The organism is Flavobacterium gillisiae (assembly GCF_900107635.1).
GTDB classification, from domain to species: domain Bacteria; phylum Bacteroidota; class Bacteroidia; order Flavobacteriales; family Flavobacteriaceae; genus Flavobacterium; species Flavobacterium gillisiae.
Map to the genome: position 1 here is coordinate 57,672 of NZ_FNRD01000009.1, position 162,190 is coordinate 219,861.

Below are 162,190 nucleotides of genomic sequence, written 5' to 3' on the forward strand. Positions count from 1 at the left end.
ATATGTTTGGTGCGATTATGCGTGTGCGTTCGGTTTTGTCATATGCAGTTCATAGTTATTTCCAGGAAAAAGGTTTTGTATATGTGAATACGCCTATCGTAACGGGATCTGACGCTGAAGGTGCTGGTGAAATGTTTAAAGTAACCGCTTTGCCATTTGACGGTACTCCAAGAACCGAAGACGGAAAAGTAAACTATAAAGAAGACTTCTTTGGAAAAGAAACTAACTTGACGGTTTCAGGACAACTAGAGGCAGAAACGTATGCGATGGCTTTGGGTCAGGTATATACTTTTGGGCCTACGTTTAGAGCTGAAAACTCAAATACTTCTCGTCACCTTGCAGAATTCTGGATGATTGAGCCAGAGGTTGCTTTTAATGATTTGAATGACAATATGGACTTGGCCGAAGACTTTATTCAGTACGTTATCAAGTACACAATGGAGAAATGTCCAGAAGATTTGAAATTTCTAGAAACACGTTTATTAGACGAAGAAAAATCAAAACCACAGGCAGAAAGAAGCGAAATGGCTTTACTTGACAAATTAAATTTTGTTTTGGAAAATAATTTCAAACGCGTATCTTATACTGAAGCAATTGACATTTTAAGAGATTGTACTCCAAATAAAAAGAAAAAATTCAACTATATTATTAACGAATGGGGTGCTGATTTACAATCAGAACACGAGCGTTACTTAGTAGAGAAACATTTTAAATGTCCGGTAATCTTGTTTGATTACCCAGCAAATATCAAAGCGTTTTACATGCGTTTGAACGAGGACGGAAAAACAGTTCGTGCGATGGATATCTTATTCCCTGGAATTGGAGAAATCGTGGGAGGATCACAAAGAGAAGAGCGTTTTGATGTTTTGGTCGAAAAAATGAAAGCCTTAGGAATTGACGAAGAAGAACTATGGTGGTATTTAGATACACGAAGATTTGGTTCAGCAGTCCACTCTGGTTTCGGACTTGGATTTGAAAGATTGGTGTTATTTGTTACTGGTATGACAAACATACGTGACGTAATTCCTTTTCCAAGAACGCCATTGAACGCGGAGTTCTAAGAATAGTTTAAATTGTTTAAAGTTTAAAGTTGTTTAAAACGCGAGCAACTTTAAACCTTAAATCTTAAACTTTTTAAACAAAAAATATAAAATGCTAAAGCAATTTTTAAATTTAAAGTTATCCCAAAAATTATCTCCTCAGCAAATTCAGCTGATGAAGTTAATTCAATTGCCTACGCAAGCATTTGAACAACGTTTGATGGAAGAGATGAATGAAAATCCGGCTTTGGAAGCTGGAAAAGAAGAAGATGAGTACGAAAAAGACGAGTTTGAAAACGAAGACTATGACGACTACGATGATTCTGAATCCGATCGTGTTGACGCAGAAGACATCAATATCGACGAATATCTAAGTAGTGACGACACTCCAGATTATAAAACCCAAACAAACAATTATAGTGATGATGATGAAGATCGTGAATCTCCATTAGCAGCACCTGTTAGTTTTCATCAAGACCTAATAAATCAGTTAAATACGTTTATACTGAATGATGACGAACGAGATATTGCCGAATTTTTAGTAGGTAGCATCGACGACATGGGTTATATCCGTCGCAGCATCCCTGATATTGTTGATGACATGGCATTCACTCAAGGGCTTTATACTGATGAAGTTACTGTAGAAAGAATGCTGCATGTTATCCATGAATTAGAACCTTCAGGAGTGGGCGCCCGCGACTTACAGGAATGTTTGTTGCTGCAATTGAAACACAAAACACCAACGGAATCGGTAGAATTAGCGACTGATATTATCGAAAACCAATTTGATGCTTTTACCAAAAAGCATTACGATAAATTAATCCAAAAATATAATGTTTCCAATGAGCAGCTTAAAAAGGCAATTCACGAAATAGAGAAGCTAAACCCAAAACCGGGTGGTGCTTTTACCGGAAATAATAAAATTACAGAAAATGTGGTTCCCGATTTTGCTATTAGAATCGTTGATGGCGAACTGGAATTAACCTTAAACGGAAGGAATGCTCCTAGCCTGCACGTTTCGAAAGATTATCAAGAAATGATGCAGACGTATAAAGAATCTACTGATAAATCAGGCCCTCAAAAAGATGCTGTTCAATTTATCAAACAAAAATTAGATTCGGCGAAGTGGTTTATAGATGCAATCAGACAACGTCAGGAAACACTTTTTGTTACTATGAATGCGATTATGCATTATCAAGAAGATTTTTTTCTTGAAGGAGATGAAACTAAGTTGAAACCGATGATTCTGAAAGACATTGCTGACATGGTAGGTCTTGATATTTCGACTATTTCCCGAGTAGCAAACAGCAAGTATGTTGAGACTCCTTATGGAACTAAACTGATTAAGGAATTTTTCTCAGAATCGATGAAAAATGATCAAGGAGAAGATGTTTCGACTTTGGAAATCAAAAAAATTCTACAAAATATCATTGAGGAAGAAGACAAGAAAAAACCATATCCAGACGATCAATTAGCTGAATTACTTAAAGAAAAAGGATATCCTATTGCTAGAAGAACCATAGCTAAATACAGAGAACAACTTGACATTCCAGTGGCTAGAATGAGGAAGAAGATTTAAGATCAGTTAGTGTCTTTATAGAACCATTAAGAATTTAAGAAAATTAAGGTAGTACTTAACCAACTTGAATTCTTGATGCTTTTTTTTTTAAATCAAGGAAGCTTTAGATTATTAAACTTCATAACACCCCGCTAAATGAGCAAGAAGATAATAAATCGCAAATAGTTTAAAAATATTTCTAGCTAAAAAATAAAAAACCCTTTCTGAGCATCAGAAAGGGTTTTTTATTTCATGGATTCGAAGTTGGCTTTAGATTATTAACCTTCATAACGCCCCACTAAGCGAGCACGAAGATAATAAATCACAAATAAGATAAAAAACAAAAAACCCTTTCTGAGCATCAGAAAGGGTTTTGAATTTCATGGATTGCACTCAAGTTACAGCTCCCTCTCCTTTGGAGAGGGCTGGGGAGAGGACTCCTGATCTTTTCTCATCGCATGGTAATAGGCGGCACGACTCAAAGGCTCGTATTCTTCTGTTTCTCCTAGCATGACTAATTTCTCATTGTCTGTTTTACGAAAACTGTAATTAGCTAAATTTCCAGTGCGAGTACATACCGCATGAACTTTGGTAACATATTCAGCAGTTGCCATTAAAGCTGGCATTGGGCCAAAAGGATTTCCTTTAAAGTCCATATCTAATCCAGCAACAATAACACGGATTCCCTGGTTAGCTAAATCATTACAGACCCGTACGATTTCATCATCAAAAAATTGTGCTTCATCGATCCCTACAACATCACAGCCTTGTGCTAAAATTGCAATATTTGCAGCTGCAGGTACCGGTGTAGAACGAATTTCATTAGCATTATGGGAAACAACCATCTCATCATGATAGCGAGTATCGATCGTAGGTTTAAATATTTCTACTTTTTGTTTGGCAAATTGCGCTCTTTTTAGACGTCGAATAAGCTCTTCGGTTTTACCCGAAAACATCGAACCGCAGATAACTTCGATCCAACCAAATTGTTCTTTATGATTTACTGTATTTTCGAGAAACATTTTGTATTTTTCTAACTTAAAAAATGAATAGTTTTTATTACTTTGTAATGTAATAAACCGACTTAAGATTTTATACTTTTACGTAGTCTCAAAAGTAGAAAATTTTTATCAATTCAATGATTTGTGAACGCTTAATTAAAAATTAAATGTTCCCTATTAAGGGGCTTATTTCTTTAGTAGGATAAAAATTATAGAAAATTATAAACACATACGCCATATATACCATAATTCAAACGTCATGAAAAAAAGATTGGAAGCCGATTTAGTCAGCATTGCACACAGAATATTACAACTTAAGAATAAGTCTGACATCAATCAATTGTTTTTGGAGACACAAAAACTATATGAAAAACTTGCGGTTTTACGATTTATTGATGAGCAATATGGCACTGTCAGACCTACAATAGGCCATGCTGAAATTGAAAAAGAAATCGAAGCTTTTTATGACAAAAGTGATGAACTGCCAGTTGAGACCATGATTGAAATGACTGAATTTGTTCCAGTAGAAGAAGTTCCTGAAGAAGAAGAGGTTGTTTTCGAATACGCTCCTATAGAAGAAATTCCTGCCGAAGAAGTAAACATTCAGCAACCTACCGTAACGGAAGAACCTATCGAAGAAAAAAGCACTACTGAAGAAGAGGAAGAAGAACTTACTGCAGAAGACGTAAATGATTTAGGTGATTTTGCAGCAGATATAGCAGAACAACCAGTAGAAGACATCGAAGCTATCGAAGAAGAAGCCTTGAGTGACGAAATGGAATCGGAAGATACAGCGGAAGAAGAAGAAACCGAAGAAGAAATAGTTAAAAATGAAGAGCCAGCAACTGAAAAAGAACCTGTAGCAGACTTTAAGGCTTCTTTTGAATTAACTGAAGAGACCGAAGTTGAAACCCCAAAGAAAGAGCAAACCATGCAGATTTCGTTTGAAGATCTACTTGGAGGCCATTATAGCGAACCTGATTTTGTAAAAGTCGATGAAATAGAAGCGTTACCACCGGAAACTGTGTTTGAAGCTGTAGAAAAAACAGAAGAAAAAGAAACGCCTCCGCCAACTAAACCAGTTGAAAAAAATGCTGAATCAAAAACAGTTTCACTGAATGACAAATTTTCAAAAGGAATCGACATCGATCTAAATGACCGAATCGCATTTGTAAAACATCTTTTTGGCAACAGCAACGAAGATTACAACCGTGTGCTAAGTCAATTAATCACTTTTGACAATTTCTATGAAACGCGTAATTTCATTGAAGAAATGGTAAAACCTGACTATAATAATTGGACAGGAAAAGATGATTATGCTGAACGTTTTATGGATATCATAGAAAAAAAGTTTCTTTAAATATATTTCGAAATACTAATAAAATTCCCGCATAACAGCGTATGTCAAAATTATATATAGTTCCCACACCAATCGGTAATCTTGAAGATATGACCTTTAGAGCCATCAGGATTCTAAAAGAGGTAGATTTGATTCTCGCCGAAGATACCCGCACCAGCGGAAAACTCCTGAAGCATTTTGAGATTGGCACACACATGTACAGTCATCACATGCACAATGAGCATAAAACCATCGAGAATTTAATCTCCCGATTAAAGGCTGGCGAAAATATTGCATTGATATCTGATGCCGGAACTCCTGCTATTTCAGACCCAGGATTTTTATTGACACGTGCATGTGTGGAGAACGGCATAGCCGTGGAATGCCTACCAGGCGCTACCGCTTTTGTCCCTGCTTTAGTAAATAGCGGATTACCAAATGATAAATTTGTTTTCGAAGGATTTTTGCCTGACAAAAAAGGAAAACAAACTCGTTATTTGGCTTTAGCCGAAGAAACACGAACCATGATTTTATATGTTTCTCCACATAAATTACTGAAAACATTAGCTGAATTCATAACCTATTTTGGAGAGGACAGACCCATTTGTGTTTGTAGAGAATTATCTAAACTACACGAAGAAAATGTTCGTGGGACAGTGAGAGAAGTTTTAACGCATTTTGAAAAAATAGCACCACGAGGCGAAATCGTTGTGGTTGTAGGCGGAAAACCAATCACCAAAGAAGTGAAAAAAAGTAAATTCCAGAAAGACGAATAAAACATGAATAACGCAAAAATCATAATCATCGGTGCCGGTCTATCGGGTTTAATGATCGCTTATTTGTTACAAAAAAAAGGGTTTGAAGTTATTATATTAGAAGCTCACACCCGCATTGGTGGCCGTATAGAAACAGTCATCGGTACGACTGGAGCCACAATGGAATTAGGCGCCACCTGGTTCAGCAAACCACACCAACATTTGATTGCCTTATTAGCTGAACTCGATATATCCTACTTTAGGCAACACACCCAAGGCATCTCTTTTTTTGAAACTATGTCCTTTGTGCCTCCGCAAAAATTTGAGATTTCAGATGCCGAAGAACCCTCTTATCGTATAGTCGGTGGAACGGCCACATTGATTGAAAAATTAGTTGCTGAAGTTGGGATTCAAAATATCAAAACACAAACTAAAGTAACGGCTATAAAAGAAGTTAATAACCACTTAGAGGTTACAGATTCTGATGGAATAATATACGAAGGTGCTAAAGTCATCAGTACTTTGCCCCCGCATTTGTTAGTTCAAACAGTAACATTCGAGCCACTTTTACCTGATTCTATTCAGCAATTAGCACGAAAAACGCATACTTGGATGGGCGAGTCCATAAAATTTGCCGTGGAATATACCAGACCGTTTTGGCGAGAAAACAATTATTCTGGTACACTGTTCAGTCAAGCCAGCATCATTCAGGAAATGTACGACCACAGCACTGCTGACAATAAAGGATATGCATTGAAAGGTTTTCTAAACGGCGGTACAAATACGCTATCAGAAGAAGAAAGGAAAGCGAAAGTGATCCTTCAACTTACGAAACTTTTTGGTGATGATGCTGCAAATTATGTGGCCTATCACGAAAAAGTATGGAGAAACGAACCACTTACCTTTTTCCCGTACGAGCATCTGCTAATGGGGCATGAAAACAACGGACATCCCGACTATAAAAAACCATTATTAAACGATAAATTATATATTTCTGGTTCAGAAACTGCCTCCGAAAATCCAGGATACATGGAAGGAGCCGTAGTTGCGGCCAAAAATATTGCTTCCCAATTTTAACAAACTAAGCACATGAATCTAAACTCTTTTTTAGAAAAATTAAAACAAACTCCACAAAATATCACATTCGCAGAAACCATTGCCATAATTGAAGAAAATTATATTTTTTCTCCAATAGCATTCGAAAATGGATTGCAGCATAATGCAGCGGGAGAGAACTCTGGTTCTTGTAAATTGTTCGCTTTCGCCGAATTGCAAAACTTGTCTGAAGCAGCTACATTATCTTGTTTTGGCGCTTATTATAGTGAAGAAGTTTTAGGAGATCCGGAAGGAACAAATCATCAGAACATTCGCAACTTCATGAAAACTGGTTGGGACGGAATTGCGTTTTACGGTGAAGCTTTGATTGCAAAATAATTCACCTTTCTACCGAACTTGAAACCTGAAACTTTAAACAAAAAAACATGCGTTGGACTATAAAACCAAAACCTTCCGAAGATAAAATCAAGCATTTGGCGCAAGCCTTAAATGTGGAAGATTTTGTAGCTACCTTATTAGTACAGCGCGGGATTGAAACTTTCGAAGACGCTAAGAACTTCTTTCGTCCGTCATTAGACCATTTGCATGATCCCTACCTGATGAAGGATATGGAAAAAGCGGTGGCTCGAATTGAATTAGCCATTGAAAATCAGGAAAATATTCTTGTTTTTGGCGATTATGATGTCGATGGAACAACCGCTGTCTCACTAGTATCTTCGTATTTAAAAACATATTACCCTAATGTTGCCACCTATATTCCGGATCGCTACGATGAGGGATATGGCATTTCATTTAAAGGGATTGACTTTGCCGATGACAATGGCATCTCGCTAATCATCGCCTTAGATTGTGGTATAAAATCCATCGATCATGTGGCATATGCCAAAGAAAGAAATATCGATTTCATCATCTGTGATCACCACAGACCGGGAAAAATATTGCCCGATGCTGCTGCTATTTTGGATCCCAAAAGAGACGATTGCAACTATCCTTATGATGAATTGTGTGGATGCGGAATTGGATTTAAATTAATTCAGGCACTAGGGTCAAACCGAGGACAGACAGTAGAAGATTTAACCTCCTATCTCGACCTGGTTGCCGCCGCAGTAGCTGCCGATATCGTTCCGATGACCGGTGAAAACCGCGTACTCGCCTACTTTGGATTGCGAGTTATCAATAGCGATCCAAGACCGGGAATTAAAGCTTTAGTTCATCAAGTCAAAAAACAAACCTTAGATATTACCGATGTTGTATTTATCATCGCACCAAGAATTAATGCCGCGGGACGGATCAAACATGGAAATCATGCGGTAGAATTATTAACAGAATTTGATTTTGAGCAAGCACAGCAATTTGCTTCAGAAATTGAACAATACAATTCAGATCGTAAAGATTTAGACAAGCAAATCACCAAAGAAGCGCTTTCGCAAATTATAGAAAACCAAGAAACAGAACGATTTACCTCTGTCGTCTATCAAGAAGATTGGCACAAAGGCGTAATAGGAATTGTGGCTTCCCGATTGATTGAAACTTATTACAGACCTACTTTGGTTTTTACCAAAAGTGGTGATAAATACGCCGCTTCGGCCCGTTCCGTAAAAGGTTTTGACGTTTATAATGCGCTAGAAGCCTGTGCACAACATTTGGAGCAATTTGGAGGACATATGTATGCCGCCGGAATGACATTGAAAGAAGAAAATTATTCCCTGTTCAAAGAAGCCTTTGAAAAACAGGTACAAGAAACGATTCATCCGGACATGCTGATTCCAGAAATTGAGATAGATGCCGAAATAGATTTTGCAGATATTACCCCTAAACTCACCCGAATATTAAAACAGTTCGAACCATTTGGTCCGCTAAACATGACTCCTGTATTTCTAACAAAAAACATAAAAGACACCGGCTACGCTAAAAAACTTGGTGAAGATGATGCCCATTTAAAACTGTTTGTAAAACAGAACAGCTCCGAAGGTATTCCAGCCATAGGTTTCGGACTAGGAAATAAAATGGAATTAACTACAAATCAGAAGCCCTTCGAAGCGGTGTATTGCATTGATGAAAATGAATGGAACGGTAAGATTTCGATTCAACTGAGATTAAAAAACATTAAGTAATGAGTACACCCAAAATAAAAAAAGACCCCTACGCAGCACTGCGTTATAAAGAATTTAATACTTTTTTATTATTGCGTTTTGCCATGGTATTTGCTTGGTCAATGCAATTCATTGTCATAGAATGGCAAGTTTACAGCATCACTAAAGACCCACTTTCATTAGGTATTATTGGATTGATGGAAGTGATTCCCGCTATTTCCATGGCTTTGTTTGCTGGTCACATTGTAGACCAGAAAGAAAAAAAAGGACTGTTAGTGAAATGCATTTTGGCTTTTTCGGTTATTAGTTTTGGGCTATTTTTATTGACCTGGCCGGCAGTAGTACAAGATTATGCATTAAAAACGATTTTGTATTCCATCTACTTTTTAGTTTTTCTTGGCGGATTAGTTCGAGCCTTTTTAGGACCAACCATCTTTTCGTTGTTATCCTTGCTCGTTCCTAAAAAAGTATATCCCAATGCAGCCACTTGGAGTAGTTCTGTTTGGCAAATTGCCTCGGTTGTCGGACCGGCAGTTGCTGGATTCTCTATCACTTTGATTGGTGTACATTGGTCAATGTGTTCTGTTTTCGCCTGTTCTGTTTTTGCATTGTTGGCTTTATCGCAAATAGATAAAAAACCAATTTTAAATCCAAAAATAGGGGAACCTGTGATGCAGAGTTTAACCGAAGGAATAAAATTTGTATTCAACAATAAAACTATTTTAGGAGCGATTACACTTGACATGGTTTCTGTTCTTTTTGGTGGAGCTATAGCGCTGTTGCCCATCTTTGCACAAGACATACTAAAAGTGGGACCGGAAGGGTTTGGTTTTTTAAGAGCCGCCCCAGCCGTAGGAGCCTTTTTGACCATGATCATTACAGCCTATGTTCCCTTGAGTAAAAATGCAGGAATGAAGCTATTAGGAGCAATATTTGCTTTTGGAATCTGTATTATTGTATTTGGACTTTCTACAATTTTCTGGGTATCGCTATTGGCATTATTCTTTAGTGGTGTATTCGATGGTATCTCAGTAGTAATCCGTCAAACGATTCTACAACTAAAAACTCCAGATCATATGCGCGGTAGAGTTTCGGCAGTAAACTCAATGTTTGTAGGTTCTTCAAATGAATTGGGTGCTTTTGAAAGTGGTGTTACTGCTAAATTAATGGGAACGGTTACCGCAGTTGTTTTTGGCGGAAGCATGACACTTATAATAGTGGCATTTACAGGAATCATTTCTCCCTCTTTTAGAAAATTAGATTTGAGAAAAGATTTAGAAGAACATGAAAATCAGGAGTAAATTGCAATTATTTTTTACACACCCTAAATACCACTAAAACTGAGTATTTGATTTACAATTAAATAGCTGTAGGTTTGAAAACGATGTTTTTTATACGAAAAAACACTAATTCTAAATCATATTATGAAAAAAATAAAAAAAATACTTTTTATAGCTCCTCTTTTTATGCTTTCTTGCGCTTCCCCTTACCTGAAAAATTATGAGTCAATTCTAACTTTCTTGGAAACACAAAAACTGGACAAACACAAAATTTATGTACTTCAAAAGGATAAAATAAGTAATACTGAACCCTTACGCCTTTTTAATGGCAATGATGGTTTAGATCATTATACACCAAAAAATCGCACGCATGATACATTCCATTCAAAACATTGGAAGAAAATGTATACCACTTATGCCAATGATACAATTATAAAATATTGGAAAAAAGCCGATTTTAAAGAATATAATTTTACTTTAGAAAACAGCAAAATATTATATAGCAGGGTTTATTATGAAAATTACCTCAATAACCTAGAAAGTGCTTATCAGATTATAAAATTGTCAGAACCATTGTATTATTGGAATAAAAAATACCTCCTATTTTCATACGACATAGGCTATCTGTATAGTGGTAGTAATACTAAAGTAATTATCATGAAGAAAGAAAAAAACAAATATGTTTTTTATGGATATCTTAATGATTATATCCATAATTAAACCTTAAAACATTATAATAAAACCCTTTTCTATTTTAAATAAAAAGGGCGTTGTTCTTTAAATTGAAATGTCACTAAAAACGGGTATTTTATTTACAGTAAATTAGCTGTAAGTTTGAAAACGATGTTTTTTATACGAAAAAAAACTAATTTTAAATTATATAAAGCATTTCATAAAAATGTGCTTACAGATGATTATAATAAATACACTAGTTACTATGGCGCAACGCCTACTGATGCTTTTTATGAGGCTATGGCTTGGAGCGGACTTAGAGACAACAATGTTAAAGCCTGGGTAGGTTTACCTGCAGAAAAAAAAGCTGCTATAGAAGCACTCGCTAATAGAGTTCCTAATTTAAGTAAAACAGTACCTTGCCCTACCTCCTCCAACTAAATAGTAAAAAAAATCCAAACTAGGTATTGAAATTTCCATACCTAGTTTAGATTATAAAATTTTAAAACTTTAAATATGAAAACAGCAATTCTCCTTTTACTATCTCTATTTATAGGCCCTAATTTACAGGCTCAAGAAAAACAAAAAGACACACTCTTTTTTAATTATAACAATAAATACATTAGAACACTTGTTGAAATGCCAAACGAGTTTTATATAAAAGATGGAAGTGGCGCTAGTTACGGTACTTTTTTCTTTAAAGAAGTAAAAGTCCTAAATAATCTAAAACCAAAAAAAAACCTATGTCTTAAAAAATTTATACGATCCTCTAAATACTATGATAAAAATAAGGAACCACAGTTAGACGATTATAAACTAGCCTTTTTTTTAAACAATTATATTATTTTTTTGACAAAAAGAAATAAATCAGAATATATTCAAGTTGTGGCAGCTGTTAGAATTGAATAAAATCATAAAATTAAGATGTTCCTTACCCTAAAATAGACTTACAAAAAGACATAGAAGAGTCATAATTTAATTTAAAATAAAAAGTCGGTAATGAACCCTGAGATTCGTTGCCGGCTTTTTACCTTTTAGTTACAAGATAAATAATATGAAATATCACTAAAACTGGGTATTTGATTCATAGTAAATTAGCTGTAAGTTTGAAAATGATGTTTTTTACTCGAAAAAACACTAATTTTAAATCATACTATGAAAGTAAAATTATTTACCCCCCCATTTTTTACTGCTATTCCTTGCGCTAATGCTCTTTTCTTGTACTAAAGATAATTTGCATGACAACATTGTCAGCATGAAATACCAAGCCATAGCCGCTGATGAAGCCTCAAATTTCTTTTCTTCCACTTCTTCAAAAGAGTTGTTTGCTAAAACAAAGAACAATCTTGATTTAAAAATTGACAATGCTTCTTTAATTTTTGAGTATATTAAGAACACGAGTTTAGCTATGCCTGTTTTTAAGGCGACTACTAAGTACAGGAAGATGAGTACCGAAGTGTTCTTGGTAAAGGTTGAAGATGTAATTCTCCCATTTTTATTTAATAGAATAGCTGATGAAAAAGCACAGACTAAAGAGTTTTCTGGGATTATTATTATATCAAAGTTAAATGGCGACTTTGTTAATGGCTATAAGGTAATAAATGGTGCCTTTGTTTCTCAATTTATTAAAAATACAAACAACTACACAACAGAAGAAAATATTAATTTTGTTAATTCATTACGTGACAATTTTCCAGGATTATACGATTATTATTACGCTAGAGCTCATCCAGATTATAACCATAATTTAATGGCTCAACATTATCGATCCACAATTGCAGATATAGCCCAAACATTTGACAACAATACTTTTCCTAGACAAATTTATGAAGATTTAGCATGGGCAGGTTTAAGGGTAATAGATGAAAATACTAATTCAATTGCATGGAACAATCTGACAACTGAAGAGCAAGAAAGAATAAAATCAAATCTCTTAAACATATTTCATAATGGAACTAAAAACTGCAATTAAGATGAGAAGATTATTTTTATTAATTATTTTTTTTTCACATTTTATTTTTTCACAAACTAAAAAATATTATACCCTAGAAAAACAAACTAAAAAATACCCTAAAATAGTTAGATATATATCCTTAAACAAAGGTGAAAAAATTATTCACGATTCAAATACAATTATTTTTTATATTGACTATCAGACATTTAAGTACAACAAAAACATTCATAGAATAGATACTTGCTCTAGTTCTAAAATAAAGAAGATTAAAACAGTTACAGTTAGTCAATTAAGAAAAGATGAATTTAATGAACACTTGAATCTATCAAAAGAGAATGGTAGAAAAATTCCACTTTCATTGAGCCATTATAATTCTATAGTATTTATAATAGAAAAACTGTCCTCAGAAAAATATATTATATATGAAGTTGATTGGATTTATCAAATTAGATAAAAGGTAACTATTCACCCGTGTGACGATCCCATTCATGGTTGTGATAATGATACTTGCATAAAAAAAGCCTAACTGATTTGTTAGGCTTGATTGTAATATCTTATTTAGTGTGCTGGATATTTTTATTAAAAGATGAAACAAGTACTAGTCACAAGACTTCCGTGAGTCCCGCTGGCGCTCGTTTGTTTCCTCGTTCTGGTACTTGCCTGCGGCGAGTACCTACCTATATTGAAAAGACAAATTGTAGCATTTGCAACTCGGATAATTAAAACAAAGTAAGGTATAAAAGTGTGTTTTTTTAACCTGAAATGTAAGTAAAAGTCAATGACTCGGTAAATGTTGAACCATAGTGGTAAATGAGTCGCGTTATGAACGCAATATTTAGTGCTAAAAAGTAAGTAGGTAGTTTCGCTGTGAAATTCCCCGTGGGTACAATTGAAAGGAAACGAATTGAAAACAGATACGCATGTGAACAATCTGGAAGAAGCATAGACGCTGATACTACTAACGAACAGAATCCAATAGGAAAACCGTGTAATTAATAATCATATCATGAGAAACACAATAATTTACATCCTCATAAGTTTCATCTATATTAATGCCTTTTCACAGACTAAAAATGATTTAGAATGCGAGAAAAAAGAAAAATTTGAAGCAGTTAATAATTATTTATCATCCGTAATTAAGGATAAAAATAAAGAGATTATTATTGTTAAGAAAAAAACAAACGTAAGTGAAATTCTAAGGTTATTCAAAGGCAATATAATCAAAGATAATTTAGGTTATTTTGTTGAACGGGATGGAGGCGCTCCCGAACCATTATATAATGAAAAAGACTTTGAAATCATGAAAAAAAAATATCAAGATCAAACTTCGACTTATAAACGAGAAAATTTTACAAATACACTTTGGGATCCTGAAGATTTCACTTACAATAAAATCATTTTTGAAAATTGGGAAGATGTATACTTAAAAATGCAAAAAGTACTTTACCCTAGAGAACCCGTGATTCAAATTTTTACTCTATCAGAGCCTATTTATTATAAGAGTAAACAATATCTTGTCATTCAAATTTCTATTGGTGATACAAACTCTTCAGGCTTCCCATCGCGGCTAATTGCAATAATGAAAAAAATAAAAGGAAAATGGATTATAGTCAATGAAACAAGGGATTATATAATGAATTAATCCCGCTGGCGCTCGTTTGTCTTCTCGTTCTGGTACTTGCCTGCGGCGAGTACCTACATATATTGAAAAGACAAATTGTAGCATTTGCAACTCGGATAATTAAAACTAATTAAGGTATAAAAGTGTTTTTTTTTTAAACCTGGAATGTAAGTAAAAGTCAATGACTCGGTAAATGTTGAACCATAGTGGTAAATGAGTCGCGTTATGAACGCAATATTTAGTGCTAAAAAGTAAGTAGGTACTCGTTGCAAACGAGCACCAGAGGGTTTAGTGGGTACATCTATTTATAAAAGAAATTATCAAAATGATCAAAACGACAAAAAATATGCTGCTCGAGGAAGAATTGAGAATAGAATTGTTGCAGAAGCATATAATAGCTCTAGAGGAGACCAAAATCCCATAGGAAAACCCTATAAATAAATAAATCATGAAAAATTACCTATTATTTTCTCTAGTTGGATTTTTACTAATATCGTGTTCTACTACAAAATTAGAAAACGAAATCATTGAAAATTTTTTGAATGAAAAACATAAGAATGATACAGAAAAGGTTTTTCTAATTAATAAAGCACTTTCTAAAAAATCAGCGTTATCAATTTACGAATATGCATACAACAGGAGGGACTTGACTTACTACTTAAGCCAGCCTTTAAAAGACAAGAACAATTGGCTACTTAATACCACTACTCTGATTCGCTTAAAAAAATTATATAATAAGGACACGATTACCTATTATTGGAAAAAAACAGATTTCGAAAACTTAAATGTTCCAATCATGGAATACCCTATGAATTTCACTGACAGTGAGGTTACAGAACACTTACAAGGATCTAGTAAAGGGTATATAATTAGCCGCCCAGTATTGTTTTCAAATAATAAAAACGCTCTTCTCTGTTTTAGTTCCTATTCGATTATTCTTGGTGGCTCATCTGGGAGACAGATATATATATTAAAGAAAATAAAAGGGAAGTGGATTGTTGAAGACGAATATTTTGATGGAGTTTATAACTAGACTCCAACCCCGTAAAATAGATTTACAAAAAACAGTGACGAATAGGAAAAAGAGGAGTCATAATTCCATTTAAAATAAAAAGTCGGTATTGAATCCTGAGGTTCGTTACCGACTTTTTATTTTATTTTTATTTAGATTAAATATAAATAATTATTATATTTGTTTCAAACGATTGACTCATGCAAGAAATGAAACAGATATATTATAATGATGCCGGTACTTCTTTCTACTGGAGAAAAGAGGACGAAGTATTAACTGATAAAGTCCAATTGATTTTTAGAGAAACTGGTTTTTATTTTAGCCGACATGAACTGAAATTATTTCAGTGTTGCATTCAAGAAAGTTATATTATTAATAACTGCTGTGATGATTGTGCCCTGAAAAATAAATGCCACAAATTTTTACTTAAAACACCTTGCTCTCAAATTGATTTAGCCGTTTCCATGGAAGAGTTAAACTCGGTAAAAGACCTAGTAGAAGGTACTTTGTTTAAAATTAATCTAGATGATTATTTATACGGTGAGGGAATGAATTAATTCTCATATTTTTTTATTTCGAAAGTTTCTCCATCGAAAACTCCATAAGTAAAATAGCTGATCCAGTCGCCCAGATTGACGTATTCTGAATTTTCTCCTACACTCAATTTCATCGGCAAATGGCGGTGTCCAAAAATAAGGTAGTTGTAATGTTTGGTTTCCAATTTTCTTTTTGAATACAAAATCAACCATTCGTTGTCTTCTCCAAGAAAGGTAACATCTTCGTCGCCGGATATCAATTTATTTTTTACAGAAAGATATTGTGCTAAACGGACTCCAATATCCGGATGTAGCCATCTAAAGAGCCATTTGGAGAAAGGATTGGTAAACACTTTTTTCATTCGTTTGTACCCCATATCACCAGGACCTTTTCCGTCTCCATGCCCAATAAGGAATGTTTTACCTCCAAAAGTAAATTCTTGATTATCATGAAACACCGGAATATTTAATTCTTTTTGGAAATAATCTTCCATCCATAAATCGTGATTCCCAACGAAGAAATAGATTGGAATTCCGCTGTCTCTAATTTCCGCTAATTTCCCTAAAACCCGAACAAATCCCTTTGGAACAACCGATTTATATTCGAACCAAAAATCAAACAAATCTCCTAACAGAAAAATCGCTTCGGCATCTTCTTTTACTTCATCAAGCCAAGCCACAAATCGCTTTTCTCTTGGTAAACTAAGTTCTGCCGTTGGCGCGCCGAAATGCTGATCGGAGGCAAAGTATATTTTTTTATTGTTGGCTAAATGCATGAAGCTGAAGTATCAATTTTGAATTACAAATTATCGCTGGCGTACCATTCGGCAAAAGACGAATCTGTTTCTTGCAATTTTAAAGAAAAAAGTCTTATGTCTGCTGGTAATCTACCAATTATTCGTTGGGCAAAATCAATTACCATATTTTCGCTTGTAGGTTGGTAATCTACCAAAATAACATGATGCCCTCTGTTCTTTAATTCGTGCGCCAATTCCACATGAGGAGTAGTTTCATTAAAAACGGTGGCATGATCAAACTGATCTACAATCTCTTCTTTTACAATTTTTTTTAAGTCGGTAAAATCAATCACCATTCCAAACTTTACGTCATTACGGTTCTCGATAGGACTCCCAATAACGGTTACAGACAACTTATAACTATGTCCGTGAACATTTTTACATTTGCCATCATACCCATAAAGCGCATGACCGGTTTCGAAACTAAATTTTTTTGTAATTCTGATATTGCTCATTTCCGTATAATTTTGGTTGCAAATTTAGTGAAAAATTAACCGTTTTTGTCTCTTTTTTTTGCAGAAGCATACATCCAATAAGCTAGTCCCACCAAAACAACAAATGGAATAAAGGAACCAATAATCACTCCTATCTGATAACTACTGTCAGTCGCATCTTTTATTTTTTCGGCTATATTTACTTGTTGTACAAGAGCTGTAATTCTCATTTCCTATTATTTTTTAAATTGACCTAGAGCCTTTTTGGTAAAATCAGATAATACCAATTCACCTGATATCGCGGCTCTCTCCAGCAGTAATACATCCCAGTCTTCTGTTCCTTCCCAAATTATCTTTTTCATTTGCGCTAAAGCTTCTGGATTATAAGAAGCTAACTTTGTAGTAAAATGAGCGATATCAATATCTAATTCTACCTGATTTTCCAATACTTTGGCGTAAAGCCCTTTATCTTGCGCCCAATCTGTATCTTTCCACTCGGTAGCCGCAAGCGTCATCTCTGTCATTGCTGTTTTACCAATTTTTCGACTTACCGCAGGCTCAATCACAAATGGACCAATCCCGATAGCAAGTTCCGAAAGTTTGATACTACTATCAATGGTCGCAAAAGCGTAATCACAGGCCGCGGCAATACCTACACCACCTCCAACTGCTTTCCCGTGAATGCGCCCTACTATTATTTTAGAACACTTTCGCATGGCATTTATTAAATTAGCAAACCCAGAGAAAAACAGCGTTCCTTCCTCCTGATTAGATACTGCCAAAAGTTCGTCAAAAGAAGCTCCGGCACAAAAAGCACCTGCCCCTTCGCTTCGCAGAACAATCACAGAAACACTGGAATTAGTACTCAGCTGGTTTAACTCTGCTGTTAATTCGTTTAACAATTGCCTTGGAAAAGAATTACTTGCCGGATGACCAAATTGCACCGTTGCAATATTATCTTTAATTATCGTAGTGAGTGAACCGGAGTTATTTGATGCAGTCATTTTTATTTTTTATTGTAAAGTTAAAATTATTATGAAGAATGTCACCCTTTTATCAGAACAGAAAGTTGTTTTTTTATTTGTCTTTTGAATGTAAAATAATGTTATATTTGCGAAAGAATTGGGGGATTAGCTCATTTGGCTAGAGTGCTTGCCTGGCAGGCAAGAGGTGATCGGTTCGAATCCGATATTCTCCACAAAACACAAACTCAAGTCAGACGGCTTGAGTTTTTTTATTTTAGAGCTATGTTTTACACTTATATTATTTTCTCTAAAACTTAAATAAGTACTACACTGGTTCTTGTGAAAACATTGAAACTAGGCTTAATGACCATTTAAATAGCAGAAGTAAATTTACCAAAACCGCCAAAGATTGGATACTTGTTTACTTTGAAACGTTTGACTCCCGGTCGTTAGCTATAAAAAGAGAAATGGAAATTAAAAAAAAGAAAAGCAGAAAACATATTGAATTTTTAATATCACAGAACTCAATTGACTAGATTGCCTCGACGGATGTATTCATAAAAACAACTTAAAAAAGGCTGCCTCAAAAAATTGAGACAGCCTTTTTATTTATGAATTAACAATGCTCTTAATTAAAAGAATCCCATTGGTTTTTTGTCGTAAGAGATCAACATGTTTTTTACAACACGGTAATGATCCAATGCCATTTTATGGTTTTCACGACCAAATCCTGATTCTTTTACTCCACCAAACGGAGCGTGAGCAGGATAAGTATGATATTGGTTTACCCAAACTCTACCCGCTTGAATAGCACGTGGAACTTGGAATAATTCGTGAGCATCACGAGACCAAACACCAGCCCCTAATCCGTAAGGAGTATCATTTGCAATAGCAATAGCTTCTTCAGTAGAACTAAATGTAGTTAAGGCTACAACTGGCCCAAAAATTTCTTCTTGGAAAACACGCATGTTGTTTGTTCCTTTTAATACTGTTGGTTGGATGTAATATCCTTCAGAAATTTCTCCTTCATAGTTACCAGCGTCTCCACCAGCTAATACTTCAGCACCTTCTTCTTTACCAATTTTGATATAGTCAAGAATTTTTTCGTACTGTGGTTTAGAAACTTGAGAACCAATCATTGTTTCAGGATCTAATGGATTACCTGTTTTTATCGCTTTTAAACGCTCTTGCATTCTTTCGATAAAACGATCAGCAATATCTTCGTGTACTAATATACGAGTTGGAGCTGTACAAATTTCACCTTGATTAAGAGCAAACATTAACGCTCCTTCGATTGCTTTGCTAAAGAAATCATCGTCGTGATCTGCTACTGATGGGAAGAAAATGTTTGGAGATTTTCCACCTAATTCCATTGTTACTGGAATAATGTTCTCAGCTGCATTGTGCAATACTTTACGTCCTGTTTCTGTTGAACCAGTAAATGAAAGTTTAGCAATGCGCTTAGATGTTGCTAAAGCGGCACCCGCTTCTGCTCCAAAACCAGTTACGATGTTTAATACACCTGCAGGTAAAACATCGCCTATCAATTCCATTAGCATGATAACACTTGTAGGAGTTTGTTCGGCTGGTTTAACAACTGCAGTACAACCGGCTGCTAAAGCTGGAGCAATTTTCCAAGCTAGCATTAACATTGGAAAGTTCCAAGGAATGATTTCTCCAACAACTCCAATAGGTTCATGCAATACGATACTAACTGTGTTTTTATCATGCTCAGAGATACTTCCTTCGTCTGCGCGGATAACTCCTGCAAAATAACGGAAGTGATCAATACAATAAGGAATATCTGCTGCTCTTGATTCACGGATTGGTTTACCGTTATCAATTGTTTCTAAAGTTGCAAGGTATTCGAAGTTGTCTTCCATTACTTGTGCAATTTTTAATAACATATTGCTACGCTCTGTTGCAGATGAAGTACTCCAAGAAGGAAACGCTTCGTGTGCTGCGTCTAAAGCTAAGTCTATATCTTCTTGTGTAGAACGAGCTGCTTGAGTAAATACTTTTCCGTCTACTGGCGATACGTTATCGAAGTATTGCCCTTTTACAGGAGCTACGAATTTACCGCCAATAAAATTCCCGTATCTTTCTTTGAATACAGGTTTAGTTACATTTGCCATAATTATTTGTTTTAAATTTTTAGATGTAATTCTTAAAAATTGCTTCTTATTAATTACACTGCAAATTTATGGCAGCAGTTCACTTATCAAGTTATTGATTCAGTTCAATAACTTATGAAAAACGTTCAATGTTGTTTTCGTTAAAATAAATAAGGGTCTAAAAACTAATAACCAATTGTTTTTAAGCGTTTTATGTTATTTTATAATTACTTCTACAAATCAGTTGGACTAATTCCAAACTTATTTTTAAAGGCTATACTAAAGTTAGACAGGTTGTTATATCCAATATCTAAATAAATATCTGAAGCTTTTAATTCTCCAGCTTGCAGCAATTCTTTTGCTTTTTGAAGGCGCTTTTCTTGCAGCCATTTGCCGGGAGCTTCATTATACTCCGAAGTAAAATGACGTTTGAAAGTCGATAGACTCATATTACATAAAAAGGCGATTTCTTCCAGTTTCAAATTAGAGTGCACATTACTTTCTACAATATTTTTGAAAGGCGAAACCTCTTTTGAGATTAAGGAATGTAAATAATATTCAAACTCATTGCCGTATTTATTTAATAAATACAGCATGATTTCTTCAAATTTTAAAACCAGCAAAGCCTCACTGTAACTGTGATTTAAAAAGGTGTCAGACGAAAGAGAGTTTATAAAGGAAGCGATATAATCATCATTTTCAATTACAAAATACGGCACCTCTTCCTTGTAAGGCTTCGCATCATTGGTGTATTTACTTAAAAATTCGGTTAGTTTTTTCTCTGAAAAAAAGAAAAGCTTACAAAAATAAATAGCTTCCGTGTCGAGTAATTCTGTCCAAAGCCAATTTCCTTTTTTAAGCAGTAAAGATTGCTTACTGTTGACCGCCATAGAGGTATTTGCAAAATGAACTTGCTTCTTACCCACTTGTAAAAAACTAAACATATTCATGCTTAAATTGACTTTGCTTTTTACTACATCGCTTGTCATTTTAAAATCATAAACAAATATATCTCGAGGCGTATCCTTTTTTTGGAAATAAATCTCTGGTATGTTTTCTATCGGCATTTGATACTTCTTAAAAGGATTACTGTACTATATACTTGACTTTTATTTTTCTAAATTAACAGAACTCGATACGAATGATAGCATCAGCACGTTATCGCAACAAATAAGAAACTCCTATCGATCCGTAAAAATATCCTGTATTGATTTCATTATGTAGTTCTTTACTTCTGTACACAAAGACGTAGGATAAATTTAGATTGTTTTTTCGGTATTTAAAACCAGCCTCACCATTGAAACGAACGGGAATTAAATCAAAAGTTATTGGGCTATTATCATTGAAAAGACTTCCTTCTATTGTAGCATCATACATCTGATATTTGATACTGGGAGCAATGTAAAAATAAAACTCTTGCACTATTTTCTCAGGTTTACGAAAAACGGAGGCTCCGTATAAATTAGAATCATAAATAGGCACTAATTTTTTGAATCCAATACGGGTTAAAAAACCAGCGGATATGCCTGTGAAAATAGTCCCCAAATCGGCTTCTGATTGAAAATGAAAATCGACTTTATCACTATTTAGTTTAGGAAGTAATTTACTGGAAAACAAAAAATGACTCTGTATTGCTAGCGCATTACTAACTTGGGTCTCCCAGCCGTAGACTCCTTTATAACTGAAAAATTTATGAAATCTTTTTTGCGTTTCTTCTGCAAAAGAATTTGGCCCCACAAAACCCAATTCGATTCCCCCTTTAAAAACCGTTTCATTATGAAAAAACAATCCTTTTTCTAACCCTCCAAAAAGATAGCCTGCAAAAGGTCGGTCAATTACCGCTACAGCTCCCTTATTTATAAATTTCGGATTAAAAATGTATTGACCAATTCTAATTTCGACAATCTTTTTATTTACTTTCTCATCGTCATTCTTTGTTAAAAAGCGATAAAAAATCTCCATACCATTGGTGTAATACTTATCGTTCTTAGAAGAGGTATACAAATCGTTTTCCGTTATCAGACCTATTTCTCTTGTCCTACTTTGTCCTAAAACAATAGTAGTTGCCATAAATAAGAAAATAATATAAGTCTTTTTTGGCACGTTCTAGTATTTGATTTTCCCTACCGTTCGCATCACTCGCATAATTTTTGTCTTTCTATTATTAATGTATGATGACGAACTAGTTGCTGTGAACTTTCTAGGATTAGGTAAAATCGCCGCTATTCCAGCAGCTTGAATTGGTGTTAAATCTTTGGCATCTTTTCTATACCAATGTTCAGCCGCAGCTTGAGCACCATACACGCCATTTCCCATTTCGATACTATTTAGATACACTTCCATGATGCGCTCTTTACCCCAGATAAATTCTATAAGAACCGTAAAATACGCTTCTAATCCTTTCCTGAAATAACTACGTCCCTGCCATAGAAATACGTTTTTGGCAGTTTGTTGCGATATAGTACTTCCTCCTTTTATTTTTCGACCTCGCTCATTACCCTTGTACGCTTTTTGCATCGCCTTGAAATCAAATCCATTATGAACAAGAAAACTTCCATCTTCACTAGCAATAACGGCTTTCTGTAAGTTGACAGAAATATTCTCAATAGGCTCCCAATCGTGACTAAATGAATTTTCTTTTTTATCAGAGATGTTTTCCACAGTACGTATCAGCATCAAAGGTGTAAACGGAACGGGAACAAATTTATAAAGCACCACAAAAAACAAGGAAATTCCAAAGAACCACAAGACTGCTTTAAACAAGAAACGACTTAGTATATTCATAAAATTGCTGGATTCTTTTTTTACCGGTTTTTTAATCGGTTTTTTTCGAGTTATTTTTGTTGCCATTATACTAAATCTGCTAATTCTGTTCCTATTAAACTTCCAATCGCTACTCCCATTCCTCCAAGTCTCACGCCACAATAGACATTTTCAGACAATTGTGAAACAATAGGATTCTTGCTATTACCAATACCCATGATTCCGCTCCAACGATGGGCAATCTCAAATTTTTGATTGGGTAAAATTACTTCTTTTAATAATTGCTCCAACTTATTTTGTACAATTTCTGTTTGTGCAAACTCTGTGGTGTTTTCGGTATCAAAATCTAAATTCCGACCGCCACCTAGCAAGATTCGGTCTCCAATGTTTCTAAAATAATAATACCCACGATCCAAATGAAAAGTTCCTTTAATATCAAGATTTTCAATTGGCTCCGTTATTAACACCTGAGCTCTCGCAGGCTTTACTGCTCCCCCAGTTAATCCATTTGCAAAACCGTTTGTAGCAAATAATACTTTCTTTGATCTAAAACTAAAATCATTCAATACCACTTCAACATCGTTTCCTTTTTCTAAAAATGCAGTAACCGTCTGCTGATTCAAAATCAATATATTATTTGACACTGCTTGTTTCAACAACTCCTGCATCATATTTCCAGTATCAATTTGAGCCTCAAACGGATTGAAAATCAAATGTTCTCGAATACCATTAAATCCAAAACGATCTATTTCTTTAGCAAATACATCCGATCTAAAAAGAGGTTTTAAAATCTCATTTATGAACGGTAATTTATTCATGCAGTCTGCATAGCAACTTTCATCTTCCTTTAAAAATAACTCATACCCTCCGAAAGGTTTAAAATCAATCGCTTCATCGCCAAGACGCTTGCGTAACAATCGAAGTCCTTCCCACCTTTTTGTAACCAGTTGAAAAACTTCTTCCTCCGAATGGGATTTTAAATCATCAATAATTTCAGAAATACTTCCAAAGCACGCAAAACCAGCATTCTTAGTGCTCGCTCCATGAGGTAACATTCCTTTTTCCAGTACTAGTATTTTACTATCCGGGTATTTTTCGCGCAAGCGTAAAGCAGCATGTAGCCCAACAATTCCGCTACCTACTACCGTATAATCTACCTTAGTAAACCAGTTTTTTAATTCCCAATAACTTAGTTGCATCTGAAAAATTTTTATAAAAATAATATTTTTAGTTTTGTAAACGGGTATGAAACACCCTTTTTTACCATAATGATTATTGAAAAGACTTAACATAATCCTCTGATTGTTTTTAGATTATTGTCGTAATTTAGAAGCCTAAATTATACCGTTCTTTTTATGAAAAAAATACTTCTTACAACCTTAACAATGATGAGTTTAAGCGCAATGGCCCAAAACGTAATGTCGCCAGAAATCCTATGGAAACTGGGACGAGTGAGCTCCTTAGGCATTTCTAAAGATACTAAAAATGTAGTTTATAAAGTAACTACCCCTTCTATTGAAGAAAACAAGTCTAGTTCAAAATTCTACATCATTCCTATAAATGGTGGAACTCCAACTGAAGTTAAAGAAACAAAAACTTTAGTAAAAGATAAAAATATTTCGCCTGACGGCAAATACCTTGTCTATAACGAAGAGGTAAAAATCAGCAATATTCTTGGGAAAGATTTCTATCCTGACCTAGAAAAATCTGAAGTACAAATCTACGATGGCCTAGACTACCGCCACTGGGACACTTGGAACGAAGGGAAATTCAACCATGTCCTTTACAAAGAAAACACAGACGGAGCAGTGGGAACTGACATCATGGGCAAAGAAAATTTTGACAGTCCACAAAAGCCTTTCGGCGGAGATGAAGATTACATCTGGTCTCCAGATAGTAAAAAAATTCTATACGTAAGTAAGAAAAAGGCGGGAACACAGTATGCTATTTCTACAAATACCAATATTTATGAATACAGCTTAGAGACTGGATTGACTACTAATAAAACGGAAGACAACCTAGGATATGATGTCGCGCCTCAATTTTCTCCGTCTGGAAACCTGACTTGGTTACAAATGAAACGCGAAGGCTATGAAGCCGATAAAAACGACATCATTGTTGATTTTAAAGGCATAAAAATGAATCTTACCGCTAATTGGGACGGTACTGTTGATAGTTTTCTTTGGAGCAAAGATGGTAGCAAAGTCTATTTTACTGCTGCAATTGATGGAACAAAACAACTATTTGAAGTGAATTTTCCTGGAATGACTAGAATTGCAATAAATGTGCAACAAATTACAAAAGGAGATTTTGATGTAAACGACTTGATTGGATTTTCGGGTAATAGTATTATTGTTACAAGAGCAGATATGAACCATGCTTCGGAGATTTTTTCTTTCGATCTAAAGAAAAACACTTGGAAACAAATCACCAATGTAAATTCAGCAATTTACGATTCATTGGCGTTAAGCAAAACAGAAAGAAGATATGTAACCACAACAGACGGCAAGAAAATGTTAGTATGGGTAATTTTACCTCCAAATTTTGATGCTACAAAAAAATATCCAACACTTTTATATTGCCAAGGAGGTCCGCAAAGTGCGCTGACACAATTCTATTCTTTCCGTTGGAATTTTCAGTTGATGGCTGCCAATGGCTATATAGTTGTGGCTCCCAATCGTCGTGGAATGCCAGGACATGGAGTAGAATGGAATGAGCAAATCAGTAAAGACTGGGGCGGACAGGTAATGGACGATTACCTTTCGGCTATTGATGATGTATCTAAAGAAAGTTATGTAGACAAAACTCGTTTAGGTTGCGTCGGGGCAAGTTATGGTGGCTATTCGGCATTTTATTTAGCTGGAATACACAACAACCGATTTAAAACTTTCATTGCTCATGATGGTGTTTTCAATACACAAAGTATGTTTGGCACGACCGAGGAAGTTTTCTTTAGCAACTGGGATTTTGGCGGACCATATTGGGAAAAAGATAATGCTACAGCTCAAAAAACCTATACTACATTCAACCCTATTAATTTAGTAGAAAAATGGAATACTCCAATTTTAATTATTCAAGGAGGAAAAGATTTTAGAGTTCCAATAGGACAAGGTCAAGAAGCTTTTCAAGCTGCGCAACTTCGTGGTATAAAAAGTAGGTTTCTGTATTTCCCAGAAGAAAATCACTGGGTTCTGAAACCACAGAATGCCCAAGTTTGGCAAAAAGAATTCTTCAAATGGCTGAAAGAAACCTTATAGATTTACAAGCGGACATAAAAAAACCTCACTGAAAAGTGAGGTTTTTTGCTTTTATATATGCTTTTTATTCTGGAGCGATCATTTTGAACGTATCCATAAAAGCAGTAGTATAATCCCCAGCTATATAACGAGGATCATCCATTAATTGTCTGTGAAAAGGTATTGTAGTTTTAATTCCTTCAATTACAAATTCATCTAATGCTCTTCTCATTTTGCTAATCGCTTCTTCTCTAGTTTGAGCAGTAGTAATTAACTTAGCGATCATAGAGTCATAATTAGGCGGAATTGTATATCCTGAATACACATGAGTATCTAATCGAACTCCGTGTCCTCCTGGCATATGAAGTGTCGTTATTTTTCCTGGAGAAGGTCTAAAATCATTATAAGGATCTTCAGCATTAATACGACATTCGATGGCGTGCAACTGAGGCAAATAGTTTTTACCTGAAATAGGCACTCCAGCAGCTACTAAAATTTGCTCACGAATCAAGTCATAATCAATAACCTGTTCTGTAATTGGGTGCTCCACCTGAATACGAGTATTCATTTCCATGAAATAGAAATTACGGTGTTTATCAACCAAAAACTCTACCGTTCCCGCACCTTCATACTTGATGTATTCAGCTGCTTTTACTGCTGCTTCACCCATTTTCAAACGCAATTCGTCTGTCATAAATGGAGAAGGAGTTTCTTCGGTCAATTTTTGATGGCGTCTTTGTACTGAACAGTCCCTTTCAGAAAGGTGACATGCTTTTCCATATGAATCACCAATAACTTGGATTTCGATATGACGAGGTTCTTCAATTAGTTTTTCAAGATACATTCCGTCATTCCCAAAAGCAGCGGCAGATTCCTGACGGGCACCGTCCCATGCTTTAAGTAATTCTTCTTCTTTCCAAACTGCACGCATTCCTTTTCCACCACCACCAGCGGTTGCTTTCAGCATTACTGGGTAACCAAAAGATCGTGCTAATTCCTGAGCTTGTTCGAATGACTCTAGAATACCTACTGAACCGGGAACAACTGGCACGCCCGCTTCAATCATTGTGGCTTTTGCAGATGCTTTATCGCCCATTCTGTCTATCATTTCTGGAGAAGCTCCAATAAATTTAATCCCGTGTTCCTGACATATTTTTGAAAATTTTGAATTTTCAGAAAGAAACCCATATCCCGGATGTATTGCATCTGCATTAGTAATTTCTGCAGCGGCAATAATATTTGACATTTTCAAATAGGACAAATTACTTGGAGGTGGTCCTATGCAAACAGCTTCATCAGCAAACCTTACGTGTAAACTTTCTACATCAGCAGTAGAATAAACAGCCACCGTTTTAATGCCCATTTCTTTACAAGTTCGAATTACGCGAAGCGCAATTTCCCCTCTATTTGCAATTAATATTTTTTTAAACATCTTTTTTAAATTTAAAATTTAAATAACATACTTAAAATTCCAAATCTCCTGAATCGGAATTTGGAATTTTAAATATTGGGATTTAAAAATGTTATGATGGATCTACTAAGAATAAAGGTTGGTCAAATTCTACTGGTGACATATCGTCAACCAATATTTTTACAATTTTACCAGAAATTTCAGATTCAATTTCGTTAAATAATTTCATTGCTTCAATTACACAAAGAACATCTCCTTTTCCAATAGTGGTACCTACTTCAACAAACATAGGTTTGTCTGGAGATGGCTTTCTATAAAAAGTTCCAATAATTGGAGATTTTATAGTGATATACTTGTTTTCTTCTACAACAGGAGCTTCTACAACAGCTGCAACTGGCGCAACATTTTGAATAGGCATTCCTTGCTGAAGTTGATTGTGAGCAGGTAATTGTTGTACATACGTAGTCTCAGTTGCACTGCCTTCTATAGTTGTTCTAATGGTGATTTTAACATCATCCATTTCCAATTTAACTTCTGCAACTCCTGAATTTGCTACAAATTTGATTAGGTTCTGAATTTCTTTTAAATCCATAATTATTTGTTTTTAGTTTAAATTTATTTTTTGTCGTATGCCCATTTTAAATAAACAGATCCCCATGTGAATCCTCCACCAAAAGCGGCAAAGATCACTGTATCTCCTTTTTTGAATTTATCTTCAAAGTCACTTAGGACTAAAGGCAATGTAGCTGAAGTAGTATTGCCATATCTTTCAATATTCATCAATACCTTAGATTCTTCTAAGTTCATTCTACTTGCAGTGGCGTCAATAATTCTTTTATTAGCTTGATGCGGCACTAACCAGTCAACATCTTCATTAGTTAAATTATTTCTTTTCAAAATTAATTCACTAGCGTCAGCCATGTTAGTCACTGCATATTTAAAAACAGTTTTACCGTCTTGTACAATATTGTGTCTATTCTCTTCTATTGTTTTAAGAGAAGTAGGATGTAAAGATCCTCCAGCATCAATCTTTAAAAAATCACGACCTACACCGTCACTTCTTAAGTACTCATCCTGTAATCCTAATCCCTCATAATTTGGTTCGAATAATACAGCACCTGCTCCATCTCCAAAAATTATACAAGTAGATCGGTCTGTATAGTCTACAATAGAAGACATTTTATCAGCACCGATTAACAGTACTTTTTTATATTTTCCAGATTGAATGTATGCTGACGCAACAGACATTCCGTATAGAAAACTGGAACACGCTGCTTGTAGATCAAAACCAAAAGCGTTTGTAGCTCCAATTTCAGTTGCAACATAAGCCCCTGTAGACGCCACTGGCATATCAGGTGTAGCGGTTGCCATAATCAATAAATCTATTTCTAAAGGATCGATATTTGCCTTGGCAATTAAATCTTGCGCTGCTTTTATGGCTAAATACGACGTTCCTTTGTCTGCGTCTTTTAGAATTCTTCTTTCTTTAATTCCTGTTCGAGAAGTGATCCACTCGTCATTTGTATCGACCATAGTTTCCAGAACTTTGTTTGAAAGTACAAAGTCAGGAACATAGGCTCCAACAGCGGTTATTGCGGCTGTAATTGTATTCATGGTATTTGAATATTTTTTTTCAAATAATGACATCTGAAAAAACGATTAAAAGAGTTGAAAATTACAAAAAAATATCTAAACCTCTTGTTTTAGGACTTCTTATTTAATGAAAATTATAAACAACAAAAAAACTCTCACGATGTGAGAGTTCCAATATCATTTAAAAAAAAAATGCATTAAGCAACAGCTACAGACTTATCTATAACAACTTGCCCTCTGTAATACATTTTCCCTTCATGCCAGTAGGCTCTGTGGTATAAATGCGCTTCACCCGTAATTGGGCAAGTAGCGATTTGTGCTACAGTAGCTTTATAATGTGTTCTTCTCTTATCTCTTCTTGTTTTGGAGATTTTTCTCTTAGGATGTGCCATTTTACTATATTATTTATCCGTTAATAGTTGCTTTAATTTGTCCCAACGCGGGTCAATATTCTCTTCTTTATCTTGTATTGTATCTTCTTCAACCTGTTCTTCATTCTCTTCCTTATGTTCTTCCAGAACCAATTCCTTTAGCCTTTCAAGAGCTTCCGTTTTTAAACTTCCGTCTTGTACACCTGGATGAACCCGTCTTAAAGGTACAGAAAGCGCAATCATTTCATATATATACTGAGCAACATCTATCTCAAATTCTCCAAATGGCAGAATCAGCAATTCCTCATTATCATTGTTATATACATCACCAAAACGAACTATTAATTTCATTTGCCCTTCTATTGGCAAATCAAAATCTTCACTCGTTAGATCACAAGGTACATTTACTGTCCCTTCGTGCTTGAAAATCAATTCTAGCATCGTGCTTTTCTTCTCTAAAACTACATTTACTTTGATGTTTGAATTTTCAAATTCATCATAATCAAAGATTTCAAAGAACGCATTACTTATTTGATATTCAAAATGATGTTTTCCTAGCTTTAATCCCACAAATGGAATTAAATATTGTTTAGTCTTATTCATTTCAACAAAATTTTGCCCCAAACTTCGGGAGTGCAAAGATATAAAATTATTACAAATCTAATAACGTTATTTATCTTTTTTTATTTAGTGTTGCTTTTCCCTAACTTTTAGTGGTTTTTCACTGATTTCTGCATATTGAATTCTGGAGCGATAAATATCTAAAGCAAGATAAACCGCTTCCTTAAAAGAGTTATAATCCGCAACCCCTTTTCCCGCAATATCATAAGCAGTACCATGGTCCGGAGAAGTTCTGATTTTGTTCAAACCCGCGGTATAATTAACTCCTTTACCAAAAGACAATGTTTTAAAAGGTATTAACCCTTGATCATGATACGTTGCGATTATCGCATCATATTTCTCGTATTGCCCACTTCCAAAAAATCCATCAGCCGCAAAAGGACCAAATACCAACGTTCCTTTGTCGAATATTTTTTTCAATGTTGGTTTCAACACCGCATCATCTTCTTTACCTATCACACCACCGTCACCACAATGAGGATTTAATCCTAAAACAGCAATCTTTGGCTTATTGATACTAAAATCCTGAATCAACGATTTTCTAACCGTTTCAATTTTTTCTTTAATCAGCTCTTCCGTAAGTCTTGACGCCACTTCGCTAACCGGAATATGATCCGTTAACAAACCTACTCTTAAACTACCCTGAACCATCAACATCAATGCATTTCCTTCCAACTCCTGATTTAAATAATCCGTATGACCAGGAAACTTAAACTCCTCTGATTGAATGTTGTATTTATTAATCGGCGCAGTCACTAAAACATCTACCAATCCTTCTTTTAAAGCATTTGTAGCCGCGATAAATGATTTTACCGCATATTCACCAACCTTATCATCATTAACCCCTAGATTCAAATCCACTCCTTCTCTCCAAAGATTCAAAACATTAATCTTTCCAGGAAGAATTTGATCTAATTTGTCAATTCCATGAAGCGCAACCGTTGAATCTAAATTCTTCTTTATGAATGACATTATCTTCACATTGGCAAAAATAACAGGAGTACACAGCTCTAACATTCGAGAATCCTCAAAAGTTTTAAGAACAACCTCGCTTCCAATACCGTTTAAATCTCCTATTGAAATTCCAACAATTATATTTTCTGCTTTTTTCATCATTACCTCTAGTTATTTATTACTAATTTTGAAGTGCAAATTTAGTAAAATAAAACAAGAAATGTTTACAGGAATCATAGAAACCCTTGGCACTATCCAAGAAATAAAAAAAGAGAAAGACAACATTCACATTACAGTGGACTCTTCAATTACAGCAGAACTCAAAATTGACCAAAGCGTTGCACACAATGGAATCTGCCTAACCGTAGTCGCACTGAAAGATACCTCATACACCGTTACCGCTATTGACGAAACAATCAAAAAAACAAACTTAGGAGACTGGGCAATTGGCGACCGCGTAAACCTGGAGAGAGCCATGAAGCTAGGAGACCGACTTGACGGCCATATCGTACAAGGACACGTCGACCAAATAGGCGTATGCATTGAAGCTAATGAAACCAACGGCAGCTGGCATTATACATTTGAATATGATCAAGCACTAAACAACCTTACCATCGAAAAAGGTTCAATTACCGTAAATGGAGTAAGCCTGACTGTAGTAAACTCAAAAAAAAATCAATTCAGCGTAGCAATAATACCCTACACATACGAACACACTAATTTCAACAGCTTCAAAATAGGCACAAAAATTAACCTCGAGTTTGATGTGATTGGGAAATATGTTTCTCGATTATACAGTAAGGAATAGATAAACAACCCCGATATTAAAAACAAAAACCCCAATTTAAATTGGGGTTTTTGTTTTTAATCTATGTCTATAGATTATATAAATTCCAAATAGCAGTGCAATCACCACTAAAATCATGATGTTCTCATCAATAGCCAATCCGGGAGGAGGAGGCGGCTTATGCTTCCCAGTAGGGCTAGGAGCGGGAGGACCGTCAGCATTACCAGCCAAGGCATGCATCGTCCCCAAAAGGAAAACAAGTAAAAGGAAAAATTTATCTGACACTACCTTCATAATTTCCAAAAATAGTAAATCAATTGATTAAAAAAAGCTATCTAAGCCATTTATTATTAATATTTAACGCAAATCACCGTCACATCCGTTAAAATATACTTTCATAAAAATAGCTATTACTACATAAAGATACCTTTTTTTAGATAAAATCCCATTTATTACCTAAAAACAAAACCCCTCAAAATAAATAATTTTGAGGGGTTTTTTGTGGTCCCACCTGGGCTCGAACCAGGGACCACCTGATTATGAGTCAGGTGCTCTAACCAGCTGAGCTATAGGACCGGTTTAGAGTTTGCAATATTACTACTATTTTTCGTTTGCTCCAAATATTTTTAACCTAGTTTTTGGTTAAACTCACTAAATAAAAAAATAAAAACAGAAAACCCCTGATTATTAGATTTATAAAACAATCTACATTTAAATTATTTTATCTCTTGACACAATTCTATCAGAACGCCATTGGTACTTTTGGGATGTAAGAAGACTACCAACTTATTATCGGCTCCTTTTTTAGGAATTTCATTCAAGACAACAAAACCTTCTTTTTTCAGTCTGATAATTTCTTCCTCTATATTTTCTACATCAAAAGCGATGTGATGAATCCCTTCTCCTTTCTTTTCTAAAAACTTCGCAATAGGGCTCTCCGGATTGGTTGCTGCCAAAAGTTCAATTTTATTGGGTCCGTTTTGAAAAAAAGAAGTCGTAACACCTTCACTTTCGACTTCCTCAAATTTATAAGCTGGAGCTCCAAAAAGCTTTTCGAACAATAAATTTGAAACTTCTAAATCCTTAACTGCTATTCCTATGTGTTCTATTTTTCTCATTGTATAAATATTCTACGTATTAATTAATCTCAAAGCCGAAAGCCGAACTATAAAACTTTTACAACTGCGCGCTTTAACGGTATGTAAAATTAAACATTAAAAACTAAAAAGCATCGGAAGCACAACAAAAGTAAACCCAACGGAATACCCATAATAATTTTATAAAAAGCTTCAATTCCATTAATTATAATTGTTATTTTGTACGTTCTAATACTAATTTGATATGTTGAAAAACAATTTAAGATATATTTCCCTACTACTTCTTGTGTTTCTAGTGAGTTGCGCAAAAAGAGGAACTATTACAGGTGGCTTAAAAGACACGCTTGGACCCGTACTAAAAGTAAGCTTCCCCGAAAATTTCAATACGAACTTTAAGGGAAATGAAATTAAATTAGTCTTTGACGAAAACATAAAACTCAAAAACCTAAACAAGCAATTGGTTATTTCACCTCCCATGAAATACGAACCAATAATTTCGCCTACATCAGCAACTAAAACCCTTTCGATAAAAATAAAAGATACCCTACAAGCTAACACAACTTATAGCTTCAACTTTGGCCAAAGCATCGCTGACAACAACGAGGGGAATCCATTCAATCAGTTTAAATATGTTTTTTCAACCGGTAACTATATTGATTCACTGGCTATAGGTGGCAGAATAAAAGATGCCTACGCTATAGAAGCCGAACCTTTTGTTTCCGTAATGCTTTATGAGGTCAATGACTCCTACAAAGATTCCATTATCTATACTGATAATCCACGATATATCACAAATACATTGGACAGTTTAAAAACGTTCCGTTTGGAAAATTTAAAAGCTGGAAAATACCTGTTAGTAGCATTGAAAGACCAAAACAACAATAATAAGTTTGACCCAAAGAATGAAAAGATTGGATTTATCAAGCATTTTATTACCGTTCCCAATGACACCGTTTACGAATTGGAGTTATTCAAAGAGACACTGCCATTCAAAGCTTTTAAACCAGTACAAGCATCCGGAAATCGCTTGTTAATGGGTTACGAAGGAAATATAAAATCGATCAACTCAAGACCAAAAATAGCCTTGAAAGACAAAGCAGATATCGTTTCAACGATTGTAAATCAGTTTCCTAAAAAAGACTCGCTTCAGATTTGGTACAAACCTATCAAAACGGACTCTTTAGCTCTAATTGTCACCAAAGACAACTACAAAAATGATTTCGCCTTGAAAATTAAGGAACAGAAAAAAGATACGTTAAATATTACAGCACTTCAAAACGGCACTTTAAATTTTAGAGATCGTTTTACTTTAACATCGACAACTCCGTTAGTTCATTTTGACAATTCAAAAATAAAGTTGGTCAACAAAGATTCTGTCGCAGTAGCTTTTACGACTGAGTATGACGATTTTAACCAGAAAATCTATTTCGACTTCAAGAAAGAACCTTCAGAAAATTACAATATAACGCTTTTACCAGGCGCTCTCACTGACTTTTTTGAGATGTCAAATGATTCTTTATCCTTTAAATTGAACACGAAAAGCACCGCAGATTACGGTAATCTTAGGGTACAACTTCAAAATGTAAAAAAGTTTCCTGTCATCGTCGAATTGACCAACAGCAAAGGAGATATCATCGCTTCAGAATATAGCGAAAACGCCACCACAGTTGACTTTAATTTATTGGAACCAGCATTATTTACACTTCGTATTATTTATGATGAGAACAAAAATAAAGTGTATGATTCCGGAAATTTTTTAGAAAAAAGATATTCTGAAGAGGTTGTTTATTTTTCTAAAGATATTGACATTCGCGCGAACTGGGATGTCGACCAAGCATTTGATGTTAGCATTCCATATACTCCGGAACCAAAAAAGAAGACGGAAAAAATAAATTCCGAAAAAAAGCGAGGGTTCTAGTACAATAGCGAACAATTGTCAATCAAAACTATTTTAATATTTTATTTCAAAAGAATCTCTGTCGTTTAAAAAGTTTAATTTTTTTCGAACATCAATTAATTTTGATTGGTCTAAGCTTGTAATAAAAATAGCTTCTGATTCCACTGGCGCTACTAAATATTCTCCTAAGCCATCAACAACCTGTGAGTGACCTACATATTCATAACCATTATTATCTACACCTATTCTATTGACACCAATAGTATAACTCATATTCTCTATGGCACGGGCCGCAAGCAAGGTATCCCAAGCTTTAATTCGGGTTTTAGGCCAACTCGCTACATAAATTAATAAGTCGTAGTTCTCGACGTTACGAGAGAAAACGGGGAAACGCAAGTCATAACACACAAGAAGACAGATTTTCCAACCTAAATAATCAACAATTAATTTTTGATTTCCCATTGTATAGACTTTGTCTTCCCCGGCGAGTGTAAACAAATGTCTTTTATCATAATGTTGTATTTCACCTGATGGAAATACAAATAACATTCGGTTATAAAAATTGGAGTTATCTTCAATTACTACACTCCCTGTTATTGCAGCATTTTTGGCTTTCGCCAAAGTCTGTAGCCACGATACCGTTTCGCCTTGCATAGTCTCCGCAACTTTTGCGGGATCCATTGTAAAGCCCGTAGTAAACATTTCGGGAAGTACAATTAGTTTTACATCTTCAGCAATTGCATTGATTTTTTCTTCGAAATACGCTCTGTTTGCTTCTGGGTTTTCCCATACGATGGATGACTGAATTAACGCTACCTTCATGACGTAAAATATATTTTTCTTAGGAATTCAAATAATTGAAACTAATACTATTGTAATCTATTTTTAATTTACAATTTTGTACTCCCACTTTTCCCTTTTATGTTTATTGGATAGCACGGGAATTAAAACCATCGCTAACCCAATAGGGGCCAACGGACTCGCAATAAAACCATACCCCCCTGCAATAATACCTGCAGCACCCACTACAGTAAACAGTGACCCTACTGCGATACCAGCAGTAGCGGTGATTGCTGAATAGGTAGAATATTTTTTAATTGCCACAACCGAACTCAAAGAAATCAATTGATTCTTAATCAAAATAGACTTATCATCTACTATAGTGTAATTTCCGGCCAACTTCTTTCCTTCAGAAGTTGTGATTTTTATCTTTTTATTTTGAGGAAGGAAGATGGTTTTGTTCTTACTCCTATTTTCCAAATAAATCCCCTTTTCTTGCGCTGTTAAAAACGAACTTGTAAATAACAAAAGCATTGTAAAAAAAATTAATTCTATTCCCAAATCCTGTATCCTAAAACAAAGTTGCTTGATCATTTTTTGTTTAAATTTACAAAAAAATGCAGTACAAAAAAAAACGCATCCAAATTAATGAATGCGTTTTTAGATTTTTCCTTACGTCAGAATGACAAATAGGATTATCCTTTTAAGCTTGCTGACATGTACTCTCTGTTCATACGAGCGATGTTCTCTAAAGAAATTCCTTTAGGACATTCAACCTCACATGCTCCAGTGTTAGTACAGTTACCAAAACCTTCAGCATCCATTTGGCTCACCATGTTTAATACACGATCCGTTGCTTCAATTCTACCTTGAGGCAATAATGCATATTGAGAAACTTTAGCTGCTACAAATAACATAGCCGATGAGTTTTTACAAGAAGCTACACAAGCTCCACAACCAATACATGTTGCTGCATCAAATGCTTCATCAGCATCTTTCTTGTTGATAGGAATTGTATTTGCATCGATCGTGTTTCCTGAAGTATTTACTGATATAAATCCTCCTGCGTGTTGGATTCTATCAAAAGCACTACGGTTTACCACTAAATCTTTTACCACTGGGAACGCAGCTGCACGGAAAGGCTCAATAGTAATAGTATCTCCATCCTTGAACATACGCATGTGCAATTGACAAGTGGTTACTCCTCTATCTGGTCCGTGTGCTTCACCATTGATGTACAAAGAACACATTCCGCAAATTCCTTCGCGACAATCGTGATCAAATGCTACTGGCTCGCCACCTTTACTCATTAAATCTTCATTAAATACGTCAAGCATTTCAAGGAATGACATATCTGGCTCAATTCCGTCGATTTTATAATCAACCATTGCTCCTTTATCTTGGGCGTTTTTCTGACGCCATATTTTTAATGTAAGTTTCATACTGTTTTAGTTTGAAGGTCTACAGTTAAAAGCCGCAAGTCAATTGACTTTACCGCTTTTACCTAGTGACTAATTGCTATTTGTAATTTCTTTGAACAAGTTTAACGGCATCAAATACCAAGTCTTCTTTATGTAAAACAGCGTCACTTGGTTTTCCTTTGTATTCCCAAGCGGCAACGTATGCGAAATTTTCGTCATCACGTTTTGCTTCACCATCTTCAGTTTGATATTCTTCTCTGAAGTGACCTCCACAAGATTCGTTACGATGCAAAGCATCTTTAGCAAACAATTCTCCTAATTCTAAGAAATCAGCAACACGAGTCGCTTTTTCTAATTCTTGATTGAATCCTTTATCTGTTCCCGGTACTTTAACATCTTTGTAAAACTCTTCACGCAAAGCAGCTATTTCATTAATTGCTTCGTTCAATCCTTGAGCATTACGAGCCATACCAACTTTATCCCACATAATTTTCCCTAATTTCCTGTGGAAATAGTCAACAGAATGTGTTCCGTTATTGTTCATGAATTTCTCAATTTGGTCTTTAACCCCTTTTTCTGCAGCTTCAAATTCTGGAGAATCAGTAGGAATCGTTCCCATTTTAATATCTGGAGACAAATAATCACCAATTGTGTATGGCAATACAAAGTACCCATCAGCTAAACCTTGCATCAATGCAGAAGCCCCAAGTCTGTTTGCTCCGTGATCTGAGAAGTTTGATTCTCCAATAGAGAAACATCCTGGAATTGTAGTCATTAAGTTATAATCAACCCATGTTCCACCCATTGTGTAATGTACCGCTGGGTAAATCATCATAGGAGAAGTATAAGGATCTTCATCTACAATTTTATAATACATTTGGAATAAATTCCCGTATTTATTTTTTACAACCTCAGTTCCTAATTTAGTTACTGCTTGTTTATCAGTAGCATCAATTCCTTTTAAAAAGGCTTGCTCTTTTCCGTAACGTTGTATCGCTGCAGCAAAGTCAAGATAAACTGCTTCACCTGTTTTATTTACTCCAAAACCAGCATCACATCTTTCTTTAGCAGCACGAGAAGCTACATCTCTAGGAACTAAGTTACCAAATGCGGGGTATCTTCTTTCTAGGTAATAATCTCTTTCCGCTTCTGATAAATCAATTGCTTTTTTCTTTCCCTCACGAATTGCTACAGCATCTTCGATTTTTGCAGGAACCCAGATACGTCCGTCATTACGTAAAGACTCCGACATCAAAGTTAATTTTGATTGGTGATCTCCAGAAACTGGAATACATGTTGGGTGAATTTGTGTGTAACAAGGATTTGCGAAAAACGCTCCTTTTTTATGGATTTTCCAAGCTGCAGTAGCATTAGACCCCATTGCATTTGTTGACAAGAAAAAAACGTTTCCGTATCCTCCAGAAGCAATAACTACTGCGTGAGCCGAATGTCTTTCAATTTCACCAGTAATCAAGTTACGAGCGATAATTCCTCTTGCCTTTCCGTTTACGATTACTAAATCTAGCATCTCGTGACGATTGTGCATTTTTATTTTTCCACGACCTATTTGACGGTTCATAGCAGAGTAAGCACCCAACAATAATTGTTGCCCTGTTTGCCCTCTAGCATAAAAAGTTCTAGAAACTAGAGCACCTCCAAAAGAACGGTTGTCTAATAAACCTCCGTATTCACGTGCCAATGGCACCCCTTGAGCCACACACTGGTCAATAATATTTGTAGAAACTTCTGCAAGACGGTGTACGTTTGCTTCACGAGCGCGGTAATCTCCTCCTTTTACAGTGTCATAAAACAATCTGAAAACAGAATCTCCATCTCCTTGATAATTTTTTGCTGCATTGATTCCTCCTTGTGCCGCAATAGAGTGCGCACGACGAGGTGAATCTTGAAAACAAAAAGCTTTTACGTTATATCCTAATTCTGCTAATGTTGCAGCAGCTGAACCTCCAGCTAATCCTGTTCCAACAACGATAATATCTAAATTACGTTTGTTAGCAGGGTTCACTAAATTAATATGATCTTTATAATTTGTCCATTTGTCCGAAACCGAACCGCTTGGAATTTTTGAATCTAATGCCATTATAATTGAATATTAATGATTGAAATGATGAAATAATGCAATAAAAATAAACCCGAAAGGAACAACGAAAGCAAATGCTAATCCGAAATTTTTCAATCCTTTTGAATATTTATTATTGAAACCAACCGATTGGAAAGAAGAACTGAATCCGTGCTTCAAGTGTAGTGATAACAATACAAATGAAATACAATACAATGCTGTACGTACTGGACTTTCAAACTTCTCTGCTAATTCATGAAAATATCTTGTTTCATCCAATGGATTAAAAGCTACATATTTATAAACCATTTCTGGAAACCAGAAGTCATAAAAGTGTAAACCTAAAAAAGCCAAAATAACTGAACCAGTAATAATCATGTTTCTAGATGCCCAAGAAGAGTTTGCAGCACCATTGTTTTTTGCATAAGCAATTGGTCTTGCACTTCTATTTTTGAAATCTAAAACAAACCCCATAATAAAGTGAAAGATCACTCCTACTATTAAAATTGGCTGAATTACAAATTGTACTAAAGGATTATTTCCCATAAAATGAGAAATTGAATTGAATGTGTCCGGACTAAACACCGAAGTCATATTAATGAAAAAGTGCTGTGCTAGAAACAGCATTAAAAAAATTCCTGAAAGCGCCATAGCCACTTTTTTAGCTATCGACGACTTCAATAATGCAGATTTTGCCATAAGATTTAATAATTTGTTTTAAGAATATCACAAAAATAATGCAAATTGACTGCAACTACAACCTTTTCGCTCTTATTTATAATGATTTTAAAGTGTCCTTTTTCTCTACATCCTACCCATCTAAAAACTCGTTAATCACTGTAAAACAATGAATTATACTATTTAGTTTTCCATTCTAATTATTTTACAATTATTAGAATATAACAAAAATATAATTTTTCTAATTTTTCCTGAATCACATACACAGCAATCCACCCAAAATCAAAGCTTACTTGATTATAAATAATCAAAATCAGAAGTCATTTTGATACCGACTAACTAAATTTAGCCATGTATTTCTGCACGATCATATCCGTATTTTCATTTCGGGTTTTGAGTTCTAATTGAATTGGATCCGAAGCCCTTACTTCACAGTTTTTCACAGCACAGGTTTCACAAGTCACCCCAACGATTTGTTTTTTAATAGATTTATTGTCGATGAATTTGATTTTTTTCTTCATGCTTGCCGTAATCAAAATACCCACTGATATACTTCTCAAACAGTCTTTTTTGAAAGGATCTTCCGTCGCAGATGAAAAAACAAAAAACTCATTACCACTATTTTCATAACGCGAAATTTGCGCATCAAAATAGTGGCTACTGTCCTTAACTATCGCTTGCTCTATTGTTTTGACAGAAATCCATCTGCGGCAATAATGCTCATTCATTTCGTTGGCATGTGGCTCCTGCTGATTGGTGATATGCAACTCTTTTTTAATCTGATAGGTATCTGCCCCTCTTTTATGTGACAATCGAAGGAAAAATATGTTTTTTAACTGAAAGTCTTTCGGTAAAATATTGGTTAATCGCTGATAGAACGACTCTGGAGACACATTAAATTTACCCATCAACTCTATCATTTCCTGAGGCTTCGGATCTGTTTTAGCCAAGAACAAATTCAACTCACTAACCAGTTGCTTTCTAGGTATTAACAATGCCCCTGCAAAATAAGAAGCATAGAAATTATTTAAAACCTGATCAAAATTATCAAATTTAATCCAACTGAACGTAAACAGCCTTTCTGTTATTTCTAAATAATTATAAGCGATTTCTTTGGCCAAAATAAACGCCTTTTGCTGTTCATCAATATCTAATGAAAGCAATAAAGTCTTGCTTTTTGGAACATATATAGACCGTAAATCCCCCAATTCCTCTTGCTCTGAGAACACAATTTCCTGAATCGTATAGCCATATTCTTCCGTCAAAATTGAAGTTAATTCATCCAGCGAAATTTTCTCATCCATATCGATATGGAAAGCTTTAGAGAAATCTATTACTTTCTGTTCTAAATCCTCAAAATAATTATTATGTGCTTCTTGGTACGAACGCAAAGCAGCTAGGAAAAAACTCTCTCTAGTTAAATTATAGTGCTGTGCAATCTCAATAATTGTACTGATAAAGGCATTAACTTTTGCCGGAGCATTAGCAATGATATCAATAAGGTCGTTTTCTTGAATCCCGAAAATATCCAATGGAATTTCTTTTAGTATTCCTGATTTTAAGATTTCGCCAATGGGAGCCAGATTATTATCCAACTTCAAGGAAACCATATTGTCATACGAAATCTCTAATTTTTCTGCTAAAAGAATAATCTTATCTGTCTTCGGGTATTTCTTACCTTTTTCTATTTCGTTCAAATACGATTTCGAAAGGTCCGTGATTTTGGCTAAGCCAAACAAAGACAAATTCTTATTCGTACGGGCTTGTTTGAGTTTAAGCCCAAAAATTAATTTTATATATTCTTTTTCTACAGTCATATGGAGATACTATCAAGCTTCGTAAAAAAGCGTTTATTTCGAAAGAAAATAACAGACAACCGCATCGCCTTTCTGTTAGCTTTTTTTCGTTTTTTCAAAGATACGCTAAAAAACAAAAAAGACATAAAAAAAAAGGTTTTCGCAACTCTATCGAACGTTCGCTCTTTTCACAGAGGTTTAATATAAAACGGATTTACTCAGAAATCATACAATTCAAAATAAAATTATCCCTTTTTAACCCCATAATACAGTGGTTTAAAAAACATCCATTTTAAGTCAATGCATTTTTGTTGTTTTTTACATAAAATTATTGAATTCATAACCAGAAACAATTTAATCTTAGTATTTTTGAGTAATTATAAAGATTAAATAGAAAGAACATGAAATACCATCAAATTGACCGTGACTTATTTATAAAAAATCGCTCAAAATTTATGGCTCAAATGAAGCCTAAAAGCGTTGCGATTTTTAACTCTAATGATATTTATCCCATAAGTGCTGACAGTACCATGCCATTTGCACAACACCGTGACATCTTTTATTTAAGCGGCGTGGATCAGGAAGAAAGCATCTTACTATTATTTCCAGACGCTCCCTATGAGCATCAAAGAGAAATGTTATTTCTAAAAGAAACCAATGACCATATTGCAGTTTGGGAAGGTGAAAAACTAACTAAAGAACGTGCTCTAGCCGTTTCCGGAATCAAAACAGTGTATTGGTTACAGGAATTCGAAAAAGTATTGTTTGAATTAATGACACATTCAGATACTATTTACATCAACACAAATGAGCATTACAGAGCAACCGTAGAAACAGAAACTCGCGAAGCCCGTTTTGTAAAATGGTGGAAAGAGAAATATCCAGCACACACCGTTGCAAAAAGCAACCCGATTTTACAACGCATTCGTTCCATAAAAGAAAGCGAAGAAATTGACTTGATTCAACAAGCTTGTAACATCACCGAAAAAGGATTCCGCAGAGTACTATCTTTCGTGAAACCAAACATAATGGAATACGAAATCGAAGCGGAATTTATTCATGAATTCGTTCGCAATCGTTCCAAAGGTTTTGCATACACGCCAATTATTGGCTCAGGAAATAATGCTAATGTATTGCATTATATCGAAAACAACCAGCAATGTAAAGCCGGTGATTTGATCCTGATTGACGCTGGCGCAGAATATGCAAATTACTCCAGTGATATGACCCGTACCATTCCAGTTTCAGGGAAATACAACGACCGCCAAAAAGCAGTTTACAACGCCGTTTTACGAGTTAAAAACGAAGCGACTAAAATGCTACTTCCAGGAACACTCTGGAAACAATACCATATCGAAGTGGGTAAATTAATGACTTCTGAACTACTTGGTTTAGGGCTTATTGACAAAGCCGATGTACAAAACGAAAACCCAGACTGGCCAGCTTACAAAAAATATTTCATGCACGGAACATCACACCACATGGGACTAGACACCCACGATTACGGGATTTTGACAGAACCTATGCAAGCCAATATGGTTTTCACCGTAGAGCCAGGAATTTATATTCCTGCCGAAGGTTTCGGAATTCGTCTTGAGGACGATGTCGTAATTCAAGAAAGTGGAGAACCATTCAACTTGATGCGCAACATTCCTATTGAAGTAGATGAAATTGAAAGCTTGATGAATTCTTAATCCCCCTAGCCCCCGAAGGGGGAACAAAAAAAAACCTTAAAACGACTTTCAGAAATGAGAGTCGTTTTTTTTTATGACGCACAGTCAATATTTTATTAACAAACGGAACATAATAATTAAATATTTTTCCAATATTTTGGGCGCATCCCCGCTTCCGTAAACTCCAGCTGGGTCGGGCTATTCGCTACAAGTCCTCGTCCCGAAAAATCGGGACTGTGGGCTTTCCGCTGCTATCCCTTGCGCACACAATGCCAACACATAAAAATTCCATAACAAATCCTAAAACAATCTTAAAGTCGTAACTTTATTATATCGTTGACGTCCTATTAAAATAAATGATGTTAATCAGTCATTAAATAAAACTAAAACACAACGAAACAGAGACAAAAGAGCATTTTAATCTAACACTAATAAGAAGCCCATAATTATGTTTTTCTTTAAAAATGGAAACGCTTTTTTAAAACACTTAAAAAAATCTATGTCTCTATGTGGTAAAAAACAAAAACTATAAAAAATAACCTAAAACCTTAATGAAACTAAATTTCTTAATGGTTCAAAAAAAATCAAAATTATGACAGCACACGAAATAGATTACCAAATATTTGGCGAAGAAATGCAATATGTAGAGATCGAACTAGATCCGCAAGAAATCGTCATTGCCGAAGCAGGAAGTTTCATGATGATGGACAACAACATCCAGATGGAAACGATATTTGGAGATGGTTCTGAACAAAAATCAGGAATCTTTGGCCAACTTTTAAACGCCGGTAAAAGAGTTCTTACGGGCGAAAGCTTATTTATGACCGCCTTTATTAATCAAGCCAATTCCAAAGGAAAAGTTTCTTTTGCGTCTCCATATCCCGGAAAAATCCTTCCTATCGACTTAACCGAATTTCAAGGAAAATTCATCTGTCAAAAAAGCTCGTTTCTTTGCGCAGCCAAAGGCGTGTCTGTAGGAATAGAATTCTCTAAAAAACTAGGCCGCGGATTATTTGGTGGCGAAGGATTCATCATGCAAAAAATTGAAGGCGACGGAATGGCGTTTGTCCATTCTGGCGGAACTATGGCCAAAAAAGAACTACGAGCAGGCGAAGTCCTAAAAGTGGATACAGGCTGCATCATAGGATTCACAAAAGACGTAGATTATGATATTGAATTCATTGGAGGAATCAAGAACTCCATCTTTGGAGGCGAAGGTTTATTTTACGCAACACTTCGCGGCCCCGGAACGGTGTATGTACAATCCTTACCTTTCAGCAGACTCGCAGATAGAATTATTGCTTCAGCACCAAAAGCAGGTGGAAACAGTCGTGATGAAGGAAGCCTATTGGGCGGATTAGGAAATTTACTAGATGGAGATAATCGTTTTTAAAGTATTATAATCCTGCACCATCTCCCCTCAAACTTGTCATCCTGACGAAGGAAGGATCTCATCATAGCAGCTAACAGAATTAACGGCTTTCAGATATGAAAGCCGTTAATTCTAACAAACTATCTTATGTCATACGAATCGGCTTTAAAATATAACTTTTTGCTAAATTCTTCTTCAACATTGTTAATAGTTAATTCCGAAAAATACAGCCTACCAGTCTTATTCATCTCAATAATAACTTTCTTATCTATTATATTAAATAAATTTTTCAATTTATGTTCCCTATCATGAGTACTGTGATAAAAGATACATATTTTAGAATATGCATCTGAATCAAATTCCAAAAACTTAAACAAGTCAGTAACATATTCTTTATCAGATTGATCTAAAGAATGCCCCATCACGTAAAAGATAGTCTCGTCTAGACCTCTTTTTGCATTTGTCGGGATTTCAATAAATTTTTTGTTGGAGTTTTTCTTTATCTTTTGATAGTATTTAGTAAAATCATATGCTTTAGCTATTTTTAAGTCTTGAGTTATTTCATTAACTCCAAACACTAAATTTTGTTTTTCACTATCTTCATGCATTTCTCCATGTAAATACACTACTTTAGATTTATCAATATTATAGAGTTTTTCTAAAGTTGGTGTATAATTAAAAGTATAAATTTCATTGATTAATAGCAACGGTATAATTTGATTATTCTTTTTATGATTATAAAATATTCCTACAACATCGACAAGATATCGATTAAATATAATTGTAAAATTTTCAAATGCAATTGACAAATCACTCAATACATGCACGCTTTTAATACCTAGCGCTCTTTTATCCACATATTTATCAATGATACTAAAAAGTTCTTTGTCTTCTAATTTATGCTCAATTATTCCAAATAAATTAAAATCAAAATAATTTATCGGAATATCTCTGTAATAGTTAACTTTTTTTGATTGTGGAGTTTCAGATTTTAATAAAATTGATAGTTGTTTCAAGATGTTTTCAACTTCAATTTCAAAATCAATCCAAGTATCAACTTCTAAAATAGTTCTGAAATAGTGATACCAATTATTATCTTTTAATAAAAGCTGTAATTCGTTAATTTTTGCATTATCGAATTTAATATTATCAGTATTATAATTTTCTACAATTGAATTAAAATCTCGATCAAATTCATCTTTGAAATATCCCTCGAATAATTCTTCAAAAGCAATTTGTTTTTTAAACTCAACATTTTCAATCGTCTTCATTATTGCCATAAAATGGCCGTATTTTGTTGGCAAATGATGGAATAAATCAAATCCATTTCCTGTAATTAAAATTTTACTCATATCTAAAAAATTGCTTCTCTCAAATATACTATTTTTAATACAAGAAAAGTTCTGAAAACTTATATCAACTTCTATGACTTATATGGTTTAAAAAAAATTAAAGTTCTAATTTTGCAAAAAAAACTAAACCCGTTGAAACAAATTCAGTTCAAAAATACCAGCATCTCTTATTCTGATAACGGAAAAGGCACTGCTATTGTCCTACTTCATGGTTTCCTGGAAAACCAAAGTATGTGGGATAATTACATTGCTACTTTCTCTAAGAAAAACCGAGTTATCACTATTGATTTATTGGGTCACGGAGAAACAGAATGTTTGGGCTATGTTCATTCCATGGAAGACAACGCTGATGCAGTTCATGCCGTTTTATCTGAATTGCGCATCCGCAAAGCAATTCTCGTTGGTCATTCGATGGGCGGCTATGTGGCTTTAGCATTCGCCGAATTGTATCCTGAAAATGTAAAAGCCTTGGTTTTACTGAATTCAACAGCAAGAGCAGACAGCGAAGAACGAAAACTGAATCGAGATCGTGCTGTAAGAGCCGTGAAACAATCTTTTGTGAATTTTATATCACTCTCTATTGCAAATTTATTTAGCGAAGGAAATCGAGAAAGATTAATCAACGAAATTGAAAGTGTAAAAAACAAAGCGCTAAAAACACCACTACAAGGAATAGTTGCTTCACTTGAAGGAATGAAAATTAGAAAAGATCGTGAGGTATTATTACACCTTACCGCTTTTCCAAAACTATTGATTCTTGGAGAAAAAGACCCCGTTTTACCACATGAAGAAACAAAACTACAAGTAGAAAATACCGAAGTGCAGTTAGTTACTTTTCCGGACGGTCATATGAGTCATATTGAAAATCAAGAAGAATTGACTGACGTTTTATTGAAGTTTTTTAAGACTATTTAAAAAACTCAACCTTTAAATACCCTTTATCAACTAGCTCCTCTTTACTGTTAATATGATGCGCTTTACCGTCTTTCATTAGCATCAATTTTGTTGAAATCGCAAGTACATTTTCGTAATTATGATCTGTAATTATAATTCCTTTCCGTGTAGCGTTTTCTTTTATTAATTCATTTACTTTTTCAATCATAAGAGGCGACAACCCATTATAAGGTTCGTCTAAAAGAACAAATTTAGAAGGATTACAAAGTACCACCTTGATTTCTAAATAGCGTAATTCCCCGCCTGACAACTGTGAAATTTTTCTATTGCTAATCGCCTGGATCATTTCATCATTATAAAAATCCTCCGCATGTTCGCTGTTTATAGAAAGCGAAATGGCTTTCTTGACTGATAATTGATTAGGAATAAAATTATCTTGAGAGAGATAACTAATATCATTAAAAAGGTCACTTGTTTTAATTTTCACCACTCCATCGATTCGTACAAACTTAAAATCAGCATTTTCAATTCCGAAGATAATTTTTAACAAGGTCGATTTTCCAGAACCATTCCGACCTAACAAACCTATAATATCATTAGTTTCCCATTTCAAATATACATCTGAAAGAATGGATTGCATATCATATCTTTTCTGTACACTATCAACTTCTAAAATATGCTTTTTCAAAATAGTGTAGCGATAAAATTAAAGGCAAAACTTAATATAACTAGAAAAACAAAAGTACAACCCCAGGCACACAACCAAAGTTGTGTTTTTGAAATCGCATTGTTGTAGTAAAACAAATATTCGTTTTTAGAATTCAATTCCTTAACCACTAAACTAGCTGCAAAACCAACAGTCAAAAAAGTATATTTAAACGCAAATAACCCTAAAAAGAGAATTGGCACCACACAAACAGCCAAGTTAATTACTAAGGTACTTTTAAAGAATTCAAATAGGTTATTTGCTTTTTGTAAAGTCATACTTTTTATCCTTTTATACTTTCTCTTCAAATGGAATACTGACATCTAAAATTTCATTCAACAACAGCACGATCTGTTCGAGATAATTAGTCATCACTTCTTCATTAATTATCACATTTCCTTCTTTTTCTTCTTTGAAATTAAACGGTAAAAAACCCGATTTCAAATTCTTAAAAGAGATAATTCCTGCTTCAATGGGTTTGGACTTGGCTTCCGTCTCATACATGTACGCATAAGCCAAAACCTGAATAATTTTGTCGTTTTTAATCTCCTCAGTCAATCCTTTCCAAGTCTTCAGCATCACACTAGACTTTTCAACTTTTCCAGTCTTATAGTCAATAATCCTAATTACTCCGTTGCGTTCTTCGATTCGATCGACATTCCCTTTTATCAATACTGGAAATGGCAAAGTGGGATGATTTAAAGTTCTTTGAAAAGTTTCTTCCAATGCCAAAATCTTAATCGCATCGCCTGCTTTTATACTTTCTAATTCTACCTTCAAGAAATTAGATACATTTCGTTTTGCTACTTCAAAAGCGAGTAAATTTCGACCTTTCTTAATTTCGCCTTCTTTATACACTAATTTAAATTGTTTCAGCACCTCATCATCAATTTGCTTGAAGCAGTTTTGAATGTCTGACTCTGAAATAAATCTCCCCACAAATGAATCGTACAGTGATTTTAATGTCTCGTGAATAATAGTTCCCAAAGTGTTCAACGCGATATTCTCTTCCACCTCTTCCACTTCTCTGATTCGCAATATCTTTTGAAAATAAAACTGAATCGGATTCCTGATATAACTTGTCAACGCCGATGGTGAAAAACCGACATCGGCAATTTCTTTTAAACGCATCATCACCGATTCTGATTTCTCAATAACCATGGGAACATAAGCTGTTTCTGGCAATACAGCATTGTAAATTTCGTGTGTCAACGTATGTTTTGCCTGTTTCTCGACTTCCAACTGAGTGATAAACCTACTTTTTTCGCCTGCATCCAGTCCTTCACTTTCGGTATTATAAAGCAAATAGATGTTTTTAGCACGTTGTAATAAGTGATAAAAATGATAGGTATAAATCGCGTCTTTCTCTTTAAAAGTTGGCAAACCCAATTCTCGTTTTACATCATACGGAATGAATGAATTCTGGGATTTTCCCGCTGGAAACTTTCCCTCATTCATAGAAGTCACAATAACGGTATCAAAATCAAGCACACGACTTTCTAAGACACCCATAATTTGCAAACCGTTTAACGGCTCTCCTTCAAAAGAAACTTCGGCAAGATCAATCACTTGCTTATATATGGCATAAAGCGTTTCTATCTTATCAATGTGTTCGTGTTGCGAATAATAGTTAATCAGTTTATTGATCACTTTAAAAATAGAAAAGACGAAGGCTTTTGTAATCTTTTCCTCTTCACTGTCGTTGCTTAAATTCTCTTTAATAGTAAGCAATAACTTGGAAACCGTTTGCAAAACCGCAATCGAACCGTTTTCCCATTTTTGAAATAGCAATAGAAATAAATCCGTTGGATTCACATTTAATTCCATCAATTTGTGATGGGTTATAAAAGTGTAATTATTTTTATTAATCACGTTAACTAACGAGCTTGTTTGCGCATAAGGCTCTACCAAAGGATGCGTTAGAATATCCAGCACATCTTTATAGTACAATACATAATTTTTTGCATTTCTGGCCAATGCATTGGTATGCATCTTGAATAACTTGGCAATCAAAATTTGAGCTGGATTATTTTTACTTGGATATCCCATTGTAATATTCAAAGCACCCACAGTAGACGGTAGTGAATATAAAAGTGGTACTAAAAGATTTTCTTCTCCTAGAACTATAGCAACTTTATCTAGGGTAGCATTGGGGTTTTCATTAATTATACTTTCAACAATTCCACCAGCAATTTTCGCCTGACCAATGGTTTTTGGGGTACCAATAACTTGAATGTTTTTTGTTTGTGAAAAATCATCTACTATCCATTCAAAAGGATTTGACTTGTATTCTTTCCAGCCTTTTTTAAATCGCCTAACAAACAAGCCCGCATCATGATAAGGATCATTGAGGAAAGTTTGATCGGCATCCCAGTATATTTTAGCCTGATCAGCAGCTATAAGATGTTGAATAATCTTTTCTTCGGAAGCATTTAAAGCATTAAATCCCGCAAAAACATAATTCTTATCAGTAATTGACTTCGAAAAATGCTCTAGATTCCCCACCGCTTCCCGATAGATTAATCCTTGATAACCAATCCCTTTTTTGAGTAGATGTGCATATAACGTTTGGTAGTAATTAGGTAGTAATTTCCAAAAGTCGATGTAATTTTCGAGCAGTTGTGTTTTATTTTCGACTTCGACCCCCCATTTCTTGATATCTTCAATGTCTTTTAAGTAGGACAAAACATAAGATGGGTCTAATAGATAGCGATCGATTTCATTAAAATCTTGTAAAAGCGTTTTGGCCCAATTAGCAAACAATTCAAATGACTGTTGGTTTGTTTTTTCAGTAACTGATAAATACACATCATAAAATTCAAATAATAATTCGATGGGATCTACAGTACGAATTCCTGCTATATCTTGAATAAAATCCTCGATACTAATAATTTCAGGAGAAAGAATATTACCGTCGACTTGTTTTTTCAGGGCTTCAATAAGGAAAATTTTAGCTCTCTTATTTGGCAATACCACTATCGTATTGGATAGTTTATCTGAGTGATTTTCTATTAAAACTTGTGCAATTTTATCTAAAAAAGAAGTATTTATCATTTCATAAAAATAAAAAAAACGCCCCGATAAATCGAGGCGTTTTCCATAAATATTTTAGAGAATTTATTCTTTTATTAAAGAGATTTCAGCTCTTCTGTTGTGTGCTTTCCCTGCAGCAGTTTTGTTAGTATCAATTGGCTTAGTTTCACCGAAACCAGTAGAATTTAATCTATCTGCTTTGATACCGTTTTCAATCAAATGATTTTTAAGCGCAGCCGCTCTATTTTCAGATAAAGTTTGGTTCATTTCGTTACTTCCATCGCTATCAGTATGACCTTCAACTACAAATCTTGAAGAAGGATATTCTTTTAAAATTTCAGTGATTGAACCTAAAGTTGGGTAAGTTTGTTTTTTAAGTGATGCCTTTCCAGAATCAAACAAGATAGTTCTACCGTATTCATTCAGTTTCATCATAACCGCTTCTGCATTATCAGGACAACCATTATTAGCTACAGTACCTTTTACTTCTGGACATTTGTCATCTTTGTCTAAAACTCCGTCGCCGTCAGTATCAGGCCAAGGACAACCAGCATTTTCTTTTGGTCCTGCAACAGTAGGACATTTGTCATCTTTATCAGCTACTCCATCTCCATCAGTATCAGGACAACCTTTCAATGCAGCCAAACCAAATACATCTGGACAAGCATCATTCATATCAGCAACACCATCACCGTCAGTGTCAGGACAACCGTTTAATGCAGCTAAACCAAATACGTCTGGACAAGCATCAGCACTATCTTGGATTCCGTCTCCATCAGTATCAGGACAACCGTTGAATTCTTTTAATCCAGCAACTTCTGGACATGCATCATCTTTATCGTATATTCCATCACCGTCAGTATCTTTTCCTCCAAATTTGAAAGTAAGACCCGCAGTATGCTGGAAATGAGATGGAGCATCAGGAGTTCCATTAGCATCTTCTCTATCTCCAAAAGATTTTTTATAAGTAGTAGCAAGAGAGAAACCTAAATTATCCGTGAACCAAAATGCTAATCCCGCACCTGGGTTTATTGTACCATAACTACTGTCCCCAAAGAAAGTATAACCACCACCAACATGTAATGAAGGGTCAATTACTTTAGAGTTAATAAGACTCATAAAGCTATATTTAACACTAGCATCAATACCGTAATACATTAAATCTCCAGGATTAGAAACAACATATCCACGAGAATCATGTCCTACTGCTGTTGGAGCAAATTTTACATACTTTTCAATTTTGTTTAACGAACCTTGAACTCCAAAAGAGAAATTATCTCCTATGTACTTCGACACACTGATATAAGATACAGATGGAAGAACATTCCAATTATCTTTTGCATCGAAAGGTTGAGAGAAATGTCGGTCTAACCAACCATTCCCACCACCTGCACTAGTTTTAGTGTCTACGGCATTCACTCCAAAAGATACTGCCCAAGGGTTGTTACTATCTTGTGCATGAGAATTTAAACCCATCACCACCATTACGGCAACTAAAATCTTCTTACTATATTTCATTTTTATTATTTTTACAACAATTTAGTTAATTACCTACAAAAGTAATCCGCAAATGTTAAATAACCAAAAAAAATGTTAAATAAAAAAAACGCCCCGATAAATCGAGGCGTTTTCCGTAAATATTTTAGAGAATTTATTCTTTTATTAAAGAAATTTCAACTCTTCTGTTGTGCGCTTTTCCTGCAGCAGTTTTGTTAGTATCCATTGGTTTAGTTTCACCGAAACCTGTATGCTCTAATCTATCTTCTTTAATACCGTTTTCAATCAAATAATTTTTAACCGCATGAGCTCTGTTCATCGATAAATCTTGATTCATCGCATTACTTCCATCACTATCAGTATGACCTTCAATTAAGAATCTTGAATAAGGGTATTCTTTTAAGATTTCAGTGATTGACACTAAAGTTGGGTAAGTTTGTTTTTTGAAAGATGATTTTCCAGAATCAAACAAGATAGTTCTGCTATACTCATTCAATTTCATCATAACAGCTTCTGATACTTCAGGACAACCTTTATTAGCAACAGTACCTTTTACTTCTGGACATTTGTCATCTTTGTCTAAAACTCCGTCACCGTCAGTATCAGGCCAAGGACAACCACCATTTTCTTTTGGTCCCGCAACAGTAGGACATTTATCATCTTTATCAGCTATTCCATCTTTATCAGTATCAGGACAACCTTTCAATGCAGCTAAACCAAATACATCTGGACAAGCATCATCTTTATCAGCAATACCATCACCGTCAGTGTCTGGACAACCGTTTAATGCAGCTAAACCAAATACGTCTGGACAAGCATCAGCACTATCTTGAATTCCGTCTCCATCAGTATCAGGACAACCGTTGAATTCTTTTAATCCAGCAACATCTGGACACGCATCATCTTTATCGTATATTCCATCACCGTCAGTATCTTTTCCTCCAAATTTGAAAGTAAGACCAGCAGTATGTTGGAAATGAGATGGAGCATCAGGAGTTCCTGAAGCATCTTCTCTATCTCCAAAAGATTTTTTATAAGAAGTCTCAAGAGAGAAGCCAATTTGATCTGTAAACCAAAATGCTAATCCTGCACCAGGGTTTAATGTTCCATAACTACTATCTCCAAAGAAAGTATAACCACCACCAACATGTAATGAAGGGTCGATTACTTTAGAGTTTATAAGACTCATGAAGCTATATTTAACGCTTGCGTCAATTCCGTAATACATTAAATCTCCAGGATTAGAAACTACCATTCCTCTTGCATCATGTCCTACTGCTGTTGGATCAAATCTCACGTACTTTTCAATTTTATTTAACGAACCTTGAACTCCAAAAGAGAAATTATCTCCTAAGTACTTCGATACACTGATGTAAGATACAGATGGAAGAACATTCCAATTGTCTTTTACAGCGAAAGGTTGAGAAAAATGTTGGTCTAACCAACCATTTCCACCACCAGCACTAGTTCTAGTGTCTACGGCATTAACTCCAAAAGAGACAGCCCATGGATTGTTACTATCTTGTGCATGAGAGGTCAAACCCATCACCATCATCACAGCAACAAAAATTTTGTTAAGATGTTTCATACTTATTATTTTTAATTACAATTTAGTTAATTACAAACAAAAGTAACACGTAAATCTTTAACCACAAAAGGAAATGTTAAAAAAAACCTATTAAAATCAGAAAAAATGGCAATTATATAACTTTAGATTATAATTATACAACATTTAGGGCCTTTCCAACTTCAATAAACGCTTTTATTGCTATATCTAAATGCTCTTTCGTATGTGCAGCGCTCAGTTGAACTCTAATTCTAGCCTTATCTTTAGGCACAACTGGAAAGAAAAATCCTATTACATAAATACCCTTTTTTAACAATTCATCTGCCATAGTTTGAGATAATTTAGCATCATAAAGCATTACTGGCACAATCGCAGAATCACCCTCGACAATATCAAATCCAGCTTTCTTCATTCCTGCTTTGAAATAATTAGTATTCCACTCTAACTTATCTCTTAACGTAGTGTCTTTTTCTAGTAGTTCAAAAACTTTAATAGATGCTCCAACAATCGCAGGTGCTAAAGAATTAGAAAACAAATAAGGTCTTGAACGTTGACGTAACAATTCAATAACTTCTTTTTTGGCAGTGGTATATCCACCCATTGCTCCTCCCAATGCTTTTCCAAGAGTTCCAGTAATGATATCTACTCTTCCCATTACTCCTTTGGCCTCAAGCGTTCCTTTTCCTGTCGCTCCAATAAAACCAGCAGCATGACATTCATCTACCATAACCATAGCATCATATTTATCCGCTAGGTCACAAATTTTATCTAACGACGCTACAATACCGTCCATAGAAAAAACACCGTCAGTAACAATAATTTTAAAACGACTACCAGCTTCATTTGCTTTGATCAATTGTTGCTCTAAATCGGCCATATCGTTATTTGCATAACGGTAGCGTGCTGCTTTACACAAACGAACCCCGTCAATAATAGAAGCATGATTTAAACTATCTGAAATTATAGCATCTCCTTCTCCAAATAAAGGTTCAAAAACCCCTCCGTTTGCATCAAAAGCTGCCGCATAAAGAATCGTATCTTCTGTTCCGTAAAACTCAGAAATCTTTCTTTCTAATGTTTTATGAATATCTTGGGTTCCACAAATAAAACGCACCGATGACATTCCGAAACCATGCGTATCCATGGCATCTTTTGCCGCTTGAATCACCTCTGGGTGTGATGACAACCCTAAATAATTATTGGCACAAAAATTCAAAACCGTTTCTCCCGTCGAAACTGTAATTTCAGCATCTTGCGGCGATGTGATGATTCTTTCTTTCTTAAAAATTCCGTTATCTTCTATCGTTTGTAATTCGTTTTGAAGATGTTCTTTTATTTTTCCGTACATTTTTTTATCTTTTTAAAAGTTTGATTTTTTGCGAATAATTCATTTTTACGCTACAAATTTACTACATCGATTTCTTTTCCGATATAAATCAGCGCTTTTTTTACGACTTTATAACCCATTAATTCAATTGCCAATTGGTAATTCTCTAATTGCTTTTGATATTTTGCATCGTGAGCTCCCGTTTTATAATCCAATAAAAAAACTTCTTTGTCTTTGGTCACCACCATTCTATCCGGCTTTATTGTTTTTCCTTCCTTTTGAATTATGGTTTGCTCATTTAACACTTCATGCTCTTCAGAAAAAAAAGATTCCAATGCAGCATGATTTACGATATCTTTAATTGTCTTGTACACCAACTCCTTTTGATTGAAAGTAATCAATCCGCTTTCAATGGATTTAGTAACCGCAAGTTCAACATCCTTTTTAGTTTTCACAAAAGACAGAATTTCATGCACTACATTTCCATATTCTATAGACTCTTGCTGATGTGTTCCCCACATCAATGCCTCTCGTTGAGCTATTTTAATATTTTTTGGGTTTAAAACTTCAGCAACTACACGAATTGCTTTTGAAGTATCAATATGTTTTGCCTTATTTGATAATTTTGTAGCACTTCCAAATTCATAATCCAATTTGCTTTCGTCAAAAACCCCTTTACTCATTAAATAATTAATAAAAAAAGTACACATGTTATTTTTAGGAACTTCTCCCTTACTAGACAAATTCATATTCGAAATAACATACAGTTGCTCCTCTGCCCTAGTTAAAGCCACATACAAAACATTTACATTATCCAATAATTCTTCTTGCTTCTTTTGATCATAGATTGCTTTCGCTTCAACACCAAAACCTTCTACCGCGCTACTATTGTCTACTAGCACCTTTGGTAGACCGAAATCCATTTCTTCACCGTCAAGCCATAATTTATCTTTAGGCTTTCGACTGTAATCTTCTTCGGCGAAAGGCATAATTACCACAGGAAATTCCAAACCTTTTGACTTATGAATGGTCATAATACGCACGGCATTATTCCCCTCTGGTGACGGAATACTAAATTTCTCTGCATTTTTATCCCAGAAATTCAAGAAATCGGCAATTCCAGCTTGGTTGCGAACATCGCGTTCAAGAACAATGTCGAGGAAGTATTGAACGTAGGCATTCCCCACCCCAGCCCTCCCCGAAGGGGAGGGAGACTTGATGGTTTCGTTGTCTTTGGATACATAAACCGAATTAAATAATTTGTCATTATTCAATTCTAAAGTTTGTTGCTGCTCTTCCAGTACATTTCTAATAGTGTCTAAAACTTTTGAAATTCTCTCTATTACCTCGTTATTACGAAAACGGATTACTTTATATCCTAATTCGTTTAATACTTGTGTTCGGTTATGATCTAATACTTTTTGTTCCTCCGTGAAATGATAATCTCCGTCTACCTCAACTATTAGCTTTTTAGACAAACAAACAAAATCAACTATATAATTATCTATCAAATGTTGCTGCCTGAATTTGCTGCCTAAAGACTGCTCTTTGAGTTCATCCCAAAGTATTTTCTCAGCAACCGTAGGCTCTTTTCTATGTGCAATTGCTTTTTCTATCAATAAATGAGAATTATTCCCACCAGTCATAAACCCTTTTTTACCCGAGACAGACCCAGTATTTCCATCTACATTATCTAAGTCTTTAACGTTCCCAATATCGACAACGTCTCCCCCTCCTTCGGAGGGGGCCGGGGGGAGGATAAACTTCGCCACTATCACTTCAACTGCTTCATACAATGATTTTTTTCGAATGTTTTGAAAGGATAGTGAAATATCATAACTCATTAACCATTTCTCAAAATCGGATTCTAATTTTTGTTCCATTCCTTTTGCAATGAAATCATGAACTGGTAGCTGATCCTGAATATTTTCGGCGATATAGTGGAGAAAATAAGCTTTCGCCTCTAAATCGGCGTTATTTTTAAGGTATTTTAAAAGGTGAATAATCAATCGCACTTCGGTTGCGTTCTGAATCATCAACGTTTCTGAAGACAACAAAGGAATATTCTGTTCTGTCAAATAATTAGCAATTGCAATTCCCTGACTTCTTTTACGAGTCAAAATTACAATGTCTTTGTATTCAAATCCTTCTTGAAGTACTTTTTGAATCGTATTCAAAGTGGCTAAAACAAACAGCTCCGTTTTATCCAAAGCTTCTTCGTCATCCTCTGTACTTTCCACTTTTGGAATAAAAGAAATATTCACATAGCCGCCGGTTTTATCATTAGTTTTCTGATGGCTGTGATTTTCATATAAATCTTTGTAATCAGGCTGTTCAAACTCTGATGACAACAGCTTGAAAAAATCATTGTTAAACTCAATTACCTGCGAATAAGAACGATAATTTTTATCTAAATGCTCTAACTTTTTTTCCGGATTAGAGAAAGGATTGTTGTCTTTACTGAGTTCGATAAACTGCTCCGCCTTTCCACCACGCCAACGGTAAATCGATTGTTTGGGATCTCCCACAATCATCAAAGTTCCTTTCTCTCCATAATCGTCCTGACCAGCAAGCGCATTATCAATCAATGGAATTAGGTTTTGCCATTGCATCTCTGATGTATCTTGAAATTCATCAATAAAAAAGTGACGGTAGCGCTCCCCTAATCGCTCATATATAAAAGGAGCAGGTTGATTTTGAATCTCCCGATGAATAATCGCATTAAATTCGGAAATGGAAAGTACATTCTGCTCTTCTTGAATCTTAGCTAATTCATTGCTCACCGTATTTAGTAATGACAAAGGTGTTATGTTTTTTAGAAAGGCTTTGTAGAAATCTCTTTTTTCGAAATTTTTATAAATCGATCCCAAAATCTGTATTAACTCAGGAATTAGGTTTTCAATTAAAGCACGGTCTTTAGCCGTTTTATTGATGGCAATATCATCAAACTCGTGAAAAGTTTTATTTTTAGGATTGTATTTTCCGTCTCGAATGCTAATTAAGTGATTCGGGAACGTTCCTCTAGAGAATGATTTCAAGTCTATTCCGTTATTTTCAATTAGCGTTAAAGCAGCTTGAGCAAATTCAGCATTATCTTTTTCTAAAACTTTACAACTTTCTATTAATTTCTTTTTGATTTCGACAAAATCGGCAATGGATTTATCCTGAAAATGAGTGATTTCAGATCGGTGGTTTTCATTGAGAACTAAGCGACCTGTATCCAGAATCTCACGCGAAATATCCCAAGATTTATCATCATCGGTTTTTTCCATGGTGAAATCGATTAACAACTTAGTCAACGTTTCGTCTTCCCCAGCTTGCGCGATGATAGCATCTACGGCTTCGATTAATAAATTTTCGGTATCTAAAGTGACTTCAAAAGTCATAGGCAACTTTAAATCATGGGCGAAGGCACGAATTACTTTATGGGTAAATTTATCTATGGTCGAAATATCAAATGCCGCATAGTTATGAATAATATGCTTGATGATTTGCTGCGATTTGGTTTTTATTTGAATGATCGAAAGTTTGATTGCCCACTCTTTAGTATCTTCTACTAGATCATTCATCAAGTCTATTGCTTTTTTCGAAGGTTCGTCTTTAGCAAATTCGGATAGACTTCCCACAATACGACTTTTCATTTCGTGCACCGCTTTATTGGTAAACGTAATGGCTAATATATTTCTATAAGCATCATTTTTTGGAGCCGTAAGAATAATTTTGAGGTATTCTTTTACAAGCGCATAGGTTTTACCAGAACCTGCGGATGCGTCATATATGGCGAAGGATGGTCTCCCCACCCCGGCCCTCCCCGAAGGGGAGGGAGTCGAAACTGGATCTACTTTATGTTCCAAATTACTGTTGTTTTTTCATTATTATTTTATGCAGGAACATCATTTTTATTTTCAATAAAAACGAGATTCTGATTGTTTTAGACTTTCTGGATTTCTAGATCTACTTTATGTTCCAAATTACTATTGTTTTTTCATTATTATTTTGTGCAGGAACTTCATTTTTATTTTCAATAAAAACGACATTCTGATTGTTTTAGACTCTCTGGATTTCTAGATCTACTTTATCTTCTAATCTACTGTGTTTTTTCTGTTTTGTGCAGGAACATCATTTTTAAAATTTCTTAAATTGCACCTAAATTGATGCGGGATTCTAGACCCTAGCCCTGATGGAAACGGCATCCTTTCCTGCCTCGTCTTTTTGGACGAGACAGGAAAGATATAGTGTACAGCAGGAAAAAGCTTCTAAAAAACAGTTTAAATAATAGGTTGCTTTTAAAAATTGTTTGTTTAATGTTTAAAAGTAGTATTTTTGCACTATGGAAACAAATAGACAGAAAAAAATAGGTGGGGTGATCCAAAAAGATTTGGTTGATATCCTACAAGGTGAAGTGAGAAAAAACGGAGTAAGTAATTTAATTATTTCGGTATCCAAGGTTGTTGTTACTTCAGATTTGTCTGTGGCGACGGTTCATTTAAGTGTTTTTCCTCAGGATAAAGCAAAAGAAATTTTAGAGGCTGTTAAGTCGAATTCTAAAACAATAAAACATGATTTATCACAAAGAGTACGTTTGCAATTGAGAAAAGTGCCTAATTTGGTTTTCTTTATTGATGACTCTTTAGACTACATTGAAAAAATTGACAATGCTTTAGCAAGTAAAGATAATCCTATTGAAAATAGAGATCTTCTAGAGAAACGCAAGCTGATATAATTTGAATTTTCCCCTTTACATAGCCAAACGTTACATTCTAAGTAACAGTAAAAACAATGCCATAAACATCATCAATCGCATTGCGAGTATGGGAATCATTGTTGGCGCCATGGCTTTGTTTGTGGTACTATCTGTTTTTAGCGGATTGAAAGTTTTTAGTCTTTCATTCACAAACGACATTGATCCCGACCTAAAAATAAGCAGCACTCTGGGGAAATCATTTTTTATTTCACCAGAACAAGAAGCTGAAATCAAGAAAATAGAAGGCGTAGTTTCCTATAGTAAAATTATAGAAGAACGCGTTTTGTTTGTTTTTGATGATAAGCAGGTCGTTACCTACTTAAAAGGGGTTGACACCAATTTCAGCAAAGTTAACGACATTAAAAAAACATTGTATAATGGACAATGGATTGAGCCTGATACCTATCAGGTTGTTGTAGGTTATGGAATTGCTCAGAAATTCTCCATGGGATTACTGGATTTTAATAAACAACTGGAAGTCTTAGTTCCTAAACCCGGAAGAGGAGCCATTACAAATCCCGCGCAAGCATTTAATAAAACCGATGTTTTTCCTATAGGCATTTATGCCATCAGTGAAGATCTTGATTCTAAATACGTTTTTGCAGATTTGGGTCTGGCCCAAGAATTATTGGAATACAAAACCAATCAGATTTCGGGAATTGAGATTAAAGAAAAAAAGGACGCTGACGAAGATGCAATCATCGAGAAACTGCAGACGATTTTCAATAATAAAATCACGGTAAAAAACAGAGCCCAACTAAACGAAGCCTTGTATAAAATGTTGAATACAGAGAATATAGCTGTGTATTTAATCTTTACTTTGGTTATCGTAGTGGCGCTTTTTAATCTTATTGGCGCACTGATCATGATGATTCTCGACAAAAAAGGAAACTTAAAAACACTTTTTAACCTGGGAACAGAAATCAAGGATTTGCGTAAAATATTTTTACTTCAAGGAACGCTACTAAGTCTATTTGGTGGAATTATTGGACTTCTTTTAGGAATTGCAATTGTGTTACTACAACAACATTTTCAGCTGGTAATGATTACACCTACACTAGCTTATCCGGTGGTTTTCACGCTGGAAAACGTATTGATTGTTATGGGAACGATTGTGACCCTTGGTTTTATCGCTTCACTGATTGCGAGTAGTCGAGTGAGCAAGAAGTTGCTGGATTAAGTTGTGATCTATGAATTACGAATTTTTGATTTAAAACAAAACACGAAATCCACCAATTTAAACGAATTAATTTGTGAAAATTGGTGGAATTCGTGTTTGAAATAGCTTTTTATACAAGCTCATATCCTACATACGCTTCCTGAATCTCATTCAAGAGAGCAAATAATTCTTCCGGATGATCTAAAGTTACCAGTTTTAGTTTGTACGGCTTAAAAGAATGAATCCCTTTAAAATAATTCGTATAATGAGGTCTTGTTTCTACAATTCCGAGTCTTTCTCCTTTCCATTGCATTGCCCAAGTAAGGTGATTGCGCACCGCTTCAACTCTATCTACAACGGTAGGTTTTGCTAAATGTTCACCAGTATTGAAATAATGTTTGATTTCGTTAAAAATCCAAGGATATCCAATCGCAGCACGACCAATCATGATTCCGTCGATACCGTATTCATTTTTATATTGTAATGCTTTTTCTGGGCTGTCGATATCTCCATTACCAAAAATAGGCATGGTGATTCTTGGGTTATTTTTGACACGAGCGATGTGTGACCAATCAGAATGACCTTTGTACATTTGGGCACGCGTTCTAGCATGAATACTCAAAGCCGCAACTCCAACATCTTGTAAACGCTCAGCTACCTCATCAATATTAATCGAATTGTCATCCCAACCCAAACGGGTTTTTACCGTTACGGGTAAATGCGTACTATCGATAACCGCTTTTGTCAAGCGAATCATCAAGTCAACATCTTTTAATACTCCTGCGCCGGCACCTTTACAAACCACTTTTTTTACGGGACAACCAAAGTTAATATCTATAATATCTGGATTTACAGTAGAAACTATTTTAGACGATAACGCCATAGCTTCTTCGTCACCTCCAAAAATCTGGATTCCAACAGGTCGTTCATAATCGAAGATGTCTAATTTCATTCGGCTTTTGATGGCGTCACGAATTAATCCTTCGGAAGAAATAAATTCTGAGTACATCATATCGGCACCGTGCATCTTACACAACCTACGAAAAGGCGGGTCGCTCACATCCTCCATAGGAGCAAGAAGTAAAGGAAAATCCGGTAATTCTATGTTGCCAATCTTAATCATCTGCTTAAATTTTGTGCAAAATTACGCTTTTTTGATCAAAGCATGAAATAGCAACGATGAAAGACTTATTACTTAACTCATTAGTTTGCTATTTGGGACTTTGAAACTGTTGAATTTAAACTATCTTTGCAGATTAATGGTCGCGGTGTACGAATGCGCGTGAGAGATAGTAGTGAAAAGCCCACAGTAAAGTGTAGCGACAGCGAAACTTTGCGAGGACTTGTAACGGATAGCCCGACCTTTGTGGTCACGCCCAGAAATAACTTCAGGGTAAGCCAAAAATAAAATTGACAGATGGATAAGATGAAAAAAATAAGGAATTTCTGCATTATTGCACATATTGACCACGGTAAAAGCACGCTTGCTGACCGTTTACTTGGTGCTACGCAAACTGTTACTGCACGTCAAGAAAAAGCACAATTACTTGACAGCATGGACCTGGAAAGAGAACGCGGGATTACGATTAAGAGTCACGCGATTCAAATGGAATACACTTATAAAGGAGAAGAATATATCCTAAACCTTATTGACACTCCTGGTCACGTGGATTTCTCCTATGAAGTTTCTCGATCTATTGCGGCTTGCGAAGGGGCACTTTTAATTGTCGATGCGGCTCAAAGTATTCAAGCACAAACGATCTCTAACTTGTATTTAGCTTTAGAAAATGACTTGGAAATTATTCCGGTTTTGAATAAAGTGGATTTACCAAGCGCGAATCCTGAGGAAGTAAGTGATGATATTATTGATTTACTTGGCTGTAAATTAGAAGATATTATTCATGCTTCTGGTAAAACAGGTTTTGGTGTCGAAAATATTTTGGCAGCAATTATCGAAAAAATACCTCCTCCATCAGGAAATATTGATGAACCATTACAAGCTTTGATTTTTGATTCTCATTATAACCCATTCCGTGGTATTGAAGTTATTTTCCGTGTAAAAAACGGACAAATAAAAAAAGGGCAGAAAATTAAATTCATGGCTACCGGAAATGAATATTTTGCAGATGAAATTGGTACTTTGAAGTTAAACCAAGTTCCGAAGCAAGTGATTTCTGCAGGTGATGTTGGATACCTAATTTCGGGAATTAAAGAAGCTAAAGAAGTAAAAGTAGGTGATACGTTGACCGATGCAAAAACACCAACAACAAATATAATTAAGGGTTTTGAAGATGTGAAGCCTATGGTTTTTGCAGGAATCTACCCAGTGGATACGGAAGATTATGAGGAGTTGAGAAACTCTATGGAAAAACTACAGTTGAACGATGCTTCACTTGTATTTTTACCCGAAAGTTCTGCAGCATTAGGTTTTGGTTTCCGTTGTGGATTCCTTGGAATGCTACACATGGAAATTATACAAGAGCGTCTGGAAAGAGAGTTTAACATGACGGTTATCACAACTGTCCCTAACGTTTCCTACCACGCTTTCACCAAAAAAGATCCAAACACAATTTTGATTGTAAATAACCCTTCAGATTTACCTGAGCCATCTCGTTTAGATCATGTTGAAGAGCCTTTTATTAAAGCAACGATCATTACTAAGTCTGATTATGTTGGGAATGTAATGAGCTTGTGTATCGAAAAAAGGGGATTGATTACTAACCAAACGTATTTAACTACAGAAAGAGTTGAATTGACTTTCGATATGCCTTTGGCTGAGATTGTATTTGACTTTTATGACCGTTTGAAAACCGTTTCTAAAGGTTATGCTTCGTTTGATTATACGCCAATTGGAATGAGAACTTCTAGTTTGGTAAAAGTAGATATATTATTGAATGCTACTATTGTGGATGCCTTGTCATCCTTGATGCATACTGACAACGCCTACTCAATAGGTAAAAAAATGTGTGAGAAGTTGAAGGAATTGATTCCAAGACAACAATTTGATATTCCGGTTCAAGCGGCTATTGGTGTAAAAGTAATCTCTCGTGAAACTATTAAAGCGTTACGTAAAGATGTTACTGCCAAATGTTATGGTGGAGATATTTCGAGAAAACGTAAGTTACTTGAAAAACAGAAAAAAGGTAAAAAACGTATGAGATTGGTTGGGAATGTTGAAATTCCTCAAGAAGCGTTTATGGCTGTTTTGAAATTGAATGATTAAAGCTCCTAGTTCCGCCGCGGCGGAGAACTACAATATTGAGAAACCTGACGATGAAAATTGTCAGGTTTTTTTATACTCCTCAATTTTGTTCCCCATTCGGGGGGTTAGGGACTCTTATTTATCCTTTAACCACTCAAACAACCTTTTAGCATCTTCCAATTTAAATAACTGAGTGCCTTCATTCATTGTTGCTGCTGAACCGCAGGCAACTCCCCAACGAATTACTTCTTTCAATGGTTTGTTTTGAGCTAGTGCCCAAGTCATTCCACCCACCATGCTGTCTCCAGCACCTACGGTACTTTTTTTAGCAACATTTGGAGCAGGAACGTAATCATACGAATTTTTGGTAACTAATACTGCGCCTTGAGGCCCCAGAGAAACAACCACAATTTCGGCTCCACCGCTTGCAATGATTTGTTTAGCAGCTGCATTCACCTCCTCCATTTCTAGTTTTTCTACTCCTATTAGCTTGGCTAATTCACCTACATTAGGTTTAATTAAATAAACTCCTGTTTCTAACACTTTTTTTAACGCTTCCCCTGAGGTATCAACTATTAATTTCGAATTTGATTTCTTCGCTATTTTAGCTATTTTTTGATAAAAATCAGTAGACAAACCTTCATTTAAACTACCACTTGCTACGATAAACCTAGACTGGATAGTAGAAATCGTTTCTAACAACTTGCTTTCTTCTTCTAATGAAATTTCACCTCCAGTAAAACCAAATCGGTATTGAGAGTTCGTATTATCATCAACGGCTACGAAGCTTTCTCTTGTCCATGTTTCTACTTCAATCGCATGATAAGCAATAGATTCTTTTTCTACTAAATCTTCAAGAATTTTTCCGGTAGCTCCTCCCGATGTAAAAACAGCTAATGATTCCCCTCCTAATCTAGCGATTGCCTTAGAAACATTTATTCCCCCTCCACCAGCGTCATAACGAGGAGTTGCGCATCTAATCTTTTGCTCAGCAACTAATCCTTTAAAGTGAGTGCTTTTATCTAATGCCGGATTTACCGTTATGGTAACAATATCAAATGCTTTCATTTTGTTCAATTTTACTACTCTAAAGATGCGAAAAAATATTCAAATCTCATATGTTGGGATCCTACTACTTCTTTTCAGCTGATTAATCCCGAATTAATTAGACAAAACCTTTGTACCTTTGCATCACAAAACTAATTTAAATATTGAACGAAGACTGCTTCGTTCCTCGCAATGACTATGATAGAAGATAAAACCCCACAACGCACTAGTATTGCTCAATTAGGAGAATTCGCATTGATTGATCACCTAACAAAAAACTTTGAAATCATCCAACCTTCGACCTTAAAAGGAATTGGTGATGATGCTGCAGTGCTTGACTTTAAAGACAAGAAAGTCGTTATTTCTACAGATATATTGGTTGAAGGTGTTCATTTTGATTTGGCCTACATGCCTTTGAAGCATTTAGGATATAAAGCGGTGACTACAAATATTTCTGATATCTGTGCAATGAATGCAAAGGCTACACAAATTACTGTTTCCATTGCCGTTTCTAATCGTTTTCCTTTAGAAGCATTAGATGAATTATTTGCAGGAATCACACATGCTTCGAATGAATATAAAGTAGATGTAATTGGTGGAGACACTACTTCTTCACAAAAAGGATTAATCATCAGTATAACCGTAATTGGCGAAGCAGATGAAGAGGAGATCGTTTATAGAAATGGCGCCAAACAAACTGATTTATTAGTAGTAACTGGTGACATTGGCGCTGCTTATATGGGACTACAAGTTTTAGAACGTGAGAAACAAGTTTTTCAAGTAAATCCAAATTCACAACCTGATTTAGATGCTTACACTTATTTAATAGAGCGTCAACTGAAACCAGAAGCTAGAAAAGACGTTCGTACTTTATTGCATGCCTTGGAAATAAAACCAACATCAATGATTGACATTTCAGATGGATTATCATCAGAAATTATGCATTTATGTAAGCAGTCAAATGTAGGTTGTAATTTGTATGAAGATAAATTACCGCTTGATCCACAGTTGATTAATGTTTGTGAGGAATTCGACATCGATTCTACGACAGTAGCGATAAACGGTGGTGAAGATTATGAATTGCTTTTCACCATTGCTATGGAAGATTTTGATAAAATTAAAGGAAATCCTAATTTCTCTATCATTGGTCACATGACGCAGGAAAGTGAAGGAATACATTTAATCACTAGAGCGAATACTAAAATCCCTCTAAAAGCACGTGGCTGGGATGCCATGACGGAATAAAAAACAAAAACGGCATTTATAAATTTATAAATGCCGTTTTTTTATGCTTGATGAATTGTTAAAACAACAATCCTATATTTCGTGCTTCGCGAACCAAGTCGATATCACTTCCATCAACTACTTTCAATAATTCCTTAAGATTTAACTTTCGTACTTCGATTGCATTTAAAGATATCGGTATGTATTGCGGCATGTCTTTGGCTTTTGTCCCTTTCGACAAATGAAATAAAATCTGCTTATCAAACAAATCTATTTCAACGCTATGATTTTGCGACTCCAACATCTTAATAACTGATTGACTGTAATACGTTTCGTTTTTTATCACTTTATCAAAAGCAAATAATAACTCATCAAATGTTAAGTCGTTTTTTATAACCAATCCATTCGGATTTATATTCTTAATGATTGTTTTTATCTTTAAAAACTCAGTAAACATTGTAAGTAAGATGATTTTGCAATTTGGCATAAATTCTAAAATCAATTTCGCCAAATCTTCACCTGAATAAATACCCTTATCCTCATAGGGCGGCATACTAATATCTAAAAAAGCAATATCAAAAACTACAGATCCTGGGTTAGTAATAACGTTATAGGCTGACTCACAATCCTTGGCTTCCGTTATAAAAAACTCATGATTATTCGGATTATATCTTGTAATTGCATTTTTATAACCCTGTATAATAAAAGGATGATCATCCACAATTAGTATATTACTTTTTGCAGTTGTTGGGGCAGCTGATTCAAATGTCATTTCTATGTAGGTATTAGTTTTTGTTCTATTGGAATGATAATGGTAATAATTGTACCGTCTCCTTTTTTTGATTTTATATGAAATTCACCGTGGCACTCTTTTGTTCGAGAAAGCATATTTTGAATCCCTATACCCTTGTTTTTTATTTTTGAATTAAATCCTATTCCGTTATCACTAATCACTAGCGATAAATTGCCATCTTTCTTTTTTAATTCAATTTTAATCGTATTTGCATTGGCATACTTATTAATATTTTGAAGCGATTCCTGTATAATACGATACAAATTAATCTTCACGGAATTCACTAAAAGCTCCCATTTTATAGTACTGTCAATGTTTGAAACTAATTTAGACGGATACGTTTTTCTTTGTTCTTCAAACAGATTGTCAACGATGGCAACGAAGTTATTGATTAATTCTGATTTTTCCCTATTTAAATCATGTGAAATTTCACGAATATCCTGTTCTATATTCTTTAACTCAGATAAATAACTACTTCTTTGCTGGACAGCCATCTCATCCTGAAAGCCATTTAAACCATCTAAATTCATACGGACACCAAACATCCTTCCTAAAACACCGTCATGTAGCTCTTGGGCAACCCTTCTTTTCTCTTCAACTCTATTGGTTTCTATAGTATTTTGCTGAGATATCATTAAGTTATAAATATCCTCATTCGCTTTCTGTTGCTGTTGCTTGTATAAAAGCACCTTGTTTTTAGTTTTCTGGGCTTTAATGATGTATGTAAGCAAACCTAGGATAGTTATAAAGCTAAAAACATATACTAAATTCCTATTTTGAGTTGTTAAATCTGAATTTTCTCCTTTTATTACATCTGTTTCATACTCGATACGAGAGAATTTCTCTCCCATACTACGCTCCTCTTTTTGTAGCTCTTCATTGATATGAATATATTCCTTATTATAGATAGTTGCGTTTTTAGGCTCTACAACAGCCAATTCTTTTAATGCCACTAAAATATCTCTAGAAATATTAGTACTTCGAGATAACAAGAGCGCCTCTTTAGAATACTGTACTGCTTTAACAGAATCTTTATTTGAAGCAAAATATTCCGATAAATGGATTTTGTTGATGAATATCCCAGCGGTTAGGTTTAAACTATCTCTCATTTTCAATGATTGATAGAATAGATCCGGTAATCCTTCCGTTTCATTTAATTTAAATTTGGCATAAGCCAAATTATCCAATATCATCGCATAAAGGGGTGTTTTTTGGATAATCAGATTTTTTTGTAATAATCCTTTTTGAAAATAACTTTTAGCTAAGGCATAATTATGAGCATTCAAATAAAGATACCCGATATTATTATAAGAAGTAGCCCTCGACTGAAATTGCTCGGGTATTACATCATCTTCAATAGCCGCTAAAGCTTTATTATGATAACTGAGAGCATTATCATACTCACCAAGTTCAACATACAATATTCCCAAAAGATTATTGGCATCATATAAGATATTATTTACTTTTTTTTCTTCTTTAATTACTCGCAATGCTCTAATAATCGAATTTTCAGATCCTGAAAAGTCTCCCGCCTTATACTGTAAAGTCGCCTTGTTTATTAGTGTTTTACCTAAACTACTATATTGATGAAGATTGTCATATACCTTTTCTGCTTTATAATAGAACATAAAAGCACTGTCTGGCACCCCTTTTGACTCATAATAATCGCCCAAATAACTGTAAGCTTTTCCAATACTTAAACTATCCTTTGCCCTTATTGAATTTCCCAAAACAAGTTGTACTGTTTTACTATAATCTTTCTGGTCATTTATGTTGTAATAGCGATTAGCTACCCTAAAAAGATTTACTCTATTAAGCGAATCATTTTCTTGGGCAACCACTATCTCAAAAGCTTTTTGGACGTTTTCTTTTCTATTCTCCAAGCTAAGGCTTAAATCATTGGCCAAAGAAAAATAAGTAGAAAGACTATCTTCAGAGGAATTAACTTTATTATTATCCGAATTCTTTTTGGTACAACCAAAAAAAACAAACAGAACAAGAAACACTACGCTTATAAATTGATTCTTTCTCAATAGTTTATATTCTAATTTTACCAAAAATAGTAAAATAAAACTATTGACATAAAAAAAGCTATCAAAAAATTTGATAGCCTAAATATTATTAAAACGAATTATTTAAATAATCAGTCTAGTTTCATATTTCCACCTGCTGATTGACCTCCAATAATATCCAATTTCATATTTCCACCGGCTGATTGTCCACCAATAATATCCAATTTCATATTTCCACCTGCTGATTGACCTCCAATAATATCTAATTTCATATTACCACCTGCTGATTGACCTCCAATAATATCTAGTTTCATATTACCACCTGCAGATTGTCCGCCAATAATACTATTAGTTTCAGGTGTAGTGAAAGAAGTTAAGATCATTACTAAAGAGAACAGTCCGATTGTTAAGATAGATTTTTTCATAATTTGGGGATTTTTATGTTATTTTTTTGTTTTTACATTTACATAACGACTTGATTTCGGTGTCATTACAATGTAAAAGTACACAGGAGCTCTCTCTTTTTCTTACAAAAAAAAGGTTAAATGGTAGAATGCTATCGTTTGAGAGTGAATGATAGTCAAATCTTGGTGGATGGTAATTTTTTAAATTTCTAAGTAGTTTCCGTTCGAAATTTCAGATATTATAAGGTCTATATTAACCTTATATGACTTAGAAAAAGGAATCTTCGCCGTCGTATTTTTAATATAACACACTGCGTTTCCAGTATGGATCCTAGAAATGTAACGCGAGTTAACTATATAACTATTATGAATCCTTACAAAGGGATAAGACAAGACACCCTCAAAATGTTTCAATGTTTTGAAAGCAGTGATCATTTCGCCACCGTTAAGGTGAATATCTGTAGAATTGTTATCTGCTTGCAAGTAACATATATCTCTGGCATCAATGTACCTATGATCACCGTATGATTTTATACATAATATGAGAGGCTCCTCAGTAGTTGGAGTTTCATACTGCACTACCACGGCCGGTTTCTCATTAAGAACTTGTGGTTGCGCTAAAGCGACTGCGCTATCAGCGTTCGATTTATTCAACTTTAAGATTGACTTTATAAAATCGATACGTGCCAAAGGCTTTAAAATATAATCCGTAACGTCATATTGAATAGCTTCGTAGGCCAAGTCCTTTTTAGAAGTGGTAACAATAATTTTAGGAATAACTTTCAAATAACGATGCAATTCATTGATTAGCATCAATGATAAGTTACTCTTTTTATTTGAAGGATCAATTTCGAGAAAAATTAATTGGGGAATATGCTCTAATATAAGGTTTAAACCCGTTTCATAATTATTTGCCGAAGCTACAAAGTCAAGCTCCGAAAAACTATCAGCCATGGCTTTTGTTTTCAAAACACTTTCTTGATCATCGTCAATAATAATGTACGAATAGTTCATCTATAGCTCTTCCTAAATTGTTAGGCGTATTATTTGATGCTTAAATTCAGTTTATACTTCAAAAAATAGCAAAATCTATGGTAGTTTTGGGAAACTCATTAAATAAAAAACAAGTTATTTATCATTATTTAACAAAATAAAAATACATGTTTCAGTGAGTATTGAAGTCCGATGTTAATATGTTGTTAACAAATGTTCATAGATTATGATGAACTGCAAATAAATCCGATTAACTACACTATTGTCATGAACAGAAAAGACCTCATTTTAAACACTATACGAATTTAACCCCTAAAAAACAAAAGGCTTTCCAAACTGGAAAGCCTTTTTATATACTATAAAGCAAGTTGTTACATTTTCATCAACCAGTTTTTCATAGACACTTCGTTTTCAATAATCGAATTCAAGTCAGAAATTTTAACTCGATCTTGTTTCATCGTATCACGATGACGAATCGTTACTGTTTGATCTTCTATTGTTTGATGATCCACTGTAATACAAAATGGAGTTCCCAGTGCATCTTGTCTTCTATAACGACGACCTACTGCATCTTTTTCATCATATCCCACATTAAAATCCCATTTTAAGTCTTCAACGATTTTATGAGCTATTTCAGGTAAACCATCTTTTTTAACCAATGGTAAAACTACTGCTTTCGTAGGCGCTAATACTGAAGGTAATTTCAACACTGTTCTTGTTGAGCCATCTTCTAAAGTTTCTTCTTTTAAAGAAGTTGCAAAAACAGCTAAGAACATTCTGTCTAATCCTACAGATGTCTCCACTACATAAGGCACATAATTCTGATTCAATTCAGCATCAAAATACTGTAATTTTCTACCTGAGAATTTTTCGTGTGCTTTTAAATCAAAATCAGTACGAGAGTGAATCCCCTCTAATTCTTTAAACCCAAAAGGGAAATTAAATTCTATATCAGCCGCTGCATTAGCATAATGAGCTAGTTTTTCATGGTCATGAAAACGATAATTTTCCTTCCCTAAACCTAGAGATAAATGCCATTTCAATCGCGCTTCTTTCCAGAATTCATAATGTTTCATTTCATCTCCTGGGCGAACAAAAAATTGCATTTCCATTTGTTCAAACTCACGCATACGGAAAATAAACTGTCTTGCAACGATTTCGTTTCTAAATGCTTTCCCAGTTTGAGCAATTCCAAAAGGAACTTTCATTCTACCGGATTTTTGAACATTCAAGAAATTAACAAAAATACCTTGTGCCGTTTCTGGACGCAAATACAAATCCATAGCGGTATCTGCTGATGCTCCTAACTTTGTTCCAAACATCAAGTTAAATTGACGTACTTCAGTCCAATTACGAGAACCTGTTTCAGGACAAGCAATTTCTAACTCTTCAATTAATGCTTTTACATCTTCTAAATCTTCGTTTCCTAACGAACGTCCTAAACGCTCAAGAATTTCTCTTTCTCTCGCTTTGTATTCAACAACTCTAGTGTTCGTTGACACAAATTCAGCTTCATCAAAAGCGTCGCCAAAACGAACTTTTGCCTTTTCAACCTCTTTAATTGCTTTGATATTAAGCTTTTCAGCATAATCTTCAATTAAAACATCGGCTCTATATCTTCTTTTCGAATCTTTATTATCAATTAACGGGTCATTAAAAGCATCTACGTGGCCAGAAGCTTTCCAGGTTGTCGGATGCATTAATATTGAGGCATCAAGACCTACAATATTATCATTCAACTGAACCATAGCTTTCCACCAATATTCTCGTATGTTCTTTTTTAATTCTACTCCGTTCTGTGCATAATCATAAACTGCACTTAAACCATCGTATATTTCGCTTGACGGAAAAATAAATCCGTACTCTTTTGCATGCGAAATTACATTCTTAAATATGTCTTCTTGTTTTGCCATACTGCAAAAATATAAAAAGTGAACTTAAAAAAAGAAAAATAGCGGAAGTTTGAATCATTCATTTTCATATTTTTATAAATAAATCAGCAATTTAATGTTTAAATATCTTCTAAATCTATTCTTTCCTCCCGTATGCAGTGGATGCAACTCGTTTTTACTGACAAATGAAAAAGTAATATGCACCGTTTGCCGGCATAATATTCCTTTGACAAACCATCATTTATCATCTGAAAATGAAGCTTTCAAAAAATTCTATGGTCGAATTCCATTGGAATATGCCTCAGCATTTCTTTATTTCCATAAAAAAGGAATCGTACAAGAACTTATTCATAAATTAAAATACAAAGGCCATGAGGAAATAGGAGCTATTATAGGAAACTGGTATGCCGAAGATTTAAAAGAAAGCACGATTCTAAAAACAGCAAGCGTAATCATCCCAGTTCCTTTACATAAAAAGAAATATAAAGAACGAGGCTACAATCAGGTAACCACTTTTGGATTGGCACTTTCGGAGGAATTCAATATACCTTATAATGATTCTATATTGTTTCGAGCAGTATATTCAAAAACACAATCACAAAAAAGCCTACTAGGAAGAAGCGAAGGAATTGAGACTGTTTTTGATGTTAACTTTAGCGAAAACGATTACAATAAACACTTTCTACTTATTGACGATGTTATCACGACAGGAGCTACCCTAGAAGCCTGTTCCAGAGCTTTGTTGAAAATTCCAGGTGCCAAAATTAGTATTGTATGCATGGCCATGGCACAATCCTGATGCTTTCTATGTAATCATATGCTTGAACACATTATAACATATTTTAATTTTCAAAAGGAAGTTAGCTATTGCAAAATATAGAAATTTAATAACCATCATTTAATTAGAATATACATTATAGAGTATCCTTATTTTAACCTGTACTACCTTTCATGCCGCTAATAGGTAGCTAATCAGCAGGAAAAACAACACTATCAATTAAATAAATGTTATAATAGCTAAATAGAATTTCCAATTCCAAAGTTAAATGTTTAAATTTGAATAAAATTTTTATAAATCATTAAACAAATATATCATGGCTTTTGAATTACCTCAATTACCTTATGCGTATGACGCATTAGAACCTTATATTGATGCACGTACGATGGAAATTCACCATTCGAAGCATCATAACGCCTATACTACCAACCTTAATACAGCAATTGCAGGTACTGATATGGAAGGTAAGACTATCGAAAATATTTTGATTAACCTAGACATGAAGAATACTGCCGTTCGTAACAATGGTGGAGGGTTTTATAATCATAATCTTTATTGGAATGTAATGACTCCAAATGGAGGCGGACTTCCAAATGGAGATTTACTAACTGCAATTGAAAGTGCTTTTGGATCTTTTGAAGAGTTTAAAGCTAAATTCAGCAAAGCTGGAGCAACACAATTTGGTTCAGGTTGGGCTTGGCTTTGTGTTCATAAAGGTGGAAAACTTGATGTTTGCGGAACGCCAAATCAAGACAATCCATTAATGCCTGGAATAGGATGTGGTGGAACTCCAATCTTAGGAATGGATGTTTGGGAACATGCTTATTATTTGCATTACCAAAACAGAAGACCTGATTATATTGAAGGTTTTTTCAACACAATCAACTGGACAGAAGTATCTAGAAGATTTGCATCAGAGAAATAATAAAGAAGATTAGAATTGGGAGGTACGAATTGTAAAACCCACTTTAATTAACTTCAGAAATAAAAAAGTCGAATGAGCTATATAAAGTTCATTCGACTTTTTTTATGTATTTTTTTACACTCTAACTCCGTAACTATTCCCTTTAGTTTACTCCATAAAAAAGGTGGAATTGCTTCCACCTTCTTTGCCCCAAATCTACCATAAACTTAACCTACTAATTTTATGGTGATATAAATTTAAGACAAAAAAACACTGCTTGCAACTATTTAAGACAAACAACAAATAAAAACGATAAATTACTGAATAATAGATTTTTACCGCATATATTATAAGAAAAAGCACCTCAAATACTGGACATGTTTAACTTGAACTAACAAAAGTGAAATAAATCTTTAAGCGGACAACAGCGCTAAATAAAATAGCAGTAAATCTCCATATATGAAATTCACTGCTATTTTTTCTTCATTTTATTCCAATAAAAAAGGTGGAATTGCTTCCACCTTTTTTGCCCCAAATCTACCATAAACTTAACCTACTAATTTTATGGTGAGCCAAAATTAAATCAAATCAAGGATGTTGGCAAAATTTTTAGACGAACAACCAATATAAACGTTTAAATGCACTTCTCGGAATATTAATACGCTCTAGCGTCTTTTCCTTCGTAGAAATTCATAAAAGCTCTATTCACTACTCTATTACCTCCTGGTGTCGGATAATCTCCTGTAAAGTACCAATCACCTAAGTTTTTCGGACAAGCGATATGTAAATCCTCAACTGTTTGAAATATAATTTTTACTTCAGCATTAATCTCCGAAGAACTCAACATTTCTGCAATTTTATCTGAAACCTCTTGCGGCTGGAAAGGTTCATAAATGGCCGTAACATAATTTACTACCTCATGGTCTTTATAATTTTCCTGCGCTTTACATTTTAAATAAACTTCATCAACAATGTGATATAAGTTTCTCTCTTTAAGCAATTCTAAAGCTGCTTTAAAGGCTACTAAACCTTCTAGCTTAGCCATATCGATACCATAACAATCTGGATACCTTATTTGCGGCGCAGATGAAACGACAACAATCCTTTTTGGATTCAAACGATCCATCATTTTGATGATGCTCATTTTTAATGTTGTCCCTCTTACGATACTATCATCAATAATTACTAAATTATCTGTTGGTTTAATAACTCCATAGGTTACGTCATAAACATGCGCTACTAAATCATCCCTACTACTGTCTTCCGTAATAAATGTTCGCAATTTAGCATCTTTAATTGCTACTTTCTCTGTGCGAATCTTTACTGAAAGTAATTCTTCTAAAGAATCTGCAGTTAATTTATCTGTATTTTCAAGAATATAATTTTTCTTTCTTTGATTTAAAAAATCTTGAGCTGCTTCTACTAAACCATAAAACGAAGTCTCGGCCGTATTAGGGATATATGAAAACACAGTGTTGTCAGTATCTTGATCTATCGCATTTAAAACTGCAGGCAAAATTAATCTACCTAGATTTTTTCTTTCTTGATATATTTCAGCATCACTTCCTCTAGAAAAATAAATTCTTTCAAATGAACAGGCTTTCTTAACCGTAGGTGTCAGAATTTCCTGCATCGAAACATTTCCATTTTTTTTGATAATTAATGCGTTTCCAGGTTCAATCTCTTGCACTTTTTCAAAAGGCACATTAAATACTGTTTGAATAACTGGCCTTTCAGAAGCGACAACAACTACTTCATCATCTTGATAAAAATAAGCTGGGCGAATCCCTGCCGGATCCCTAAAAACAAAAGCATCACCATGACCAAGAAGTCCCGCCATAGCATACCCTCCATCTAAGTTTTTTGAAGCCCTAGTCAATATTTTAGCGACATCTAGTTTTTCTGCAATAACTGGAGACGCCTCTCTTTTTGACAAGCCATTGTTTTTACACTCTTGGTACAAGTCTGTAACTTCATCATCCAGAAAATGACCTATTTTTTCCATTACAGTAACCGTATCCGCCATCTCTTTTGGATGTTGACCTAATTCAACTAGACTTTGAAAAAGCTCCTTTACATTAGTCATGTTGAAATTTCCGGCTAATATCAGGTTTCTGTGCATCCAGTTGTTCTGACGCAAGAAAGGGTGAACACTCTCGATACTATTTTTTCCAAATGTTCCGTAACGAACATGTCCTAAAAACAATTCACCTATGTACGGAATATTTGCTTTTTGAAGCGCCACATTATCCGCATATTCAGGATGCGCAGCCATTTCTTCGTTTACTCTGTCGTTTATTTGAGCAAAAACATCTTGTATTGGCTGAGCATGATTCGATCGCACTCGACTAATATATCTTTCTCCTGGCTCAACATCAAGTTTGACACTGGCAAAACCAGCACCATCTTGTCCACGGTTGTGTTGTTTTTCCATTAGAAGATACATTTTCTGTATTCCGTAGAATGCAGTCCCGTACTTCTCTTTATAAAACTCAAGCGGTTTAAGTAGTCTAACTAAGGCTATCCCACATTCATGTTGTAAAGCATCGCTCATCGTATTGTAGTTTGTTGTGTTGTTATTTCCTAATATAAATTCTTACAAATAGTATGTAAAATTATGAATCAAAAAAGCCCCGTTTCCGAGGCTTTAAGACATTATAATTCTATATCAAATTGTGTTAAAGATTTGAATTGTTTCAATCTTGACACTACTTCCTTCTTATCCAAGTCAATCATTCTTTCTGTTCCAAATTTTTCAACACAAAAAGAAGCTAAATTTGAGCCATAAATAATGGCATTTTTCATATTTTCGAATGACACGTTTTCGCTCTGTGTAATAAATCCTGCAAATCCACCTGCAAAAGTATCTCCCGCTCCTGTTGGATCAAAAACTTCCTCTAGCGGCAAAGCTGGCGCAAAGAAAACTTGAAGATCATGAAACAATAATGCACCATGTTCTCCTTTTTTAATTACAACGTACTTAGGTCCCATAGACTGAATTTTGGCTGCAGCCTTAACAAGAGAGTATTCTCCTGAAAGTTGTCTAGCCTCCTCATCATTGATCGTAATTACGTCAACACGTTTCATTACATCAAGCAATTCAGGCAATGCACAATCCATCCAAAAATTCATAGTATCTAAAACTACTAATTTTGGCTTGGTTTCCATTTGGTCTAAAACACTGCTTTGTACTAATGGATGCAAGTTTCCTAGCATTACAACATCAGCATTTTTATAGTTCTCTGGAACTTTAGGCTGAAAATCAGCTAAAACATTCAATTGCGTATCTAAAGTGTCTCTTGAATTTAAATCGTTATGGTAACGACCGCTCCAAAAGAAGGTTTTTCCTCCTTTAACTACTTCAAGACCAGAAATATCAATATTTCTTTCCAATAGTAAATCCAAATATTCTTGCGGAAAATCATCTCCAACTACAGAAACTATAGCCGATTGCAAATTAAAAAAAGAAGCCGAAAGTCCTATATAAGTACCTGCTCCACCTAAAATTTTATCTGTCTTGCCAAAAGGAGTTTCAATTGCGTCGAAAGCAACGGTCCCAACAATCAATAATTTGTTCATTTTATGAGTTTCGAATTAAGGTGCAAAGGTAGTTTATAAGTTACAATATTGCAAAGGTTCAAACTCGCAAAATTTTCATAAAACTTTTCCTTCTTCCTTCTCATAAAAAGCATCTATTGACAATGGAGTACTTTGGGTAGCCATAACAGCGAGTTCATCACAACGTTCATTCTGCGGATGATTATTATGACCTTTTATCCATTTAAAATCGACTTGCTGTTTTCTATAAATAACTAAAAGACGTTTCCATAAATCAGAATTTTTTCGATCTATAAATTTCTTTTTCTCCCAACCAAAAACCCATTTCTTCAATACTGAATCAACCACATATTTCGAGTCAGAAACAACAAGCACCTTTGTATTGGGATTCTTTAATTTTTCCAGACCTACAATTACCGCTAACAACTCCATCCTATTATTAGTAGTCAACCTAAACCCTTCAAAAAACTCTTTTCTATAAGTCTTACCTTCTTTCACACTCTCCATAACTACGCCGTAGCCTCCTTTTCCTGGATTTCCTTTGGCAGCTCCATCAGTATATATATGTACGTCGTAATTCATTTATTATCTCTAAATTTATGCGAGGATGAAAAATATTTATTATTTTTTTAAAAGATCTCTAATCACTTCTGGAAAATAGCGTTGCTCTAGATCGTGAATTTTTTCGGCAACTACATCTGCTGTATCCGTTCCCAAAACCACTACTTTTTTTTGAAATATCACCCCTCCTTCATCATAATTTTCATTTACATAATGAATGGTTATGCCCGTTTCCTTTTCTTTATTCTCAACAATTGCTTTATGCACATTCATTCCATACATTCCTTTTCCTCCGTATTTAGGTAGTAATGCTGGGTGTATATTTATAATTTTATTGGGATAAGAAGCGATAATATTTTGAGGGAATTTCAATAAAAATCCAGCCAGAACAATCAAATCAGGTTCAATTATATTTAATTTTTGTAGTACTTTACTTTCAATTAGTTCTTCTTTCGAAAAAACCTCTGTTGGTATTTCATTATTTTTTGCTCGTTCAATTACCTTGGCACTTGGATTGTTTGTAAAAACCGCAACCACCGATCCAATTCCACTTAAAGCGAAATACTTTATAATATTTTCAGCATTAGTACCCGATCCAGAAGCAAAAACCACTATTTTTTTCATAATCTACCCCATTTTAATTACGCAAAAAAAGGCATAAAAAATGAAAATAAATAGCATTGCGACCTCTTTGTTAAAATTTATTTTATAATTTAGTTGACACATTTATCAACTTATTCGTTGTTTTAAAATAAAGTTTTTTATTTTTGCCAACAAATTAAATTCTAAAATTAAAGATTATGTCAGACATTGCATCAAGAGTAAAAGCGATTATCGTAGACAAATTAGGTGTTGACGAAAACGAAGTTGTAACAGAAGCAAGCTTCACTAATGATTTAGGGGCTGATTCATTAGACACTGTTGAGCTTATTATGGAATTCGAAAAAGAATTTGACATTCAAATTCCAGATGATCAAGCAGAAAACATTGCTACTGTTGGTCAAGCTATTTCTTATATCGAAGAAGCTAAAAAATAATAATTTAAACACCCGCTTACTTCAACGTTTGCGGGTGTTATTATTTTTTTTAAAATTAAAATCAAGATTGATTTTCAATCAAAAAGATATTTATTGTAATACCCATGGCTCTTTTGTAAGATAAATACAGTGAAGAAAGCATGGGTTTTATTTGTTTAAAGATAACAAAATATACAAGTTATGGTATTAAAGCGAGTTGTTGTGACGGGTTTAGGTGCTCTTACTCCTATTGGAAATAATATTCAAGAATATTGGAATGCTCTTATTAACGGTGTTAGTGGAGCTGCCCCAATAACTTATTTTGATTCTGCTAAATTTAGAACTCATTTTGCATGTGAACTAAAGAACTTTAATGCTGAAGATTTTTTAGACAGAAAAGAAGCCAGAAAAATGGACCGTTACGCACAATATGCAATGGTCGCTTCGGAAGAAGCCGTAACTGACGCTGGATTCGATTTCGAGAAACTAGACAAGGACAGAGCAGGAGTAATTTGGGGATCAGGAATTGGTGGATTGGAAACTTTCCAAATAGAAATGTTGAACTTTGCTGCTGGTGACGGTACGCCAAAATTCAATCCTTTCTTTATTCCAAAAATGATTTCAGATATTGCTTGTGGTCATATTTCAATAAAATATGGTTTCAGAGGTCCTAATTTTGCTACTGTTTCCGCTTGTGCCTCCTCTACAAATGCAATTATTGACGCATTTAATTATATTAGATTAGGTCATGCAGATGTTATGGTAACTGGAGGTTCTGAAGCTGCAGTAACAATAGCAGGAATGGGCGGATTTAACGCCATGCATGCATTATCTACAAGAAATGACGATCCAACAACGGCTTCCAGACCAATGGATAAAGACAGAGATGGCTTTGTTTTAGGAGAAGGTGCCGGAGCATTAATTCTTGAAGAGTACGAGCACGCAATTGCTCGTGGCGCAACTATTTACTGCGAAATTGGTGGTGGAGGTATGTCAGCTGATGCTTATCATATTACAGCGCCACATCCTGATGGTTTAGGCGCGAAAAATGTAATGTTAAATTGCCTTAGAGATGCAGGATTGAAACCAACAGATGTTGACGGAGTTAACATGCACGGTACTTCTACTCCTCTGGGAGATCTAGCAGAGTCTAAAGCAATCACACATGTTTTTGGTGAACATGCTTACACAATGAATTTAAATTCGACAAAGTCAATGACAGGTCACCTTTTAGGTGCTGCCGGAGCTGTTGAAACTATATCCTCAATTCTTTCTATGAAATACGGAATAGTGCCTCCAACAATAAATCATTTTACTGATGATGAAAACATTGATTCAAAACTGAACTTCACTTTTAATGTTGCACAAAAAAGAGAAATGAATGTTGTCATGAGTAATACGTTTGGTTTTGGTGGACACAATGCTTGTGTGTTAGTTAAAAAATTAGATTTCTAATTTAAATGAGTATACTAAAAAAAATATTTACAAAATCCCGTTCTCTAAATTTAGAAGACGGGATTTTTTTTGATTCTATCCAGGCTATTTTAGGTTTCGCCCCTAAAAACTTAGATCACTACAAGAAGGCATTTACACATCGTTCCACCAGTAAGCTTAATTCAGAAGGTCACCCCATTAATTACGAACGATTGGAATTCTTAGGAGACGCCATGTTAAGCTCTGTAATTGCGGCCCATCTATTTAACAAAGCACCACATGGAGATGAAGGCTATCTAACAAAAATGCGTTCTAAAATTGTCAGCAGAGAGCATTTGAATGAATTAGGAAAAGATTTAAATCTAATTCGTTTTATCGAAAGTAAAGTGCCCGTACAACATTTTGGCGAAAATATCCACGGAAATATTTTTGAATCTTTAATAGGTGCCATTTACCTAGACAGAGGGTATATCTATTGTGAAAAATTTATACAGAAAAGAGTAATCATTCCTTATGTGGATATTTCACGATTAGAAGGAAAAGTAATCAGTTACAAAAGTCTAGTTATCGAATGGTGTCAAAAAGAGAAAAAAGTATTTCATTATGACATCTTTGAAGACAACGGAATAGACGGAACACGTTTCTTTGGGGTAAAATTAAGCATCGACGGAAAAGTAATTGCAAAGGCAAGAGCAACCTCAAAAAAGAAAGCAGAAGAAAAAGCATCTCAACGCACCTATTTTGCATTACAAGAAAAAATGGACAAGAAATAATATGATATTCATCAAAACTACATCGTTTTCGTTCATAAATTAACGAAATCATTACATTTTCTGCTCTTTAACTTCGTTAGAAATAGTATATTTACATCATTATTTTTAATGAATATGGCAATTCATAAACTCGATCTTGGCGAATTTGACGAAATAGATTATTATTTAATTGCTATACATACTTCATTGGAAGATTATCGGTTAGCGTATTTCATCAATCAAAAACTTGCTATAAACTTAGCAAAAAGTAAAGAGGAAGTGCAAATCAATATAAAAGAAGGAGAAACTAATTTTGCCCGCTTTTATCATTACGATTCTGAAAATGTAGTTTCTTGGAATTTAATTCAAAATAAAAACGAAGTACTCCAACAAAAAAAGGATGTTAGCCAAAATTTATTTTCAAATACGACACTGGAAATTTCTACAAAAGTGTACTTACTTCCAGAGTTTAAAAAAGCAGATTATTTTTTAAAAATCGAAAATACAGAAGACACCATGAACGTGTCTAAAATAAAAACAATATTAAATACCATTGATAGCATATCTGCAGTATACACCGTAGATACAAATCAAATAAAATCAAAAAACAATTTAATTTTTTAATACAAATGATTCCAAGCAAAAAAACCAAAATTGTAGCGACACTAGGACCTGCATGTAGTACAAGAGAGATAATAAAAGATATGATTGACGCAGGTGTAAATGTGTTTAGAGTAAATTTTTCTCATGCTGATTATGAAGATGTCAAAGAAAAGATGAAAATCATTAGAGATCTTAATGATGAGTATGGATACACTACAGCAATACTAGGTGACTTACAAGGTCCAAAACTTCGCGTAGGTGTAATGAATGAAGGAGTTGTCGTAAATGACGGCGATTTAATTACGTTTACAACTGCAGAAGATATTCTTGGAACAGCTCAAAAAGTGTTCATGAAATATAAAAACTTTCCAAACGATGTTAATCCAGGAGAAAGAATTTTATTAGATGACGGGAAACTAATTTTTGAAATTGTTGAAACTGACAAAAACACAGAAGTAGTTGCTAGAGTAATCCAAGGTGGTGAATTGAAATCTAAAAAAGGAGTTAATCTTCCTAATACAAAAATATCTCTTCCTGCAATGACAGAAAAAGATATTGCCGATGCTATTTTTGCTATCGAACAAAAAGTAGACTGGATTGCACTTTCTTTTGTAAAAACACCACAAGATCTAAAAGACTTACAAAATCTGATTGCTGAGCATTCAGATTATAAAATTCCAATTGTTGCCAAAATAGAAATGCCGGAAGCATTAGAAAACATAGACAAGATTGTTGCTTATTGTGATGCCTTAATGGTAGCTCGTGGTGACCTTGGAGTTGAGCTTCCTGCACATGAAGTACCATTAGTTCAAAAAGAATTGATTCGTAAAGCAAAAATGGCAAGAATTCCAGTTATTGTTGCTACTCAAATGATGGAGACAATGATCACTAGTTTAACTCCTACAAGAGCTGAAGTAAATGACGTTGCTAACTCAGTAATGGATGGTGCAGATGCTGTAATGCTTTCTGGTGAAACTGCTACAGGTAATTACCCAGTACAAGTAATTGAGAAAATGACACAGATTATTAAAGCTGTTGAGAATTCTCCGTTAATTCAAGTACCTCAAAATACACCGCAAATTAAAACAAAACGTTTTATCACTAAAACAATTTGTCGTCATGCTGCAATTATGGCCGATGCTATTAAAGCAAAAGCAATTTGCACTTTGACAAATAGTGGTTATACTGCATTTCAAATATCTGCATGGAGACCATCAGCACATATTTTAGTATTTACATCAAACAAACGAATCGTTACACAACTAAGTTTGTTGTGGGGAGTAAAATCATATTACTACGATAAAATCGTAAGTACTGATGATACCGTAACTGATGTTAATGAAATCGCAAGAGAAAAAGGATACGTAACTAAAGGAGATTTCCTGATCAACTTAGCTGCAATGCCTATTAAAGAAAAAGGAATGGTCAACACTATGAGAGTTTCAGAAATAGAATAGTAAAACTATCCAAAAATAAATATCAAATCCGTCTCGTTACTAAATGAGACGGATTTTTTAATTTCCTAGAATACATTTACTGTTTAGTGAAACACATGTCTGTAAGCAATTACACAACTTATGATTATTTATACTAAAGAAAATAAGTAAGATCTAAGCGTACTACATTTTACGTTAGTCCATCGAATGCAATCCAACCATATTCCCTTCAGTGTCCATAAATAAAGTAATAAATCCATATTCTCCAATAGACATTTTAGGCTTGAAGATTTTGCCCCCTGCTTTTTCAATTCGTTGCTCTTCTGTTATGCAGTCAGTACTTCCAAAATAAACAAGGGTGGAATTTCCTCCTGCTTGAAATCCTTGCATTTTTACTAAAGCGCCATTTGCACCATAGCCGTCCATATCTCCAGGAAAAGTCTTCATTTGCATGTCATCGTTGGTGGGATTGGGCAATCCTTCTAATATAACATCCAATATAGTTTCATAGAATTTTGTGGCTCTTTCCATGTCATCTACATAGATTTCGAACCAAACAATCGGTCTTTTATTGCTCATAACAGTCTGATTTTAAGATTAAACTAAAGTTACTAAAAAAAAATAAGATTTTTAAAATTTCATTTCGAAATCAAATTAAAGAAGTAGCATATGATTACATCCATAAAAACCGTATTGTAAGAAATTAAACAGGTCGGTTTTTTTTGTCCTTAATTTTATTTTAATTTACCTTTGAAAAAATAAATTTTATTCAACATGAATTTCAAATCGAAAAACCCTTTTTTAACTAATAAATCTTTTTCGGCAACAACAGCATCTGGAAAAGAACAAGTACACCACGCTACGGTTATTGATTACGATCAAGAGATGACTTTGTCTGGTACAATCAATAAGACCTTACTTTTATTTTTATTACTTATTGCCTCTGCCATGGTGATTTGGTGGATGGCTTTTAATGGTACTAACCCCATAGTACCCACAATTGGTGGTGCTATAGCAGGATTAATTTTAGTGGTTATTGCCGCTTTCAAACCACAATACTCACCCTATTTAGCGCCTGGATACGCCTTATTCGAAGGTCTATTCATTGGCGGAATTTCTGCTATTTTTGAAGCTAAATATCCCGGGATTGTAATACAAGCCGTTGGAGCCACATTTGTAACATTTGCAGTTTGCTTAGGACTATACAGATTCAAAATCGTTAAAGTAACTGAACAATTTAAATCAGTTGTTGTAGCAGCTACACTAGCCATAGCTACTTACTACCTTATCTCATGGGTTGTTTCTATGTTTACCAGCTTTCAGCCAGTTCACCACGGTAATTCGATGATGAGTATTGGTATTAGTGTATTTGTAATTATTATCGCCGCTTTGAACTTGTTTTTGGACTTTGACAGAATTGAAAAAGGAGTACAAGAAAAAATGCCAAAATACATGGAGTGGTTTGGCGCAATGGGCTTGATGATTACTCTTGTATGGTTGTATATTGAGTTTTTGAGATTGCTTTCTAAGCTTTCAAGTAAAGATTAATTCTAGATTTTATAAAACATAAAAAAGCCCTTTTTCAAATAAAAAGGGCTTTTTTTATGCTGCTTTTTCAAAGGCAATAAAATGAGATAACTCCCCTTTTCTATTAAATACTGGAAATCCCTTAATTAGACAAAGATAAGTATCTCCATTCTTTTTATAATTCAAAACTGTTTTTTCGAAAGGCTCTTGCAATTGGATGGCTTTTCTAATTTCATTAGAAGTTAGTGAATTCGTAGCAGACCCGTGAAACATTTTTGGGCTCCTACCCATAACCTCTTCTTCTCTATAACCATTCATTTTAGTAAGGTTATGTGAAGCAAAAACAATCTCTAATTTAGTGTCAGTAACAATAATTACTTCCTCTTTTAGCTTGTTTTTGAAATCCCAATCCTTTACTCCCCATTTACTACTGCTTGCAATTAGACTTAATTTATTGCAATCGACATAGATGCTTTTTACATCATTTATGGATTCCCTGTAAAAACCCCACGACAAAATGGGCGTAATCATTATATCAAGACTATCATGATGCTTAGCAAATGCACTATCGTATTGTTTAAAATCTAACATAGCATTTCTTTTTTAACAAATATAATTTTAAATAAAAATATAAAATAATATTTCCCGCGGTTTAACTCTTGTTTAAGCTGATTAAGTGTAATTTAAAAACTGAATTTTAACTGAACCACAACCGCTTTCTTAACTTCTGTATTTAAATTATTCAAGGATATTCCTAACAACCGAACTGAATCTTTCATGCGTTCTTGATATAAAAGCTCTTTTACCGTTTCTAAAATCAATCCTTTGTCAGCAATAAAATAAGGCAAAGTTTTACTTCTGGTTTGCTGGGTAAAATCACTATATTTTATTTTCAAAGTAACCGTTTTGCCAGAAATATTGTGTTTTTTAAGCCTTCTCTCTAAGGTATTTGCAATATTTTCCAATTGCTCCATCATAAATATCTCCGAAGACAGATTACTATCAAAAGTATGCTCTGCTGCAACTGATTTTGTAATTCGATCTGATTTGACTTCGCTGTTATGAATTCCCCGCACGACATTGTAATAGAAGCCTCCTGATTTTCCAAAATGTTTCTCCAGGAATTCCAATGATTTACTTTTTAACTCAACTCCGGTAAATATTCCCAATTGATACATTTTTTCAGTCGTTACTTTCCCAACTCCATAAAATTTGCGAATAGGTAAGTCTTCTAAGAATGTAATTACATCCTCTGGATTTACTGTTTTTTGACCATTGGGTTTGTTGTAATCACTAGCGATTTTAGCAACAAATTTGTTGATTGATATTCCCGCTGATGCGGTTAGTCCTACTTCATTAAAAATACGCAATCTAATTTCTTCTGCAAGGAGGCTTGCGCTGGGATTTCCCTTTTTATTTTGAGTAACGTCTAAATACGCTTCGTCCAGTGAAAGTGGCTCCACTAAATCAGTATACTCTCTAAAAATTTTATGAATCTTACCCGAAATCTCTTTATACCTATCGAATCGCGGACTGACAAAAATAATTTCAGGACAATTTTTCTTTGCCATAACTCCACTAATAGCACTTCTCACACCGAATTTTCGAGCCTCATAACTTGCCGCCGCAACAACACCCCGATTTTCAGAACCACCCACAGCAACGGGCTTCCCACGTAAGGAAGGATTATCCATTTGCTCCACAGAAGCATAGAAAGCGTCCATGTCGATGTGTATGATTTTTCTATTTGGGATACTTTCGGACATGATACAAATTTAAATAGCTTTTCTATGAAAACATTCTATTCCAGTATATATATTTGATACATTTGAATTCCGGATCGCCCAGACGGTAATGACATCTTTGCACTTAAAACAAATACACTTTTATATGATAGAAATAGAACGAAAATTTTTAGTTACATCAGACACTTATAAAAAAGAAGCCTTTTCTCAAAAACGCATTAAACAGGGTTATTTAAGCTCCGTTCCTGAACGGACCGTTCGTGTTCGAACAAAAGGAGACAAAGCATTTATAACGATAAAAGGAGCTTCAAACGAGACAGGCATGTCCCGTTTTGAGTGGGAAAAAGAAATTCCCGTAGACGAAGCAAACAAATTATTGTTACTCTGTGAGAAAGGAGTCATTGATAAAACTCGCTTTGAGGTAAAAATAGGAAATCACATCTATGAAATAGACGAATTTTATGGCGAAAACAAAGGATTAGTTGTTGCCGAAATCGAGCTTCACTCTGAAGATGAAACTTTTGAAAAGCCAAATTGGCTAGGGAAAGAAGTGACAAATGACAATCGGTATTACAATTCCAATTTAAGCATCAATCCTTTTACAAACTGGCGCTAATTATTTTTTAAAAACTTCAATCGTTACAATCATAACTCCAGCACCCTTATTTTTTGCTATTTCCATAAAAGCTATTTTAGAAAGATCAATTTCTCTAGATCGCACAAACGGTCCTCTATCTGTAACCTCTACAATAACAGATTGTCCATTTGCTTGATTTGTAACTCTTAATTTAGTTCCAAATGGAAATTTTTTATGAGCTGCAGTATATTTGTGCATGTCGAATAGTGCCCCACTCGCTGTTCTCCTACCATGAAATTTATCAGCATAATATGAGGCATGAGCATCTTTTTTGTACAGAACCAATTCACCCATCTTATCCTCTACCGTATCTTTTTTAACTTCTTGGACTTGCGGAAGAACTAGTACTTTCGTCTTTTTGACAGTATCTTTAGGTGCTACTGTAGACTTTTGAATTACAGATTTTTGAGTTGACGTTTTTTGATTATTTATAATTTGGCTTTGACTACTCACCAATGCAACAATGGCAAATAAAAAAAGGACTGTTATTGATTTTCTCATTATTAACTTTTTAGTTCGACTCTGTTTAAACAAAAACCATACCTTGATAAAAAAAGCCCTATAAATAGGACTTTTTTTGTTTTTTTATAACCACATTGACCATGGAATTCTACTCAATATAAGCAACAATCCCAATCCGTAAAAAATAGAAAAAGTCTTGAATTTAGATTCAGATGTTGTCAATTTTTTATGTTTTGACCACCCTATAGTGATTAATGTAATAGCAATTATATTAATTAGTGGATGCTCTAAAGAAGTTAATCGCAATGCTTTATCAGACATTTGTCCTAATGAAGCAAAACCAAGCGGAGAAACGAAATACAAAATCAATCCAATTAATAATTGAGTATGCGTTCCTATCAATCCGAAAATCGCAATTTTCCTATCCCTAGCAGTAAATTCTTTTTTGGAAAACATCCCCATTAAAGCATTTACAACTGCGACAACTAATAATACAAGAGCGATATAAGCCCACCCAGAATGAAATTCCTTTAAAAATTCGTACATATAATTTGTTTTTGAAGTTCAAATATAAACAAAAAAGGCCAAAAAAAACCCTCATTTCTAATTGAAATGAGGGTTTTTTAAAGTTAACAGATATTAGTTAAAAGTATAACGAACTCCTGTTTGTATTTGCCATCTTGATGAATTAAGACCTACATCATCAATTTGATTAATATTACTTCCAATTTTAGGATCAAAACTAAATGTTGGTGTATTTGTTCCAGTTAAGAAACCTTCTTGTTTAAGCAACTGAACTTGGTCATTACTTGTGAAATATCTTTTACCCCAGTCTTTATTCAAAAGGTTTGTAAAGTTAAAAATATCAGCTGTAAATTCCAATGTATGTTTCTTTTTTCCTGAAGTGATAATAAACTCCTGTGCGAATTTTAAATCTACAATGTGTGATGTTTTTAAACGATCACCATTACGCTCCGCATAAGTACCTTTTCTACTTCTTAAATACTCATTACCTTCAATCAATGTGCTAAGAGCATCCCATTGTGCTTGAGGCGACAATGTATTTGCAGTAGTAGAAACTAGGTTAATTTCACTTTGAGTAGCAGGAACGTAAATCAATGCTGAGTTAGAGAACGTATCTTGCAACAAACGACCAGCATCATTATAAACATAACTAATTGGAGTTCCTTGAGCTCCTTCATAGAAAAATCCTAATCTACTTTTGGTAAATTTACTCCATTTGAAAGTTGCATTACCATTAGAGATAATCCTTCTACCTTGATCAAAATCAGATCTAGAAAGCGCTAATGAATTTGCACCATTAACCGTTTCAGTATTGTTCCACTGAGAACTATTTTGAGAAGAAGTTGCATCTAGTAAAACTGTTGATTTACCATAAGAGTAAGTTCCAGAAATATTAGCATCAATAAAATCAGATTTGAAATTTTTAGTCAATGTAAAAGAGATATTATGAGCTTTCCCTTCATCTGTATTTGAAGCTAAATAAACACCTAAATAAGTAGGGTCTACTCTTGAGTTTCCATTGTAACGTGGTCTACTATCAGCTCCTGAAAGTCTGCTTGAAGCATCTTTGATATTTAAGTTTTCATACTTAACTGCACTAAGGTTATCATTATAAGTGATCTCAGATGTGAAAACAAAACCTAATGGTAATTTTTGATCTACTGCAAAACTTGCTTTAAATACCTGAGGTAATTTAAAATCTTTTGCGAATAAATCTATATTACCACCTTTTCCTCCAGAACCTGGACGTGGATATGATGCAGGAAGTGGTGCAATTTGACTAGCAACACTAGGATTTGGATTAAAAACTGGTGTTTGAGTAGCATTAGTAATAGAAATAGCACCTTGAGTAATACCATTATTATTATAAGTTCCTCCTGGCCATACTAAAGGCAACCTAGAAGTAAACACTCCTAATCCACCTCTAAACTGAGTTGACTTTTTACCGTTAACATCATAATTAAAACCTAAACGTGGTGCAATGTGAGCAGTACTTGTAATACCTTGACCCACAAGCGCTCCTTTTAAATCTTTACCAGCAGCTACTAATAAACCAACTGTTCTATTATTAAAATCAGGATTTACTAAACCATCTTCCCAAACTGGAACATCTACCCTAACTCCATATGAAAGTTTGAAGTTATCATTTAACCTCATTTCATTTTGAACATAAAATCCAAATTGTTTCGTGCTAAATTCAGCAGCTCCTAGAGATGCATCACCTTCACCACCAATCAAAGAGTAGTTCATCTGAAATCTGTTTGGTCTTTTATCTAGTAAGAAATCATCTAAACTATTGTATCTGTATGCACCGAAGTTATTACCAAAAAACACATTACGTGAAGATGAAAATTCATTATGAGTTCCAATAGTTATTGTACTTTTTCCTGCATTAATTTCAAAATTGTCAGAAACGGTCAATACTTTTTGACTTAAAAAATTGGCAGTAGAGAAACCTTCTGCTCCAAAATAAATACTTTGTGAAGAACCATCAAAAATTTGAACAGTTGGGAACGGATCACCAGCTGCACCTCTGTCATCAATTACCTTTGTATAAGCTACAACTAAATTATTTGAAAATTTATTTCCAAATCTTGAGTTTAATTCTAAAGCTGTTGAATTAGTTGTTGAATTAAACAACTGGCTACCATTAATAAAACTTATTGCCGAAGCAGAAGATCTACTTGGTGAAAAATTCTCTGCTTTTACATAACTATGTTTTAAAGATAGTTTATGATTGTCATTGATATTCCAATCGATCTTACCAATCAATTTATCACTTACAAGAGTTCTTACGTTATTTTCAAAAGAACCTGGATCATATCCATAAGTAGCAAGTTTAGCTCTTAATTCTCCTAATCTACTTGCAGAAAGACCTGTGTAATTAGCTATATCGAAAGGCTGAGGAGTTTCATTATCTTGTTTTTCATAGTTAATGAAATAAAATAATTTATCATTTACAATAGATCCACCAGCTCTTATTCCGTAAGTTTTTGCAGAGAAATCAGCTAATTTTGTTCTTGGATTTGTACCCGCTAAAGAAGGAGGTGTTTTCGCTGCTAAATCTTGGTTTCTATTTAAATAATAAGCAGAACCTTCAAAATTATTAGTTCCTGAGCGAGTAATCGCACTAATGGCCCCACCTGCAAAACCAGATAATTTCACATCATAAGGAGCAACACTCACTTGAAATTGTTCAATTGCATCAACTGATATTGGGCTAACTCCAGTTTGCCCACCATTTGTTCCATTTGCAGCTAAACCGAAAACATCGTTACTTACAGCTCCATCAATGTAAATAGCATTGAATCTATTATTTTGACCACCTATTGAAAGAACATCATCACCACGTAATTGAGCTTGTGGAGTTAATCTAGCAAAATCTGCTATATTTCTTGAAAGAGAAGGTAATGATTTAATTTTATCTGAATCAATTACTGTCTGAGCACCTGTTCTTTTTGAATTAAAGGTATTATTCTTAAGCCCTTTAACTACAACTTCTTTAAGTTCACTAGCTTCATCGGCTAAAACTATTTTGAAGTTTTTTGAATCCCCTAATTGAAGAAAAACATTACTATCTTCAAATGTTCTAAACCCTACAAAAGTAACAACTACCTTATAAGGACCTCCAACTCTCATGTTAGAAATTCTAAAATTACCGTTAATATCAGTCGTAGCTGTATAACGAGTTCCTGATGATACATGAGTTGCAAGAACTGATGCTCCAGGCAAAGATTCTGACTCACTGTCGTAAACTACCCCATTAATAGAAGAAGTTGTATTACCTTGAGCATAAATACTAGTCCCCGCACCTATAAATGCAACCAGTATTAAAAATAACTTCAATAATTTTTTCATGATTTTTAAATTAAAAATTTTTGGCAAAAATCTAACATTTTTGGCAAACTAACGTTAATTATTTGTTAATAAAAAGACATGACTCAGTGTAATTTAACATAATTTTGAATTTTTACTGCTTTTCAGGCTCTTTTGAAATTAAATTTCAATATTTCGTAATAAAAACGTTAAAAAAAAGCGTTTTTATAGGTTAAACAAAAAACACCTAAAAATTAAAAAATTATGAATCCTAATAAAATAAAAAAAGCCTTGATTTAAATTTAAATCAAGACTGTAAAAGCTCCACTTTCCCTCAAAGGGCCCGCACAATTGTGCGTATTTAAAGTTTATACAACAAAAAAAGCAGGTGATTACTCACCTGCTTTTTTATTTATTTGAAATGAATTGACTTACAACATAATAAGTTAAAAAGTCATTATTCAAACTGTTCTGAATTAATTCCAGATTCAATTCTATTTTTTTATCTACTACTAGAAGTTATAACGAAGACTGAAATTCCAAGTTCTTCCGTATCCGAAGAAAACTTGATTTCCAGTTGCTACACCATCATACACCATGTTATTTGATGCATAAGTACCTTTTGCAGGATTTCTAGAATCAATATTATCAGTAGTGAAAATATTTGTTCTAGACTCAGAGATATAAACTTCGTCTAAAACGTTATTAACATTTAATCTAAAGCTAACCGAGCTCCTTTTATCTTTTCCTACTAACATTTTATAAGAAAAACCAGCATCCATTAATCCATAAGATGGCAATTCTAATGATCCATTATTAACTTCAGTTGAAAAATTAGTAGGATCAATTGAAGCATATAATTTTTGAGCTAATCTATAGTTTGCATCAAAACTAACTCTTTCAAATACTTCATATTTAGCACCAATACTCGCAGTGTTCTGAGCAGCATCACCAACTTTTACTTTATCTAAGTACAAAGTAGTTGAAGTTCCACCATCTATTGGCTGGTTATTAGCATCAAATCTGTTGCTATTAACATTCCCTTCATATACCCAGTTACCAATTGACAACATTGCATTTACACTTAATCTTGGTAACGGCTTAGCATTCAACTCTAATTCTACACCTGAGTGAATCTCAGTAATACCATTAAAATCATAGTATCCACCTACGTTAGCAATATCACGGTCAGAACTTCTTTGGTATCTATCTTTCCAAGAAGTATAGTACACGTTAAGATTAGCAGTAAAGAATCTTGAACGGTAACCGTATCCAGCTTCTAAACCTAAAACTTTTTCATTTACTAAGTTTGACGCAACAACTGATTGGTTATTAGGATAAACAGCGTTGAAGAAAGGTTGTTTTGAATAAAAACCAGAATTAACAAACACATTACTTGTTTCGCTAATATTATAATTTACACCACCTTTAACGTTACCTCCTAAGATATTTTCAAAATCAGTTTTGTACAAAGGATCAGTTTCCAAGTAAGTAAAAGTATCCTCTCTTTTAAATCCTTGTTGAGAAACTGCCCCTTGAAAGAATGCAGATAAATTCTCATTAGAATACTCTAATTGCGTAAATGCACCTAACCAGTTTACATAACCATTATTGTTATATTCAATTTTCTCTTGACCTTTAATATTTGTAAATGGGTTCAAGTCAGGAGAAGCATCATAGGTTTGATATAAAACCCTGTTTCTATTATTGATATCTCTATCATCTTTATATCCGTCAGCTCCTAGCCTATCATTAATATTTCTAAAATGATAACCAGTATATGTTCTTACATCAATACCAAAATCAAGTATTAATTTATCAGATAATTTTTTATTCAAATCAATAACAGCTCCATACCAGTCATGAGAATTAATTGAAGCTCTTCTTGTAAAACCGTTACGTCTATCTGTTAAATATTGACCATCAGCACCTGCTGTTAAAGGCGCTCCAATAGTATTAGGCTGACCTGTATTGTATTTTACAAATTCATCAAATGGAACTAAACCATTAGCTGTTTTATAAGAGAAAGGAGTTTTTCCTATACTTCCAGTTCCTCCACCACGTCCCCAAGAACCGTAGAAAACAGATGATAATGTTGTATTGTCATTGATTTTGAAATCCCAATTTAACGAAGCAACCGGCTTACTATAAAAGTTTCTAGCCCAAGAAAATTCTTCACCATTTTTAACACCCCAGTCAGAGTTATATTTAATATTTGGCTCTCCGTTAGAACCATATTTAATATATTCTGATAATGGATTAGCAAAACTTCTTTGGTGGTGCCATTGAGGAGCTCCAGTGAAAGTGAATTGAAGATCATGTTTGTCATTTGGTTTGTAACCAAATGCAATAAAATAATTTTTCCCTTCAAATTTAGTTCCGTCAACATATCCATCTCCAGTAGTCGAACTCAACAAAACAGATGCTGAAAAACCATTATCCATTAAACCAGTAGAGTAAGAACCTTGTACTTTCAAATAATCAGCATTACCAACAGAAGTAGAAACTGATCCACCTTCTTTCATTTCAGAAGTTCTAGTGATTACATTTATTGTACCCCCAACAGATGAAATAGCTAATTTAGAAGAACCTAAACCTCTTTGTACTTGCATTGCAGAAGTCACATCAGAAAGTCCAGCCCAGTTACTCCAATATACAGCTCCGTTTTCCATATCGTTTACCGGCACACCGTTTATCATTACGGCTATATTTCTTTGGTCAAATCCACGAATATTAATTCGGGCATCTCCAAAACCTCCACCTTGTTTTGTAACATATACTGAAGGAGTGTTTGCTAAAATTTCAGGGAATTCCTGAGAACCCAACCTTTCTTGAATTTCTGATGCTTTGATTGTAGAAACTGCAACAGGAGTTTTTCTATCCTTAGCAATATCAAGAATACTACTTGTAACTACAATTTCATCTAATTCATTAGAATTTGAAGTTAAAACGATAGTTCCTAAATTTTTTGTAGTTCCTTCTGCAACAGAAAACTTAACTGTCTTAGGTTCGAAACCTATAAAAGAAATAACTAATTCGCCAGGACTAACGGTTGTGTTAATCGAGAATTTACCATCAAAATCTGCAGAAACGCCAGTTTTAGTTCCTTTGATTGCAACATTAGCACCAGGTAGTGTACCTTGTCCGTCAGTAATAGTTCCTGTAATTTTCCCTTGAGAAAATGCCGTTGAAACCATTAAAAACAGTAATCCAGAGAGTAACCAATTTTTCATTGTCTTCATTTTTTGTTTTTTATTATTTTTGCCAAAATTATAACAATTTTAACTAAAAGAGTTAAGACAATGTTAAGAAAGTTCTTTATTTTAAACGGATCAACTTATTAAATATATATTTTTTCCTTAAAAAAAAACTATTTACTAAGTTTTATTGTGATTATCTGTTAATATATCAATATAAATGCAAAAAAAGTATAAATATCCGAAAAGTGACGAAGACCTGATTTTTTATTAAAATCAAAACATCCCACTGTAGCCAAAAATCACTTTTTCGAAAAAAAAGACCAAGAACAAACACTGTTATAAACTCCTAAATTAATTCTTCTTAGAAACTGTATAACAAACTAAAACTCGATGTTCTCCCGTAACCAAAATTGAGTTTATTAATTTTATCAAATCCAATATATAATCGCGAGTTCTTATACAGTATTGATTTGAGGCTCTCGTGTTTTTGACATTTTAGAATTATAATTAATCAACACCCTCGCAGCGATATCAATAGAAATAAAAAGCCCTTGTTTTTAATAAACAAGGGCTTTACATCATATCGTTCTAGTAATAAATTCTACGCGATCTAATATCGAATCTTTACTTTAGTATCTCAATTCTATTTGTTTTTCAAATAATAATCCAAAAGAAAGGCAGTCGAACTGTCATGATTTTTTATTTCTTTAGAATTAAGCTCATCCAGAATAGAGTTGGCTAATTGTTTTCCCAGCTCAACACCCCATTGATCGAAACTAAATATATTCCAAATAACTCCTTGTACAAAAATCTTATGTTCGTATAATGCGATCAAAGACCCTAATGACTTTGGAGTCAGTTTTTCTATTAAAATCGTATTCGTAGGCTTATTACCTGCAAAAACTTTAAAGGGCAATAAAAACTTCGCTCTCTCAGCATCAAGACCTTGCTTGTCAAACTCAGCCTGTACCTTTTCTGCTGTTTTACCATGCATCAAAGCTTCCGTTTGTGCAAAATAGTTCGACATCAATTTATCATGGTGCTCTTCGTCGCCATATAATGGTTTCACGAAACCAATGAAATCAGAAGGGATCAACTTCGTTCCTTGATGAATTAATTGAAAAAAAGCATGCTGTGCATTAGTCCCGGGTTCTCCCCAAATAATAGTTCCAGTCTCATAGTTAACGGGATTTCCGTCTCGGCCTACACTTTTACCATTACTTTCCATTGTTCCTTGTTGTAAATAAGGAGCTAATTTTTGAAGGTATTGTGTATAAGGAATCAAAGCTTCGCTTTCAGCTCCAAAGAAATTATTATACCAGATGCTTAGTAAGGCAAGAACAACAGGCATATTTTGATCAAAATCTGCCGTTTTAAAATGGTCGTCCATTTCATTTGCACCACTTAACAATTCATCAAAATTATCAAAACCTACCGCCAAACTGATGGTTAACCCAACGGCGCTCCACAATGAAAATCGACCACCTACCCAGTCCCACATAGGGAATACATTGTCTGGATTAATTCCGAATTCGGTTACTTTTTGAATATTTGTAGAGACAGCTACAAAATGCTTGGCTATATCCTCTTGCTTTGTTCCGAACTCCTTAGATAAAAACCACTCTTTGATAGTTTCAGAGTTTGTTAACGTCTCTTGTGTGGTAAATGTTTTAGAAACAACCACAAAAAGAGTCGTTTCCGGATTCAGTTTTTTTATAATTTCATTTACATGATCTCCATCTATATTGGAGACAAAATGAACATTCAGCTGATTTTTATAAAACTGTAACGCTTCAACAACCATCGCCGGACCTAAATCAGAACCACCAATACCAATATTTACAATGTCAGTAAAAGGCTTTCCAGTATATCCCGTTCGTTCTCCTGTTATTATTTCATTCGAAAACGATTGTATCTTTCTTTTTACATCATAAATTTCAGGAACAACATTTTGACCGTTTACGTTTATAACCGCTGATTCTTTTGCTCTTAAAGCAGTATGAAGTACCGCTCTGTTTTCGGTTTGATTAATAATCTCTCCGTCAAAATAATCTGAAATAGCCTTTTTCAAACCTACTTCATTTGCCAATTCCAATAAGAGGTCAATAGTTTCTTGGTTGATTATATTCTTTGAGTAATCTATTAAAAAATCATTCCATTTCAGGTTAAACTTTGCTGTTCTGGTAACATCCACTTGAAACATCTCTTGCATAGTAGCATTTTGCATTTCATCAAAGTGCTTTTGCAGTTTTTTCCAAGATTCCGTGTGCGTTGGGTTTATTGTGTTTAAGGCCATTTTTATTTTAATTCAAGTATTAGTTCTATTGCAGCAAAAATACTGAAATTAGTTTTAATTGATTAACCCTTTTAATTTATATAACAATTTTACATAAATCAAAAAGATATTAATGCCATAAAAAAAGAAGGGAGCTTAATTATTTACGGTAAATAATTAAGCTCCCTAATAAATTAATACTCTTTGCCTTTCATCAAAAGAAATAGCGTAAATTATAAATTTCCAATGCTGTCTAATTCAAACTTCAATGGCTCAATAGTCTTTAAAAAACGAGATTTATTTGCACTATTCATTGGTTCTCCGCCCGGCAAGTTTAATTTTAGAGCATCCACCTGTTTTCCGTTTTTCCAGAAACGATAACAAACATGTGGCCCTGTAGCTAAACCTGTACTTCCAACTCTACCAATAACATCTCCTTGGTTTACATGTTGACCACGTCGAACCAAAATTTTTGACATGTGTAAATATTGAGTAGAATAGGTACCATTGTGTTTCACCTTTACATAATTACCATTTCCTGCAGTATATCCTGTTCTTTCAACTGTTCCTGAGGCAGTGGTCGTAATTGGCGTGCCTGTTGGCGCAGCATAATCAGTTCCTTTATGTGCTTTCCATCTGTGTTGTACGGGATGGTATCTGTTCATTGAAAATCGAGAGGTCAATCTACTGAACTTAATAGGTGTTTTAAGAAAGAAATTCTTTAACGTTTTTCCATCCTCATCATAATAACCTACTTTTCCCGAAGCAGGGTTTTGAACATAAGGAAAGGCATAAATAATCTTGCCTTTGTATTCGAAAAAAGAAGCCTCAAGATTTTCTACTCCATCATAGATTGAATCATTTATAAATCTTTCCGTAAAAGTAAGAGCAAAGCGGTCTCCTTTCTTTAATTTAAAAAAGTCAATCGACCATGAATAAATTTTTGTTATTCTACTAGCTAAAGCAGCCTCTACTCCGGCATTTCCTAACGTTTCAGATAATGATCCTTTTAAAACACCACCTATGGTCCGTCTTCTTATCGTAATAGGCCTTGTTTTTTTATAAGCTACAACAGTAGTATCCCTAAAATCAAACACGTAGTAACTCAAAGCATCTGGTTGATAAACGAAAACCTGTAACTTATTTGTTTTGTCTTTTGACCTAAGCATCGTGTAAGCTCTGTTAGGTTTAATGTAACGAACATTGAAAGTATCCCTCACACTGTTTACAATCTCAAACATTTTTCGGTCGCCGATGTTCTGTTTGCTTATAATTGTACCAAAAGTATCTCCTCTTTTGATAGTATCGTGAATGACATTAAATTCAGAATAATTAAACCCAAAATCAGAGTCCTCTGCTATCGGTTTAACTATTTTAACTCTACTCTCTAGTTCTTGATTATTATTAGATTTATTGCAGGATAGTATTGCTGTTAATACTATAAAAATTATTACTACTTGCTTCAAACCGTATTTTATTTTTTTAATTCAACTTAAATTTCTACACCCCAGTTCGCTAATTCGTCAGCGCTCCATAACTCCGGAAAAAATATCCTTCGCTGGTATTTTGGGTGCATGTATTTTTTCCAATCACTTCCTCCAGTCGCCTCTCCAGTCCCTTTTCCGCTTTGGTCAATGTATTTAATGGCAACATTTAAATGCTGCATCACCCAAGTAATATTCACGGTATGGTCAAAATGACGCATAGCTTTTATCAACTCAGGATTCTTCTGATCATCATCTGGAAGCTGTTTGAATTTTTGCCAGATATTAATGGAGTTATACTCCTCCATGTGGTCCAAGAATGTTTTTTTATATTTTCTTTCAAATTCTTCTAACAAGTATGACTTCTTACCGGTCGCATAGTCTTTACCCGCCGCTTGCCAATATAAATGTTCAAAGGCATGTTCGTAAGGTGTATTTCTATCAATAGAACCTCTATAACGATGATCAATAAGATTAATCAAGTCAGTAGAAGAAAATTCAATTAATCGATACTGGGCACTTTGAAAACCACTTGCTGGAGTCAGCGTATTTCTAAACTTCATATATTGTTCCACTTCCATCCCGTTTTCCATAATACTGAAAGAGGTGGTCAGCATATCAAAATAACGACTGATTCTCATTAATCTTTCAGCAAAAAAATCAGTTTTTATGTTTTGAGCATAGGATATTTGATTCATCTCCCAAAGAATCATCTTAAATATCAATTCATTCACTTGATGATACATGATAAAAACCATTTCATCTGGAAGCGTTGTCCTTTGTGTTTGTATATTTAATAAGGCATCGGTCTGGATATAGTCCCAATATGTAATTGGTTTGGACCAAAGTAAGCCTTCTAAGTGCGTTTCTGTTTTTTGGTTTATGGATGCATACTTTTGATCAATTTCGCTTAAAATAGCTTCTGCATTCTCACTAATATTCATTATCTTTTTATTTTAAATGGATTGTTTAGTCCTTTAAATGCATCCAAGTCCGCTTTAATCGAACCCACCGCTAAGTCCGCTTTTATTCGAATAGGCAATCTATTATCATCGTCTGAAATCCAGACTGTTAGACTCTCCTGCTCTTTAAAAACACGACCTGATTGAACCAAAGGTTTAAAGATCATGGATGATACAACGCCAAATTTAGTTGTAATATCTTCACGACCTACAAATTTTAACTTTAATTTTGTCGTTTCATCATCAATAAACATGTTAATGGCAATAGACTCACCTGGATTAATTTTATCAATATTGGGGTAATTCCTTAAATAATAGAATGCTGACAAGATGTCTTGTGTGTTTTTTGGTGTGACAAAAGTTTTTTCATTTCTGTTTTTATAATCTTTTACCAAAACAGTATTAGCTGATTGATTAAAAAATCCTTCTTGACTTTTAATATATCCTCCTTCATTAATCTTCCTTACATACTGAAGTGGATTACCGGATTCCTTATCGATATAGCTTTCGTACAAATCATCCACTTTGAAAAAAAAGCGGGACATCCCTGTCGTAAATCCTTTACCAATAACATGGAAGGTTTTCTTATTGTTTATCACTGCGTCCTTGACTTCGAGCGTTGCATATCCTGCATTTACAAAACCATAATGGATTCGGAATTTAAACCATTCACCCACATCGTAAGCATCTTCTTTAGGAGAATCGAAACTTACGGTTAATATCAATAATAAGAATAGTATAAATTTTTTCATAACGTACTTTGTCTGTTTTATTGACTGCAGTTGCAAATTTTGTTCCAAATATATCAAAACAAAAAAACTCAGTCAAATAATGACTGAGTTTTTATGCTATTAACTAACCAAAAAACTATAAATTATGAAATTTATATCAATACGGAAGGAAACCACCCCTTCCATTTTGCGAGTGCAAAGGTACGTAACAAAACTACATTTTTTATCAAAAAATAAAGTTTAACATATCATTCACAAAATCACTTCTTGTTTGATGGTTATTTTTTCACATAATGTAAAAAAAACAGCTTTTTATAGCGTTCCTCGCAATGCTTGCTCTCTCTCTATAGACTCAAACAACGCCTTGAAATTACCTGCCCCAAAGCCTTTGGCTCCCATTCTTTGAATAATTTCAAAAAATAAAGTCGGTCTGTCTTGCACTGGTTTTGTGAAAATTTGCAATAAATATCCTTCTTCATCCGCATCGACCATAATAGCGAGTTTTTCTATTTCGTTTAAATCCTCTTTCATCATTTTCATATGATCTCCCAATCGTTCCGGAATCGCTTGATAATAAGTATGAGGTGGAGCAGACAAAAATTCTACCCCTCTAGCCTTTAACTGACTTACCGTTTTAATGATATCGTCAGTAGCAATTGCTATATGTTGTATTCCAGGTCCGCCGTAAAAATCAAGGTATTCCTCGATTTGTGATTTCTTCTTCCCTTCTGCAGGTTCGTTGATTGGAAATTTAATTCTACCATTTCCATTTGACATTACCTTACTCATCAAAGCTGAATACTCTGTATTGATTTGTTTGTCATCAAAAGAAAGGAAATTAACAAATCCCATCACGTCTTCGTAGAACTTAACCCAAGTATTCATTTCATTCCAACCTACATTTCCTACCATGTGATCAATGTATTTTAATCCGGTTGGCTCTGGATTGTAATCTGATTTCCATTCTTTATATCCTGGCAAGAAAACACCTTTGTAATTTTTACGTTCCACAAAAATATGAACGGTTTCTCCGTAGGTATAAATCCCAGAACGTACTACTTCACCATGCTCATCTTTCTCTACGGTAGGCTCCATAAAAGAACGCGCACCACGCTTCATTGTTTCTTCGTAAGCACTAGTCGCATCTTCTACCCAAAGAGCCGCTACTTTTACTCCGTCTCCATGCTTTCTTAAATGTTCATGTATAGGAGAGTCTTGCGTTAAGGGCGTAGTAAGAACGATTCGTATCTTATCTTGTTTCAACACATAAGAGGTTCGGTCTCTCACACCAGTTTCTAATCCGGCATACGCCAAAGATTGATAACCGAAAGCTGTTTTATAATAATGTGCTGATTGTTTTGCATTTCCTACATAGAACTCTACGTAATCGGTTCCTAATAAAGGAAGGAAATCTTGTGCTCCTTCAAATATTTTTTCTAGTCCGTATTCTACTGATTTTACTTCTTTTGCCATTTTGTTTATGTTTTATGATTCGGTTTTTTATCATTACCGAAAATGTTGTTGATTATTCTAAAGCCTAGCCCTGATGGAAGCGACATCCTTTATATTTTTTCTTTAAAAATATCAAGATATAGCGCACAGCAGGAAATTGCTTCTAATTAAATTTAAAATCTAGCAAGTGTGATTGCTTTGCTTCGTTCCTCGCAACTCCTCGCAATGACCTACTCAACCCACGATTTGTAATATTCACCATCATCGATTCCCATTGCTTCTTCTGTCACCATAAGGGTTCTAAAAGTATCAACCATAACCGCTAACTCTTCTGTAGCTGTGTGACCAATGCTTCTTTCCATAGCTCCAGGTGCCGGGCCGTGAGGAATACCTTTTGGATGCAATGTAATATGACCTTGTTCGATATTATTTCTACTCATAAAATCACCGTCAACATAATACAATACCTCATCACTATCGACATTGCTGTGATTGTAAGGAGCAGGAATTGCTTTTGGATGATAATCGTACAACCTTGGTACAAATGAACAGATCACAAAAGTGGATGTTTCAAATGTCTGGTGTACCGGTGGCGGTTGATGAACGCGTCCTGTTATAGGTTCGAAATTATGAATGCTGAATCCGTACGGAAAATTGTAGCCATCCCAACCCACTACGTCAAAAGGGTGCGTTGCATAAATTACCTCATGCATTGTTCCTTCTTTTTTGATTTTGATAAGGAAGTCTCCTTTTTCATCGTGAGTTTCCAATTCGTTTGGCAAAATAAAATCGCGCTCACAAAATGGAGAATGCTCTAAATGTTGCCCCGATTCGTTTTTATAGCGCTTAGGCGTATAAATAGGCGCGAAAGATTCGACATACAACAATCTGTTGTCTTCGGTTTCAAAATCAATTTGATAGATAATCCCTCTAGGAATAATAAGATAATCTCCGTACTCAAACGGAATATTTCCCATCATGGTGCGTAATTTTCCTTTTCCTTTGTGAATGAAAATCATTTCATCGGCATCGGCATTTTTATAAAAATACTCGCGTAATGATTTCTTTGGTGCTGCTAACCCAATTGTACAATCTTTATTAACAAGTAGTGCTTTGCGACTGTCCAGAAAATCATCTTCGGCTTTTAGATCAAATCCTTTTAACAATAAAGATTTAATGTTTTTACCAATAGCGATTTTAGGCTCGACAGAATACGATTTAATAATTTCTTTTACCTGTGTAGGTCGGTGGACGTGGTACAGCAATGCAGAATTTCCATGGAAACCCTCTGTTCCAAAAAGTTGTTCGTAATAAAAACCTCCATCAGGTTTTTCAAATTGTGTGTGTCTTTTTTGAGGGAAAGTCCCCAATTTATGATATAATGGCATGATAAATTAAAATTAGAAGATTAGAAAATTAGAAAACGAGATAAACAAACCCCTTTTCTAACTAAAACGATAGTACAGATTTAGATAATGACACATTAAGACCATTTTCTCAATTAATAAAATCCAACTAGACAATTTATAAACATTCCCTAATTGACCTCATTATCTAATTGACCTCTTACTCAGGATTTCTCTTGATGAGGAATTGAAGATAATCTAATAAACCTAGCCATTTTGTTTTCATTATAACAAATATCGGAATTTTTATTGATATGGATTAAATTTAAAATAAAAATCCAATACTAAACCACGTATATCCTTTTTTGGTTTCTGGAGACCAGGTGTGTTTAATTTCTATTGGGCCGATAATAGTTTCTAAACCATAACCTACTGCATAACCCGAATATTTAGGAAGTGACACCCAGCCAACGGACTCAAACATTCTGTCTCCCAAGTTTGCGAAATTTGCAGCAAAATTCAAATGATTTTTTTTATAGAACTCATAATCAATAGTTGCTGTCGACTTAATATAACTATTGGCAGCTATACTTAAAAAATCATAACCATAAAAATGCCTGAAATTATTGATTTGATTGTAGCCATAACCTCCCAAAACAAAATTAAAAAAAGTAACACTGTCATTTCCAAAAGAAAACCCAGCTTCAGTTTGAACTTTAAGAGTGGTGTTTTTTAAAATTGTTGTTGCAAATCCAAAATCAGTTTTAGCAATCGAAAACTGGTTAAAAGTATCTGTATAATCAGATGAAACTAAAAAAGATTGTATGTCTCCAGAAAAATACCATCCTTTTTTAGGAAAAAACTTATTGTCAAATGAATCATAATTCAGATACCCAAAAAGGCTCAAATAATTACTCTTATCAATTATAGGATTACTATTAGCCAATGTTCCTGAATTAATTTTAAGGAACTTATACTCTAATCCTCCTCCAATAAGAAATTTTTGAACAAATAAAGATTGGAAATAAACCTGATTTGTCACATCCGAAAAATCGACATTAATTGAATTCACACCCAATGTTTCAAAATCTAAAGTGCTTATTTCTCTGGTTATATTTTTATTAAATTGATTAAAATAGGACTTGAATCCAAAACTTAGATTGTAGCCGTTTTCAATATAATATCCAAAATTATAGCGGAAGTTATCTCCAAGTGCAATATCCAACGATGCAACATCATTTTTAAACAATGTTTTTTTACGTGTTAAGTTCACTAAGACAGCACTCTTGAACAAGCCGTCATAATGCAAGCCAAATTTTAAATACGATTTCGTTTTATTCTCTTTCAGAGTAAGGTTTAAGTCATCATCCTGATGGTTTGGTTCCAGCGTATAATTAATAGCTCTGAAATTTTCTGTCGCATTAATATTATTCATCCCTGCCTCTAACTGCTTATACGTAATTTTAGTACCCGGTTTAAATCGTAATTTACCAATCACATAATCTTTAGTATAATTATCTAACTCGTCACAATTTATATCTACAATTTGCAAACTATCTGTTGGGACTTCTAATTTGGATTTTTGATGTTTATTTGATTCTCCAACTAATGCTTCTATTTTTTCATACACTGCAAATGTGGCTTCCTCCCCTTTTATAATAATTTCTTTTCCTTTATCAAATGAGATGACCCCGTAATCTTTAATATCCGGTTTGATGTAAATATCCGTTTTTGAGATGCTTTCCTTCATCTTTTCTATCGAATGAAGATTTGTAATTTGTACCAAAATTTTAGTAGCGTCTTTGAGCGAGTTTCGATCTCTTAAATCATCTTGTACGTCTACACCAATGATTATATCTGCACCAAGTTTTCTTACTTCATCGATAGGATAATTATTAGTGACTCCTCCGTCTACCAATAGCTTACCATCTATTTCTACTGGAGAAAATAAGGACGGAAATGCGGAACTGGCAATCATGGCCTGCGCCAGACTCCCTTTATTTAACACAACTTCTTTGCCTGTTTCTATATCAGTAGCAATACATAAAAAAGGAATCGGCAATTTATTAAAATCCCTTACATGTCTTACATGCCTCGTGATTCTACTTAATAAATTAAAATTATACATTCCTTTTGAAAGTGCTTCCGGTATTCCAATTTTAAAATTATTGAATGGCAGCACCAGCGCATACAATTCGTCATTCTTTTTTTCATAAAAGTTTTTGGAAGACCTTGGAATAAAATCATTTATCAACTCATCAAAATTTGTAGCTTGAAATATCGAATCAATCTGTGAAGCGGTATATCCTGAGGCATAAAGTCCCCCAACAACTGACCCCATGCTTGTTCCTCCAATATAATCGATTTTCAAACCTGCTTCCTCAAGCACTTTTAAAACCCCTATATGCGCAAAACCTTTGGCACCACCACCGCTTAAAACCAAGCCTACTTTTGGTCTGTTCTGCTCTTGTGAAAACAAGGTCAAACAACTCAAGAAAAGAAAAAGTAAAAGGTGCTGTTTTTTCATAAAAAGCATGTGGTTTTTAATGGCGTTCTTGTTTGCATAACTAATATTTCACTTAAAATCATTCAGTTACCATCTTGTAAAAGTCGACAATTTTTTTGGCTTTTGAAGCACCTATAACGTCAGAAATTTCCTTTTCGGTTGCTAATTTTAATCTTTTAACACTTTTAAAATGTTGAATTAACGCTAACATGGTTTTTTCACCAATCCCAGGAATCGATTCGATGGAAGAATTTAGCGCTGCTTTACTCCTTTGATCTCTATGATGCGTAATCCCAAATCGATGCGCTTCATTTCGCAATTGCTGAATCACTTTCAAAGTTTCTGATTTTTTATCTAAATATAAAGGAACTGAATCCCCAGGATAAAATAGCTCTTCGAGCCTCTTGGCTATACCAATTATTGCTATTTTTCCTCGCAATCCTAAATCATCTATACTTTTTAGTGCCGCTGATAGCTGTCCTTTTCCTCCATCAATAATTATCAACTGTGGTAAAGGCTGATCTTCATCTAATAGCCTTTTATAACGTCGATACACTACTTCGGTCATTGACGCAAAATCATCCGGCCCTTCAACCGTTTTTATATTAAAATGACGATAATCTTTCTTACTAGCTTTACCATCTTTAAAAACGACACAGGCAGCAACTGGATTTGTCCCTTGAATATTAGAATTATCAAAACATTCAATATGCCTTGGTTCAAATGACAATCGCAGATCTTTTTTCATTTGCGCCATAATTCTATTAGTATGCCTATCAGGATCTACAATTTGCAATTGTTTCAACTGTTCAATTCTATAAAACTTCGCATTTCGAACAGAAAGATCCAGAATTTGTTTTTTATCCCCTAATTGCGGGACCGTTACTTTTAAATTCTCACCCAAATCAACTGGAAACGGAACAATAACTTCTCGAGATAATAATTGAAAACGCTCCCTGAGTTCTATTATTGCCAATTCTAATAGTTCAGCATCCGTTTCCTCCAACTTCTTCTTGATTTCCATGGTATGAGATCGAATAATCGAGCCGTGTGAAATTTGTAAGAAATTCACATAAGCAGCACTTTCGTCAGAAACAATCGAGAACACGTCAATATTCGTAATCTTTGGATTTACGATAGTAGAGCGCGATTGATAATTCTCAAGCACTTCGATCTTTTCCTTTATCTTTTGCGCTTCTTCAAAATGCATATCCTGGGCTAATTCAATCATGACTCTTTTGAAGTCTTTCATGCTTTCTTTGAAATTTCCTTTCAGTATTTCTCGAATGGCATCCACCTGCTTTTGATAATTCTCTAAAGATTCATACCCTTCGCAAGGCCCTTTACAATTGCCAATATGATATTCGAGACAAACCTTAAACTTCCCACTTTCTATATTCGATTTACTTAAATCATAATTACAGGTTCTCAGTGGATAAAGCTCTTTTATTAGCTCTAAGATTGTATTTACCGTTTTAAAACTAGTGTAAGGACCAAAATATTCCGAACCATCCTTTACCATTCTCCTTGTGGCAAAAATTCGAGCAAAAGGTTCTTTTTTTATGCATAACCAAGGATAGCTTTTGTCATCACGTAACAAAACATTATATCGTGGTTGCAACGTCTTTATAAGATTGTTTTCTAACAATAGCGCATCCGTTTCTGTAGGCACCACAATATGCTTTATGGTCACAATCTTTTTTACCAAAACATTCGTTTTGGCAGTATCGTGAATTTTATTGAAATAGGAAGAAACTCTTTTTTTTAAATTCTTGGATTTCCCTACATACAAGATTTTTCCGTCCTTATCATAATATTGATATACGCCGGGACCATCAGGCAAGGTTTGTATTTGAAGCGCTAGAGTTGGGTTTTGCATTATAATGTTATTTCACAAAGATACATCTTGATTCAGCGAGATGCATATCCATTCTTATTACTTTGGAGTTATTTATCTATTTAAGTCCAAACTTACGAATTACAAATAATAATCTCTAATTTTGGTTTTTTAAAACATCATGAAAAACATCAAACCCATAGTAATTTTAGGAGAATCCATTTTGCCAGGCGAAAGCAAAACAATTGATATGGAAATTGCTAAACTACATAACACCGCAGAACTAAAAATTCCAATAATAGTTAGACGTTCTAAAATCGATGGTCCGGTGGTCCTTTTCTCAGCGGGAATTCATGGTGACGAAATCAATGGAGTTGAGATTGTACGCCAACTGATCACTAAGAAAATTAACAGACCAAAAAAAGGAACCATCATTTGTATCCCCATAATTAACATGTTTGGTTTTCTTAACAAAAGCAGAAAATTTCCTGATGGCAGAGACTTGAATCGCGTTTTTCCAGGAAGCAAAAGTGGTTCTCTTGCCAGCCGTTTCGCATACCATATGCTTACTGAAATTATGCCCTTAGTTGATTACGCAGTTGATTTTCATGCAGGAGGCGCTAGCAGATTCAATGCTCCTCAAATTCGGCTCGCTCCGAACAATCCGGAATTAAAAACTTTGGCCGATGTATTTAACGCTCCGTTTACTTTATATTCTAAAAACATTGCAGGTTCTTTCAGAAATTCAAGTCATAAATTGAATGTACAAATGTTGCTTTTTGAAGGCGGAAAATCCCTTGACATTGACGAGTCTGTTTCAGATGCAGGAGTGCAAGGCGTAAAACGGATCTTAAGACATCTTGATATGTTAGATCCAAAAATCAGCGTTGAGGAACCAGAATCTGAAACCATTTATATTGAAAAATCGGCTTGGATACGAGCACAATGTTCGGGTATGTTACACGATAATGGGTGTATAGGACGTTATGTGCAAAAAGGCACTCTTCTCGCTATCATTACAGATCCTTTTGGAGAGTTTGAACGAAAAGTGAACGCACCTAACGATGGCTATATCATCAATGCAAACCTTTCTCCTATTGTTTATCAAGGTGATGCCGTCTACCATATTAGCAAGACTTTGAAAACCTAACAATTATCATATTTTTATTCATGTTGCCTCAGTAGTTTTGAATAAAAATTACAAGCATGCAATTCTGGAAAAAATTATCACAAATAGAAAGACAAGAACGCATTCAAAAAGCGTTAAATGAAAATGTAAATTTCGCAAAGGATACTTCGTTAGGATATCCAGCATCTAAATTAGACGGAAAAGTATTCTATAGCGATGCTCCTTTCCTGAAAGACGCCCCTACATTACAGACTTACGTAGCTAACCCAAATCATATCGGCTGTCATACACTTGGCACTTCAGAGAAAGCATTCAAAGGAACCCAAGAAATGGAACGGGAAGTCTTAAATGTTCTTGCTGTAGACATTTTCAAAGCGCAACCCGATTCTTTTGACGGATATATTGCTCCAGGAGGAACAGAAGCAAACATTCAAGCCATCTGGATTTATCGCAATTATTTCATGTACAAACAAAATGCAAAACTTTCTGAAATTGCCATTATCGCCTCAGAAGACACGCATTATTCCATTCCTAAAGCGGCTAACTTATTAATGCTAGACTGGCTAAACATTCCAGTCGATTTTGACACACGTCTTATCGATGTTTTTGCATTGGAAACTAGCATTATCAATGCGAAAGAAAGAGGAAAAAAATATTTTATTGTAGTTTCAAATATGGGAACCACGATGTTTGGCGCAGTTGACAACCCAGACGACTATACCCAAATCCTAGAAAAACATAAGTTAAAATACAAACTGCATATTGATGCTGCTTATGGCGGTTTCGTATATCCATTCAGCAACAAAGACAGCGTCATCAATTTTGACAATCCAAAAATCAGCTCCATTACTATTGATGCGCATAAAATGCTTCAGGCACCTTATGGCACAGGAGTTTTTATTTGCAAAAAAGGATTAATTGAGAATGTACTGACCAAAGAAGCCGAATATGTCGAAGGAATGGATCTAACCCTTTGCGGAAGTAGATCTGGAGCCAATGCCGTAGCGGTTTGGATGATTTTATTTACCTATGGTCATTTTGGATGGTGCGAAAAAATTAGAGTTTTACAAATGAGAACCGAATGGCTGTGTGAAAAACTAGATGAATTACAGGTTTCTTATTTTAGAGAGCCGTTTATGAATATCGTGACTATTCCTGCCCAATTCATCACAAAAACATTGGAAGAGAAATACGATTTAGTTCCTCAAAAGCATGGCGGTGATAATGAATGGTATAAAATTGTGATTATGGATCATGTTGAAGTAGATCATTTGAGTACTTTTATAGCAGATTTAAAAGAGACCATCCATGCAAAAAAAGGAATTACGCTCGAAGTATAAAGCCTTAAGAAGCCAACTTTCTGAAAACGATGTAGAAACCATGAGTATGGCTATTGCCAATCAGTTGCTTGCAATGCCTATTTGGGACAAGACATATTTTCATATTTTTCTACCCATTACAGAGCAAAAAGAAGTAGATACAGAATTAATCCTACACTTGCTTTCTGGAAAAGACAAAGAAATTCTCATTTCAAAAGCCGATTTTGAAACTCGAAAGATGACTCATTTCCTTTTGACTGACAATACCAAAATCAAGAAAAACGAGTATAACATCCCAGAACCCGTTGACGGAATCGAAGTTCCTTCAAATAAAATTGAGGTTGTTTTTATACCGTTATTGGCTTACGACAAACAAGGCCATCGTGTGGGCTATGGCAAAGGTTTTTATGACCGCTTTTTAGGGGAATGCACCCCAGAAACCATAAAGATTGGGCTTTCGTTTTTTGAAGCTGAAGAGTCGATTAAAGACACTCATGATGACGACATCCGGATGGATTATTGTATCACTCCAAAAAATAGCTATAATTTCAAATAATAAAACCTAATTTCGCAGCCTAAAAAATATTTTAAATTATGAAAGTTACTAAAACTTCAAAATTTGTTATGACCGTTATGGTTATTCTGTTTACTATATCATTGTCAAGTTGTAGCTTCAGAACTACAACAAACAAGTCAAATTATAAAGCAAAAAGAATCCCTCCAGGGCAAGCCAAAAAAATTAATGGTAGTAAAAGCGCAAAATATTATGCTCCTGGGCATAATAAATAATAAAAAAAGACCAACTCAGATATGAATTGGTCTTTTTTTTATCTGAGTTTTTAAGTCTAACTCTTATGAAAAGCTTTTTTATTGAAAAATATTAATATCCCTACACCTGTAGAAATGGCCATGTCAGCTATATTGAAGATGGCATTGAAAAAAGTAAAATCTTTACCACCCCAAAGAGGCAACCAGCTAGGCAGAGTTCCATGCCAAAACGGAAAATAAAACATATCCACTACTTTACCATGAAAATAAGTGCCATATGGTTGATCTGAAAATAGAGTGGCCAATTGAGAGTGACTGTCGTCAAAAATTACACCGTAAAAAACAGAGTCAATTATGTTCCCGAAAGCACCTGCAAGTATTAAAGCAATCGCTACTATCAAATAATTTGAACTGTGTTTCTTCTCAACTGAGTCCCACAACCAATACCCAATTCCACCAACAGCAACTAGTCTAAATAGTGTTAGAATTAATTTACCGTAGGTTCCTGGAATTTCAGTACCCCATGCCATTCCTTCATTTTCGATGAATAGAATCTTGAACCATCTAAAAACTTCTACTTCTTCTCCTAATACAAAACTAGTTTTGACATATATTTTAGAAACTTGATCAACAATTAATATAATGAAGATAAGTAGATACGCTTTTCGTAATGACATTTTATAAATTTTAAGTGGCGCAAAAGTAGTTAAATTCTAAAAAATAAATTCCAAATCCCAATAATTTTATAAGTTATTATTGGAATTTGGAATTTTACTATTGAAATTTTAAATTTCTTATCGTTGCAAGTTTTTAGCTTCTATACTCATGGTTGCATGAGGAACAATTTTTAATCGATCTTTGCTAATTAGCTTACCTGTAACTCTACATACACCGTATGTTTTATTCTCTACACGGAATAATGCATTTTTTAAATCACGGATAAACTTCTCCTGACGGATCGCTAACTGTGAGTTTGCTTCTTTAGACATAGATTCGCTTCCTTCCTCGAATGCTTTGAATGTAGGTGATGTATCATCAGTTCCATTATTCAAATCATTCATGTAAGCACTCTTAATCAAATCTAAATCAAACTGTGCTTTGTGAATTTTATTTAGAATTATCTCTTTGAACTCTGCCAAATCAGCGTCAGAGTATCTTGTTGGTGCCTCTACCATAATCTAATTATTTGTAATTAATATTTTCGTTTTTACGTCGTCAAATTCTATTTCAATTCCATCACTGATACTATCTTCAAAAACCAATTCTTCTGTTAGTGTTTCTGATTTAATATAGTCCACATTCGGTTTTACCGCCTCTTCTAAAATGTCATTCTTTTGCAAATGCACTTTTATTTTATCCGTCACTTCAAATCCCGAATCCTTTCTGATGTTTTGAATTCTGTTCACTAACTCTCTTGCAATTCCTTCTTTTTTCAATTCCGGAGAAATAACAATGTCAAGCGCAACCGTTATTCCATTGGAGTTAGCAACCAACCATCCTTCAATATCTTGGGACGAAATTTCCACATCTTCTATTGTTAAAGTTATGCTTTTTCCAGCAATAACAAGCTCTAAGGTTCCATTGCTCTCCAATTGATTGATTTTTTCAGCAGAAAAACCCTGTATCTCTTTGGAAATCAACCCCATGTCTTTTCCAAAACGAGGCCCTAGTGTCTTGAAATTTGGCTTAATTTGCTTCACTAAAACTCCAGAGGCATCATCTAAAAATAAGATTTCTTTAACATTTACCTCCGCTTTTATAAGGTCAGAAACCGCTTCAATTTCAAGCCTTTGCTTCTCGTCAAGTACCGGAATCATTACCTTTTGTAAAGGTTGACGCACTTTAATCATTTCCTTTTTACGGAGTGACAAAACTAATGACGAGATAGTCTGTGCCTTCTGCATTTTACTCTCTAACAATTTATTAACAAAGTTTTCAACGTGTTTTGGAAACTCTGCCAAATGTACACTGTCAAATTTTTCTGACTGTGTTGCTAAAGTTAAGTCTCTGTAAAGCTTGTCCATAAAGAAGGGCGCAATAGGCGCTCCTAATTTACTAATCGTCAATAAACAGGTATATAATGTTTGGTAAGCTGCAATTTTATCCTGTGCATACTCCCCTTTCCAAAAACGTCTTCTGCACAAACGAACGTACCAGTTACTTAAATTTTCCTGTACGAAATCAGAAATCGCACGAGCTGCTTTTGTAGGCTCATAATCGGCATAGAAACTATCTACATCTTTTATCAATGTATTCAATTCTGAAATAATCCATTGATCGATTTCAGGTCGTTCATTTAATGGAATTTCAGCTTCCTCATATTTAAATCCGTCGATGTTAGCATACAAACTAAAGAACGAATACGTATTGTACAAGGTTCCAAAGAACTTTCTGCGAACCTCAGCAATTCCTTCAAGGTCAAATTTCAAATTGTCCCAAGGATTTGCATTCGATATCATATACCATCTTGTGGCATCCGGACCGTATTCAGCTAATGTTTCAAAAGGATCTGCTGCATTCCCTAAACGTTTAGACATTTTTTGTCCGTTTTTGTCTAAGACTAATCCATTTGAAACTACATTTTTATAGGCTACTTTATCAAAAACCAAAGTCGCAATCGCGTGTAAAGTATAAAACCATCCACGGGTTTGATCCACACCTTCAGCAATGAAATCAGCCGGAAAATCTTTATTCTCGTCAATTTTATCTTTATTTTCAAAAGGATAATGCCATTGTGCATAAGGCATTGATCCACTATCAAACCAAACGTCAATCAAATCAGCTTCACGCGTCATTGGTTTTCCTGAAGCAGAAACTAAGGTAATTTCATCGACTACATTTTTATGTAAATCAATTAAATCATAGTTTTCTTCATCCATATTTCCAATTTCGAATCCTTTGAAAGGGTTCTCTTTTTGGAATCCGGCCTGAATTGATTTTTCTATTTCGTTGTATAATTCCTCTACTGAACCTATTAGAATTTCTTCTTGTTTGTCTTCTGTTCTCCAGATTGGCAATGGGATTCCCCAGAACCTTGAACGAGATAAATTCCAGTCATTGGCATTTTTTATCCAGTTTCCAAAACGTCCTTCTCCTGTCGATTTTGGCTTCCAGTTAATCGTTTCGTTCAAGTCAAACATTCTGTCTCTTACCTCAGTAATTTTTATAAACCAAGAGTCAAGCGGATAGTATAAAATGGGCTTGTCCGTTCTCCAACAATGCGGATAACTGTGGACATATTTCTCTACTTTAAATGCTTTGTTTTCTTCTTTTAAACGAATTGCAAGTTCTACATCAATAGAACGATCTGGCGCTTCACCATCTTCATAATATTCGTTTTTCACATATTTACCAGCATATTCACCCATATGTGAAGTGAATTTTCCTTGTAAATCTACTAATGGAACCGGAGTACCACTTTCATCCAAAACCAATAATGGCGGAACTTCAGGTGTCGCTTCTTTGGCAACTTTTGCATCATCTGCTCCAAATGTTGGTGCCGTATGTACAATTCCTGTTCCGTCCTCGATGGTAACAAAATCTCCTGAAATTACTCTAAAAGCATTTTCTGGGTTTTGATAAGGTAATGCGAATGGCAATAATTGCTCGTAACGAATTCCAACTAAATCAGCCCCTTTACATTCTGCAAGAATCTGGTATGGAATTTTTTTATCTCCTTCTTTGAAATTTTCAAAATCAGCAAGGTCTTTACTTTCATAAAATCCTTTCCCGAACTGTTTTCCAACTAAATTCTTAGCCAAAACAACATTCGTTAATGAAAAAGTATATTGATTGAAGGTTTTTACTAAAACGTACTCAATTTTTGGACCTACAGTCAAAGCGGTATTCGATGGTAAAGTCCAAGGCGTTGTTGTCCAAGCCAAGAAATAAACCTCATCAAGATCTAAAACTGATAATTTATAATGTTGTAGATTTTTTGAACTGATGTAATCATAAAACTTCGAACATAATAGTTCTCTTGACGATTCCAAAACTTTGAATTGCGCTACAACCGTTGTATCAGTTACATCTCTATAACTTCCTGGCTGATTCACCTCATGCGAACTCAATCCTGTTCCTGCTTTTGGAGAATATGGTTGAATGGTGTAGCCTTTGTACATCAAATCTTTATTATAGATTTGCTTAAGCAACCACCAAACCGTTTCCATGTATTTAGGTTTATAAGTCACATATGGATCTTCCATATCTACCCAGTACCCCATTTTTTCGGTCAAGTCATTCCAAACATCCGTATAACGCATGACGGTTTTTTTACAAGCCTCGTTATATTCTTCGATGGAAATAGACTTTCCTATATCTTCTTTTGTAATACCTAATTCTTTCTCGGTACCTAATTCCACAGGTAATCCGTGAGTATCCCAACCCGCTTTACGCTTAACTTGGAATCCTTTTTGTGTTTTATACCTGCAAAAAATATCTTTTATAGCACGTGCCATTACATGGTGAATTCCCGGTAATCCATTTGCCGAAGGCGGACCTTCAAAAAATACGTAAGGGGGATTCCCTTCACGCGTGGTTACACTTTTCTCAAAGATGTTTTCTTTTTTCCAAAAATCTAGTACTTCTGATGCTACAGTTGGTAAGTCAAGTCCTTTGTATTCAGTAAATTTTGTGCTCATTTTATCCTTTTCTTTAATCGATGTGCGAAAGTAAGGAATTTTGAATAAAACAAAGAAAAGTAAAGCATAAATAGCTGAATGTAATCGTACAATTAGGAAAACCATTCATTAAACTATTCAATTTGTAGGTTTTTATGAAAAAACCTCTTTTAGAACCTCTACTGATTTTGGTTTTTTAAAGCCATCAAGATGCATCATATAATAATCAATAAGAATTTTCAATACCAGCTGTCTTTCAATTACGTGGAAGACTTTCTGGTCATTATCAAATCGTAAAGCGATGAGTTTTTTAAACAAATTTGACTCATGCTCCGTCAAGGAACTTATGGCATGAAAAGGAGTAAAAACACCATTTGTCATTTCGAAAAAAGGCATGTCCATGTCAGAAATATCGGGGTAAAAACCCAGATATTTTGTAGTTTCAAGCATTAATATTAAATGAAAATTAGCTATTTCATCGTGGTTATCTAGCCAAAGCAAGGCCGCTTCCAGAAAATCAAAAAGCGATTCGTTTTTTTCTTCTTCATGGATCGAATGATGCAGAACTTCAGAAATAAACATCACAATCGTGCTCTTATAAATATCGGAATGTATCGTCTGGAAAGGCGTGCTAATTTTTATTTCTTTAAAATTCTCAAGTGTCCCTTTGTTCTTATGTACCGCTTCAATTTCGAGAATAGACAATGGCTGGAAATAAGCTATTTTCTGATTTGATTTTCGACCCGAAAAAGCATCCCGAACGAAGTAGGACTTTAATCCGTGCGATTGCGTAAAGCATTTTACAATTAAGCTTTTTTCCTGGAATTTTATAGACGAAAGAACTATCGCTTTTGTTTTAACCTGCATTGAAATTTGAATTTTAACGAATAATCATTACTTTTTTAACTTTGGTTTCCACTCCGTCTTGTGCCGATATGAAAATCATATACACCCCCGACGCCACCTTATATTTTCCAAAAGCGGTTGTATCCCATTCTATTGTGCCACCTTCTGAAATAACTTCATGCACTAAATTACCCGCAATATCAGTGATTTTCACATTCGCTTTATTGATTAATCCAGCGATTTTTACCGTCCCGTCATATTCAGGCCGCACTGGGTTTGGATATACATAAGCATTACTTAAATCTTCACTTGCTGCTGTTGCAATCCCTTTAAACGAAATCATTCCTTTGGCTGTAGCTATAAAAACCTCGCCCGTTGCACTGTTTATATCAATGTCATTAATAACATTACTAGGCAAAGGAGAATTGTTTATTGTAAAATGATATTTCGTCTCCTCACCGTTCGCCGATACCATAAACAAACCAGAATCTGCAGTACCTATCCATTTATTGTTTGCCCCATCGACTGCAATATCTGTGATAAATTGCTCATAAAGCAATTCCTGAGCAAGGTTGTCTTCTAATATAATTATAGGATTTGCCGTTAACTGATCCGCTGTTTGAAAATTCCCCACATTAGACAATACTCGTAGACCCTTTATGGTCCCTATCCATAGTTGATTTCTATTATCTATAGCTAAAGCTCTAACATCTGAAGCCGGTAAATTTCCTTTATCAGTGCCAATTGTAATTTTTTTGAAGGTGTTATTACCGTCGTTAAAACCGACAACACCATCTCTATTTGTCGCCATCCATTTAGTCCCGTTCTTATCAATAAGCATTCTACCAAAACTATTGTCTTCACTGGCGTCTAATATATTGTCTGTCGAAAAACTCTGCCACTCCCCACTAGTTTTCAATACTTTTAATCCATTTTTTACCCGGCTATTTGTAACCCAAAGAGCTCCATTTTTATCAAATGCAGCTCCGTTTATTCGAACATCAAAATAATTTGGACCAACAAATGTCAATGACTCTAAACCGCTATTGGTTTGATTATATAAAAAGCTAGGCTTATCTGCTTCTATTTTTAATAATCCCGAAAAGAACGAACTGGCATATACTTCATCCTCTTTATTGGGATTCACCGTTATTCTACATATTGATTTCGTTCCTAAAACTGATTTATACGGAATATTTAACCAGCCTGATTGACTGTATTTACTAATACCATAGCTATCTAAGTCATACGGATTATAAGCAACATCGTAGTCACCATAAACTGCCCACAAGGAACTTGAGGTTGTTTGAAAGGCAAAAATATTATTTCTCGACGGTCCCATAGGGGTGGTGTTTTCAAAAACAGAAACGGTTGAGATTGTTGTGGTTAGCAAACCATTTTCTTTTGTTCCAATGTAAATCACATCATTAATACTGGTGGCACAACTAAAAACAGGACTATAATCTGGTATTTGATTGTTATTTATTTGGCGTACCAAAATCAATTGTTTGTTATATACGTAAACACTGACAGCGGTAGTTAGAATTAAATAAGTTCCATTAGCCCGTATGTCCAATGCAGGCTGAGATAGTGTGGTAAAGCCCCCAAACGAATTTGTACTTGCATTGTATTTATTTACATTTCCCGAATTATTAACTGCAATTAACTCCGTTCCAAAAGCTTCTATACCAGACCAACTTCCGGTTGCCACCAACTCCCATTGCTTATAGTCATTTAAATTTTTACTTGAAATTGCAGCACGTCTAACGCCATTATCAGTGGCTGCATAAATAAATCCGTTATAAGCAGCCGTTTGTCTCACACTTATTTCTGCACCGGTATCGCCAATGAAATAGGTATCACCAAAAAGCATACTTTTTAAATTAAATTGAACAATCCCAAAGTCACAAGAGACATAGACAATCCCATCAAACTCCATGAAATGATTTACTTTTTTCCTGTTTGCAGGAAGCTGTTTGTTTATAATATCAACCACCTTCAACATACTACCATCAGATTCATTGATAACAATCATCAATCCGTTTTCATAACCAACCAATGTTTTATTAAAAACAGTGCTATAATAAAGAGAACTTATCGTCTGGCCTGAAAGTCCATCAACTGTATTGGTAGTTTTTATTTGATTGTCAGTTGTATTTTTCGAAAACAAAGCATTTTCTGAGGCAGCAAAGACTGTGGTAGAAGAGACTGAAACATCTTTAATCTCATTATATGAAAAATAGCCCTGCCACAATAAATTATTTTGGGAAAAACCCATTTGTGTGAGTAGTAAAATCAGAAGACTATAAAATATTTTTTTCATTATAAAGGATACTTATGATTCACAAATATAATACAATCAAAAGCATTCGGTTTTTGTTCTAATCAAAAAAAATGCCTTCTACCTAATCCCGAAGTATCGGAATGGCAGAAGGCATTTAAATTATTTAAAAAAAGATTTATACCACTCCTTGAGCAAGCATAGCGTCAGCTACTTTTACAAATCCAGCAATGTTAGCTCCTTTTACGTAGTCAACATATCCTGAAGCATCCTTACCGTATTGCACACATGAAGCATGAATAGCAAGCATAATTCCTTTTAATTTTTCATCTACTTCTTCAGAAGACCAGCTTAATCTTAAAGAGTTTTGAGACATCTCTAAACCTGAAGTCGCAACTCCACCTGCATTAGAAGCTTTTCCTGGAGCAAATAATAATTTAGCGTTTTGAAATACTAAAACAGCATCTGGTGTTGTAGGCATGTTAGCTCCTTCAGCCACACAAATACATCCGTTTGCAACTAAAGCTTTAGCTTCCTCTTCGTTCAATTCATTTTGAGTTGCACAAGGTAATGCAATATCACATTTCACTTCCCATGGACGTTTCCCTGCAAAATATTTAGCGTTTGGATATTTAGTAACATAGTCACTAATTCTTCCTCTCAATTCATTTTTAATTTCCATTACGTGTGCTAGTTTCTCCCCATCAATACCGTCAGCATCGTAGATGTATCCAGCCGAATCCGACATAGTTACTACTTTACCACCTAATTGAGTTGCTTTTTCAGTAGCATATTGTGCAACGTTTCCAGAACCAGAAACAACAACTGTTTTACCTGCAAAACTATTTCCTTTAGTCTCCAACATACTTTGTGCAAAATAAACTGCTCCGTATCCTGTAGCTTCAGGTCTGATTAATGAACCTCCGAAAGAAATTCCTTTACCAGTTAAAACTCCTGTAAATTCATTTCTTAGTCTTTTATATTGACCAAACATGAATCCAACTTCTCTTCCTCCAACACCGATATCACCAGCAGGTACATCCGTATTTGCTCCAATATGTTTAGACAATTCAGTCATGAAACTTTGGCAAAAACGCATTACTTCATTATCTGATTTTCCTTTTGGATCAAAATCAGCTCCACCTTTTCCACCACCCATTGGCAATGTAGTTAAGCTGTTTTTAAAAGTTTGTTCGAAAGCCAAAAATTTCAAAATGCTTAAATTTACAGAAGGGTGAAAACGAAGTCCTCCTTTGTATGGTCCGATAGCAGAGTTCATTTGAATACGGTATCCTCTATTTACTTGAGTAGCCCCTTTATCATCAATCCAAGCTACACGAAACATAATGATTCGATCAGACTCAACCATTCTCTCCAAAAGCATTTTGTTTTGGTATTTTTTATTTTCTTCAATGAAAGGAATTACTGTTTCAGCAACTTCTAAAACTGCCTGCAAAAATTCTGGCTCGTTTGGGTTTTTTTTAGTAACCTCTTCAATAAAAGTAGTAATACTTTGTGACATGATTCTTAGATTATTAACGTTTAAGAAAACGTTTTCGTTAGTGACTACAAAGATACGAGTTCTTAGAATATTTCTTAATAATATTTCACTATATCTTGGTGAATTATCTTTTTATCAATCATTCTTTAAAAAATCAGGATTTGAAGTTGCCTTTTATTGAAAAACGTTGTACTTTTCTTAAGCAATTTAGCTTTTAATTATTTATTTTTAAATTTATTTTTAAGGGATGAATGATGTTTTTTATATATTTGTCAGGACTTGAAATTTTAACCAAAAATGCTCAAACACCTCTCTATTTTTTTATTTGTCTTATTTGGCTTTTCATTTAATTCAAATGCGCAATTCGGATTTTCGCATGAAGTAGGGATTATAGCTGGTCCAGTAGCTTTTCAATCGGACTATGGGCAACGATATGATTTAAACACAAATGCCGGGAATACCGGTATAGGAATTGGGATTATTCATTATATAAATTTTTCCTATACCGCAGAATGTAACTGTTATACCCCTGAAACATATTTTAACGATCACTTCAAACTTAGAAGTGAATTGTCTTATAATAAAACCAGCTTAGAACATTTTGGAGAATGGGTAAGCCCTGATCGCACTAGTCTTGGTGCAAACCAATTGAGAGCGATGAAAGGAACCACAGCAGTTACTAATATAGGTATGCAACTAGAGTATTTTCCCCTTAGTATTCGCGATTTCACCTCAAGAATAGGTAGTTTGGGACCGTTTGTAAGTCTTGGAGGTCAATTTAGCTACTACAATGCCGAAGCCTATTCTACATTAGGACCGTTAGGCACTCCTCTTACTACATTTCCAAAATATTTAACTCCAACGGACAATCGCCCTTACGGATTTTCGACCGAAGGCGGTACGGTTTGGTCTGTCGTTACCAGTGTAGGGACCCGTTATAAATTAACCCCATTACGAGATTTAATGATTGATTTGAGATTTCAATATTTTTTCTCCAACTGGGTAGATGGTTTAAATCCGAATCCTGCTATTTACAAAGAAAACAAAGCAAACGACTGGTTAGTATGGCTTAATGTTGGTTACATTTACTACTTGCAATAGCCATAAAGCATTTATAAATAAAAGCCCAATTCTAAAATTTAGAATTGGGCTTTTATACTTTACACTCAGCAACTAAGAAGAACAACGGGTCTAGAATTTATCCTAATGCTCGTTTTAAGTCTTCGATTAAATCTTCCGCATCTTCAATACCTACGCTTAATCGAACTAAATCATCAGTAATCCCAATTTCCTTTCTTTTATCTTCCGGAATCGAGGCGTGAGCCATCATTACCGAGTAATTTGCCAGCGACTCTACTCCTCCTAAAGATTCCGCCAAAGTGAATATTTTTATTTTTTCAAGAAAATCAATTGCATCTTCTTTTTTACCGGACACGAAATTGAAAGAAACCATTCCTCCAAAACCACGCATTTGCTTTTTAGCAAGCTCATGAAATGGATTAGTTTTCAATCCTGGATAATACACGGTTTTAACTTTTGGATGATTGTTCAAAAATTCAGCTATTTTTTCTCCATTTTCGCAATGTCTTTGCATTCTTAAATGCAATGTTTTTATTCCTCTCAGTACTAAAAAGCTATCCATTGGTCCTAGTATCGCTCCAGTAGCAAATTGCTGAAAATGCATTTGCTTTCCTAATTCTTCGTCTTTCATAATCAAAGCTCCCGCCATAACATCAGAATGCCCTGCAAGGTATTTTGTAGCTGAATGCATCACGATATCTGCCCCTAAATCCAATGGATTCTGTAAATACGGTGTTGCAAAGGTGTTATCAACGGCAAAAATCACTTTATTCTCTTTTGTGATTTTAGCAATTGCTTCAATATCAACCAATTTCATCATAGGATTCGTTGGTGTTTCGACCCAAACTAATTTGGTGTTTTCATTAATCAATGACTTGAATTTTTCCATGTCATTCATATCTACAAAATGGAAAACTATTCCTGAATCTTTATATATTTTTGTAAACAATCTATACGTTCCTCCGTACAAATCATCCATAGCAATAACTTCATCACCTGCTTTCAATCCTCGCATCAAACAATCTGTTGCTGCTAATCCCGATGAAAAAGCTAATCCTCTTGCACCATTTTCTAAACTCGCCAAAGCATTTTCTAAAGCTGTCCTTGTAGGGTTTGCAGTTCTACTGTATTCATAATCCCCAATAGGTTGCCCCGGACTTGTTTGTGCAAATGTAGTCGTTTGATATATGGGCGGCATAACTGCCCCTGTACTTGAATCATGCTGCTGCCCGCCGTGTATTGTTTTAGTATTGAATTTCATTTCTTTTAATTTTCAATTTTAAAGGTTTTACAAACTTACCCATTAATTTATTCTTAGAAAGGTGCAAGTTGCTACCTTTGTATTTAATTAACACATTTTGAGATGAAAAACTATATCCTTTTTGCATCCGTATTCTTTCTTTTTGCCCGTTGTGAAAAAGAACTGGTTTTTGAAAATCAGACTTTTGAGAAAAAAACACGTTTAGCCTGCAAGGATAATTGCCCTCATATCAGTGTGCGAATTCCTATTGCCAAAGACGTCCCAATAGTCGCCGACAGCATCAATAAAAAAGTATTCTCTGTTTTGAAAGAGATTGTATACTTTGGAGAAAAGCCCTACACTTCAACAGACTACAAAGGATTAGTCAGTTCGTTTATCGACTCGTACGAGCAACTGCAAAAGGATTTTCCAAAAGACTCCTTTGGTTGGGAGGCGAAGATTGATGGCGAAGTAAAATATGTGTCGGAGAACATCATTAATATCGAAATTAAACACTACACCTATACCGGCGGAGCTCATGGGTATCAAGGGATGCGCTCTTTACTGTTTGATCCTAATACAGGAAAAACAATCTTGCAACATCAATTATTTAAGGATAGAAATGCCTTTAGAGCTTTCGCCGAAAAGGAATTCAGAAACAAATTTAAAATCCCAGAAAAAGGATCTATTAATCAAACGGGCTTACTATTTGAAGACGACACTTTTCATTTACCTCAAAACCTGTTTTATACCGATAAGGGATTACTTTTATTTTACAATCCCTACGAAGTCGCCTCTTATGCTGATGGAACAAAAGAATTATTGCTCTCGTATAAGGAAGTCAATGACTATTTGTTGATTAAATAATCTTAGGTCTGTATCGAGATTTTTAGCCCCGATAGCAGTGGAAACCCTCTTGCACTCCACTCTATTTTTTTCTGCTAGAAAAGAGCGACCAGCGGAAGCTCCTTTTATAGCTTAGAAAAAAAGGGTGGAGAGTGAGAGATTGTAGCGGAAAGCGGGATTAGCTCCTAACCCTAATCCCCTTAAATAAACTTACGAATACTCATTATAATTCCGATGTGTAGCCCTTCGTGAAAGTCGTTGAAAGCTATCGCATCTGAAGCGCTTTTTAACACAATCCCAGCAGATGTTGGGTATTCTTGATAATTAATAAAGATTTTACTTTCTAAATCGGTTTCCGTTTGATTGATGGTTTCCGTAAGTAATGTTTTGATTTCATCGACTTCGGCTTGAGTTGCAATATGTTCTGGTTTGCTTCCTTTTTTATATTTCTCGACCATTTCGTCTGAAATCATCATAGGTATTCCAGATAGTTTGTAAACGAGCACTTGCTGAACAACAACGACATGGGCAATATTCCAAATCAAGTTATTCTTATATCCCTCCGGAATTTTGTTCAATTGTTCCAATGTATACCCCGCCAACATTTGAGATAGTATGTTTCTACTTGTTCTGGTAACATCTAGTGTTTGTTGCATTTTTCTAATTTTTTGATAAAAATAATCATTTTCCGTCTCAAATGAATTTTCTTTGCACAAAGAAAATGCACCTTATTATGAACAAAATATATTACATCGCTTCCTGCGATACTTGTAGAAAAATTATAAAATCATTGCCAAAAGGAAATGACCTTGTGTTTCGCGACATCAAACAAGATCCACTTACTGCAGACGAACTAGAGGAAATGCACCAGCTTTCAGGAAGTTACGAAGCGTTGTTTAGCAAAAAAGCGCAATTGTACAAGTCGATGAACTTAAAGGACAAATCCTTGACCGAGGAAGATTACAAAAAATACATTTTAGAGCATTATACTTTTTTGAGCCGACCTGTTTTTGTCATTAATAATGCGGTTTACGTGGGAGGAACTCAACAAAACATGCTTCAGGTAATGAAAGCGTTGGCTAATGTCTAAAAGGAATGTCGCGCTGTTTGGCGCTACCATTGTTTCCGTAATTTACGGGGTCACTTTTACCATTGCAAAGGACGTAATGCCACAGTATATTGATGCTTATGGCTTTATTTTGTTGCGGGTAAGTGGCGCTATGCTTCTATTCTGGCTGTCTTGGCTTTTTATGCCAAAGGAAAAAATAGCCTTCAACGATTTTCCGCGTATTATTGCTGCTGCATTTTTTGGGGTTGCTTTTAATATGCTTACTTTTTTTAAAGGATTAAGCCTTACTTCGCCCATTTCGGCAGCTGTGATTATGGTGACCACCCCAATGATTGTGCTGGTTCTTTCGGCCATTATCATGAAAGAACGTATGAGAAAACGTATGGTGATGGGGATTATTTTGGGATTGATAGGAACCGCTTTTCTCATTTTATACGGAAAATCCATTGGTAGCGCTACAAACGCAAGCCTTGGTAATATGCTCGTTTTTGTAAATGCTGTTTCTTATGGTTTTTACTTGATAATCGTCAAGAAATTAATGGATAAATACAATGCGTTTACCTTTGTAAAATGGATTTATTTATGTGGGTTTTTGATGGTCTTGCCATTTGGCTGGAACCAATTTGAAGCCGTCAACTGGGTGGCTGTCCCTTCAACTATTTATTGGAAAATAGGATTTGTGGTAGCTATTTCGACTTTTGTCACCTATTTACTAAACCTACTCACGATGAAAGAGTTGAAACCAACAACCGTTGCTGTTTTTATTTATCTCCAACCTTTCTTCGCTACTGTTTTTGCCATTGGATTAGGCAAAGACGAATTGAGTTTGGTAAAAATAATTTCGGCGCTATTGATATTTGTGGGCGTTTATATGGTGACATCCTCCCCCCAGCCCCCTCCGAAGGAGGGGGAGACTATACTTGAAAAGTAGAATGTGAAAATTGGAATCGGAAACCCGCTTGTGAAAATTGAAACGTAAAAACTTAGACTGACACCGAGACTGAAAACTAAAAAACGGACCACTGACCACTTTTTTACTACCTTTGAACTCTTTTAGAAAATTATATGATACAATCAATGACCGGTTTTGGTAAAGCAACTATTCAATTACCAACCAAAAAAATAACAGTAGAAGTAAAATCTTTAAACAGTAAAGGTTTAGATCTAAACGTGAGAATGCCTTCTCTTTACCGCGAAATGGAATTGGGTCTACGTACTCAAATTGCTTCTACGCTTGAAAGAGGAAAAGTAGATTTTTCTATTTTTATCGAAAGTACCGCTGAACAAACAACTACCAAAGTGAATGTGCCAATCGTAAAAGCATATATCAATCAATTGAAAGCCGTTTATGCTGATGCAGATGAAACGGAATTAATGAAAATGGCGGTGAGAATGCCAGATGCTTTAAAAATTGAGCGTGATGAAATTGATGAAAATGACTGGGCACAAATTAAAATCGTAATCGAAGAAAGCTTGAATAACATTAAGACTTTTAGAAGAGACGAAGGAATGTCATTAGAAAAAGAATTTCAATTGCGCATCGGGAACATTCGTCAGTACATGACTGAAGCTTTAGCATTAGATCCAGAACGCGTTCAAGCTATAAAAGACCGTTTACAAACTGCTATTGATGAGTTGAAAGTAAATGTAGATGAAAACCGTTTTGAGCAAGAATTAATCTATTATTTAGAGAAACTAGACATTACAGAAGAGAAAGTACGTTTGACAAATCACCTCGATTATTTCTTGGAGACTATAAACGGAACGGAAGCTAACGGTAGAAAACTAGGTTTCATTACTCAAGAAATGGGTCGTGAAATTAATACGATGGGATCTAAATCCAATCATGCACAGATGCAGAAATTAGTCGTTCAGATGAAAGACGAATTAGAAAAAATTAAAGAACAGGTTTTGAACGTGTTGTAATCCCCTTAACCCCCGAAGGGGGAATAAAAAAAAGATAAAAAATGAACAAAGGAGGAAAATTAATCGTGTTTTCGGCACCATCAGGATCCGGAAAAACGACCATCGTTAGACATTTATTAAGCCAAGAAGATCTGAATTTAGAATTCTCAATTTCGGCAGCTTCTCGTGATCCTAGAGGCGAGGAAGTAAGTGGGAAAGATTACTATTTCATGTCTACTAAAGAGTTCAAACAACACATCAAGAATGACGACTTTCTGGAATGGGAAGAAGTATATAGAGACAATTTCTACGGAACTTTAAAAAGCGAAGTAGACCGCATCTGGGCCAAAGGAAAAAATGTAATTTTTGATATTGATGTTGCTGGTGGATTGCGAATAAAATCTAAATTCCAAGACGAAACACTAGCTGTTTTTGTAAAACCACCAAGTATCGATGAGTTGAAGATTCGTTTGAAGAAACGCTCCACTGAAAGTGAAGACAAAATCAATATGCGAATTGCTAAAGCATCTGTAGAACTCGCAACTGCGCCCCAATTTGATGTAATTATCAAAAACTATGATCTGGCTGTTGCTCTAGAAGAAGCACATCAATTAGTGAAGGGTTTTGTAAACACAGGTTCCACAAATTAGCACAGATTTCTTTAATTTGTGAAAATCTGTGTAATCTGTGTTGTTTTAAATAATTAGTATCTATGAAAATAGGATTGTATTTCGGAACGTTTAACCCAATCCATGTTGGACATCTAATCATTGCCAATCATATGGCGGAGAATTCTAACTTGGATCAAGTATGGATGGTGGTAACCCCGCATAACCCTTTGAAGAAAAAAAGCACCTTGCTTGATGACTACCATCGCCTGCAAATGGTGCATCTTGCTACTGAGGATTTTCCTAAATTGCAACCCTCTGACATTGAATTCAAATTGTCGCAGCCTAATTATACCGTAAATACTTTAGTTCACCTAGAAGAGAAATTCCCCGAACATGAATTTTCGTTGATTATGGGAGAAGACAACTTAAAGTCCTTGTACAAGTGGAAAAACTATGAGGTGATATTGCAGAATCATGACATTTATGTTTATCCCCGAATTTCAGCTGAACCTGAAAATATAGAACTCAAAAATCACCCAAAAATACATTTGATAAATGCTCCCATAGTAGAGATTTCTTCTACTTTTATTCGAAACAACATTAAAGAAGGCAAAAACATTCAACCGCTTTTACCAGCTAAAGTTTGGGAATACATTGATCATAATAATTTTTATAGGAAATAATCACTCTAATGCCTTTTTCAATTCTGTGGCAATAATTTCAAAAGCAGCAGAAAGAGTATCATTTTTGCCAGACATTAAAAAAACTTCCGTTCCAGGCATTTGCTTGCTATCCCATATCTTTTGCACTTTTTTATCCTGAATAAATGCCTTCGCATTGCAATTCCATACTACTGAAATCCCTGTGTTTTTTGAAAGTGCTTCTAGCATCTCATATTCAGAAGGCACAATATAATTAGGAATCATTGAAGGTCGTTTCTTGTTGAAAACATACAGCCAAAATAATTTTATATGCGGAATACCTGAATCATGACTGTACCATTTTTGTTTGTTTAACCAATGCTCCACTTCCGTGAAATCTTTGGCTTTGATTTTAGACTTCACTTCTGCAACATCAATATCTGGAGAACCTATGATAATCTGTTTGATTTCCCCCAACTTCTCCTGAACAGTATCAAAGGTGTCGTACTTTTTAGTTACAACTGCAAAATTTAGTTTTTTGGTGTCGACCAATTCAAAAAGCATATCATTTTCATGAAAACTAAAATCAATATAATCGAATTTTGAAAGCAAAGCACTCCCTATACTGCTGAACAAATGCTGAGAAATTCCCACCGATATTAACCGATTCGTACTCACCGCCTTGGCACGAAAACCATTCTCCACGTTTTCTAGCCGGTCTAACGCCTCTATAATCAAGTTATTGAGTAACTTAGCGTATTCAGTAGGGTCAACTCCTTTTGATTTTCGATTAAATAATTTATAGCCTACGTGAGCCTCCAGCATTGCTATTTGTTGGCTGACTGCTGGCTGACTTATAAACAACTCTTTGGCAGCTAGAGAAAAGTTACCATTTTTATAAACGGATTTAAATGTTCTGTACCATTCTAGATTAACCATGATATAAATATATTTATCACAAACATAATTTAAATTATTTTTACTGATAGCATAATAGCCGTAAATTTGTAGAAACAAAATAACAAAATGAAAAGAATCGCATTATTTGCATTAATAGTATTAACGGTAGGTTGTTTTACAGCAACTGCGCAAAAAACAAAAAAAACAAAGATGAAAAAAGTATTATTCGTTCTAACTAGCCATTCAGATTTAGGGAACACAGGAGAAAAAACAGGATTTTGGATTGAAGAATTTGCAGCACCTTATTATGAGTTAGCAGATAAAGGAGTTGTAATTGATATTGCAACGCCACTAGGAGGTCAGCCACCAATTGACCCAAAAAGTGCTGACGAATCTTTTGCTACAGAAGACACAAAAAGATTTGACAAAGACACTGAATTACAAGCTAAATTAAGTAAAACACACAAATTAGTTGATGTAAAAGAGTCTGATTACGATGCGGTATTTTACCCAGGAGGTCACGGTCCATTATGGGATTTAGCTACAGACAAAAATTCAAGCGCATTAATTACCTCTTTTTATACTAATAACAAACCAGTTGCATTTGTATGTCACTCACCAGCAGTGTTGAAAAACGTAAAAGTAAATGGCGAATTCTTAGTTAAAGGTAAAAAAGTAACCGGTTTTTCTAATACAGAAGAAGCTGCGGTAGGATTAACTGATGTTGTTCCATTTTTATTAGAAGATGCTTTACAAGCAAACGGAGCAACTTATTCTAAAGGAGCAGACTGGAATCCATATGCTGTGGAAGATGGTTTATTAATAACTGGACAAAATCCAGCATCCTCTAAATTAGTAGCTGAAAAATTATTGCAACAATTGAATGCAAAAAAATAATTAATAATTAAATTATAAGGCTCTAACTGACCATGGTTCTAATTTAGAACGCTGGTTTTAGAGCCTTTTAATTACTTAAAATAATTAAGATGTTAAACTTTGAATTATACAACCCTACAAATCTTGTATTTGGTAAGGGACAAATAGAAAAATTAGGTGAATTAGTACCAAAAGGAGCTAAAATATTATTGGCTTACGGAGGGGGAAGTATCTTTAAAAACGGAATTCACGAACAGGTAATCAATAACCTTAAAGGACACGAAATTGTAGAATTTGCAGGTATTGAAGCGAATCCACATTTTGAAACGTTAATGAAAGCTGTTGCTATTGTTAAAGAACAAAAAATTGATTTTATTCTTGCAGTAGGTGGCGGATCTGTAATTGATGGTGTGAAATTTATTTCTGGAGCTGTTAATTATAAAGGAGACCCGATCGAGATTTTGCAAAAGCGTATCTTGATCAAAGAAAATGCAGTGCCTTTTGGAACCGTATTAACTTTGCCTGCAACAGGAAGCGAAATGAATTCTGGAGCGGTTGTTACAATCGAGTCCACTAAAGAGAAATTAGCTTTTGGTGGTTCTGCTTTGTTTCCAAAGTTCTCTATTTGCGACCCAACAGTAATTCAATCTTTACCAAAAAGACAATTACAAAATGGTGTTGTTGATGCGTACACACATGTTATGGAGCAATACTTGACATATCCACACGAAGGATATTTACAAGATAGAATTGCAGAAGGAATTCTACAAACTTTAATTGAAGTTGGTCCTAAAGTCGTTGAAAACCCAGAAGATTATGCTTTAGCATCTAACTTTATGTGGAGCTGTACTATGGCATTAAACGGATTGATTCAAAAAGGAGTTCCAAGTGATTGGGCAACGCACATGATTGGTCATGAGTTGACTGCTATGTACGGAATTGATCATGCACGTACTTTAGCAGTAATTGCACCTAGTTTATACAAAGTTATGTTTGAAACCAAAAAAGGAAAATTGGCACAATACGGGAAACGTATTTTCAATTTAACCGGAACTGAGGACGAAATAGCAAACGAGGCAATCAATAAAACAGTTGAATTTTTCCATACTATGGGAATGGAAACTAAATTATCTGATTACACAAAAGACTATGATAAAACCGCTGATTTTATCGTGAATCGTTTTGACGAAAGAGGTTGGAAAGGTTTAGGAGAAAAGCAAAATATCACCTTAGATAAGGTAAAATCTATTGTTGAAATGAGTTATTAGTTACATAGGGTAAAAACCCAGCTTAAAATAAAAAGGCGTTCTTGAATTAAATTCATAGGACGCCTTTTTCATAACACCAAAACAAAACTAACTAATTCCAAATTCATAAATAACTTAATTAATAGTAAGTTACAACGTTAAAAAAATAGCTATATTGTATTAAATTATAAAATATTTACTTTTTTTATAATTTTTGCTTTTTTTACTTAACAAAACTTTAGTATCTATACTTATTTTTTGTTTAATTAATCCATTTTTAAGTACTTTTGATTAAATTTAATAAACAGATGAGCGGGAAAATAAAATTTGCAGTTATTGGTGGTGGAAGTTGGGCAACAGCGATAACAAAAATGTTATGTGTCAATCTTACTGAGGTTTCTTGGTATATGCGAAATGAACAAGCGATTGAACATATCAAAACATACAAACACAATCCGAATTATTTAAGTTCCGTTGAATTTGATACAAAAAAATTAAAGTTAACAAGCGATATTAACGAAGCAGTGGCTTATGCCGACTACATCATCTTCGCTATACCATCCGCTTTTTTAAATGGCGAATTAGAAAACTTGACTGTTTCCTTAGAAAACAAAGTGATATTCTCTGCAATCAAAGGAATTGTTCCTGAAACGAGTATGATTGTAGGAGAACATTTCCACTTTAAATATGATATCCCTTATCATAACATTGGTGTAATTACAGGCCCTTGTCATGCTGAAGAAGTCGCTTTAGAGCGCCTATCTTATCTAACAATTGCTTGTGGTGATGCCGAAAAAGCGAAAGTAGTAGCCGAACATCTATCCGGAAATTACATTAAAACGAAGATTACTGATGATATCATTGGAACTGAATATGCTGCAATGCTTAAAAATATTTATGCCATAGCGGCAGGAATAGCACATGGCTTGGGTTATGGCGATAATTTCCAATCGGTATTAATGAGTAATGGAATACGGGAGATGAAAAAATTCATCAAGAAGGTCCATAAAATGAAGCGCAACATTAATGACTCAGCTTATTTGGGAGATTTATTGGTGACTGGATATTCTGTTTTTTCAAGAAATAGGATGTTTGGAAATATGATCGGAAAAGGATACACTGTAAAAAGTGCTATGATGGAAATGAGCATGGTTTCTGAAGGATATTACGCTACTAAAAGTGCTTATAAACTAAATCAAGGTTATGGTGCTAAAACGCCTATTATCGATGCCGTTTATGAAATTTTATATGAAGGAAAAGATGCTAGAGCCGTTTTCAAGAAATTGACGGACCAACTGGATTAAAACTGATTTCCTACTCTTTTAAATCAACTTCATTTAACACTGTAAGAATATGACAAGAAGTTTTCCTAAAGCAAGTATCTCTTTTGTTAGCAGAACTATACTTTCATTGTGCCTTTTAATATTCTGCAAGACTTCTGCTCAAGAAATTAGCGGAAAACAACTATTGGAACGAGCGATTCATTATCACGACCCACAGGGCAATTGGGATCATTTTGCAGGAAAACTAACTGTAGGTATGACAATGCCAAGCGGTACCGAACGTTTAAGTGAAATAAGTATTGATTTTCCAAATCAGCATTTTAAAATTCGTACGATTAAGAACGACAAAACTGTTGAATACAGTGTCACTAATGGTAAATTTTTATTGAGTCTGGATGGTAAAAGTAACTTTACTGAAGAGGAAATAAAAACTTTCAACCTTACCGAAGCGCGAACTAAATTCATGCAAAACTACTATACTTACTTATACGGCTTACCTATGAAGCTTAAAGACCCTGGAACCATTATTGATTCAGTAGTGGAGAGAAGAGAGTTCTTAGGAAAGGAGTATCTTGTTTTAAAAGTAAAATATGAAGAAGGCGTAGGTAAAGATTCCTGGTTCTTCTATTTTAACCCTAAAACATATGCTTTAAAAGTATATCAGTTTTACCATGATGAAACTAAAAAAGACGGTGAATATATCCTTCTGAGTGACGAAGAAACTTTTTCTGGAATCAAAATACCTAAAATTAGAGCTTGGTACGTCAACAAAGATGAAAGCTATTTAGCTACAGATACCCTTACAAAGATTAGTAAATTATAAGAAAGTCAGCTGCTGTTTTTAGTAGTACAATTTTTATTCAAGCTAATTTTAAAAATAAAAAGCAGCTATTTCCTTTAAAATTAGGACATAGCTGCTTTTTTTTATTGTCGTTTAAAATACAGTTATCTCACAATAACACCGTCTACAAATAAAAGAGGAACTTCTTCCACATCCTTTTCATTAATAGAATTAGCTTTAAAGATAAATTTCTTATCGTATAATTTATTTCCAATGAAAAAGGTCACCATGAACTCATTGTTGAGCACTAAAACGCTTTTTTCTAACATTTCGATTTTCACCACCGAAACCGAAGGCACTTCCACAAAAGCATGACGCAACAATGATGTTTTTTTCATTTCGCCATCGATAGTTCCAAATGCTTTAGAAACAACCATCACACTTTCAATAAGAAAATCACTGTCGTTTACTAAATAAGCGTACCAAACCTTTTCCATAAAGTCGTCACTCCATTCTTGGACTGCGGCTAGGAAAACGTTCTCGACTTCAGGGATTATAATGTCTTTTTTCATTGCTGATTTTTTGCCTCGATACCTCGAAGCACTTATATTGTATAATTCAGTACTCCTAGCCCAGATAGAAGTGAAAATCCTTTTGTTGTTTTTCTTTAAAACAAGAAAAGATTGTAACGAATAGCTGGAAATAGCTCCAAATTCTTCTTTTAATTTTAAATAGTAGCTTTAAATTGCTCTAAGAAACGAATGTCATTTTCATAAAACATACGAATATCACCAATTTGATAGTTCAACATAGCGATTCTTTCAATTCCCATTCCGAAAGCGAAACCAGTGTATTCTTCTGGATCGATACCACAATTTTTTAGGACATTAGGATCTACCATACCACAACCACCAATTTCTAACCAACCGGTTCCTTTGGTAATTCTATAATCCGTTTCGGTTTTTAAACCCCAATAAATATCAATTTCGGCACTAGGTTCCGTAAACGGAAAATAGGACGGACGCAAGCGTATTTTTGATTTCCCAAACATCTCTTTGGTGAAATGCAATAAGGTTTGCTTCAAGTCGGCAAAAGAAACATCTTTATCAATGTACAAGCCTTCTACTTGGTGAAATATACAGTGAGAGCGCGATGAAACGGCCTCGTTACGAAAAACTCTTCCCGGACAAATCGTTCTAATAGGTGGTTTATTCTCCTCCATGTAACGCACTTGTACAGATGAAGTATGCGTACGCAACAAAATATCTGGATCAGTCTGAATGAAAAAAGTATCTTGCATGTCACGCGCCGGATGGTATTCTGGAAGGTTTAATGCAGTGAAATTATGCCAGTCATCTTCAATTTCTGGCCCTTCAGAAACATTAAAACCAATATTAGAAAAAATATCTATAATCTGGTTTTTTACTAATGAAATAGGATGACGAGAACCAATTGTTATCGGTTCAGACGAACGTGTTAAATCACCATAAAAACCTTTAGTTTCTTCTTTGTTTTCGAATGCTTCCTGAATGCTTTTTACTTTTTCTTCTGCCGAAGTTTTAAGTAAATTGATTACTTGTCCAAATTCCTTTTTTTGATCATTAGGAACATTCTTAAATTCGGCAAAAAGCTCTTTTAAAAGGCCTTTACTTCCAAGAAATTTAATTCTAAATGTCTCTAATTCTGCTTTATCTTGTGTTGAGAATGCTTGCGCTTCCCCAATATATTCTTTTATCTTGTCTATCATTTTCATCCAATAATTGAGAGCGCAAATTTACAAAAATTTGTTTCAGGTTTAAAGTTTAAATTTCAAAGTTTAGCCTATAGCTTATTAATTCATCTATTTTTATCGAAAAGTGATTACTTAATCAACTCTCTTTCGATAAAATAACTCACGATAGCTTCTTTCATTAACACTGATTGCTCACCCGCTTTAAGTGTTGGCAGCTCCTCTTTAACGCGATAATGCGGCCAACCTTCATCATCGAAAAATTCGAATTCATAGAATCCATAAGGTTCTAATAATCGGCAAATCGCGATATGCATTAGGTTTAGTTTTTCGTCTTTTTTATATTCACGGTGTACTTTCCCGAGTTCTTGAACCCCTATCAAATAAATGATGGCATCTAAATCTAAGTCTTCTCCTTGTGAAAATTGATTAGAAAGTATATCTACAAGCTGTTCCCAGCGTTCTTTAAGTTGGTTGTCTCTTGACATTTTTTTAGAAAATAAAATAAAGAATAAAGAGAAAAGGCTTCATTCTTTGAGTTTGAAAAATTTGATTTTGACAAAGATAGCAACTACGTTTTTGACTTCGGGATTTTCTATTCTCTATTTTCTTTATTCTTTTAATGACTTTAATCTTTTGCGTTCTTTTATCTCTGTTCTTCCGTCTATTTTCTATATTCTTCTATCTTTGCTTTATTCTCTTTATTCTTTAACTATGAGTTTTTTAGATATTGTTTTGGGTGCATTACTTCTATATGCTTTATTCAAAGGCATGAAAAATGGGCTTTTTATTGAACTGGCTTCGTTAATTTCTCTTATTTTAGGAATATATATGGCTATAAAATTCTCTTATATGATAAGAGCAATACTTGCCAATCACGTTTCTTGGTCACCAAAATATATTGAAATAATCGCTTTTGGCCTCACTTTTATTGGAGTAGTATTGGCTGTTCATCTATTGGCAAAAGTTCTGACCGGCATTATGGACTTTGCGTTCTTAGGTATATTCAATAAACTGGCAGGAGGTGTTTTTAGTGTTCTAAAAACCATTTTGCTTTTAAGCGTTGTAATTAATCTTTTTCAGAAGGTCAATATAAACAACATGATTGCAAAAGAAGAGACGCTCAATAAATCTATGTTTTACAACCCCATTCAAGACGTTTCAAAATACATTTATCCTTCTTTAGAAAAGTGGTATACTGATTTTAGAGAAACGAAGAAGTCAGAATAGTATTTGATTTTAAAGTATTTGGGTAGTACAGAAAAACTACTTCACTTCTTTGATAGCAGTATTTTCAATCCAACCTTCGGTACCGTCCGTTAACTGGACTTTTTTCCAGTTGTCTACTTTTTCTTCTACGTATACTTTTGTCCCTTCGTGAAGCACGAAAATAACGGAACTTCCTTTTTGTGGTTCGCTTCTTACCTCTGCAATTTCGGCAAAAACAATCGCTGGTTTTTCATTATCGTAATGGCTTTTTTCGAAAATAGCAGCCGCAACTACTATGAAAATGAAAACAACAAGTGCAAACATAACAAAAAACGAAATCCTTTTTACTACCGTAGTTTCTGAAAAATAATACCCTAAAAAAGCAAGTAAAAATGAAATTGCTAATCCTACAGCAATCCAAGCCCAAGTATTGTAATGGTAAATTGCGGTGAAATCACGAAGTAACTTGGCAAACCCCACTTTTGGGACCACCTTTACTTCATCAATAGTTCGTTTTTGAGCAAACCTAAGGTTATTTGCAACTTCACGGTCATTTGGACTCAATACCAATGCTTTCTCGTAGCTATAAATTGCCGGCGCTACTTTATTCAATTTATAGTAGCAGTTCCCAAGGTTAAAATACAATTCTGAAGAATGTTGGTTTGTTTTCAGCACACTTCCATAAGCATCAATGGCTTGCTCGTATTTTCCTGCTTTATACAAATCATTCCCCGTTTCAAAGCCATTTTGGGCAAAGAAAACTTGAGTAGTCAATACTAATATATAAAAAATATTCTTCATTTTTTCGGATGGTCAATTACAAATTATTTGTTGTCAATTTTTATATCTGCTTTTCCAAATCAGAAATTATCGACACTGCTTTATCATAATCTTTTTGGATGGTCGCACTAGATGAAGGTGCGTATCGCGCAATTTCACAATTCTCAGTCAACGCAATAAAATCATCCACCGCAACAGGGTTTGCATTCCTAGTCAACAAAAGGTCTTTGATATTATCTTTACTCATCTCTGAAGTTTCAATATGTAATTTGGCTTTCAAAAAGTTGTGCATTGCCTTTTCAAGGGCGACATAAAACGGCTCTTTATTATTAATCTGCTTTTTAGCTTCTGATAAATATTTCTTTGCCAGTTTATTATTTCTTCTTATCCTATTCCCTACTACATCTCCATCAATTGCTTCTTTTTTCTTCTTAAGCAATACAATTATCGGTAGCATCAAGAAAGGAAAAAATAATAACCCATAGAACAATTGAGAACCAAAGAAATCATCCTTAGCAACCGCGACCAGATTTGTTTTCAATTTAATAAACTTAAACTGCTCTGTAGCTGAAATTTTATTTTTACCGTTTTCTCCATTTGAAGCAGTAGCGTCAGTCGCAGTGGGCCCATCTAAAATCGTAATCATAATCTCTGGAGAGCTTATGGTTTTGTATTTTCCTGATCCAAGGTCAAAATAAGAGAACTGCATTGGTTTTACTGGATAATTTCCTTTGTACTGCGGTATAATCGCATAACTATCAGAAATTTTTCCCGATGTTCCCGCCAATGTAGTGTTCACGTTTTCACTGTGAACCGCATCGTACATTTCTAATGCATTTGGAACAACCGGTTTTGGTAAATTGAATAACTTCATATTCCCTTTTCCGGTAACACTTACAATCAAGTCAAGGCTTTCCCCATTTTTCAAACTCGTTTTTGTAGGCGTCACTTTAAAATCAAAATTCCCTACAGCGCCTGAAAAATCAACTGGCTTCCCTGCTTCAGGAAGTGCTTTTACATTGATTGTTTTAGCACCTGCAGATACTCTTTTACTATCATCCGCTATGACAACACGTCCATAAACGTCCCTACGGTTCGTAGGTAACTGCACATCGATATCCAATGACAATGGCTCGATAGTTAGCTTACCTGATTTTTGTGGATATAAAACTGCTTTTTTAAGTACGATATAACGATAACGTTCCCCTTTGAACATTCCTTCTTCGGCGACTAATTGTTTAATATCAATATTTTGACTCCAAAAATCATTGTATTTTGGTTTGTTCAGCTCTCTAAAATTGCTTATCCCAATATTATTGCTGAAATACAATTTATAAACTACCGTTATAGGCTCATTTACATAAGGATTTGTTTTAGAAATATCAGCAATTAAATACAGGTTGTTGTCTGCAGAAATACTGGTATCGTTAGGATCTCTAGGCTGTTCAACCGCAGCGGTAACATTTATTTTTACTGGAGTAGTTTTATAAACCTGTCCATTGTATTCAATAGTAGCCTGCTTGATGGTAAGGTTTCCTTTTTGATTAGGTACAAGGTAATATGAGTATACCTTTTCAAAAGTACTTCTTCCGTTTATCCATGACTGACTCACTTGTTGACTCGGCCCAGCAATAACTCTGAATCCGTCAAAAGAAGGTTGATTAAAATTATCTCCATCGATGTTCATAGCAAAATCAACCCGCAGTCTTTCGTTTAGCCCAAGCGTGGTTTTACTCACTTTAGTCTCAAATTGTATTTGAGCTATAAGTCCTTGAAAACTTAACAGTATTAAAATTAAATATCTTTTCATCTTTTATCCAACCCTTATCTTTCCTTTCGGATTTATTTTATTCTCCGTTTTATTTCTGTAATTTATTCTCCTTCAGATAAATTTAATTACCAGTCTTTTTCTGTTTTTACTGGTTTTCCTTGTACTTTTTGGGCATTAACTTTATCTTGAATTTTCTTTTCTTCATTATTCACGGCATCCAAAAGATTTTCTAATCGTTGTTTAGAAATTCCTCCAGGCTGTGGTTTTGGTTTCTCTTGATCTTTGGGCTTATTATCTTTGTTATTCCCATCTTTTTTATCCTTATCCTTGTCATCTCCCTTGTCGTCTTTCTTATCCTTATCTTTATCTCCGTCTTTTTTATCTTTGTCTTTCTTGTCCTGATCTTTTTTGTCTTTGTCCTTTTTATCTTTATCGTCTTTATTCTTATCGTCCTTAGGCGGATTTTCTTTCAGCATTTTTTTTGCCAATGCGTAATTGTATCTTGTTTCGTCATCAGAAGGATCATTGCGCAGCGCATTTTTATATGCCTCAACAGCCTCAGTGTAATTTTTCTCTTTCATAAACACATTCCCTATATTATGAAACGCTTTGTGTTTCTGAGGTCTTGATTTAGTGCTTTTAATTGCTTTGGCGTAAGCGAACTTAGCTTCAGATGCTTGATTTTGTTTATAAATGGAGTTTCCTAAATTATAAGGTGCAACAGTCCTGTTTGGAAATTTTGAATTTGAAATTCGGTAATCAGCTTCTGCATCCACAAATTTACTGTCTGCATATTCTTCATTTGCTTTAGCTAAACTTTTATCTTTCTCTTGTGCAAATACGCCTCCCAACCCTAAAAAGAGAAGTGAGAAAGAGATAAATATGTATTTTTTAAAATTTTTCATTTTTATTAAATTATGCTATTCCTTACAAGTTGAACCCCTGAAAGAACAGGCATTTATTTTTCTTCATTAAATAAATTCAACTTCTTCACCCAGCTCGTTTTCTTTTCCAACAAAAACAAATCTAAAAACAGCAACACAAAAGCGAATCCAAGAAACCATTGAAACTGCGATTGGAAATCGGCCATTTGCGTGGACTCAAATTCGGTCTTTTGAATTTTATCTAAGGTGTTCTTAATGTATGCTATCACTTCTTTAGTATTATTCCCATTGATATACCCCCCTTTGGTCGCTTTAGCGATCGTTTCCAGACTGGCACGGTTCAATTTTGTCACAACAACTTCATCATTGTTGTCTCTTTGATAACTTTCTACAATACCATTTTTCTTCAAAGGAATCGTTCCTCCTTTTTCGGTTCCTATCCCTATAGTAATGATTCTCATTCCCTGCTTATTCGCTTCTTCCGCCGCCGCTTGGGCACCTTCAGAATGGTCTTCTCCGTCAGAAATTAGAATCAGCAACTTAGAGGTTTTGCTCTTATCGTCAAAATAGGTTGAAGACAGTTTTATCGCTTCATCTAGCGACGTTCCTTGTGAAGACACCATTTCGGTGTTCATGCTTTGCAGAAACATTTTTGCTACGCTGTAATCTGTAGTGATGGGCAATACCGGAAAAGCACTACCTGCATAGGCCACAATCCCTATTCTGTCATTCCCTAATTGATTGATGATTTGCGAAACAATCTGCTTACTTTTTTCTAATCTGCTCGGAGCAACATCTTCGGCAAGCATACTTTTAGATACATCCATCGCAAAAACGATATCAATTCCTTCTCGTTTTACCGTTTCCATTTTAGTTCCAATTTTCGGATTTACCAATCCAAAAATCAATCCCACCAAAGCCAAAATAATCACAACCAGTTTAAAAACAGGTTTAAAAACGGAAGATTCTGGACTCAATTTTTTTATTAATTCTAGATCCCCAAATTCCTTTTTCTTTTTTCTTTTCCAATATAAATTGAATAAGAATAATACCACCACTAACGGCAGTAAAAAAAGTAAGTATAAATATTTTATTTCGTCTAATTCCATAATTTTCTAAATTCCAATCCCACATTCTCAGGACAAATTCCAAATTCCAAAAGTCAAATTCCAGTTTTCACATCCAGTCTCCCTTCCCTTTGGGGAGGGCCGGGGTGGGGATCCTATATAAAACTCTTATAAACTGTATTTCTTAATCCGATCTCGGCTAACAATAAGAAACCCGCAAGCCAAACGAAAGGCCTGTATTTCTCATCATAATCATAGAATTTTAATTCCTCAATTTCGGTCGTTTCCAGTTTATTGATTTCGCCATAAATTTCAGCCAACTTGCTGTTACTTGTTGCTCTAAAATAACGTCCATCTGTTTTATTAGCGATGCTTTTCATCAATTTTTCATCAATTTCGACTTTCATCATTTTGAATAAAAACTCACCGTTTGGTCCCACCGCATATGGAAATTCTGCCATTCCGTTTGTTCCAATCCCAATGGTATATACTTTTATACCATATTGTTTTGCGATATCGGCTGCCGTTTCTGGCTCAATAAAACCTGAATTATTTACACCGTCTGTCAGCAGGATAATCACTTTACTTTTGGCTTTACTGTCTTTCAAACGGTTTACAGCTGTAGCTAAACCCATTCCTATTCCAGTACCATCCTGCAAAACATTATCGTATTTTATACTCTTGATGGCCTCAAGTACAACGGCTTTGTCACTGGTAACTGGAGTTTTTGTATAGGCTTCAGAAGCATAAACCACAAGCCCTATTCTGTCATTAGGCCTTTCATCTGCAAAATCAGCTGCCACTCTTTTCAACGCTTCCATTCTGTTAGGCTTCAAATCTTTGGCAAGCATACTTCCTGACACATCGACTGCCATGACGATGTCTATCCCTTTTGTGGTTTTAGTTTTGTTGCTTATGTCAACCGTTCTAGGTCTAGCCATAGCCACAATCAAAGAACTCAATGCCGCTAACCTTAATACACTCAAATAAGGTTTTAGCTTTGCTAATAAAGATTCAGAAGATTTAAATCCCTTAATTGAACTTATTTTTAAGGTCGCTGATTGATCGTTCCTTTTCATAAATAGCCAGACTATAGCTACTGGAATTAAAAGAAACAACCAGAAAAACTCAGGATTTAAAAATGTGATATTTCCCATTATTTACTTAATTGTATTAATTCGACAGAGCTCAAAACTCGGTCTGATATTTCATTCGCATACGAATCCCCTTCTTCATGGAAAATCATGATTTGTTGTAATCCGCCTTCTTGACTGAATAGCACTATTTCATAATAGAGCTTTTCGCTACTCTTAGAATTGACATTGAATCTTGAAAATGTTCCGTAGGATTTTAAACCCGTTACACCTTCTTTAGTGTCAAAATCTTCTTGTTTCACAATCATATTTTGCGCACCTTGAGATTCCAAGGTCTGTAAGGTAACTTCCATCGATTTTTTCAAATCAATTTCCGCATCCTGTTTGTATTTAATGGTAGAAACCATCAAGTAAAAATTATCGATAAAACTACCATAGGCAAAAGATTGCATTTCTTTAACGAGCTGCAGACCGTTTTTAGGGAGTGATTTTGTTAAATCAATTCTTCTAAGCACTTTTGGAGTTTCGATAGTAACTCCGGGATTTCCGTAGGTACTTCTTATCCATTCAGCTTCTAGTAATTCTTTTGTAGGATGTCCAATAATAGTGTCTTTTACGTAGTCAAAACCTTTGGTAACAATAAAATAAGTGGTCGTTGCTAGCAATAAGAAAACAACCGAAGCCACTGCAATAAGTATGCGTCTGCTTCTCTTTTTCTTTAGTTGAATTTTAATCTGTTTTTGTTTTTGAGCTTCATTCAATAAAGTATCTTCCTCAATTTCGATTTCTACTGGAATAGCACTGTCTAGAGTAAGGATTGCTTTTTGTATTTTATTTCTATCCTCGGTAATTTCGTACTCTACTGGCTTAGATTTGGCAAATTTCACTAAATCGGCTTGTTTTAAAACGCGCTCCAAGTTCTCTATTGTCTCTTGTGAAAGCGTCATTTTCTTTTTCAAAGAAGCTGCTCTAAGACCCAGAATCAACTCCGAAGTAGTACTTTCCATAGCCGGAATATCGATTGCCTCTTCAATATAATTACGGGCAATATCCGTCAATTCACTGTAGTAAGCTTTCACTTCTCCTTTTTGCCAAAGTTCCTTTTGTTCTAAGGTATTCAGTAAACTCGTTGCTTTTTCTATTGGTGTTTTGTAAACCTCTTCTTCAATTTTTTTCTTTTGTTGTTTTTTAACAAACCAATACACTAATGCTCCTATTCCAAGAATTAGCGCTAGTATTAAAAGGTATTTCCACCAATCGCCCAGCGAACTTTTTACAGGAACGATATCTTTGATGTCATACATCTTTTGTTTTAAAGTATCCACCTGGACATTAGCCACCTCAACAGAAATTGAATCCGTCATGTATGGCTTGCTGTTGATCAGAATCTTTATACTCGGAATTGTGTATTTCCCAGAATCAAACTGTGTTAACCCATATTTTTTTATTAATTCATACCGATCCTTATTTTTGATCGTGTCTATAGGATAAGACCGAATTACTTCGAGAGCTCCAATGTTTTTAAGTTTTGGAAAATCAACTTTAGACAACGTATCCACTGACGTTTTTACCGTTAATTTAAACTCAGCTCCAATTTTGTTCTTAGTTGTATCTATACTCGTTACCACTCGTTTTTGCTGAGCAAAAATAGCAGTGGAAAAAAGCAATAATAGTAGGTAAACTTTATTCATTTTATATTTTCAGTTTGAGGCGAATTACATTTGATTAAAGCAATTGATTTTTGATTGAAGATTAACGATTTATGATGTTTTACACTTAGAATTAAAATTATTCAATCGTTAATCATTACCTCGATTTAAAATAGCCTAATAATTTGGTCACATAACTTTCGTCAACTCTCGTGTTTACCACTCCTGCACCTGACTTACTGAATGTTTCCTTGAAATAAACTAATTGGTCATTATAATATTTCTCATAGTTGAATCGAACCGTTTTCGAACTCGTGTCAACTAGCTGTGTTTCTCCTGTTTCAGCATCAATCATTGGTACCATTCCTATATTCGGCATTTTTTGTTCCCGAATATCATACACCCGAATTCCTGTGATGTCGTGTTTTTTAGATGCGATTTTCAACGTATGTTCATAATCTTCCGACAAGAAATCAGAGATAACAAATACAATCGCTTTCTTTTTCTGAGTGCTGGATAAAAACTTTAAGGCTTGAGCTATATCCGTTTTACGGCTTTTTGGTTCAAACTCGATCAATTCACGAATGATACGCAAAACGTGTGACCTCCCCTTCTTTGGTGGAATGTATAATTCAATTTGGTCTGAAAATAAAATCAATCCAATTTTATCATTATTCTGTGTTGCCGAAAAAGCCATAGTTGCGGCAATCTCCGTAACAATATCTTTTTTGAATTGATTTTTAGAACCAAAACTTTCCGAACCTGAGATATCTACCATCAACATCATCGTCAACTCACGCTCTTCTTCAAAGACCTTTACGTGAGCTTCATTGTAACGCGCTGTAACATTCCAATCAATATTACGAATATCATCTCCATATTGATATTGACGTACTTCGCTAAAAGTCATTCCGCGTCCCTTGAATGAGGTGTGGTATTCCCCTGAAAAGATATGATCGCTCAATCTTCGGGTTTTAATCTCTATTTTTCGTACTTTTTTTAAAAGCTCTTTTGTATCCATGTTTTATAGTGTTCAGTATCAGTTATTGAGTGTTCAGTTATCTGCTGCGAGAGAAACTGCTCACTAAAAACTGCTCACTGTATACTGGTTTAAGGTACTTCAACTTCATTTATAATTTTATTGATAATATCAACAGAGGTAATGTTTTCCGCTTCTGCTTCATAAGTAATACCAATTCTGTGACGCAATACATCATGAACAACGGCACGAACATCTTCTGGGATTACATAACCACGTCGTTTTATAAAAGCATAACATTTGGCCGCATTAGCTAAGTTGATACTTCCACGTGGCGAAGCTCCAAAACTGATTAACGGTTTCAAGTCGGCTAGTTTATATTTCTCTGGGTAACGAGTAGCAAAAATAATATCAAGAATGTATTTCTCAATTTTTTCGTCCATATACACTTCACGAACCGCTTCCTGTGCACGTAGAATTTGTTCTACCGAAACAACTTGGTTTACTTTCTCGTAGCTTCCTTTTAGGTTTTGACGAACAACCATACGCTCTTCATCCATTTTAGGATAGTCAATAACCGTTTTCAACATAAAACGATCGACTTGTGCTTCCGGAAGTTGGTAGGTTCCTTCTTGCTCAATTGGGTTTTGAGTTGCCAAAACTAAGAACGGTCTGTCTAATTTAAAAGTAGTATCACCAATGGTCACTTGCTTTTCCTGCATCGCTTCTAATAATGCCGATTGCACTTTAGCTGGCGCACGGTTAATCTCATCGGCCAAAACGAAATTAGCAAAAATAGGTCCTTTTTTTATCGAGAATTCATTTTGCTTAATGTTGTATATCATTGTTCCCACAACATCTGCTGGCAATAAATCTGGTGTAAATTGTATTCTACTGAATGATCCATGTACCGCTTGAGAAAGCGTATTAATAGCTAGCGTTTTTGCTAATCCTGGAACACCTTCCAGTAAAATATGTCCTTGTCCAAGAAGTCCGATTAATAATCTTTCAACCATGTGCTTTTGACCCACAATCACTTTATTCATTTCCATTGTCAAGAGGTCGATAAATGCGCTCTCTCTTTCTATTTTTTCATTGATTGCTCTAATGTCTAAAGTCGATGTATTTTCTTCCATATCGTTATATTTAAAACCTTGAATTTAATGCCTTATATTTGAGAGTGCAAATTGAATTATTTTTTAGAGGTAAGATGTTAAAAAATGGTTAAAACTTCGAACAAAGCCCTAATTTTAAGGACGAATTATGATACAATTTTTATATTTTTAAGAACTTTGAAAAATATACTTTGAAATAAGAAAAATACGAGTTTCAGTAAAAAATAAAAACCATGAGCAAAACGACATTATCACCTATAATTGCAGGTACTATGAATTGGGGAGTTTGGGACAAAAACCTAACTCCAAAGGAAATGGAAAGTATGATCCATGTCTGTTTAGAAAATAAAATTACCACCTTTGACCATGCCGATATTTACGGTGGTTACACTACCGAATCCGACTTCGGAAAGGCATTTTCTTCGAGCAAAGTAGCGAGAGAAAAAATCCAGCTTATTTCCAAATGTGGGATCCAAATGCTGGCTGAAAACCGAGACAACAAAATCAAACATTACGACTACTCTAAGTCACACATTATGTGGTCAGTTGAACAATCGTTAAAGAATTTACAAACTGATTATTTAGATGTATTTTTGTTGCACAGACCTAGTCCGTTGATGCAAGCAGATGAAATTGCCGAAGCAGTAGAAAAACTAAAATCAGAGGGGAAAATAGTCGACTTTGGGCTTTCTAATTTTACTAGTTCTCAAACCGAATTGATTCGTCAAAAAACAGAAGTCAGCTACAATCAGGTACAGTTTTCGGCAACGAATTTTGAACCTATGCTTGACGGCAGTTTTGATTATATGCAACTAAATAAAATTCGCCCGATGTCTTGGAATCCATTAGGATTTGTTTTCAGGAAAGATATCCCGCAAACGCATCGACTAAAAAAAATATTGGCAACCTTGGTTTCAAAATACCATTTGGGTGCTGACACAATTTTACTTGCTTGGGTTTTACAACATCCTGCCAAAGTGCTCCCTATTGCGGGAACAGTAAACGTTGCCAGAATACAATCGTTGATGAAAGCGGTAGAATTAGATCTTGAAAAAGAAGATTGGTTTGCCATCTGGGCAGAAAGTATGGGCGAAGAAGTAGCTTAAACTGCATACCTATTCCCCTCCTAAAACAATAAAAATGAAATACAACAATACTGATTTCGATAGCAATAATAAACCATGAGTAAAACAGCCTTAATAACCGGTGCAACCAGCGGAATCGGTAAAGCGACCGCACAAATATTAGCAAAAAACAACTATAAAATAATCCTGTGTGGAAGACGCGAAGACCGAATGGCAGAACTCGAAAAGGAACTTTCAGAACTGACAGCCGTACACACTTTACTATTTGATGTGCGTGATAAAAAAGCCGTGTCAGAAAGTATCGCTTCTCTACCTGAAGCCTTTTCTACTATAGACATTCTTATCAACAATGCAGGAAATGCACATGGATTAGACCCTATTCAAACTGGTGACTTAGACGATTGGGATGCGATGATCGACATCAACGTAAAAGGCTTGTTGTATGTTTCGAAAGCCATCATTCCTCAAATGATCGAAAGAAAATCAGGTCATATCATTAATATTGGCTCCACTGCCGCAAAAGAAGTGTATCCAAACGGAAATGTCTATTGTGCCACAAAACATGCGGTTGACGCCCTAAATCAAGGTATGCGAATGGATTTAAACCCCTTCGGAATACGAGTGGGCGCTATCCATCCCGGAATGGTGCAAACTGAATTTAGCGAAGTGCGCTTTAAGGGAGATACAGATAGAGCTGAAAAAGTATACCAAGGTTTCACACCCTTACAACCAGAAGACATTGCTGATATTATTCATTTCGTGGTATCCCGACCTTATCATGTTAATATTGCCGATTTAGTGGTAATGAGTACTGCACAGGCTTCTTCGACGATTGTAAAAAAGAACTAAAGCAACTCGTTTAAGGCAATTAAATTTTAGTTTTTAAATATTTTTATCCAACGGGTCAATAAATAATAAAACAGCATGATCAATAAGCGCCTTTTAATTAAAAACCTGCTCGCTCAAAATGATGAGAGTAGCTTTTATGACAAAAAGCGCCAATTGAACTTGCATACTCGTGAAGGAAAAGCAAAGTTTTTAAAACACATTTGCGCTTTATCCAATTCCAACCCTGCCAATAATTCTTACATCGTGGTAGGAGTCGAAGATCAAGATAATGAAATCGTGGGGGTAGATTTTTTTGATGACAGTCATATTCAAAATTTAGTAAATGCCTATTTAGAAAACCCGCCAAAGATTCAATATGAAAATGTCCCTTTCCCAAACTTACCAAAAGACAAGGTGATTGGATTAGTGACGGTAAAACCAAAAAATAACATCTCGTATTTTAAAAAAGGGATTCATACTATTCTGGTCAATAGCGTCTTTATAAGGCATGGTAGCAACACGATGCCAACGGAAGAAAAAATTAAAAAGAATTTTCAAAACTCGGAAACCGTAATCGGGATTGAGAACAATGCCCGGAACAACATCAAATATACGTTGGACGGGGTTTTTGATTTTATGAATTTTCGTCATAAAGACATGGCTCCAAAATACAAAGTCTTCAAAGAGTTATTTGTAATATGCTGGGCTGGAATTCCAAAAAAAGTACGTGACAAAACATTTTTGTCACGTGTCGACATCGAACTGATAAATGAGCAAATTAAATTGTTCTATTCTGCTCAAGATGTAGTGACAATTACTTATGACGAAGATACTTTTACCATTATTGAATATCTTTCTTTGGGCCTAAATGACAAAACGAGTTATTATCCCTTAGAGAAACAAACCATCTATTTTTATGAAAATGGCTATTACAAGATAGAAAATGAAATGCTTTTCCAACCTCCGGAATTCAGCCGAAAAATGCTTTTCCACATTTACAATTCTAATCTTGCTGTTTTAGCAAAACTAAAAAAAGGACTCACATTAACAGCAGGCGAACAAAAGGATCTGGGAAATGTACCCTCGACATTTATGATTTGTTACCTCAACGGATTTGATGATGCTAAAGAAAAACTAGAGGAAGCTAAGCCTTTTTTAAAACCTTTTCCTCACATTTATTTATCATTTAAAGAAGCAATGCGAATTTTGAGAAAGATGAAATACGATGTGAAGTAAAAATTAAGGCAGTATACAAAAACTAATATAGGGTATCGTATTTAGATACTAGCGTCCTAAATACAGTGGTGATTTAAAATCCTAGCCAATTTGAAAAAGCGAACTAGGGCTTGTAGGAAAACATCTGTAGTACTACTGATGCTTCTTTAAAAAAGATCTTCCTTCTATTGCGCCGTTTTAAAAATGACAGGCAGCCATAAAAAGATCATTAATAAAGCTGGCTACCATTCGAATAATTAAAAGCGATAAGACGATAAGTGTATTCATTGTAGAAAGTTTTTTTTGTAAAATTACTTCAAAACACCACAGTAAACAATCACTAAATTTAGTGATATTTATGTAGTCCAAAAATAGCGATTTTATTTCATAATCAACTCATTAAAAACAAATCTATCGTAAAACACAACTATTTCGCCCATGCAATTTAGCTATACTTTTAAGTTAGCACGCTTTCTCCGTTTTAATTTTTATCGTTTACTATTGAGATACAATTTACTCTCGCTGAAGATGAAAACCGTTGCATCTGCTGCAAATTACAATAGCTCATTAAATACTTCAAACACAATCAACAATCTTTTACTTGTTATACTGTTTTCTGCTCCACTTTAATTTTAAGATAAAAAAATAATTAAAAATTCTCTCTTCCCAACTCTTTTCCTTAATTTTATGGATTAGAAAAAAAACACTCTTGCTGTTTTTTATAATCCCGATTGACCAAACACAAAATGAGAACATTAGTTATAGGAGATATACACGGAGGCTTACGTGCACTGCACCAAATCATGGAAAGAGCGAATGTAACTGCCGAAGATTCCTTGATTTTTTTAGGGGATTATGTGGATGGATGGAGCCAATCTCCACAAGTCCTCGATTACTTAATTGAATTGAATAGCACAAACAATTGCGTCTTTATCCGGGGAAATCACGATGAATTATTATTGCATTGGTTAAAAGACAGTAAAGACAACCTCATGTGGTACAAGCATGGTGGCGAAGCAACTGTACTTGCTTATGAAAAAGTAGATGCCGTTACAAAACAATTGCATGTTGACTTTTTACTTTCGTTAAAAGACTACTATTTAGATGAGAAAAACCGCCTTTTTGTTCATGCCGGTTTTACGAACATGAATGGGGTTGCTTATGAATTCTTTCCAAAATTATTTTACTGGGATAGAACCTTATGGGAAACTGCTCTGTCATTAGACCGAAGTATCAAACCCAATGACATGCTCTACCCGAAGCGATTGACTTTGTATGACGAAATCTACATAGGCCATACGCCGGTGACTCGCATAGACAAAACTGAACCTGTACAAATGGCTTGTGTCTGGAATGTGGATACAGGAGCAGCTTTTAAAGGTCCTTTGACTATAATGGATGTAAATACAAAAGAATTCTGGCAAAGTGAGCCCTTGAACGCTTTGTATTTTGACGAAAAAGGGAGGAATTAAAATTTAATAAACTAATTTTGTCCCAATAGTTTAAAAATATTGACACATATGAAAAAAGTAATCACATTATTATTACTATCGTCCGTTTGGCTTACAAATGCACAAGCTTTTAAAGGAAATGGAGATGTGAAAGGTCAAGTAGGTCTAAATCTACAAGACGGAGGAACAGGAATTTTCGTTTCTTCTGATTTTGGAATTGGCGAAAACATGTCCTTAGGACTTACTGCTAATTATTTATTGTCTGTTAGCGAAGACGAATTGGGAAATATTCCAGATTTTGGTCAACGGGTAGATTTAAAAGCACGATTTAATGCTAATTTAGGAAATGTATTGAAAATGGAGCCAAACATGGATATTTATCCAGGCTTGGATTTAGGTTTGCATAACTTTGGTGCACATCTTGGTTTCCGTTATTTCTTTACCGAAGGTTTTGGATTATTTGGTGAAGCTGGAGTACCAATCGCTAAATATGACAAAAACGTAACTGGATTTGACCATTTGAACAATCAGTTTGTTTTCAATATTGGAGCATCTTTTAATTTGTAGAACAATACAAGTACTACATTTTTAAAATAAAAAAAGGCAATTTGAAAATTTCAAATTGCCTTTTTTAGTTTATGTATTTTGGGTACTACAAATCAAATTTGATTCCTTGTGCCAAAGGCAAAGATGTTCCGTAATTGATTGTATTGGTTTGACGACGCATATACACTTTCCATGCATCTGAACCTGACTCACGTCCACCACCTGTTTCTTTTTCTCCTCCAAAAGCACCACCGATTTCAGCACCAGAAGTTCCGATGTTTACATTGGCAATTCCACAATCAGATCCTGCAACAGATAAGAAATGTTCTGCTTCTCTTAAGTTGTTTGTCATAATCGCAGATGATAATCCTTGAGCTACTCCGTTTTGAACGTCAAGCGCATTTTCTACCGTTCCTGAATATTTCAATAAATACAATACTGGAGCAAAAGTTTCGTGTTGTACGATTTCGAATGAATTATCCGCTTCTGCAATTGCAGGTTTCACGTAACATCCACTTTCATACCCTTCTCCTGAAAGAACACCACCTTCAACAAGGATTTTACCACCTTGCTCTACTACTTTAGTTAACGCTCTATTATACATTTCAACAGCATGCGTATCGATTAGCGGCCCAACGTGATTGTTTTCGTCTAATGGATTCCCAATACTTAGTTGCTTGTAAGCAGCCACAACAGCATCTTTTACTGTATCGTAAATACTTTCATGAATAATTAAACGACGTGTTGAAGTACATCTTTGTCCTGCAGTTCCTACAGCTCCAAAAACAGCACCTATAACTGTCATTTTTATATCAGCATCTGGCGTAACAATGATGGCATTGTTTCCACCTAATTCTAATAATGATCTTCCTAAACGACCTGCTACTGTTTGCGCAACGATTTTCCCCATACGAGTAGAACCTGTTGCAGAAATTAACGGCACACGTTTGTCATTAGTCATCATTTCACCTACTTTGTAATCTCCGTTGATTAAACAAGAAATTCCTTCTGGAAGGTTATTTTCTTTAATTACCTCAGCGATTATATTTTGACAGGCGATTCCACAAAGTGGTGTTTTCTCTGATGGTTTCCAAACGCAAACATCACCAGCGATCCAAGCCAAAGCGGTATTCCAAGCCCAAACAGCTACTGGAAAGTTAAACGCTGAAATAATCCCAACAACTCCTAATGGATGGTACTGCTCATACATTCTATGTTGTGGACGCTCAGAATGCATTGTTAAACCATGTAATTGACGAGAAAGACCAACTGCAAAATCACAGATATCAATCATCTCCTGAACCTCACCATATCCTTCTTGTAATGATTTCCCCATTTCGTAAGAAACCAATTTACCTAAAGCGTCTTTATTTTCACGTAATTTCTCTCCAAACTGACGCACGATTTCACCACGTTGTGGTGCTGGCATCAATCTGAATGTTTTGAAAGCTTCAGTAGCGGATTGCATTACTTTTTCGTAATCTGCCGCTGTCGAAGTTTTAACTTTCGCTATCAATTGACCATCTACAGGAGAATAACTTTCAAGGATTTCTCCATTTGAAAAATGATTTAATCCTGTTGAAGTTCCTTCATTTATGTCCTTTATGCCCAATTGTGCCAAAGCCTCTTTCATTCCGAATTGATTTGCTATTGTTATCATTGTAACTTTTTTGGTTAAAATTGTTATATTATTTTTTTGTAAAGATATTGTTTAAAGACTTACTATACAAAATTCATCTTATAAAATATCGATAAGAATAGGGTGTTATTGTTAAAAACCAGCTCCTTTATACAATTCTTCCCGATTAAAATAAATAGATTTGTGTGTACGTGATTTCATAGCCCCGGTAGTAGCGGCATCCTTTTGTGGCTTTCTTTAGGCCACAAAAGATAAAGCGAATGACGGGAAGTGGCTCCTAACTAAAAGAAAATCCTTTATACATTTTACTCTTTAGTCATAAATCGAGGGTCCGTTTCCATCACTGTCCCGCATTTTTCGCAGGTTCTCAATGCTTCTGACTTATAGAAACTATCAAAATGAGGCATAAAGTCTTTTTCGATATCGTTTAGCTCAAAGTACACTTCATGTAATTTATGATTGCAGCTCTCACAAAACCATAGCAGACCGTCCGTATAGCCTTGCCCTGCCCTTTTTCGTTCAATAACCAAACCGATTGAGTTCTCTGAACGCACTGGAGAATGAGGGACTTTTGCAGGATGTAGATACATATCGCCCGCATGCAGCTCTAACACATTGCGCTCGCCATCCTCTTGCGTAATGACTTTTATCGAACCTTCTAATTGATAAAACAACTCTTCAGTCTCGTTATAATGAAAATCTTTTCGGGCATTGGGGCCCGCAACAATCATGACAATATAATCACCAGAATCCCTATATAAATTTTTATTTCCAACAGGCGGTTTCAGCAATTGACGGTTTTCATCGATCCATTTAGTAAGGTTGAAAGGTTTTGAAATTGCCATTTTATTTGAGTTGTTAAATTAATGTTGCGCTAAGTTACTAAAAAGTCTCAAGCAGTAAAGTTTATAAAATCATAAACTATGGGTATAACTACCAAATGGATTTGCTAATGTTGGCTGGAACGAAAACTCTATTCTCAAAATTGGGGTTAAAACTGAAAGATATCAATTCCCTATGCTTTATTTCACCTCTTTTATCAGATAAATATAAACCGGAAAATGATCACTAAAACCAACTTCTGTAGCCGAATGACGTTTTGGATATCCTTTATACTGACCCGAAGTTTGTATCAAAAAAGACTTGTTATATATCCCCGCTTTCCAATAGTTAAAGGAGGAAAAATTATTCTGAATAAGTGATTGCGACACCATTATTTGGTCAAAAATATCCCAAGAATCCCGGAATGCGATTGTCCCTAAACCTTTCTTAGCCATATCCTCAAAGGGGTTGTATATTCCTAATGGAGGAACATCCGCTTTATTGGCTTTGGCGCCAAGGGCAATTTTCACACTTCTATTATAAGGTCCATCATTTAAATCTCCCATGGTCAACACCTTTGCGTTTGGGTTTATCCGCTGCAGAGAGTCTATTATTTTTCTGTTTAATGCTCCTGCCGCTTCGCGAAATGGGCTTGATTTTTTCTCTCCGCCAGAGCGTGACGGCCAGTGATTGACAATAATATTAATTTCTTCTCCATCCAAAAAGCCGGTAACTAACAACTGATCTCTCGTAAAGACACGATTATTATAATTACTTATCTGTAAAGTGTCATCCGTTTTTTCTTCCACTTCTAATTTAGTATTCGCTTTTTTAACGACTTCTTTTCGGTAAACGATTAGAGGGATATTGGTGTAAGTTGTAGGTCGGAAATATTGCTTTTGATACAATAAAGCGACGTCGATTCCTCTTTTGTCTGGAGAATCAAAATGGATGATTCCGTACTCTTTATTAACAATTTTTGATTCTTTGATTAAATCTTCCAGAACGCCTCTGTTCTCAATTTCAGAACAACCAATGAATGTAGGGGAATTTGTATTTTCAGCCGAACCGATTTCCAATAAAACCCGAGAAAGATTCTGTAGTTTTTGATTGTACTTTTTGGAAGTCCAATGCTGTGCTCCTTTTGGCGTCCATTCATCGTCATTTGTGGCTGGATCATTTATGGTATCAAAAAGATTTTCAAAATTATAGAACGCGACGGTATGTATCGCATATTTTTTTTGCTGGCCAAATCCATTTACTACTGGTACGATAAAAAGCAACACTAAAATCAATCGCATAATTCTCATATTTGATCTCTAAAAAATTAATTTTAATCGGCAATACCAGCAACTCTTTGAGTAAAAATACTTCATTTTAAGAACAAAGTTCAAATTATTTTTGAAATTCATTATCTTTGATTTTTAGTCAAATTAATTGACTTCCATTATTTTATACATCCTCGAAAAACAAAAATATGCATCCTACCCGATTTTGCTCTATAAAAAGTAGTTTTGGTTTTTATAAAGCCCTACTTTTATTTTTTGTTTTACAATCATTCAACAGTCAAGCCCATACACCAATGACAACACCACCCATTTTACAAAAAGGAGATACGATTGCAATTTTGGCAACAGCCAGAAAAAATATTGATGACAACTTGCAACCTGCTATAGATTTATTGCATAGCTGGGGACTAGAAGTTGTTATTGGGAACACAATTGGTTTAGACGACAATCAATTAGCAGGTACTGATGCTGAAAGAGCAGCCGATTTTCAGAAGCAATTAGACAACCCAAATATTAAAGCAATCTGGTGTGTAAAAGGAGGTTATGGTACGGTTCGAATCATTGACTTACTGGATTTTACCAAATTCAAACAAAGTCCAAAATGGATTGTTGGTTTTAGCGACATCACCGTTTTACACAATCATTTAAATACAATGGGGTACAAAACCATTCATGGAATTATGCCTGTCACTTATCCGCGAGCAACTACGGAGGCCGTTGAAAGCCTAAAACTGGCTTTGTTTGGCAATCCCATTCGTTATGAAATCGCTACTGACCCTATGAATAGGTTTGGAAAAGCTTCAGGCGAGTTAGTAGGTGGGAATTTATCAATCTTATATAGTTTGTTAGGTTCTAATTCGGCTATTGATTGTACAGATAAAATTTTGTTCATAGAAGATTTAGATGAATACTTGTATCACATCGACCGCATGATGATGAATTTAAAACGCAATGGTTGTCTCGAAAGTATAAAAGGTATAATTGTGGGTTCTATGTACAAGATGCGAGACAATGATATTCCCTGGGGAAAAAATGCCCTTGAAATCATAGAAGATGTCACTAAGCAATACAAAATTCCCGTTGTCTATAATTTCCCGGCAGGACATATCCGCGACAATAGAGCGTTAGTTTTAGGAAGTGTTGTTCATCTTGAAGTTACTGCTAAAAAAAGTATTTTACAATTTGACTAAAAAAGATGGCTGAACACAATGAATTAGGGAAACTTGGGGAAGAATTAGCTGTATCCTATTTGCAGAAAAACGGATATACCATTATGGATACCAATTGGACTTTTCAAAAAGCCGAAATTGATATCATTGCCAAAAAAGAAAACACACTAGCGATTGTTGAAGTAAAAACCCGCTCCTCACTTGAGTTTGGTTTGCCACAGGATTTCGTGAAACCTAAAAAAATTCAGCTTCTCGTAAAAGCCGTTGACGCCTATGTCAATGAAAAAGACTTAGATATTGATGTCCGTTTTGACATCATTGCTATCCATATAGAAGGTAAATCTTTTGTAATTGAACACCTTATCGATGCGTTTTATCATTTTTAAGTAAATTTTATTGATGTTATATTTGTAACAAAATGTTTTTTATTTATATTTGCATACGTTTTTAACACAACTACTAAATCAACTAACTACTAGATCTAAGTACAAACATCTAATTTATTATGAAAACTGTTTCATCAATTGTCGAAAATTACATTAAAACAAAGCCTTTTCTATTAAACGCACTCTCTCTTGGAATTATTAATCTGACCTCATTATCAAGAAATATAATGTCAGAATTAGAAAGCGAGTTTGGCAAAGAAGTAAAACAAGGCGCTGTTGTAATGTCGTTAAAGAGACTAACGGAAGAACTTGATTTTAGACTAAATCACAAAATCAATAAAGTAATAAAAAATATAGGCGAGATAACTGTACGCTCTGCTTTGACTGATTATACGTTCTCTGTTTCTGAAACGGCTTTCAACAAACAGTCCCAACTAATATCAGACATCAATGCATTACCTGATGTATTTTATACCTCATCCAGAGGAGTAAATGAAATCAATATTGTAGTAAGCAATAGCGTAAATCACTTAGTTGACAAGCATTTTGTAAGTGAAAAACTGATTCAAAAACTGGACAATCTAGCATCGATTACCGTTAAATTACCAAAAGAAAACATTGTTGTTCCAGGTATATATTATTTCATCTTTCAGCGTTTAGCTTGGGAAGGGATTATCATTAATGAAGTAATCTCGACTTCTAATGAATTTACGATTCTGGTTAGCGAAGAGCAAGTAGATGTTGCTTTTAAAGTGATCAAAGATTTGAAGAACTAGGAATCCTCCCCCGGCCCCCTCCGAAGGAGGGGGAGTCTATACGGAAGTGGAGGGATGTTAAATATATATTGTGACTGTAGCTCCGGCTAAAAACTATCAGGGCTAAATCCGTCGGAACAGCACTGAAAACTAATCTACTGAATACTGATTATTTGCTGCAATTCCATTAGACTGCAGGTTTTGAACTTAAATTAATCTCTTTTCCCCAACATCTCCATCAACTCTAATGCTTTTCTTGTTGAATTTGCATTATCGAAAGTGATTAGCAGACGCAAACCATTTGGAGTTTGTTTCTCTTTCATTTTACAAAGCTCAGTACGCTTTTGAACAAACTGTATCACCGCTCTAAAACGTTGCGATTGGTAATAATCAGATTGTTGATCAGATACAAAATAACAAATCATCTTGCCTTGTTTCATCACTAGTTTCTCAATTCCTACTTGAGTCGCAATCCATTTGATACGAATACTATTCATTAAAGCAATTGCTCGTGGAGGCATTGGACCAAAACGGTCAATCAGTTTTGTTTGGAAGATTTGTAATTCTTCTTCATTTTTTACAGCCGCTAATTCACCGTACAAACTCAATCGTTCGCTGATGTTATTGATATATTCATCGGAGAAAAGCAACTCAAAATCAGTGTCGATTTGCAGGTCTTTTACGTACTCTTTCGTTTCAATATTATTCTCAGTAGGATACAAATCCTTGAATTCATTTTCCTTTAATTCCTCAATGGCTTCATTCATGATTTTCTGATAGGTGTCAAAACCTATTTCGTTGATAAAACCAGATTGCTCACCACCTAATAAATCTCCAGCACCACGAATCTCGAGATCTTTCATCGCGATATTAAAACCACTTCCCAGGTCACTGAATTGTTCTAATGCCTGAATTCTTTTTCTGGCATCGTCTGTCATTGCTGAATACGGCGGACAGATAAAATAGCAAAATGCTTTTTTATTGCTTCGCCCTACACGTCCTCGCATTTGATGCAAATCAGACAAACCAAAATTATTAGCGTTATTGATGAAAATCGTATTGGCATTAGGAACATCCAATCCGCTTTCGATAATTGTTGTAGCTACTAAAACATCAAATTCCCCATTCATGAAAGCCAGCATTAACTCTTCCAGCTTTTTTCCTTCCATTTGTCCATGACCAATTCCTACTCTGGCATTCGGTACTAAACGCTGAATCATTCCGGCGACTTCTTTTATATTTTCAATTCGGTTATTGATAAAAAATACTTGTCCATTGCGTTGAATCTCATACGAAATCGCGTCCCGAATCATCTCTTCGCTAAAACCAACAACATTAGTTTCGATAGGATACCTATTGGGTGGCGGAGTAGTAATTACTGATAAATCACGCGCTGCCATTAAGGAGAACTGCAAGGTTCGCGGTATCGGCGTGGCGGTCAATGTGAGCGTATCTACGTTAGCGGCAATCGTTTTTAATTTATCCTTTACGTTTACACCAAATTTCTGCTCTTCATCAACAATAAGCAATCCTAAATCTTTAAAAACAACGTTTTTATTGACTAATTGGTGCGTTCCTATGACAATATCCAATCTTCCTTCCGACAAATCTTTTAAAGTTTCCGCTTTTTGTTTAGCCGTTCTAAATCGGTTTAAATAACCAATGGTAACCGGCATGTCTTTTAATCGTTCCGTAAAAGTTCTATAATGCTGGTACGCTAAAATAGTTGTAGGAACCAGAATAGCGACTTGCTTCCCGTTATCTACCGCTTTAAAAGCAGCACGAATGGCAACTTCCGTTTTTCCAAAACCTACATCACCACAGACCAATCGATCCATAGGGCGATCGCTTTCCATATCGGCTTTTACTTCCTGTGTTGATTTGGTTTGATCCGGCGTATCCTCATATATAAAAGAACTTTCCAACTCATTTTGCAAATAACTATCCGGCGAAAACTGGAATCCTTTATCCAATCGTCTTTTGGCATACAGCTGAATCAAATTGAATGCAATGTGTTTTACTCTTGCCTTGGTTTTTTGCTTTAAAACTTTCCAGGCATTCGATCCCAACTTATAAATTTTAGGCGGTGTCCCGTCTTTACCGGTATATTTTGAGATTTTATGAAGGGAATGTATACTCACATACACAATATCATTATCAGCATAAACTAATTTTATGGCTTCCTGCGTTTTGTTCTCGACCTGTATTTTTTGCAAACCTCCAAAACGTCCAATTCCGTGATCGATGTGTGTTACATAATCCCCAACAGACAGCGTTGTCAATTCTTTTAAAGTGACATTTTGCTTTTTCGAATAGCTGCTCTTAATGTTGAATTTATGGTAGCGTTCAAAAATCTGATGATCGGTATAACAGGTAATTTGGTTTTCCTCGTCAATAAAACCTTGGTACAAAGGCAAAACAATCGTATTGTATTGTTTGCGAATATTCTCAGAGTTGGATTCGTCTAAACTTGCAAAAATATCATGAAATCGTTTTGCTTGTCCTTCATTCGAGCAAAACAAATAATTTTTATAACCGTTAAACTGGTTTTCACTAAGGTTGTTCAGTAACAAATCAAATTGCTTGTTGAATGATGGTTGCGGCTGAATGTGAAATTCGAATTTCTTAGCGATTTTAAAAATTGGTGTTGGACTCAACTCAACTATCGAAAAATCTAAAGCTCTTTTTATAAAAGTCTTTTGGTTTAAAAACAATTGATCTGGCGTAGCATGTTTAATGTCTTTTGACAATTTTTCGAAAGCTTCTTCCGCCCTAACAAATTGCTTGTCTAATTGTAAAAAAAGGTCTTCGGTATTTTGAATAAAGAGCACCGTTTTTTCTGAAATATAATCCAAGAAGCTTTCCCTGTTTTCTTGAAAAACTTTGTTTTCCACATTTGGGATTATCGTAATTTTCTTTTGGATTTCGATAGACAACTGAGTCGCTACATCAAAGCTACGGATGCTCTCCACTTCGTCACCAAAAAACTCGATACGGTACGGATTATCATTCGAAAAAGAAAACACATCGACAATACCTCCACGAACAGAAAATTCTCCCGGTTCTGTTATGAAATCGACTCTCTTAAATTCATATTCGAATAAAACCTCATTGATAAAATCAATTGAAATTTTATCTCCTACGGATACTTTTAAGGTGTTTTTTTCCAAATCTCTACGAGTTACTACTTTTTCAAATAGCGCTTCGGGATAGCTAACAATAACAGCGGGTTTCTTGCGGGAATTAATTCTGTTAAGCACTTCGGCACGAAGCAAAACGTTAGCATTATCCGTGTCTTCTATTTGGTATGGACGGCGATAAGAACCTGGATAAAATAGCACATCCTTATCTCCAATCATTTGTTCTAGATCATTCAAATAATAGGCCGCTTCCTCTTTATTGTTTAAAACGATGAGAAATGGAGCATCTGCTTTTTTAAATAACGCGCGTATGACAAAAGAGGCCGCTGATCCCAGCAAACCATCAAGATGTAATTTCGGTTGATTATTTTCCTGCAAACGTTCAACGATTTGTTGAATTTTAGGCGAATTATCAAAGATGTTATATAGGGCAGTTTTACTCAATTTGAGGAAGGTTTGGGTTGTTTATTGTTGGATTACTATTTGGAATGGCTCTGGAGGCATCCATCATTTTTATTAAATCAGATTCACCTTCTTCCACGGGAATTTTACTTTTTTCAACAATTTTATCCATTTGTCGCTGTAAAGAAGCTAATTCAACATTGATTTCAGCAATCAAATGAACCACCTTTTTATCTGGAATGTTATCTAAATGAATGTACAAATCAAGCAATCGCACTTTAGTGATTAATGTTGAAATTCTGCTTTTAATTTGTGGTTTATCGAACTTGTAAGGCAAATTCTCATTCAATGCCGTTGCTTTTTTAGAAATAGCTGCCGCTTTTTGTTGAAATGCTCCAATGGTCTTTTTCGGTTTTTGTGCTAGTTCAGCCAAGAACAGACGAAGCTCATTCCAAGTGGCCACACTTTCTTCGGCAGTAGTATTTATAGGTGTATCATAAAAAACCCAACCTTTATTTATATTCGAAAAAATGACTTCCTTTTTTTTGGCGTCTTTTTCGTTTTCTGCGATCCTTTTTTTGTTGTCATCCTTACAGGAAGAAAAGATAATAAAAAAGAAAAGTAAGTATGATAATTTGAATTTCATTGTGTTTTCATTAAAGCACAAAGTTACAAAGTAAATTTATAAATACAGATTTCAAAATGTGAATTACAAATCAGTTCAAAATACTGTATTTTTAACATCATTAATGCCAAAAAAGCAGACAAAAAATAACGATTTTAAGTTTTTGCTTGTACAATTAGCAAACTCCTTTTGAAGTGTTTTAGATAAATACGAAAACGTTATCTTAGCTGCTTAAAATTCGATAAAATGAGTACGAAAATATTAATTATAGGCGCTTGTGGACAAATAGGTACCGAATTAACCCATTCTCTGAGAAAAATATATGGAACTGATAATGTAATCGCCTCCGATATTCGAAAACTAAATAACGATGTTGTTAATTCAGGGCCATTTGAAGTAATCAATGCTTTAGATTTCAATCAGATTGAGCATCTTGTGGAAGTTCATAAAATCGATGAAATCTATTTGATGGCGGCATTACTATCAGCAACAGCTGAGAAAAACCCTGCTTTTGCTTGGGATTTAAATATGAACTCGTTGTTCCATGTTTTGAATTTGGCTAAAGCCAAAAAAATAAAAAAAATATTTTGGCCATCGAGTATAGCTGTTTTTGGCCCAACAACTCCAAAAGAAAACACACCGCAATACACCATCATGGAACCATCCACGGTGTACGGAATCAGCAAGCAATCTGGTGAAAGATGGTGTGAATACTACCATAATATCTTTGGTGTAGATGTAAGAAGCATCCGTTATCCTGGATTAATCAGTTACTCTTCGCCTCCTGGCGGTGGAACTACAGATTATGCAGTGGATATTTTTCACAAAGCACTTTCTGATAAAACTTACGAGTGTTTCTTGTCTTCAGAAACTAAGATGCCAATGATGTATATGGAAGATGCTATTGCTGCAACAATCCAGATTATGCAAGCGCCAGCAGAACAAATTAAAATACGTTCTTCTTATAACCTGGCTGCAATGAGTTTCACGCCAACAGAAATCGCAGCGGAGATCAAAAAACACATTCCTGAATTTACGATTACTTATGAACCCGACTTTCGTCAAAAAATTGCTGACAGCTGGCCTGCTAGTATTGATGATGCTGAGGCTAGAAAAGATTGGAACTGGAAACACAAATACGACCTGGAAACTATGACGGTGGATATGTTAGCCCATTTGAAATAATCCAAAAAAATAAGAATAAAAAAAAAGTCTAGCTTGAAAACTAGACTTTTTTTTGGGTTTGTTTGTTGATAAGTATTTCTTTCTAATTATCACCATTATAATAACGGGATTTAATTATCCATTTGTCATTTGCGTTTTCCAATAATATCACACATTTTTCTACGGCTCCGCCAAATTTATTAGTTGCGCTAAACCAAACTAAAGCAGTTTTTTTATTAACAAACAATGGTTTAGATAAAGTTAAGATTAATCTTTCTCCAAAGTTTAAATAATATCCCGTCTTATAATTGTTCAAATTTGTTTCAGCATCTAGTATTTCAAACGAGTGATTTGAGAAGTCAGAATTTTTCCAATTATATAGCTTCTTGTTTTTATATAGTTTTTTTAATTTAACTATTTCTACACTATCAATAACCCAATTATTAGAATTATAATTTAATTGATTTACATTCTTTAATTGTTGCTCATAAAATAACAATGCGCCTAAACCATTCCCAGCCTCATTAACTAATACATTTTTGGTATTTATGTAAGGCAAATATTTTGTTTTTAAAAGCTCCTCATCAATAAAATTATTCACTACTTGCCGTTCAATTCTTGTAATTGAACACGAAGTAATAATTAAACAGAAAATTAATACTATTATTTTTTTCATATAGCTTTTAATTACACGGTTGCCCATAATTTATTTGTTCTTCTGGCGTATCTTGACCAATAGAAAATCTAAATCCTCATTACTACAGGCACAAAATAGTAAAGCCAAGAAAATTCCTAAGTAATAGGGGGGG

Annotated in this window: 145 protein-coding genes and 2 tRNA genes (1 of these 147 running past the window's edge); 62 read left to right on the top strand and 85 right to left on the bottom strand. The window is 34.7% G+C overall.

The genetic code is table 11. The features are described 5' to 3' along the window. Nucleotides 1-1,061, top strand: partial view of an asparagine--tRNA ligase gene (gene asnS / locus BLV35_RS12920; protein ID WP_091090873.1) — the 3' portion only. The gene continues 376 nt to the left of window position 1, outside the view; 1,061 of the gene's 1,437 nt are visible here — the last part of the coding sequence; its start codon lies off the left edge, out of view; it ends in the stop codon at nucleotides 1,059-1,061. A gap of 91 nt (nucleotides 1,062-1,152) precedes the next feature. Further along, entirely contained in the window at nucleotides 1,153-2,619 is a 1,467-nt protein-coding gene (gene rpoN, locus BLV35_RS12925; RefSeq protein ID WP_091090876.1) for an RNA polymerase factor sigma-54, read from the top strand. 377 nt (nucleotides 2,620-2,996) lie between these two features. Here the strand turns inward: rpoN and BLV35_RS12930 are convergent, their stop codons facing one another. After that, nucleotides 2,997-3,620 (bottom strand): thymidine kinase, encoded by a 624-nt coding sequence (locus BLV35_RS12930; RefSeq protein WP_091090879.1) that lies wholly within the window; start codon nucleotides 3,618-3,620, stop codon nucleotides 2,997-2,999. Between the two features lie 238 nt (nucleotides 3,621-3,858). Between BLV35_RS12930 and BLV35_RS12935 the strand changes: the two genes are divergently transcribed. The 14 genes from BLV35_RS12935 to BLV35_RS13000 all read left to right on the top strand — a co-directional run bounded on the left by BLV35_RS12935 (nucleotide 3,859) and on the right by BLV35_RS13000 (nucleotide 15,938). Continuing rightward, nucleotides 3,859-4,959 carry a hypothetical protein gene (locus BLV35_RS12935; RefSeq protein ID WP_091090883.1) on the top strand — a complete coding sequence of 367 codons (1,101 nt, stop codon included), beginning with the start codon at nucleotides 3,859-3,861 and terminating at the stop codon, nucleotides 4,957-4,959. Nucleotides 4,960-5,000: 41 nt separating this feature from the next. Continuing rightward, nucleotides 5,001-5,714: a 16S rRNA (cytidine(1402)-2'-O)-methyltransferase gene (gene rsmI, locus BLV35_RS12940; RefSeq protein WP_091090887.1), complete on the top strand. Its 714-nt coding sequence runs from the start codon at nucleotides 5,001-5,003 to the stop codon at nucleotides 5,712-5,714. A 3-nt stretch (nucleotides 5,715-5,717) separates the two neighbouring features. Beyond that, nucleotides 5,718-6,770 carry a flavin monoamine oxidase family protein gene (locus BLV35_RS12945; protein ID WP_091090891.1) on the top strand — a complete coding sequence of 351 codons (1,053 nt, stop codon included), beginning with the start codon at nucleotides 5,718-5,720 and terminating at the stop codon, nucleotides 6,768-6,770. A 12-nt stretch (nucleotides 6,771-6,782) separates the two neighbouring features. After that, nucleotides 6,783-7,127: a HopJ type III effector protein gene (locus BLV35_RS12950; RefSeq protein WP_091090894.1), complete on the top strand. Its 345-nt coding sequence runs from the start codon at nucleotides 6,783-6,785 to the stop codon at nucleotides 7,125-7,127. Between the two features lie 47 nt (nucleotides 7,128-7,174). Continuing rightward, nucleotides 7,175-8,863 carry a single-stranded-DNA-specific exonuclease RecJ gene (gene recJ, locus BLV35_RS12955; RefSeq protein ID WP_091090898.1) on the top strand — a complete coding sequence of 563 codons (1,689 nt, stop codon included), beginning with the start codon at nucleotides 7,175-7,177 and terminating at the stop codon, nucleotides 8,861-8,863. Beyond that, nucleotides 8,863-10,143, top strand: a complete 1,281-nt coding sequence (locus BLV35_RS12960) for an MFS transporter (RefSeq protein WP_091090900.1) — start codon at nucleotides 8,863-8,865, stop codon at nucleotides 10,141-10,143. The genes recJ and BLV35_RS12960 overlap by 1 nt, the downstream gene beginning before the upstream one ends. 123 nt (nucleotides 10,144-10,266) lie before the next feature. Next, nucleotides 10,267-10,842 (top strand): hypothetical protein, encoded by a 576-nt coding sequence (locus BLV35_RS12965; RefSeq protein ID WP_091090903.1) that lies wholly within the window; start codon nucleotides 10,267-10,269, stop codon nucleotides 10,840-10,842. A 123-nt stretch (nucleotides 10,843-10,965) separates the two neighbouring features. Further along, nucleotides 10,966-11,235 (top strand): hypothetical protein, encoded by a 270-nt coding sequence (locus BLV35_RS12970; protein ID WP_091090906.1) that lies wholly within the window; start codon nucleotides 10,966-10,968, stop codon nucleotides 11,233-11,235. 75 nt (nucleotides 11,236-11,310) lie between these two features. Continuing rightward, nucleotides 11,311-11,703 (top strand): hypothetical protein, encoded by a 393-nt coding sequence (locus tag BLV35_RS12975; protein ID WP_091090909.1) that lies wholly within the window; start codon nucleotides 11,311-11,313, stop codon nucleotides 11,701-11,703. Nucleotides 11,704-12,049: 346 nt separating this feature from the next. Further along, the gene (locus tag BLV35_RS12980) at nucleotides 12,050-12,766 is read left to right on the top strand and encodes a hypothetical protein (protein WP_091090911.1); all 717 of its coding nucleotides are present in this window, start codon (nucleotides 12,050-12,052) and stop codon (nucleotides 12,764-12,766) included. Further along, nucleotides 12,744-13,202, top strand: coding sequence for a hypothetical protein (locus BLV35_RS12985; protein WP_091090915.1), 459 nt, complete (start codon nucleotides 12,744-12,746; stop codon nucleotides 13,200-13,202). The genes BLV35_RS12980 and BLV35_RS12985 overlap by 23 nt, the downstream gene beginning before the upstream one ends. A gap of 552 nt (nucleotides 13,203-13,754) precedes the next feature. Next, nucleotides 13,755-14,390: a hypothetical protein gene (locus BLV35_RS12990; RefSeq protein ID WP_091090918.1), complete on the top strand. Its 636-nt coding sequence runs from the start codon at nucleotides 13,755-13,757 to the stop codon at nucleotides 14,388-14,390. 427 nt (nucleotides 14,391-14,817) lie between these two features. Further along, nucleotides 14,818-15,402 (top strand): hypothetical protein, encoded by a 585-nt coding sequence (locus tag BLV35_RS12995; RefSeq protein WP_091090922.1) that lies wholly within the window; start codon nucleotides 14,818-14,820, stop codon nucleotides 15,400-15,402. Nucleotides 15,403-15,581: 179 nt separating this feature from the next. After that, nucleotides 15,582-15,938 (top strand): hypothetical protein, encoded by a 357-nt coding sequence (locus BLV35_RS13000; RefSeq protein WP_091090927.1) that lies wholly within the window; start codon nucleotides 15,582-15,584, stop codon nucleotides 15,936-15,938. On the opposite strand, the gene BLV35_RS13005 is transcribed toward BLV35_RS13000, so the two are convergent. Genes BLV35_RS13005 through BLV35_RS13015 form a run of 4 tightly spaced genes read right to left on the bottom strand, consistent with a single transcriptional unit; the run spans nucleotide 15,935 to nucleotide 18,152 of the window. Beyond that, nucleotides 15,935-16,693 carry a UDP-2,3-diacylglucosamine diphosphatase gene (locus BLV35_RS13005; protein ID WP_091090931.1) on the bottom strand — a complete coding sequence of 253 codons (759 nt, stop codon included), beginning with the start codon at nucleotides 16,691-16,693 and terminating at the stop codon, nucleotides 15,935-15,937. The two genes, BLV35_RS13000 and BLV35_RS13005, sit on opposite strands and share 4 nt — an antisense overlap. A gap of 23 nt (nucleotides 16,694-16,716) precedes the next feature. Then, nucleotides 16,717-17,169, bottom strand: coding sequence for a 6-pyruvoyl trahydropterin synthase family protein (locus BLV35_RS13010; RefSeq protein ID WP_091090936.1), 453 nt, complete (start codon nucleotides 17,167-17,169; stop codon nucleotides 16,717-16,719). A gap of 35 nt (nucleotides 17,170-17,204) precedes the next feature. Beyond that, nucleotides 17,205-17,378 carry a hypothetical protein gene (locus BLV35_RS19305; protein WP_176980622.1) on the bottom strand — a complete coding sequence of 58 codons (174 nt, stop codon included), beginning with the start codon at nucleotides 17,376-17,378 and terminating at the stop codon, nucleotides 17,205-17,207. 6 nt (nucleotides 17,379-17,384) lie between these two features. Continuing rightward, entirely contained in the window at nucleotides 17,385-18,152 is a 768-nt protein-coding gene (locus BLV35_RS13015) for an enoyl-CoA hydratase/isomerase family protein (protein ID WP_091090940.1), read from the bottom strand. A 120-nt stretch (nucleotides 18,153-18,272) separates the two neighbouring features. Here BLV35_RS13015 and BLV35_RS13020 point away from each other — a divergent pair. Continuing rightward, nucleotides 18,273-18,346: transfer RNA gene (locus tag BLV35_RS13020), tRNA-Ala, on the top strand. A 114-nt stretch (nucleotides 18,347-18,460) separates the two neighbouring features. Beyond that, the gene (locus tag BLV35_RS13025; RefSeq protein WP_245712061.1) at nucleotides 18,461-18,649 is read left to right on the top strand and encodes a GIY-YIG nuclease family protein; all 189 of its coding nucleotides are present in this window, start codon (nucleotides 18,461-18,463) and stop codon (nucleotides 18,647-18,649) included. A gap of 96 nt (nucleotides 18,650-18,745) precedes the next feature. On the opposite strand, the gene BLV35_RS13030 is transcribed toward BLV35_RS13025, so the two are convergent. The 5 genes from BLV35_RS13030 to BLV35_RS13050 all read right to left on the bottom strand — a co-directional run bounded on the left by BLV35_RS13030 (nucleotide 18,746) and on the right by BLV35_RS13050 (nucleotide 24,189). After that, entirely contained in the window at nucleotides 18,746-20,248 is a 1,503-nt protein-coding gene (locus BLV35_RS13030) for an aldehyde dehydrogenase family protein (RefSeq protein ID WP_091090943.1), read from the bottom strand. A 212-nt stretch (nucleotides 20,249-20,460) separates the two neighbouring features. Next, complete coding sequence (locus BLV35_RS13035) at nucleotides 20,461-21,294, bottom strand: helix-turn-helix domain-containing protein (RefSeq protein ID WP_091090946.1); 834 nt, start codon at nucleotides 21,292-21,294, stop codon at nucleotides 20,461-20,463. A gap of 91 nt (nucleotides 21,295-21,385) precedes the next feature. Further along, the gene (locus BLV35_RS13040) at nucleotides 21,386-22,297 is read right to left on the bottom strand and encodes a lipid A deacylase LpxR family protein (protein ID WP_091090949.1); all 912 of its coding nucleotides are present in this window, start codon (nucleotides 22,295-22,297) and stop codon (nucleotides 21,386-21,388) included. A 36-nt stretch (nucleotides 22,298-22,333) separates the two neighbouring features. Then, the gene (gene mtgA, locus BLV35_RS13045; protein ID WP_091090951.1) at nucleotides 22,334-23,077 is read right to left on the bottom strand and encodes a monofunctional biosynthetic peptidoglycan transglycosylase; all 744 of its coding nucleotides are present in this window, start codon (nucleotides 23,075-23,077) and stop codon (nucleotides 22,334-22,336) included. Beyond that, the gene (locus BLV35_RS13050; RefSeq protein ID WP_091091328.1) at nucleotides 23,077-24,189 is read right to left on the bottom strand and encodes an NAD(P)/FAD-dependent oxidoreductase; all 1,113 of its coding nucleotides are present in this window, start codon (nucleotides 24,187-24,189) and stop codon (nucleotides 23,077-23,079) included. The genes mtgA and BLV35_RS13050 overlap by 1 nt, the downstream gene beginning before the upstream one ends. A gap of 156 nt (nucleotides 24,190-24,345) precedes the next feature. Between BLV35_RS13050 and BLV35_RS13055 the strand changes: the two genes are divergently transcribed. Then, nucleotides 24,346-26,247 carry a S9 family peptidase gene (locus BLV35_RS13055; RefSeq protein ID WP_091090955.1) on the top strand — a complete coding sequence of 634 codons (1,902 nt, stop codon included), beginning with the start codon at nucleotides 24,346-24,348 and terminating at the stop codon, nucleotides 26,245-26,247. Between the two features lie 64 nt (nucleotides 26,248-26,311). On the opposite strand, the gene accC is transcribed toward BLV35_RS13055, so the two are convergent. The 6 genes from accC to pdxA all read right to left on the bottom strand — a co-directional run bounded on the left by accC (nucleotide 26,312) and on the right by pdxA (nucleotide 31,338). Next, nucleotides 26,312-27,658, bottom strand: coding sequence for an acetyl-CoA carboxylase biotin carboxylase subunit (accC, locus tag BLV35_RS13060; RefSeq protein WP_091090959.1), 1,347 nt, complete (start codon nucleotides 27,656-27,658; stop codon nucleotides 26,312-26,314). Nucleotides 27,659-27,749: 91 nt separating this feature from the next. Continuing rightward, nucleotides 27,750-28,229, bottom strand: coding sequence for an acetyl-CoA carboxylase biotin carboxyl carrier protein (gene accB, locus BLV35_RS13065; protein WP_091090962.1), 480 nt, complete (start codon nucleotides 28,227-28,229; stop codon nucleotides 27,750-27,752). A 23-nt stretch (nucleotides 28,230-28,252) separates the two neighbouring features. After that, a complete protein-coding gene (locus BLV35_RS13070; protein WP_091091331.1) occupies nucleotides 28,253-29,251 on the bottom strand; it encodes a beta-ketoacyl-ACP synthase III in 999 nt (332 codons plus the stop codon). Between the two features lie 176 nt (nucleotides 29,252-29,427). Continuing rightward, nucleotides 29,428-29,622, bottom strand: a complete 195-nt coding sequence (gene rpmF, locus BLV35_RS13075) for a 50S ribosomal protein L32 (protein ID WP_007137315.1) — start codon at nucleotides 29,620-29,622, stop codon at nucleotides 29,428-29,430. A 9-nt stretch (nucleotides 29,623-29,631) separates the two neighbouring features. Continuing rightward, nucleotides 29,632-30,204 carry a YceD family protein gene (locus BLV35_RS13080; RefSeq protein ID WP_091090965.1) on the bottom strand — a complete coding sequence of 191 codons (573 nt, stop codon included), beginning with the start codon at nucleotides 30,202-30,204 and terminating at the stop codon, nucleotides 29,632-29,634. Nucleotides 30,205-30,288: 84 nt separating this feature from the next. Further along, a complete protein-coding gene (gene pdxA, locus BLV35_RS13085) occupies nucleotides 30,289-31,338 on the bottom strand; it encodes a 4-hydroxythreonine-4-phosphate dehydrogenase PdxA (protein ID WP_091090969.1) in 1,050 nt (349 codons plus the stop codon). Nucleotides 31,339-31,396: 58 nt separating this feature from the next. On the opposite strand from pdxA, the gene BLV35_RS13090 reads away from it, so the two are divergent. After that, on the top strand, nucleotides 31,397-31,984 hold the full coding sequence (locus tag BLV35_RS13090) for a riboflavin synthase (protein WP_091090972.1): 588 nt from the start codon (nucleotides 31,397-31,399) through the stop codon (nucleotides 31,982-31,984). Nucleotides 31,985-32,020: 36 nt separating this feature from the next. On the opposite strand, the gene BLV35_RS13095 is transcribed toward BLV35_RS13090, so the two are convergent. The 3 genes from BLV35_RS13095 to mce form a co-directional block, all read right to left on the bottom strand. Further along, nucleotides 32,021-32,257: a hypothetical protein gene (locus BLV35_RS13095; RefSeq protein ID WP_091090975.1), complete on the bottom strand. Its 237-nt coding sequence runs from the start codon at nucleotides 32,255-32,257 to the stop codon at nucleotides 32,021-32,023. Between the two features lie 208 nt (nucleotides 32,258-32,465). Further along, nucleotides 32,466-32,539 (bottom strand) — tRNA-Ile (locus BLV35_RS13100). 140 nt (nucleotides 32,540-32,679) lie between these two features. Then, a complete protein-coding gene (gene mce / locus BLV35_RS13105; protein ID WP_091090978.1) occupies nucleotides 32,680-33,081 on the bottom strand; it encodes a methylmalonyl-CoA epimerase in 402 nt (133 codons plus the stop codon). A 223-nt stretch (nucleotides 33,082-33,304) separates the two neighbouring features. Here mce and BLV35_RS13110 point away from each other — a divergent pair, with 223 nt between their 5' ends. Then, nucleotides 33,305-34,978 (top strand): Ig-like domain-containing domain, encoded by a 1,674-nt coding sequence (locus tag BLV35_RS13110; protein ID WP_091090980.1) that lies wholly within the window; start codon nucleotides 33,305-33,307, stop codon nucleotides 34,976-34,978. A 33-nt stretch (nucleotides 34,979-35,011) separates the two neighbouring features. On the opposite strand, the gene BLV35_RS13115 is transcribed toward BLV35_RS13110, so the two are convergent. The 6 genes from BLV35_RS13115 to BLV35_RS13140 all read right to left on the bottom strand — a co-directional run bounded on the left by BLV35_RS13115 (nucleotide 35,012) and on the right by BLV35_RS13140 (nucleotide 41,730). Beyond that, a complete protein-coding gene (locus BLV35_RS13115; RefSeq protein ID WP_091090983.1) occupies nucleotides 35,012-35,779 on the bottom strand; it encodes an amidohydrolase in 768 nt (255 codons plus the stop codon). 63 nt (nucleotides 35,780-35,842) lie between these two features. Beyond that, nucleotides 35,843-36,271 (bottom strand): hypothetical protein, encoded by a 429-nt coding sequence (locus BLV35_RS13120; protein ID WP_143031862.1) that lies wholly within the window; start codon nucleotides 36,269-36,271, stop codon nucleotides 35,843-35,845. A gap of 161 nt (nucleotides 36,272-36,432) precedes the next feature. Beyond that, on the bottom strand, nucleotides 36,433-37,179 hold the full coding sequence (locus BLV35_RS13125) for a succinate dehydrogenase/fumarate reductase iron-sulfur subunit (RefSeq protein WP_091090987.1): 747 nt from the start codon (nucleotides 37,177-37,179) through the stop codon (nucleotides 36,433-36,435). Nucleotides 37,180-37,255: 76 nt separating this feature from the next. Then, nucleotides 37,256-39,256: a fumarate reductase/succinate dehydrogenase flavoprotein subunit gene (locus BLV35_RS13130; protein ID WP_091090990.1), complete on the bottom strand. Its 2,001-nt coding sequence runs from the start codon at nucleotides 39,254-39,256 to the stop codon at nucleotides 37,256-37,258. A 12-nt stretch (nucleotides 39,257-39,268) separates the two neighbouring features. Beyond that, the gene (locus tag BLV35_RS13135) at nucleotides 39,269-39,934 is read right to left on the bottom strand and encodes a succinate dehydrogenase cytochrome b subunit (RefSeq protein WP_091090993.1); all 666 of its coding nucleotides are present in this window, start codon (nucleotides 39,932-39,934) and stop codon (nucleotides 39,269-39,271) included. Between the two features lie 314 nt (nucleotides 39,935-40,248). Beyond that, the gene (locus BLV35_RS13140) at nucleotides 40,249-41,730 is read right to left on the bottom strand and encodes a helix-turn-helix domain-containing protein (RefSeq protein WP_091090998.1); all 1,482 of its coding nucleotides are present in this window, start codon (nucleotides 41,728-41,730) and stop codon (nucleotides 40,249-40,251) included. A gap of 380 nt (nucleotides 41,731-42,110) precedes the next feature. Between BLV35_RS13140 and BLV35_RS13150 the strand changes: the two genes are divergently transcribed. Next, on the top strand, nucleotides 42,111-43,403 hold the full coding sequence (locus BLV35_RS13150) for an aminopeptidase P family protein (RefSeq protein ID WP_091091006.1): 1,293 nt from the start codon (nucleotides 42,111-42,113) through the stop codon (nucleotides 43,401-43,403). 571 nt (nucleotides 43,404-43,974) lie between these two features. Further along, nucleotides 43,975-44,775: a TIGR00266 family protein gene (locus BLV35_RS13155; protein WP_091091008.1), complete on the top strand. Its 801-nt coding sequence runs from the start codon at nucleotides 43,975-43,977 to the stop codon at nucleotides 44,773-44,775. A gap of 119 nt (nucleotides 44,776-44,894) precedes the next feature. On the opposite strand, the gene BLV35_RS13160 is transcribed toward BLV35_RS13155, so the two are convergent. Next, a complete protein-coding gene (locus BLV35_RS13160; protein WP_091091010.1) occupies nucleotides 44,895-46,106 on the bottom strand; it encodes an AbiH family protein in 1,212 nt (403 codons plus the stop codon). A 132-nt stretch (nucleotides 46,107-46,238) separates the two neighbouring features. Here BLV35_RS13160 and BLV35_RS13165 point away from each other — a divergent pair, with 132 nt between their 5' ends. Continuing rightward, the gene (locus BLV35_RS13165) at nucleotides 46,239-47,021 is read left to right on the top strand and encodes an alpha/beta fold hydrolase (protein WP_091091014.1); all 783 of its coding nucleotides are present in this window, start codon (nucleotides 46,239-46,241) and stop codon (nucleotides 47,019-47,021) included. Here the strand turns inward: BLV35_RS13165 and BLV35_RS13170 are convergent. The 7 genes from BLV35_RS13170 to BLV35_RS13200 form a co-directional block, all read right to left on the bottom strand. After that, on the bottom strand, nucleotides 47,014-47,688 hold the full coding sequence (locus BLV35_RS13170) for an ATP-binding cassette domain-containing protein (protein ID WP_245712058.1): 675 nt from the start codon (nucleotides 47,686-47,688) through the stop codon (nucleotides 47,014-47,016). The genes BLV35_RS13165 and BLV35_RS13170 overlap by 8 nt on opposite strands. Beyond that, complete coding sequence (locus tag BLV35_RS13175; RefSeq protein WP_091091017.1) at nucleotides 47,685-47,984, bottom strand: hypothetical protein; 300 nt, start codon at nucleotides 47,982-47,984, stop codon at nucleotides 47,685-47,687. Before BLV35_RS13175 ends, BLV35_RS13170 begins: the two co-directional genes overlap by 4 nt. A gap of 13 nt (nucleotides 47,985-47,997) precedes the next feature. Next, nucleotides 47,998-50,760, bottom strand: a complete 2,763-nt coding sequence (locus tag BLV35_RS13180) for a PD-(D/E)XK nuclease family protein (protein ID WP_091091021.1) — start codon at nucleotides 50,758-50,760, stop codon at nucleotides 47,998-48,000. Nucleotides 50,761-50,823: 63 nt separating this feature from the next. Continuing rightward, nucleotides 50,824-52,257 carry an OmpA family protein gene (locus BLV35_RS13185; RefSeq protein WP_091091024.1) on the bottom strand — a complete coding sequence of 478 codons (1,434 nt, stop codon included), beginning with the start codon at nucleotides 52,255-52,257 and terminating at the stop codon, nucleotides 50,824-50,826. A gap of 133 nt (nucleotides 52,258-52,390) precedes the next feature. Then, complete coding sequence (locus tag BLV35_RS13190) at nucleotides 52,391-53,824, bottom strand: OmpA family protein (RefSeq protein ID WP_091091027.1); 1,434 nt, start codon at nucleotides 53,822-53,824, stop codon at nucleotides 52,391-52,393. 133 nt (nucleotides 53,825-53,957) lie between these two features. Further along, nucleotides 53,958-55,151 carry a glycine C-acetyltransferase gene (kbl, locus tag BLV35_RS13195; RefSeq protein ID WP_091091031.1) on the bottom strand — a complete coding sequence of 398 codons (1,194 nt, stop codon included), beginning with the start codon at nucleotides 55,149-55,151 and terminating at the stop codon, nucleotides 53,958-53,960. Nucleotides 55,152-55,201: 50 nt separating this feature from the next. Beyond that, nucleotides 55,202-58,930 carry a UvrD-helicase domain-containing protein gene (locus BLV35_RS13200; RefSeq protein WP_091091034.1) on the bottom strand — a complete coding sequence of 1,243 codons (3,729 nt, stop codon included), beginning with the start codon at nucleotides 58,928-58,930 and terminating at the stop codon, nucleotides 55,202-55,204. A gap of 530 nt (nucleotides 58,931-59,460) precedes the next feature. Between BLV35_RS13200 and rbfA the strand changes: the two genes are divergently transcribed. After that, nucleotides 59,461-59,853, top strand: coding sequence for a 30S ribosome-binding factor RbfA (gene rbfA, locus BLV35_RS13205; RefSeq protein WP_074720684.1), 393 nt, complete (start codon nucleotides 59,461-59,463; stop codon nucleotides 59,851-59,853). A gap of 1 nt (nucleotide 59,854) precedes the next feature. Beyond that, nucleotides 59,855-61,054, top strand: coding sequence for an ABC transporter permease (locus BLV35_RS13210; protein ID WP_091091039.1), 1,200 nt, complete (start codon nucleotides 59,855-59,857; stop codon nucleotides 61,052-61,054). A gap of 109 nt (nucleotides 61,055-61,163) precedes the next feature. Here the strand turns inward: BLV35_RS13210 and dusB are convergent, their stop codons facing one another. Further along, complete coding sequence (dusB, locus tag BLV35_RS13215) at nucleotides 61,164-62,156, bottom strand: tRNA dihydrouridine synthase DusB (protein WP_091091042.1); 993 nt, start codon at nucleotides 62,154-62,156, stop codon at nucleotides 61,164-61,166. A 303-nt stretch (nucleotides 62,157-62,459) separates the two neighbouring features. On the opposite strand from dusB, the gene lepA reads away from it, so the two are divergent. Beyond that, entirely contained in the window at nucleotides 62,460-64,256 is a 1,797-nt protein-coding gene (gene lepA, locus BLV35_RS13220; protein WP_091091056.1) for a translation elongation factor 4, read from the top strand. A 114-nt stretch (nucleotides 64,257-64,370) separates the two neighbouring features. Here lepA and BLV35_RS13225 read toward each other — a convergent pair whose 3' ends face one another. Next, nucleotides 64,371-65,303: a 1-phosphofructokinase family hexose kinase gene (locus BLV35_RS13225; RefSeq protein WP_091091071.1), complete on the bottom strand. Its 933-nt coding sequence runs from the start codon at nucleotides 65,301-65,303 to the stop codon at nucleotides 64,371-64,373. 177 nt (nucleotides 65,304-65,480) lie between these two features. Between BLV35_RS13225 and thiL the strand changes: the two genes are divergently transcribed. After that, nucleotides 65,481-66,527, top strand: coding sequence for a thiamine-phosphate kinase (thiL, locus tag BLV35_RS13230; RefSeq protein WP_091091337.1), 1,047 nt, complete (start codon nucleotides 65,481-65,483; stop codon nucleotides 66,525-66,527). 58 nt (nucleotides 66,528-66,585) lie between these two features. Here the strand turns inward: thiL and BLV35_RS13235 are convergent, their stop codons facing one another. The 5 genes from BLV35_RS13235 to BLV35_RS13255 form a co-directional block, all read right to left on the bottom strand. Then, nucleotides 66,586-67,278: a response regulator gene (locus BLV35_RS13235; RefSeq protein WP_091091073.1), complete on the bottom strand. Its 693-nt coding sequence runs from the start codon at nucleotides 67,276-67,278 to the stop codon at nucleotides 66,586-66,588. Between the two features lie 2 nt (nucleotides 67,279-67,280). Next, nucleotides 67,281-69,332, bottom strand: coding sequence for a tetratricopeptide repeat-containing sensor histidine kinase (locus BLV35_RS13240; RefSeq protein ID WP_245712059.1), 2,052 nt, complete (start codon nucleotides 69,330-69,332; stop codon nucleotides 67,281-67,283). Nucleotides 69,333-69,442: 110 nt separating this feature from the next. Next, nucleotides 69,443-69,736: a 3-oxoacyl-ACP reductase gene (locus BLV35_RS13245; RefSeq protein WP_091091075.1), complete on the bottom strand. Its 294-nt coding sequence runs from the start codon at nucleotides 69,734-69,736 to the stop codon at nucleotides 69,443-69,445. 180 nt (nucleotides 69,737-69,916) lie between these two features. Then, on the bottom strand, nucleotides 69,917-70,729 hold the full coding sequence (locus BLV35_RS13250; protein ID WP_091091077.1) for a LytR/AlgR family response regulator transcription factor: 813 nt from the start codon (nucleotides 70,727-70,729) through the stop codon (nucleotides 69,917-69,919). A gap of 350 nt (nucleotides 70,730-71,079) precedes the next feature. Further along, nucleotides 71,080-72,621, bottom strand: a complete 1,542-nt coding sequence (locus tag BLV35_RS13255) for a glycine--tRNA ligase (protein ID WP_091091079.1) — start codon at nucleotides 72,619-72,621, stop codon at nucleotides 71,080-71,082. Nucleotides 72,622-72,715: 94 nt separating this feature from the next. Here BLV35_RS13255 and BLV35_RS13260 point away from each other — a divergent pair, with 94 nt between their 5' ends. Both BLV35_RS13260 and BLV35_RS13265 read left to right on the top strand, forming a co-directional pair. Beyond that, nucleotides 72,716-73,399 carry a ComF family protein gene (locus tag BLV35_RS13260; RefSeq protein WP_176980623.1) on the top strand — a complete coding sequence of 228 codons (684 nt, stop codon included), beginning with the start codon at nucleotides 72,716-72,718 and terminating at the stop codon, nucleotides 73,397-73,399. A 295-nt stretch (nucleotides 73,400-73,694) separates the two neighbouring features. After that, the gene (locus BLV35_RS13265; RefSeq protein WP_091091081.1) at nucleotides 73,695-74,303 is read left to right on the top strand and encodes a superoxide dismutase; all 609 of its coding nucleotides are present in this window, start codon (nucleotides 73,695-73,697) and stop codon (nucleotides 74,301-74,303) included. Nucleotides 74,304-74,937: 634 nt separating this feature from the next. Here the strand turns inward: BLV35_RS13265 and BLV35_RS13270 are convergent. The 4 genes from BLV35_RS13270 to purN all read right to left on the bottom strand — a co-directional run bounded on the left by BLV35_RS13270 (nucleotide 74,938) and on the right by purN (nucleotide 79,025). Continuing rightward, a complete protein-coding gene (locus BLV35_RS13270) occupies nucleotides 74,938-76,836 on the bottom strand; it encodes an amidophosphoribosyltransferase (protein WP_091091083.1) in 1,899 nt (632 codons plus the stop codon). 101 nt (nucleotides 76,837-76,937) lie between these two features. Next, nucleotides 76,938-77,861, bottom strand: coding sequence for a PfkB family carbohydrate kinase (locus BLV35_RS13275; RefSeq protein ID WP_091091085.1), 924 nt, complete (start codon nucleotides 77,859-77,861; stop codon nucleotides 76,938-76,940). A gap of 75 nt (nucleotides 77,862-77,936) precedes the next feature. Then, the gene (gene rnhA, locus BLV35_RS13280; RefSeq protein WP_091091089.1) at nucleotides 77,937-78,422 is read right to left on the bottom strand and encodes a ribonuclease HI; all 486 of its coding nucleotides are present in this window, start codon (nucleotides 78,420-78,422) and stop codon (nucleotides 77,937-77,939) included. A 39-nt stretch (nucleotides 78,423-78,461) separates the two neighbouring features. Further along, nucleotides 78,462-79,025 (bottom strand): phosphoribosylglycinamide formyltransferase, encoded by a 564-nt coding sequence (gene purN / locus BLV35_RS13285; protein WP_091091092.1) that lies wholly within the window; start codon nucleotides 79,023-79,025, stop codon nucleotides 78,462-78,464. 176 nt (nucleotides 79,026-79,201) lie between these two features. Between purN and BLV35_RS13290 the strand changes: the two genes are divergently transcribed. From BLV35_RS13290 to pyk, 5 genes are all read left to right on the top strand, one after another. Beyond that, nucleotides 79,202-79,438 (top strand): acyl carrier protein, encoded by a 237-nt coding sequence (locus BLV35_RS13290; RefSeq protein ID WP_007137004.1) that lies wholly within the window; start codon nucleotides 79,202-79,204, stop codon nucleotides 79,436-79,438. A 180-nt stretch (nucleotides 79,439-79,618) separates the two neighbouring features. Further along, a complete protein-coding gene (gene fabF / locus BLV35_RS13295) occupies nucleotides 79,619-80,872 on the top strand; it encodes a beta-ketoacyl-ACP synthase II (protein ID WP_091091094.1) in 1,254 nt (417 codons plus the stop codon). A gap of 5 nt (nucleotides 80,873-80,877) precedes the next feature. Continuing rightward, the gene (gene rnc, locus BLV35_RS13300; protein ID WP_091091098.1) at nucleotides 80,878-81,624 is read left to right on the top strand and encodes a ribonuclease III; all 747 of its coding nucleotides are present in this window, start codon (nucleotides 80,878-80,880) and stop codon (nucleotides 81,622-81,624) included. 114 nt (nucleotides 81,625-81,738) lie between these two features. After that, a complete protein-coding gene (locus tag BLV35_RS13305) occupies nucleotides 81,739-82,227 on the top strand; it encodes an IPExxxVDY family protein (protein ID WP_091091102.1) in 489 nt (162 codons plus the stop codon). Between the two features lie 5 nt (nucleotides 82,228-82,232). Continuing rightward, entirely contained in the window at nucleotides 82,233-83,663 is a 1,431-nt protein-coding gene (gene pyk, locus BLV35_RS13310; protein WP_091091107.1) for a pyruvate kinase, read from the top strand. A 174-nt stretch (nucleotides 83,664-83,837) separates the two neighbouring features. Here pyk and BLV35_RS13315 read toward each other — a convergent pair whose 3' ends face one another. Beyond that, nucleotides 83,838-84,221 (bottom strand): VOC family protein, encoded by a 384-nt coding sequence (locus tag BLV35_RS13315; RefSeq protein ID WP_091091111.1) that lies wholly within the window; start codon nucleotides 84,219-84,221, stop codon nucleotides 83,838-83,840. Nucleotides 84,222-84,416: 195 nt separating this feature from the next. Between BLV35_RS13315 and BLV35_RS13320 the strand changes: the two genes are divergently transcribed. Continuing rightward, the gene (locus BLV35_RS13320) at nucleotides 84,417-85,190 is read left to right on the top strand and encodes a Bax inhibitor-1/YccA family protein (RefSeq protein ID WP_091091114.1); all 774 of its coding nucleotides are present in this window, start codon (nucleotides 84,417-84,419) and stop codon (nucleotides 85,188-85,190) included. A 54-nt stretch (nucleotides 85,191-85,244) separates the two neighbouring features. Here the strand turns inward: BLV35_RS13320 and BLV35_RS13325 are convergent, their stop codons facing one another. Both BLV35_RS13325 and dinB read right to left on the bottom strand, forming a co-directional pair. Beyond that, the gene (locus tag BLV35_RS13325; RefSeq protein WP_091091118.1) at nucleotides 85,245-85,760 is read right to left on the bottom strand and encodes a PAS domain-containing protein; all 516 of its coding nucleotides are present in this window, start codon (nucleotides 85,758-85,760) and stop codon (nucleotides 85,245-85,247) included. A gap of 92 nt (nucleotides 85,761-85,852) precedes the next feature. Beyond that, nucleotides 85,853-86,935 carry a DNA polymerase IV gene (gene dinB, locus BLV35_RS13330; RefSeq protein ID WP_091091121.1) on the bottom strand — a complete coding sequence of 361 codons (1,083 nt, stop codon included), beginning with the start codon at nucleotides 86,933-86,935 and terminating at the stop codon, nucleotides 85,853-85,855. A gap of 124 nt (nucleotides 86,936-87,059) precedes the next feature. Here dinB and BLV35_RS13335 point away from each other — a divergent pair, with 124 nt between their 5' ends. Then, a complete protein-coding gene (locus tag BLV35_RS13335; protein WP_091091124.1) occupies nucleotides 87,060-87,530 on the top strand; it encodes a CYTH domain-containing protein in 471 nt (156 codons plus the stop codon). On the opposite strand, the gene BLV35_RS13340 is transcribed toward BLV35_RS13335, so the two are convergent. The 12 genes from BLV35_RS13340 to uvrC all read right to left on the bottom strand — a co-directional run bounded on the left by BLV35_RS13340 (nucleotide 87,531) and on the right by uvrC (nucleotide 107,688). Further along, complete coding sequence (locus BLV35_RS13340; RefSeq protein WP_091091127.1) at nucleotides 87,531-88,052, bottom strand: septal ring lytic transglycosylase RlpA family protein; 522 nt, start codon at nucleotides 88,050-88,052, stop codon at nucleotides 87,531-87,533. A gap of 84 nt (nucleotides 88,053-88,136) precedes the next feature. Beyond that, complete coding sequence (locus BLV35_RS13345; RefSeq protein ID WP_091091130.1) at nucleotides 88,137-88,559, bottom strand: hypothetical protein; 423 nt, start codon at nucleotides 88,557-88,559, stop codon at nucleotides 88,137-88,139. A gap of 93 nt (nucleotides 88,560-88,652) precedes the next feature. Beyond that, entirely contained in the window at nucleotides 88,653-91,895 is a 3,243-nt protein-coding gene (locus tag BLV35_RS13350; protein WP_091091133.1) for a TonB-dependent receptor, read from the bottom strand. A gap of 470 nt (nucleotides 91,896-92,365) precedes the next feature. Then, a complete protein-coding gene (locus tag BLV35_RS13355) occupies nucleotides 92,366-95,095 on the bottom strand; it encodes a TonB-dependent receptor (RefSeq protein WP_091091136.1) in 2,730 nt (909 codons plus the stop codon). 601 nt (nucleotides 95,096-95,696) lie between these two features. Beyond that, nucleotides 95,697-97,349, bottom strand: coding sequence for a glucose-6-phosphate isomerase (gene pgi / locus BLV35_RS13360; protein WP_091091140.1), 1,653 nt, complete (start codon nucleotides 97,347-97,349; stop codon nucleotides 95,697-95,699). Between the two features lie 212 nt (nucleotides 97,350-97,561). After that, a complete protein-coding gene (locus tag BLV35_RS13365) occupies nucleotides 97,562-98,794 on the bottom strand; it encodes a M23 family metallopeptidase (protein WP_091091143.1) in 1,233 nt (410 codons plus the stop codon). A gap of 26 nt (nucleotides 98,795-98,820) precedes the next feature. Continuing rightward, nucleotides 98,821-99,756 carry a tryptophan 2,3-dioxygenase family protein gene (locus tag BLV35_RS13370; RefSeq protein ID WP_091091146.1) on the bottom strand — a complete coding sequence of 312 codons (936 nt, stop codon included), beginning with the start codon at nucleotides 99,754-99,756 and terminating at the stop codon, nucleotides 98,821-98,823. After that, complete coding sequence (locus tag BLV35_RS13375; RefSeq protein ID WP_091091150.1) at nucleotides 99,756-100,526, bottom strand: DUF3108 domain-containing protein; 771 nt, start codon at nucleotides 100,524-100,526, stop codon at nucleotides 99,756-99,758. The genes BLV35_RS13370 and BLV35_RS13375 overlap by 1 nt, the downstream gene beginning before the upstream one ends. A gap of 291 nt (nucleotides 100,527-100,817) precedes the next feature. After that, complete coding sequence (gene hppD, locus BLV35_RS13380) at nucleotides 100,818-101,978, bottom strand: 4-hydroxyphenylpyruvate dioxygenase (protein WP_091091154.1); 1,161 nt, start codon at nucleotides 101,976-101,978, stop codon at nucleotides 100,818-100,820. Nucleotides 101,979-102,187: 209 nt separating this feature from the next. Further along, nucleotides 102,188-103,345, bottom strand: a complete 1,158-nt coding sequence (locus BLV35_RS13385) for a homogentisate 1,2-dioxygenase (protein ID WP_091091157.1) — start codon at nucleotides 103,343-103,345, stop codon at nucleotides 102,188-102,190. Between the two features lie 283 nt (nucleotides 103,346-103,628). Then, nucleotides 103,629-105,830, bottom strand: a complete 2,202-nt coding sequence (locus BLV35_RS13390; protein WP_091091348.1) for a patatin-like phospholipase family protein — start codon at nucleotides 105,828-105,830, stop codon at nucleotides 103,629-103,631. Nucleotides 105,831-105,888: 58 nt separating this feature from the next. After that, nucleotides 105,889-107,688 carry an excinuclease ABC subunit UvrC gene (gene uvrC / locus BLV35_RS13395; protein WP_091091160.1) on the bottom strand — a complete coding sequence of 600 codons (1,800 nt, stop codon included), beginning with the start codon at nucleotides 107,686-107,688 and terminating at the stop codon, nucleotides 105,889-105,891. A 139-nt stretch (nucleotides 107,689-107,827) separates the two neighbouring features. Here uvrC and BLV35_RS13400 point away from each other — a divergent pair, with 139 nt between their 5' ends. From BLV35_RS13400 to BLV35_RS13415, 4 genes are read left to right on the top strand one after another with little or no spacing between them, the layout of a single operon-like run. Further along, entirely contained in the window at nucleotides 107,828-108,796 is a 969-nt protein-coding gene (locus tag BLV35_RS13400) for a succinylglutamate desuccinylase/aspartoacylase family protein (protein ID WP_091091163.1), read from the top strand. 56 nt (nucleotides 108,797-108,852) lie between these two features. After that, entirely contained in the window at nucleotides 108,853-110,115 is a 1,263-nt protein-coding gene (locus tag BLV35_RS13405) for a pyridoxal phosphate-dependent decarboxylase family protein (protein ID WP_091091166.1), read from the top strand. Next, complete coding sequence (locus BLV35_RS13410; RefSeq protein WP_091091170.1) at nucleotides 110,084-110,650, top strand: 5-formyltetrahydrofolate cyclo-ligase; 567 nt, start codon at nucleotides 110,084-110,086, stop codon at nucleotides 110,648-110,650. The genes BLV35_RS13405 and BLV35_RS13410 overlap by 32 nt, the downstream gene beginning before the upstream one ends. 38 nt (nucleotides 110,651-110,688) lie before the next feature. Continuing rightward, nucleotides 110,689-110,883 (top strand): hypothetical protein, encoded by a 195-nt coding sequence (locus tag BLV35_RS13415; protein WP_091091175.1) that lies wholly within the window; start codon nucleotides 110,689-110,691, stop codon nucleotides 110,881-110,883. 56 nt (nucleotides 110,884-110,939) lie between these two features. Here BLV35_RS13415 and BLV35_RS13420 read toward each other — a convergent pair whose 3' ends face one another. From BLV35_RS13420 to gdhA, 6 genes are all read right to left on the bottom strand, one after another. Continuing rightward, nucleotides 110,940-111,539, bottom strand: a complete 600-nt coding sequence (locus BLV35_RS13420) for a lipoprotein signal peptidase (protein ID WP_091091179.1) — start codon at nucleotides 111,537-111,539, stop codon at nucleotides 110,940-110,942. Between the two features lie 117 nt (nucleotides 111,540-111,656). After that, nucleotides 111,657-112,037, bottom strand: coding sequence for a TraR/DksA family transcriptional regulator (locus BLV35_RS13425; protein ID WP_091091182.1), 381 nt, complete (start codon nucleotides 112,035-112,037; stop codon nucleotides 111,657-111,659). Nucleotides 112,038-112,040: 3 nt separating this feature from the next. Then, nucleotides 112,041-115,502, bottom strand: a complete 3,462-nt coding sequence (ileS, locus tag BLV35_RS13430; RefSeq protein ID WP_091091352.1) for an isoleucine--tRNA ligase — start codon at nucleotides 115,500-115,502, stop codon at nucleotides 112,041-112,043. A 132-nt stretch (nucleotides 115,503-115,634) separates the two neighbouring features. Continuing rightward, nucleotides 115,635-116,348 (bottom strand): DNA repair protein RecO, encoded by a 714-nt coding sequence (gene recO / locus BLV35_RS13435; protein ID WP_091091186.1) that lies wholly within the window; start codon nucleotides 116,346-116,348, stop codon nucleotides 115,635-115,637. Nucleotides 116,349-116,361: 13 nt separating this feature from the next. After that, nucleotides 116,362-118,650, bottom strand: a complete 2,289-nt coding sequence (gene porZ, locus BLV35_RS13440) for a type IX secretion system anionic LPS delivery protein PorZ (protein WP_091091190.1) — start codon at nucleotides 118,648-118,650, stop codon at nucleotides 116,362-116,364. Nucleotides 118,651-118,786: 136 nt separating this feature from the next. Further along, nucleotides 118,787-120,130 carry an NADP-specific glutamate dehydrogenase gene (gdhA, locus tag BLV35_RS13445; RefSeq protein WP_091091193.1) on the bottom strand — a complete coding sequence of 448 codons (1,344 nt, stop codon included), beginning with the start codon at nucleotides 120,128-120,130 and terminating at the stop codon, nucleotides 118,787-118,789. A gap of 276 nt (nucleotides 120,131-120,406) precedes the next feature. On the opposite strand from gdhA, the gene BLV35_RS13450 reads away from it, so the two are divergent. After that, the gene (locus BLV35_RS13450) at nucleotides 120,407-121,210 is read left to right on the top strand and encodes a THC0290_0291 family protein (protein WP_091091197.1); all 804 of its coding nucleotides are present in this window, start codon (nucleotides 120,407-120,409) and stop codon (nucleotides 121,208-121,210) included. Between the two features lie 97 nt (nucleotides 121,211-121,307). On the opposite strand, the gene BLV35_RS13455 is transcribed toward BLV35_RS13450, so the two are convergent. Beyond that, the gene (locus tag BLV35_RS13455) at nucleotides 121,308-122,450 is read right to left on the bottom strand and encodes a cystathionine gamma-synthase (protein ID WP_091091201.1); all 1,143 of its coding nucleotides are present in this window, start codon (nucleotides 122,448-122,450) and stop codon (nucleotides 121,308-121,310) included. 102 nt (nucleotides 122,451-122,552) lie between these two features. On the opposite strand from BLV35_RS13455, the gene BLV35_RS13460 reads away from it, so the two are divergent. Next, entirely contained in the window at nucleotides 122,553-123,296 is a 744-nt protein-coding gene (locus tag BLV35_RS13460) for a DUF3298 and DUF4163 domain-containing protein (protein ID WP_091091205.1), read from the top strand. A 179-nt stretch (nucleotides 123,297-123,475) separates the two neighbouring features. Here the strand turns inward: BLV35_RS13460 and BLV35_RS13465 are convergent, their stop codons facing one another. Next, nucleotides 123,476-123,931: a DinB family protein gene (locus tag BLV35_RS13465; protein ID WP_091091356.1), complete on the bottom strand. Its 456-nt coding sequence runs from the start codon at nucleotides 123,929-123,931 to the stop codon at nucleotides 123,476-123,478. 77 nt (nucleotides 123,932-124,008) lie between these two features. Here BLV35_RS13465 and BLV35_RS13470 point away from each other — a divergent pair, with 77 nt between their 5' ends. The 5 genes from BLV35_RS13470 to nadD all read left to right on the top strand — a co-directional run bounded on the left by BLV35_RS13470 (nucleotide 124,009) and on the right by nadD (nucleotide 127,543). Then, nucleotides 124,009-124,365, top strand: a complete 357-nt coding sequence (locus tag BLV35_RS13470; protein ID WP_091091209.1) for an arsenate reductase family protein — start codon at nucleotides 124,009-124,011, stop codon at nucleotides 124,363-124,365. Next, nucleotides 124,358-125,275: a DMT family transporter gene (locus tag BLV35_RS13475; protein WP_091091213.1), complete on the top strand. Its 918-nt coding sequence runs from the start codon at nucleotides 124,358-124,360 to the stop codon at nucleotides 125,273-125,275. Before BLV35_RS13470 ends, BLV35_RS13475 begins: the two co-directional genes overlap by 8 nt. A gap of 134 nt (nucleotides 125,276-125,409) precedes the next feature. Further along, complete coding sequence (locus BLV35_RS13480) at nucleotides 125,410-126,270, top strand: YicC/YloC family endoribonuclease (RefSeq protein ID WP_091091216.1); 861 nt, start codon at nucleotides 125,410-125,412, stop codon at nucleotides 126,268-126,270. A gap of 41 nt (nucleotides 126,271-126,311) precedes the next feature. Then, nucleotides 126,312-126,899, top strand: a complete 588-nt coding sequence (gene gmk, locus BLV35_RS13485; RefSeq protein WP_091091220.1) for a guanylate kinase — start codon at nucleotides 126,312-126,314, stop codon at nucleotides 126,897-126,899. A gap of 62 nt (nucleotides 126,900-126,961) precedes the next feature. Continuing rightward, nucleotides 126,962-127,543, top strand: a complete 582-nt coding sequence (gene nadD / locus BLV35_RS13490) for a nicotinate (nicotinamide) nucleotide adenylyltransferase (RefSeq protein WP_091091224.1) — start codon at nucleotides 126,962-126,964, stop codon at nucleotides 127,541-127,543. Here the strand turns inward: nadD and BLV35_RS13495 are convergent, their stop codons facing one another. Beyond that, a complete protein-coding gene (locus BLV35_RS13495; protein WP_091091227.1) occupies nucleotides 127,544-128,440 on the bottom strand; it encodes a LysR family transcriptional regulator in 897 nt (298 codons plus the stop codon). Between the two features lie 87 nt (nucleotides 128,441-128,527). On the opposite strand from BLV35_RS13495, the gene BLV35_RS13500 reads away from it, so the two are divergent. The 4 genes from BLV35_RS13500 to BLV35_RS13515 all read left to right on the top strand — a co-directional run bounded on the left by BLV35_RS13500 (nucleotide 128,528) and on the right by BLV35_RS13515 (nucleotide 132,630). Beyond that, a complete protein-coding gene (locus BLV35_RS13500) occupies nucleotides 128,528-129,298 on the top strand; it encodes a type 1 glutamine amidotransferase domain-containing protein (protein WP_176980624.1) in 771 nt (256 codons plus the stop codon). Between the two features lie 89 nt (nucleotides 129,299-129,387). After that, nucleotides 129,388-130,545 (top strand): iron-containing alcohol dehydrogenase, encoded by a 1,158-nt coding sequence (locus tag BLV35_RS13505; protein ID WP_091091231.1) that lies wholly within the window; start codon nucleotides 129,388-129,390, stop codon nucleotides 130,543-130,545. Nucleotides 130,546-130,832: 287 nt separating this feature from the next. Beyond that, nucleotides 130,833-131,828 carry an NAD(P)H-dependent glycerol-3-phosphate dehydrogenase gene (locus tag BLV35_RS13510; RefSeq protein ID WP_091091234.1) on the top strand — a complete coding sequence of 332 codons (996 nt, stop codon included), beginning with the start codon at nucleotides 130,833-130,835 and terminating at the stop codon, nucleotides 131,826-131,828. A 49-nt stretch (nucleotides 131,829-131,877) separates the two neighbouring features. Further along, a complete protein-coding gene (locus BLV35_RS13515) occupies nucleotides 131,878-132,630 on the top strand; it encodes a DUF6503 family protein (RefSeq protein WP_091091237.1) in 753 nt (250 codons plus the stop codon). A gap of 122 nt (nucleotides 132,631-132,752) precedes the next feature. Here BLV35_RS13515 and BLV35_RS13520 read toward each other — a convergent pair whose 3' ends face one another. From BLV35_RS13520 to BLV35_RS13530, 3 genes are all read right to left on the bottom strand, one after another. Next, complete coding sequence (locus tag BLV35_RS13520) at nucleotides 132,753-133,160, bottom strand: hypothetical protein (RefSeq protein WP_091091241.1); 408 nt, start codon at nucleotides 133,158-133,160, stop codon at nucleotides 132,753-132,755. Between the two features lie 155 nt (nucleotides 133,161-133,315). Continuing rightward, entirely contained in the window at nucleotides 133,316-134,335 is a 1,020-nt protein-coding gene (gene pheS, locus BLV35_RS13525; RefSeq protein WP_091091365.1) for a phenylalanine--tRNA ligase subunit alpha, read from the bottom strand. A 113-nt stretch (nucleotides 134,336-134,448) separates the two neighbouring features. Next, the gene (locus BLV35_RS13530; protein WP_091091244.1) at nucleotides 134,449-134,805 is read right to left on the bottom strand and encodes a hypothetical protein; all 357 of its coding nucleotides are present in this window, start codon (nucleotides 134,803-134,805) and stop codon (nucleotides 134,449-134,451) included. Between the two features lie 226 nt (nucleotides 134,806-135,031). Here BLV35_RS13530 and BLV35_RS13535 point away from each other — a divergent pair, with 226 nt between their 5' ends. Continuing rightward, on the top strand, nucleotides 135,032-135,547 hold the full coding sequence (locus BLV35_RS13535) for a CvpA family protein (RefSeq protein ID WP_091091247.1): 516 nt from the start codon (nucleotides 135,032-135,034) through the stop codon (nucleotides 135,545-135,547). Nucleotides 135,548-135,583: 36 nt separating this feature from the next. Here BLV35_RS13535 and BLV35_RS13540 read toward each other — a convergent pair whose 3' ends face one another. The 8 genes from BLV35_RS13540 to BLV35_RS13575 form a co-directional block, all read right to left on the bottom strand. Further along, the gene (locus BLV35_RS13540; protein WP_091091251.1) at nucleotides 135,584-136,327 is read right to left on the bottom strand and encodes a tetratricopeptide repeat protein; all 744 of its coding nucleotides are present in this window, start codon (nucleotides 136,325-136,327) and stop codon (nucleotides 135,584-135,586) included. A gap of 40 nt (nucleotides 136,328-136,367) precedes the next feature. Beyond that, the gene (locus BLV35_RS13545) at nucleotides 136,368-138,116 is read right to left on the bottom strand and encodes a BatD family protein (RefSeq protein ID WP_091091254.1); all 1,749 of its coding nucleotides are present in this window, start codon (nucleotides 138,114-138,116) and stop codon (nucleotides 136,368-136,370) included. Nucleotides 138,117-138,202: 86 nt separating this feature from the next. Beyond that, on the bottom strand, nucleotides 138,203-138,982 hold the full coding sequence (locus BLV35_RS13550; protein WP_091091256.1) for a tetratricopeptide repeat protein: 780 nt from the start codon (nucleotides 138,980-138,982) through the stop codon (nucleotides 138,203-138,205). Nucleotides 138,983-139,035: 53 nt separating this feature from the next. Continuing rightward, on the bottom strand, nucleotides 139,036-140,070 hold the full coding sequence (locus BLV35_RS13555; protein WP_091091259.1) for a VWA domain-containing protein: 1,035 nt from the start codon (nucleotides 140,068-140,070) through the stop codon (nucleotides 139,036-139,038). A 113-nt stretch (nucleotides 140,071-140,183) separates the two neighbouring features. Next, nucleotides 140,184-141,185, bottom strand: a complete 1,002-nt coding sequence (locus BLV35_RS13560; RefSeq protein WP_091091262.1) for a vWA domain-containing protein — start codon at nucleotides 141,183-141,185, stop codon at nucleotides 140,184-140,186. Beyond that, a complete protein-coding gene (locus BLV35_RS13565; protein WP_091091267.1) occupies nucleotides 141,185-142,813 on the bottom strand; it encodes a BatD family protein in 1,629 nt (542 codons plus the stop codon). The genes BLV35_RS13560 and BLV35_RS13565 overlap by 1 nt, the downstream gene beginning before the upstream one ends. Before the next feature lie 115 nt (nucleotides 142,814-142,928). Continuing rightward, entirely contained in the window at nucleotides 142,929-143,792 is an 864-nt protein-coding gene (locus BLV35_RS13570) for a DUF58 domain-containing protein (RefSeq protein ID WP_091091270.1), read from the bottom strand. Nucleotides 143,793-143,881: 89 nt separating this feature from the next. Then, complete coding sequence (locus tag BLV35_RS13575; protein WP_091091272.1) at nucleotides 143,882-144,886, bottom strand: AAA family ATPase; 1,005 nt, start codon at nucleotides 144,884-144,886, stop codon at nucleotides 143,882-143,884. 212 nt (nucleotides 144,887-145,098) lie between these two features. Between BLV35_RS13575 and BLV35_RS13580 the strand changes: the two genes are divergently transcribed. The 5 genes from BLV35_RS13580 (at nucleotide 145,099) to BLV35_RS13600 (ending at nucleotide 150,011) form a co-directional block, all read left to right on the top strand. Next, nucleotides 145,099-145,971, top strand: coding sequence for an aldo/keto reductase (locus BLV35_RS13580; RefSeq protein WP_091091274.1), 873 nt, complete (start codon nucleotides 145,099-145,101; stop codon nucleotides 145,969-145,971). Nucleotides 145,972-146,046: 75 nt separating this feature from the next. After that, complete coding sequence (locus BLV35_RS13585) at nucleotides 146,047-146,799, top strand: SDR family NAD(P)-dependent oxidoreductase (protein WP_091091276.1); 753 nt, start codon at nucleotides 146,047-146,049, stop codon at nucleotides 146,797-146,799. A gap of 75 nt (nucleotides 146,800-146,874) precedes the next feature. After that, a complete protein-coding gene (locus BLV35_RS13590; protein ID WP_091091279.1) occupies nucleotides 146,875-148,014 on the top strand; it encodes an ATP-binding protein in 1,140 nt (379 codons plus the stop codon). Nucleotides 148,015-148,739: 725 nt separating this feature from the next. Further along, nucleotides 148,740-149,465: a metallophosphoesterase gene (locus tag BLV35_RS13595; protein ID WP_091091282.1), complete on the top strand. Its 726-nt coding sequence runs from the start codon at nucleotides 148,740-148,742 to the stop codon at nucleotides 149,463-149,465. A gap of 48 nt (nucleotides 149,466-149,513) precedes the next feature. Continuing rightward, entirely contained in the window at nucleotides 149,514-150,011 is a 498-nt protein-coding gene (locus BLV35_RS13600) for a DUF6646 family protein (protein ID WP_091091286.1), read from the top strand. A gap of 85 nt (nucleotides 150,012-150,096) precedes the next feature. Here BLV35_RS13600 and amaB read toward each other — a convergent pair whose 3' ends face one another. The 3 genes from amaB to BLV35_RS13615 form a co-directional block, all read right to left on the bottom strand. Further along, nucleotides 150,097-151,650 (bottom strand): L-piperidine-6-carboxylate dehydrogenase, encoded by a 1,554-nt coding sequence (gene amaB, locus BLV35_RS13605; RefSeq protein WP_091091289.1) that lies wholly within the window; start codon nucleotides 151,648-151,650, stop codon nucleotides 150,097-150,099. Between the two features lie 284 nt (nucleotides 151,651-151,934). Then, nucleotides 151,935-152,474, bottom strand: coding sequence for a 3-hydroxyanthranilate 3,4-dioxygenase (locus BLV35_RS13610; RefSeq protein WP_091091292.1), 540 nt, complete (start codon nucleotides 152,472-152,474; stop codon nucleotides 151,935-151,937). 177 nt (nucleotides 152,475-152,651) lie between these two features. Beyond that, nucleotides 152,652-153,761 (bottom strand): endonuclease/exonuclease/phosphatase family protein, encoded by a 1,110-nt coding sequence (locus BLV35_RS13615; protein ID WP_091091296.1) that lies wholly within the window; start codon nucleotides 153,759-153,761, stop codon nucleotides 152,652-152,654. A 272-nt stretch (nucleotides 153,762-154,033) separates the two neighbouring features. Between BLV35_RS13615 and BLV35_RS13620 the strand changes: the two genes are divergently transcribed. The 3 genes from BLV35_RS13620 (at nucleotide 154,034) to BLV35_RS13630 (ending at nucleotide 156,071) form a co-directional block, all read left to right on the top strand. After that, nucleotides 154,034-154,930 (top strand): S66 peptidase family protein, encoded by an 897-nt coding sequence (locus BLV35_RS13620; RefSeq protein ID WP_245712062.1) that lies wholly within the window; start codon nucleotides 154,034-154,036, stop codon nucleotides 154,928-154,930. A gap of 5 nt (nucleotides 154,931-154,935) precedes the next feature. Then, complete coding sequence (locus BLV35_RS13625) at nucleotides 154,936-155,295, top strand: YraN family protein (RefSeq protein WP_091091302.1); 360 nt, start codon at nucleotides 154,936-154,938, stop codon at nucleotides 155,293-155,295. A gap of 119 nt (nucleotides 155,296-155,414) precedes the next feature. Further along, nucleotides 155,415-156,071, top strand: coding sequence for an aspartate kinase (locus BLV35_RS13630; protein WP_091091305.1), 657 nt, complete (start codon nucleotides 155,415-155,417; stop codon nucleotides 156,069-156,071). Between the two features lie 191 nt (nucleotides 156,072-156,262). Here the strand turns inward: BLV35_RS13630 and mfd are convergent, their stop codons facing one another. Both mfd and BLV35_RS13640 read right to left on the bottom strand, forming a co-directional pair. After that, nucleotides 156,263-159,634: a transcription-repair coupling factor gene (gene mfd, locus BLV35_RS13635; RefSeq protein WP_091091308.1), complete on the bottom strand. Its 3,372-nt coding sequence runs from the start codon at nucleotides 159,632-159,634 to the stop codon at nucleotides 156,263-156,265. Next, nucleotides 159,627-160,238, bottom strand: coding sequence for a hypothetical protein (locus BLV35_RS13640; protein ID WP_091091312.1), 612 nt, complete (start codon nucleotides 160,236-160,238; stop codon nucleotides 159,627-159,629). Before BLV35_RS13640 ends, mfd begins: the two co-directional genes overlap by 8 nt. Nucleotides 160,239-160,463: 225 nt before the next feature. On the opposite strand from BLV35_RS13640, the gene BLV35_RS13645 reads away from it, so the two are divergent. Then, a complete protein-coding gene (locus BLV35_RS13645; RefSeq protein WP_091091315.1) occupies nucleotides 160,464-161,402 on the top strand; it encodes an L-threonine 3-dehydrogenase in 939 nt (312 codons plus the stop codon). Nucleotides 161,403-161,484: 82 nt separating this feature from the next. Here the strand turns inward: BLV35_RS13645 and BLV35_RS13650 are convergent, their stop codons facing one another. Next, nucleotides 161,485-162,057: a hypothetical protein gene (locus BLV35_RS13650; RefSeq protein WP_143031863.1), complete on the bottom strand. Its 573-nt coding sequence runs from the start codon at nucleotides 162,055-162,057 to the stop codon at nucleotides 161,485-161,487. Between the last annotated feature and the right edge of the window lie 133 nt (nucleotides 162,058-162,190).

What these genes read in the sequence shown, in the direction of transcription:
- BLV35_RS13335 (WP_091091124.1), top strand. Translation starts at nt 87,060, where the DNA reads ATGATAGAAATAGAACGAAAATTTTTAGTTACATCAGACACTTATAAA.
- BLV35_RS13530 (WP_091091244.1), bottom strand. Translation starts at nt 134,805, where the DNA reads ATGTCAAGAGACAACCAACTTAAAGAACGCTGGGAACAGCTTGTAGAT.
- hppD (WP_091091154.1), bottom strand. Translation starts at nt 101,978, where the DNA reads ATGGCAAAAGAAGTAAAATCAGTAGAATACGGACTAGAAAAAATATTT.
- BLV35_RS13595 (WP_091091282.1), top strand. Translation starts at nt 148,740, where the DNA reads ATGAGAACATTAGTTATAGGAGATATACACGGAGGCTTACGTGCACTG.
- porZ (WP_091091190.1), bottom strand. Translation starts at nt 118,650, where the DNA reads ATGAAAAAAATATTTTATAGTCTTCTGATTTTACTACTCACACAAATG.
- BLV35_RS13575 (WP_091091272.1), bottom strand. Translation starts at nt 144,886, where the DNA reads ATGGAAGAAAATACATCGACTTTAGACATTAGAGCAATCAATGAAAAA.
- lepA (WP_091091056.1), top strand. Translation starts at nt 62,460, where the DNA reads ATGAAAAAAATAAGGAATTTCTGCATTATTGCACATATTGACCACGGT.
- BLV35_RS13135 (WP_091090993.1), bottom strand. Translation starts at nt 39,934, where the DNA reads ATGGCAAAATCTGCATTATTGAAGTCGTCGATAGCTAAAAAAGTGGCT.
- BLV35_RS13610 (WP_091091292.1), bottom strand. Translation starts at nt 152,474, where the DNA reads ATGGCAATTTCAAAACCTTTCAACCTTACTAAATGGATCGATGAAAAC.
- BLV35_RS13480 (WP_091091216.1), top strand. Translation starts at nt 125,410, where the DNA reads ATGATACAATCAATGACCGGTTTTGGTAAAGCAACTATTCAATTACCA.
- BLV35_RS13180 (WP_091091021.1), bottom strand. Translation starts at nt 50,760, where the DNA reads ATGATAAATACTTCTTTTTTAGATAAAATTGCACAAGTTTTAATAGAA.
- BLV35_RS13160 (WP_091091010.1), bottom strand. Translation starts at nt 46,106, where the DNA reads ATGAGTAAAATTTTAATTACAGGAAATGGATTTGATTTATTCCATCAT.
- BLV35_RS13580 (WP_091091274.1), top strand. Translation starts at nt 145,099, where the DNA reads ATGAGCAAAACGACATTATCACCTATAATTGCAGGTACTATGAATTGG.
- BLV35_RS13625 (WP_091091302.1), top strand. Translation starts at nt 154,936, where the DNA reads ATGGCTGAACACAATGAATTAGGGAAACTTGGGGAAGAATTAGCTGTA.
- BLV35_RS13425 (WP_091091182.1), bottom strand. Translation starts at nt 112,037, where the DNA reads ATGGTAGAGGCACCAACAAGATACTCTGACGCTGATTTGGCAGAGTTC.
- BLV35_RS13475 (WP_091091213.1), top strand. Translation starts at nt 124,358, where the DNA reads ATGTCTAAAAGGAATGTCGCGCTGTTTGGCGCTACCATTGTTTCCGTA.
- BLV35_RS13035 (WP_091090946.1), bottom strand. Translation starts at nt 21,294, where the DNA reads ATGCCGATAGAAAACATACCAGAGATTTATTTCCAAAAAAAGGATACG.
- BLV35_RS12980 (WP_091090911.1), top strand. Translation starts at nt 12,050, where the DNA reads ATGAAATACCAAGCCATAGCCGCTGATGAAGCCTCAAATTTCTTTTCT.
- ileS (WP_091091352.1), bottom strand. Translation starts at nt 115,502, where the DNA reads ATGAGCACAAAATTTACTGAATACAAAGGACTTGACTTACCAACTGTA.
- BLV35_RS13250 (WP_091091077.1), bottom strand. Translation starts at nt 70,729, where the DNA reads ATGAACTATTCGTACATTATTATTGACGATGATCAAGAAAGTGTTTTG.
- BLV35_RS13615 (WP_091091296.1), bottom strand. Translation starts at nt 153,761, where the DNA reads ATGAGAATTATGCGATTGATTTTAGTGTTGCTTTTTATCGTACCAGTA.
- BLV35_RS13555 (WP_091091259.1), bottom strand. Translation starts at nt 140,070, where the DNA reads ATGGAATTAGACGAAATAAAATATTTATACTTACTTTTTTTACTGCCG.
- BLV35_RS13235 (WP_091091073.1), bottom strand. Translation starts at nt 67,278, where the DNA reads ATGACATTTGAATCAGCTGCCCCAACAACTGCAAAAAGTAATATACTA.
- BLV35_RS13550 (WP_091091256.1), bottom strand. Translation starts at nt 138,982, where the DNA reads ATGAAAAATTTTAAAAAATACATATTTATCTCTTTCTCACTTCTCTTT.
- BLV35_RS13040 (WP_091090949.1), bottom strand. Translation starts at nt 22,297, where the DNA reads ATGGCAACTACTATTGTTTTAGGACAAAGTAGGACAAGAGAAATAGGT.
- BLV35_RS13565 (WP_091091267.1), bottom strand. Translation starts at nt 142,813, where the DNA reads ATGAATAAAGTTTACCTACTATTATTGCTTTTTTCCACTGCTATTTTT.
- rpoN (WP_091090876.1), top strand. Translation starts at nt 1,153, where the DNA reads ATGCTAAAGCAATTTTTAAATTTAAAGTTATCCCAAAAATTATCTCCT.
- BLV35_RS13340 (WP_091091127.1), bottom strand. Translation starts at nt 88,052, where the DNA reads ATGAGAAAATCAATAACAGTCCTTTTTTTATTTGCCATTGTTGCATTG.
- BLV35_RS13115 (WP_091090983.1), bottom strand. Translation starts at nt 35,779, where the DNA reads ATGAAGGTAGCGTTAATTCAGTCATCCATCGTATGGGAAAACCCAGAA.
- recJ (WP_091090898.1), top strand. Translation starts at nt 7,175, where the DNA reads ATGCGTTGGACTATAAAACCAAAACCTTCCGAAGATAAAATCAAGCAT.
- BLV35_RS13620 (WP_245712062.1), top strand. Translation starts at nt 154,034, where the DNA reads ATGACAACACCACCCATTTTACAAAAAGGAGATACGATTGCAATTTTG.
- BLV35_RS13275 (WP_091091085.1), bottom strand. Translation starts at nt 77,861, where the DNA reads ATGAACAAATTATTGATTGTTGGGACCGTTGCTTTCGACGCAATTGAA.
- BLV35_RS19305 (WP_176980622.1), bottom strand. Translation starts at nt 17,378, where the DNA reads ATGAGAATTACAGCTCTTGTACAACAAGTAAATATAGCCGAAAAAATA.
- rnc (WP_091091098.1), top strand. Translation starts at nt 80,878, where the DNA reads ATGAGTATACTAAAAAAAATATTTACAAAATCCCGTTCTCTAAATTTA.
- BLV35_RS13495 (WP_091091227.1), bottom strand. Translation starts at nt 128,440, where the DNA reads ATGGTTAATCTAGAATGGTACAGAACATTTAAATCCGTTTATAAAAAT.
- BLV35_RS13270 (WP_091091083.1), bottom strand. Translation starts at nt 76,836, where the DNA reads ATGAGCGATGCTTTACAACATGAATGTGGGATAGCCTTAGTTAGACTA.
- BLV35_RS13350 (WP_091091133.1), bottom strand. Translation starts at nt 91,895, where the DNA reads ATGAAAAAATTATTGAAGTTATTTTTAATACTGGTTGCATTTATAGGT.
- BLV35_RS13155 (WP_091091008.1), top strand. Translation starts at nt 43,975, where the DNA reads ATGACAGCACACGAAATAGATTACCAAATATTTGGCGAAGAAATGCAA.
- BLV35_RS13030 (WP_091090943.1), bottom strand. Translation starts at nt 20,248, where the DNA reads ATGGCAAATGTAACTAAACCTGTATTCAAAGAAAGATACGGGAATTTT.
- BLV35_RS13015 (WP_091090940.1), bottom strand. Translation starts at nt 18,152, where the DNA reads ATGACTGCATCAAATAACTCCGGTTCACTCACTACGATAATTAAAGAT.
- BLV35_RS13645 (WP_091091315.1), top strand. Translation starts at nt 160,464, where the DNA reads ATGAGTACGAAAATATTAATTATAGGCGCTTGTGGACAAATAGGTACC.
- BLV35_RS13510 (WP_091091234.1), top strand. Translation starts at nt 130,833, where the DNA reads ATGAGCGGGAAAATAAAATTTGCAGTTATTGGTGGTGGAAGTTGGGCA.
- BLV35_RS13290 (WP_007137004.1), top strand. Translation starts at nt 79,202, where the DNA reads ATGTCAGACATTGCATCAAGAGTAAAAGCGATTATCGTAGACAAATTA.
- BLV35_RS13175 (WP_091091017.1), bottom strand. Translation starts at nt 47,984, where the DNA reads ATGACTTTACAAAAAGCAAATAACCTATTTGAATTCTTTAAAAGTACC.
- rpmF (WP_007137315.1), bottom strand. Translation starts at nt 29,622, where the DNA reads ATGGCACATCCTAAGAGAAAAATCTCCAAAACAAGAAGAGATAAGAGA.
- pgi (WP_091091140.1), bottom strand. Translation starts at nt 97,349, where the DNA reads ATGGCCTTAAACACAATAAACCCAACGCACACGGAATCTTGGAAAAAA.
- accB (WP_091090962.1), bottom strand. Translation starts at nt 28,229, where the DNA reads ATGGATTTAAAAGAAATTCAGAACCTAATCAAATTTGTAGCAAATTCA.
- BLV35_RS13630 (WP_091091305.1), top strand. Translation starts at nt 155,415, where the DNA reads ATGAAAACTGTTTCATCAATTGTCGAAAATTACATTAAAACAAAGCCT.
- BLV35_RS13500 (WP_176980624.1), top strand. Translation starts at nt 128,528, where the DNA reads ATGAAAAGAATCGCATTATTTGCATTAATAGTATTAACGGTAGGTTGT.
- BLV35_RS13410 (WP_091091170.1), top strand. Translation starts at nt 110,084, where the DNA reads ATGCAAAAAAAGGAATTACGCTCGAAGTATAAAGCCTTAAGAAGCCAA.
- BLV35_RS13590 (WP_091091279.1), top strand. Translation starts at nt 146,875, where the DNA reads ATGATCAATAAGCGCCTTTTAATTAAAAACCTGCTCGCTCAAAATGAT.
- BLV35_RS13125 (WP_091090987.1), bottom strand. Translation starts at nt 37,179, where the DNA reads ATGAAACTTACATTAAAAATATGGCGTCAGAAAAACGCCCAAGATAAA.
- BLV35_RS13640 (WP_091091312.1), bottom strand. Translation starts at nt 160,238, where the DNA reads ATGAAATTCAAATTATCATACTTACTTTTCTTTTTTATTATCTTTTCT.
- BLV35_RS13600 (WP_091091286.1), top strand. Translation starts at nt 149,514, where the DNA reads ATGAAAAAAGTAATCACATTATTATTACTATCGTCCGTTTGGCTTACA.
- BLV35_RS12970 (WP_091090906.1), top strand. Translation starts at nt 10,966, where the DNA reads ATGTTTTTTATACGAAAAAAAACTAATTTTAAATTATATAAAGCATTT.
- BLV35_RS13455 (WP_091091201.1), bottom strand. Translation starts at nt 122,450, where the DNA reads ATGAAATTCAATACTAAAACAATACACGGCGGGCAGCAGCATGATTCA.
- BLV35_RS13140 (WP_091090998.1), bottom strand. Translation starts at nt 41,730, where the DNA reads ATGACTGTAGAAAAAGAATATATAAAATTAATTTTTGGGCTTAAACTC.
- BLV35_RS12995 (WP_091090922.1), top strand. Translation starts at nt 14,818, where the DNA reads ATGAAAAATTACCTATTATTTTCTCTAGTTGGATTTTTACTAATATCG.
- BLV35_RS13255 (WP_091091079.1), bottom strand. Translation starts at nt 72,621, where the DNA reads ATGGCAAAACAAGAAGACATATTTAAGAATGTAATTTCGCATGCAAAA.
- amaB (WP_091091289.1), bottom strand. Translation starts at nt 151,650, where the DNA reads ATGATAACAATAGCAAATCAATTCGGAATGAAAGAGGCTTTGGCACAA.
- gdhA (WP_091091193.1), bottom strand. Translation starts at nt 120,130, where the DNA reads ATGTCACAAAGTATTACTACTTTTATTGAAGAGGTTACTAAAAAAAAC.
- rnhA (WP_091091089.1), bottom strand. Translation starts at nt 78,422, where the DNA reads ATGAATTACGACGTACATATATATACTGATGGAGCTGCCAAAGGAAAT.
- BLV35_RS13470 (WP_091091209.1), top strand. Translation starts at nt 124,009, where the DNA reads ATGAACAAAATATATTACATCGCTTCCTGCGATACTTGTAGAAAAATT.
- pheS (WP_091091365.1), bottom strand. Translation starts at nt 134,335, where the DNA reads ATGATAGACAAGATAAAAGAATATATTGGGGAAGCGCAAGCATTCTCA.
- BLV35_RS13650 (WP_143031863.1), bottom strand. Translation starts at nt 162,057, where the DNA reads ATGAAAAAAATAATAGTATTAATTTTCTGTTTAATTATTACTTCGTGT.
- gmk (WP_091091220.1), top strand. Translation starts at nt 126,312, where the DNA reads ATGAACAAAGGAGGAAAATTAATCGTGTTTTCGGCACCATCAGGATCC.
- BLV35_RS13460 (WP_091091205.1), top strand. Translation starts at nt 122,553, where the DNA reads ATGAAAAACTATATCCTTTTTGCATCCGTATTCTTTCTTTTTGCCCGT.
- BLV35_RS13185 (WP_091091024.1), bottom strand. Translation starts at nt 52,257, where the DNA reads ATGAAATATAGTAAGAAGATTTTAGTTGCCGTAATGGTGGTGATGGGT.
- dinB (WP_091091121.1), bottom strand. Translation starts at nt 86,935, where the DNA reads ATGTCCGAAAGTATCCCAAATAGAAAAATCATACACATCGACATGGAC.
- pdxA (WP_091090969.1), bottom strand. Translation starts at nt 31,338, where the DNA reads ATGATGAAAAAAGCAGAAAATATAATTGTTGGAATTTCAATAGGAGAT.
- BLV35_RS12935 (WP_091090883.1), top strand. Translation starts at nt 3,859, where the DNA reads ATGAAAAAAAGATTGGAAGCCGATTTAGTCAGCATTGCACACAGAATA.
- BLV35_RS13000 (WP_091090927.1), top strand. Translation starts at nt 15,582, where the DNA reads ATGCAAGAAATGAAACAGATATATTATAATGATGCCGGTACTTCTTTC.
- BLV35_RS13050 (WP_091091328.1), bottom strand. Translation starts at nt 24,189, where the DNA reads ATGCAACTAAGTTATTGGGAATTAAAAAACTGGTTTACTAAGGTAGAT.
- dusB (WP_091091042.1), bottom strand. Translation starts at nt 62,156, where the DNA reads ATGATTAAGATTGGCAACATAGAATTACCGGATTTTCCTTTACTTCTT.
- BLV35_RS13450 (WP_091091197.1), top strand. Translation starts at nt 120,407, where the DNA reads ATGCTCAAACACCTCTCTATTTTTTTATTTGTCTTATTTGGCTTTTCA.
- BLV35_RS12965 (WP_091090903.1), top strand. Translation starts at nt 10,267, where the DNA reads ATGAAAAAAATAAAAAAAATACTTTTTATAGCTCCTCTTTTTATGCTT.
- BLV35_RS13465 (WP_091091356.1), bottom strand. Translation starts at nt 123,931, where the DNA reads ATGCAACAAACACTAGATGTTACCAGAACAAGTAGAAACATACTATCT.
- fabF (WP_091091094.1), top strand. Translation starts at nt 79,619, where the DNA reads ATGGTATTAAAGCGAGTTGTTGTGACGGGTTTAGGTGCTCTTACTCCT.
- BLV35_RS13400 (WP_091091163.1), top strand. Translation starts at nt 107,828, where the DNA reads ATGAAAAACATCAAACCCATAGTAATTTTAGGAGAATCCATTTTGCCA.
- BLV35_RS13225 (WP_091091071.1), bottom strand. Translation starts at nt 65,303, where the DNA reads ATGAAAGCATTTGATATTGTTACCATAACGGTAAATCCGGCATTAGAT.
- BLV35_RS13560 (WP_091091262.1), bottom strand. Translation starts at nt 141,185, where the DNA reads ATGGGAAATATCACATTTTTAAATCCTGAGTTTTTCTGGTTGTTTCTT.
- nadD (WP_091091224.1), top strand. Translation starts at nt 126,962, where the DNA reads ATGAAAATAGGATTGTATTTCGGAACGTTTAACCCAATCCATGTTGGA.
- BLV35_RS13505 (WP_091091231.1), top strand. Translation starts at nt 129,388, where the DNA reads ATGTTAAACTTTGAATTATACAACCCTACAAATCTTGTATTTGGTAAG.
- BLV35_RS12990 (WP_091090918.1), top strand. Translation starts at nt 13,755, where the DNA reads ATGAGAAACACAATAATTTACATCCTCATAAGTTTCATCTATATTAAT.
- BLV35_RS13535 (WP_091091247.1), top strand. Translation starts at nt 135,032, where the DNA reads ATGAGTTTTTTAGATATTGTTTTGGGTGCATTACTTCTATATGCTTTA.
- BLV35_RS13260 (WP_176980623.1), top strand. Translation starts at nt 72,716, where the DNA reads ATGTTTAAATATCTTCTAAATCTATTCTTTCCTCCCGTATGCAGTGGA.
- BLV35_RS13520 (WP_091091241.1), bottom strand. Translation starts at nt 133,160, where the DNA reads ATGAAAAAAGACATTATAATCCCTGAAGTCGAGAACGTTTTCCTAGCC.
- BLV35_RS13090 (WP_091090972.1), top strand. Translation starts at nt 31,397, where the DNA reads ATGTTTACAGGAATCATAGAAACCCTTGGCACTATCCAAGAAATAAAA.
- BLV35_RS13420 (WP_091091179.1), bottom strand. Translation starts at nt 111,539, where the DNA reads ATGTCATTACGAAAAGCGTATCTACTTATCTTCATTATATTAATTGTT.
- BLV35_RS13325 (WP_091091118.1), bottom strand. Translation starts at nt 85,760, where the DNA reads ATGTTAGATTTTAAACAATACGATAGTGCATTTGCTAAGCATCATGAT.
- BLV35_RS13415 (WP_091091175.1), top strand. Translation starts at nt 110,689, where the DNA reads ATGAAAGTTACTAAAACTTCAAAATTTGTTATGACCGTTATGGTTATT.
- BLV35_RS13005 (WP_091090931.1), bottom strand. Translation starts at nt 16,693, where the DNA reads ATGCATTTAGCCAACAATAAAAAAATATACTTTGCCTCCGATCAGCAT.
- BLV35_RS13585 (WP_091091276.1), top strand. Translation starts at nt 146,047, where the DNA reads ATGAGTAAAACAGCCTTAATAACCGGTGCAACCAGCGGAATCGGTAAA.
- rsmI (WP_091090887.1), top strand. Translation starts at nt 5,001, where the DNA reads ATGTCAAAATTATATATAGTTCCCACACCAATCGGTAATCTTGAAGAT.
- BLV35_RS13095 (WP_091090975.1), bottom strand. Translation starts at nt 32,257, where the DNA reads ATGAAGGTAGTGTCAGATAAATTTTTCCTTTTACTTGTTTTCCTTTTG.
- BLV35_RS13545 (WP_091091254.1), bottom strand. Translation starts at nt 138,116, where the DNA reads ATGAAAAGATATTTAATTTTAATACTGTTAAGTTTTCAAGGACTTATA.
- purN (WP_091091092.1), bottom strand. Translation starts at nt 79,025, where the DNA reads ATGAAAAAAATAGTGGTTTTTGCTTCTGGATCGGGTACTAATGCTGAA.
- BLV35_RS12930 (WP_091090879.1), bottom strand. Translation starts at nt 3,620, where the DNA reads ATGTTTCTCGAAAATACAGTAAATCATAAAGAACAATTTGGTTGGATC.
- BLV35_RS13010 (WP_091090936.1), bottom strand. Translation starts at nt 17,169, where the DNA reads ATGAGCAATATCAGAATTACAAAAAAATTTAGTTTCGAAACCGGTCAT.
- BLV35_RS13405 (WP_091091166.1), top strand. Translation starts at nt 108,853, where the DNA reads ATGCAATTCTGGAAAAAATTATCACAAATAGAAAGACAAGAACGCATT.
- BLV35_RS13110 (WP_091090980.1), top strand. Translation starts at nt 33,305, where the DNA reads ATGTTGAAAAACAATTTAAGATATATTTCCCTACTACTTCTTGTGTTT.
- recO (WP_091091186.1), bottom strand. Translation starts at nt 116,348, where the DNA reads ATGCAGGTTAAAACAAAAGCGATAGTTCTTTCGTCTATAAAATTCCAG.
- BLV35_RS13305 (WP_091091102.1), top strand. Translation starts at nt 81,739, where the DNA reads ATGGCAATTCATAAACTCGATCTTGGCGAATTTGACGAAATAGATTAT.
- BLV35_RS13375 (WP_091091150.1), bottom strand. Translation starts at nt 100,526, where the DNA reads ATGAAAAAATTTATACTATTCTTATTATTGATATTAACCGTAAGTTTC.
- BLV35_RS13190 (WP_091091027.1), bottom strand. Translation starts at nt 53,824, where the DNA reads ATGAAACATCTTAACAAAATTTTTGTTGCTGTGATGATGGTGATGGGT.
- uvrC (WP_091091160.1), bottom strand. Translation starts at nt 107,688, where the DNA reads ATGCAAAACCCAACTCTAGCGCTTCAAATACAAACCTTGCCTGATGGT.
- BLV35_RS13345 (WP_091091130.1), bottom strand. Translation starts at nt 88,559, where the DNA reads ATGTACGAATTTTTAAAGGAATTTCATTCTGGGTGGGCTTATATCGCT.
- BLV35_RS13570 (WP_091091270.1), bottom strand. Translation starts at nt 143,792, where the DNA reads ATGGATACAAAAGAGCTTTTAAAAAAAGTACGAAAAATAGAGATTAAA.
- BLV35_RS13320 (WP_091091114.1), top strand. Translation starts at nt 84,417, where the DNA reads ATGAATTTCAAATCGAAAAACCCTTTTTTAACTAATAAATCTTTTTCG.
- BLV35_RS13080 (WP_091090965.1), bottom strand. Translation starts at nt 30,204, where the DNA reads ATGAATAAGACTAAACAATATTTAATTCCATTTGTGGGATTAAAGCTA.
- BLV35_RS13070 (WP_091091331.1), bottom strand. Translation starts at nt 29,251, where the DNA reads ATGAATACAATTACAGCCGCAATAACCGCTGTTGGAGCCTATGTTCCT.
- mce (WP_091090978.1), bottom strand. Translation starts at nt 33,081, where the DNA reads ATGAGAAAAATAGAACACATAGGAATAGCAGTTAAGGATTTAGAAGTT.
- BLV35_RS13055 (WP_091090955.1), top strand. Translation starts at nt 24,346, where the DNA reads ATGAAAAAAATACTTCTTACAACCTTAACAATGATGAGTTTAAGCGCA.
- BLV35_RS13540 (WP_091091251.1), bottom strand. Translation starts at nt 136,327, where the DNA reads ATGAAGAATATTTTTTATATATTAGTATTGACTACTCAAGTTTTCTTT.
- accC (WP_091090959.1), bottom strand. Translation starts at nt 27,658, where the DNA reads ATGTTTAAAAAAATATTAATTGCAAATAGAGGGGAAATTGCGCTTCGC.
- BLV35_RS13265 (WP_091091081.1), top strand. Translation starts at nt 73,695, where the DNA reads ATGGCTTTTGAATTACCTCAATTACCTTATGCGTATGACGCATTAGAA.
- BLV35_RS12975 (WP_091090909.1), top strand. Translation starts at nt 11,311, where the DNA reads ATGAAAACAGCAATTCTCCTTTTACTATCTCTATTTATAGGCCCTAAT.
- BLV35_RS13390 (WP_091091348.1), bottom strand. Translation starts at nt 105,830, where the DNA reads ATGAAAAAACAGCACCTTTTACTTTTTCTTTTCTTGAGTTGTTTGACC.
- BLV35_RS13150 (WP_091091006.1), top strand. Translation starts at nt 42,111, where the DNA reads ATGAAATACCATCAAATTGACCGTGACTTATTTATAAAAAATCGCTCA.
- mtgA (WP_091090951.1), bottom strand. Translation starts at nt 23,077, where the DNA reads ATGGCAACAAAAATAACTCGAAAAAAACCGATTAAAAAACCGGTAAAA.
- BLV35_RS12945 (WP_091090891.1), top strand. Translation starts at nt 5,718, where the DNA reads ATGAATAACGCAAAAATCATAATCATCGGTGCCGGTCTATCGGGTTTA.
- BLV35_RS12985 (WP_091090915.1), top strand. Translation starts at nt 12,744, where the DNA reads ATGGAACTAAAAACTGCAATTAAGATGAGAAGATTATTTTTATTAATT.
- BLV35_RS13120 (WP_143031862.1), bottom strand. Translation starts at nt 36,271, where the DNA reads ATGCTTTTGTTATTTACAAGTTCGTTTTTAACAGCGCAAGAAAAGGGG.
- BLV35_RS13385 (WP_091091157.1), bottom strand. Translation starts at nt 103,345, where the DNA reads ATGCCATTATATCATAAATTGGGGACTTTCCCTCAAAAAAGACACACA.
- kbl (WP_091091031.1), bottom strand. Translation starts at nt 55,151, where the DNA reads ATGTACGGAAAAATAAAAGAACATCTTCAAAACGAATTACAAACGATA.
- rbfA (WP_074720684.1), top strand. Translation starts at nt 59,461, where the DNA reads ATGGAAACAAATAGACAGAAAAAAATAGGTGGGGTGATCCAAAAAGAT.
- BLV35_RS12960 (WP_091090900.1), top strand. Translation starts at nt 8,863, where the DNA reads ATGAGTACACCCAAAATAAAAAAAGACCCCTACGCAGCACTGCGTTAT.
- BLV35_RS13515 (WP_091091237.1), top strand. Translation starts at nt 131,878, where the DNA reads ATGACAAGAAGTTTTCCTAAAGCAAGTATCTCTTTTGTTAGCAGAACT.
- pyk (WP_091091107.1), top strand. Translation starts at nt 82,233, where the DNA reads ATGATTCCAAGCAAAAAAACCAAAATTGTAGCGACACTAGGACCTGCA.
- BLV35_RS13370 (WP_091091146.1), bottom strand. Translation starts at nt 99,756, where the DNA reads ATGAATATTAGTGAGAATGCAGAAGCTATTTTAAGCGAAATTGATCAA.
- BLV35_RS13245 (WP_091091075.1), bottom strand. Translation starts at nt 69,736, where the DNA reads ATGAAAAAATCTATCTTAACAATCGGACTGTTCTCTTTAGTAATGATC.
- BLV35_RS13130 (WP_091090990.1), bottom strand. Translation starts at nt 39,256, where the DNA reads ATGGCATTAGATTCAAAAATTCCAAGCGGTTCGGTTTCGGACAAATGG.
- BLV35_RS13315 (WP_091091111.1), bottom strand. Translation starts at nt 84,221, where the DNA reads ATGAGCAATAAAAGACCGATTGTTTGGTTCGAAATCTATGTAGATGAC.
- thiL (WP_091091337.1), top strand. Translation starts at nt 65,481, where the DNA reads ATGATAGAAGATAAAACCCCACAACGCACTAGTATTGCTCAATTAGGA.
- BLV35_RS12950 (WP_091090894.1), top strand. Translation starts at nt 6,783, where the DNA reads ATGAATCTAAACTCTTTTTTAGAAAAATTAAAACAAACTCCACAAAAT.
- BLV35_RS13355 (WP_091091136.1), bottom strand. Translation starts at nt 95,095, where the DNA reads ATGAAGACAATGAAAAATTGGTTACTCTCTGGATTACTGTTTTTAATG.